Origin of the sequence: Sphingomonas arabinosi (genome assembly GCF_036663715.1) — a bacterium.
Taxonomy (GTDB): Bacteria; Pseudomonadota; Alphaproteobacteria; order Sphingomonadales; family Sphingomonadaceae; genus Sphingomonas.
Genome location: NZ_JAXOJN010000001.1, coordinates 251778 through 450899 on the forward strand (window position 1 = coordinate 251778; position 199122 = coordinate 450899).

A 199122-nucleotide genomic window follows, 5' to 3' on the forward strand; every position below is an offset into this window, starting at 1 on the left:
CCATGCTCGACGGCGCGAGGCCGTGGCGCTCGCCGAGATACATCAGGATGTTGGCAACCTGCGCGATGACCAGCCCGTCGAGTTCGAGATAGGGCGGCGCGAACGGGGTGCGGCCGGTGCGGTCGTTCAGATCGGCCATCAGGCCGTCCTCGCCAACGCTGCGTGCGCAATCCTCATACGCGATCTCGGCGCCTTCGAGCGCAAGCCGGATGAACTCGCCGCGCCCCTGGAGGAAGGGCCAGTACCAGAGCTTGTACACCATCAGATTTCCCCGGGCGCGCGGGCCTTGATGGCGAGCGCGTGGATCTTTGTGCTCAACAGGTCTGCGAGCGCCTGGTTCACGAGGCGTTGGCGTGCGACGCGATTAAGCCCTTTGAACTGCGGCGTTTCCACTTCTACGCGGAAATGCGTCTCGCCGGTGCCGTCGTCGCCCATATGGCCGGCATGAAGGCCGCTCTCGTTGACGACGATCAGGTGCGTCGGGGCGAGCGTCGCGGTGAGGCGCGCGGTGATCTGGTCCTGTACGGAGCCGGTGGCGAGGTCTGTCATCGACCCTATATAGCCCGTTTTGGAAGCGCGGGGAGCCGGTGGCCGACGACGATCGAAAAGAGCGGAAGGAGCGCCCCAGCCCACGGTTTCACGGCCGCGTGGAAGGGACTGGTCGCGTCTGCATGTGGCGCGACTGCGAGGAACCAGGTGAATTTCGCGCACCACCGCTGGAGGGCCCGAGCGACAGCGGCCCGCCGCAGTTCCGCTGGTTCTGCCTTGAGCACGTCCGCGCGTTCAACTCCGGCTATAATTTCTTCGACGGCATGACCGCGGACGAGATCCATCATGCGCAGCGGCCGATGGCGGGCTGGGAGCGCGAGACGCGGGCGTTCGCGCATGGCGGCGGCGACACACCACCCAAATGGGCGGACTTCGCCGACCCGATCGATGCGATCGGCGCCCGGTTCGGCGAGCGGATGGCGGCGGCACGGAAAGACGGCCGCGTGCTGTCCGACGGCGAACGCCGATCGTTGCGCGTGCTCGGGCTCGGCACGGACACCGACCGGACGGCACTGCGCAAACGCTACAGCGAACTCGTCCGCCGCTATCACCCTGACCGCAACGGCGGCGACCGGGCGCATGAATCGGAATTGCAGAAGGTGATCGCGGCCTACCAGCATCTGAAAGGCGCCGCCGCGTTCGCGTAGCACCTGCGTCATCTTGGGCTCGACCCAGGATCCAGGGCCAAGCACGGAATCGATTGTGGCTCTGGATCCCAGCGTTCGCTGGGATGACGGTCGTGGGCTTAGGGCGTTCGCTAGGATAGCGGTCGGACGCTATGATGCATGCTTACTCTGATCGATATTTCACGCCGCCCGATCCGGAACCCGCTGCTATCCCGGCGGTTCGTCTAACTCTTCCGGTCAATCGCCCGACCAATCGTGACGCGGCGGTTGAGTAACAGCCCGCGCTTGGCCTAGAGCTACCGGGAACACGAGGCCAACATGACCGATATCCCGAATACCCAGCCCGACAGCCGCGAGACCACGATCCTCGACGCACCCGACCGTATGGTGAAGGTGCGCGAGATGTTCGGGATCGATTCCGACATGGAAGTCCCGGCGTTTTCCGAAGCCGACGAGCGCGTGCCCGATCTCGATCCGGCGTACGTCTTCGATGCGGACACGACGCTCGCCGTGCTGGCGGGCTTTGCGCATAACCGTCGCGTGATGGTCCAGGGCTATCACGGCACCGGCAAATCGACGCATATCGAACAGGTCGCAGCGCGACTGAAATGGCCGTGCATCCGGATCAACCTCGACGCGCATATCAGCCGTATCGACCTGATCGGGCGCGACGCGATCGTCTTGAAGGACGGCCAACAGATCACCGAGTTCCGCGAAGGCCTGCTGCCTTGGGCGCTCCAGACGCCGACCGCGCTAGTGTTCGACGAATATGACGCCGGCCGCCCGGACGTGATGTTCGTGATCCAGCGCGTGCTGGAGACCGAGGGCAAGCTGACGCTGCTCGACCAGAACCGCGTGATCCGCCCGAACCCGTGGTTCCGCCTGTTCGCGACCGCCAACACGGTCGGCCTCGGCGATACGAGCGGGCTGTATCACGGCACGCAGCAGATCAACCAGGGCCAGATGGACCGCTGGAACATCGTCGTCACGCTCAACTATCTGCCTGCCAAGGTCGAGGCGCAGATCGTGCTGGCCAAGTCCGGCGAATACGACAAGCCAGACGGTAAGAAGGTCGTCGAGAACATGGTTCGGGTGGCGGACATGACGCGCAAGGGGTTCGTCAACGGCGACATCTCGACCGTGATGAGCCCGCGTACGGTCATCACCTGGGCACAGAACGCGCTGATCTTCGGCGACGTCGGCTTCGCGTTCCGCCTGTCGTTCCTCAACAAGTGCGACGAGGCGGAGCGGCCGCTGGTCGCCGAATATTACCAGCGCGTGTTCGGCAAGGACCTTCCCGAGAGCGTGGTGGGTAAGGCCTGAGCCTTTGGCCAACGAAACACCTCTCGATCGCTTCAAGGCGGTCCTTGCCGGTACCGCGCGTGCGATCGCGGAGGAGCCGGAGGTCGAACTTGCCTTCACCGCGGATGCGCCGGCGCAGTCGGGCAAGCACATCAAGGTGCCGATGCCCGCGCGTGCTCTACCGGCCGAGCAGGTGGCGGAAGCGCGCGGGTTTGCCGACGGGTTCGCGCTGCGATTGAAGCATCACGACATCGCGTTGCACAACCGTGCGGCGCCCGTTGAAGCGGTGGCTCGGGCTGTGTTCGATTCCGTGGAGAACGCCCGCGTCGAGGCGCTCGGCGGGCGCGGCTACCTGGGAATTTCCGACAATCTGAACAGCGCGCTAGATGTGCGCCTCCGGGCCGATCCGATCACGCGTGCGCGCAACCGCGACGAGGTGCCGCTGTCCACGGCGCTCGGCCTGATGGTGCGCGAGCGGCTGACCGGGCAAGAATCGCCCGCGATCGCTGCCCCCGGTCTCGCACTGGTTCGTGAGTGGATCGAGAGCAAGACCGATCTCGACGCGCTGGCCTATGCGCTCGACGACCAGAAGGCGTTCCAGGGTCTTGCGCGGAAGATGCTGCAGGAGCTCGAACTGGTCGAGGGCGATCAGGTCCCCGAGGAGAGCGACGAAGGCGGCTCCGAGGACGAAGGCACCGACGAGCAGCAGCAGGACGAGGGCGACGAAGGCGACGACCAGGGCGAGGATGGCCAGGGCGAAGTCGAGGCGCGCGGCGAACAGTCCGAGCAGCAGAACGAGGAAAGCGACGGCCAGGAGCAGAGCGACGAGTCGATGGACGACATCGACGGCGAGCCCGGCAACGACGGCGAGGAAGGCATGCAGCCGGTCCGCCCGAACCGTCCGTTCGCGGACATGGGCGGCGCGTTCGACTACAAGCCGTGGACGACGCAGTTCGACGAGGTCATTGCCGCTACCGAACTCTGCGACGCCGACGAACTGGCGCGGCTGCGCGGCTATCTCGACCAGCAGCTCGTCCACCTGCAATCGACCGTGTCGAAGCTCGCCAACCGATTGCAGCGGCGGTTGATGGCGCAGCAGTCGCGATCATGGGATTTCGACCAGGAGGAAGGTATCCTCGACGCGGCGCGGCTCGCGCGCGTGATCGTCAACCCGACGCTGTCGCTGAGCTACAAGGCCGAACGCGAGACCGATTTCCGCGATACGGTCGTGACGCTGCTGATCGACAATTCGGGGTCGATGCGCGGGAGGCCGATCTCGATCGCGGCGATCAGCGCGGACATCCTCGCGCGTACGCTGGAACGGTGTGGCGTGAAGACCGAGATCCTGGGGTTCACGACGCGCGCCTGGAAGGGCGGCCAGAGCCGCGAGACGTGGCTGGCCGCCGGGCGTCCGCCGCAGCCGGGACGGCTCAACGACATCCGCCACATCGTCTACAAGCGCGCCGACGAGCCGTGGCGCCGCGCGCGCAACTCGCTCGGGCTGATGATGCGCGAGGGGTTGCTGAAGGAAAATATCGACGGCGAGGCGCTGATGTGGGCGCACGCCCGGTTGGTCGCGCGGCCCGAGGAACGCCGCATCCTGATGGTGATCAGCGACGGCGCGCCGGTCGACGATTCGACGCTCAGCGTGAACTCCGGCTCATATCTGGAGCGCCACCTGCGGCAGGTGATCGGCTGGATCGAGAGCAAGTCGCCCGTCGAACTCGTCGCGATCGGCATCGGCCACGACGTCACCCGCTATTACGCACGTGCCGTTACGATCATGGACGTCGAGCAACTCGGCGGGACGATCATCGAGCAGCTGGCCTCGCTGTTCGACACCGAGTGATGCGCCGGTGACCGCGGGCGGCGGCATCACGGCGCCCGCGGCTGGGTTCCATGGACCGGTCAAACGCTCGATCACGATCGCCGGCCACCAGACCTCGATCAGCCTCGAACCGGTCTTCTGGCAAGCGCTGGAGGCCGCTGCGAAACGTCTTTCATTGCCCCTGTCTGCACTTGTAGCGGAGATCGACGCGATCCGCATCGTGGCCGACGATCGGCCCAATTTGGCTAGCGCTTTGAGATCATGGCTATTCTCGAACACTGTCTGAGAATTAGTCGCAATAGCATTGACAGTGAGAACGACTCTCAATAGCGAACCCGTAACAATAAGGGGTTTCGCATGTCTGGTCTCTCGTCGCGTTCGTCTGCCGCGCCTGCATTTCTCGCGCTGTCCTGCGTAGGATTCATCGCCAGCGCCCCCGCCTACGCGGCCGATAAATCTGCTGATTCCGCGAAGACGCATATGGTCGACGACCAGGACAAACAGCTCGTTCGCGACGAGATCGTCGTCAACGGCAAGACCGTGCCCGCGACCACGCTGGAGAGCCCGAAGGCCACGCGCAGCCTGCTCGACACCACGCAGACCGTCACGATCATCGGCGACCAGACGATCCGCAAGCAGAACCTTCTGACCTTGCGCGACGTTTTGCAGACGATTCCGGGCATCACCTTCGGCGCGGGCGAAGGTGGCGGCGGCTATGGCGACAGCATCAACCTGCGCGGCTATTCGGCGAACAACGACATCACGATCGACGGCGTCCGTGACAGCGCACAATATAGCCGCAGCGAGACGTTCAACCTGCAACAGGTCGAGGTCTATAACGGCGCGAACAGCGTGTTCGGCGGCGGCGGTTCGGTCGGCGGTACGATCAACCTCATCACGAAGCGCCCGCAGGCGGAGACGCTGACGGTCGTGTCGGGCGGCGTCGGTACCGACGATTACTACCGCACGACGCTCGACTCGAACGTCCGTGTCACTGACTTGGTCGCGGTCCGCCTGAACGCAGTCGCGCACAAGAACGACATTCCCGGCCGTGACGTCGAGAACAACAAGCGTTGGGCAGTTGCCCCGTCGCTGACCGTCGGCATCGAGGGCCCGACGAGCCTGACGCTGCAATATCTGCATCAGGAGGACGAGAACGTCCCCGTCTACGGCGTGCCGTACTTCCGCAATGCGGTGAACAACGGACCGCTGCCGGGGGCCGACAACTCTGGCTATTACGGCATCCGGAACCTCGACAAGCAGGACATCACCGTCGATCAGGTAACCGCCACGGTCAGCCACAGCTTCTCCGACAAGGTCTCGATCCGCAACCTCAGCCGCTGGCAGCGCGTGCAGCAGGACTCTTTGACGAGCGCGCCGCAGGGGGTGTTCTGCCTGTCGACCGGGTTCCAGCCGCTTCCCCTGACCAACGTCGCTACTACGCCGCTCACATGTGCGGCTGGCCAGGCCACACCCGGTTCCTATTATCCAAGCGGCCCGCGCGGCTTCGTACGGAACCAGGAAAACCAGATTCTTTATAACCAGACCGATCTCCGTTCGGTCTTCGATACCGCCGGGCTGGAGCATACGCTGGTTCTCGGCGCGTCGATCTCGCAGGAAGATTACACGATCGTCACGGGCAACACGCTGCGTACCGCGACTGGTGCGACGGTCGCCCAGCCACCGATCAACCTCGCCAATCCGAACACCGACTACACCGGCCCGTTCAACTTCATCCAGGCCGGCCGTTCGCAAGGCATCACCAGCAACGCCGCCGTCTACGCGTTCGACACGATCAAGGTGATCCCGCAGATCGAGGTCAATTTCGGCCTGCGCTACGAACATGCCAAGGGCCGTTTCCGCGCCGATACCTTCTCGGTCGTACCCGACGCAACGCTCGGAACCTATGCGCGTGGCCTGAACCAGACGAGTGACGAGACGCTCTTCTCGTACCGGGGTGGCATCAACTTCAAGCCGGTCGAGACCGTCAGCCTGTACGCATCGTACGGCAACGCCACCACGCCGACGTCTGCGACCGTTCGACTCGGCTGCGGTACGTTGATCAATGCGCCCGCGGGACAGCTCGACCCTTGCGACGTAAAGCCGGAAAAGGCGGTAAACTACGAACTCGGCGCGAAGGCCGACTTGTTCTCGCGCAAGCTGCAACTGACGGCGGCGGTGTTCCGCAACGAGCGGACCAACTACCGCGTCGCCACGAACGACCCGATCGTCACGACGCTCGGCGTCAACGACGGCCGTTCGCGCGTCGACGGGATTGCGCTGGGCGCGAGCGGCAGCATCTCGCACGCCTTCTCGATCTTCGCCAACTACACGTATCTCAAGGCGAAGATCATCCAGAGCGTCTCGAACTTCTGTCTCGCCAATCCGGGTCCGGTGCGTACGACCACGACGACGACCAACGCCTGTGGCAACTCGGCCGCGATCCTCGATACGCAGGCAGGGCAGGCGCTCGCCAATACGCCCAAGCATTCGGGCAGCATGTTCGCGACCTACACGCTGCCGTTCGGCCTGCAGCTTGGTTACGGCCTGACCTATCAGGGCGCGTTCCCGTTGAACCAGAGCGCCTTGGCCACTCCGCTAGCGCCGACGACGGTGGTGACGCCGGTGTTCCATTCGGCGGATTACCTGACGCATCGCGCGTTCCTGTCCTACACCGTCGGCAACGGGCTGACCGCTCAGCTCAACGTGCAGAACTTCACCAACGAGAAATATTACACCGGCATCCGCAACAATGGCTGGGCGACGCCGGGCGAGGCGCGCTCGGTGCGGTTGACGCTGTTCTACAGCCTGTGAGGCTCGGCGGCGGTGCTGGCAGTTTGCCGGTATCGCCGCCACATTCTAGAGTGATGCCATGTTGATCGCGATCCCCGACGTCCTCGATGCCGCCGGCGTCGCCCGTGTCCGCGCGCTGATCGACGCGGCGGACTGGATCGACGGCAATGCCACGTCGGGGCCGCAATCTGCGCTCGCCAAGCGGAACGAGCAATTGCCCGAGGATTCTGCGGCCGCGCAGGAGGCTGGCGGGATGGTCCTCGACGCGCTCGGCCGGTCTCCGCTGTTCGTTGCGGTGGCGCTTCCCCTGAAGGTGTTTCCGCCGCTGTTCAACCGGTACGCCGGCGGACAGGATTTCGGGCTTCACATCGACAACGCGATCCGGATGAAGCGCGGGACCGACTTTCGTATCCGCAGCGACCTGTCCGCAACGCTATTCCTCGCCGATCCCGAGACCTACGACGGCGGCGAACTGGTGATCGAGGATCAGTTCGGGCCGCAATCGGTAAAGCTGCCGGCCGGGCATATGGTGTTGTATCCGGCGTCGAGCCTGCACCGGGTGACTCCGGTCACGCGCGGTGTCCGCACCGCGTCGTTCTTCTGGCTGCAGTCGATGGTCCGCGACGACGGTGCGCGGCGGATCCTGTTCGATCTGGATCAGGGCGTGCAAGCGGTCGCGGCCACACAAGGCCAGGGCGATCCGGCGACCGTGCGGCTGACAGGCGTGTATCACAACCTGCTGCGCCGCTGGGCCGACGCTTGATCTTCCCCCCTCCCTGGAAGGGAGGGGCCGGGGGTGGGTCGGTTTCCGCATATTCAGACGCCGCGTCCAAAGCTAGCCGACCCACCCCCAACCCCTCCCTTTCAGGGAGGGGAGCGAGTTGCCCGTGTGGCAAGGGTTGTGGACTTGAGCCGGCCCCGCATGCGACGCACACCGCACAGGGAGTAAAACAATGAGCAAGCTGGCGATGCGACGGGCGTGGTTCCAGGTCCACAAGTGGATCGGGCTGGTACTGGCGATCCTGATCATTCCGCTGTCGCTGAGCGGCGCGGCGCTGGTGTGGCACGACGCGCTCGACCGGATCGTCGATCCGGCGCGTTATGCGGTTACCGGCAAGACGGTGGTCGGGCCCGACAACTATGTCGCAGCGGCGCGCGCGGTGCTGAAACATGGCGAGCGGATCGCGACGCTGACGATGCCCGAAGACGGCGGCCCCGTGATCGTCGCTGCAAGCGCGGTCAGTGCGCCTTCCCGGCCGGGGCCGCCGCAACGAACGATGGTGTATCTCGATCCGCCGACCGCGCGTGTGCTGGAGGTATCGCCGTCGAACGGTGGGCTCGTCCGGTTCCTGCACGTGCTGCACGGGAGCCTGCAATTCCCCGGCGTCGGGCGTTCGATCGTCGGCTGGATCGGCGTGGCGATGATGGTGTCGTGCTTCACCGGGCTCTGGCTGTGGTGGCCGACGGTCGGCAAATGGACGCGCGGGCTTCGGTTCAGGCGGCACCGCGACGTCGAGACCAACCTCCACCACCTGTTCGGCTTCTGGATCGCGCTACCGCTGTTCGTGCTGTCGCTGACCGGCGCGTGGATTTCGTTTCCGCAGTTCTTTGGGAAGATCACGGGCGAAGCATTGCGACCGAGAAACGGACCCGATCGTGGAGCGATGATGCGGGCGCGGCCCTTGGCGTCGCCCGCGCAGCCACTGGCGGTGGCCATCGGCAAGGCGCGGGGTATCGTCGATAATGCACCGTTGCGGAGCGTCGCGTGGCCGACCAGCCTCAGCGCCGACTGGACAGTCACGTTTCAGGGTAGGGGCTCGCCGATCGCCGTGAAGGTGGCCGACGACACCGGCGGCGCGACCGCGGCACCCGCGCGGCCTCAGGGCGGCGTAGCGCGGTGGATGCGACGGATCCACGATGGCACCGACATGGGGGCGCTGTGGCAGGCGATCATTTTTCTGGGCGGGATCTTGCCTGCGGTGCTGGCGGTGACCGGAGTGATCATGTGGTGGCGTGCGCGAGGGTGGAAGGCGGAACTGGCAGCACGACGCGCGGCGTAAGCTTTCCCTCTCCCTTAGGGGAGAGGGAAGGAGGAGCACTTGCGACGGGAGGGTGAGGGCACGTGCCTTGGCTGGCGTGCCCTCACCCTCCCACGCGCAAGCGCGCGCGGGCCCCTCCCTCTCCCCTGAAGGGAGAGAGGTTTACCGCCCCAACAACACGCGCGCTTGCCCGGCGATCTGCGCCAGCATCGCCGCGTTAGGGACCGCCGCATGACGCGCGCGGTCGATCACCGCCTTGAACTGCGCGACGCGGGTGGCGTTCGCCAGCAGCCAAGCCTCCACCGCACCCTGCGGATCCTGCGCCCCGCGGCGCGCCAGGAACTCCAGCCGCAACTGCTGGAAATCACGCGCAAGACCGGCGATCAGCAACCGCTCCCAAGGATCGGTCGGGCTGATCCGCGCGGCATTCGCCTGCGCCCAGTCGAGCCCCAGCGCCTGCCCGAGATGCGTGAAAGCGCGCGTGAGGACCGCCTCGTCGAGCGCCATCCGCTCGCCGAGATCGGCCAGCCCCACCGCCCCGTCCATCTCGAACAACCGCACGACCTTGCGCACCAGATCGCCCGGCGCGCCGACCGCCTCGAGCTGGCTGGCGATGCGGCTGCTCTGCGCACTCGCCTCTTCGAGCAGCAGCGCCGCGGTCTGGCTGTCGAGCTGCGTGATCCCCTTTGCCAGCCGTGCGAGCACGTCGCCCGGCGCAGTGCCCGGCGCCGACACGCGCAACAGGTCGGCGATCTGCGAGCGTGTCGCAACCGCAACCTCATCGAACAACGCGATCCGCGCCGCCTCGGGCATTACCGCGGTCTCGATCTCCGCCCACAAAGCGGGCAGGTCGAACAGGCGTTCGGCGACGACGAACATCGCGGCGATATCGCCCATCGCCGCGCCTTCCTCTTCCGCCAGCTCGAACGGGTAGAGGATGCCCAGCCGGTTAACGATCCGGTTCGCGAGCTTGGTCGCGACGATCTCGGGCCGCAGCCGATGCTCGTCGATCGCCGTCGCGAACCGCTCGCGCATCGCCGCCGGGAAGGCAGCGTGCAGATCGGGCTTCAGCGCGTCGTCCTTGGCGATGTCGCCATGCTCGATCGCATCCTGCAACCCGAGCTTGGCGGTCGCCAGCAGCACGGCGAGTTCGGGACGCGTGAGACCCAGCCCATCCTGGCCGCGACGCAGCAGGATGTCGTTCGACGCGAGTCCCTCGACCGCCCGATCGAGCCGGCCCGCGCCCTCGAATATCTCGATCACGCGCACATAGCTCGGCACCGCGACCGCGCCGTCCGCCTCGGCGATCGACAGCGCGAGCGTCTGGAGGCGGTTGTCCTCCAGCACCAGATGCGCGACGTCGTCCGTCATGCTGGCGAGCAGCGTGTTGCGGTCCTCGTACCCCAGGCGCCCTTCGATCATCTCGCGGTTGAGCGCGATCTTGATGTTGACCTCGTTATCCGAGCAGTCGACGCCCGCCGAATTGTCGATGAAGTCGGTGTTGATCCGCCCGCCTCGCGCCGAGAACGCGATGCGCGCCGCCTGTGTGACGCCCAGGTTCGCGCCCTCGCCGATCGCGATCACGCGCAGGTCCTCGGCATTGACGCGCAGGCGGTCGTTGGCCGGATCGCCGACCGCGACGTTCGCCTCGGACGCCGCCTTCACATACGTGCCGATACCGCCGAACCAGAGCAGGTCGGCCGGCGCCTTTAGGATCGCCGAGATCAGCGCGCCGGGCTCCATCTCGCTCGCCGTCACGCCGAGCGCAGATTGGACTTCCGGCGAGAGTTTCACGACCTTGTCGGTGCGCGCGAACACGCCGCCGCCCTTCGAGATCAGGCTGGCGTCGTAGTCCGCCCAGCTCGACCGCGGCAGTGCGAACATCCGGTTGCGCTCTTCCCAGCTGGTTGCCGGATCGGGATCGGGATCGAGGAAGATGTGACGATGATCGAACGCCGCGATCACCTTCAGCGTCTTCGACAACAGCATGCCGTTGCCGAACACATCGCCCGACATGTCGCCGCAACCGACGACGGTGATGCTCTCGCTCTGCACGTCGAGCCCGCGCTCGGCGAAATGCCGCTGGACGCTCAGCCACGCGCCCTTGGCGGTGATCCCCATCGCCTTGTGATCGTAGCCGACCGAGCCACCGGAGGCGAACGCGTCGCCCAGCCAATAGCCGCGTTCGAGCGCGAGAGCGTTCGCCACGTCGCTGAACGTCGCGGTGCCCTTGTCGGCGGCGACCACGAAATACGGATCGTCGCCGTCGAGGATCGTCACGCCGTCGGGATGGACGACCTTGCCCTCGACGATGTTGTCGGTGATCGACAACAATGTGCGGATGAAGATCCGGTAGCTCTCGGTGCCCTCGGCCAGCCACGCGTCGCGGTTCGACGGGGCGGGGAGCTGCTTGGGATAGAAGCCACCCTTGGCGCCGGTCGGCACGATGACCGCGTTCTTGACGCGTTGCGCTTTCATCAACCCGAGGATCTCGGTGCGGAAATCGTCGCGACGGTCGGACCAGCGCAGGCCGCCACGCGCGACCGGACCGGCGCGCAGGTGGATGCCCTCGACGCGGGGCGAATAGACCCATACTTCGCGCCATGGCACGGGGGCGGGTAGGCCGGGAATCAGATGGCTGTCGAGCTTGAACGCCAGCGCTTCCGACGCGGCAGGCGTGAACGCGTTGGTGCGCAACGTCGCCGCGATCAGGTTGCGATAGGCGCGCAGGATGCGATCGTCGTCGATCGCGGTGACCGCGTCGAGCCCAGCTTCGATCGCCTGGTCCGCCTCGATCGCGTTGCCCGGGTGGTCCGGATGATGAACCGCGGTGAACCGCGCGATCAGGGCCGCGGCGACCTTCGGCGCACGTCGCAGCGCGTCGACCACGGTGGTCAGTCCGTACGGAAGCCCTGCCTGGCGCAGATACCGGAACCACGCGCGGAACAGTACGATCGCTTCGGGACGCATCCCCAGTTCGACGATCAGCCGGTTGAACGCGTCGTTCTCGGCCGCGCCCTCCAGCACCGCCGCGATCGCGCCTTCCAGGATGCTCGCGTCGCTCTGCTGTGCGGCGGCGTTCGCCTCCAGCACGAAATCATGCACGAACGGCACGCTGTCGTCGCGCAATCGTGTCGGCAATTCGCCGATCACGCGGAAGCCGAAATTCTCCAGCACCGGGACGGCGTCGGATAGCGGCAACGCGCCGCCAAGCTTGTAGATCTTAAGCTGCGGATCGGCACCGGCTTCACCCGGAACGAGGCGCACACCGCGTGCATCGGGGTCGGTCAGCGCGGCGATCCGCTGGATGTCCTCGGCAGCCTCGGCAGGCGTGCTGAGGTTGCGGTAATTCTGGGGGAACGCGGCCGCCCATTTCAGCGCAAGCCGTGCGGCGCGCGGTGGCGGCAACGTCTCGATCAAGGCCGCCTCGACGTCGGACACCCAGCCGCGCACCATCCGCTGCAACCGGAGCGCGAGCGGAGCGGCGTCGGGCATCCGTCCCTCGCCGCGCAGATCGAGCGTGTAGCGGATCATCGCGACCTCGCCGTCCTCCAGTGCGATCGACCAGTTCAGGATGCTCGCATTCGCCGCCTCGGCCAGCATGTCGCCGATCGCAACACGGCGGCTGGTGGTGACGTCGTCGCGTGGCAACCAGACGAACCCGAACAGGTGACGCCCCAGCGCCGATTGGACCAGGACCAGCGCGGGCCGCGGCCGATCCGCGAGGCTCATCGCGGTCAGCGCGAGGTCCTCCAAAGCATCGGGTGCGAACGCGATCACCAGGTCGTGCGGCAGCGCGGTGAACGCGTGCGTCAGCGCCTTGCCCGCGTGACCGCGCGGATCGAAGCCAAATTTGGCCTTCATCGCGGCGAGGCGCGTGCGCAGCACCGGAACGTCGCGCGGCATCGCGGCCAGCGCGGCGCTCGTCCACAGGCCGCTGTAGATCGACAGCCCGGCAACCGTCGCGCCCTCCATCACCGGCACGACGACGAGATCGAGCGGTACGGCGCGGTGCACCGTCGAGATCAAATTCGACTTCAGCAGCAACGGCGCGTCGTTACCCGCCTCGAACCACTCGATCGCCAGCGCACGCGAGGCTTCGGCGAGGATCGGCACGCGGTGTTCGTTGCGCGCAATACCGAGCGCCGCGCCGCTGCTGCCGTCGCGATGCCAGACCTGATGGCCGAGGAGCGTCAGATGCCCGTCGAGGAACCACTGCAGCAACGCCGCGCCTTCGCCTTCGGGCAGCTTGGCGATATCGTCGTCGAGCGCAGCCTGCATCGCGCGCCAGTCGGTCACCGCCGCGCGGACATCGGCCAACACCGCGGTCAGGTCCTCGATCAACCCGCGACGGTCGCGTGCGTCGGCGCGCTCCATCTCCAGATAGATCATCGATTCGGGGCGGCCAGCGCCCTGGCCGTCCGCGTCGATCGCGTGCAACGTGCCATCGGGCGTCCGCGTCGTCCGGACGACGGGGTGGATGATCCGATCGACCGCGATATCCTGCGCGCCGATTGCCGCAGCAATCGAATCGACCAGGAACGGCATGTCGTCGTTGACGATCGCGAGGCGCATCCGCCGCCGCGTGTCGTCCGCACTGATCGGCTCGATCGCGATCGCCGGTGCACCGTCGTCGCGGTGCGCGGCGGTCGCGGCGACGAACGCCGCGGCCTGCGCGACCTCCGCTGCCCCGAAGTCCTTGAGTTCGCCCGGAAGGGCCCGTTCGGTCAACCGGCCCGCAAGGGTTTCGGTGAGCGTTTTCAACGATTGGTTCGCCATAGGTCCGGGCCTATGCGCCCGCTATTCGCCTATCTCAAGGCTTGTGGCAGGTGCGAAGGGATATGCTGCGCCGCACCTAAGCCGCGGCGCGCTCCGCGGTGGCGATCGCGGTCAGGTCGCCGTCATAGCCGTCGAGAAAGCTCGGCAGCCCGCCGATCGGCACCTGATGGCGCTGGGCATGCCGCAGCACGTCGGTGAACGTCGCGAGTCGGCCTGCATCGAAACTGGCGCCGAAGACGAGCCTGACGATCTGCGCCATCGCTGCCGATTCTAAGGCTAGGCGCGCGGCGGACAGCAGGGCGGCAAGATCGTCGCCTTCACGCTCGGCCGCGATGGCAAAATCATGAGCCCGACCCAATGCTCGGTAGAGCGCGGCGCGGCTGCGGGCTTCGGCGGCACGGAAATGCGCGGCGCTCTCGCGTGCCATCGCGAGGTGCTCGCCCAGCGGTCCGGTCGGCACTACCCCCGAGGGCAGCGTATCCGAGGGCAGGGGTTCGTCGAGCACGAGCTCCTGCATGACCGGAGCCGCACCGTCGAAGCCACCGCTCGGACCATCGGCCCAGACCTGCGCGGCCTCGCCCGAGACCTCCGGCGTCGCGCGGACGGCGGCGTCCAACTCGGCCGACAGCATCGCCTGCAGGTCGGCGTCCGCGAGTTCCTTCCAGTTGATCACGCCGAAGATGAAGTCGATCGTCTCGCCGCCCGATGCGAACGGCATCAGGATCCCGCGGTATAGCGTCGTGCGCCCCCGGCTGCTGACGAATTCCGCCTCGAACCCGATCGGCGCGCGATTGGCGATGATCTGGAGATAATGATCGGTGAGGCGCGACAGCAGCGACCGGTTCGGCACGTCGGCGATCGTCGCGATCGGCCCCTCCAGCCCGCATTCCTCGCGCAGCGCCCGACCGAGATACGCGATCTTCGGGTCGCCCATGCCATGGCTGAAATCGAGCAGCACGCTGTGCGGGCCGAAATCGGTGATCGTCTCGGGCTCGAGGTTCGCGATCGGCGGATAGGGGTGTCCGTCGAGCAGCGACACCCAGTGATTATAAGCACGCACATGCATCCGACGCTCGTCGCCGCCGAGATCGAACATAACGTCGTTGACGCCCGCGTCCGCCGAATCGCGCGCATCGCCATCTACGGTTCCCGCCGTCGCGCCCACAAGCGCAACGCTAGCCACGCCCGCTGTGCGTCCGCCCTCTACGCCGCGTGCCGTCGTCATGCCCAAACATCCCCGTATCGTCACCGCGTTTGTGCATCGCGTCTGGTAAAGACCGAGTAAACTCGCAAACCGCTTGTCAGCCCGCAAAACCGCTGGTAGTTGCCGCCCCCTCGACCGGGCACATCCCCGTCATCGGGCCGCTTTAGCTCAGCTGGTAGAGCATCGCATTCGTAATGCGGGGGTCACAGGTTCGAGTCCTGTAAGCGGCACCACTTCGTTAAGCATTGCGTGTTGTAGCCGATAGGCTGCGCATCAGCGCGCGCCGTCGCCAACGCCTCGGCGCGGGACATCGGTCGCGCCACGGGAAAGGTTGCTGGGAACGTTGCACTGGCGGCAGCGCCGGGGGCGGCGCTCTCCAAGGCTGCCGCATTGCACCGATTCCCTATCGCGAAGCCGCGTGTAACCTTTGACCTGCCGCAAATCGGCTGGGTCAAGGAGACGACCAAGTCAAACAAGCCCTGGAAATCCTATAACGATTCGGCGCCCGGCGCGCGCGCCGGTCAGGCGCCAACGTTGATGCGGACGATGGCCGACGGTTCGAAGCGGCCGGTGAAGCTTGACGGCATTCAGGGCGATTATATGATCGACCGAAAATGGGCTGTCGTAAACAGGCCTCGCTCACGGGCACAGATCTTGCGGCAGTCGGCTGTGTTGGCAGAACAGCGGCTGATTGGGCTGTGGGAGGTCCCCACGCCTGTCGAGAAAACCAAGGCACTGAAACTGCTCAAGCAGATGAGCATTACCAACATCCACGTAAAGGTTGTGAAGCCATGATCGCTATGCAGGTTGCAGAAATCATCGCGGAGTATGCCGTGTTCCTCGAACTGACTGGCGACGAGGAACTCAACCCTGACACCGCCGTGAAGATGATGGAAGCCTTGGCTGGTCATCTTCAAGAGATGGACAAGGGATTTCTCCGTGAGCTCGTGAACGCGTTCCCGATCATAGCGGAACAATACAGTGGCGAGGCGCAAGAGGTGGTGCGCGGAATAGCTTATGGCTACTATCTTGAAGACGCGCTGGCAGCAGGCGACCCGGTCAAGCTGGCGGCATTGGAAGATTTGCGCGACGCGAGGGGCTGAACGGAAGGATGCCCGCGTCCGAACGACGCACCATCGAAGCATCCTGGTAACAACACCCTGTTTAAGTCGCGGGCCCGAGCGGATCGTTGCATGGCGGTGTCGCACGCCTGCCGTAGAGGAGGTGAGTTGGTATGCGCTCGCTAAGGGCGTGGAGCACAAGTCCATGCATCTGCTGGTCGATCGAGACCGTTCAATCTAGCCTTCCTTGCATACCCGCGCGACGACGCCGCCCGCTTAGCGAACGACTTTGGCCCGCCACGTTCCGATGTAGTCGATGTTGCCACGGCATTCGCCCATGTCGGCTTGTCGGGACAAGCGGAAGCGAGTGCCGTCCCAGACGAAGCTCTGGTGCGAGCCACAGTCGCCAAGACCGCGACCCTTGGCGTAGCTGGTCAGGACGGCGTTCTCGAAGCCGCCATTGATGACGCTTTTCACGCGGGTGCCGGTGTCGGCGCCGGTCGCTTCGAAGCCTGAGGGCGCGTCGATTTGCGCTGCGGCGATCTTGGCGCCGTCGACGATGAAGAGCGCACCGATCAGATTGTAGGCACCGGTCGAACAGGGGAGAATGACGACCGACTTGCCACCGCCGAGTGCGTGCGTTTCCGGGGTGAAGCCTTCGAGGTCGCAGGTGCCCAGTTTGCGCATCGTCGTGATCTGCGCGGGAGTGAGTTTGGCCGGGGAGTGCGACGGGGCGATTGCGGCGATGATCGGAAGCAGCGGCGTTGGTGCGCGCGACGGGGCGGGACCCTTGGCGACGATCGCGTCGATGCTGCCCGCACGGCCCTGCTGCGCGTCGATGTAGCGGAGCGCCGCGGCGGCGCCCTTGAGCGATAATGTGGCCAGCGTGCCCCCCTTCGCGTCGAGAATCTCGAGCGATTGGGCATTGGCGATCGCTGCGGCGAGCGCGACGGCGTCGCGCAGGGCGATGGGTTTGCCGTCGACGGCGAAGCTGGCGGGCGGACGCTTGATGGCGGCCTGATCGTTGCGGGTTTCCAACGCCAGCGAGACTTTGCCGCCGCCGTTTGCCACGGTGCCAGGCTCGCGCGTCAGGTTGAGCGTGATCATGTCCTCGCCACCCATTTCGGGGAGGAGCGAACCAAGCGTGCAGCGGAGCGTGTTGTCGCAACCGACGGTCCAGTCGGCGAAGGTCTTCAGCGTGCCGGGCTTTGGCGTGGCGTGCGAGTCGGTGGCGGGCCTCGCCTGGGGTGCTGTCGGCGCGATGGGGGCCGGATCAGTCTTGGGCGCCGGCTCGACTTTGGGCTGGGGGGTAGGTTGGCTCGGCGAACAGGCCGCCACCAAGGGCAATACGACGAGGGACGTGAGCGCGTAAAAGATCGGTTTGCACAGCATTGCTGCAGCCTAGCGCTCTGGCCGCGCGGGGAAAAGCAGCTAGGGAGGGGGCAAACATCTAGGAGACAGATATGCAGACGATCGGCGTGATTGGTGCGGGGCAGATGGGCGCGGGGATCGCGCAGGTTTCGGCGCAGGCGGGGTACCGTGTGCTGTTGGCGGACGTATCGCTGGAGGCTGCGAGCAAGGGCAAGGCGGGGATTGCCAAGGCACTGGCGCGGCTGGTCGAGAAGGAAAAGATCGGTGCGGACGTGCGCGATGCGGCGCTGGCGCTGATCGAGCCGGTCGCTAGCGTGGCGGACATGGGCGAGTGTGCGATCGTCGTCGAGGCGGCGACGGAGCGCGAAGCGGTAAAGCGCGCGATCTTCACCGAGGTCGACAAGGTGCTGGGGCCGGACGCGATCCTCGCGTCGAACACGTCGTCGATCCCGATCACGCGGCTGGCGCAGGCGGCGCCCGATCCGGCACGGTTCATGGGCGTGCATTTCTTCAACCCGGTGCCGGTGATGCGGCCGATCGAGCTGATCCGGGGGTTGGCGACGTCGGACGCCACGGTGGCGGCGGTCGAGGCGTTTGCGGAAAAGCTCGGCAAGCAGGTGGTGCATGCGAACGACGCGCCGGGCTTCATCGTCAACCGCGTGCTGATGCCGATGATCAACGAGGCATGCTTCGCGCTGGGCGAGGGCGTGGCGAGCGTGCGCGATATCGACCTGGCGTGCCAGTTGGGGCTGAACCATCCGATGGGGCCATTGACGCTGGCGGACTTTATCGGGCTCGACACGTGTCTGGAGATCACGCGCGTGCTGTTCGAGGGGACGGGTGATCCGAAGTTCCGGCCGGCGCCGGTGCTGGTGAAGTATGTCGAGGCTGGGTGGTTCGGGCGTAAGACCAAGCGCGGCTTCTATGATTATTCGGGCGCGGAGCCCGTGCCAACTCGGTGAGACATGCGCGCCGCGGCCTGGCGGCGCGTCCATCGTCCGTCGATAGGGTAGGTTAGGCTCGGCGAGACGCAGCGAACTCGGCGAGTGCGATACCCCGATCGTCAGCGGGACGGTGCAAAGACCATAAGCGACTTTATATCAGCCGCATGAACCCCATTCGTCATGCCATCCGGGCCCAGGTGCAGTCGGTAATGCGCCCGGGTGGCACGAGTGAGGATCCAGGGTTGGTCCGTCCCCCTGATGACGACGGATTGTTCGGCCCCCGGTCCGCGGTCTGGGTGGTCCATAGCGATTTTACGGCGATGATGATCGGCGGCGTATCGTCGCTGTTGCTGCAGATGCTGCATCCGGCGGCGCTGGCTGGCGTATGGGACCATTCGAACTTTCGCGCCGACATGCATGGTCGGCTGCGACGGACCGCGCGGTTCGTCGGCATTACGACACGCGGTTCGACCGAAGCTGCGGAGGCGGCAATTGCGCGCGTGCGATCGATCCATGACCGGGTGACGGGCGTGTTGCCGGACGGTACGCCCTATGCCGCGAACGATCCCGCGTTGCTGACCTGGGTGCACGTCGCGGAGGCGTACAGCTTTCTTGGTGGGTATCTGCGGTACCGGGATCCGAGCTTCCCTGCTGCTCGGCAGGATGCGTATCTTGCCGAGATGGCGATGCTGGCCGAGCGGCTCGGCGCGCGCAACGTGCCGGCGACGCGTCGCGACGTGGCGTCGTACCTGCGCGACATGCGTCCTGCGCTGCGGAGCGACGCGCGGACGCGCGACGTGGTGCAGACGCTGCTGGGCCAGCCGGCGAACAGCGTATCCGCGGTGCCGCTGCAACGCGTACTGCTCGATGCGGGTGTGGAGCTGTTACCGGACTGGGCCCGAACGATGCATGGCTTGCCGATGCCGATGGGTCGGCGGTTGGCGGTACGGGCCGGGGGTGTAGGCGCTGGTCGGATGTTGCGATGGGCGCTCAAATAAGCTGGCATTGCCAACGTCCTGTCGGGAGCTTGCGTTCGGCGAGATGCGGACGCTTGCCGACGTCCGCACCTCCAGGCTCTCGGCGACCGGATCTAGTCGATCCCTTGCTTTCGCGCACCAATGATCATCTTGCGCGCGATCTGACGGACGGCTTCGTCGTCCTTCGTGGCGTCGGTTGCCGGATCGCCGAGGTGGTCCAGGCTCTTTTCCATGAAGTCGAGCAGGCCGCTGTGGCGATCCTCGACATATTCCATCAGTTTGAACAGCAGGTGTTCGGTGGCGATCTCACGCTGTCTCGCGTGCGTTGCGGTGTCCGGCGTGGTCACTTCGCCACCTGCTCGGCCGCATCGAATTCGTCGAATGCCGCGCGTACTTCGTCGGCAACGGTCTCGTCGCGTACGTCGACCGTCACGAGGACCCGGCCGTTCAGTTCCGCATCGTTCCGCGCCTCGGGGCTCGGTGCGCCCGCTTCGTTGTCGGATCCGGCTTCCTCGATGCCTGCGGAGTTTGCGCTCCCTTCCGGTGTGACGACGACCTTTGCGCGGTCGATGCCGAACTGCTGCACCAGCCGTTCGACGGTCATCTCGGCTTCGCGCCGCGTGTCGAATTTTCCGATCAATTTCATGGTGCTAACTCTCCAGCCGATATGGCACGAAGGAAGAACCCCTCAGCGCGCGGCCGGTGCCATCCCTTTTACGGTGTTTGGTTTCAAAGCCCGTAAATTGTCCTCGCATCACGCTTGAACGCAGCGCCGCTGTCCTCGCGACTGTAGAACATGTGCCCGCCCGGATAGACGTTCAGCTTCACGCGCTCGGTCGCGCCGAAGCTCGGCATCTGGTCGACGATCAGTCGCGAGGCGAAGAACGGGCAGGACAGGTCGTCCCAGCCGTGCACGATCATCACCGCCATCTTGGGATCGTTGGCGATCGCTTTCCGCAGGTCGGTGACGGGCGTGTCGTCGGGCTTGCCGCGATCCCAGGCCGCGTTCACTTCGTACGACAGAGCATGATAGCGCGCGTCGGTCTTCCAGCCGACCACGCGCGTGACGAAATCCACCATCGCGCTGGTCGTCGGTGCGATCAGCGCGTCGAGGATCGGATCGTTCGACTGGCGCTGCGCCGACCACGGGAAGGGATCGAACGCGGTGACGTTCGAATCATAGACGCTGCCGATCGTGCCGTCTGCTCGGTGGATCTCGCGCAGGAACGTGGCCGAATCGACCCGCCCGCCCATCTTCTGCACCAGCGCCGGATCGAGCCCCGTCAGCCGGCTGACGTTGGTGACGAGCCGCGATACCGCCTGAGGATCGGTCCGCCCGCGCAGCAGGTCGGTCGCGAACGCCCCGCGCGTGTAGGCCTCGACGTCGACCATCGCGGCGGGGGTCAGTTGATGCTGTTGCTCGAGATGCGCCGCCGCCATCGACGGCAGGTCGATCATCCAGGGCAGCGGCGACAGCGCGGTCGCGCCGTCCCCCGAGGCGGGATCGAGATACGGCGAGACCATGACGATCCCGTTGACCCCGACGCCGATCTGCGACTGGAGTTCATACGCGATCCGCGGCGCACGGTAGCCGCCATAGCTTTCGCCCATCACGTATTTCGGCGAGCGCAGCCGACCGGCCTTCACCAGCCAGTCGTAGACGACCTTCGACAGATACTTGATGTCGGGATCGTTGGCGTAGAACGCCTTCTTGGTCTTGTCCTCGTCGACCAGGCTGCGGCTGAACCCGGTACCGACCGGATCGATGAAGACCAGATCGGTGAAGTCGAGCCAGCTGTTGGGATTGTCGGTGGTGATCGGCGCGTCGGACGGCGCATTGCCCTGTGCGCCGAACTGGACGCGCTTCGGGCCGACCGCGCCCAGATTGAGATACACCGACGACGCGCCGGGACCGCCGTTGAAGGCGAACGTCACCGGACGGTTTGTAGCCCCACCGGTCGCTACATAGGACGTGTAGACGACCTGGCCGATTTCCTTGCCCTTGTCGTCGCGTACCGAAATCGTGCCGATGGTGGCGTCGTACGCGATGCTCCGCCCGCCGATCGTCGCCGACTGCCGCACCGTCTTGTCGGCGGGCAGCGGCGGGAACTTGACCTCGTCGTCGATCTTCTTCTCGACGGTCGATGTCTCCTTCTTGTCCTGCGCCGCGATTGGTGAAGCGATCAGGCTGACTGCGGCAACTGCGGTGAGGATACGCGCGATCACTTCGCCGCTCCTCCGCCAGCAGCAATCCACGAATCGATCTTCCGTTCGAGCACCGGCATCGGCAGCGATCCGGTGTCGAGCACCTGCGCATGGAAATCGCGTGGATCGAACTTCGCGCCGAGCGCCGCCTGCGCCTTTGCCTTGGTCCGCGAGATCGTCAGCTGGCCGATCTTGTAGGCGAGCGCCTGCCCCGGAATTGCGATGTAGCGCTCGACCTCGGCGGTCGCATCGGTCCGCGCCATCGGCGAATTGGCGAGCATATATTCGATCGCCTGATCGCGGGTCCAACCCTTGGCATGAATGCCGCTGTCGACGACCAGCCGCATCGCGCGCAGCATCTCGTCGTTCAGCCCGCCCATCCGCTGGTACGGATCGGTTTCCATGCCGAGCTCCTTCCACAGGCTCTCCGCGTAGAGCGCCCAGCCCTCGACATAGGCGGTGTTCCCCCCGAACCGCATGAACGCGGGTAGCGCCGTGTTCTCCTGTGCAAGGCTGATCTGGAAATGATGCCCCGGCACGCCTTCGTGGAGGAACAGCGTCTCCATCTCCCACATGTAGCGCGAGGGCAGGTCGTAGCTGTTGTAATAGAACACGCCGGGCCGCGATCCATCCGGGGTGCCGCCTTCGTACGAGCCCCCGGCCTCGGTCTTTTCCTTGAAGGCCGGCACCGGGCGGATCTCGAGCGCGGTCTTCGGCGTCAGCGAGAACTGTTCGGGGATGCGCTGGTAGATGCGCTTCTCGATCACCCGATACCCGTCGCTCAGCTGCCCGGTCGAGCTTGGCTGGAACTGCTTGTCGGTCCGCAAGAAGGTGAAGAACGCGGGCAGGTCGCCCTTGAACCCGACCGCCTGCTTCTGCGCCTCCATCCCCTTCAATATCCGCGCGACCTCCGACAGGCCCAGCTCGTGGACCTGCTCGGCGGTCATGGGCAAGGTCGTGCGCTGCTGGATCAGATAGGTGTAATAGGCATCGCCACCGGGCAGCGCGGACAGCCCGACCGTGTCACGCGCGACCGGCAGATACGTCTTGGCGAGGAAATCGCGCATCCGCTGGTGCGCGGGCGTGATGACGTCGCGGATCTGCGCCGCATACGCCGCCTTCAACCTCGCCTGGTCGGCCGCGGAAATCGTCGCGGGGAAGGTCTTTACGGGGCCGTAGAAGGTCGAGCCCTCGACGCCTTCTGCGATCAGGTTGTCGAACTCGTGGATCATGTTCGTCACGACCAGCTTCGGCTGGACGATCCTGTCCGTCATGCCCTGGCGAAACAGCCCGATCGCGCGATCCATCACCGCGGCATATTGCGCGTTGCGCTTCAGGTTGTTCTCATAGTCGACGAGCGTCTTGAACGGCGCCGCGCCCTTGCCCGACGCGAAGTCCGGATAGAAGGTCTGGAACCCCTGGAAATGATCGATCGGCAGGTCGCGCTGGACCTTCAGGATCCCAGGCGTGTAGCCCGCGAGATCGGTCTCGTTGCGCGTCTTGAACACGTCGTAGGCGATCTGGCCGGTCGGGGTCAGCTTTGTCCGGTCGATCGTCTTCAGCGCGGCGAGATCATGCTCGATCGCCGCACGCTCGGCCGCCAGATACGCGTCGGTCAGATAGTCGCCGAGCCGGTCGGCATAGCGAAGGTCACCGCGAAAAATCGCCTCGACCGGGTTGCGCTTCAGGCTCGCCTCGTCGCTGTCGTAGAACAGTTGCTTCAGCCGTGCGTCGTCCTTGCTCTCGCCGGGTTGCGCGACGGGCGGGGGAAGCGCCTGGGCCGCCGCTGCGGTGGCGAACGTCGTGGATAGGAGAGCGGCGATCACCAGTTTGATGGACAACATGCGTTCCTTCGGATGCGATGAACCGGGCGTAGGATGCGGTATGTTTTCCCGCAAGCGCACACTGTTTTCCGCCCTTGGCGCTGTCGCACATCGAAAGATGGGAGGGGGCGATCAAGCTCGTGAAGCTCGCTGCCTCGTGAGACGAAGGGCTCGCCGACAACGCGTTGCGTACCCGCGTAAAGTTCGGCCAAAACACGATCGATGTGTGACCGACAGGCACTTCAGAGGCTAGCTACGAACAGCGACGGAACAGGGAGTTGAGTTGATCCGGCGACGGCAGGCTTTAGATCGCAGTCTATAGTCCATGGCCGTTGATGAGGCTTCATCAACGGCCCGACCTAATCACGCTTCCTGGTAATAATCGGAATATTGCTTCGAATAATAATAATATGAACCGACCGCCTGCGAACTGGTGTCGACCATCGTGAACATGGAGCCGACGAGGTTCGCGCCGTCCGACTTCAGCCAAGCGGCCGCCGATGTCACGGCGTGCTTCGGCGTGTTGTTCCAGCGGATCACGAGCGCCACCGCATCCGCCAACGCCGACAGGAAGCGACCGTCCGCCAGACCGACGAGCGGTGGCAGATCGAGGATGATCGTGTCGTAGCGCTCCGAAAGCTGTTCGAGGATCTTCGGCATCAGGTCGTTGCCGAACAGGTTCTCGGACGAGAAGAACGGCTTGTGGATGATGATCTGGTCCAGGCCCTGCAACCCGCTCGGCTCGATCGCTTCGTCGAGCGTGACGTCGCCGTGGAGCAATTCGACCAGACCGACGCCGTCGGGCTTAGTCTGTGTGATCATCCGCAACTGCGCGCGCCGGACGTCGGTATCGATGATGATCGTCTTGTCGCCGTTCATCGCCATGACGCGCGCCAGTGCCAGCGCGGTGGTGGTCTTGCCTTCGCCCGGCAGCGCCGAGGTGAGCGCAATGATCTTGGGCCGGGTCTGGCCGCGGACGCCGAGCAGCGACGCACGGGCGTTACGCAGCGCTTCGGCATATTGCGACGTCGGCTTGTCGATCACGATGTCGGCAGGATGGTCCTGCCGGATACTAGGGATCGCTGCGATCAACGGCACGCCCAGCTCGTTCTCGACTTCGTCGATGCTGCGCATGCCGGTTACCAGCATTTCCTGCGTGACGATGACCGCGATGCCGACGCCGAACCCGGCGATGAGCGACAACAGGAACAGCAGCGGGCGGTTCGGCCAGCTGGGCGACTGCGGTGGCTCGGCATTGTCGATGATCTGCGCCTGCGCGATCGAGTTCTGCGCAGCCTGACGCGATTCAAGCGCCATCTGCGAGATCTTCTCGTACGCGTCATGCTTGCCGTCGGCATCACGCTGAAGGCTGGCCGCGATGACCGAGGCGCGAGCGTTGTTGGACTGTTTTTGCTCCAGCTGCGTCATCGATCCGCGAAGGCTCGCGGCGCGCGCATCGGCGGCCCCGGCATCGGCGCCGAGCGACCGCACGACTCGTCCCATTTCCTTGTTCAGTTCCGCATCAATGCCCGCGACCTGATCGCGGACCTTGATGAAGTCGGGGTGCCGTTCACCGTACCGACCTCGTACGTCTTCCAATGTTTGGGACAATGTCGCGCGTTGGCGACGAAGATCCTGGATCGTGGCCGACTCTCGAACGTCGGAGATTGCATCGAGGGTACCGCGGCTGACCTGCTGGCGAGCCGACTGTTCCTTGGAGCGTGCTTCGGCAGCGAAGGATTCCGCGCTGGCCAACTGAACCGAAAGCGGCGCGACCTGCTGGTCGACGATCGTTCCGGTCTGGTTCGAGGCACCACGGACGATACCGGCCTGTGCCTGATACTGGGCGACCCGTTCGTCGGCGACGCGAATGTCAGCCGCGAGTTCGTCCATACGCTTCTGATACCATGCCGTCTGGCGCTCGGCGGTGCCGATCTTGTTGCCGACCTTGGTGTCGAGATATCCGGTTGCAAAGGCGTTCGCGATGCGCGCCGCCTTGTCGGGGGATTGCGAATTGAAGCGGATCGCCATGATATAGGTCAGGCGGTCGCGCGCGACGTCCAGGTGGCTGTTGACCGACCGTGCGACGACATCCAGCTTGGCCGCAGGCGACAGCGCCGGCTTGCCTTCGGGGGGCGGGCCGCCACCGAATTCGGGATCGTCGAGCAGGTTGAGCCGCTTGACGACGACCCGCGCCAGGTCGAGCGAGCGGATCACCGACACTTCGGTCTCGATCGCCTCGCTGGCGAGCTGTGCCTGCGCTTCGCTGGCAGTACGTGCCAGCGGATTGCGGCTCGGATCGATCTGGATGCGGGTCACGCCCTGATAGACTGGCGTAATCCGCAACGTCAGGAAAATCCCGATTGCGGCGACTACGGCGGTAATGCCCAGGAGGATCAGGATGCGCCGGCGGATGACATCGCGCACCGTGCGGATCACGTCGCTCAACCGGGTCTCGGGCTCTGCCGCGTTCACGACCTTCATGTCAGGATTTTCCTAAGTATCTGGCGGACAGGCCGTTGTTCTTTATTTGAGACATCGTGCGTCCTTATCGTCTGATACGGATCGAAAAACGTGCGCGCAACTCGTCAAAAGGATTGCCGAGGCCGACACCGCTCGGTTTGTTGGAACCGTAGCCGATGTTCGCGTCGAGCCCGAGCCAGCGGGTCACTTGGTAGCGACTGCCGACTTCAGCGCGGTAGACTTGCGTGGAGGTCGAACGCTCCGGATACTCGCGCTTGCTGACTTCGCCGCCGATCGTGACGATCAGGTTGTAAAGAAGTTCGTGATCGACCGTGACTCGAAAGCGATTGTCCCAGGAACTACCCGCGTTGGACAAGTCGACGTCGATCAACCGGCGTTGCAGGAGGATGCCGACGGTCGTCAATTCGCTCGGAAACCAGTCCGCACGCGCCTCGACCGACATACCGCTAGTCGTACGATAGGTCTGGCTCGCGTCGAACTTGCGATAACTATAGCCGATGCCGATAGTACCGCGCGCGACGCCGGCGATATCGAAATTCGATCCGAATACGCCGCGATAACCGTTCGAGTCGCGATTGGGTTCGCCGAATGCCTGCTTCAGACCATAGTTGTTGCGATCGGCTTCGAGCCGTGCGTACAGCGACAGGCTCGGGCTGAAACCCAGTTCGTAGGTGCCCGTGCCGTTATACGTGACGCGATCGCGATACCGCTGGTCCCGGACCAGGCCGTCGGCAAAGCGCACCGAGCTGAACTCGTACGACGTACGATCGATCGTCCCGATCACGCGCGACCGCCCGGAATCATACGAAGTCCGGGTTCCGACGAACGTTCGAAGATAGCGCGACGGCTCGATGAGGTTCGCCACGACGTCCGCCGAGAACGGGGATTCATACGTCCGATCCGCCTGCGCATCGAGTCGTACCGTCAAGGCACGGGTGACGTCTACTCGACCGCTGCCCTGCACGTTCCAAGCGTCCTGGTTGCGCAATGTCTCGTTTGCGAACCGTCGAATGTCCGCCACTCCGGTGAGGCGCAACTGGTGCACCGACCAGTCGGATGCGACGCTCACATAGGGCTCGAACGACGTGTAGACGTCGGACTTCTTGTTGCTGTTGTCGTTGAAGATGTTGTCGCTGTAGCCGATCGACGTGGTCAGCTGCGGGTTGACGATGAAGCTGCCCAATCGCACGCCGAGTGCGTCATATTCGGGGCGACCGCGTTCGACCACGCCGACATTGTGACCACGATCGTAATCGTCGCCGCTGGTCGTCGCGGGCGGTAGCAACAAGCTGCTGGTCTGTGCCGTAGCGATGCCGGGCGCGAGCCCCGCCGCTGCAGCGAGGGCGCGTCCGAGCCACAGCGCGGCGACCCCGTGCTTCGACGCGGCGCGCGTCGGCGTGATGCTGCGTACCCCCGTCATATCGTCCGCGTCCCAGGTCCGGCTCGTCGAAAACGAGCGATAGCGTATCGACCGGGCTGACCGGATCGTGCTCGGTATCAGAAAAACCGCTCCGTCAGACGGATCGTGTCCCCCGGATAGATGCGCAGGTTGGGCGTCAGGACGTATTCCTGCTCATATTGATCGCCGAACCGACGAATGCGGACCGTCGCCTTGCGCGCACGCGGCGTATAGCCCTGCGCGGTAGCGATCGCGTTCAAGGCGGTCAGTCCGCTCAGATACGGATACTGGCCGGGCGAGCGGACTTCGCCGAGGATGAAGAACGGGCGATACGTCGCCACCTCCATGTTCACCCGCGGATCACGCAGATAGCCGTTGGACAGGCGGGCCTGTACCTCTTGGGTGACGCGCTCGATCGGCTTGCCCCCGACTTGGACGTTGCCGATCAGCGGAAGCGAGATTTCGCCGTCGCTACTAACTGAGAAGTCACCACTTAATTGCGGTTCATTGTAAACAATGATGCGAATCTTGTCGCCGGCACCCAGTTTGTAGACGTCATCGCTGGCTGCGCCCTCGGCATAGCGCTCGCCGCTCGAAATAGGAGGCGGTCCGGATTTCGAACATCCGGCAAGCGCAACGGCGGCTAGCAAGACAAAAGCCGCTCTGTTTTTCACGCAAACCCCCATTTACACAGTCAGTTCTTGGCTACCACGCCGCCAATAAGGCAGCAAGGCACTTTGTTGCGTCGCGGCATCTATCCGGCGTCGACTTCGTCCGCGACGACGTCCCGCTTTTTCATGAAAAAATGCCGGAGTTGGCGTAGTTTAGAAGGCTTCGACGGCCGGTGGACGATTTCTGCCAATTGCTCGACAAAGGCGTCGGATGCGATCGTGTTCAATGTCGGGTAGGCGGTCAGTTCGTCGACGCGCTCGAGCAGCGCCAAAAGTTCGACCTCGGTTTCGGCCGGATAGATTCCGGGGCGGTTCCCGAACTGACGCAATGTTGCGAACTGGTGCCCGTTGCGGTGTTCGCCGAGCTTGTGATTTCGCGGCATCACGATGATCGGCTTGCCGAATTCCATCGCGGTGATGATCGATCCCATGCCTGCATGGCACACCATCACCGTGCAGTCTTTCTGAAGCTCGCGGAAGACATCGTAGGCGACGTGCGAGAAACTCTTCATGGCGACCGGACGATACCGGGTCGGTCCGACCTGCGCGATCACGTCGGTACGCGCATGGTCAACCGCCCACCGGTCGACGGCGCGAATCAAGCGGTCGAACGGCAGTTGCGTGCCGACGGAAATCAGGATCACAGAATCTGCCCGAGATAGTGCAACGATCCGTTCTCGTCTGCCAGGTGTTGCCACTGCGTGATCCGCAAGTCCGCAACCGGCTTAACCAGTCGCCCGGAAAGCGACAGCGTTTCGCTATTGGCGATGCTGTCGATCCAGATGGTTCGCGCGCCGAACATCTTCGCGATCACCAGCGCAAGCGCGCCTGGCGCGGCGCCGGTCGACACGACGAGATGTGGATCGAATGCGCGAAAGATACGCAACAAGCCGAGCAGGGTAGGCGCCATGGCCCATGCCGAATCCCGTGCCGTGTCGGCGATTTCGAGAACCTCCCGATCGCCGAGCGGCGGGGTCATGCCTTTCGACGTGCTGACGAATTGACAGTCCGCGCCGACGAATGCCGCGCGAAGGCGATGAAGTTCGATCCAGTGCCCACCGGCCGAGGCGACAAGCAGGACGCGCATTGATGTGCCGCTATCGGTATTTGTAGGGAAGCGCAAATGCTTGATCGATGCTCCAGGCATATTCGTCAATCGTGGCGTAGAGTCCGCAGGCGACGCGGCAGTATCGCTATCGGTGCCCGGGCTCGCGAAGAACCGCTCGGGCATGAAACGGGCCGATGCTGATCCGACCTCAGCCACTTTGTCGCGTCCCCATCTTGCGCCACCAGTCCATCGGGATCATGCTCGACTTGGCGCATGCGGTCCGTGACTGGCCTTCTTTCATCGTCGGCCACTCCATCGGACGTGCATTGCTCCACTATCGCAGAGTTGGATATTTCAGCAACCAAACCAATTGATTGCGACGACATATTCACGTTAATTCGCCGCACTTCCCCCACGACGTTGCGGGAAACGCTATACCGGAGATGTTGCGTTGCCAAGCACCGATTCTGGTGACCGAATATATGCCATCGGTGACATCCACGGACGATACGACCTTCTCCAGATGTTGATCGCGCGGATCGGCGAGCATTCTGCAAGTTTGCCGCCAGCCCGGTCGCTCTACGTTGTGTTGATCGGGGACATCGTCGATCGAGGACCGCAAAGCGCCGAAGTCCTTGCAATGCTTTACAGTCTTCAGCGCCAGAACAGTCGCGTCATCGTCCTGCTCGGCAACCACGAAGAGGCGATGCTGCAGGCGCTCGACGGGGATCCGGATGCGTTGCGGCGTTGGCTCGCGGTCGGCGGCGATGCGACGCTCGCCAGTTTTGGCATCGCCCCACTGCGCGTCGACGACGATCCACGCGACTATATGAACAGCGCGCGCCGAGCGATCCCCCGGCAGTGGCTCGCTTGGCTTCGGCAGTTGCCGCTCAGCGTCCAGTCCGGAGACTATTATTTCGTCCACGCAGGAGTTCGGCCCGGTGTCGCGCTCGCCCGACAAGTGCGCGAGGACATGTTGTGGATCCGCCGCGAGTTCCTCCGCCACGAACGCGACTTCGGCGCGATCATCGTCCACGGGCACAGCGTCACGCCCGATGTCGACGTCCGGCAGAACCGCATCGGAATCGATACGGGAGCGTATCGAACAGGCGTACTCAGTGCGATCTACCTTGAGGGTGAGAAAAGGGACATACTTGCTGTCTCATTGCCCGTTTGACTGTCGCGTTGTTAGCAGTCGCAGCAAATTGTAAGAAATGAACGGTCGGAATTGTAAGAAAGACACGAGTTGTACAAATTAACCCACATCAGATGTTGATCCGTGTACTTGACTCTTCTGTCGGCGGGTGGGTAACTGAAGTACAGGCGCGGAAACGCCGTTTTCAGGGGTCGAGAAACATGTTCAGCAAGATCATTCTTGGAGCGGCGATCGCTAGCCAGGCAGTCATCGGTACGGCATATGCTGCACCCGCCCGCCCCCAAGCTGTCAGCTTCGATAGCGTTAAGATGATCGGCACTACTGCTTCTCCGACGCGCATCGGAACTTCGGTCAAGCGCAAGAATGACATCGCGGGCGCACCGTTCCTTCTGCCTCTTCTTGGTGTCGTGGCACTGGTCGCAGTCGTTGCGGTCGTCGCCAGCGGTGGCGATGACGACTCCAGCCCGAACTGATCGGCTAACGCTTTCTCGCTAGGTGCGGGATTGCAGAATTGGTGAGGCGGGGCACTCGTATGGGTGCTCCGCCTTTTGTGTCTTTGCATGCGATCGGCAATCGGCGTGCTGCGAACACGATCGGTAACTACCGGAGTGCTTCGTTGGGGGGACACTGATCTGAAGCCGTAAGGCTGAGATCATCGCGACCCTCCGTCAGCCCGAACCGTCGCTTACCGAAGCGGTCTTTTGATGGCCTTACGTTACGTTCGACCAAGTTTGCCAAACGCGGGATCGCAGCCGTCGGTCCGGGTGGACGGCGTGCGGTGCGTTTGTATAGACCGATGCTGTCATACTGTCGGGAGCGCGGCATGAGTGGCATGCACGCTCGCCGCGGCACCGGTGGCGAAGGCAGGCGCTCGATCAGCCGATCAGGGACCCATCCCAGCGGCCGCTATAGGCAATGGCAGGCCCAAGCGCCGGTATTGCTGTTCCTGTTCGTCCTGTTGTTCGGCGGAGGAGCGGGCACCGGCTATCCGCTGATCGAACTGATAGCACAGCTTACGGCGCTGGTCCTGATCGTACGCGCTGTGCTTCCTACGCCCGCCCAAACCAACATGCTTGCGTCCGAAACGATCGCCACCAGAGCGGTTACGCTGCGCCGCTTCCTTCTAGTGTTCGCAGCTGCAATGCTCCTGCTCGCGGTGCAACTCGTTCCGCTGCCCGCGAGCTGGTGGCATGGACTGCCGGCGCGCGAGACGGCGGTGCAAATCTACACGCTGCTCGGTTGGACTACGCAGTGGCACGCGTTCAGCACGACCCCCGATACGACGTTTTCCGCACTGCTGACGTTGCTCGTGCCGCTAGCCGCGATGCTGACGGTGGCGGCGCTTCCGCTCCAGTCGCGCGTGACGATGCTGCGGCTCATCGTCATTGCCGCAACGGTCTCGACGGTGCTCGCCGCATTGCAGGTCGCGGCCGGCGGCAGCGCGCCGGTCCTTTACGAAACCGCGCATCGCGGGTTCGGCGTCGGCTTCTTCGTAAACCGCAATCACCAGGCGACGTTCCTGCTGGTCGCGATCGTCTTCACGGCCGTGCCGGGTGTGATGGGCGCGGGGGCGGCGCGTCGGCTCGGGATGCTTGGCGTCATCGGCTTCCTGTCGCTCGGCATTCTCGCGACCAGTTCGCGCACCGCGTTGTTGTTGTTGCCGATTTCGCTGATCGTCGCGTTCGCGCTGGTCGGCGACGTCCGGCGCACCGGTAAATCGGTGGCCGCCGCCGCCGCGCTGTACGTCGTCGGCGGTATCCTGTTGTCGCGGACCGATCTGGTCCAGCGCCTGTTCGCGCGCTTCGCCACGGTCGCCGAAGAGCTGCGCTATCAATATTGGGAAAACTCGCTCTACATCGTCCGCGAGACGTTCCCGTTCGGCACCGGGTTCGGCAGCTTCGAGCGAGCCTATCGCAGCGTCGAGCCGCTCGGTCAGGTGTCGCCGCTGAGCGTCAATCACGCACATAACGACTTCCTGGAACTCGTCCTCGAAGGGGGGCTTCCCGCGGCGATCCTGATCGCGGCGGGATTGATCGTGCTGATCGTCGCGCTCGTATCGGGTTGGCGTCACGCAGGCGCTCGTGGCGCTGGTAACCGCCAGAGTGGCGACCGCCAGAGCGGCGATCGCCACGCGGTGACGCGTCAGGAGCGCGCGACCTTGGTCGCAGGCGGAGCGGCGATCGCGCTGATCCTGCTATTCTCGCTGGTCGATTATCCGCTGCGCATGGCGGGGATCGCAGGCCTGTTCGGTGCCGCGCTGGGCCTGATCGCGGCAATCGGTCGTCCTCAAGCCCACGCGACCGCGTCCTTCGCATGGACGCCGTCCACGATCGCGATGACGATCGTCGCGGCCTCGATCGGCCTCGCTGCGAGTGGCGATGCGGCTGGGCGCTCCCTGACGTTGCGAGGCCAGCCTGCGGCAGCGACGACGGTCGCGCCATGGTCGGCCAGCGCATGGTCCGCGCTTGCCAATGCCGAGCAACTCGCGAGCCGGCCGGCCGCGGCACGCGCCGCGGCGGCGCGCGCGCTGGCAATCGATCCGATCGACGCAGGCGCGGTCCGCGCGCACGGCTTTGCCGATCTCATGCTCGACCAGCCGGTCCGCGGCAGTGCGTTGCTACAGGCGGGCGCGGCACTGGGCTGGCGCGACACGCTGATGCAATTGTGGCTTGCCGAACGTGCGCTCGAGGTCGGCAGCACAGGTGTCGCCGCCGAACGTATCGACGCGCTGTTGCGCCGGGCGCAGCTGCCCGATGCGTTGATGCCCCAGATGCGTCGGACCTATCTGTCGCCCGGCGGTGTGGATGCGATCGTCGCGCGCCTGGTGGATCGCCCCAAATGGCGGCAGGGGTTCTTCAACGCGATCGCCGGGGATGCCGCGCAATCGGTGCCGCGCACGGTTGAGTTCCTCGACAAGCTCCGCGCGGCAGGCGTCGCTGCGACCCCGGCCGAAACCACGCTGATCCGGTGGCGCCTTGGCGATACGGGCGATATCGTCGGCGCGCGCCGGGTCTGGCTCGCCAGCGGGGGTCGCGGGCTTGTCGCTGATGGCGGGTTCGAGGCGTTGCCGTCGCCGCTGCCGGGTGGGGTCATCCCCTATGCCTGGGGGGCGCCGAGTCTGCCGGGCGTGCGCGTGATCCCGGCGGATCGCGGTGCGGGCGGCACCGGTCATGCACTGCAGTTCGTCTCGGACGGCCTGTCGAGCGGCACCGCGCTGGCGCAGGCGATAACCGTGCCGCCAGGTCGCTGGCGCGTGAGCGCGATCGTCCGTGGCGCCGACGTTCCTGCCACGCTCTCGCTGACGTGCGCAGGTCGACCGGCCACGGCTCGGACCGATGGCATCGCACTCGACGGGCAGGGGGCGGGCTGGCGGCAGGTTGCCGGGATCGTAACTGTCGGGGCAGGCTGTCCGGTACAAATCCTCGGCGTAAATCTGCGCGAGCGCGGCGGTCAGCCCGGCATGTTCTGGATCGATTCGGTCCGCATCGCGGCCGCGGCCGGACGGTGACGTCGTGCAGCCGCCAGCAACACAGGTTAGGCGCTTGACCGAGTGCACCGGGTAGTGCGAGGGTTCGTCATTGCAAAGGGGCAAGATCAACGGATGCGAGCGACCTTGATAGGGGTGGTCGCGCTGAGCGCCATGCTCGGCGCGTGCGCTGACGATAATATCGGCCCCAACCTCCGTACCGGCGAAGCCGCCTATGAGACGATCCCGGCACCGGTGGGTGAGCCGCGGGTGCAGGATTATCGTATCGGCGCGCTCGACACACTCGACATCATCGTGTTCCAGGAAGCGGACATTTCGACCCGTGGCGTTGTCGTCGATGCCGCCGGCGTCATATCGATGCCATTGATCGGCCGGATCCAGGCGGCCGGCAACACCAGCACGCAACTGGCCGACCTGCTCGCTGCTAAGCTGGCCGAGCGGTTCTACGTCAATCCTCAGGTCACCGTCACCGTCGCCAGTTCGGTCGCGCAGCGCGTCACCGTGCAGGGCGACGTCAAGGAGCCGGGCATCTACCCGATTTCCGGACCGACCACGCTGCTCGACACCGTCGCGCTCGCCAAGGGCGAGAGCGAGGATGCCGCGCTGCGCGAAGTGATCGTGATCCGGTACATCGACGGCAAGCGGATGGGCGCGGTGTTCGATCTGAAGCGGATCCGTCGCGGTGACGATGCCGATCCCGCGATCGCGGCTCGCGACACGATCATCGTCGGCCATTCGACGGGCAAATCGGCCTGGCATGATATCCTGCGCGCGGCACCGTTGCTCGCGGGCTTCGGCGTCTTCGCGCAATTCTAAGACCACAGGAAGAGAACTGACTCATGGGGAGTGTCGACGTCTCTCAAGGCGCTCTCACGCCGAGCGACCGGTGGAAACCCGGATCGGCGCCCGCGGAGCGCGAAGACTTCATCGCGCCCGACATCGAGGGGGATGAACCGGCGATCGATCTTCGCGCGGTCTGGGCGACGATCTTCCGCAATCGCTACATGATGATCGCGATCGTCGGCGTCGCGCTGATGCTCGGCATCGCTTCCGCATTGCTGATGCCACGGAAATATACCGCGCAGTCGAGCATCCAGATCGACCAGCAGGTTGCGAAGGTTCTCGGCACCGAGGATTCGGAGCCGCAGATCGCCGGCAGTGATGCCGATCGCTTCCTCCAGACGCAGGCGGACGTGCTCAACAGCCGGGCGATCGCGCGCCGCGTTTCGGACAGCCTCGCGTTGAGCGCGAACGACGATTTCCTCAAGCGGATGACCGGCGCTCGCCAGATCGAGATCAAGCCGGGCGACGCCAGCCTCGCCGACCAGGTCGTCGACGTCCTGCAACGGAACCTGGCGATCGACCTTCGCCGCAATTCGCGTGTCGTCCGCATCATCTTCACCAGTCGCGACCCGGCGCTCGCCGCGGAGATCGCCAACAGCTACGCGACCAACTTCATCGAGGGGAATATTCAGCGTAAATTCTCCGCGTCGGCCTATTCCCGCCGGTTCCTCCAAAACCAGCTCGGCCTCGCCAAGACGCGCCTCGAAGGATCCGAGCGCGACCTGATCGCCTATGCCCGGTCGGCGCGACTGATCGATGCCAGCGCGGGTGCGCGCCAGGCGGAAGGCGACAACGCGCCGCGGTCGCTCGTCACCGCCAACCTCATCCAGCTCAACGCCGATTCGGCGACGTCGGAGGCCAACCGTCTCCGCACGCGTGCGCGATGGGAACAGGCACGTCGTGCGCCGCTGATGTCGCTCCCCGAAGTGCAGGCGAACGAGGCGGTCCAGCGCCTGTCGCAGAAGCGCGCCGAGGATATCGCCAGCCTCAGCGAAGTCCGCCGCCGCCTCAAGCCCGATCACCCGGTCGTCATCCAGGCGCTCGCCGAAATCGCCACGCTCGACCAGCAGATCCGCCAGCTTGCGGAGCAGACCCGCAAGTCGATCGAGAACCAGTATCTCACCGCCGAGCGCCAGAACCGTGCGCTGACGCAGCAGGTTACCTCGCTCCAGGGGGCGACGCTCGCCGAACAGGGCCGCAGCGTCCGCTACAATATCCTGCGTCGCGAGGTAGATACCAACCGCCAGCTCTACGAGGGCCTGCTCCAGCGCTACAAGGAAGTCAGTGCCGAGGCGGGGATCACGTCCAACAACGTCTCCAGCGTCGATACCGCCGAACAGCCCCGTCGCCCGACCTCGCCGCGGCCGCTGCTCAACGTCGCGCTCGCGCTGATCGCCGGGCTCGGCCTGGCGATGCTGTATGCGTTCGGTCGCGACTATCTCGACGATTCGATCCGCGATCCGCAGGATGTCGAGCAGAAGCTGCACATCCCGTTGCTCGGCGTCGTGCCCGACACGCGCGGCGAGCCTCCGCTCGATGCGCTCAACAATCCGAAGTCGGAGATCGCCGAGGCTTACCACGCGATCCGGACGTCAATCGAGCTGTCGTCGAACCAGGGTCCGCCGCGGTCGATCCTCGTCACCGGCAGCAGCAAGTCGGAGGGCAAGTCGACCACGTCGTTCGCCCTAGCGCGCGATTTCGCCGGGCTCGGCCGCCGCGTCCTGCTGGTCGATGCGGATCTGCGGCGTCCGTCGCTGCACCGCACGCTGGGGATCAGCCTGCCCGAGGTCGGCCTTTCGTCGGTGCTCGCGCGGATGACCGAACGCGGCGCATCGATCCTGCCGACCGCGTTCCCCGGGCTCAGCTTCCTGCCGAGCGGACGGCTGCCACCGGATCCCGCGACGCTGTTCGCGGGGACGGCGATGCAGGACCTGCTCGCCGCGCTGGAGGCGGATTACGACGTCGTGATCGTCGACGGCCCGCCGGTTCTCGCGCTAGCGGACGCCGCCCAGCTTACCGCTGCGGCGCAGGCCACCGTGTTCGTCGCCGAAGCCTCGAGCGCGCATTTCGGCCAGGCACGCAATGCCGTGTCCCGCCTGCTCCGCGCCGGCGGCACCGTGATCGGCTGCGTGATGACCAAGTACAACGCCAAGAAGGCGGGCTTCGGACAGTCCTACGATTATTACCGCTATCGCTACGACGACGCGTCGAAATAAGCCGAACCGCTGCTCCGGCATGACCCGGAGTAGCTAGCGCGGGTCAGGGCTTGCCGCTTCGAGCCGGGGCGGAGGGTGTTCCGCCGGGACGTGTTCCACTGCCGCAGGCGTAGCGGATCTTCAGCGCGACGACGACGACCGAGGCGGCTTCGCCCGACAGGTCCGAAGGCTTGTCGCGCAGATAATCGACAAACGCTTGGCGCAAGTCGCCCTGAGGGACATGCCGCGGCACGCAGAATTCGCGCTGGTTCAGCCACGCCTCGTACGCGCGCACCGTGTCGTGCACGCCGGTGATATAGGCGAAGCAAGAGGACGCGTCGGCGGGCACGTTGGACAGGCAGCGCTGTCGCAATTGCCCCGCACTGAACAACCCGCCCGCGAGCGGCCCCGCGGATGCTTGCGAGGCTGGCGCTTGCGGAGCCGAGGTCTGCGAGACCGGCCCGTTCGGTTTCTGGGACTGGACCAGCGTTGGCGCGGCGAGCAGCAGGACGAAGGGTATGACCATGATCGCCCGTAGTTACGCGCTGGCGCGGTGCGCTTCAATTCACTAACACCCGACGAAGCAATGGCTCTTCTCGACCTTATCCGGCGACAGGCGCCCGCGTCGCACGAGCCGGCGCCCTCGACGCTGATCCTCGATCCGAACACCGTTTCGTCGCTGCCGCCGGTGCGTCGCTTTCACCTTGGGCTGGTCGTGCCCGCGGTGCTGGCGCTCGTCCTGATCGGCGGATCGATCGTCGCCGCGGTCGTCAGCCTGTTGACGCCGCCGGACACAGCGTTCGACGCAACCGGTGGGACACGTTGGGCAAGCGCCGCACGGATCGAGGCCCCCTTCGCACCCAAGACGATGCGTCCGCTGACACCCGAGCAGGCAGTCGCCTGGAACGCCGCCGCGCCGACCGTGGCGAAGCGCGTCGAATCCGCGTCGACCTTCGCGCTACGGACCGGCAAGGCGGAGGATTACAGCCGTTCGCTGCAATGCCTGACGATGGCGGTCTACTACGAGGCCGGCAGCGAATCGGACGACGGCGAGCGCGCGGTGGCGCAGGTCATCCTCAACCGCGTCCGCCACCCCGCCTATCCCAAGACGGTCTGCGGCGTCGTTCTCGACGGATCGCAACGCAGAACCGGCTGCCAGTTCACCTTTGTCTGCGATGGCGCGCTTGCCCACCTGCCGTCGGCGAAGGGCTGGCTGCGCGCCTCGCGTGTCGCGACATCGGCGCTGGGCGGCGCGGTGTTCGCGCCGGTCGGCTGGGCGACGCACTACCATGCCAATTACGTCGTGCCGTATTGGGCATCGAGCCTGGAAAAGGTCGCGGCGATCGGCGCACACATCTTCTACCGGTGGAATGGTCCCGCCGGGCGCGGCGGCGCATTTCGCGGCGTCTATGCAGGCAACGAACCAGCGATGACCCTGCCTGCCGTCGTCGTCGCGCCGCTGACGAAGGACGCGGCTGCGACGGTAGCCACCGCATCGGGCGCGGTTGCGCCAAGCGAGCGGCCCGTCCTCACCGGATATCGCGCCAGCCTGCCAGACGATTCCCCGGTACCGACGGTAAGCCTTGGCGAGCGGCGCGTGCTGCCGCGGGGTCCCGAGGTGGGCGACACCGGCGCTTCGCCACCGACACCCGAGCGTCGCGTCCTGCCGGTGACGCCGACCAACTGATTCAAGGCGCGACGAGTTCGGCCCTGGACGGACGCCGGCCACGCAACGCCTCCGCGATCGGCAATTCGATCAGCCGCCAGGACAGCCACCCCACGCCGAAGCACACCGCGCAGGCGAGCACCGCCATCGCGACGAGCGCCGGCATGCCGCGCGTGACGATCGACACCGTCGCCGTTGCGAACGCACCGAGCACGAAGCTGTGCGTCAGATAGATGCTGTAGGATGCATTGCCGAACGCGCGCGAGAACGCAGCGAACCCTTCCGACCTTCGCGTCGTCGTCGGCGTCGTGAGCACGGTCACCGCCACCGCGACTGCGATCGCCGTCATCGCGACGATCCGGCTCGCATCGATCGCAGCGATCCCCAGCGCGGCCACGGCCACGACCGCGATCACCGACATCGGCAGCACGGGCAGGCGGTCCCCGATCCGGTGGCGGACGAGCGCGATCACGATCCCGATCGCGAAATAGCCCATGATCGGCCGCGTGAAGACATAGGCGGCGACCGACACGCCGACCCGGTCGGGTGGCGCGTCGATCCCGGTCCCCGCCGCGACGAGCAGTCCCAGCACGGCCAGCACCAGGAACGCGCCGCGCCGCGCCAGGACCCCGAGCCCCGCCGCGAACAGCAGATAGAAGAACATCTCGTAATGCAGCGTCCATCCCAGCTCATAGATCGGCTGGATCAGGCCATTGACGCCCCGATGCGGGATGAACGCGAACGACAACAGGAACTCGCTCACGTTCGGCAGGCGCGCCGCGACAATGGTCCGTGCGCCCATCTCCTGCGCCAGCCAGCCGAACGCCACGATCATCAGCGTCGTCAGGTAATAGAGCGGTGCCACCCGCAGGAACCGGTTGCGCAGGAACGACCAGCCCGATGGCGACCGCCGATCCTCCCGAAGCGCGATATACGCCATGATGAATCCGCTGATCGCGAAGAAGGTGGCAACGCCGGTCTGGCCGAGCCGAGTCGTGAAATCGGGAAGGTCGTGGGCAATCGCACCGCGCCGGACATAGCGCTCCAGCAGATGCTCGACGACGACGCCCGACGCGGCCAGCCCGCGCAGCAACTGGAGCGGCGCGATCTGGTCACGGTCCAGTGCCGCATCACGGTGTAAAAAACGCGAAAACACCCGGGCGAGTGGCCCCGCGCGCGACGCCATCACGCCAGCCGCAGCATGACGATGGTCGCGTTCAACGCGAACCCCAGCCCGACGCTCTTGATCATCTCCCGCGGCGTCACCGGAAGGTTCGCGTTGATGATCGCCGCGACCAGCGAGGTCGACGCCGCGAACAGCAGCAGCGACCACCAACTCGGCCATGTCGCGTCCTTCACATGCGCCCAGTCGGTGATCAGCGGCAGCAGCACCATCAGGAAATGCCCGAAGCACGCCGCCAGCCAATGCGACAGGAACCGCGGCAGGCTTTCGCCAAGTTCGAGATGCGGATCACCGCTCATCGACGATGCTCCGCTCGTCCTGTTCGGCCTGCGCGACCAGCGTGCCGATCAGAACCTCGTAATAGGCCGCGGAATTCGCCTCGATCTCGTCGTCGGCGTTCGCCTGCGTCGCGCCGGCCTGTCCCGCCGCCGCCCGCGCCGCGCGGATCTGCCATTCGGCCATGTCGCGCCAGGTCGCCACGTCGCGCGCCGCGATCGCCTGTTGCGCGAGCCCGATCAGGATCACGAACGCGCCCAGCACCGCGACCGCGACCGCGAGGTAATAGCCATGTGCCCAGATCGCCCGCAGCCAGAAGCCGTAGATGACCGTGACGACCACGACGATCAGCGCCACCAGGCAGATAGCATCGATGAGGCGACCAATCCGCTTGGGCCACCGCGATTGATTGAGGCCATGGTGAAGAGGGTCGGGCACGTCGCAATCCTGTCAGAGAAGATCCGGATCGGCAACCAACCGGACGTGCTTGGCAAGCGACGCTTTGTTATCCGCGTGACGCCCGGACGGATCGTTCAGATTCGTACAGTCGCGAACGATAAGGCGCGGGTTGCGGCGTCCCGCTCGGGCGCGGTCAGTGCCAATGCCGTGGTCGCGCCGGTCTTTGCAGACAGGATCGCCGCCTCGACGACCGCCATCACCGCCAGCGCTTCGACGGGCGCGACCGGGTTCTTCGCCGTTCCCCGGAGCGCAGCCGCGATGCCAAAGTAATAACGACGTTGATCGCCGGGTAGCGCGCGCTGTTCGCGTTGCCCGTTGGCGGCATGGATCACGAGCGGATCGAGGTCCTCGCCCCAACCCACATCGCCCGGCCGCATCCCGGCGAGAAGTTGCGCCTCCTGTCGGTCGGCGCATCGCTTCGTCATGCTGCCCGCGGTACCATGCACGGTGAACCGGTCGACGCCGCCCGCCACCAGCATGCTCGCCTGGAGGATCACGCGGCGCTCGCCGTAGGACAGGACGACGTGCGCCCAGTCGTCGGTCATCGCACCCGGCCGCTGCGTCGCGATCGAGGCCTGCACCGCGTCCGGCAGGCCGAACAGGAGCAACGCCTGATCGACCAGATGCGGACCGAGATCGTACCAGACGCCGCTGCCTGGCCCCGATCGCTCGCGCCAGCGGTCGCGGACGTCGGGCCTGAACCGATCGAAATGCGACTCGAAATGCGTGACGTCGCCGACGATAGCTTCGTCGATCGCGGCGCGAACGGTGAGGAAATCGCTGTCCCATCGCCGATTGTGGAAGACGGATAGCAGCACGCCTCGATCGTCCGCCAGCGCGAGAAGCCCGCGCGCTTCGTCGAGGTCGAGCGTGAACGGCTTGTCGATCACGACATGCTTCCCGGCCGCGATCGCTGCCCGTGCGAGTGGTGCATGCGTCTCGTTCGGCGTCGCGATCACCACGAGGTCGATCGTGTCGGCCGCGATCAGTGCGTGCGGATCGGCGTGGACCGCCATGTCAGGAAAGTCCGCATGCACCTTGCCGGCATCGCTGGACGCCACCGCACAGAGTTCGAGCCCCGCGACGGACCGTATCAGCGGAGCGTGGAAGGTCTTGCCCGAGAACCCGTATCCGATCAGTCCGACGCGAACGGGGTTGTCTTGTTCGTCGGTCATGCTCATCGCCTCAGTCCATGCCGGCGCGGATCGCCGCCGCGGCCAGGAACGGTGCGCCTGCGACCAGCACGAGACTGACCGCGGCGAGCAACTTGACCGCGCCCGCGCCACCGGCCGGGTCGAGCGAGCCTGCACCGAAGATGAGCAACGGCACCGCGAGCGGGAGCATCACCAGCCCCGTGACCGCCCCGCCGCCGCGCACCCCCGCGACCAGTGCGCTGGTCGCAACCGCGAGCGCGGCGAGGCCGGGCGTGCCGATCAGCAGGCCCACCTCGACGCGGAGCAGAGTGTCGGCCGACAGGTTGAGCAACCCCGCGGCGATCACCGCGGCGAGCATCAGCGGCGGGCCGAAGCTCAGCCAGTGCGCGATCGTCTTCGCCAGCGCGACCAGCGCGAGCGACATCCCGCGGACGACGAACTGGTCGAACACGCCCGCCTCCAGATCGGGCCCGACGAGGCGCTCGACCGGCAACAGGGCTGCGAGCAAGGCCGCGGTCCAGATCACCCCGCCGCCGATCCGCGCGAGCAACGCTGCGTCGGGGCCGATCGCGAACGGGAACAGCGTCGCGACCAGCAGGAAGAACGCGACCACCAACGTCGCGCCGCCACTCGACACACTGCGGCGCAGATCGCGCCGGATCAGCGCGATCACAACGCGATCTCCTGCGCGCCGGGAATCGCCAGCGACAAGTGCGTGGCGACCAGTGCAACACCGCCGGTAGCACGGTGCTCTGCGATCAGCGTTTCCAGTCGAGCGATCGAAACCGTGTCGAGTCCGTTGGCGGGTTCGTCGAGCAGCCAGACCGGCGCTCCGCTGGCGGCAACCCGCGCGATCGACGCGCGGCGGCGTTGCCCGGTCGACAACAGGCGGACGGGAACGTCCGCGAGCGCGTCCAGATCGAGGGCGGACAGCGCTCGGGCGATCCGGGTATCGGCGACGGGCTTATCGTCCAACGCAGCCCAGAAACGCAGCGCCGCGATCAGCGTTCGGTCGGGGTCGAGCGCACTCGCTTCGGTCAGCAACGCCTTGGTATCGTCGCACGTCACACTACCCTCGAACGGCGCGAGCAGGCTGGCGGCGATGCGGATCAGGCTGGATTTCCCGACGCCATTGGGGCCGGTGACGATCGCCGCATCGCCAGACTGCAGGTCGAACGACACGCCCGAGAACAGCATCCGCCCGCCCCGCACGCACGCGACGTCGCGAAACGCGAGACTCACGTGGCCCGATCTTCGGCCGAGTCCTCCAGCGCGTGCATGTCGTCGTCGCTCAGCCCGAAATGATGGCCGATCTCATGGATCGTCACATGCGCGACGAGGTCGTCGAGACGCACCCCGGTCTCGATCCACTCCTCGAGGATCGCGCGGCGGTACAGCACGATGCGGTCGGGCATCGGCGCGACGTCCATCGACGATTTCTCGCCGAGCGGGCGGCCGTGATACAGGCCCGACAGGTCGAGCGGATGCTCCAGGCCGAGTGCCGCCAGCGTCTCGTCGTCGGCATACTCCTCGACCGCGAACACGATGTCGCCGAGATGCTCCGCGAACTGCGCGGGCAGCTTGGCGATCGTCGCGCGGCAGATCGCCTCGATCGTGTCGGCGTCGGGTGCTTCGCCTCGGCCCCCCTCGTGCATTGTCGCTTGCCCGCTCATCCTGCCAGCCATACGCGTTGGCAAACGATGGCGGCAAGGGACACGCGAATGATCGAAGCGCTGAACGATACGGAACGGGCCGAGGCACTCGATGGGCTCGACGAGTGGGACTACGACGATGCGCGCGACGCGATCACGCGGACGATCGTGTTCGCCGATTTCGTCGAGGCGTTCGGCTTCATGACGCAGGTCGCGCTGATCGCCGAGCGCGCGAACCACCACCCGGAGTGGAAGAACGTCTGGAACCGCGTCGAAATCCTGCTGACCACGCACGACGCGGGCGGCCTCTCGCCACGCGACATCGAAATGGCCGAAGCGATCGACGCCATAGTCGGCGACACCTGAGCCCTTCTGCTTCGCCCCTCCCTGAAAGGGAGGGGTTGAGGGTGGGTTGGCCAGCTTGAGCCTCGGAAGGTTCGGGTATGCGAAAGCCGACCCACCCCCTAACCCCTCACTTCCAGGGCCGGGGGGATTGTCAGCCCTTCCGCATATCCCGCCGCATACGCTTACGCAGCGCCCCCGGCATCCACCGCGCGGCGAACGCCATCCGGTGCGCGGTCTTCCCGACAAAGGTATGCACCTTGTCGCCATGCACCGCCGCCCAGGCCGCCTCGGCCACCTTGTCTACCCCGGTCAACTCCAGCCCAGCGCCCGTCACCGTCTCGCGGATCGAGCGGTTACTGCCCCCCGCCGCAGAATCGAGCAGCGGCGTGTCGATGAAGCTCGGCACGATCGACCGCACCTTGATGCCGTCCGCCGCCCATTCGCCGTCGAGCGCCTCGGTGATCGCACGCACCCCGAACTTGGTCGCCGAATAGGGCGCAAGCCCGGCCGAACCATAGATCGCCGACGCCGACGCAGTGTTGAGCAGGCACGATCCCGGCGTCCGCTTCAGATACGCATAACCGATCCGCGCCCCGTTCAGTGCGCCGACCAGGTTGATCGCGATCACCCGGTCGATCTCGGCGAAGTCGGTCTCCGCCAGCGGTCCGCCCGATCCGATCCCGGCATTGTTGAACAGCACGTCTAGCCGTCCGCCGGTGGTTGCGACGAACGCGTCGAGCGACGCCACCCACGCATCGCGGTCGCGCACGTCCATCCGATAGGTGCTGACCATGCCCGCAGGCAGCAGTGCGGCGGTCTCCGCGAGTCCCGCGACGTTGACGTCGGCGAGCCCGACCCGCCAGCCTTTCCGCGCGAACAATATCGCGGTGGCGCGGCCGATCCCCGATCCGCCGCCGGTGATGAAAATGCCCTGCTGGCTCATACCCTCTCCATTTGATTTTCCGGTATGTTTCCCGCATCCTGCGCGCAGATGCCAGACAATTCCCCAGCGCTCGTTTTCGAACGCGTCACCAAGCGGTACCCCAGCGCGGGAGGTGCGACGATCGCCGTCGACGCGGTCTCTCTGGAGATCGCGCGCGGCAGTTTCGTCGCACTCGTCGGCACGTCCGGTTCGGGCAAGTCGACGCTGCTGAAGACGCTCAACCGCCTCGTCGAGCAGAGCGAAGGCCGCGTGACGATCGACGGTGCCGACGTCGCCGCAGAGCCCGCCCCCGAACTGCGCCGCCGGATCGGCTACGTCTTCCAGAATATCGGCCTGTTCCCGCATATGACGATCGCCGAGAACATCGCGATCGGCCTGCGCATCGCCGGTCGCTCCGACGAGGCGAAAGTGGGCGAACTGCTAGACCTCGTCGACCTGCCCCGCGACATCGCCGGCCGCATGCCCGACGCGCTCTCGGGCGGCCAGCGCCAGCGCGTCGGCATCGCCCGTGCGCTCGCTCCCGGTGCCAAACTGCTGTTGCTCGACGAGGCGTTCGGCGCGCTCGACCCGGTCACGCGCGACGCGCTCGGCACGCGGATACGCGAACTGCACGACCGGCTCGGGCTGACCACCATCCTCGTCACACACGACATGGCCGAGGCGCTGCTGCTCGCCGACCGCGTGCTGGTGATGAAGGCCGGACGCATCGTCGCCGACGCCACGCCCGCCGAACTCGTCGCCGGCAAGGGCGGCGAAGACGCGCAGGCGCTGGTTCAAGTGCCCCGCGCGCAGGCCGAACGCCTCCAGGCGCTAGTCGCATGAGCCCCTTCCTAGACGCGCTGAGCCGCGTGCCGCCGCTGCTCGCCAACCACGTCCTGCTCTCCGCCGCGGCGCTGCTACTCGGCATCGCGATCAGCCTGCCGCTCGGCATCTGGTCGGCCCGTAACGCGACCGTGGCGCGCGTGTCGCTCGGCTTTGCGAGCCTCGTCCAGACCATCCCCAGCCTCGCGCTGCTCGCCTTGTTCTACCCGCTGTTGCTCAGCCTCTCCGCGCTGGTCGGCGGCGGCATCCCCGCATTGGGCTTCCTCCCGTCCTTGATCGCGCTGACGCTGTACGCGCTCCTCCCGATCATCCGGAACGCGGTGACCGGCCTGCACGGCATCGACCCTGCGGTAATTCAGGCGGCGGACGCAGTCGGCATGACGCCCGCGCAGAAATTGCGGCTGGTCGAGGCACCTTTGGTCGCGCCCGTGCTGATCGCCGGCATCCGCACCGCGGCGGTCTGGACGATCGGTGCCGCGACCTTGTCGACGACCGTCGGCCAGCCGAGCCTCGGCGACATGATCTTCGCCGGCCTCCAGACGCAGAACTGGGCGCTGGTCCTCGCCGGCTGCGTCTCGGCAGCCGCGCTCGCGCTGGCGGTCGACGCGCTGATCGGCGCGATCGAGTACGGCATCCGCGCCCGCCGCCGCTGGCTCTGGATGGCGAGCGCCGCGGTGCTGCTCGTCGGAACCGCGGCCGCGACCGCTCCGCTATGGCCCAAGAGTGGCGCGGACCGCACCGTCGTTGTCGGCGCAAAGAACTTCTCCGAACAATACATCCTCGCGCGGCTGATCGGCGACCGGCTCGAACAAGCCGGCTACACCGTCGAATACCGCGACGGCCTCGGCTCGGCGGTCGTCTTCGGCGCGCTCTCCGGCGGCGATATCGACGTCTATGTCGATTATGCCGGGACGATCTGGGCGAACGAGATGAAGCGCAACGACGTCCCCGCACGCCCCGCAATGGTCGCCGCGATCGGCGACTGGGCCAGGCGCGAGCACCGCGTCGGCCTGATCGGCTCGCTCGGGTTCGAGAACGCCTATGCCTTTGCGATGAAGGGCGACGCGGCCAAGTCCAAGCGCATCGCCAGCCTCGACGATCTGGTGAACGCAGCACCCGGCATGACGCTCGGCAGCGATCTCGAATTCCTCGAACGTCCCGAATGGGCCGCGGTGAAGCGCGCCTATCCGCTCCGTTTCGCCAAGACGACGCCGTACAGCCCGACCTTCATGTACCGCGCGCTCGAAAGCGGCAATGTCGACGTCATCTCCGCCTTCTCGTCCGATGGCCGGATCGCGGCGGACGGTCTCACAGTGCTGACCGACCCCCGTCGTGCGATCCCCGGCTACGACGCGATCCTGATGGTCGCGCCGAAGCGGGCAGGGGACGCGAGGTTCCGCGCCGCGCTGAAACCGATAGTCGGCCGCATCCCGGTCGAGGCGATGCGCGCCGCGAACTACCGCGTCGACCGCGATACCGACAAGCAGACGCCCGAGGCCGCGGCAAAATGGCTCGCCGCGATAGTCGGCCTTCAGGAATAGGCGCGCCAGAAGAACACGATCGTCGTGGCGATCGTCACCAGCAGCGTCCACACGCGGATCGCCTGCGGCGACAGCAACAGGCCCAGCTTAGCCCCGTAATGCCCGCCGACGATCCCGCCGATCAGCATCGGCACGCACAGCGCCCACACCACCATCCCGGTCGCGATGAAGATGATCGTCGCGGCAAGGTTCGCCACCGCCAGCATCAGCGTCCGCGGCGGCGCAAGAGTCGCGGGCGTTGCCCCCGACAGCAGCCCCCACGCGGCGGTCAGCATCAGCCCGACGCCACCCCCGAAATATCCGCCATAAATTCCCAGCAACGCCTGCACACCGACCAGCGACTTCGGTCCGATCTCGACCCGCGACCGCAGCCACAACGACGCACGCGTGCCGAACGCGATCGCCAGCGTCGCGAACAGCAACAGCCACGGTACGATCAGGTCGAACGCCCGCGCCGACGTCGCCACCAGCAACAGGCTGCCGATCAGTCCGCCGACGAAGGTGATTCCCGCCATCGTCTTCATGCTGACGCCTGAGATCGGCTGGAGCCCGTGCCGATACGCCCACGCGCTCGCCATCGCACCCGGCTGTAGCGAGACGTTGCTGGTCGCGTTGGCGAAGGTCGAGGGCAAGCCGAGCCCGATCAGCGCCGGCATCGTCGCGAAACTGCCGCCGCCCGCCAACGCATTCATCGCACCGCCGAGAGCGCCTGCCCCTGCCGCCAGCGCGACCGCACTCCACTCAAGCAAAAGCGTCGGACTCGACAGCAGCCTCACGATCGAGTTGCGCCCGGCTTTTCTTCTCCGACGCGGTCTTCAACTGGCCACACGCTGCATCGATATCGCGACCGCGCGGCGTCCGCACCGGTGCCGAGATGCCCGCACCGAACACGATGCTTGAGAACGACTTGATCCGCTCCGGCGTCGAGCACTCATATTGCGCGCCCGGCCAGGGATTGAACGGAATGAGGTTCACCTTCGCCGGCAGCTCGTACTTCCGCAGCAAACGCACGAGTTCGCGCGCGTCGTCGTCGGAGTCGTTCTTGTCTTTCAGCATCACGTATTCGAACGTGATCCGCCGCGCATTGTTGGTGCCCGGATAGTCCGCGCACGCCTGCAACAGCTCTTCGATGCCGTACTTCCGGTTCAGCGGCACGATCTCGTCGCGCACTTCCTTGGTCACCGCGTGCAGCGACACTGCCAAATTCACGCCGATCTCCGCCCCCGCACGCGCCATCATCGGCACCACGCCGCTCGTCGAAAGCGTGATCCGGCGGCGGCTGAGTGCGAGCCCCGCACCGTCCATCACCAGCTTCAACGCATCGCGGACGTTCTCGAAATTATACAGCGGCTCGCCCATCCCCATCATCACGATGTTGGTGAGCATCCGCCCCTCGGGCTGGCTCGGCCATTCGCCCAGCGAATCGCGCGCGAGCATCACCTGGCCGACGATCTCGGCGGGCGTCAGGTTGCGGACAAGCCGCATCGTGCCGGTATGGCAGAAGGTGCAGTTCAGCGTGCAGCCTACCTGGCTCGATACGCACAGCGTGCCGCGATCCGCGTCCGGGATGAACACCATCTCGTAATCCTGCGCGTCGTCCGACCGCAGCAACCACTTCCGCGTGCCATCGGTCGACACCTGCGCCTCGACCACGTTCGGCCGGCTGATCACGAACCTCTGCTCGAGCCACGGGTGCATCGTCTTCGAGATGTCGGTCATCGCCGAGAACTCGGTCGCGCCGCGATTGTAGATCCAGTGCCACAACTGCTTGGCACGCAGCTTGGCCTGCTTCTCCTCGAGCTGCGACGTCTCCAACGCCATCCGCAGATCGGCAAGCGACAGCCCAAGCAGGTCGATCCGCCCATCGCTGCGCGGCACGAAGCTGCGGGGAACGGGCACGGGATCGATGTGCCCCGGAATAGGCATGAGGTTCGCGGCAGTCTGCATGGCGCGGCCCTTAGCGGAATTCTGCTGATTTTTCTACTGGCTGTGGGGACGGGGGTGGAGTCAGCATAGTCGGGCGGGACGTAGCCCGAAACAACCACCACCCCGGCGGAGGCCGGGGCCCAATTGGAAAGGTGATTGTAACGGAGAACCGAGTGTCGTTACATCCGTCCCCCAATTGGGCCCCGGCCTTCGCCGGGGTGGTGCCAGTGAGTGGGTGCGGCACGCCCGAAGTTCACCCCCCGCTACACCCCAACACGGCAGCATCGATCGCCGTCGCCGCGCCCGACAACGCATAGACATCGACAAACGGCCGCCCCCCGACGCCGACCGCCTCCACACTCATGCTCCGACCCGACCGCATCGCCGCCACGATCGCATGATCGCTCGGCGCGTCGCTCGCCCAGGCATCCAGCCCGTTCGCCACCAACGCGAATCGCCGCTCGCCGACCGTCAGCGTCACCCCCGCCGACCGGTCCCGCTCCCGACTGAGCCGCACATGCAGCGACGCCCGCAAACCCCGCGTCGGCCACGTCGCGATGCTGGCGAAACCAGTCGCCCGCCCACCCGCCATGATCGGCCGCGCGATCGCGTAACATCGCGCTGGCGTAGCGTCCCGGAACGCCCCCCAGCCCTTGAAAATACCGATCGTATCACGCGCCGCCGCCGGAGCAGCAACCGCAAGCAACCCTACCGCCAACCCCAAACGCCACAGAACCCCCCTCCCTGAAAGGGAGGGGCAGGGGGTGGGTAGGCCCGCTCGAGCCCCAACGGTCCGAAAATGCGGAAGCCGACCCACCCCCAACCCCTCCCTTCCAGGGAGGGGGGCAGAAGTCCGCAGCCTGAAAGTAAAGTCCTCGACCGCCCAGAATCTCACGCCGGAGCAAACCCCGTACCGAGATGCGGCACGGTCGCCAGCCCGTTCTCCACCAGCGTAACCGACCCCTGCGGCAACCCCTTCGCAACTGGCGCACCGAGCACAGGATCGACCGCCGCCCCGGTCATCACCCCCAGCATCACCCGACTCGAAATTCCGTGCATGATCACGAGCCGATCGCCCGCATGCTCGGCAGTATCCGCCAGCCACCCGCCCACGCGCGCCGCGATCTGCGGATAGGTCTCGCCGTCCGCTGGCCGCTTAAGGATACCGCCTGGCAGGACGATCGACCCGACCTCAGCAGCAAGATCGGCATAATAACGCCCGCCCCAAGATCCCATGTCGATCTCGACCAGCCGCGGATCGGTCCGCGCACCATGCCAATCCAGTTCCAGATGCTCGCAGATCACCGCCAGCGTTTGCAAAGCGCGCCCGGTCGGCGACGCCCACAACGCCAGCGCCGGCTTCACCCCCAGCAATCCGCGCAACGCCCGCCCAAGCTCGTCGGCCTGCGCGAACCCCGTCCGCGTCAAAGGCGTATGCTCGGCATCCCCCTGCAACCGGTGCGCCGCGTTGAACACGGTTTCGCCGTGCCGCGCGACGAAATCGCGACCTTTCCGCGGAGCCGGAATATCAGTTGATCGGGCGTCCGCTTCACCCTGCCGATGGCTTGGAATCATAGGCCGCGTTTCAACCCCCTGTGGCGCAAAAGCAACGGATTTCCGCGTTTATCTGGGGTTCATGCAACGCCCGCGCGGTTGGTCCATTGGAGCTGTCCGCCCCGCGTGATGGGGCGCCGGATCAGTAAGGAGTAACCCCAATGCGTACGCTTATCGCCGTCTCGCTGCTCGCCACCACCGCAGTAGCAGCACCCGCCCTCGCACAGACCAACCCGACCTTCACCGGCCCCCGCGTCGAGGCCACGCTCGGCTACGACCACACCGGCGCCGGCAGCAGCGTGTCCAACAACAACGGGCGCGACGACCAGAAGATCGACGGCCTGCTGTACGGCGGTGGCATCGGCTATGATATCGCGACATCGGACAACATCGTGCTCGGCGCCGAGGCCGAACTCACCGGCTCGACCGCGAAGAGCGACCGCAACGACTACACCAGCGACTTCGGTTATGGCCGGGTCAAGCAGGGCCGCGACATCTATGTCGGCGCGCGCGCAGGCTATGTCGTCGCACCGACGACGATGCTGTACGTCAAGGGCGGCTACACCAATTCGAAGCTCAACGTCCTCGCCGGTAGCACCAGCCAGACCACCGACAACAACTTCAAGCTCGACGGCTGGCGCATCGGCGCCGGTGCCGAGCATGCGGTCGGCCCGAACAGCTATGCCAAGCTCGAATACCGCTATTCGAACTATGAGCGCGGCAACATCGACTATGCGACCGGCGGCACCAGCAGCCGATTCGACGTCGACACGGATCGTCACCAGGTGGTCGCCAGCTACGGCTTCCGCTTCTGATCGAACCGGCGCGCGGGTTTAACCCGACGTTTACCGTGATCAAAGAAGGGTCGGGGCGCTTGCTCCGACCCTTTGTTGTTGGGTAAGCCATCTGCGGATTGCCCCCAGCCCCGATTCTGGCTGTGGTGGCGGGGGGAATTACGATGAAGGCGACGATCGAACGCGCAACGCTCCTCAAGGGGCTGAGCCATGTCCAGTCCGTGGTGGAGCGGCGCAACACCATCCCCATCCTGTCGAACGTGCTGATCGAGGCGACTGCCGAGGGCACGCTCAAGCTGATGGCCACCGATCTTGATCTCCAGATCAACGAATCGATCGCAGCAGCTGTCGACCAGCCCGGCGCGACTACCGTGTCCGCGCACACGCTGTTCGACATCGCACGCAAGCTGCCCGAGGGTAGCCAGGTCCAGCTCGCCGCGTCGGAAGGCCGGATGAGCATCGTCGCAGGCCGCGCGCGCTTTTCGCTCGGCACGCTCCCGCGCGACGATTTCCCGGTGATCGCGGAAGGCGAACTGCCGACCCAGTTCGAGCTGCCCGCCGAGACGCTCAAGCAGATCATCGACAAGACGCGATTCGCGATCTCGACCGAAGAGACGCGCTATTATCTCAACGGCATCTTCCTCCACGTGGCGGACGGCGACAGCTCGAACCCGGTGCTGAAGGCCGCCGCGACCGACGGTCACCGCCTCGCGCGCGTCACGCTGCCGCGTCCCGAGGGTGCCGAATCGATGCCCGACGTGATCGTGCCGCGCAAATGCATCGGCGAGCTGCGCAAGCTGCTCGACGAGGTCGACGGCTCGGTCGGCGTGTCGCTGTCGCCGACCAAGATCCGCTTCGACCTCGGCCAGGCGATCCTGACCTCGAAGCTGATCGACGGCACCTTCCCCGATTACAGCCGCGTGATTCCGACCGGCAACGACAAGATCCTCAAGATCGACCCCAAGAGCTTCATGGAAGGCGTCGACCGCGTCTCCACGATCGCGACCGAGAAGACGCGGGCCGTGAAGATGGCGCTCGACCGCGACAAGATCACGCTGTCGGTGACCTCGCCCGAAAACGGCACCGCGGCGGAGGAAGTCCCCGGCGATTACGTCGCGCTCCCGTTCGAGATCGGCTTCAATAGCCGCTACCTGATGGACATCCTCGCACAGATCGACGGCGACATGGTCGAGGTGCACCTCGCCGACGCCGCCGCCCCGACCCTGATCCGCGAAAACGACAAGTCGCCCGCGCTGTACGTGCTGATGCCGATGCGAGTCTGATTCGGTCTGCCTGTCGCGTCGTGGTATGGCGGGGCGACAGGCAGGAGCCGGATCATGGACTCGATCAATATTGCTGATCTGAAAGACGAGCTAGGCACGCTCATCGACCGGCTCGAGGCGGGCGAAGCCGTCCAAATTACCCGCAACGGCCAACCCTTCGCCCGCGTAACGCCCGAGGCGCCGCCGCTCCCGCGCCGCAAGCCCATCGACGTCGGTGCGCTCGAAGCGTTGGCTAAGTCGCTTCCGTTCCAGGAGCAGGGTGCGGGCGACTTCGTGCGGATGATGCGGGACGGCGATCGGTATTGACCGTCTATTGCGATACGTCGTTGATCATCGCCTCGATGACGCGCGAGGCGCACAGTCCGGCAGTGTGGCAATGGCTCGGGACGCAAAGTGAACGACGTTTATATGTCAGCGACTGGAGCGATACCGAAGTCTCCAGCGCCCTGTCTCTAAAAGTTCGCACCGAGCAGATTTCTGCGGAGAATCGTATCCTGCTTATGGAGGCGTGGCGTGCATCGATCGGCACCAGCTACGAGCAACTCGGTGTTTCGCCCGAAAATTTCACGACGGCCGCACGCTTTATCGAGCGATACGAACTGGGGTTGCGCGCAGCCGATGCCCTTCACCTCGCTATTGCACAGTCGCATGGTCTGGCGATGGCGACACTTGATATACGGCTTCGCGGGGCGGCAATCGAATACGGAGTCGCCGTCGAAGTCGTCTAGTATCTGCGCTTGAACCCGCCGCCAGACCTGATACTAACAGTAATGTCAGTAAGGAGTCGACTCGATGGCGAAGCTTCCTCCGTTTCCCGGTACGACCGGTCGTCGCGACTGGCGTACGGCCTTCGATGCGATCAACAAACTGCTAGCCAACGGCGACGACACGACCCAGGTGTTCCGGATCATGCGCGCGCTGAACGTCGGCAATGCGCCGATGAACTACGCGCGGCTGATCGCCACCGCGGCGGGCGGGCGGATCGCCTATGACCGCGTCGAACTCGCGCAACGTTTCTCCGACCCCGCGTTCGTCGCGAGCTTCGCGCCCGGCACCGTCGGGGCGGCGTATCGCAATTTCCTCGAAACGACGGGCTATTCCGCGGACGGCTTGGTCGAAGTCTCGCGGCTCGAGCCGTCCGAGGACGATCTGGCGCATCCCTATGCGTGGTTCGGCCGGCGGGTACGCGACACGCACGACATCTGGCACGTGCTGACCGGCTACAAGGCGGACGAGAGCATGGGCGAGGCGGCGCTCGTCGCGTTCAGCTACGCGCAGGTCGGCGGCCTCGGCTGGGCGCTGATCGGCTCGGCGGCGGCGTTGAAGAGCATGCGCGTGACGGGGAGCAAGCTGTTCGCGAAGGCGGTCTGGGAAGGCTATCGCAACGGGCGGAAAGCGAAGTGGATTTCGGGCGAGGATTACCTGACTCTGCTTCACGAACCGCTGGACGGCGCACGCGCAAGGCTCGGGATCGTCACCCCGGTCGCGTATCTGCGGGCGCAGCGCGAGCTCGGGCCAGCGCTCGCGTCGTATCTCAGCACGCAGAAGGCCAAGCTCGAACCGAAGGCCGTGCCCGAGCGCATCGCCGCCTGAGTGAAGGCTGATACGGCGCGGCAATCGTCGCTAGCGGGGAGTCGGATCAAACCGCCCCACCTCCACCGTTCGTGCTGAGCGTAGTCGAAGCACCGTAGCTTGTGCCATGACCTTCGACTTCGCTTAGGCCGAACGGGAAAAGGGCGATGCAATCGGCTGCGAAACTCCTCTAAGGCCGAGGCGATGCTGTCGCGCCTGGTCCTTACCGATTTCCGCAATCATGCCGACTTGACGCTCCAGCCGGGCTCAGGCTTCGTCGTGCTGACCGGCGAGAACGGGGCGGGAAAGACGAATATCCTGGAGGCGGTATCGCTCCTCGCGCCCGGTCGCGGGCTGCGGAGAGCGGCCCTCGGGGAGATGGCGAGGCAGGGCGGGGCAGGCGGCTTCGGCGTCGCGGCCACCTTATCCCCACAACGCGAACAAGAGGTCGTTACCTTATCCCCCTCCCGCTTGCGGGAGGGGTTAGGGGAGGGCGCGACGTACGTACCGGCGTCCGCTCCCGAGGAAATCGCGTCCCTCCCCCGACCCCTCCCGCAAGCGGAAGGGGAGAAGAACACAGACGGAGAAACACCAGCCGCCGGCGAAGTAGACGTCGCCACCGGTACGCTGGCCTCAGCCCCGGAACGCCGCATCGTCCGCATCCAGGGCGCCACCACCACCGCCAACGCGCTCGCCGAGTGGCTCACGATTCTATGGCTCACCCCCGCGATGGACCGCCTGTTCGTCGCCCCCGCCAGCGAACGGCGAGGCTTCCTCGACCGCCTCACGCTCGCCCTCGCCCCCGCCCACGCGCACCACGCCGCCCGCTACGACGCAGCGATGCGCGCGCGAAACCGACTGCTCGCCGACGAAGGCCGCCCCGACGGCGACTGGCTCTCAGCGCTCGAAGCGCAAATGGCCGAGCACGGCACAGCGGTCGACGCCGCCCGACGCGAGACCGTCGCGCTGCTCGGCACGAGGCTCGCGCACCAGGACGACGGCCCGTTCCCCCGCGCCGGCCTCACGCTCGAAGGGTGGAACGGCGACACCACCCGCCTCCAAGCCGACCTCGCGCAAGGCCGCGCACGCGACGCCGCAGCCGGCCGCACGCTCGTCGGCCCTCACCGCGTCGACCTCGCGGTAGCGCATCTGGACAAGGCCCGCGCCGCATCGCTCGCCTCGACCGGCGAGCAGAAGGCGCTCCTCCTCGGCATCGTCCTCGCGCATGCCGAACTGGTCGCCGAGCGGACCGGCCAGTCGCCGATACTCCTCCTCGACGAGGTCGCCGCCCACCTCGACCCGGCCCGCCGCGCGGCGCTGTTCGAGCGGCTGTCGGGACGCGGGCAGGTGTGGATGACCGGGACCGAAGACGCGCTGTTCGACGCGATCGGTGGCGGCGCGACGCGCATCGCGGTCGGCCCTGCTCACTGAAAGGACGCGCTACCTACTGAAAGAAGCACACAATCTTCGGCTGAACACAGGCTGTCGATCGAGGTCACTGCGCGTTCAAGCGGCCGCGGGTAGACCCCGTCGCATCGAAGATCACGGAGAGTTCACGATGCCCCTGAATATTGCCCGTACCGCCCTCGGCATCCTGATGGCGACCGCGACCGTCGCGCCCGCGCTCGCGCAGGACCAGGCGCGTTTCGACCCGCGTACTGCGCCATGGACGCGCCCGGGCTATCGGCTGGTCGGGGCCGGCGTGCCGATCCTGTTCCCCGAACTCCGCGACAGCCCGCGCGGCCGTGCGTTCGTGATGCCGAACTTCGATGCGAACGGCGACGGCCGGATCAACCGCCAGGAAGCCGACGACGCCAACCGCGAATTCGCCCGCATCGCCGGGCCCCGCCGCGACCGGTTCGACTGGGATGCCTATGGCCGCGATCCGCGCGGCTATCGCGGCGGCGGCACCACGGTGGTCGAGACGACCACGACCTGGGATCGCGGCGCAATGCGCAACTACGGCTTCCGCCAGACCCCGCGCGGCGCGACGCTGACGCTGCAGGAAGACGTGCTGTTCCGCACCGACAGCGCCGTGCTGCGTCCCGGCGCGATCGAGAAACTGCGCCCGCTCGCCCGCTATCTGCGCGCCAACCCCGGCGTCCGCGTGTCGATCGACGGCTTCACCGATTCGCGCGGCACCGATGCGCACAACCAGGACCTGTCCGAACGCCGCGCAGCCAGCGTCCGCCAGGCGTTCGACGACATGGACGTAGTCCGCGCCCGCTTCAGCGTCGTCGGCCACGGCGAGCGCGATCCCGTCGCGACCAATGCGACCGCAGCCGGCATGCGACTAAACCGCCGCGTAGAGGTAACCCTACTAGGCCAACGCGCCGATCGCTTCTGAGGCAAGTCTCCCTCTCCCCCACGGGGAGAGGGAAGGGGCCCGCCGCCCTTGCGGTGGGAAGGGAGAGGGGAGTGAGGCTCGGAACGGCTCATCCCAACGCCCCCTCACCCTTCCGTCGCCAAAGGTTTCTCCCTCCCTCTCCCCGAGAGGAGAGAGATCAGGGAAAAGCTGCCCCCCTCCCTGGAAGGGAGGGGCCGGGGGTGGGTCGGTTTCCCCAAAGTCCGAACCGCCGTGGCTCAAGCCAGCCAACCCACCCCCAACCCCTCCCTTCCAGGGAGGGGGGCAAGGTGCCGCCTCCGAACCGCTGTCCTACACGACCCCACCCTGTCACCCTCCCCGCATGGCGAACCCAACCCCCACAAAACCAACCCGCCCGACCCCCGAACACCACACCCCCGACAAAACGCTCCCAGCGTCTATACTTCCTATACTTCACTCCAGCGCACCCCAGCCCGCCCCGGCCATTTCGCTTCCGTTTCGGCCGTCCGATGCCTATATACTTGTCATGGCATCCAACCCTGAATCCAATAATCCCAACCTCCCGAACATGGGCGATTACGGCGCCGACTCGATCAAGGTCCTCAAGGGCCTCGACGCAGTGCGCAAGCGCCCCGGCATGTACATCGGCGATACCGACGACGGCTCCGGCCTCCACCACATGGTGTTCGAGGTCAGCGACAACGCGATCGACGAGGCGCTTGCCGGGCATTGCGACCGGATCGACATCGTCCTCAACGCCGACGGCTCGGTCAGCGTCACCGACAACGGTCGCGGCATTCCGACCGGCATCCACACCGAGGAAGGCGTCTCCGCAGCCGAGGTCATCATGACCCAGCTCCACGCCGGCGGTAAGTTCGAGAACACCAGCGACGAGAACGCGTACAAGGTCTCGGGCGGCCTGCACGGCGTCGGCGTCTCGGTCGTCAACGCGCTCAGCGAATGGCTCGACCTGACGATCTGGCGCAACGGCGAGGAGCATTACATGCGCTTCGCGTTCGGCGATGCGGTCGCGCCGCTCAAGGTCGTCGGCCCCGCGACCGAAGGCCAGAAGGGCACGCGCGTCACCTTCTTCCCGTCGCCCGCCACTTTCAAGATCACCGATTTCGACTTCGACAAGCTCGAACACCGCTACCGCGAGCTCGCCTTCCTGAACTCGGGCGTCCGCCTGTTCCTCACCGACGCGCGGCACGAGGAACTGAAGACCGTAGAGCTTTATTACGAGGGCGGGATCGCCGCGTTCGTGAAGTATCTCGATCGCGCCAAGGTGCCGTTGATGCCCGAGCCGGTCGCGATCAGCGGCACGCGCGACGACGTCACGATGGACGTCGCGCTCCAGTGGAATGATTCTTACTACGAGAACGTCCTCGCCTTCACGAACAACATTCCGCAGCGCGACGGCGGCACGCACATGGCCGCATTCCGCGCCGCGCTGACGCGTACGCTCAACAACTACGCCGAGAAATCGGGCATGTTGAAGAAGGAAAAGGTCCAGCTCACCGGCGAGGACATGCGCGAAGGCCTGACCGCGATCGTCTCGGTCAAGCTGCCCGATCCGAAGTTCAGCAGCCAGACCAAGGACAAGCTCGTCTCGTCCGAAGTCCGCCAGCCATTGGAAAGCCTGATGGCCGACAAGATGGCCGAATGGCTCGAGGAAAACCCTGCGCACGGCAAGGCGATCGTCGCCAAGATCATCGACGCCGCCGCAGCCCGCGAGGCCGCCAAGCGTGCCCGCGAACTGACGCGGCGCAAGGGCGTGATGGACATCGCCTCGCTACCCGGCAAGCTCGCCGACTGCCAGGAGCGCGATCCCGCCAAGTCCGAGCTGTTCCTGGTCGAGGGTGACTCGGCAGGCGGTTCGGCCAAGCAGGGCCGCGACCGCCATTTCCAGGCGATCCTCCCGTTGCGCGGTAAGATCCTCAACACCGAGCGCGCTCGCGAGGACCGCATGCTGTCGAGCCGCGAGATCGGCACACTCATCACCGCGATGGGCACCGGCATCCGCGACGACTTCAACGCGGACAAGCTGCGCTACCACAAGATCGTCATCATGACCGACGCAGACGTCGACGGCGCGCACATCCGCACGCTGTTGCTGACGCTGTTCTACCGTCATATGCCCAAGATCATCGAGGGCGGGTACCTCTACATCGCCCAGCCGCCGCTGTATAAGGCGACCAAGGGTCGGTCCGAGGTGTACCTCAAGGACGACGCGGCGCTCGACGAGTATCTGGTCGATGCAGGCGTCAATACGATGGTGCTCGACGGTCCCGGCGGCGGTCGTTCGGGTCGCGACCTCAAGGATCTGGTCGATCACGCGCGCCGGATGCGGACGCTGATGCGCTACGTTCCCAAGCGCTACGACGCCGGGATGATCGAGGCACTCGCGCTCGGCGGCGTGTTTGATCCGGAAGCGTCGGTCGAGGACCGCACCTCGCGTCTGGAGATCGTCACGCGTCGTCTCGAACTCGACGACGGCGATGCTCGCTGGACCGCGGTGCTCACCGAAGACGGCGGCATCCACTTCCAGCGCGCCTGGCGCGGCGTCACCGATCACCACATCATCGAGGCGAGCTTCCTGGTGTCGGCCGAAGCGCGCAAGCTGCATGCGCTGTCGGGCGAGCACGCCGAGAGCTACGCACACACCTCGAACCTTATCCCCGCCAGCAAGGCCACGCAGGCCGAAGAGCTCGAGGCTGAGGAGGGTGCGGAGGCTGGTGCCGGCGTCATCGGTTCGGTCACCGCCGTCGCCGCACGCGGCTCGACCCAGGTCTCGCGCCCGAGCCACCTGCTCGACGCGATCCTGACCGCAGGGCGAAAAGGCCTCGCGATCCAGCGCTACAAGGGTTTGGGCGAAATGAACGCGGAACAGCTCTGGGAAACCACGCTCGACCCGTCGGTCCGCTCGATGCTGCGCGTGACGGCGCTCAACGCCGAGAGCGCGAACGAGATCTTCACCCAGCTGATGGGCGAAGTCGTCGAACCCCGCCGCGAGTTCATCCAGGACAACGCGCTCAACGTCGCCAACCTCGACGTCTGAGTGCGGTTTTCGCATAGACCGTCGGAAGGCGGTCTATGCGGAGCAGTCGGGGTAGCTGGCTGGTGGTCCGAACTGCGCGTGCCAAGCGAGGCAGCGAGTCAGAGGCGCCGCAACTCAACATAAGCCACGATAACATCCCAAGTTTCTACGAGCGGCAAGTAAGCCACGCGCCTCAAAACCCCGTCATCCTGACGAAAGTCAGGATCCAGAGCCCAGACGATCAACGCCTGTTACCCCGAATCCTCACTTTCGTCAGGATGACGGGGACTGAATGCGCCAAGCGACCGTCGAACAGGAACGACGGTGCCCAGCCAAACGCCCTAGTTGAGCGTGGTCATCTCAACAGGCTTACCCTTGGTGGTCGGGTTCGACGCATTCGCCTTGGGCGCTTTTTCGGCCTTGGGTTTGCGAACTTCCTTGCTCGATTTCTTCTGGCTCTTGGCCATGACCACACCTCACGGGGCGGAAGGCCCCGCGGCGATGCTACACCTTTCGCTAACGATACACCCGTCTTATTGAGGCGTCTTATCGAGGCCTCGACGCAAGCAGGTCCAGCGTCGCCCCGTCGTCTTCGCCACCGAAGAACCGGTCGAGCGCGGCGCGGAACAACGTCGGGTCGTCAGCAACCGCTGCGAACAGCGTCATCGACGACCGCAACTTCACTGCGTCGATGCCGCCGAGGATCGCTTCGGCGGATCCAGACGCGGCCGAAACTGCCTGCGTCACCGCCATCAGTCGCGGTCCAAGTACCGGATGCGCGAGATAGGCCCGAGCCTCGTCCGCCCCGGCAATCGCATAGGTTCGTGCCATTGCGCTTTGCCCCAGTCCGGCGATCTGGGGGAAGATGAACCACATCCAGTGGCTGCGCTTCGCTCCGCGCTCCAACTCCGCCAGCGCCTGCGGATAGACACCGTCCTGTGCCGTGACGAAACGATCGAGATCATGCTTCATCCGCCCGACATGGTCGCACCGCATAGCCTCCGCAACCACGCTGCCGGTCGATGCGTTGCAGGAGAGGTTCAGGAGATCAGGCAATGACGACGGTGCGATCATGAGGAGGGCAATCGCGGTCGCGCTGCTCGCGGCGCCGCTGCTCGTCGGCGGATGCGGTCGCAACGACGATCCCACCAAGACCGCGTCGCCCAGCGGTTTTGTTCCCCCTGAAACTCGCGCGCCAAAGCCGATCGCAGGGCAGGCGCAGACCACGCCGATCACCGCCTATGTCGGGAAATACCCCCATGATGCGGTCGGCGGCGTCGATTTCTTCGACCGCACCGATGTCGCGACCGGCCTCGTCAACGCGGTCGGCGACGCGAAGCTGCGCGAGATGATCCGCGGTCGCTCGGGGCCGGCGACGCCGGTTTTCAAGATGGGTGACCGGGTCGCATCCTGGGGCTGCGAAGAGAATAATTGCGGCAACCACAACTGGACGGTGATCGTCGACCCGAAGCGCGGCAAGACTCAGGTCTGCTACCACGACGCGGCCAAGATGGGCTCACAGAGCGACTGGTATGATGGCGCGGCGCCTGCGCGTCGGGCCGAAACCTGCCCTTCCGAAGGATAAGCCATGCTCGAACATATCCCCACCTGGCTGGGCCACGCGATGAGCGGCCTGCGCGCCGGTATCGACAAGCTCGCGATCGTCCAGCTCGGCGAAAACTTCGACACGTTGAACCTGACCAGCCCGGCGTTTGCGCACGAAGCTCGGTTGCCGCCTCGCTTCACCGCGGACGGCAAGGGCATATCGCCGCCACTGGTGTGGAGCGAACCGCCGGCCGGGACCGAACGCATGGTGCTGATCGTCGAGGATGCCGATGCCCCGACCCCGCAACCCCTGGTCCACGCGATCATCTGGGGCCTCGAAGCGGACGCGGGTCATCTGGCGGAGGGCGCGATCGCCGCGGACGGTGAGGGCGACGCGAACAGTCGCGACATCGGCCGCAATTCCTATCTGCGCGAAGGCTGGTTGCCGCCCGATCCGCCCAGCGGTCATGGCGAGCACCGCTATGCGTTTCAGGTCTTCGCGATCGGCGCGGGGGCAGGGGAGGTCGGCGCAACGCCCGGGCGTTCGGCGGTGATCGAGGCCATCACCGGCCATGTGCTGGCGGCGGGGCTGTTGATCGGTACCTATTCGCGCGAGGAAGAAGCACCGGTCGGACCGGTGGGGGTCGGCGCGCCTGCCTGAACCTGTCGCCGGGTCGGCGCCTCGGTTTTCAGGCGAGCGCGCCGCCGGTATGCGTGGCGATCAGCAGGACGGTGGTCGAAAAAGCGATCAGGCCAATGAGGATGCTGCGGTTCATGGTGTGTCTCGATCAGGCGATGGGGATGATCGGGACGGCGGTGCCGACTGCGATGGCTGCAAAGAACAATGCGCCGACGAGCGAGAAGGCGATGCGCTGAGCGGTTTCGAAACGGATCGACATGAAATATTCCTTCGATGGTCGGGCGCCGGACCATCCGGCTGCCGATATCGAATGATTTGCATGGCCCGTGCCAGTTTCTTACTTCGTTGATTTCGTGGGACTTCTCGATTTTATGAAGATCGAGTTGGTAAAACTCACCACCTCTTCGTCGCACATTGCGCCAATTCCCGGGATCACCCCGCGCAAACCCGATCGCGACCATCTTTCTTGGCAGTAATAGAGAAACTGGACGGCACGCTGGAACGGGGTTTCGGCCGCCATCGCTGACCGATCGCGGTCAGCACGCGGTCGCCGACGCCGTGACCGTGCAGGTCGTTGGCGTCAGCATAATGTCACCGGACCGGCAGGTATTTGCCGGTCCGGTATCAATCATTACCGGCCCCGGAGCTTCTGGACCGCGGCGAGCGTCGTCGAGACATGCGCCTCGGGGTTCATCTCGTCATGTACGAACGCGATGCGGCCGTCTTTGGCAATGACGTAACTGGTGCGCTTGGTGATGTCGCGCCCTGCCATCTGCTTGCCAAGCGCGACGTCATAGCCCTTGACCACGTTAGGCCCGGCGCTGGCGACCGCGAACTTGCCCGCGCACTTCTCGGCCGAGAACTTGCTAAGCGTTTCGACATTGTCGGCCGACATGCCGATCACGGTGGCGCCTGCCTTGGTGAAGGCCGGGATCGCTTCCGCAAACGCATGCGCCTCGGCGTTGCAGCCGCCGGTGTAGGCCGCCGGGAAGAAGTAGAGCACGACCGGGCCCTTCTTCAGCTGGTCGGCGAGGTGGACGGTGAAAACCTTGCCGGCGATCGCGCCGCGCGTGGTGAAATCCGGAGCCTTGGCGCCGGGCGCGAGTGCCGCCAGCGCAGGCGTCGCGACGAGGAGGGCAGCGGCGGTAGCAAGTGTCGAGACGAGGCGCATGAACGATACTCCGTTTAGATCGCAATGACCTACGCCGGTGCGAGCGATCCGTCCATTGCCCGTGACGCTTGCGCTCGATAGGCTGGAAATATGCCAGTAACCCAAGCCGATATCGATCTCGCGCACCGCCTTGCGGATGCCGCGGGCCACGTCATCCGACCCTATTTCCGCCACGAGCACGGCGTCGAAATCAAGGACGACCAGTCCCCCGTCACCCGCGCCGACCGCGAGGCCGAGTCGGCGATGCGCCGGTTGCTCGATGCCGAACGCTCGGGTGACGGCATCGTCGGCGAGGAGTTTGGCGAGAAGCCGGGCGTCACCAACCGCAAATGGGTGCTCGACCCGATCGACGGTACGCGCAGCTTCACAGTGGGGCGCGCGATCTTCGGCACGCTCATTGCGCTGGTCGAGGATGGCTGGCCGGTGCTCGGGATCATCGACCAGCCGATCCAGCGCGAGCGTTGGGTCGGTGTCGCGGGGCGTCCAACGACGCTCAACGGCGTTCCCGTGCGGACGCGCACCTGCCGCGAACTGGCAGGCTCGACGATCGCCACCACCAGCCCGCATTTGTTCGACGAGGTCGACGTGCCGCATTACTTGGCACTCGTTGCTGCGATCTCGGGCGGCAACCCGCGGCAGGGGCCGGTCTATGGTGGCGACTGCTATAATTACGGCCTGCTCGCGAGCGGGTATCTCGACGTGGTTTGCGAGTCGGGCCTGAAACTTTACGACTTCGCGGCTTTGGTGCCGGTGGTCGAAGGGGCAGGCGGCCGCATGTGCGACTGGAACGGCGATCCGCTGACGGCTGACAGCGAAGGTCACGTGCTCGCGATCGGCGATCCGGCGCGGATGGATGACGTACTTGAGGCGATGCACCGGTTGCAGGATGACGGGCACAATCACGACGGTCACGACGGTCACGCCCACGGGTAAAATTTCCCCTCCCGCCTTTGGGAGGGGCTAGGGGATGGCACGACGTACGTACTGGCGTCCGGTACGCGAACGGCCCTTCCCAACCCTGCAAGCGGGTAGGGAGCAAATGGCGTCATCGCAAACCCGCAACGCCCCTACATCACCACCCCCCTCCGTCATCCCGGCGGACGCCGGGACGCACGGGCACGGAGCGCTATCCGTCTGAGCGGACCCAACCATGGGCCCCGGCGTCCGCCGGGGTGACGGGCGCGCGTGGTGAGCGATCAATGCTTCGCAATGGCAACGTGGTAGCCAGGCCGCTCTCCAACTCGAACGTCACAATCCAGCCGAACAGCCCATTCACACACCTACGAGCAACAACCGGCCAAGGCCAACAACCGGCCCACATGTCCACCACCAAGCCTCGCTCACACCCGATCCGTCATCCCGGCGGACGCCGGGACCCATGGATACGAAACGCTAGCAGTCTTTGCGCGCCCCACCCCTAAAACCTACGCTCACGCGACTCCAGGAAGAGCAAGGTAGGGAAGGGACCGTAAAGTTCGCCACCATTTCCTCAGAAAATCCCCAGAAACTTCTTCCGCTGCCCCTTCTTCTCCGCAGCATTCGTCTTCCCGTCCTCAGCCTTGGCGGTCGTCCCTTGCCCCACGTCGTCACGCGACTGGCCCTTGGTCGTCCGCTGTGCCGCCGCCGTGGCCCCGGCCAACACCGGACCGCACGCGGTCGACTTCGCATCGCCGACATCGACGAACGCCAGGATCCCCGCGACCGGCGTCGCCGCCAACGCGAGCCCAAGCCCGCTGCCGACCCGCGCAAGCAGATCCTTCGAGATCACGTTCAATTTCGGTGCCGCGAACATCCCCTCGACTCCGACCGGCGACTGCCCGGCAAACAGGCTGAACTTCTTCGAATCCGCACGGAAGGCCAAGTCGACTGCCTCATTGCGGAAGCTGAACCCACCGCGGCCGACGATCACGTTCTTGCGCGTGTCGATCAGGATCGGGTCCGCAGCCGCGACCCCGCCGCGCACGGTGAAGCCGATCAGTCCGCAATTGATCTGTACCGGCTCGTCCAACTTGCCCTGGAACATTCGCTGCGCAAACGTGCCGATGTCGAGCTCGGCGAGCTGCACGTTACGCACCGATAGCGCCCCCGACGGCAGCACGAACGCGATCCGCCCGCGCGACGACGCCAGAGAATCGTGGATCGAGTCGCCGCGTCCGTCGAGCTTGATGCGACCCTTGACGGTCCCGGTCGTCCCAGCCTCGGTCAAACCATAGCCCTTGAGCAGCCGACCCAGTGGCGTCGGTGCAAGGCGGATGTCGTAGGACACCGCGCTCGGCCGCGCGCGCGTATCGAAGATGACGTCCGAGGCCACGTTGCCGCGTGCCATCGAGAAGGTCAGCGGCGACAGCGCCAACCGCCCACGCTCCAGGTCGAGCGTGAGGTCGACGTTAGAGATCGGCAGGTTGCGCGACCTCACCACCCCGATCGTCCATTTCAGGTCGGCATCGAAGATCTGCATCGTCGCGACCGGCAGATTTCCGTCGGGTAGCAGGCGCTGCGGTGCGGCCCCCGTCGCGGCGGCGGCTGCCACCGCGCCCTTCGACTCGACGATGTCGGGATTGAAGCCGATGAACGGCGCTGCATCGATGATGTCGAGGCTCTTGGTCGTGAGGACCGAATCGAGATGGATGCGCTCGCCGTTGACGATCGTTAGCTTGCCCGCGAGATCGGTCCGGCCGGCAACGCCCCGCAGATGCGTGAAGGCGTATTCGTCACCCTGCTTGATGAGCTGCGCGCGCAGTTTGTACGTCCGCGTGTTCGGGATCGCGACGTCGATCACGCCCAGCAGCGTCGACAGATTGGCGCCGCGTGCGGTGACGGCGAGCGGCACGTTCTCGACATCGGCGATGCTCGGCAATGTGCCCGCGACGTCGATCACGTTGCCCGCCGCCCTTGCCCGCGCAACCAGCTTGTTCTGCCCCCGATTGGCGGTCGCATCCGGCGACAGGAGTTGCGCGGTCAGCGTGAACGGCGTCTCGCGCAGCCGCCCTCTGCCTGTCACCCCCACGGCACGCCCGATCGTTGCATCGACCGATCGGATGTCGGCGATGTTCAGGTCCGCGACGATCCGCATCCGCGGGTCGAGATAGCGCACCGACGTTCCTGTCACCGTCGCGACGTCGATCCGCGGAAACTCGAGCGGCTTGCCACCCTTCTTCTCGGAGAACGTCCAGGTATTCGCGCTGTGCGCCTTGTTCCACTCCAGGTCGACGTCGCCGTTGACGAGATCGAGCCAATAGAGCCGCCGCTTGCCGAATATCAGCGACAACGGTGCGATCCGCGTGTCGAGCTTGTCCGCGCGGAACAGGTTCGGCCGGCTCGCCCAGTCGGGGTTCGAGAGCGTGAAGTTCTCGGCGTACAGCTTGATGCGGAACGGCGCGAAATAGAGCTGGAAATCGCCGCGGACGGTGAGCGTCCGGTGGGTGAGCGAGCCGACGACACGCTCGAACGGATGCTTCAGGAAGCGCCCCTTGGTAATGTACAGCACCAGCCAGATCGCGACGATGACCGCGACGATCCCCAGCAGGATGTTGCGGATGATCCGCCGCTTGCGACGTTTTTGCGCGGACGCTGCTTCCGGGGCCGCGGAAGGGGTTTCGATCGGCTGCGTCGGGCTGTCGTCCATGCTTGGCCTATCGCACGACGGGCGCGTCAGTTCCACAACGGTTGATATGGCGGATCATTGCGTCTATGCGGCCCGCTTCCTCGAAGGGAACGCGTTCGACGAATCGCCCGGCCAGTGTGGGCTGCCGCGGCGATTTCAGCGTCCTCCTTCGTAACCGAAAGGATAAAAATGCCCAAGCTGAAGACCAAGAGCGGCGTCAAGAAACGCTTCAAGCTCACCGCCACCGGCCTGCTCAAGCACGGCGTCGCCGGCAAGCGTCACCGTCTGGCGCATCACAACGGCAAGTACATCCGTCAGAACCGCGGCACCAAGCTGCTGTCGAAGGCCGATACCGCAGCGGTCAAGGCCTGGGCGCCTTACGGCCTGCGTTGAGCTGAGAAGGAATTAGACAATGGCACGCGTAAAACGGGGTGTTACCACCCGCGCCAAGCACAAGCGTATTTTGGTTCAGGCGAAGGGCTATTATGGCCGTCGCAAGAACACCATCCGCATCGCCCGTCAGGCTGTCGAGAAGGCCGGACAATACGCTTACCGCGACCGCAAGGTTAAGAAGCGCACGTTCCGTGGCCTCTGGATCCAGCGCATCAACGCCGGCGTTCGCGCCGAGGGTCTGACGTATTCGCAGTTCATGCACGGCGTGAAGCTTGCAGGGATCGAGCTCGACCGGAAGGTCCTGGCCGACATCGCCATGCACGAGGGCGCTGCGTTCAGCGCGATCGTCGCCCAGGTGAAGGCGGCACTCCCCCAGGCCGCGTAATTAGCGACTGAGGTGAGGTTCGGGGGGGGCGTCGGTGGGAGACCACCGGCGCCCTTTCTGCGTTTGGGCTTGGTTCGTGAGCGCGAACGGCGCGTGGGCGCACAGATCGCCCAACCTCCCCAACCTCCGTGGTCCCACGCACTTATCCGTCATCCCGGCGAACGCCGGGACCCATGGTTACGGTGGACCCAGCGATAACGTGCTACCATCACCCGGCCCGCTACCGTGGGTCCCGGCGTCCGCCGGGATGACGGGGCTTTTGATGACGGGGTTTTGGAGTGTCACGCTTTGTTGCGCTCCACAGCGATCGAGCGGGCAAAAAGGGGAGCCCAAAAATGCGCGAGACCTTCCAGCCGTGCGTCTACATCCTCCACTCCCGCCGCCACGGCACGCTCTACATCGGCGTAACCTCAAACCTGCTCGCAAGGCTCGTTCAGCACCGAGAGGGGTTGATCCCCGGCTTCACTCGCCGGTACGGCATCAAGCGTCTCGCCTATTACGAGATGTTCGACAGTATGGAGGCCGCGATCGTTCGCGAGAAGCGGCTGAAGGAATGGCGAAGGGCGTGGAAGATCGAGCTGATCGAAGCGCGCAACGAAAATTGGGACGATCTGGGTATCGGGCTGGGCCTGCCCCGCATGGCCGAACCCCTGGGAGTATGACGTGACCGAAGACCTGAACCAGATGCGCGAACACATGCTGACGGCGATCGGCGCCGCGTCCGGCCTCGACGCGCTCGACGCGTGCCGGGTCGAGGCGCTCGGCAAGCAGGGCACGATCACCGCGCTGCTGAAGACGCTCGGCAAGATGACGCCGGAAGAACGCCTCGTGCAGGGCCCGCTGATCCAGGGCCTCCGCGAAGCCGTCGCCAACGGCATCGCCGAGCGCAAGGCGACCCTCGAACGCGCCGCACTCGACGCGCGCCTCGCCAGCGAAACGCTCGACATGACGCTCCCCGCGGACGCGACGCCCGCCGGCACGATCCACCCGGTCAGTCAGGTCATGGACGAACTCGCCGAGATCTTCGCCGACCTCGGCTTCGCGGTCGCGACCGGCCCCGAGATTGAAGACGACTGGCATAACTTCACCGCGCTCAACATCCCTGAGTCCCACCCGGCGCGTGCGATGCACGATACGTTCTATATGGCGTCGTCAGATGGTAAGTTAGACGACGCTGATGCGGCCGAAGGTGAGCCCGCGAAGCGGATGCTCCTCCGCACGCACACGTCGCCCGTCCAGATCCGCACGATGTTGTCGCAGAAACCCCCGATCCGCATCATCGCTCCCGGCCGCACCTACCGCTCGGATTCCGACGCGACGCACACGCCGATGTTCCATCAGGTCGAGGGGCTCGTCATCGACAAGGGCATCACGCTCGGCCACCTCAAATGGACGCTCGAAACGTTCGTGAAGGCGTTCTTCGAGCGCGACGACATCGTGTTGCGCCTGCGCCCCAGCTACTTCCCGTTCACCGAGCCGTCGGTCGAGATCGACGTCGGCTACACGCTGGTAAAGGGCAAGCGCGTCGTCGGCGGCGCCGAACCCGATGGCTGGCTCGAGATCCTCGGCTCCGGCATGGTCCACCGCAAGGTCATCGAAGCCTGCGGCCTCGACCCCGACGAATGGCAGGGCTTCGCGTTCGGCTGCGGGATCGACCGCCTCGCTATGCTCAAATACGGCATGGACGACCTCCGCCCGTTCTTCGACGGCGATATCCGCTGGCTCAAGCATTACGGCTTTTCGAGCCTCGACGTCCCCACTTTGTCCGGCGGAGTCGGCGCATGAAGTTCACACTCAGCTGGCTCAAGCAGCACCTCGACACCGAAGCCACGCTCGACCAGATCGTCGAAGCGCTGACCCGCATCGGCCTCGAAGTCGAAGGCGTCGAGAACCCCGGCGAAAAGCTCGCCGCGTTCAAGATCGCCAAGGTGCTCAGCGCTGAACGCCATCCGCAGGCCGACAAGCTCCAGATCCTGTCGGTCGACGCCGGTAACGGCCCGCTGCAAGTCGTCTGCGGCGCGCCCAACGCCCGCGCCGGTCTGGTCGGCGTGTTCGGCGCACCCGGCGCCTACGTCCCCGGCCTCGACGTCACGCTGAAACTCGCGAGCATCCGCGGCGTCGAATCCAACGGCATGATGTGCTCGACGCGCGAACTGGAACTCGGCGAAGATCACGACGGCATCATCGAACTTCCCGAAGACGCTCCGATCGGCGCTGCCTACCCCGATTATGCCAGCCTAACCGACCCGGTCATCGACGTAGCAATCACCCCCAACCGCCAGGACTGCATGGGCGTCCGCGGCATCGCGCGAGACCTCGCTGCTGCCGGCCTCGGCACCCTTACCCCGCTGGTCATTCCCTCCCAGTCCGTCATCCCGGCGGACGCCGGGACCCAAGGTGCGGCAAGCGCAACCGGTGAACTCGATCCTCGCCGTCGCGGCAATGACGGAGCAAGGACCGGATCCGGACCCGATGTCGCGACGCTAGACCCGGAAGGCTGCCCCGCCTTCTTCGCCCAAACCGTCACCGGCGTGACCAACGGCGAATCCCCCGAATGGATGCGCCGCAGCCTCACCGCGATCGGCCAGAAGCCCATCTCCGCACTAGTCGACATCACCAACTATCTGATGATCGACCTCGGCCGCCCCCTCCACGTCTACGACCGCGCGAAACTCTCCGGCGGCCTCGTCGCGCGCAAGGCAAAGCCCGGCGAGCAGGTCGTAGCCCTCAACGGCAAGACCTACACGCTCGACGAAACCATGACCGTCATCGCCGACGACACGGCCGTGCACGACATCGGCGGCATCATGGGCGGCGAGCATTCGGGCGTCTCGGCGGACACCACCGACGTGCTGATCGAATGCGCGTATTTCGACCCCGACCACATCGCCCGCACCGGCCAAAAGCTCACCCTTACCTCCGACGCACGCAGCCGCTTCGAACGTGGCGTCGATCCGGCGTTCCTCGAAGACGGCCTCGCGATCGCCACCGCGCTCGTCCTCCACATCTGCGGTGGCACGGCCAGTGACGTCACACGCTCGGGCGAACCCCCGCTCGAACCCCGCGTAATCCACTACGATCCGCGCCTCAGCGCAGACCTCGGCGGCCTCCACGTCGCCCCCGAACGCCAGGCGCGGACATTGTTGTCGCTCGGCTTCACGATCGGCGCGATCAAGTCCGCCGACGCGTTCAGCGACGCGCTGTTCTCGACGATCGAAGGCAAATGGCCGGTCACGATCCCGACCTGGCGCCGCGACGTCGACGGCCCCGCCGACCTCGTCGAGGAAGTCGTCCGGATCGAGGGCATCGACTCGATCCCCTCGACGCCGCTCCCGCGCATGCCCGGCGTCGCGAAACCAACCGCCACGCCCGAGCAGAAGCTCGAACGCCGCGCGCGCCGCGCCGCCGCAGCCCGAGGCCTAGACGAAGCGGTGACCTGGAGCTTCCTCTCCGAAGCCGAAGCCGCACCGTTCGGCGGTGGCGCCTGGACGCTCGCCAACCCGATCAGCGAGGACCTCAAGGTCATGCGTCCCTCGCTGCTCCCCGGCCTGCTCGCCGCCACCGGCCGCAACCTCAAGCGCGGGGCACAGACGGTGCGCCTGTTCGAGATCGGCCGCCGCTACCTCGCCGATGCCGAACGAGCGACGCTAGGCGTGGTCCTGGCAGGCGACCGCCGCCCCCGCGGTTGGCGCGAGGGCAAGGCCGCCAGCTTCGATGCCTACGACGCCAAGGCCGAGGCGCTGGCACTGCTCGCAGCCTCGGGCGCGCCGGTCGACAACCTGCAAGTCATGGGTGAAGCGGGCGACGCTTGGCACCCCGGCCAGTCCGGCACGCTCCGCCTCGGCCCCAAGACGGTGCTGGCGAGCTTCGGCATGCTTCACCCTTCCGTGCTGAAAGCGTTCGACCTCGATGGCGCGGTGGCCGCGGTAGAACTCTACCTCGACGCCATCCCGCCCAAGCGTGCCACCGGCTTCACCCGCTCAGCCTACACGCCCCCGGCTCTCCAAGCCGTCCGCCGCGATTTCGCCTTCCTCGTCCCCACGACGCTTGCCACCGACACACTGGTCCGCGCAGTCAAGGGTGCCGACAAGGTCGCCATCGTCTCCGCCCGCGTGTTCGACGTGTTCACCGGGGCCGGGGTGGAGGACGGCCACAAGTCGGTCGCGGTCGAGATCGTCCTGCAACCGACCGCCAAGAGCTTCACCGACGAGGAGCTCAAGGCCATCGCCGACAAGGTGGTAGCCGCGGCAGCCAAGCAGGGCGCGAGCCTGAGAGGCTAGCCCGCTCCACAAGCACCACCCCGGCGAAGGCCGGGGCCCAATTGGGGAACGTCGCTAACGGCGCAGATCGCTTCGTTACCATGGCTTTTCCACTTGGGCCCCGGCCTTCGCCGGGGTGGAGCGGATGAGCCTTATCAAGGCTCGCGCGTTCGACCCCCGAAGGAAGGAACCCCATGACCGACCTGATCACGATCGCCAACGACCACCTGACCGCCCGGATCAACCCCCACGGCGCCGAGCTCACGCATCTCCACGACGCCGACGGCCGCGAGTTGATGACCAACGCCGACCCGGCCTTCTGGACCGGCCACGCGCCGATCCTCTTCCCCGTCGTCGGCGTCGTCAACGAAGGCGTGATCCGCCTCGACGGCACAGCTTACCCGATGCAGAAGCACGGCTTCGCCCGCCACTCGACGTTCGATGTCGTCGCGCAAACCGAAACGTCGGCCACCTTCCGCCTCACCGACAGCGAAGAAACGCGCGCCGCCTACCCCTTCGCGTTCGCGCTCGACATCGTCTTCACGCTCGACGGCGCGACGCTCGTGATCGAAGCGCAAATCCACAACCGCACCGACGCAGCGATGCCGGCAAGCTTCGGCTTCCACCCCGCCTTCGCCTGGCCACTCCCGTACGGTGAGTCTCGCGCAGACCACCGCATCACCTTCTCCAATGACGAACCCGGCAAGCTCAAGGCAATCAGCCCAGACGGCCAGATCGCCATCGACGAGCGCTCCTCGCCGGTAGAGGACCGCGTCATCGCCCTGCGCGACGAGTTGTTCGCCAAGGACGCGCTGGTCTGGGACCCGATCCATTCCGACGCGCTGACCTACGGCGCCAAGACCGGTCCGCAACTCCACATCGCCTTCCCCGACACCCCCAAACTCGGCATCTGGACCAAACCCGGCGCGGCCTATGTCTGCGTCGAGCCCTGGCACGGCATCGCCGACCCCGAAGGCTATACGGGAGACTATCGCGACAAACCCGGCGTCTTCGAGATCGCTGCGGGCGACACGAAGACCATCACGATGAGCGTGACGCTGGCCGCCGAGCACTGACGAACTCCCCTCCCTGAAAGGGAGGGGCAGGGGGTGGGTCGGCGTCCGCATCAAGACACGGCTGCGACCAAAGCTGACCCACCCACCCCCAACCCCTCCCTTCCAGGGAGGGGAGAGCGCTCCGCTTCAGGCAAGGCCGTCGTTCGCTCCGAATAGAAAGGGCGGGTTCCTCAGCAAAGCGACAGGCACCCCGCTCCAAGCCCCCTCTGTCCTACACGCCCCACATCTGCCAAGAGCGGCGCCAAGCCCGCCGCGTTTTCCAACTGCATCCCGCCGCACCGCGCGCGGACTGCATCTTGGCCTAACCCGGCCTAACCTTCTTTTTCCAAGCGAGCCCAAACTCGCGCCCCGGACCACGCCATGACCCAATTCCCCCGCCGCACCTTCGCGATCATCTCGCATCCCGATGCCGGCAAGACCACGCTCACCGAGAAGCTCCTGTATTTCGGCGGCGCGATCCATCTCGCCGGCGAGGTGAAGGCGCGCGGCCAGACGCGGCGCGCGCGTTCCGACTGGATGAAGATCGAGCAGCAGCGCGGCATTTCGGTCACCTCGTCGGTGATGACGTTCGAGCGGCAGGGGATCACCTTCAACCTGCTCGACACGCCGGGCCACGAAGATTTCTCCGAGGACACCTACCGCACGCTGACCGCGGTCGACTCGGCGGTCATGGTGATCGACGCCGCGAAAGGCATCGAGCCGCAGACGCGGAAACTGTTCGAGGTCTGCCGCCTGCGCAACGTGCCGATCATCACCTTCGTCAACAAGGTCGACCGCGAGGGGCGCGACCCGTTCTCGCTGCTCGACGAGGTCGCCGAGATGCTCCAGCTCGACGTCTGCCCGATGAGCTGGCCGGTCGGCATGGGCGGCGAATTCGAGGGGGTCTACGATCTCTACGCCAACACGCTGAGCCGGCCCGAAGGCGACAGCCGCGAGTTCATGGGCAAGGCGATCCCGTTCACCGGCATCGACGATCCAGACCTCGCCAAGATCCTCAGCCCCGAAGCGATGATCCGCCTGAACGACGAAGCCGAACTCGCCCAGGGCGGCTATTCGAGCTTCGATCCCGAAGCGTATCGCGCGGGCAATCTGACGCCGGTGTATTTCGGCTCCGCGCTCAAGGACTTCGGCGTTGCCGAACTGATCGCCGCGCTCGCCGACTACGCCCCGCCACCGCGCGCGCAACCGGCCGAACCCGCCCCCGTCTCGCCCGACGAGCCTGAAGTCACCGGCTTCGTGTTCAAGGTGCAGGCGAACATGGACCCCAACCACCGCGACCGGATCGCGTTCATGCGGCTCTGCTCGGGCGTGTTCAAGCGCGGCATGAAGCTCACCCCGACCGGCCACGGCAAGCCGATTGCGGTGCATTCGCCGATCCTGTTCTTCGCGCAGAATCGCGAACTGGCGGACGAGGCGTTCCCCGGCGACATCATCGGCATTCCCAACCACGGCACGCTCCGGGTCGGCGACACGCTCAGCGAAAAGGCCGCGATCCGCTTCACCGGCCTGCCCAACTTCGCGCCCGAAATCCTGCGCCGCGTGGTGCTCAAGGACTTCACCAAGACCAAGCAGTTGCGCAAGGCCTTGGACGACATGGCCGAGGAGGGGGTGACGCAGGTGTTCTACCCCGACATCGGCTCGAACTGGATCATCGGCGTGGTTGGCCAGCTCCAGCTCGAAGTGCTGCTCTCGCGGCTCGACGCGGAATACAAGGTCGCCGCCGGTCTCGAACCCGCGCCATACGAAACCGCCCGCTGGATCTCGGCGGAAGACCCGCTCGAACTCAAGACCTTCGCCGAGATCAACCGCGGCGCGATGGCCAAGGATCGCGACGGCAACCCGGTCTTCCTCGCGAAAAGCGCGTGGGAAGTGAACTACATCGCCGAACGCTATGCCAAGATCCGCTTTGCCGCCACGCGCGAGCGGTAATATGCCGGACCGACAGACTAAGTCCTGAATTGTCTTCTCGAAGCATTACTCTGTCGTTCGCTACTATAGGATCACAACGTCTGGTCGGTCCTGCTCGGCGACCTGTAGCGGCGCTTGTCGATCATGCGACGAGCAAGATTTTCTCGCAACCAGGCCTTTGCCCAGTTTTCGTGGCGAATAGCTTTGCGTTGCCGATGTCGGCGCTCGCCATAGCGTTGCGCGCGGGCAAGTTTGCGCCGCCACCGCAGCACGGCTGCAACCGCAGCAGCGAGCATTAAGCTCGCCACTATAACTTTGATATTCATCTAACGACCCCGACTTCTGGCACGACGAATAGCAAAATTACGTTCGTTTTGGAATTATATATTACATCATAGCCGTTCTATTGGCTAAGCCCTTGGCGTTACTTAGGTAAAACTGGTGAGAATAGCCCCGAATTTGTCCGAGCGCAGGGACCTTTCGCTGCCAAAGCGCACGAGTGCTATTCCACGCCGCAAGAATTCTCATAGCCAGTTGAGGCCGGACTACTGCCCGTGACTTGAAGCGGGGGAATTAAACCTCGCGTTCCAGATACCTCGCCCGGGCTGCCTGCCCCAGCCGTCAGCGCACTTCGTCTATCGGTGCGCTCAGGATCACGCGCAGGCCCGGCATGTTGTCGTCATGTTCGATCGTACCCGACAGCCCGGCAACGATCGCGGTCATCATTCGGCTGCCGAACCCTACTCGGTTGCCCGACTTGCCGACGCCGTGATCCGCGACGATGAGCCGCAACCGGTTGCGATGTTGTTCCAGAATGATCTGGATCGGGCCGGCCTGTCCGCGATACGCATATTTGCTAGCGTTGATGACGAGTTCGGTCAGCACCAGGCCGATGTTCACCGCACGATCGGTGGCAACCAGGACGGGTGCCAGATCGAGCGTCATCTGCGACGCCCAGTCGTCGCCGAGCGAGGTCTTCATGTCCCCCGCCAGTTCTTCGATATAGCGCGACAGGTCGATCGATTCGACCTGATCGTCGCGATACAACCTGCGGTGCACCAGCGCGACAGCAGCCAATCTCGCCTGCGCTTCGGCAAGGTGCTCCTTCACTTGCGCGTTGTCGGACGATTTCGCCTGCAACGACAGGAAGGCTGCAACCAGCTGGAGACTGTTCTGGACGCGGTGATTGACCTCTTTCATCAACACGTCCTTCTGCGCGATCAACGCGTCCTTGTCGGCGAGCGTACGCTGCAGATCGACGTTCAGCGACCGCAGCCGCTGGTTCACGTGCGCGTCGTGGAATGCCCGACGCAGACGGTGTGCAGCCTCGATCTCTTCGCGTGTCCAGCGCCGCGAACGGCCGCTAACCGACTGCGTCCAGGACTCGAACGACGTACGCGGCGTCAGCATCGCATTCGGATCGACGGACACGGCCTTGTGCGGATTGCCCGCCCATTTGACTTCTTCGATATGCTCGGCGCGGAACCACAACAGCATAGCGCCCTCGTCGACCAAGGGCAGCGCGAGAATACCACTCGCCGTAGAAGAATAGGCGCGCGCACGAGGTAAGACCGAGAACAGTTCGTGCGTCGAGAAAGGCTCGATCCCCCCGCGCGTGCGCACCCAAGCAGCCAAATCCAGAATGTCGTCCTTAGACGGACACCGACCATCGGTATCGACGATGCCGCCTTCGACATAGGCAAACCCGTCGCCGTCGAACATTCGTCGTAGATCGTCTCGCAGCGCGGTGACGATACGGCGCGGGGCTGGTTCGGTCGCCAGCTGGGGGGTTACCATATCCTCCGCAGCGCGTAGCCGCAGCCGTTCGCGGTACGTCTCGGCCTCCTCCTTCGCGCGGATCTGGCGCGCAAGACCACTGGCCAGCGTCGCCGACGCCGCGCGAATGTCCGGGGTCAGGGCCTTGGGTGAGCCGTGATGACAGGCTATCAACCCCCACAACAACCCGTCCTTGACAATCGAGATCGATGCCGACGCCGCTACGCCCATGTTGGACAGATAGCGAAGGTGGATCGGCGACACGCTGCGCAGCGTGACATCGCTCAAATCAAGCGTCTCGAACCCGGCGGGTCGCAACATTGCAGGCGTATAGTCGATCTGTGGGATCGTCCGCGTCCGGTTTCTCACGTACAGCGCGCGCGCCTGTTTTGGGATGTCGGAGGCGGGAAAGTGGTGATTGAGAAACGTCCCCAACTCAGGCGCGCGATCCTCCGCCATGACGCGGCCGGCTTCGTCGTCCAGGAAGCGGTAGACCATGACACGATCGAAACCGGTCAGTTGCCGGAATGCAGTCGCGGCCCGTTCGCATAACGCCTGGAGGTTACTCGCGCGCTCGAACCCGGTCGCCATCGCGTTTAGCAAGCCAAGCATCTGCGCCGCGGTCGGCGGGACCGCCTCGACAGGTTCGAGTTCTACCAGCAGCCGATCGCCGTCGCGGTGGATCGTTACGTCGAGCCGTTCGGTGAGCCCTGTCACCGGTGCCGCCACGATCGTTCCGCTGCGCCCTGTCTGTTCGGCAAGCAACGCGCCAACGTCCTGCGCAATCACGACCGAGAGATCGCCACCGAGCCAGTTGGCCGACAGACGGGCCTCGAGATCGCCCGCGCCCGCAACAATCTTCCCCGAGTCCGCGTCTGCAACCAGTAATAGCCCGTGCGGCTGGATTGCGCCGGGGATATGGATCGGCTCCCGGTCACACGCCGTCAGGTCCAGGCCAATGTCGTTGGGCGCATTCGTCGGCACCATCGTCTCCTAGTCAGAGACGATGCCTTGCCGATACGGGCGGAACAAAGCAAATACCAGTCATGTGCGGTTATGCTGATCCAAATCAATACTATAGGGCACGCTCTCGGCGTAGCGGCGCGCGATCACGGCGCAGGCGATCAGCTGCAACTGGTGGAACAGCATCACGGGCAACAGGATCACGCCGACCTGCGCGGGCGGGAACAGCACGCCGGCCATCGGCACCCCGGATGCGAGGCTCTTCTTGGAGCCGCAGAATTGCAGCACGATCGCATCTTCGCGCGGCAGTTTCATCAGCCGCGCGACCGCGAAGGTGAGCGCGAGGACGAACGCGAGCAGCGCGGCGCACAGCAGGCCGATCAGGATCAGGTCGCCGAGCGACAATTTGGTCCACAGCCCCTCGACCACAGCGGCACCGAACGCGCTGTAGACGACCAGCAGGATCGAGCCGCGATCGACCACGGTGAGCATCGCTTTCTGCCGCGTGACCCACGTGCCGATCCACGGACGCAGCAGATGCCCGGCGACGAACGGCACGAGCAGTTGCAGGATAATCGCCTCGATGCTGTCGATCGAGATCCCGCCGCTGCCCGACGTTTCCATCAGCAGCGCGACCAAAGCGGGGGTAACGAGGATACCGAGCAGGTTGGAGAACGACGCGCTGCACACCGCCGCCGCGACGTTGCCGCGCGCGATCGCGGTAAAAGCGATCGACGACTGGACGGTCGAGGGGAGCAGCGTGAGGAACAGCAGCCCGGCAGCGAGCGGACCATTCACGAACGGCAGTGCGCTGAGCCCCAGACCGAACAGCGGGAACGCGACGAACGTCACCGCCAACACCGCGAGATGCAGCTTCCAGTTGCGCAGGCCCGACAGGATCGCCTCACGCGACAGCTTCGCGCCGTGCAGGAAGAACAGCAAGACGATGCCAATGTCCGCCGCGTAGCCGACGATCGTCGCCATCTCGCCGCGGGCCGGCAACAGGCTCGCCAGCACGACGGTGCCGAGCAGCATCAGGATGAACGGCTCGAAGACCGCCAGGAAACGTCCGATCATGGATGCGCTTTGACGTATGCATCCAGCGTCGCGAGATGGCCGCTGAGCGCCTCGTCGTCGAGGAAGCTGCCCAGGAAGCTGTTGCGGGCGAGCGTCACCACCTGCTCGCGCGACAGATTCTTGGCGCGCGCCGTCTGGCGGAAATTCTCGCCGATATAGCCGCCGAAATAGGCCGGATCGTCCGAATGGATCGTCGCGCGCAGGCCGAGATCGAGCATCCGGTCGATCGGGTGATTCTCCAGCTTGTCGACGTTGCGCAGCGCGACGTTCGACAGCGGGCACACCGTCAGCGTCATCGCGTCTCGCGCCAGACGGGCGACCAGCGCAGGATCCTCAAGCGCGCGATTGCCGTGGTCGATCCGGTCGACCTGGAGGATATCGAGCGCCTCGTGAATATACGCAGGCGGGCCCTCCTCGCCGGCATGCGCGCACAGCATCAGCCCCGCATCCGCCGACGCCGCGAACACGCGCGCGAACTTCGACGGCGGATGGCCGACCTCGGACGAATCGAGCCCGACGCCGATGAACTGGTCGAGCCACGGTTCGGCTTGCGCGAACGTCTTGAACGCGTCCTCCTCGTCGAGATGGCGGAGGAAGCTCATGATCAGGCCAACCGACATGCCGTGCTTCTCATGCGCTTCGTCGATCCCCGCGAACAGGCCGCGCGCGACCACGTCGAAGGGTATGCCGCGGTGCGTGTGCGTCTGCGGATCGAAGAAGATCTCGGCATGCACCACGCCGTCTGCCGCGACCCGGTCGAAATAGGCGACCGCCAGATCGCGGAAGTCCTCCTCGGTCTGGAGCACCGCGGCCCCCGCATAATAGATGTCGAGGAAGGTCTGGAGGTTGGTGAAGCTGTAGGCCGCGCGGACGTCCTCGACGCTCCTGAACGGGATCGCGACCTTGTTGCGCTCGGCCAGCGCGAACATGAGTTCGGGCTCCAGGCTACCCTCGATATGGAGGTGGAGTTCGGCCTTGGGCAGGTTCGTGATGAAGTCGTCGGTCATGTCGGATCCTGTCGCTTGGGTCGCGGTGGCTGCAACCATTCCGCGCGCCGTGCACTACCGCAAGTGCGAAAGCCGTTGCATGACAATCCTGTCACGTTACCGAGCGCGTAAACCTACGCTAAGGACAGACTCGATGCCCACAGGACTGGTCGCACTGCTCGACGACATCGCCGGGATCACCAAGCTCGCCGCCGCCAGCCTCGACGATATCGCCGCGACCACCGGCAAGGCGGGCAGCAAGGCGATCGGCGTGGTGGTCGACGATGCCGCGGTGACGCCGCGCTACATGGTCGGGTTCGAGCCGAAGCGCGAACTGCCGATGATCGGCAAGATCGCGCTCGGCTCGTTCCGCAACAAGCTGGTCTTCATTCTTCCCGCGGCGCTCGCGTTGAGCGCGTTCGCACCGTGGCTGCTGACGCCGTTGCTGATGCTCGGCGGCACGTATTTATGCTTCGAGGGCGCGGAGAAGATCCTCGAGGCGTTCGGCGGCGGTCATGCCGAAGAGGTCGTCGAGGCGCCGGTCGATGCGGCGACGCTCGAAGCGCAAAAGGTCTCGGGCGCGATCCGCACCGACTTCATCCTGTCCGCCGAGATCATGGTGATCGCGCTGTCCGACGTCGCGACCAAGCCGATCTGGGAGCAGGCGATCGTGCTCGCGCTGGTCGGCATTGTCATCACGATCGCGGTGTACGGCGTGGTCGCGCTGATCGTGAAGATGGACGACATCGGCCTGCATCTGGCGCAGCGCAACGGCGCGGCGGTGCAGGCGCTCGGGCGGGGGCTGGTGAAGGGCATGCCGCTGGTGATGTCGGCGCTGTCGGTGATCGGGACCGCGGCGATGGTGTGGGTCGGCGGCCAGATCATCGTCCACGGCGTCGAGGAGTTCGGGTTCACCGCTGTGCCGCACTGGATCCACCACACCGCCGAGAGCGCCGCCGCGGCGGTGCCGGTCGCGAAGGGCGCGGTGAACTGGGCGGTGAACGCGTTCTTCTCGGGGATCGTCGGGTTGATCCTGGGCGGCGCGATCGCGCTGGGGTTGCATGCGGTGAAGGGCAAGAAGGCGCACTAATCCGGGGGAGCGACATTCACGCCTCTTTGTTCTCCCGCGAAGGCGGGAGCCCAGTCTGGATCCCCGCCTTCGCGGGGAAACAAGTCGCGGTCGGTTACGTGGACAAACACTACCACCACCAACCACCCCGGCGAAGGCCGGGGCCCAATTGGGGAACGGAGGTAACGGCGGACTGCCCCTCGTTACTGTGACCTTCCCAATTGGGCCCCGGCCTCCGCCGGTGTGGTGGCTCTTGGGGAAGGGATTAGTTCCCTATTTCGCCGTCCACTTCCCCATCCAGCCCAGCACTTCCCCATACCATTGCCGCGAGTTCTTCGGCTTCAGCACCCAGTGGTTCTCGTTCGGGTTGACCAGCAGCCGCGACGGGATCCCGCGCCGCTGCAACGCGGTGAACGTCGCCAGCCCCTGCGTGTACGGAATGCGGAAGTCCTTCTCGCCGGTGATCACCAGCATCGGCGTCTTCCACTTCGCGACGTAGTTGACCGGGTTCCATTTCTCGAACGCCTGCGGGTCCTCGTAATAGGCCTTCCCGCCATGCTCCCATTCGTCGAACCAGAGCTCCTCGGTCTCGTACGCCATCGCGCGCGCGTCGAACACGCCGTCATGCTGGACGATGCACTTGAAGCGATCGGGCCACTGCCCCTCGAACCAGTTCATCATATAGCCGCCATAGGACGCGCCGAGTGCGCAGGCATTGTCGGCATCGAGCCACGCGAACTTGTCGGTCGCCGCCTTCAGACCCTTTTGCAGATCCTCGAGCGGCCAGCCGCCCCAATTGTTGCTGATCGCATCGGTGAAGCCCTGGCCGTAGCCGGTCGACCCGTGGAAATCGACCGCGACCAAGCCATAGCCCGCGCCCGCGAATACCGCGGGGTTCCAGCGATACGACCAGCTATTGTTGCTCGATCCCTGCGGTCCGCCGTGGACCATGTACGCGATCGGCACCTTGCCCGCCGAGCCGTACGGCTTCACCGCATAGCCCCAGACGGTGTCGGCGTTCGCGCCCTTGAAATTGAACCGCGTGACGGTCGGCATGTCGATCCCGGCGAGCCTTGCGGCGTTGACCTGCGTCAGCCGCTGCGGTGCGCCGGTGCCCAGACGAAAGAAATCGGCGGGTGCGGTGAGGCTGTCCATCGCCACCACCGGCCCGCGCGGCGTGATCGCGACGGCGCCGACATGGCCCTCCTGCGTGAGCCGCGTGACGGCGCCGCTCGACGCATCGACGCGAAACAGCGGCGTCTCCTGCGTGTCGTCGGCGGTCACGTAGAGCGACTTCGAATCGGGCGCCCAGGCGATCGAGCCGACCGACCTGTCCCAGCGCTCGGTCAGCGACACCGTCTTGCCGCTGGCGATGTCGCGCAGCGTCAGCACCTGGCGATCCGCCTCGAACCCGGGCCGCCGCATCGCGAAGTATGCGAGCGTGCGTCCATCGGGCGATACCGTCGGGAGGTTGTCGGTCGCCTTGTTCGCCGCGGTGAGGTTGACCGGTGCGGCCGAGCCGTCCGCCGGCACCGAGAATATGTCGAGATTGGTCGACAGCGCCTCGATCCGCCCAGCCTCGCGCAGGGCGAAATAGACGGTGCGGCCATCGGGGCTCCACGAGACCTCCTCGCCGCCGCCGAACGGCTTGGACGGCGCATCGCCGACCAGCGCACCGACCAGCGGAACGCCGTTCCCGGTCGCACCCGCGGCGGTCAGCGGCAACACGAACAGCTGCGAGCGCGTGCCGTCCGCCCATGTATCCCAATGCCGCACGAACAGCTGGTCGTAGGTCCGCCCGGCCCCCGCGTTCGGGTCCTTCTTGATCATCGCCGGCTCCAGGCTCGGCGCACCCGGCTTGCGATCCGCCCAGACGAGCAGCTTGTCGCCGGTCGGCGCAACCTTGAAGCCGCTGAACCCGCCCTTGAAAGCGGTCAGCTTGCGCGGCGTGCCGCCCGTCACGGGCACCGACCAGATCGCATCCTCGCCGCCCTTGTCCGACGTGAAATACACCGTGCTGCCGACGATCTGCGGGTCGTTCTCGTTGACCTGCGGATCGGCGAGCAGCTTCACCGGCGTCGCGCCCGGCGTGCTCAGGTCGAGCCGCCAGAGATCGAAGCGCCCCTTGTCGGCGGCGAGATCGGTCTCGCGCTGCGCCCAGACGAGCCAGCGTCCGTCCTGCGACGCGGTCGGCGCACCGACGCGGCTGAGCATCGTCACGTCGTCGATGGTGAGTTGCCGGGCGGCGGCAGGGGCACTCGCAAAGGCGAGCACGGCGAGGCTGGCGGAGAGCAGGATCTTCATGGCGTGCTTGATAGGACGCTTGCGAGATCGCGCGCAATCACCCCGATCGCTTGCATGCCCCGGCTTCGCTTGCATGACAGCATCGGTTCAGATCATGGCAGTATCAGGTCATGATCGCCCAACGCCTCCAGGATCGCCTTGCATGTTGAAGTCTTTGATCCGCGGGACGGCGAGCGCGCTGCTCGCGGTTGCCATGGCGACCGCGTCCGCCGCGCAGGTCGCTCCCCCGCCCGCCGGCGGCGCGGCGCAGGTGCAACTGCCGGTCGATGCGCTGATGCAGGACGCGGGCGAGTATGCGCGGCGGTTCGGTGTGCCGTTCGACGAGGCGTTGCGGCGGCTGCGTGCGCAGGGCGACAGCGTGCCGGCGACCGACGCGCTGCACAAAACCTTCAAGGATCGCTGGGCCGGGATCGCGATCGAGCATCTGCCGACCTACCGGATCGTCGTGCTGCTGACCGGTACCGTTCCCGTGCCCGACCAATCGGTAGTCGCTGGCGGCATGACCGTTCCGATCGTCTTCCGCACCGGCGCCACCGCGACGCGCGACGCGGTGCTCGCCGCGATCACCACCTATCAGGCGAAGATCCGCGACTCCCTGCCGCATCCGCCCGGACTCGGCGTGGACCAGCGGACCGGCGAGCTCGTCGTGATGACCGTCAGCGCCGACGCCGATCTCGACCGGAACGGCGAACTGCGCGCGCGGATCGCGGCGATGACGGGCGTGCCGGTGCGCATCGATGTCGTCGATCGGCCGCCGGTCGACATGCAGGTCGAGGCTGCTCCCGCCGTGAATCAGGTAACCCCTGCACCAATATCAGGCAGCGCGATCGAGGGTGGTGCGCGTGTGGTCGGTACCGTCGATGGCAAGCGCTATGCCTGCACGACCGGCTTCGTCGTGTCCGACGGCGTGCGCAACGGCGTGGTCACCGCAGCGCATTGCCCGGACACGCTCTCCTATGTCGGCAAGCGCCCTTCGGACGGCAGCCGCGAGGAATGGCCGCTGGCGTTCGTCGGGCAATGGGGCTGGGGATATCAGGACGTACAGGTCAACGTCGCGACCGCCCCGGGCATCGCCTACGCGCCGCTGTTCTACGCGGACACCGCCAAGACGCTCGCGCGGCCCGTCGCGACATGGCGCTACCGCACCAGCACGCGCGCGGGCGACTTCGTGTGTCATCGCGGCGAGCGGACCGGGTATAGCTGTGCGGTGGTGGCGATGGTCGATTTCGCGCCCGCGGGCGATCTGTGCGGCGGCGCGTGCCTGCCGACCTGGGTCGCGGTCGAGGGGCCGACGTGCAAGGCGGGCGACAGCGGCGCGCCGGTGTTCGAGGGCACCACCGCGCTCGGTCTCGTCAAGGGCGGGACTTATCGCCGCGACGGCACGTGCCTGTTCTATTATTACATGTCGACGGACTATCTGCCGCAGGGCTGGACGTTGCTGCATCGGTAACAGGGTGCCGGGCGGGTCGATTGTGTCTCTCCGCCAAGCGCTGTACGTCCCGCCGGGAACACGGCGCCGTCGAGCGCCGATCGGCGGCCTATCGACACGGGCGGAACATGGACTCCTCGGGCCTTGAGGCCGTTTTCCTCGCGAACCGCGACACGCTGCTGCGGTTTCTCCGGTCGCTCGGTGCGGGCGATGCGGCCGAGGATCTGCTGCACGAGCTGTGGATGCGGATACAATCGGCGCCGACCGGGCCGATCGCGTCGCCGCTGTCGTATCTGTACCGGATGGCGAACAACCTGATGCTCGATCGCCATCGCGCGGTGCGGCAGGCGGAGAAGCGCGATCGGGAATGGACCGAGGCGACCGGCGGCGCTTCGCTCGATCGGTCCGAGGAGCCGTCCGCCGAGCGCGTCGTGATCGCGCGCGAGCAGGCGGCGTTGGCGGAGGCGGCGTTGCAGTCGGTCGGCGACCGGGCGGCGCGGATATTCCGTCGCCACCGGATCGATGGGGTCGAGCAGCGGACGGTCGCGGCGGAGTTCGGCGTGAGTCTCAGCACCGTCGAGGGCGACCTGCGAAAGGCCTATCGCGCGATGATCGATGCGAAGCGACGTTATGATGAGGTCTGATACGATCGTCTCCGTCTTCAGCTATAGGAGGCCATGATGGCGGAGCATGACGATATCGACGCGCCTGCGCTGAACGAGGCTGCGCTGGACTGGGTCGTCCGGACCGGCAGCGATGCGTTCGACGACTGGCCGGCGTTCCACGCCTGGCTGGAGGCGGACCCGCGTCACGCGGTGGCCTATCACGCGATGTCGGCCGATATCGAGGAGATGGCGGCATCCGTGCCTCCCGTGCAGGCCGCGCCGATCCTGATGCAGCCTCCGCGGAGACGTTGGCCGGTCTGGACCGGCGGCGCGATCGCGGCGTCGCTGGCACTGTTCGTCGGCTATGAGGCGATCGAAACGCGCGCGCGCCCTTATGCGGTCGAGACGGCAGCGGGCGCCATGCGGACGGTGCAACTCGCCGATGGGAGCAGCATCGCGATGGGTGGTGCGACACGCCTGATGCTCGATCGCGACGACCCGCGGATCGCGACACTGGAGCGCGGCGAGGCGATGTTCTTGGTCCGGCACGACGACAGCGATCCGTTCGAGGTGAGCGTCGGTGGCGCGCGACTGGTCGATGTCGGGACCGCGTTCGACGTGAAGTTCGCGCGTGGCGAGACCCACGTCGCGGTGTCCGAGGGCGCGGTCGACTATAACCCGGGACGCGACGGCATCCGGCTCGTGAAGGGGCAGGGGTTGGTCGTGCGCGACGGCGAGGCGACCGTGACCAATGTCGACGTCGCCAGCGTCGGATCGTGGCGCGACAGCGTGCTGGCGTATGAAGGTGCGACGCTGGCGGAAGTCGCGGACGACCTGTCGCGCGCGCTCGGCGTCGATCTGCGCGCCGACCCGACCGTGGCGAAGCGGCCGTTCAGCGGCAGCATCGCCACCGCCAAGCTGGTGGGCGATCCGAGACTGGCCGCGCCGCTGCTGGGGGTCGCGATCCGCAAGCGTGGTGGCCACTGGGTGATGTCCTCCCGCTCGTGAGGATGCACGGATGTCTGGTCGTCGCGGCGCTCGCCGTCGCCGCTCCCGCGCAGGCGGGGCAGGGGGCGGTCGACCTGCCGGCGGGGCATCTTGGCGACGCGGTGCTGGCGCTCGGGCGGCAGTCGGGGACGAGCATCGTTGTCGGCGATCCGGGACTTTGGGCGCGGCGTGTGCCGGCGGTGCGCGGGCGGATGAGCGCACGCGAGGCGCTCGACCGGCTCGCAGTCGCGGCAAACGCTGACGTCGCAGCCGCAGGACCGTTGGGATGGCGGCTCGTCGCGCGCGCGCCGCATGTCGCGATAGTCCGGGTGAAACGTCCGAAGATCGTGCCCGTGCCGGCACCGGCGGTCCAGGGCGCGGACATCGTCGTCACCGGCAGCAAGCGCGACGTCCGGTTGCGCGATTTCGCGGGGCAGGTGGCGTTGCTCGACGGCGTCGATCTCGCGCTCGGCGGCGCGGGCGGGACCGAGGCAATCCTCGCGCGGCTGGCCAGCGTATCGTCGACGCATCTCGGCGCGGGGCGAAACAAGCTGTTCATCCGGGGCATCGCTGACTCCAGTTTCACCGGACCGACGCAAACCACGGTGGGGCAATATTTCGGCGACCTGCGGCTGAGCTACAACGCGCCCGATCCCGATCTGCGGCTATACGATATCGGCTCGGTCGAGGTGCTCGAAGGGCCGCAGGGGACGCTGTACGGCGCAGGCTCGCTCGGCGGGATCATCCGCACCGTGCCGAATGCACCGGAGCTGGGCGCGGTGTCGGCGACGATCGCAGGCGGTCTCTCGGCGACGTGGCACGGCGATCCGGGTGCTGACCTCGGCGCGACGCTGAACGTGCCGCTCGGCGAGCGCGTGGCGCTGCGCGTCGTCGGCTACGGCGTGAGCGAGGGCGGGTATATCGACAATCCGGTGCTCGCCCGGCGCGACGTAAACCGGACGCGGATCGGTGGCGGCCGGGCGGCGCTGCGGCTCGATGCGGGGAATGGCTGGACGGTCGATGTCGGCGGGATCGGGCAATGGACCAAAGGCGACGATAGCCAGTACGCGGACCGCGACGCGCCGCCGCTGACGCGGTCGAGCGCGATCGTGCAGGGCTTCTCCGCGGACTACACGTTGGGGCAGGTCGTCGTGTCGGGCTCGATCGGCGGGCTGAAGGTCAAATCCTCGACCGGGATCGTCAGCCAGACGCTGACCGAACGGTACGACGCGACGCTGCCAGCAGTCGATCCGACGCTACCGACTACCAACTGGCCTGCATTCGGCAGCCCCCTGACGTCAGCCCTTGGCAGCCCGCGTGTTTTCGCGCAGCGCAATGCGACCGACATGATCGCGAACGAGACGCGGGTATGGCGGCCTGTGCGGAACGGGTTCGGCTGGGTCGTCGGCGGCAGTTTCACGCATAACCGGACGCGCCTGTCGCGCTCGCTCGGTCCGGTCGATGCGCCCGCGCCAGTCACGGGCGTGACCAACAGCATCGACGAGGCGACGCTGTACGGCGAGGGGAGCGTGCAGTTGGTGCGCGGATTGACCGCCACCGCCGGTGCGCGGGTCACGCGGGCATCTCTCGCAGGAACTGGCGAGGACATCGCACCGGCGCGGCTGGAGACGGTCGCGCTCGCTCGCGCACGCGTGACGGCCGACCGGATCGAGACGAGCGTGCTGCCGTCCGCCTCGCTGATCGCTGCGGTGCTGCCGAAGGTGTCGCTGTACGGGCGGTATCAGCAGGGATTCCGCCCGGGCGGACTGGCGATCGAGAGCGATTTCGTGCGGCGGTTCGAGAACGATCGGGTGCGGACGCTGGAAAGCGGCATGCGCTTCGGGCTCGCCGGTGTCGATCGCGCGTATCTGACGGCGAGCGTGTCGCATACGATCTGGCAGGATATCCAGGCCGACTTCATCGACGCGACCGGTCTGCCTAGCACGGCGAACATCGGCGACGGGCGGATCTGGACGTTCAGCGCGGCGGGCGGGTGGAAGCCGGTCGCCGGGCTGACGCTCGACGCGGGCTTCACCTACAACGACAGCCGCGTGACCGAGCCCAGCCCGGCGCTGTTCGTGGCGCTCGCGCGGATGAGCCAGGTGCCGAACATCGCGCGCTACGCCGGGCGAGTGGGGGCGGATTATCGGCGCGACGTCGGGCGTGACCTGGAACTGCGGGTCTATGGCTGGGCGCGCTATGTCGGCCGGTCGCGGCTCGGCGTCGGGCCGGTACTCGGCGAAGAGCAGGGCGATTATCTCGACACCGCGCTGACCGCACGGGTCGGGCGCCCATCATTGGGGCTGACGCTCGGAATAACGAACCTGACCGACAGCGTCGGCAACCGGTTCGCGCTCGGCACCCCGTTCCAGGTGGGGAGCGGGCAAATCACCCCGCAACGCCCGAGGACCTTCCGCATCGGCCTAGACGCCGCCTTCTAACTTCCCCCCTCCCTGAAAGGGAGGGGTAGGGGGTGGGTCGGCTTCCACACATTCCAACAATAGTGGCTCGAACGGGCCTACCCACCCCAGCCCCCCTTTCAAGGAGGGAAGCTAGACGACACCGTCGTTCACCCCTTCGCGTTGACCAACGCCCGCTGATCCGCGGGGAGCAGTGCCAGCGCCGTCTTGTAGCAATCCTCCACATGCGAATTGCCGACCAGCTTCATCGCGCCGAAGCTAATCGTCGCCGCCACCGCGGAACCTGCAAACGGCACGAACTTCGCCATCGATCCCACCGCCACGCGAGCCCCCACGCGGCGGAGGAGCGCGACGACGATCCGCTTGGTGACCATCCGGCCGATCATCGTGTTGCCCAGACTCGACGCCATCACCAGCGCCTGCTGCGCAAGCTGCGGCTCCAGTTTCTGCACCTGCTCGTGATCGAGACCGAATCGCTTGCTGATCTCGGGTAGCAGCTTGGTGAGCAGCCCGATGTCCGCGACGATATCCGCGCCGGGGATCGGCACGACCGCCGCGCCTGCCGACATCATCGAGCGCGTCGTGACGAGGCGCTTGCTGTCGTCGCGGATGCGGTCGAGTTCGGCGATAGTAGTGATCATGCTGTCATTTCCCTGAAGATATCCGCCGCACAACGCGCCGCCGCGACTCTTGTGCCGCGTCATACTCCACCAAGGTTAAAGGTTCGCGGGCCGCGTCTCCGTCCTCTTCTCGAAAACACATCGAAAAGGGTTCCGTATGCGTCGTCTTCTGCTGACCACCACCTGCCTGTTCGCGGTAACGACCGGCGCCCAGGCGCAGACCGTGATCGACACCAAGCGGACCGACGCGGTGCGGACCTCGTCGATCAAGGCTGGAGCGCCCGACAATATCCGCATCGCCGCCGCCGGTTCGGTAACGCCGACGAGTGGCACCGCCGTAACGGTCGACAGCGTCAACTCGGTCGCCAACGAAGGCACGATCCAGGTCACCAACGTCGACGGCTCGACCGGCATCCTCGCCAACGCAGGCACCGGCGGCGGCATCACCAACGCGGCGACCGGCAAGATCATCATCGACGAAAGCTATGTCGCGACCGACACGGACAAGGACGGCGACCTCGACGGCCCGTTCGCGGCGGGCACTGGACGGACCGGAATCCGTACCGCGGGCGCGTACACCGGCGCGATCGTCAACAGCGGCGCGATCACGGTGAAGGGCAACAACTCCGCGGGCATCTGGCTCGGCGGACCGCTGACCGGCGCCTTCACGCATGACGGCCAGACATCGGTCACCGGCAACGGATCGACCGGCGTGCGGATCGCCGACGTCACCGGCAACGTCCGGCTTGCGGGCACTATCGCCGCGATCGGACAGGGCGCGGTCGCCGCGCGCGTCGATGGCAACATCACGGGCGCGCTGGTGGTGCAGGGCGCGCTCGGCTCGACCGGCTATCGCTATGCGACGGCGCCCGCCGACGTATCGAAGCTCGACGCAGACGACCTGTTGCAGGGCGGCTCCGCGCTCGTCGTCGCGGGCAACGTGTCGGGCGGCATCATCTTCGCGATCCCGCCGAAGGACGCGAGCACGACCGATACCGACGAGGACAAGGACGGTCTTCCCGACGCCACCGAAGGCTCCGCGGCGATCACCTCGTTCGGTGCGGCACCGGCGGTGCAGATCGGATCGGCCACGCGCGTCGTCGCGATCGGCCCGGTCGCGGGTACCGGGACCGGCTTCGGCCTGATCGTCGACGGCGGCATCGCGGGCAGCGGCGTCTATGGCGGTGTCGAAGGCAATGGTCTCGCGGTCGGTGGTCTCGGCGGTGCCTTGACGATCGCAGGCGGGATCGGCGTCAACGGGACCGTATCGGCAACCGCCAATGGCGCGAGCGCGACCGCGATGAAGCTCGGTGCGGGTGCGTCGACCCCTGAAATCCGTAACGCAGGCACGATCTCCGCGGCAGGCGGCGGCACGGCGGCATCGCGCTCGACGGCGGTTCTGATCGACGCCGGCGCATCGGTCGGCACGATCCGCAACAGCGGCACGATCAAGGCGACCGCGCAGGCTGCCGACGGCACCGCGATCGGCATCCTCGATCGGTCGGGCACCGTCACGCTGGTCGAGAACAGCGGCGGGATCGGCGCATCCGGCGCGCTGGCGACGTCCGAGCGCAACGTCGCCATCGATCTCTCGGCGAATACGACCGGCACGATCGTCCGCCAGACCGCGGTCGCGACCGGCATCACGGCGCCCGCAATCGTCGGCGACGTGCGCTTCGGCAGCGGCAACGACGTGTTCGACGTCGCGGATGGCACCGTCGCCGGTACCGCGCGCTTCGGCAGCGGCAACAACCGCCTCGCGCTTTCGGGCGACGCCAACTTCACCGGGGGCGCAGTGTTCGGTGCAGGCAGCGACGCGCTCACGCTCGCTGGCACGTCGGTGTTCAGCGGCGCGGCGGACTTCGGCGGTGGCAGCGACACGCTGACGCTCGGCGGCACCTCGCGCTTCTCCGGCACGCTCGCCAATTCAGGCGGCCTCGCGGTCGCGGTCAACGGCGGCACGCTCGACATCACCAAGGCCGCATCGATCGCGTCGCTGTCGGTCGGCGGCGGCGGTATCCTCGCCGTGACGCTCGACAAGACCGGCGGCACCAGCACGGCGATCCAGGTCGCGGGCACGGCTGCGTTCGACAAGGACTCGAAGCTCGCGCTGAAGCTCACCAGCGTCGTCGATGCCGAGGGGCGCTACACCGTCCTCCGCGCGGGAACGCTGACGGGTGCCGCGAACCTGACCGCGACCACGACGCTGCTCCCGTTCCTATACAAGGGCAGCATCGCGACCGGCACGGGCAACGATCTCGCGGTCGATGTCGCACGCAAATCGTCGACCGAACTCGGCCTCAACCGCTCGCAGGCGTCGGCGTATGACGCGATCTACAAGGCGCTCGGCAACGACGCGAAGGTCGGCGGCGCGTTCCTGAACATCACCGAGGCCGACGCGTTCCGCGGCTCGATCCGCCAGATGCTGCCCGACCATGCCGGCGGCACGTTCGAAGCCGTAACGATGGGCTCGCGTGCGACCGCTCGCCTGCTCGCCGACCCGCATGGCCCGTTCAAGGACGAAGGCAAATGGGGCTATTGGGTGACCCAGGTCGCCTGGGGAACGTCGAAGAGCATCTCCGATACCGCAGGCTACGACATAAGCGGCTGGGGCGTATCGGCAGGCGCCGAGTACAAGACCGGCGTCGGCAATTTCGGTACCTCGTTCGCGTATCTGAACGGGCAGGACGCCGATGACGGCACGAACAACGAAGTGCGGTCGAACCAGTATGAGCTTGCCGGATATTGGCGCGGGCATTGGGGCGGTCTGCAGGCAAACGCCCGTGCGTCGGGCGCCAAGATCCAGTTCGCAGGTTCACGTGATTTCAGCGGTTCGATCGGGAGCGAGGCGGTTGCGCGGACCGCCAACGGCGACTGGGACGGTACGCTGTACGCGGCGTCCGGCGGCCTGTCGTACGAGGTCGGCACCGGCGTGTTCACCTTCCGCCCGGTGCTCGCGATCGATTACTACAAGCTCAAGGAGGACGGCTATAGCGAGACCGGCGGCGGCAAGGCGATCGACCTCGTCGTCCAGTCGCGCAGCAGCGACGAGCTGGCGGTCACCGGCAGCGGCGCACTCGGGCTGAACTTCGGCGGACCCAAGTTCGAGAATGGCTGGTTCCGCGTCGAAGCCGAAGGCGGCCGTCGCCAGATCGTCGGCGGCGGTCTCGGCGCTACCACCGCATCGTTCGAAGGCGGCCAGTCGTTCACGCTGACCCCCGACAAGCGGACCAGCGGCTGGGTCGGCAAGCTGCGCGGCGTCGGCGGCAACGGCATCTTCCGGATGGGTGGCGAGTTCAACGCCGAGCAGCAACAGGGCCGCGTCGCGCTGTCGCTGCGTGCCAGCCTGCAGATCGGACTGTAAGACGGCGGCACTTTCCGGGGGCGGGGCATGGCTCGATTCCGCCCCTGGACTGTTGTCGGCGCATAGCAGGAGCGAAGATATGGCCGAAGACCGTTTGAACATCGACGTGAAGACTCTCGAGGACAACAGCGACCTGCGCCAGGTCGAGTTCGAGGCCGAAGTGAGCGAAGAGCGCTATCAGTTCGCGGTCCAGTACGACGTGCTCGAAGCGCTCAGCACGGTATCGCCCGAAGGCGACGCCGTGACGATCTTCAAACAGCATGCCGAAGAGATCGCCGAACTCGGCGTCGTCGCACTGGCACGCGATCCCGACCAGGAGATCGTCGTCATCAGCGAAAACGATCTGGACTAGCGCCGGCTTCCGGCCGATCCTGCCTATCGATCCGGCACTGTCGTCGGGAGGGTGGGGAGACGGATGATGAAATCGATCTGGACGAGCGTCGCGGTTGCGATGACGATCGCGGCGGGCACCGTGGCGGGCACGACCGCGGCGCAGGCGCAGAAGGTCAGTCCCGCGGTCACCAGCGCACTGGCCAATCCCGCGCGTGCCGACCAGCAAGGCGACGATGCCCGCCGCAAGGCCGCCGACGTTCTCGCATTCTCCGGTGTGCGGCCGGGCAACGTCGTCATCGATTACCTGCCAGGCGCGGGATATTGGACCCGGATCTTCACCGGTGTCGTCGGACCCAAGGGGCATGTCTACGCAGTCTGGCCAGCGGCCGGCGCAAAATACGCCGAGAAGACGCTGCCGGCACTTCAGGCGCGTAACCTCGCCAACGTTACCGCCGTCGTCCAGACCACCAACCTGCCGACTTCGCCCAAGCCGGTCGACCTGTTCTGGACCGTGCAGAATTACCACGACATCGCCAATAACGGCGGCGGCGAGGGCGCGTTGAAGGCATTCGATAAGGCGGTGTTCAACATGCTCAAGCGCGGCGGCATCTACGTCGTTATCGATCATGCGGACGCCCCCGGCAGCGGCCTGAGCGGCACCGAGACGCGGCACCGGATCGATCCGGCCGCGGTGAAGGCGCAGGTCCAGGCGGCAGGGTTCAAGTTCGTTGGCGAGTCCACCGTGCTGCGTAATCCGGCCGACGATCATACCAAGCCGGTGTTCGACCCCGCAATCCGCGGCACGACCGACCAGTTCGTCTACAAGTTCAAAAAGCCGTAAGCGCATCGGCGACTGGTCGACGGCATCCGTGCTCGTCGATCAGTTGCCATCGCCGATAAGCCGCCACCGTCGTTCGGGTGGCGTTCGAGGCGGGACAGTCCTAAGCGACGTCGATGAACGACAAAATTGCTGCCCCATTGATGCGTCCAGGCGAGTTCGTCGCCTTCATCGCCGCGCTGATGGCGGTCAACGCGCTCGGCGTCGACCTGATGCTGCCGGCGCTCGCCGATATCGGTCACCAGCTCGGCATCGCCACCGCGAACCATCGCCAGTGGATCATCACCGCGTACATGCTCGGTTTCGGCGCGGGGCAGCTCGTCTACGGGCCGCTCGCCGATCGCTATGGCCGTCGCATCATCCTGCTCGTCACGCTCACCGGCTTCGTCGCGGCGAGCATCTTCGCGGCTGGATCGCAGACGTTTGCAGCCTTGTTGGGCGCACGCGTTCTCCAGGGGCTGATGTCGGCATCGACGCGCGTACTCGCGGTCGCGATCGTGCGGGATCGGTATTCGGGTCGCCAGATGGCGCGCACGTTGTCCGTGGCGCAGATGATCTTCTTTCTCGTGCCGATCATGGCGCCCAGCCTTGGGCAGGTGTTGCTCGCATTCGGTCCGTGGCGGTTCATCTTCTACGCCTTGGCCGGCTTCGCGGCGTTCGTCCTGGCGTGGTCGATAACGCGGTTGCGTGAAACGCTGCCGGTCGAGCGCCGGTCGCCGCTGTCGCTCGCGTCGCTCCGTCAGGCATACACGCTGACGCTGACCAACCGGTATTCGGCTGGCTATGCGGTCGCGGCGTCGATGACGTTCGGCGGGATCATCGCCTTCGTCTCGTCGGCGCAGCAGATCTTCGTCGACGAGTTCCATGCCGGCGAGCGGTTCACGATCCTGTTCGCGGTCTGCGCGTTTTCGATGGGCTGCGCGTCGTTCGCCAACAGTCGGCTGGTCGAGCGTCTCGGAACGCGGCTCATATCGCAGGCTGCCGTACTGGGGTTGATCGCGCTGTCGGTGATCCACATCGGCGTGATCGCGGCCGGGTCGGAGTCGCTGTGGACCTACATGCTGTTCCAGGCGCTGAGCATGACGTGCATCGGCCTGTGCGGCTCCAATTTCGGCGCGATGGCGATGGAGCCGGTCGGGCATATCGCCGGCACCGCATCCTCGATCCAGGGGTTCATCACCAGCGTCGGCGCGGTGATCGTCGGGTCGCTGATCGGCCAGTCGTACAATGGCACGACCTATCCGCTGGCGATCGGCTATCTTGCGATCGGACTCGGCGTGCTGGCGGTGGTGTACGTGGTCGAAGGCGGCAAGCTGTTCCACGCGCATCACAAGGCCTGATGCGCGTTACGCCCCGACGCCGCGTTCGTGCGCCCAGACGATCGCGGCGCTGCGCCGGTTGACGCCGATCCTCGCATAGAGCCGCGCGACATGGTTGCGGACGGTATTGCGCGACAGGTCGAGCCGGGTGGCGATCGCCGCGTCGTCGAGGTCCTGGCAGATCAGTTCGAGAACCTCGCGCTCGCGCTTGCTGAGTTCGGTGGTCGGGGGCGTGGCGCCCGAGCCAGCGCGCGGATTTCGCAGGGTCGCCAGCTTGTCCATGATCGACCGGCTGAGCCAGTTGGCGTCCTTCATCACCGCGTCGATCGCCTCGACGAGTTCGAGTTCGCCGCGGCGGCGCGCCGATATGTCCTGATACAGCCACAAGACGCAGGGCGTGCCGTCGATGCTGATCCGTTCGGCGGAAACCAGGCAGTCGAGTGTTTCGCCGTTCTTGTGGAGCAGGCGGACGTCTTGGCCGCGAATGCCGTTCCGCTCGCGGATCTCGGTTTCCAGCTCCACGCGCTGAGCGGCATCGTTCCAAAGCTGGAGATCGTCCGCGAACCGGTCGACGACCGCGTGATCGGTGTAGCCGGTGAGGCTCTTGAACGCGGCGTTCACCTCCATGATGCGGTTTTCGTCGCCCCTGGTGATGACCATCGCGACGGGGGCCATCTCGAACACCGACACGAAATGCCGTTCGCTGGCCTGCAACGCCAATTGCGCGCGACGCCGGGGTTCGAGGTCGGCGAACGTGAACAGCAGGCAGTCTTCGTTGGCGAGTTCGATCGGCTGGCCCGCGAGGATGACCAGCGTCTTGTCGCCCCCCGCGAGCGGCAGCTCCGCCTCCAGTTGCGGGACGGTCTTGCCGGCGGCGACGCGTTCCTTGACGAACGGTTTGCGCTCGACCTCGGCGAGGAAGTCGAGATCGAACAGCGTCTTGCCGACGATCTGGTCTCGGTCGTAGCCGGACAGATCGAGGAACCCCTGGTTGACCAGCACATAGCGCTGGTCGGCGACCCGCATGATGAGGGCAGGGGCGGGGTTCGCATGGAACATCGCCTCGAACCGGTCCTCCGCATCGAACCGTTCGGAGACGTCGTTGATGACCATCCCCAGGCAATCGGGATCGCCGCCGTCCTCGTCCATGACGATGTCGCGGACCTGATGCACCCAGCGCGGCTCGTCCGCATCCGGCGACGAGACCTCGACGATCAGGTCGGGAAAGCTTTCGCCGGCTAGCAGCCGCATCAACGGGTATTCGCGGCGTGGCAGCTTGCGACCGTCTCGGTACCGCAACCGGAAGCGCGCCGCGTAATCGTCAGCGGTCTCGCCCAGATCGGCCAACGCCCTGACGCCGTGCATCTTCAACGCCGCCGGGTTCGCGCTGAGGATCATGCCGGTCGGATCCATCAGGATCACCCCTTCGAGCAACCCGGTCATGAGCTGTTCGAGGTGATGCAGCGTCGGGGCATGAAGCGGCTTGCCGTTGGTCTTGGTCATGCCGGTTGAGCGAGCAAAAGGGGGCTCCGGTTCCGCGCCGGCTGCCACATTTGTACCAACGCACCCGGTATGTGAGCACCAATAGCAAAAGCCGGCATATCGGCCGAAACTGAACGGATCAACGATCCCGACTGTTGAGCCTCCTGTACAATCACCATCCAGGAACCTCACTATGAACCTCATCATCCTCCTAATAGTCGGCGGCCTCATCGGTTGGGTTGCCAGCATGATCATGCGCACCGATGCGCAGCAGGGTATCTTCCTTAACATCGTCGTCGGTATCGTCGGCGCGTTGCTGGCCGGCTTCCTGATCACGCCGCTGATCGGTGGCGCATCGATCATGGACGGCGCGGTCAATATCCAGTCGATCCTGATCTCGCTGGTCGGCGCGGTGATCCTGCTCGCGATCGTCAACATGTTTCGTCGCGGTACGGTTCGCTGATCGGACCGGGAGGCGGCGTGGTCGACATGCCGCCTCCCACCCCGCGAACGCCCCCGTTTCAAAAACCAAAGGCTTAGGAGAGTATCATGGCCGTTCGAGCATCCATGGCATGCGGCGCAATACTGCTGGCCTCCAGCGCCCTCGCCCAGACCGCGACGCACGCCGGCGCACACAACCCCGCCGTCAAGAATAACGATGCCGCCCATGTCGCGGCCCCGGCCAAGGGCGCCAATTCCTTCTCCGAGGACCAGGCCCGCGGTCGCCTGACCAAGGCCGGCTATCAGTCGGTTTCGCGCCTGGCGAAGGACAAGGACGGCGTCTGGCGCGGCAGCGCGACCAAGGCCGGCAAGAAGGTCAATGTCGGGCTCGACTACAAGGGCAACGTGACCGCGCGTTGATCCATTTTCCCAGGAGAGAAACGATGACCAAGACCCTTACCCGCCTGTTCGACGATTACTCGGATGCCAAGGCCGCGCTGAACGATCTGGAGCGCATCGGCGTATCGCATGACTCGATCAGCATCGTCGCGAACAACGCCGACGGCGCGCACGGCGATCACGACACGTCGCTAGACGACGTCAACGATCGCGGCGACGTCAGCCGCGGTGTCTCGACTGGTGCGGCCGTGGGCGGGGTCGGTGGCCTGCTCGCCGGGCTCGGCCTGCTCGCGATCCCGGGCTTGGGACCGATCGTCGCGGCTGGTTGGCTCGCATCGACCGTGGTCGGTGCCGGCATCGGTGCGGCTGGCGGTGCTGCAACCGGTACGATCGTCGGTGCACTGAAGGACGCGGGTCACACCGATGACGAAGCCCATGTCTATTCGGAAGGCGTCCGTCGCGGCGGTACCTTGCTGAGCGCACGCGTCGACGACAGTCTGGCCACCGAGGCCGAAGCGGTGCTCGATCGCCATCGTTCGGTCGATGCGACTACGCGTGGTGCGGCGTATCGCCAGGATGGCTGGTCGCGCTTCGACGAGGCGGCGCCTGCGTACACGCGCGACGAAGTGGTTGCCGAGCGTGGCCGCTATGGTTCGGTATCGTCGACGAACTCTACGACCTACTGAACGACGCCTTCACCATCCTTGCCCGCCAGCGTATCGGGCGGTGGGCGTGCCAGCGTCGAAATAGCGAAGGGGTCGGTTTGGGTTCAACCAAACCGACCCCTTCGTCGTTCAATGCTAGGCTAAGGAGCTAGCTGTGCAGCGATCGGCGGAACGTCTCGGGCAGGAACACTAGCCCCACAACCGCCGTCACCGCGCAGGCGAGGATCGGGTACCAGAGGCCATAATAGATATCCCCGGTCGCCGCGACCATCGCGAACGCCGCGGTCGGCAGGAACCCGCCGAACCAGCCATTGCCGATATGATAGGGCAGCGACATCGAGGTGTAGCGGATCCGCGTCGGGAACAGCTCTACCAGCAACGCCGCGATCGGGCCGTAGACCATCGTTACGTACAGCACGAGCAGGACGAGGATCGCGATGACCATCGGCTTGTTGATCTGCGCCGGGTCAGCCTTTTCGGGGTAGCCGACCGCGGTAAGAGCGGTCTTCACTTCGGTACCGAACGTCTTGATCGCCGCCGCCTTTTCGGGCCCCGAAACCACCGCCGGGTTGACGACCGGGATGGTCGCACCGCCAATGTTGATCTGCGCGACGGTGCCTGCCGGTGCGATCACGTTGGTGTACGAGATGCCCGCCTTTGCGAGATACGACTTGGCGATGTCGCACGAGCTGCTGTCGAACTTGTTCTTGCCGACCGGATCGAACTGGACCGAACACTCGTCGGGGTTAGCCACCACAGTGACCGGCGAATTGGCCTGTGCCGCATAGAGCGCCGGATTGGCGGCCTTCGATAGCGCATGGAACAATGGCATGTAGGTCAGCGCGGCGAGCGCGCAGCCGGTCAGGATGATCCACTTGCGCCCGATCTTGTCCGACAGCCAGCCGAAGAAGATGAACGCGGGCGTGGCGATCAGCAGTGCGATCGCGATCAGGATGTTGGTGGTGGGCCCGTCGACGCGGAGATTCTTCTCGAGGAAGAACAGCGCGTAGAACTGGCTGGTGTAGAACACGACGCCCTGGCCGACGACCGCACCGAACAGCGCGATCAGCACGACCTTGAGGTTGCTCCACTGCCCGAACGCTTCGGTCAGCGGCGCCTTCGAGGTCTTGCCCTCGTCCTTCATCTTCTGGAACACCGGGCTCTCTTCGAGCTGCATGCGGATCCAGAGCGACACCGCGAGCAACGCGATCGAGACGATGAACGGAATCCGCCAGCCCCAAGCCGCGAACGCTTCTTCGCCGACCAAAGTGCGCACGCCGATGACGATCAGCAGCGCCGCGAACAGGCCAAGCGAGGCGGTGGTCTGGATGAAGCTGGTGAACAGCCCGCGCTTCTTGTCTGGCGCATGCTCGGCGACGTAGGTCGCGGCACCGCCATATTCGCCGCCGAGCGCGAGGCCCTGCAACAACCGCAGCACGACCAGCGCGATCGGTGCGGCGACGCCAACCGAGGCGTAGCTGGGGAGCAAACCGACCAGGAACGTAGAAAGCCCCATGATCGCCATCGTCACGAGGAAGGTGTTCTTGCGCCCGACGACATCGCCGATCCGCCCGAAGACCAGCGCGCCGAACGGCCGCACCGCGAACCCGGCCGCGAACGCTGCCAGCGCAAAGATGAACCCGGTCGTCTCGTTGACGCCCGAGAAGAACTGCGCGGTGATGATCGTCGCGAGCAGGCCGTAGAGGTAGAAATCATACCATTCGAACACCGCACCCAAGGAAGATGCGATGATGATCAACGGCTGGCTCTGCTTCACGTGACCAAGGGGCGATGCGTCCCCGGTTGTCGTTGCCATGGCGGTATCCTCTCAGGTGGAGCGGTGGGGATTCTGGAGCGTTGGGCAATCAGAACCCGTATTTGAACGCGAATTCGAGGCGGTCGAGCGCGCCGGTGTCGCCCGAAACCAGCTCGCGGACGGCGTGGCGATATTCCACGCCGATGTCGAAGCCCTTGCCCGGCGACCAGAACAGGTTGCCCGCGCCGCCATAGGACTTGGCATTGGCCAGTCCCGTGACGATCACGCCGGCTGGATAATCGGCCGATTGGTAGCTGCCCATGACCGTCGAGTGGATCGCATCGGTCCAGCCGATACGGAACGCCGCGAAGGCCGCGAAATTGTCGATCCGCTCGAGCCGGGTCGCGGTGCCGCCGTAGATTGCGTCGGGGACGTATCCCAATCCTAGGTACCGGCCGATGCCTTGCCCGTAGGTCGCCATGAAGCGCAGGTCATGACGCTTGCCGATCGGAATTTTGCCCGACCCGGAAACGCCCCAGCCGAAGGCGGTATCGTCGCTGCCTAGCGTATCGGTCCGCAGCTCGCGCGCGATGCCGGCCAGCGCGAAATCGCCGAATGTCGGCTTCCAGTTCACGCGTGCCACCACGTCGGGCAGGCGATCGTCGTCCGTGTCGACCAGTGCCGCGTTGGCCGGCAACGCGGTTTCCGTTTCGGGGTTCTCGGCCGCGATCTGCAACGTCAGCCCGGGTCGCAAGGGGATGGAATAACGGACCAGCGCCTGGCGATTGAATACCGTGCCATCCAGCGGACCGACGAAATCGGTCGTTTCCGGCAGCACCGCGATGTTCTGGAAGGTCGACCATTCCTGCCCGACCAGCAAATTGCCATATTCGATGAAGCCACGGCGGAAGGTGGGCGTGTAGGGATTGGTCGCGCGCTGCGCGCCGACCGGCGCCGTCGCGAGCGCGAAATCGAACTCCACAAGCGTCTTGATTTCGGTGCCGTTCATCGGGGTCGCCGTGCTGAACTGCAGGCGGGTCTGGCGCGCGGAAAGGAGCAGATCCTGGCTGGAGAACCCGCCACCGACCGGAATCTGCTGCGGCAGGAAGAATTCCTTGCCCAGCCCGCCGACCGCGACCTCGCCATCGCTGTAGCGGCTGGCAATGACGTTGAGGCGAACGAAGCCGCCCAGCTTGACCGTGGTGTTCCCGACGCGAAAACCGTCGGTCGGTGCCGACTTTGTCGCGGCAGGCCTGGCCTCGGCCACATTGGTCGCGCCGGGCGATCGGCCTGGCGACGCGGGTGCCGCGCTCATCGACGACGCGGTCATGGGATTGGCGGTCATGGGAGGCGCGCTCATCGGAGCCGCGTTCGTTGAGGTCGAGGCGATCGGTGCCGCAGACGTCGCGCGTGCCGCGGTCAGCTCGCCGCGCAGATCCTGCACCGCCGCTTCGAGCGCCTTCAACCGTGTCTCGAGCTCGATCTCGCGTGCCGTCTGCGCCTGCGCCATACCCGGTACCAGCGCAGTTCCGCCAAGCAACGCGGTCAAGGCCAGCCTCGTCTTGAATGCCATCGGTGTCATCCCCGTCTCCGCGCTCTTCCACTGGTCTTACGCGTGGAATGAGCGTCGTGATCATGGCGCATTGCGAACGCTGGGCCATCCCTTACTTTGGTGCGGGATGATCGCCCGAACGCGACCGCGTACAGCGCGGCAAAAGGAGAGCCAGATGACCGAGGCCAGCTATCCCGTCTCCACAGAATGGGCGAAGGACGCCCTGATCGACGCCGCCGCCTATGACCGGATGTATGCCGAGGCCGCGACCGATCCCGACGCGTTCTGGGCGAAGGAGGCCAAGCGCCTCGACTGGATCGTCGCGCCGACCAAGATCAAGGACACGTCGTTCGACGAGAGCGACTTCCACATTCGCTGGTTCGAGGACGGGCAGCTCAACGTCGCAGCCAACTGCGTCGATCGCCACGCCGACGCGCGACCGGACGCGACCGCGATCCTGTGGGAAGGCGACAACCCCGACGAATCCCGCAAGATCAGCTACGCCGAACTGCGCGACGAGGTGTCGAGACTCGCCAACTGCCTTAAGGCGCGCGGCGTAAAGAAGGGCGACCGCGTCACCATCTACCTGCCGATGATTCCCGAGGCGGCGTTCGCGATGCTCGCCTGTGCGCGGATCGGCGCGATCCATTCGGTGGTGTTCGGCGGCTTCTCGCCCGAGAGCCTGTGCAACCGCATCCACGACTGCGACAGCCGCATCGTCATCACTGCCGATGAAGGCCTGCGCGGTGGCAAGACCGTGCCGCTCAAGGCCAATGTCGACGCCGCGCTCGATCACGGCGACCTTGCAGTCGAGGCGGTCATCGTCGTCCGCCGCACCGGCGGCAAGGTCACGATGACCGAAGGCCGCGACTATTGGTATCATGAGTGCGTCGAGGGCCAGTCGACCGACTGCGCACCCGAGCCGATGAATGCCGAGGACCCGCTATTCATCCTCTACACCAGCGGCTCGACCGGCCAGCCCAAGGGCGTGCTCCACTCGACCGGCGGCTATCTGGTGTGGGCGTCGATGACACATGAGTACGTCTTCAATTACCGCCCGGGCGAGATCTTCTGGTGTGCCGCCGATGTCGGCTGGGTCACCGGCCACACCTATTCGCTGTACGGTGCGCTCGCGAACGGTGCGACGACGGTGATGTTCGAAGGCGTGCCGAACTACCCCGATCACAGCCGGTTCTGGCAGATCGTCGACAAATACCAGGTCAACATCCTCTACACCGCCCCGACGGCGCTGCGCTCGCTGATGCGCGAGGGCGACGACTGGGTGACGCGCACCAGCCGCAAGTCGCTCCGCCTGCTCGGCTCGGTCGGCGAACCGATCAATCCCGAGGCGTGGAACTGGTATCATAACGTCGTCGGCGACGGCCGCTGCCCGATCGTCGACACCTGGTGGCAGACCGAAACCGGCGGGCACATGATCAGCCCCCTGCCCGGCGCCACCGCGCTCAAGCCGGGCAGCGCGACCAAGCCGCTGTTCGGCGTGATGCCCGAACTGGTTGACGCGGAGGGCAAAATCCTCGACGGCGCGGTCGAGGGCAATCTCGTCATTGCCGACAGCTGGCCGGGCCAGATGCGGACCGTGTGGAACGATCACGATCGCTTTTTCCAGACGTATTTCTCGACCTACCCCGGCAAGTATTTCACCGGCGACGGCTGCCGCCGCGATGACGACGGCTATTACTGGATCACCGGCCGCGTCGACGACGTCATCAACGTCAGCGGCCACCGCATGGGCACCGCCGAAGTCGAGAGCGCGCTGGTCGCGCATTCGAAGGTCGCCGAAGCCGCAGTCGTCGGCATGCCGCACGACGTGAAGGGCCAGGGCATCTACGCCTATGTCACGCTCAACGCGAACGCCGAGCCGAGCGAGGACTTGCGCAAGGAGCTGGTCCAGTGGGTCCGCCGCGAGATCGGCCCGATCGCGACCCCCGACATCCTCCAGTTCGCGCCCGCCCTGCCCAAGACGCGCTCGGGCAAAATCATGCGGCGTATTTTGCGCAAGATCGCGGAGAACCAGCTGGACCAGCTCGGCGACACCTCGACGCTCGCCGATCCCGCGGTGGTCGATGCCTTGATCGCAGGACGCGAGGAGGCCACTTCAGTCCCGGCATGACGCGCACGATCCTCATCGCCGACGACCACCCGCTGTTCCGCCAGGCGCTCAAACTGGCGGTCAGCCGCGCCGCGCCCGACGCGGTGGTGATCGAGGCGGGGCAGCTTTGCGAGGCGGTCGATGCGGTGCGGGGGGCCGAGCGGCTCGACCTGATCCTGCTCGATCTGCGGATGCCGGGATCGGAAGGATTTGCCGGTGTCGCGTTACTCCACGCCGAACGCCCCGATACGCCGATCATGGTGATTTCCTCGGCGGACGAGGCCGAGGCGGCGCCCCGCGCGCGTGCCTATGGCGCAATTGGCTTCGTTTCGAAGACCGCCGACCTCGCCACGCTGGAAAACGCGGTCGCCCGCGCGTTGGCGGGCGAACGCGACGCGCCAACTGAAGGCGCGCCGGTCGACGAGATGTCCACCCGCGTCGCCAGCCTCACACCGACCGAACTGAAGGTGCTGCTCGGCGTGCTAGCCGGCCGCCTGAACAAGCAGGTCGCGTTCGATCTCGGCGTCTCCGAAGGCACGGTAAAGGGTCACATGACCGCCATCCTGCGCAAACTGGGGGTTCAGAACCGGACCCAGGCGGTGCTTGCGGCGAGGGCGATGGACATCCACTTCGCCGACTAGCCGCGCCATCTCCCCCCACCGTCACCCTGACGAAAGTCAGGGCCCAGAGCCACAATCGATGCCGCCGGTACCCTGGATCCTGACTTTCGTCAGGATGACGTGCTGTGTCCGTGGCTCAATCCTCCCCCTGGCGGGGGAGGATCCGAAGAGGCTCAACTGCCCTGCGCCGCGGCCGCCGAAGCCTCCTCGATGAACCGCCACAGATCCGCGGGTTCAACTGGTTTGGTCAGCACGACCAGCCCCGTACACCGCACATCCTCCACCGCCGCACGGTCCGCGGTCACCAGCGCGATCGCCGGAGCCGGCGTCATCGCCCGCAACCGCGCGACCACGTCGAGCCCGTCCTCTTCTTCGTCCAAGTGGAAGTCGACCAGTGCCACATCCGGCTCCTCGTCCGCAGCCAATTCCATCGCCTCGGCGATCGTCGCGGCCAATAACGGCACGCACCGCCGCGCACGCAACGCCGCGTCGAGCGCCGCGAGGATCGTCGCGTCGTTATCGAGACACAGTACCCGCAACCCCGGCACCAGCGCGCGCGCCGCCGAGGGCGTCGGCAGCGGCACGTCGAACCCTGCAGGCGCAAGCGGCACGCGCACCGCAAACGTAGTCCCCCGCCCCGGCTCGGACCGCAACTCCACCGCCACCCCAAGCAACCGCGCGATCCTCCGGACGATCGCCAGCCCCAGCCCGACGCCACCGCCCGCGCTCCCCTTGCTCTCCAGCCGCTCGAACTCCTCGAAGATTCGCTCGCGGTCCGCCGCCGCGATCCCCGGCCCATTGTCGCGAACCTCGATCAGCACGTCGCCACCCCGCCGCCGCGCGCCGATCCAGATCCGCCCATCCGCCGAATAACGCACCGCGTTCGACAGGAAATTCTGCAGGATCGAGCGAAGCAAGGATCGATCGGTGGCCACGCTGAACGCGCCCGGATGCGACGCCAGCACCAGCCCACGCTCGCCCGCCAACGGGCGGAACTGCGCCGCCAACTCCTCGATCAGCGCGCCAACCGCGAACCGCTCGACCTTCGGCACCACGCCCCCCGCATCGAGCCGCGACACGTCGAGCAGCGCGCGCAGCAACGTGTCCGCCGATCCGATCGCGCCATCGATCGCGCGCACCAGTTCGCCCTGATGCGGTGCCTTGCCTTCGTCCAGTGCAGCGCAGAACAGCCGCGCCGCGTGCAACGGCTGCAGCAAATCATGGCTCGCCGCGGCAAGGAACCGCGTCTTGTCGCGCGTCGCGGTCTCCGCGACCGCGCGCGCCTCGTCCAGCATGGCGTTCGACTGGGCGAGATCCTGCGTCCGCGCCGCAACCCGCGCCTCTAGGTCAGCCTGCGCCTCCTTCTCCGCGGTAATATCCGTGAAACTCTGCACGTACCCGCCGCCCGGCATCGGTCGCCCGACCATCTTGATCCAGCGCCCCGACGGCCGCTGCCGCTCGAAACTGTGCGGCGTGCCGCGCGCGAGATGTGCCACCCGCCGCCCGACATGCGCCGCGATATCGCCGACCCCCTCGCGCTCGGCATTGTAGCGGATCAGGTCGGCGATCGAGCAACCGACCACGACATACCCCTCGGGATAGTCGAACATCTCGACATAGCGCGGATTCCACGCGACTAGCCTCAGGTCTGCGTCAATCACGCTAACCCCCGGATCGATCGTCTCCAGCGTTGCCGACAGCAACGTCCGCGAGAACCGCAGCGAGCGCCCGCGCTGGTCGAGGAGGCGTACCACGTCGCTGACGTCGATTGCGGATCCAGCAATGCTCGACGCGACGATCTTCCGCGCCGACGGAGCACCGATGACGCCCGCGATCAGCCGCTCGGCCGTGCGTGCGGCGGGACCATCGATCGGCGCACGCAGGTCTGGCGATGCCACGCCGATCGCCTCCGCCTCGCCGTCGCCGACGAACCGAGCGACCAGCATCCGCAATTCGCCGAGCGTCGTGACGTGGTCGAGCGCGGCGTTTCCCCGGTGCCGCTCGCGCAGGTGCAAGCCCGTCATCAGCGCGACGTTGACACCCAGGCTCCACACCGTGCCATTCACCAGCGGCGAGCCGATCCGCCAGCCGAGCAACGCGTCCGGATCGAGCCAGCCGCGCGTGAATTGCGCCAGCATCGGGCCGATGCTCTCGCCGATCGACGGCAGCAACAGGCAGTAGATCCAGACGATCACCCCACCGATCAGCCCGGCACGCGCCGCGGTATGATTGGCGAAGTTCCAGCCGACCGTCGCGATCAACGCAGGCGCGAACTGCGCGACGCCTGCGAACGCGATCAGCCCGATCGAGGCGAGCGGCAGGTCCGCGCCGAGGCTCCGGCCATATAGTAGCGCAACCGCGACGATCGCGGCGATGATGACCCGCCGCACGCGCAACATCCGCCGCCCAAGCTCGCCCTCGCCTGCCTCACCGTGCCGTCGGAGCAGCAGCGGCGCGAGCAGGTCGTTGGTCGCCATCGTCGACAGCGCGATCGTCTCGACCACTACCATCGCCGTCGCTGCCGAGAACCCGCCGATGAACGCGATCAGCGCGACGAGGTTCTCGCCCTGCTGCAACGGCACCGCGAGCACGTACAGATCGGGCTCGGCATCGCCCGGCAGCAGCGTCATCCCTGCCAGCGCCAGCGGCAGGACCAGCAGCGAGATCACCACCATATAGGCGATGAACGGCCAGCGCCCCCGCGCCACCGCATCGGGACCGCGCGCCTCGATCACCCCGACATAGAATTGCCGGGGGAGGCACAGGATCGCCAGCGCCGACAACAGCGTCCGCACCCAGAAATCAGATGTCAGCGTTGCCCAGGTAAAGCCCGTCTCGAGCCGGGCCAAAGGTGCCTCGATCGTCGTCGCCGGTACGTCGGCGAGCAGCGCCATCGTCACCACCCCGAGCACGATGAAGCACAGCAGCTTGATCAGCGACTCCGCCGCGATCGCCGCGACCACGCCGGGATTGCGCCCCGCAACTTCATATCGTCGGGCGCCAAAGACGATCGCAAACACCGCGAGCAGCAGTGCGACGAACGTGCCGACCTCCGCCGAACTCCCGACACCGGCAATCGCACCGAAACTGAGCGTCACCGACCGCAACTGGAGCGCGATATACGGCACCGACGCGAGCAGCGCCGTTCCCGCGACGATCGCCGCAGTCCCCCGACTGCGCCCATAGCGCGCGGAAATAAAGTCCGAGATCGAACTCGACCCTTCCTCGCGCGCCAGCTGCACCAGCCGCGCGAGAAACTTCGGCGCTAGCAGGAACACCAAAGCCGGCCCGAGATAGATGGCGAGGTAATCCCACCCCCGCGTCGCCGCCGTGCCGACCCCGCCGAAGAACGTCCAGCTGCTGCAATACACCGCAAGTGACAGCGGATAGGCGATCCGCTGGAGCCGCGTCGACAGCCCGCGACGGTCGACGATCCAGGCAATCCCGAACAACAGCGCGCCGTAGGTCAGGATCGCGACGATGACACTTGGCCCGACGATGGCAGCGCTCCGGTTCAGGATGGAACCAACGATCTAGCACAGGACACGCGTCCGCCGTCGATAGGTATGTGAGGGGGCGCTGTGGCTAGCGGCTTGCACCGGTCATCCGCCCGCGCTATCGCCGCACCGCTCCCGCGTCGGAACACTACCGGGAGCCTGCTTGGAAATTCAACGGTTTCAAGCGCGTGCGGGTATAGTACAATGGTAGTACAGCAGCCTTCCAAGCTGAATACACGGGTTCGATTCCCGTTACCCGCTCCACCCCACCCGTAAAAAGCCGCTGCGTGCCTACGGGTCAGACCCGTAGGTAGCGGTAGTACCAGACCTCATGGCCCTGCCGCCGGGCTTTCCGCTCGTAACGGGTCTCGGGCCAGTCGTCGGGACGGGTCAGGAAATCGTGCGGCGTCTTCGTCTGCCATTCGAAATCGCGGCGCGCGTTCATAATCATCATCGACCAGCGGCAATAGGTCGGGTCGTCGGTGCCGAGCCGGAATTCGGCGCCCGGCTTGAGCTTGGCGGCGATCGTGTCGAGCGGGCCGTGATTGACCATGCGGCGCTTGGCGTGGCGCGCCTTTCGCCACGGATCGGGATGCAGTAGGTAAAGCCGCTCCAGACTTGCGTCGGGCAGTCGTTCGATCACTTCGAGCGCATCGCCCATATGCAACCGAACATTGGTCAGTTCGCCATCGCGGATATGTGCGAGCGCACCGACCACGCCGTTAAGGAACGGCTCGCAGCCAATGAAGCCGACGTCGGGGTTTATCGCGGCCTGGCCGGCAAGATGCTCGCCCGCACCGAAGCCGATCTCGACGTGCAGGGGACGATTGTCGCCGAACAGCGTGATCGCATCGATCGGGCCGTCCTCGGGCACGGACAGGTCGGCAAGCGTTTCCTCGACGAGCGCGGCTTGGCCGAGACGCAGCTTGTGGCCCTGGCGACGGCCATAGAGGCGGCGGATAACAGAAGGATCGTTCATCGCCGCGTGCCCTAGCGGGCGATTGCGTCGGAGCAAAGCACCGCGCGAACCGTTGCATCCTCGTAATGGTCGACAACGCTTCCAATCCGCCCGGCGAAAACGTCGAGGATCTCAAGGCCGCCGATGCGCAGGACCTGCACAAGGCCGTCCGCGAGGCTGGCGAGGATGAGCTTGATCGTTCGATATCCTCGCTGTTCTTTTCCGGGCTCGCTGCGGGCACGGCGATCGCCAGCTCGCTGATCGCGGAGGGGGCGCTTCACGCGGCAATTCCCGATACGCCGTGGCGATCGATCGTCGTGTCGCTCGGCTATCCGATCGGCTTTCTGGTCGTCGTCCTCGGTCGGATGCAGTTGTTCACCGAGAGCACGATCACCGCGATGCTACCGCTGGTGACCAAGCCGTCGGGCTGGGCATTGCGACGGACCTTGCGGCTCTGGAGCGTCGTGCTGGGCGCCAACCTGATCGGGACCGCGCTGGCCGGCGGGATGATCGCGGCAGGCCTGCTCGGCGGTAACGAGCTTCGTACTGCAATGATCGAGGTGTCGATGCGGATCACCGAACTCTCGCCGGGTGCAACGTTCGTCAATGCGATCCCGGCCGGATTCATGATCGCGATCCTCGCTTGGTCGCTGCCGAATGCGCGCGAACAGTCGTTCCTTGTAATTTTCGCGATTACCTATGTGGTCGCGATCGGCGCGTTCAGCCATTCGATCGTCGGATCGGTAGAGGCATGGCTGCTGCTGTTTTCGGGCAAGGTCGGCATCGGGGAAGCGCTTGGTGGCCTCATGGTGCCGGCGATCCTCGGCAACTTGCTGGGCGGTGCAGGGTTGTTCGCGCTGTTGGCGCATGCACAGGTGCGTGGCGAAATGGACGGACAGGGCGAGACGTGATGGGCAAGACCAAGGAAGCTGCGAAAGCCGTCGAGAAGGCGGACCGCAAGGCAACGCACAAGGCCGCCAAGCACCGCGACGAGCCACTGGTCAAGGCGACCGGTTTTCTCGCGGAAATCGGTGACCAGCCGCAGCTCGTCGCTACCTCGATCGGTACGGTCGTGATCGGCGTGATCGCACGCAGGCCGGATGTGATCCGTGGCGGCGTGCGGATGCTGGCGGCACATGCAGCAGCGACCTTCGTCAAGTCCGCGATCAAGGCATCGATAGATCGGACGCGTCCTGAAAAGGCGATTGAGGATGGCAATGCGCGGTTCGAGCCGGGTGAAAGCCGTGACCACGATCAGAGCTCGTTTCCTTCCGGCCATACCGCCGGCGCGGTCGCGGTCGCCCGTGCGGTGTCGCGTGACATCCAAGGCGCGGGTGGGCCAGCCGCGTTGATTTCAGGTGCGGTCGCAGCAGCGCAACCGGTGAACGGGAAGCATTATCTGTCCGATCTCGTCGTCGGTGCCGCCGTCGGCTGGATCGCGGAAGCACTCGTCAGCGCGGTGTTCGACCGGGTTGCGCCGTTGGTCGAGACGGCGGTAGCGGACAAGGCGCCCTTGCTGATCGAGCATGCGAAGGCCTAAGCCGCCATGGGTAGCGCGGTGTGGCTTGTTGACCACAGATGCTGGCGAGAATGAATATTCGTATTGATGTGCAAGGGGATAGCGGAACCGTTACGCGGGCGTGACGGTTGCTGCCGCATCGTAACCAGAACGGACTATCCCTATGAAGAAGATCTCCATCGCCATCACGCTCGCCGCTATGGCCGTCTCGCTTGCAGCCTGCGGCGGTAAGGGCGACGACTCGCTCGGCAGCCAAGTCGAGAAGTCCGCCGACAACCGTGCCGATGCTCTCGAAGCGACCGCCGACAACCTCGAGGATCAGGCCGAGGCCGTTCGCGATAACGCCGAGCAGCAGTCGGACGCGATCGACGATGCCGACGTGAATGCACAGGCGATGCCGCGGGCGCAGAAGGATGCTCTGGTCAACGGCAGCGAAAAGCTCCGCTGACCTTTTAGGCGCAAATTTGCGCCAGCGTTAGGGCCGCCCTTCGGTACACCGGGGGGCGGCTTTGACGTTTTGAATGGTTGGATTCGAACGGCCCGGCTCGACCGGTCGATACAAGAGGGACACGGCAATGATCGACAGGCGTCGACTGGAAACGGGGGGCTTCATCACCTTCCTGGTGGCGATCACGATCGCTTTATGCGTGGTCGTGTCGTCGTTCGCGGCGGCGCTGCTCTGGAGCGCGCTGGCGGCGATCCTGTTCCAGTCCCTGTATCACTGGCTACTCAAGCGCTGGCCGGAACGCCGTAATCTCGCCGCGGCGCTGACGCTGCTGATCATCTTCGTCGCGGTGATCGTGCCGACGCTGTTCATCGGCAGCCTGGTGATCGACCAGTCCGCCTCGGTCTATGCCAAGCTGCAGAGCGGGCAGATCAACTTCGGCGCGTATTTCCAGCAGATCCACGACGCGCTGCCCAACCGGATCCAGGGCGCGCTCGACAAGGCCGGGCTCAACAGCTTCGAACAGGCGCAGTCGCGCGTGTCGACCATCCTCGGCAACAGCGTTCGCTCGATCGCCGGCCAAGCTCTGTCGATCGGCCGCAATGCCGCCGCGTTCCTGCTGTCGTTCGGCGTCGGGCTGTACGTGACCTTCTTCCTGCTCCGCGATGGCGACAAGGTCGGGCCGGCGATCCGCCGCTCGCTGCCGTTCGAGCATTCGGTGGCGGAGAAACTCGTCGACAAGTTCGTCGCGGTGGTGCGTGCGACGATCAAGGGATCGGTGATCGTCGGGCTCGTCCAGGGTGCGCTCGGCGGCCTGACGTTCTGGCTCGTTGGTGTACCGGCCGCGCTGTTATGGGGCCTGCTGATGGCGCTGACGTCGCTGCTGCCCGCACTGGGCCCCGCGATCGTGTGGGTGCCGGTCGCGGTGTACCTGCTCGCGACGGGCGCCATCTGGCAGGGTGTGGTCGTGATCGTCTCGGGCGTGGTGGTGATCGGCCTGGCCGACAACATCCTGCGTCCGATCCTGGTCGGCCGCGACACGGGTATTCCGGATTATATCGTGCTGGTAACCACGCTGGGCGGGATCGAACTGGTGGGCCTCAGCGGCATCGTCGTCGGCCCGCTGGTCGCGGCGCTGTTCCTCACGGCGTGGCAGATCTTGACTGAGCAGCGGCATGCCCAGCCGATCCAAAGTCTCGAAGATTGATCAACTCGTTCTCCTGTGAACGCAGGAGCCAAGGATACCAAGCGCAACGATCGTGACCATGGATTCCTGCGTTCGCAGGAGAACAAGCTAAAAAGCCTCCCGCGGACCCGTCCGCGGGAGGCTTTTTCACAACCTCAAACCCGTTGCGATCAGGCGACGGCAGCCTTCAGCGCATCGACCAGATCGGTCTTCTCCCAGGTGAACGTGTCACCTTGCGGCTCGCGACCGAAATGCCCGTACGCCGCAGTCTTCTTGTAGATCGGCGCGTTGAGCTTCAGATGCTCGCGGATGCCCTTCGGCGTCAGGCGAACGAGCTTCGGCAGGACCGATTCGAGCTTGGCTTCCTCGACAGTGCCGGTGCCATGCGTGTCGACATAGACAGACAGCGGCTCGGCGATGCCGATCGCGTAGCTCAGCTGGATCGTGCAACGACGCGCGAGACCGGCCGCAACGACGTTCTTCGCAAGATAGCGTGCGACATAGGCAGCCGAGCGATCGACCTTCGTCGGATCCTTGCCCGAGAACGCGCCGCCGCCATGCGGGGCCGCGCCGCCGTAGGTGTCGACGATGATCTTGCGCCCGGTAAGGCCTGCGTCGCCGTCTGGGCCGCCGATCTCGAACTGGCCGGTCGGGTTGATGTAGATCGCGGTGTCGTCGGTGATGAAGCCGTCGGGCAGCACGTCCTTGAACACGCCCATGACATAGTCGCGCAGCACCGCGTACTTGGCGGGATCGGCGTTATCGCCCTTCTCGCAATAGCCCGGCGCATGCTGCGTCGAGACGACCAGGGCGGTCGCGCCGACTGGCACTTCGTTCTCGTACGACAGCGTCACCTGGCTCTTCGCGTCGGGCTCGAGGAACGGCGCCGCGCCCGAATGGCGGTCTTCGGCCATTTTGGCGAGGATCTTGTGGCTGTAATACAGCGTCGCGGGCATCAGGCCCGGGGTCTCGTCGGTCGCGTAGCCGAACATGATGCCCTGGTCGCCGGCGCCCTCGTCCTTGTTGCCGCTCTCGTCGACGCCCATCGCGATGTGCGCGGACTGGCCGTGGAGGTTGTTCTCGAAGCGGAACGTCTCCCAGTGGAAGCCGGTCTGCGCGTAGCCGATCTCCTTGACGGTGTTGCGCACCGCAGCCTCGATCTCTTCGAGCACGCCGTCGGCCCACTGGTCGTTCTCGTAGATGCCCTTGCCGCGGATTTCACCGGCGAGGACGACGAGCTGCGTGGTCGTCAGCGTTTCGCAGGCGATGCGCGCCTGCGGGTCCTTGGCGAGGAACAGGTCGACGATCGTGTCGCTGATCTGGTCGGCGACCTTGTCGGGATGGCCTTCGGAGACCGATTCGGAAGTGAAGAGGAAAGACTTGCGCATGCGGGCCTCTTTGCCATGCTCTGGAACGAGCGTCATATAAGGAAAGCTTTATATGACCCTAGCGCTGGCGACGGCGCAGAGCAACCGCAGTGACGAGCATCAGCGCGGCTACGATCGCCGCCATCGCGTTGCCGACACGCGAGAACAAAGTGGGGGGCAACGCGGAAGGCATCGGTTGCTCTATTGCGCCAGCGGTCTCGTGTGGAACGGTCGCTACGAGGTGGCCATCGGCGGCAATGATCGCCGAGATACCGGTCGGGGTCGCGCGGAGGATCGGCAAGCCTTCCTCGATCGCGCGCATCCGGGCCTGCGCAAGATGCTGCGGCGGTCCCCATTTGCCAAACCACGCATCGTTCGAAGGATTGAACAGGATACGCGGCCGATGCGCGCGGTCGACGACCTCACCCGCGAAGATGATCTCGTAGCAGATCTGCATCCCGATCGAACCGAAGCCGGGCAGCGTCAGGTTTGCGGGGCCCTTGCCCGAGGTGAAGTCGATGTCCCCGGGGACAAGCCGCGCCAGGCCCAGCGGCTTCAGCAGCCACGGCATCGGCAGATATTCGCCGTACGGTACGAGATGCGCCTTGTCGTACCGCCCCCGCAGCCGCGCCTGAGCGTCGAGCGCGAATACCGAATTCGCGGCGCTCGAGATCTCGTCCTTGGCGTTGAACTCGAGCGCGGTGCCGCCGATCAGCAGGATGTCCTCGGGCCCTAGCAGCCGGGCCATGCGGCGGCGGAGGTAGAGCGGGCTCGACCAGCCATAGGCGTAGAACGGATAGCCGTCCTCGACGTAATCGCGCACGACGCCCTCGGGCCAGACGACCAGGCGCGGGGTGGTGCCGCCTTGGCCGGACAGTTTCTCCAGCGCGGTGAGCACGCGTTCGCCGTCGGTCTCGCTGCGGTCTTCCTGGCCTATGTCGGGCTGGACCACGCGGACCAAAGACGTGCCGGGCACTGGCGGCGGCGCATTGGTCCAGAGCGCGGATATCGCCGCGAGGGTGAGGGTGGGAATGGCAATCGCCGGCAGAGTCCAGCGGCGGACAGCGAGCATCAGCAGCGCGCCCGCGGCGAGGATCGTCACCCCCGACAGTGCATACGTCCCGACCCAAGCCGACAGCCGCGCGACGCCGATCGCGGGCAGCCAGACGACGCTCAGCGGGTCCCAGGCGTATCCGGTGAACAGCGTCGCCCGCAGCCACTCGGTCGCGATCCACGCCGCGCCGAAGACCAGCACGAACGTCGTGTCGGGTCGGTCGGCCCGCCGTGCGATCCGCCAGGCGAGCGCGCCTGCGAGCATCGGGAACAGCGCTAGATACAGCGCGAGGCCGACCGCGGCGAAATACCCCAGCACCGGCGGCATCGCGTCCTGGAAGTCGAACGCGTGCTGGAACCAGTTGTTGTTGACGGTGAAATGCCCGACCCCGAACACCCACCCACGCCACAACACGGCGCGCAGGGTCGGCGCATCGTGAACGAGCTTCATCCACACCGCGAACGCGATCAGCGTCAGCGGCCAGAGGTCGAGCGGGGCGAAGCCGGTGGCGGCGAGCGCGCCGAGGATGAGGCAGGCGAGGGCGGGGTAGCGGTTCACGGTCGCGCTATGGCGTGGCGGAGGGGGTGGGGCAATGTTTTAGCCTTGGGATGATCGAGCCCGTCGGCTGCATTCATCGTGGCTCCCCGATGAGGCACCACCCCGGCGGAGGCCGGGGCCCAGTTGGAAAGGTGATAGTAACGAAGCGCTGTCCGCCGTTGGCAACGTCCCCCAACTGGACCCCGGCCTCCGCCGGGGAGGTGCAGGGGGATGGGAAAGTGTCCGATCGGCAAGGGCGCGATGGGTGGTGCATGGGGGAAGGGCACCGGCGCCAAACCTTGTTCTCCCGCGAAGGCGGGAGTCCAGCCTGGGCTCCCGCCTTCGCGGGAGAACAAGAGAGGGCTACTGACTTAACGGTGGAGGAAATCCCCCACCGAAAACCCCGGGTCGACGAACCCCGGACCACGACCTATCCTCAGCCCATGACCCTCCGCCCCTTCCACCTCGCCTTCCCCGTCCACGACCTTAGCGCCGCCCGCACCTTCTACGGCGCCACGCTTGGCTGCCGCGAAGGCCGCTCCAGCGACCAATGGATCGACTTCGACCTGTTCGGCCACCAGATCGTCGCGCATCTCGACCCCTCCGCCAAACCCGTCGCGGTCGAGAATGCGGTCGATGGCCATGCCGTCCCCGTGCCGCATTTCGGCGTCGTCCTGACGATGGACGACTGGACCACGCTCTCCGAACGCGTCACCGCCGCGGGCGTAAAGTTCGGGATCGCGCCCTATGTCCGCTTCAAGGGCGAGCCCGGCGAGCAGGCGACGATGTTCTTTTGCGATCCCAGCGGCAACGCTCTCGAGTTCAAGGCGTTCGCCAACGACGACATGCTTTTCGCGACTTAAGGACTATTCATGGCCAACCCCATCACCGTCGACGTTCCCCATCAGCTCGGCAAGGCGGCAGTCCGCGCGCGGCTCGATGGGGGGATCGGGAAGATCAACGACAAGATTCCGGGCGGGTCGGTGACCGATCAGCGTTGGGAGGGCGATACGTTGCACTTCACCGTCCAGGCGATGGGCCAGACGATCGTCAGCGCGGTCACCGTGTTCGAGACCAACGTCCACGCGGTCGTCGACCTGCCCGGCATCCTCGGCCTGTTCGCGAGCAAGGTGCAGGACATGATCCGCAAGGAAGCGCCGAAGCTCCTGCGCTGAACTCAGGCCGGCGCGCGACGATAGAGGTCGAACGCCGCCCTGGCGCCGACGATGGCCTGCTCGACCCAGGCTTCGTCGGCAGGCTCGTCGTCGATCGCGGCGAGCAACGCGCGCCACTCGCCGGACAGATGCTTCGCGCCTAGATACGCCGACGGCATGCCTTCGGGCACCGATCGCGACAGCATGATGCCGCCGAGCCGCGACCCCTCGACCACATACATCGCGCCCCACCCCGCGGCAGTGCTCGGCGGGACGTCGAAGACCATCGGCGCGGGCATGTCTTCACCCAGCGCGGCGAGATCCTCGGCCAGCGCGTCTCCCCGCGACCGGAACGCAGCGAGCCCCGGAATAGCCGCCAGCCAAGCCTCGACCGCGGGCAACGCCCTGGCATGCGCGATCAGGAACGCGCGGTAATCGTCCGCATCGCTCAGGTCATAGCGTCCGAACCCGGCATCGACCGCGTCGTGATCGCTCGACGTCGCTGCCCGGAGTCGCGCGACGGTCGAAAGCCCGTCCGTCAACAGCAGCGTCCCCCGCCCTTGCTGCCGTACCGAGCCTCCTGCCGATCGCGGAAGAACGCGCGTTCGTCCATCGGCACGTGGTCCGGATGCCGCTCGGCCATGTGCTGGCGATAGGCGGCGTAGGACGGCACGCCGACCATCAGCAGCGCGGTTTCGCGCGCCTTGGCATAGAGCGCGCGGATCATTCCGCGGCCACCAGCTGCGGCGGGACTTCGGTGACCGTCGGCCGGTCGATCTTCAGCGCGGCGAGACACGTGCGAACGCCGAAGAACACGATCGACAGCACTACGGCGAGGAACAGCGCACACAGCCCGGCGTCGATCCGGTCGTTGAGCACGATCCGCTGCATCTCCGCCATCGTCTTGGCCGGCGCGAGCAACTCACCGCGCGCCGCGGCATCGGCGAATTTCGACGCATGCGCGAGGAAGCCGACCTTCGGATCGCTCGCGAACAGCTTCATCAGCCCGGCGGTGATCGTGCACAGGCACAGCCACGCGGCGGGCAGGATCGTCACCCACGCGTAACGCTGGCGTTTCATGCGGAACAGCACGACCGTGGCCAGCACGAGCGCGACCGCGGCGAGCATCTGGTTCGAGATCCCGAACAGCGGCCACAGCGTGTTCACGCCGCCGAGCGGATCGGTGACGCCCTGATACAGGAAGAAGCCCCAGGCGGTCACGCAGAGCGCGGTCGCGATCAGGCCGGGCACGATCGCGGAGGCATTGCGGAACGACGGTATCGCGAGCCCGATCAAATCTTGCAACATGAACCGCCCGGCGCGCGTCCCCGCATCGACCGCGGTGAGGATGAACAGCGCCTCGAACAGGATCGCGAAGTGATACCAGAACGCCTTCATCGCCTGCCCGCCGATCAGGTTGCTGAAGATCTCCGCCATCGCCACCGCCAGCGTCGGCGCGCCGCCTGTCCGGCTGACGATCGTGGTCTCGCCGACGTCCTTCGCGGTCTGCGCGAGGAGTTCGGGCGTGATCGGGAAGCCCATCGCGGTGACCGCGGTCGCGGCGGAGGCGAAGTCGGTGCCGACCACCGCTGCCGGGCTGTTCATCGCGAAATACACGCCGGGATCGAGGATCGACGCACCGACCAGCGCCATGATCGCGACGAAGCTCTCCATCAGCATCGCGCCATAGCCGATGAACTGCGCGTCGCCTTCGCTGGCGATCAGCTTCGGCGTGGTCCCGCTGGCGATCAGCGCGTGGAAGCCGGAGACGGCGCCGCACGCGATCGTGATGAACAGGAACGGGAAGAGCCCGCCCGACCAGACCGGGCCGGATCCGTCGATGAACGGGGTCAGCGCAGGCATCCGCAGCGGCGGCGCGACGACGGCGATGCCGATCGCGAGCGCGACGATCGCGCCGATCTTGAGGAAGGTCGACAGGTAGTCGCGGGGTGCCAGCAGCAGCCACACGGGGAGGACGGAGGCGACCGCGCCGTAGCCGACCATGAGGACGCAGAGCTGGACCGGGGTCAGCGTGAACAGCGGCGCGAGCGTCGGCGATGCGGCGACCGTCCCGCCATAGACGATCGCGGCGAGCAGCCCGATGACGCCGAGAATGGAGACTTCGCCGACCTTTCCGGGCCGGATCCAGCGGGTGTAGATCCCCATCAGGAAGGCCAGCGGGATCGTCGCGGCGACCGTGAAGAGGCCCCATGGGCTGCCTGCGAGCGCGCGGACAACGATCAGCGCGAGCACGGCCAGAATGATGACCATGATCGCGAACGCGCCGATCAGCGCGATCACGCCGGGGATCGCACCCATTTCCATGCGGATCAGCTCGCCCAGCGACCGCCCGTCGCGGCGCATCGAGATGAACAGGATCATGAAATCCTGCACTGCACCCGCGAGCACGACGCCGGCGAGGATCCAGAGCGTGCCGGGGAGGTAGCCCATCTGGGCGGCGAGCACCGGGCCGACGAGCGGGCCGGCACCCGCGATGGCGGCGAAATGGTGGCCGAACAGGACGTTGCGGTCGGTCGCGACATAGTCGAGGCCGTCGGCGCGGCGGAGCGCGGGGGTTGGTCGGCTCGGGTCGAGCTGCATGACGTGGCGGGCGATGTAGCGTGCGTAGAACCGGTACGCGATCAGCTGGACCGAGACCGCGGCGGTGACGATCCACAACGCGTTGACGTGCTCGCCCCGCTCGAACGCGACGACTGCCAGTGCGCAGGCTGCGAGCAGGGCGAGGGCGCCCCAGCCGATCTTCTCGCGTAGTGTCATTGCGTTCGCCCTCCCTTGCGGTCCGTGCTGGCGACATCGCGTATTCGCGGGCGGAGCGCTAGCCTAGATTGGGCTCGGCTCTGACTGCGAGCCCCGCCCCGGTGGCGAACTCCACCCCGGCGGAGGCCGGGGCCCAATTGGAAAGGTTGCCGTAATGGAGTGGGGAGCGTCGCCATTGCCGTCCCCCAATTAGGCCCCGGCCTTCGCCGGGGTGGTGACGTTTGTGATCCACACCGAGGCTGTTCCCCCGCGGATGCGGGGGGCCAGTTGAATACCGTGGCATGCCGCCATCCTCGACCCCCGCCTTCGCGGGGGAACGGTAGATGCTCGGGTTTCCGTTGAGGCGGATGCATGTTGAGGCGGATGACCGTTGAGGTGCTTCTACGATTGGGGATGCCGGCGTGAGGCCCGTTCGAGAGGGCGCCACCTTTTGTGGTGTCGACGAAGAAAACCGCCGCCCTTACTTCGCTCCCCTCCCTGGAAGGGAGGGGCTGGGGGTGGGTTGGGTGGTTTGAGCCACTACGGACGGTGTATGTGGAGGCCGACCCACCCCCTACCCCTCCCTTTCAGGGGGGGGGGAAGGATAGGTCGTCGAGGCGGGCGTACGGAACGGCACCCCGGCGAAGGCCGGGGCCCAGTTGGTGAAGTCGTAGTAACGGAGCGGGGGCATCTTCACCGCCGTCCCCCAACTGGGCCCCGGCCTTCGCCCGGGTGGTGGCGTGTTGGGGCGAGGTTTCTTGCTTGCCAGGCGTTGGTGAGATTTTAGCCGGTCCGGTGCGCGCTTGTTGCGTTGGACAGCAGGTTTGACCTCGAAAAATTCAACCGATCAGACTTCGTTCGTCACCCCGGCGGAAGTCGTTCCCCCGCGGATGCGGGGGGCCAGCTTAATACCGTGGTATGCCGCTATCCTGGATCCCCGCCTTCGCGGGGGAACGGTAGATGCTCGGGTGTCTGTTAAGCCGGATGGCCGTTGAGGCGGATGACCGTTGATCCGGGTGTCCGTTGATGTGATTCTACGATTGGGACTGCCGGCGTGGGGCCTGTTCGAGAGGGGCGCCACCTTTTGTGGTGTCGACCACGAACACGACCACGCCCTTACTTTGCTCTCCTCCCTGGAAGGGAGGGGGTGGGGGTGGGTTGGGTGGTTTGGGTCACTACCGACGGTGTATGTGGAGGCCGACCCACCCCCTACCCCTCCCTTTCAGGGAGGGGGGAAGCATGGTGCCGCGCCTTGGCCTCGCGGCGGGCGATTACGCTCGCGCCGAACTCAAACCTGGGAGTGATGGCCCTTCAGCTCGTCGCCGACGATGCGGACGACGTGCAGGACGTTGGTCGAGCCGGGCGTGCGGAAGGGTACGCCGGCGAGGACGATGACCCGGTCGCCGGCCTTCGCCATGCCGTGGCGCAGGGCCATGCGCTTCGACTTGGCGACCATGTCCTCGAACGATTCGACGTCGCGCGTGTGGACCGCGTGCGTGCCCCACAGCAGTCCGAGGCGCCGCGCGGTTTCCTGGCTGGGGGTCAGTACCAGCAGCGGCACCGATGGGCGCTCGCGTGCGATCCGGCGGGCGGTCGAGCCCGAGGTGGTGAAGCAGATGATCGCCACTGCCGATACGGTCGCGGCGATGTTCTTTGCCGCCTCGGCGAGCGCATCGGCGGTCGTCGGGTCGGGCTTCATCACGGTGAAGTGCATGCGGTCGCCGTGTTCCGGGTCCGCCTCGACCGACACGCCGATCGCATCCATCATCGCCACCGATTCTACCGGCCAGGCACCCGCCGCGCTCTCGGCCGACAGCATGATCGCGTCGGCGCCGTCGTATACCGCGGTGGCGACGTCGGACACTTCGGCGCGGGTCGGCGAGGGCGAGGTGATCATCGACTCGAGCATCTGCGTCGCGACCACCACCGGGCGGCCCATCCGGCGCGAAACCTCGACGATGCGCTTCTGCAGCGGCGGCACCTGCTGCGGCGGCAGTTCGACGCCGAGATCGCCGCGCGCGACCATCACGCCGTCGCAGGCCTCGACGATCTCCTCCAGCCGCTCGATCGCGGCCGGCTTCTCGATCTTCGCCATCAGCGCCGCCTTGCCGCCGATCAGTTTCCGCGCTTCCCAGAGGTCTTCCGGGCGCTGGACGAACGACAAGGCGATCCAGTCGACGCCCTGGTCGACCGCGAAATCGAGGTCGCTGCGATCCTTCTCGGTCAGCGCGGCCATCGGCAGCACGACGTCGGGGACGTTCAGCCCCTTGCTGTTCGACAGCGCGCCGCCGACCTCGACCCGAGTCGTGATCTCGCGCGGGCTATGCGACACGACGCGAAGGACCAGCTTGCCGTCGTCGAGCAGCAGGCGTGCGCCCGGCTCGATCGCCGCGAAGATCTCGTCGTGCGGGAGTTCGACGCGCGTCGCGTCGCCCGGCGTCGGGTCGCGGTCGAGCAGGAAGGTGGAACCGGTTTCGAGCACGGTGCGCCCGCCCTCGAACTTGCCGACGCGCAGTTTCGGACCCTGGAGATCGGCGAGGATGGTCGAAGGGCGACCGAATTCCTTTTCGAGCGCGCGAATCGCCTGGATCACGGCGATCTTCGACTGCTGGTCGCCGTGGCTCATGTTGACCCGGAACGCGTCGGCGCCGGTGTGGAAGAGCGTTGCGATCATCTCGGGGGTGCTGCTGGCAGGGCCGAGCGTCGCGAGGATGCGGACTTTCCGCGAACGGGGTGCGATGGCCATGGTCATGCGTTGCGTCTTCCTCGGCGTTTCCTGGGGGAGGTCTTTGCCGCGACGGGCCTTAAACCCTATCTCGGCGGGATCAACCACGGAGCATATGAATGAATCCCGAATCCGACTCGCTCGATGCACTCGACGATGCCGTAGCGGCACAGGCCTTCCGCCGCCTGATCCGCCATCTGCGCCACCGCGAGGACGCGCAGAACGTCGACCTGATGGGGCTCGCCGGTTTCTGCCGCAACTGCCTGTCGGACTGGGTCGAGGAGGCGGGCGGCCTGTCGAAGGATGCCGCGCGGGAAACGGTGTACGGGATGCCGTATGCGGAGTGGAAGGCGCATCACCAGGGCGACGCGACGCCCGAGCAGCTCGAACGGATGAAGGCGAGCGTGGCGAAGAACGCGCCCAAAAACGAGGCCGTCTGATTCAGGCGATTGAGCCCAACACGGTAAACGCCTAGACGCCGGTCCGCACCCAAAGCGGCATGATTCAGGACGTCTCCGGACGGCGATCACCGGTGCGGGCTTGTATCTTGATTGGTTTTTGACCGGCGCGTGGGCGCTGGCGAGTGGGGAATTTTCGATGTCTGACGAACGGCAACACGGCATGGGCGGCGGCGCGGTCGCAGCGGACGAACTGCGCCTGCTGATCGAGCGCGCCGAGCGTCTCGAAGAAGAGAAGAAGGGTATTTCGGACGACATCAAGGACGTGATGGCCGAAGCCAAGGGCCGCGGTTACGACCCCAAGGCGATCCGCAAGATCCTGTCGATCCGGAAGAAGAAGAAGGAAGAATATCAGGAGGAGGAGGCGATCCTCGAGGTGTATCTTCAGGCGTTGGGGATGATCTGAGGAGCACCGGCACGGCGGAACACGTACGTTTGGTGCGTGTAACGAAATTGTCATCGTTGCTGGATTAGTGTTCGGTCATGACCATTCCTGTTTTCGCCATGCTGATAATCGCTTCGATGGCCGCCCCCGCTCAGTCGGGCGAGGGGGCGGCCACCGTCAGCTTCTGCCAGCGGCTCGCCGGCGAGCTAGGCATGAAGCCGGCAAAGCCAGCTGATGGCCATGCAGCGTGGGAGTTGAAGACACTCGGTGGCTTGGGCGTCGCGCTGTTTGGCGGATCGAGCTATGTTTCGATGGGGCTCGGTCCGGCTGAAGACTCGGTCGTTACGAACGCACGCCAATATGTTGATGCGTGCGCCAGTATCGCCAACGGGATGACATGCACGGTCACCGGGCCGGCAGAATTTCAGATTGGTGTGAAAGACCACATGGTCAAGATGGGCGCGAATGCAGGCGAGCGTGCACAGGTCAGCATGGTAAAGATGCGCATCCGATGCGAGAATCGTTGACGGTCGTTCTCGCAATGGTCCTTGGCGCGAGAGTCCTCCCGACCCGGCCTGTATCCCGTTCTACGCAGCTTCCGCCGGCAGAGTAGTCCAGCCTAGTCCGGGTATGGTGATCGAGCGCTTGCCGGCGAGATCGGTGCGGCACACGATCAGTTCGCGGCTTTCGATATAGCCGATCAGCCGTTTCACGCGGCCCAGCGAGCTCGTGCCGTAGGTCGCGGCGATGCGCGCGTCAGACGGGCAGGGTTCGCCTTCGCGCGCGGCTCGGGCGACCAGCAGGAACGCGCCGAGCATGTCGTCGGGGAGGCCGCTCGCCACGTCGAGCGCGGCGGTCCACGCCTCGTCGGTCATGTCGAAGATCCCGGCGCGGGCGCAGCTCAGGCGGCGGACGAAGCCGGGCAGGTCGAGCGGCGGCTTGGCGAGGCCGCCCATCCGGCAGCGCACCTGGAAATCCTGGAACAGGACCGATGGCGGGCGCAGCGTCGACTCCGGGTCCTCGACGATCGCGCGGAAGACGTCGGCGTAGACCGCCTCGACCTCCTCGTCGGTCTTGTCGGGTGGCGGCGGCGCGGCGGTGCGTGGCTCTGGCGGGCGGGCGATGCCGTCGAGCAGCTCCTCCGCCGGCACGCGACGCGGGCGCGAATCGAACATCAGGCCGAGTTCGGGGGCGTCGACCACCGGCTCGGACAGCAGGTCCTGCAGGTCCATCGGCGCGGCGCTGGGGAGGGGGGTGAGCTTGGGGCTGCCGCTGCGCGCGGAGGTCGCGACGTCGCCGATCTTCACGGTGATCGGTCGACGCGAGACGGCGGGGCCGAGCGCCATGAACGTGCCGCGCTGGAGATCGCGAATCGCTTCGGCCTGGCGCCGCTCCATGCCGAGCAGGTCCGCGGCGCGGGCCATGTCGATGTCGAGGAAGGTGCGGCCCATGAGGAAGTTCGAGGCTTCCGCCGCCACGTTCTTCGCGAGTTTCGCGAGACGCTGCGTCGCGATCACGCCGGCGAGACCGCGTTTACGGCCGCGGCACATGAGGTTGGTCATCGCCGCCAAGGACGCGCGGCGCACTTCCTCCGATACCTCGCCGCCAGTGACGGGCGCGAACATCTGGGCCTCGTCGACGACCACCAGCACCGGATACCAATGCTCGCGCGGTGCGTCGAACAGCGCGGAGAGGAACGACGCGGCGCAGCGCATCTGGCCCTCGACCTCCAGGCCTTCGAGGCTGAGCACGGCGGAGGTACGGTGTTCGCGCAACCGCGTGGCGATGCGGGCGATCTCGCGTTCGCTATAGTCGCCCGCCTCGATCACGACATGACCGTGGGGGCCGGCGAGCGTCACGAAGTCGCCTTCGGGATCGATCACGATCTGCTGGACGTGGCCCGCCGATCGCTCGAGCAGGCGGCGCAGCAGATGCGATTTCCCCGAGCCCGAATTGCCCTGCACCAACAGGCGGGTGGCGAGTAGTTCCTCCAGGTCGACGCCGACGGCAGTACCATTGCCGTCGGTGCCCATATTCACGCTAACCGTCATGCCGCGCGTTTGGCAGGTGCGGGCGTGTGGGAGCAAGGAGTCTTTGTCGCTTCCGTCGCAAGTCCGGCTTTGCGCGCTGGCATAATCGGCGATCCCGGTTAGGGCGAAGGGATGGCCACACACTCCCCGCTCGCCGATCTCTCGCAACGGCTGCTCGGCAAGGCGCCAGGCGAGCTCGACGAGGAGGAGCGCCGCGTTCTCGCGGGGATCGAGGCGGGGACGACGGTCAGTCGCGATGCGGCGGACGTGTCGGACGAGCGTGCGACATTCGGCGAGCGGTTGTCGGACCGGGTGGCGAAGATCGGCGGGTCGTGGGGGTTCATCATCGCGTTTACGCTGGTGCTGATCGGCTGGATGCTGCTGAATTCGGACATCCTCGTGCATTTCGGGCGGGCGTTCGATCCGTATCCCTACATCTTCCTCAACCTGCTGCTGTCGACCGTGGCGGCGATCCAGGCGCCGGTGATCATGATGAGCCAGAACCGGCAATCGGCGAAGGATCGCCTCGCCGCGAGCCTCGACTACGAGACCAACCTGCGTGCCGAACTCGATATCCTGCGCGTGCATCACAAGATCGATCACCTGGTGCTGGCCCGCCTCGAAGCGATCGAGGCGAAGATCGACGCTCTGGCGAAAACGGCCTCACCGTCCTAAAGCCACTCTATCAGGCTATTAGAGGCACCGATGGCAGGCCATTCCAAATACAAGAATATCATGTACCGCAAGGGCGCGCAGGACAAGAAGCGCTCGTCGGCGTTCAGCAAGCTCAGCCGGGAAATCACGGTCGCGGCCAAGATGGGGCTGCCCGATGTCGACATGAACCCGCGCCTGCGCGCGGCGGTCAACGCGGCCAAGGCGGCGTCGTTGCCCAAGGAGAACATCCAGCGCTCGATCGACAAGGCGAGCCGCGGCGATGCCGAGAATTACGAAGAAATCCGCTACGAGGGGTTCGGCCCCGGCGGCGTGTCGCTGATCATCGAGGCGCTGACCGACAACCGCAACCGCACCGCGACCAACGTGCGCGTCGCGGTCGGCAAGAACGGCGGCAACCTGGGTGCTGGCGGTTCTGTCAGCCACGCGTTCGACCGGGTCGGGCTGATCTCGTACCCGGCAAGCGCGGGCGATGCCGACACGGTGTTCGAAGCGGCTTTGGAAGCGGGCGCGGAAGACGTCACGTCGAGCGAGGACGGCCACGAGGTCTGGACCGCGCAGGGCGACCTGCACGAGGTGGCCAAGGCGTTGGAAGCCAAGCTCGGCGAGGCCGAAGGTGCAAAGCTTGCTTGGCGCCCGCAGGTGATGGTCGCGGTCGACGCGGACGATGCGGCTACGCTGTTCAAGCTGATCGATGCGCTGGACGAGGACGACGACGTGCAGACGGTGTGGGGCAATTACGAGGTCTCAGACGAGATCATGGAGTCGCTGGGTTGAGCCATTGAGATGAAGAAGGTGGGTTCACGCGGAGACGCGGAGACGCGGAGAGTTGCGCCGCGTGGATCCGTCCTCCGCGCCAGCGGCCTCATATCCTTCGGCCAGCCTAGCGGAGTGAAAGTCCCGCTGACGCGAGACGATGGTCAAAGGCACATCACCTCCGCGTCTCCGCGTCTCCGCGCGAACCAACCTTATCCTTCTTCCTACGCATGATTATTCTTGGTCTCGATCCCGGTCTCGGCACTACCGGCTGGGGCGTCATCCGGGCAGACGGCAATCGGCTGAGCCATATCGCCAATGGCCAGATCAAGACCGATCCGTCGATGGCGCTGCCCCGGCGCCTGACCGCGCTGTATAACGCGCTGATCGACGTCATCCGCACCGAGCGCCCCGACGGCGCGGCGGTTGAGGAGGTGCTTGGCAACACCAATGCGCAGTCGACGTTGAAGCTGGGCCAGGCGCGCGGTGTCGTGTTGCTCGCCGCGGCGGGGGCCGGGCTGCATATCGGCGAATACCACCCCTCGACCGTCAAGAAGGGCGTTGTCGGCACCGGGGGCGCGGACAAGAAACAGATCCAGGCGATGATGGCGGTGCTGCTGCCCGGCGCGAAGCTGGCCGGTCCCGATGCCGCCGATGCGTTGGCCGTCGCGATCACCCACGCTCACCACGTTGCGAGTGCCGCTGCTCTGGCGCGTCGCAGCGGTATCGGAGCCTGATCTTCTCGTTCCAGCGCGCCGGGAGACACGTTCCAGACCAGGCTATCGACCAAACTGCCATCTTCGGGGAGCCGACCCTCGCCAGGGGATATTCGCTCGGACAAATCTGGTTCATTTTGAACTGAATCGATGTGCGGCCCGTATAATTACACATCAATCAAGTTTTAATAGCCAAGCCTCTGGCACTGTGGCAGCGGCGCCCATGAATTTATAATTTAGATTAAGGGCGGCATAATGCTTGTCGAACACGTTCGGGGCGGTACGAACAGCATCAATGTTCCGCCCACGGCGTTCGCGATGCCCGCTGGCATGGCGATGCGATACGACCTGCCCGATCCGGCACTGTCGGACTATTTGACGGGGTATGCGATCTACGCGTCGAGCATCCGCGCGCCGATGCTCAACTGGTACCTGCCTGCCCCGGCGATGATCTCGGTGCTGGTCGACGCCGGACCGCTGACGGTGTCGATCGGCAACCACCGGTTCGGACCGCTCGGCCGCGCGAGCTTCTACGGGCCGACCAGTCGTGCCTTTCGGACCGAGACGCATGGCGGGATCGCGGTAGGTATCGGCCTCAGCGCGCTCGGCTGGTCGCGGCTCACCACGCGATCGGCAGGCGAATTCCACAACCGCGTCGTGTCGCTCGGCTCCGCGCTGGGGACGGACCTGTCCGCACGGCTGATCGAAGGGCTCGACGCGCTCGACGGCGACGCGCTCATCAAGCCGTTGCTCGACGAGGTTTTCGGATCGTTGTTCGACCGACCGCATCCGCGGGACGACCTGATCCGCGCGTTCACGGCGCTGAGCGTCACCGACGGCGTGATCGAGATGAAGGACGTCGCCGACCGCCTCGACATCCCGACGCATGAACTGCGACGCATGGCGACGCGCCATTTCGGCATGCCGCCAAAGCTGTTGCTCAGGCGCGCGCGGTTCCTGCGATCGTTCATCAGCCTGATCCGGACGGACGGGATGGCGGACTATTCGAAGATCGACAGCAGCTATTTCGATGCCTCGCACTTCCTGCGCGATGCCGGCACGTTCCTGGGCACGACCCCGCGTCGCTTCATCGCGTCCGACACGGTGTTCCTGAGGGCCAGCCTGCGTGCCCGCGCGATGGTGATCGGTGCGCCCACCCAGGCGCTGCACGAGGCCGCGAAGGCCGCCGCGATCGTCCTGAATCGTCCGACCGGCGAGTGGGATCGTCCGCAGCCAACCGCCTGACGGGCTTCCGCACGCGGATCGTCGACGTCGAGCGGCAGCGTGCTTTGACGGGATGACGCCGCGGTGCCGATGTTCTACCGCGTGACACAATGATCGTGCATCTCAAAGGACGGCTGGACTCGACCGGCATCGACCATGCCGTGATCGACGTCGGCGGCGTCGGCTACCTCGTCGGCGCGTCGGCGCGCACCTTGTCCGCGCTGGGGCCGGTCGGCGAGGCGTGTACCGTCTTTACCGAATTGCTGGTCGGCGAGGATTTCCAGCGACTGGTGGGGTTTTCCAGCGCGGACGAGCGCGACTGGTTCCGGTTGTTGACGGGCGTGCAGGGGGTCGGCGCGCGGGTTGCGTTGGCGATCCTGTCTGCGTTGGAGCCGGTCGATCTGTCACGCGCGATCGCGAGTGGCGACAAGGCGATGGTCGCGCGGGCGAACGGGGTGGGGCCAAAGCTCGCCCAGCGGATCGTGATGGAATTGAAGGACAAGGTCGGCGGCATTGCGCTCGGGCTCGGGCCGGCTGTGGTCAACGCCGCGCCGGGGGCGTCGGCGGATGCGGTGTCGGCGTTGCTCAATTTGGGGTTCCGGCCGAACGAGGCGAGCGTGGCGGTGGCTGCGGCGGACGAGGAACTGGGGGCGGGGGCCTCGCTCGATGCGCTGGTGCGGTTGGCGTTGCGGAAGGCGTCGAAGTCTTAGGGTTCGGACCGGCTCGGTTCGTTCTTAAGCCTTCGCTCGTTCCCATCCTCCGTTCGTGCTGAGCGAAGTCGAAGCACCTTCACTTGGGGCACACCCTTCGACTTCGCTCAGGGCGAACGGAAAAGGGGGGGCGCTTGGTTTTTCAAAGTCCCTGTTTCAGAGTGCAGTCGGCAGCGGTCGTCTGGCAAAATGCGCGTCCAGATTGGCAACGACCAGTGCCGCCATCGCCGCCCGCCCGTCGACGGTCGCGCTGCCTTGATGTGGTGACAGGACGACCTGCTCCATCGTCTTGAGCGCTTCCGGAACGGACGGTTCGTCGGCGAACACGTCGAGCCCCGCGCCTGCGATCGTCCCGACCCGAAGCGCCGTTACCAGCGCCGGTTCGTCGACCAGGCTGCCGCGCGCGATGTTGACGAGGATGCCGTCCGTGCCGAGCGCTGCGAGAACACCGGCATCGACGATATGATGCGTCGCATCGCCACCCGGTGCGGCGATGATCAGCACGTCGCACGCTGCCGCGAGCGACGCGATGTCGGCATGGAACACGCCCGCGAAATCGGGCTTGGCGGAGCGTGCCGTATAATGGAGTTGGCTCGCGAAGGGTGCGGCGCGCCTGGCGATGGCCTTGCCGATCCGGCCCAGCCCGAAGATGCCGATCCGCCGCCCGCTTGCCCGGCGCGCGAGGTCGACCTGCCAGCCGCCATCGCGCACCACGCGGTCGTTGGCGACGATCCGCCGTTGCACCGCCAGCATCAGCCCGATCGCGAGGTCCGCGACGTCGTCGGTCAGCACGTCGGGCGTGGTGGTGACCGCGATGCCGCGTGCGCTGGTCGCGGCGAGGTCGATGCCGTCGTGACCGACGCCGTGGATCGCGACGATCTCCAGCGCGGGGAGGCGATCGAGCAACGCCGTGTCGACCACGCTGCTCCCGCCCCCGACGATCACGCGCGTCGTCGCCGGCGGATCCTGGCGGTGTAGCGTGAAGCGCTCGGCGAGCGCGGTCTCCAGCGCAGGCGAGACTCCGGAGAGCAGATACAGGTCGGGCTGCGCGGTTTCGTTCGTCATCCCGCACCCATAGCCGCCTTGCCCCCTTCGCCGCGAGCGCGCTAACGCAGGGTGTGACCGATACAGACCGCATCCTGACCGCCGCGAAGCGTCCCGAAGACGTCGACGCCGCGCTGCGCCCGAAGACGCTCGACGAATTCGTCGGGCAGAAGGCCGCACGCGAGAATCTGCGGATCTTCATCCAGGCGGCGAAATCGCGCGGCGATGCGCTGGATCACGTGCTGTTCTTCGGGCCGCCGGGGCTCGGCAAGACCACGCTCGCGCAGATCGTCGCGCGGGAGATGGGGGTGGGGTTTCGCGCTACTTCGGGGCCGGTGATCGCGAAGTCGGGGGATCTCGCGGCGTTGCTGACCAATCTCGAGGATGGCGACGTGCTGTTCATCGACGAGATCCACCGGTTGCAGCCGGCGGTCGAGGAGGTGCTGTACCCGGCGATGGAGGACCGCGCGCTGGACCTGATGATCGGCGAAGGGCCTAGCGCTCGGTCGGTGCGGATCGATTTGCCGCGGTTCACGCTGATCGGCGCGACGACGCGGCAGGGGTTGCTGACGACGCCGCTGCGGGATCGGTTCGGGATCCCGGTGCGGTTGCAATTTTATACGGTCGAGGAGCTGGAGCGGGTGGTGACGCGCGCGGCTGGGTTGCTCGGGCTCGGCATCGCGAAGGATGGCGCGATGGAGATTGCGCGGCGCGCTCGGGGTACGCCGCGTATCGCCGGGCGATTGCTGCGACGGGTGCGCGATTTCGCCAATGTGGCGGGGCATGACACGGTCGACGCGCGGGCGGCGGACGCGGCGCTGAACCGGCTGGAGGTCGATTCGCTCGGGCTCGACGCGATGGACCGGCGGTATCTGATGATGATCGCGGATATTTATCGCGGGGGGCCTGTGGGGGTGGAGACGCTGGCGGCGGGGTTGAGCGAGCCGCGGGATACTATCGAGGAGGTGATCGAGCCGTATCTGATCCAGTTGGGCTTGATCGCGCGGACGGCACGGGGGCGGTTCCTGAACGCGGGGGGCTGGAAGCATCTAGGCCTGAACCCGCCGGCCGGCAGCCAGGACGGCCTGTTCGACACCTGACTTCTTACCCCCCTCCCTTCCAGGGAGGGGGGAAGCGAAGGAGTGTTCGACGCTATCGATCCTCGCTTGTAAGAATCCCCGCCCACAGATCGATCGAACTTCGCCCCGACACTGCTTTTGTTGCGTGGCACCCAAGCGTTTCATCTGATAGCCAACGCGAATGCCCCTTTCGGCCGCCGCCTCCGCCCGCGAAATCCTCACCAGCCTTCACGACGTGATGGCGTCGCGCACGTCCGCGCAAGCCAAGCTCAACGCCGTCGTCGGCATCATCGCCACCGCGATCGACAGCGAGGTCTGCTCGATCTACCTGCTGCGCGAGGGCGTGCTCGAACTGTTCGCCACCCGCGGCCTCGACCAGGCGGCGGTCCACGTCACCAAGCTGGCGCTCGGCGAGGGGCTCGTCGGTACGATCGCCGAGGACGTCGAGGTGCTCAACCTCGACGAAGCCGCGAGCCATCCCGATTTCGCCTACAAGCCCGAAACCGGCGAGGACCGCTTCCACAGTTTCGCGGGCGTCCCCATCATCCGCCGCGAGCGATCCGTGGGGGTCCTGGCCGTCCAGCACACCGATCGTCGCAAATATGCGGACGTCGAGATCGAGGCGTTGCAGACGGTTGCGATGGTGCTGTCCGAACTGATCGCCAATGCCGGGCTGATCGACACCACCGGCGGCGGCGCGGATCGTCCGCAGTCGACCGCGGCGATGCGCATCCCCGGCCAGAAACTGGTGGACGGCATGGGCGCGGGCTTCGCGGTCTATCACCAGCCGCGGATCACCATCGAGCACACCGTCGCCGAGGACACCGACGCCGAGCGTCACCGCGTCTACGCGGCGTTCGACAAGATGCGCGAAGGCATCGACCGGATGACGCGCGAGGCCGAATTCGGGGTGGGCGGCGAGCATGTCGAAGTGCTCCAGACCTACAAGATGTTCGCGTACGACGAGGGCTGGGCGCGGCGGATCAACGAGGCGATCGACTCCGGCCTGACCGCCGAGGCGGCGATCGAGCGCGTCCAGCAACGCACCCGCCAGCGCATGCGCCAGATCGACGATCCGCTGCTCGCCGACCGGATGCACGATCTGGAGGACCTGTCGAACCGGCTGCTCCGCATCGTCTCCGGCCAGATGGGCACCGCCGCGCAGATGGGCTTGCGGCAGGACACCATTCTCATTGCGCGCAATCTCGGGCCCGCCGAACTGCTCGAATACGACAAGCGGCGGCTGAAGGGCGTGATCCTGGAAGAAGGGTCGCTCACCGCGCACGTCACGATCGTCGCGCGGGCGATGGGCGTGCCGGTGCTCGGCCGCGTCCGCGACATCCGCCGCCTCGTGGCGGAGGGCGACATGCTGTTGCTCGACAGCGCCGAAAGCAACGTCTTCGCGCGGCCGTCGGCGGCGATGGAGGAGGCGTTCGATGCGCGGCTCGCGATGCGGCAGAAGCGCAAGGCTGCGTTCGCGGCGTTGCGCGATGTGCCGCCGATCACCAAGGACGGCCACCGGCTGACGCTCATGGTCAACGCCGGCCTGCGCGACGACGTGGCGGCGCTCGACGTTACCGGGGCCGACGGCATCGGCCTGTTCCGCACCGAGTTCCAGTTCCTTGTCTCCGCGACATTGCCGCAGCGCGAGCGCCAGCAGCGGCTTTACCGCGAAGTGCTCGACGCGGCAGGCGATCGCCCGGTGATTTTCCGTACCGTCGATATCGGTGGCGACAAGGCACTGCCGTATCTCAACAAGGAAGATTCGGACGAGGAGAACCCGGCGATGGGCTGGCGCGCGCTGCGCCTTGGCCTGGAGCGCGACGGGTTGATGAAGGTGCAGGCGCGGGCGTTGCTGGAGGCGGCCGCGGGCCGCACGCTCAACGTGATGTTCCCGATGGTCAGCGAGCCGTGGGAATTCGACGAGGCGCGGGCGCTGTTCGAGGCGCAGCGGACCTGGCTGGAGGGGCGCGGGCGGAAAATGCCGCTGGCGATCCGCTATGGTGCGATGCTGGAGGTGCCGGCGCTCGCCGAGATGCTCGACATCCTGTTGCCGCGGATCGAGTTCCTGTCGATCGGTACCAACGACCTCACGCAGTTCCTGTTCGCCGCCGATCGCGCCAACCCGAAGCTTGCCGAGCGTTACGACTGGCTCAGCCCGTCGATCCTCCGCTTCATCGCGCGGCTGGTCGCACCGGTCCGCGCGGCGGGCGTCGACCTGGCGGTGTGCGGCGAGATGGGCGGGCGTCCGCTGGAGGCGATGGCGCTGATCGGGCTCGGGATCGATAGGTTGTCGATCACTCCTGCGGCCGTCGGCCCGATCAAGGCGATGACGCGTTCGCTCGATCGCGCGGCGCTCACCAAATACATGGCAGGGCTGCTGGCCGATCCGCCGCGCGACATGCGCGGTGCGCTGACGGCATGGGCGACCGAAAACGGCGTCGAAATCGTCTGATCCGCGGAAAGCTGCGGTTAAGGCGCGCGGTGCGTTGACACGGCTGGGGGCCTCTGAAAGACGGGTGACATGGCGGGCAACGCTACGCGCCCGCGTTCGGAGATAAGAATGGACGAGGTCGAAACCGGCCAGAACGCAGCACCGGCGCAACCAGAGCGTGCTGGCGACATTCTCCGCAAGGCGCGCGAGACGCAGGGATTGACCGTTGCGGACATCGCGACGCGGACCCGTGTACCGTTGCGCCACCTCGAAGCGATCGAGGCGTCCGATTATTCCACGCTGCCATCCTCGACCTACGCGGTCGGGTTCAGCCGTGCCTATGCGCGCGCGATGGGCATCGACGAGGTACAGATCGCGAACCTCGTCCGTAGCGACGTCGCGAAAATGGGCAGCAAGAAGCCTGAGTACGAACCGTACGAGATGACCGATCCGTCGCGCGTGCCTTCACGCGGGATTGCGATCGTCGCGCTGGGGCTGGCGATCGCGGTGCTCGTGCTGGTCGGCCTCTGGTACGGTACCGACATGTTCCGCGGATCGAGCAATTCCTCGACCACGACGCCGATCGCCGAAACCGCACCGAACCCCGCCGCGCAGACCGCGCAACCGGTGCCGGCGCCGGCTACGCCTGCCGATGGACAGGTCACGCTGACCGCCTCGGACGAGGTGTGGATGCGGGTCTACGATGCCGACAACAAGACGCTGTACCTCGGCACGATGAAGCCCGGCGAGAAGTTCGACGTGCCGAAGGATGCCAAGGACCCGAAGATCAACATCGGTCGCGCGGACAAGCTGGCGGTGACGCTCAACGGTTCCGCGGCGCCGGCGCTGGGTACCGGCGAGCGTGCGATCAAGGACGTGCGGGTCGGTGCGCCGGCGATCGCCGCGCGGATCGCCGGCACGCCCGAGCCCCAGGCCACGCCGTCCGACGTCGAGACCGCCTCGACGCGCCCGTCGGATCGCGCGCGCCCGATCCGTCCGCGCACGCAGCGTCCTCGGATGAGCGAAACGCAGCGCGCCAACCTGGACGCTGCCGCCAACCCGCCGTCCGCCGCCACGGCAACGCCCAATCCGTGATTGCGGCAGACAATCGCCGGGGCCTTAAGGCTGGCGACAGGAAGGGTAGCGCAGGTATACCCGGACGATTAACCAATCCACCGGGGGGTGTGGCCCATGCGTAAGTCAATTCTGGTCGGCGTCTGCCTCGCGGCGCTGCTGCCCAATGCCGTACAGGCACAAAATGTCGAGGGCCGCGTCGGCAAGCTTGAAAGCGAAATGCGCGCGGTCCAGCGGAAGGTCTTCCCGGGTGGTGCCGGCCAGATGCTCCAGCCCGAAGTGCGCGCGCCGCAGAGCGAGCAGGGTCCTGGGCCTGGCTCGCCCGCGACCAGTGCTCTCGCCGACGTGAACCAGCGCGTCACGTCGCTGGAGCAGCAGATGACGTCGCTGACGGAGCAGATCGAGCAGAACCAGAACCGTACGCGCCTGTTGCAGGATGCGTTCGACAATTACCGCCGTTCGAACGACGCGCGGATGAAGACGCTCGAGACCGGCCCCGCGCCGATCGCGACGGGGGCTGGTGGCCCGATCGAGTCCGATGACCAGTCGAGCGACGGTCCTTCGCGCCCGACCACGCGCCCCGAGACGGCGTCCCGGCCGACCACTCCGGCACCGACCAAGGTTTCGGTCGAGAAGCCGTCGACCGGCGATCCGGCGGAAGACGAATATATGTACGGCTACCGTCTATGGGCGGCCAAGCAGTATCCGCAGGCGGAGGCGCAACTGAAGAAGGTCGTCGCCGAATACCCGAAGAGCAAGCGCGCGAGCTATGCGCAGAACCTGCTTGGCCGCGCGTATCTCGACGAGGGCAAGCCAAGCCTCGCGTCGATGGCGTTCTACGACAATTACAAGAAGATGCCCGAGGGGGAGCGCGCGCCGGACAGCTTGCTGTACCTCGGCCAGGCGCTGACCAAGCTCAACAAGTCGGCGGATGCGTGCAAGGTGTATGACGAGCTGAACGACGTCTATGGCGCGAAGATGGCGTCGGCGATGAAGGGGCAGGTCGCCGCCGGGCGCAGCGCGGCGAAGTGCAAGTAAACTGTGTTTTGGTGCGCGTGGGTGATCCCCTGTTCGTGATCTCACGTCGCGCACCAGCATCACCCCGGCGGAGGCCGGAGCCCAGCTGGCAAGGTGGTCGTAACGGAGGGCCGCGCTCGGTCATTACCGTCCCCCAATTGGGCCCCGGCCTCCGCCGGGGTGGTGCCCGCTCGGGCGTCATCGGTTTGAGCGCATGACCGAAGAAGGCCGCCGCTTCGCCACCGACTTTGCGCGGATCGCCAGCGACATCGTCAATCCGTTGTTCGCCGTCTCCGGCGGCCCCGACAGCATGGCGATGCTCACCCTCGCGCACGAAGCGCTCCCGCCCGGCTTCACGGTCGCGAGCATCGACCACCGCCTCCGCCCCGCGGCGGTGGAGGAGTCCGCGATGGTCGCCGCGCACTGCGCGACGCTCGGCGTCCCCCATGCCACGCTGGCGCCGAGCGAACCGATCACCGGCGCGAGCATCCAGGCGCAGGCGCGGACCACGCGGTACGCGCTGCTTACCGATCACGCCCGCGCGATCGGGGCAGGGGCCCTCGTCACCGGCCATCACGCCGACGACCAGGCCGAGACTTTCCTCATGCGCGCCGCCCGCGGTTCAGGCCTCGCCGGTCTCGCCGGCGTCCGCGCGCGCACCGAAATCCACGGCGTGACGGTCGTCCGTCCGTTGCTCGACTGGCGCCGTGCCGAACTCCGCGCCATCGTCCGTCGTGCGGAGGTCCCGTTCTTCGACGATCCCTCGAACCATGACGACCGTCACGATCGCACGCGCTTCCGCCGGTTGCTCGGCGAGAATGAATGGCTCGGCACGCCCAACCTCGCACGCGCCGCCGCTGCGCTCGCCGAGACCGATACCGACGTCCGCGCGATGGTCGAATGGATCTGGGCCGAACGGGCAAAGGTCGGCGGGGGCGAGGTGAAGCTCGCGGTCGAGAAGCTGCCCCGTGAAATCCTGCGCCGCCTCGCCCGCCGTGCGATCGGCGCGGTTCGCACCGAGGCGGGCATCGTCGCGCCCGAATGGACCGAGGCTGCCAACATCGAAAGCCTGCTCGACTCGCTGATGGCGGGCAAGCGCACCACGCAAGCCGGGATCATCGCCAGCGTCCGCGGCGACGTCTGGCGCTTCCGCGAGGCGCCCCCTCGTAGAGGTGCCGCGTAGAGGCGGCCCGTAGCCCTTCCACGTAACGTGCCCGTCCGTTCACACTGATCAACGCAAGTCGCGCGTTGTTCCATTGCCATTAACCCGCGCACGCTTATCTTGTGCGGTGAAAGGTATCGTGCACCCATGAGCGACAACGACAACCGCGGTCAGAAGCCCCAGGGCCCCGGAAACGGCCCCGGCAATGGCGGTCCCGAAAACGGCGGCGGCAATCCTTGGATGAAAAGCCTGTTGATCTGGGTCGGCATCCTGCTCGCGCTGGCGCTGTTCGTGACCATGTTCGACGGCCGCACGGCCGCGTCGTCCGGTAACACGATCGCCTATTCGGCATTCCTCGACAAGGTCGATGAGGGCACCGTCAAGGACGTCAACATCTCGCGCGATATCATCTCGGGGACGTTGTCTTCGGGCGAGAAGTTCAAATCGTATCCGATCCCCGACTCGACGCTGGTGCCGAAGCTGCGCGACAAGGGCGTTTCGATCAGCGCGAAGCCCGAAGAGGGTCCGTCGATGCTGGCGTTGCTCCTGTATCAGTCGCTGCCGTTCCTGCTCTTCCTCGGCATCGCGTTCTTCGTGCTCAAGCAGATGCAGAAGAACTCGGGCTCGGGCGCGATGGGCTTCGGCAAGTCGCGCGCCAAGATGCTGACGCAGAAGGAGGGTAAGGTCACCTTCCAGGACGTGGCAGGCATCGACGAGGCGCGGGAAGAGCTTGAGGAGATCGTCGAGTTCCTGAAGGACCCGACCAAGTTCGCACGCCTCGGCGGTAAGATTCCCAAGGGCGCATTGCTGGTCGGCTCGCCGGGTACCGGCAAGACGCTGCTCGCCCGCGCGATTGCGGGTGAGGCCGGCGTGCCGTTCTTCACGATCTCGGGTTCGGACTTTGTCGAAATGTTTGTCGGCGTCGGTGCTAGCCGTGTCCGCGACATGTTCGAGCAGGCCAAGAAGTCAGCACCGTGCATCGTCTTCATCGACGAGATCGACGCGGTCGGTCGCCACCGCGGTGCCGGTCTTGGCAACGGCAACGACGAGCGCGAGCAGACGCTGAACCAGCTACTGGTCGAGATGGACGGCTTCGAGGCGAACGAAGGCATCATCATCATCGCCGCGACCAACCGTCCCGACGTGCTCGATCCGGCGCTGTTGCGTCCGGGCCGTTTCGATCGCCAGGTCACCGTGCCGCGGCCGGACATCGAGGGTCGCATCAAGATCCTCGAAGTGCACATGAAGAAGGTGCCGCTGGCGCCCGACGTCGACGCTCGCGTGATTGCGCGCGGTACGCCTGGGTTCTCGGGTGCGGATCTTGCCAACCTCGTCAACGAGGCGGCGCTGCATGCGGCGCGCAAAGGCAAGCGTCTCGTGGCGATGGCCGAGTTCGAGGAGGCCAAGGACAAGGTCATGATGGGCGCCGAGCGTCGCAGCATGGTCATGACCGACGACGAGAAGCGGATGACCGCGTATCACGAGGCCGGTCATGCCGTCGTCGCGATGCACGAGGCCGCGTCGGATCCGATCCACAAGGCGACGATCATCCCGCGCGGTCGTGCGCTGGGTATGGTCATGCGTCTGCCCGAGCGTGATTCGTACAGCTATCACCGCGACAAGATGTACGCGAACCTGGCGGTATCGATGGGCGGCCGTGTCGCCGAGGAAGTCATCTTTGGGTACGACAAGGTTTCGTCGGGCGCTTCGGGCGACATCCAGTACGCTACGGGTCTGGCACGCGACATGGTCACGCGCTGGGGCATGTCGGACAAGGTCGGTCCGCTGGAATATGGCGAGCCCGAGGGCGAGTCATTCCTGGGTTACTCGTCGAGCCGTCCGTCACGCATGTCGAACCAGACCGCGCAGCTGATCGACGACGAGATCAAGCGGATCGTCGAAGGCGGTCTCGACCGTGCCAAGCAGGTGCTGAGCGATCACGTCGACCAGCTCCACACGGTGGCCGGTGCGCTGCTCGAATTCGAGACGCTGACCGGTGACGAGATCAAGAAGCTGATCGCCGGCGAGGATCTCGATCGTCCGGATCCGGGTGCGAAGGCATCGACCGTTCCGCGTGCGGGTACGTCGATCCCCAAGACACGGCGTCCGTCGGGGCCGTTCGGGACACCGACCCCGCTGGGGGCGTGATCCGGTTCACTCGTCAGTCACTTAAGTAGCTCCATGGGCGGTCTTTTCTCGGAAAGGCCGCCCATGTCGTATTCGCGTTCCAAAGCTGTAGTCGCGGCGCTGCTGATGATCGGCGTGGCGATCCCGGCGAGCGCGGCGATGACCGTTGGCACGTTTCTGGCCCGCGCCAACGCGCTTCGCGACCAGGGTCCTATGGCACTGATGTCGCCCGATCTTCCCGCGCTGAAGGCCGAAGCCAAGGCGGCGACCAACCAACTCAAAGCAGAACGCGCCGCCCGCGCTGCGGTCGGCAAGCCGCCGATCGCCTGCGTTCCGGAGGGCCAATCGGTCGGCATCATGGACATGCTCGACGGCTTGAACGAACTCCCCGCCAGCTACCGGAAACGCCCCCTGAAGGAAGGCTACGCGCGTGTTCTGGCGAACCTGTACCCTTGCCGCTGAGATGTCTGGGGGAAGGGTTGAGGAGGTCTTCTTTTATCCGTTCGCCCTGAGCGAAGTCGAAGGGCATGCTTCGTCAAAGGTGCTTCGACTTCGCTCAGCACGAACGGAGGTTGGAGAGGTCGCCTTACTGCGATCAGTCCGTTAAACCGTGCAGCAACAACAGCACGATAAACGCCAACAGGACCGTGAACGCGAACGTCAGCAGCGCGACCGTGCGCCACGCCGCGGACCGCTTCCGCAGCGAATACGCCCCGCGAAGCTGCGCGAACATGTGGACAGGAGGCACGCACAGCGCCGCCATTACGATCCAGCCTTCCGCGACACCGATTACGCCTGCGACGATCAACGCGATCGTGAGCAGCATCATGAACGCCAGCGAATAGGTCACGAAGATCGCGTGATCGTAAAGATGATGCCGGCGTCGCCACAGGAACAGCAGCGCCATGAACGGCACGGAGAGCGGAATAAGGCCCCAACTGTATTTATACGCGCTGGTCTGGAGTTTGTAGAGCATCAGCCCCGGATTGCCGTTAGCCTTGGCGATGCCGTGATCGAGTCGTTCCCAACCGGTCTTGAAGTCGCCGAGATCGATGACCGTGCCGTAGGCGGCACCGTCCTGCATATCCGCCGCCACGCCGAGTGCACGAACGGTGGTGCGAAGCGCGCTTGCCTGCTGGTCGAGGGCGGCGATCGGCTCTCCCGAATAGGTCGCACCCGCCTTCACCGCGGCCGCCTTTTGCGCCTCGATCCTGTCGAGCGCGACGCGAGCCTTCGCCGCCTCGTGCGCATAATCCGACGTCTTTCCGGAGCGCTTGTCCTGGAGGAAGTCCTTGGTCATTGCGCCGCCGACCGCGCCGACCGCGCCGATCGTCGCGAACATCAGGAAGACGGTGAACAGGAACAGCGCGAGCGGCGACACGAACCGCGCGCGCTCGCCATTGACGTAGCGACGCGTCAGTGTGCCGGGATGCAGGATCAACAGCGGCAACGTCCGCCAGATCTTGCCCTCGAAATGGAAGACCCCGTGCGCGATCTCGTGCCCGATCCCGCCGAGCGAACGGTGGACGTGCGCGGACTGCCCGCAGGCGTGACAATGCTCGCCGATCAACCGGGTCCCGCAGTTGAGACAGAGCGCATCGTCCGGACCATGGCCGGCACGCGCACCATAGGCGCCCCCCGCCTTCGGTTCGAACGCGCGCCCGACCAGGGCACCCGTGGCGATATCCGCCGCTGCTTCGATATCTCCGGTCATGAGTCCCCCTGTAATATCGGTAGCGTAACGAGTTCTCAGCGTTGGCGCGAGGGGCTTCGCATGCTAGCGCGCGGGCCATGGCCGACGCAGAAAATCCGACCGAATTGATCGCCGCAATGGGTCGCCGCGCTCGCTCGGCCGCGCTGGTGCTGGCATCGATGCCGTCTGCGCGGAAGGCTGCGGCGCTGGCGTCGGCGGCGGAGTCGATCCGGGCGGCATCGGCGGAAATCGTTGCGGCGAACGCGGAGGACATGACGCGTGCAGCGGACGCCGGTTTGTCGGGCGCGCTGCTGGATCGGTTGCGGCTGGACGATGCGCGCGTCGCGGCGATGGCGGACGGGGTCGCGGCGGTGGCTGCGCTCGCCGATCCGGTCGGGCAGGTGATCGACGCCAGCGAGCGTCCGAACGGTCTGAAGCTCTCGCGCGTCCGCGTACCGATCGGCGTCATCGGCATCATTTACGAGAGCCGCCCCAACGTCACCGCGGATGCTGCGGCGCTGTGTGTGATGGCCGGCAACGCAGCGATCCTGCGCGGCGGGTCCGAAGCGGTGAACAGCAATCGCGCGATCCATGCGGCGCTGGTCGAGGGACTGAAAGCGGGCGGGGTGCCCGTCGATGCGGTGCAACTCGTGCCGACCACCGATCGCGCGGCCGTCGGTGCCATGCTGAAGGCGGACGGGATGATCGACCTGATCATCCCCCGCGGCGGCAAGAGCCTGGTTGCCCGCGTTCAGGCAGAAGCGCGCGTTCCCGTCCTCGCCCATCTCGACGGCATCAATCACGTCTATGTCGATGCGTCGGCCGACCCTGCGATGGCGGCGGCGGTGGTGGCCGATGCCAAGATGCGCCGCACCGGCGTCTGCGGATCGATGGAGACGCTGCTGATTGACCGGGATTACGCCGACGCACCGGCCCTGATCCGAGGTCTCGCGGCAACGGGTTGCGAAGTGCGTGGCGACGCGAGCGCGCGCGCGCTCGTCCCCGAGATCGTCGCCGCCGACGCCGCGGACTGGGACACTGAGTATCTCGATGCGATCGCCTCGGTCGCGATCGTCGATGGCCTCGACGCGGCGGTTGCGCATATCGCCCGCCACGGCTCGCACCATACCGACGCGATCGTCGCCGAGGATGCTGGCGTCGCCGAACGCTTCCTGACCGCGGTCGACAGCGCGATCGTCCTTTGGAACGCCTCCACCCAGTTCGCCGATGGTGGCGAGTTCGGCCTCGGCGCGGAGATCGGCATCGCCACCGGCCGCCTCCACGCGCGCGGCCCGGTCGCGCTCGAAGGCCTCACCACCTACAAATGGATCGGCCGCGGCACCGGCCAGGTGCGCGGTTGATAAAGCGCTGGCAGAAGCATATTCTTGCCGCATGACAGAGCGTGCTTCGCTGACCCTGGATCTTGATGCGGAGTTGCTGGCATCGCTGAAGGCTGCCGCTGCGTGGCGTGGCATGTCGGTCGATGCGTATGTACGATCGGTCGTTGATACTGCGACGCGAATGGACATCGAGCTTGCAGCGTTCGTCCAGGAAGGGATCGATGATATCGATGCCGGCCGATCTTATACGCAGGAACAGGTCGAGGCGTGGTTCGAGGCGCGCCATCGCGACATAGCGGCCGAGTGAGGCGTGCGATCTGGTCCGCCTCGGCGCTCGCGGACCTGGGTGATATAGACCGATACTTTCAGGGCTATTCGCCGGACTTCGTGCGTAGGGTCGGCACCAGCGCGATGGGTGCTGCTCGGCTATTGGCTGATAATCCATATCTTGGGCCGATCTTCGCGGGCGATATCCGAAAATGGTCCATTCGCGGAACGGAATATTTCATTCTCTACCGTCCCTTTCCCGACGGCATCGATATCGTTCGCGTGATGCACGCGCGACGAGATGCTCCCCGGAATTTATGACCCGCGTCGGCATCCTCGGCGGGTCGTTCAATCCCGCGCACCGCGGCCACCGCGGCATCACGCTTGCGGCGATCGATGCGCTCGCGCTGGACGAGGCGTGGTGGCTCGTGTCTCCCGGCAATCCGCTCAAGGACGCCGCGAACGACATGGCGCCGCTCCCCGCGCGCCTCGCGTCCGCCCGCGTGATGGCCCGCCGCGCTCCAATCCGCGCGACCGATATCGAGGCGCGGCTCCACACCCGCTACACGCTCGACACGATCCGCAAGCTCAAGCGGCGCTACCCGAAAATCCGGTTCATCTGGTTGATGGGGGCGGATAATCTCGCCGACTTCCACCGGTGGAAGAACTGGCGCCAGATCGCCCGCGAGGTTCCGATTGCGGTAATCGCGCGTCCGGGATATGACGGGCGCGCCCTCGCGGCCCCCGCGATGGGTTGGCTGCGGCGCTTCCAACGGCGCACAGACCATGCGAAGAGCTGGACGACGTGGAGATTGCCGGCCCTCGTGCTGTTGCGCTTCCGACCCGACCCGACCTCCGCAACCGGCCTGCGTGCCAAAAATCCCGACTGGGTTCAGCATGTTGCTGGTCCGGTAGTTTTACCCAGGAGCTGACTTGGCCACTTCCCCTACTGCCCCTCGCGCGACCGACCCCGAAGAGGTTGAGGCGCTGCATCGCCTGATCCTCGCGTCGCTCGACGACGACCAGGCGGTCGAGACCATCTCGATCCCGCTCGCGGGCAAGACCAGCATCGCCGATTACATGGTGATCGCCAGCGGTCGTTCGACCCGCCAGGTCGCCTCGATGGCGCAGAAGCTGGCCGAGCGGATCAAGGCCGAGTTCAAGCGTCCGGTTAAGATCGAAGGCCTGCCGACCGCAGACTGGGTCCTGATCGACGCGACCGACGTCATCGTTCACCTGTTCCGCCCTGAAGTCCGCAGCTTCTACAATCTGGAGCGGATGTGGGCGTTCGGCGACGCACCGACGCCGCCGCCCGTACCGACCTTCACCGACGAAGACTAACCGACCCAGAAGCGTCCCCAGGTCCGATCATGCTGCTCCACATCGTCGCCCGTGGTCGGATCGGGCGCTCGCCCGAGGCAGACCTCGTCGACCGTTATCTGAAGCGGATCGTCTGGCCGACCAAGGTCAGCGAGCTCCCCGACACCGGTGGCAAGATTCCGCTGGTCGGCGAGCAGACCAAGCGCATCCTGCTCGACGAGAAGGGCGACACGCTGTCGTCGACGCAGTTCGCGCGACACCTCGAGCGGTGGCGCGACGACGGCGTGCGGGAAGCGCGGTTCATGATCGGCGCCGCGGATGGCTTCGACGACGCGGCGCGCGACGAGGCCGACCTGCTGTTCTCGTTCGGCCGCGCGACCTGGCCGCATCTGCTCGCGCGCGCGATGCTCGCCGAGCAACTCTTCCGCGCGACCAGCATCCTTGCCAACCACCCCTATCACCGCGAAGGGTGATGGATGAGGATGCAGACGGGGCTCGTCGCGGCACTGCTCGCCGTAGCGGGTGGCGTAACCGCGCAAACTAAGGCGCCGGAGTTGTCGGTCGAGCAGCAACGCCTGGTCGCGGCGAAACGCGATGCCGCGATCGCCACTGCCCGTGCCGCCAGGCTCGCCGCTGCTGCCACCCAGGAACGCAACGCCGCCGACAAGGCACGCCGCGAGGAGCAGGCTCTGGCCGCCCGCGTCACCGCCGCCGAGGCGAACCTGACCACCGCCAGTGCCCGCGTGACACTCGTCGAGCGGCTGCTGACCGACCAGCGTGCCAGGCTGGCGCGTGCGCAAGCCCCCGTTTCCCAACTGATCGCTGCGCTGGAATCGCTGGCTCGGCGCCCGACGATCGTCGCGGTCGCGCAGCCGGGGTCGATCGACGACCTCGTCCACGTCCGCGCGGTGCTGGGCAGCGTGCTCCCCGTTGTCCGCCAGCGTACCGAGACGGTTCGAATCGAAATCGCTGAAACGCGTCGCCTGCGGGCGAGTGCGACACTCGCTGCCAAGGCGCTCTCGGATGGGCGCGCACGCTTGGAGAACGACCGCATCGCGCTGGCCAAGCTCGAGGCACGCCATCGACAGCGTAGCCAGGCCCTTGGCCGCGGCGCGCTCAGCGAGTCCGACCGCGCGCTGGCGCTCGGCGAACGCGCACGCGATCTCGTAGACGGGATGGCGGCAACCACCGATGCCAAGGCAACCGCGGCAAGCCTGATCGCACTCGCCGGACCGATTCCCCGTCCGATCGCGCCGGGGGTAACGCCCCCGGCGCCACCACGCGGCGTGTACTGCATGCCGGTGTCCGGCAAGCTCGTCACGGGTTTCGACGAACTCTCTGACTCCGGTGTTCGATCGCGGGGCCTGACCTTCGCCACCGCTCCGCGCGCGCGCGTCGTCGCTCCCGCCGCGGGGACGATCCGTTACGCCCGCCGGTTTCGCGATTACGGGGTCATCGTCATCATCGACCATGCCGATGGCTGGACCAGCCTCGTCACGGGCCTCGCCGCAACGTCGGCAAAGCCCGGCAACCGCATCGCGATGGGTACGCCGATCGGAAACGCCCTCGGCGAAGAGCCGCGCATCACCGTCGAACTCCGGCGCCGGGGTCGGCCGGTCGATGCGGCGTCACTTATAGGACCGCGCTGATCGGCCAACCCGGTGGGCAGCTGCTTCTCGATCATCGCCCGCAAGAGGAACCGAAAGCCCCCAGTCAGCCCCCATTAACCCCCACCCGTCTTCACTCCGCGCGCGCGTTGCCGCCGGCGTTCCGCTACGCTACGCCGTTACGACTGTACGACACGTTTTTTCTCAGGTTGCAGGACCATCGATGCCCCGTCCTATTCGTGCTCCTATGCTTACCGCGACGGCGATCGTCGGCGCGCTGACGCTGATCCCGCTCGCCACCTCGGCGATGGCGGCGGTCGACACCGACACCTATCGCGAGTTCGACCAGTTCCTCGACGTGTTCAACCGCGTGAAGGCGGAATATGTCGACAAGGTCGATGACAAGACGCTGATCAAGGGCGCGATCCAGGGCATGCTCGCCAGCCTCGATCCGCATTCCAGCTATGTCGACGCGCTCGACTACGAAAACCTCCGGATCATGACCGAAGGCAATTACGGCGGTCTGGGGCTCACGGTGCAGATGGAGGACGGCGCGATCAAGGTCGTCTCCCCGCAGGAAGACTCCCCCGCCGCCCGCGCCGGCGTCAAGTCCGGCGACTACATCACGCATATCGACGGCAAGCTGATCTACGGCGACTCGCTCGACGAGGCGGTCGGCAAGATGCGCGGCAAGCCCGGCAGCAAGATCACGCTGGGCCTCGTCCGTCCCGGCCGCGACAAGCCGCTCGACGTGACGATGATGCGCGAGATCATCGTCCAGAAGCCGGTGAAATGGGAAGTCCGCGGCGACGTGGGCTACATCAACATCAACACCTTCAGCGAGAATACCGGCGCCGACACCCGCGCTGCGATCATGGCGATCGACAAGTCGCTCGGCCACCGCCCGCTCGGCTATGTCGTCGACCTGCGCGAGAATGGCGGCGGCCTCCTCACTCAGGCGATCGAAGTCAGCGATGCCTTCCTCGATCACGGCGAGATCGTGTCGCAACGCGGCCGCGAGAAGACCGATATCGAGCGCTATTACGCGAAGCCCGGCGACGACGCGCATGGCCTGCCGGTCGTGGTCCTCACCGATCCCGGCACCGCCTCCGCATCCGAGATCGTCGCCGGCGCGCTGCAGGATCATCACCGCGCGCTGATCATGGGCGAGCGCAGCTTCGGCAAGGGCTCGGTCCAGACCGTGCTCCCGCTCGGGCCTCAGACCGCGCTTCGCCTGACGACGGCGCGTTACTTCACCCCGTCGGGCCGGTCGGTGCAGGAGGGCGGGATCGAGCCCGACATCAAGGTGCCGCAGCTCACCGATCCCGACTACAAGTCGCGCCCGGTGTTCCGCGAAGCCGATCTGCGCAAGCACCTGATCAACGAGGTGAAGGCCGATAACGCGGTGCTCGAGGAGGATACCAAGACCGATCCTCGCTTCTCGCAGACGCCCGAGCAGTTGAAGAAGCAGGGCATCGACGATTTCCAGCTTTATTACGCGCTGAGGACCGTCGCGCGTCTCGGCGGCCCGGTCCAGGTTGCCGCCGCGACCAAGCCACGGCCAATCAAGCCCGATCCTACCGCCCCCGACGCCACCAAGGCGCCCACCAAGTGAGCGTGCGTCGTGGCCTTGGCATGACCAAAAACGAAGAGATCGCGCGCGCCATCGCGCTGTTGCTGCCGGCGTTCCTGCTGCTCGGTGCGCTCGGCTCGCAATATCTCGGCGGGCTGTACCCGTGCGAGATGTGCCATTGGCAGCGCTGGCCACATTATTCCGCGGTGCTGATCGCCGGCGCGACGTTCTTCGTGCCCGGTCGCTCGCTGCGGGCCTCGCTCGTCATCATCGCCGGACTGCTGATCGGGCTCAGTGGGCTGATCGGCGTCGCGCATGCCGGTGTCGAATATCATTGGTGGAACGGCTTCACCGCCTGCACGACGACCGTCTCGATGGCCGGCACGACCGCGGCCGAGCGTCTTGCCGCGATCATGAATGCGCCGATGGTGCGGTGCGATGCGCCGCAGTGGAAACTGTTCGGAATCTCGCTCGCCGGCTTCAACGCCATCTTTTCCCTCGCCGGTGCGTTCACCATATTCGCTCTCATGAGGAAGACGAGATGAGCGGCTGGAAGCCAGGAGACGCCAAGCGGGCGACGGACTCGATGATCCGTGTCGACCAGGCCGGCGAATATGGCGCGATCCGCATCTATGCGGGCCAGTTGGCCGTGCTTGGCGACCGTCACCCGGCGTCGCGCTCGATCCACCACATGGCGCAACAGGAGGAGCGCCACCGCGCGTTCTTCGACAAGATGATCGTCGAGCGCCGCGTCCGCCCGACGGTGCTGCAGCCGATCTGGAAGGTCGCGGGCTTCGCGCTCGGTGCGGTGACCGCGGCGATCAGCCCGCGGGCTGCGATGGCGTGCACGGCGGCGGTCGAGACCGAGATCGACAAGCATTACGAGGAACAGCTCGTTCAGCTTGGCGCCAGCGACCCTGAGCTATCGGCAGCCATTCTCGATTTTCAGGCCGAGGAACTCGAGCACAAGAATACCGCGATCGCCGCGGGTGCCGAGGAAACGCCGGGCTATCCGGTGCTGAGCGGCCTGATCCGCCTGGGTTGCAAGGTCGCGATCGCTACCGCCAAGCGGATTTGAGATACGGTCGAGAAGAAGACCGGCGGGTAATGAGAATACGGATTGTGGGAGTGATGCGTATGAAGATGCTTTTTGCGGCGGCGTTGATCGTCGCCGGGCCTGCGATGGCGCAGACGGCTCAGCCCGTGCGCCCTGCACCGCCCACGCTGGCGCAGTTGCCCGCCAAGGCACCGACGCTGGCGCCCGCCCTGCCCGGCGCGACCGGTAACGCGAAGACGATCTCTGCCCCGGGCGAAGTCTCGCGCAGTGCGCCGATCAACGGCGTGCTGACCCTGTTCGGCAACGAACGCTGCCCGACCAACCAGAACGGCGAGGAAATCGTCGTCTGCGTCCGCCGCAGCGCGCAGGAGCAATACCGCGTGCCGAAGGAGCTCCGCGAGTTCGTCGTCACGCCCGAGAATGCGAGCTGGGCGACCAAGGCGCAGGGAACCATGGACGCAGGGTCCGGCGTCAACACGATCGGCAGCTGCTCCGCCGTCGGTGCTGGCGGTGCAACCGGCTGCTTCGGCCAGCGCGTTCGCGAGTCCCGCCTGGAGAACAAGACGCGCGCCGCGGAAGTGCCCGTCCTCCCATAAGGCTGTCGCGAAACAGCCCTTCTTCCCCCTCCCTGAAAGGGAGGGGCAGGGGGTGGGTCGGTTTCCGCATGTTCGAACCCCAGTGGCCCAAATTGGCCAACCCACCCCCAACCCCTCCCTTCCAGGGAGGGGAGCGCGTTCCGATCCGCTGGCCGTCGGTTTGCACACACCCGCTCGCGCCTTCGTAGCGATATGCGCGGTATGGCGTCGACGCCTTACCTACTCGCCGAGCGCCGAGCGCCGAGCGGCCAGCGCCCCCGCGCGCCACGCGGCTGCTCGCCTGACGCCGTCAGCCCCCTGCTGTCCTACATGGACCGAGCATGACAGGATCCGCGAATGCCGTCAGCAGCCACCCAGAGCCCGATAGCCGAGACTGCCACCAATCGTGCGGTGGTCGATGACGAGAATGCTGCGCGAGCGTCTATACTTCCTATACTTCACTCGCGCGCGCGCCTTGGCCGATTCTGGATTGGCGTGATTTCCCCGCGCCTTAGGCTGATTGGCAACGATCTCGCGATTCCCGGCCCCAAGAACCTCTCGCTAGGAATTCCGGCATGACCAAACCCCTGCGCATCGCCTTCCTGCTGTTTCCGAACGTCACGCAGCTCGACCTCACCGGCCCCGCCCAGGTCCTGTCGCGGCTCGGCAACGCCCGGCTCGATCTCGTGTGGAAGACGCTCGACCCGGTCCCGACCGACGCCGGTTTCTCGATCCTGCCGACCGCGACCTTCGCCGACGTGCAACACGCCGACATCCTCTGCGTCCCCGGCGGTTTCGGCACCAACGACGTGATCGCCGACGACGAAGCGATGGCGTGGGTCCAGGCGATCGGCGCAACCGCGACCTGGGTGACGAGCGTCTGCACCGGCTCGTTGATCCTCGGGGCGGCGGGACTGCTCGATGGTTACCGTGCTGGCTGCCACTGGGCGCAACGTGACATGCTGCCGCTATTCAATGCGATCCCGGTCGACGCGCGCGTCGTGGTCGATCGCAACCGCGTCACGGGCGGCGGCATCACTGCGGGGATCGACTTCGCGCTGGCGCTGACCGCGATGATCCGCGGCGAGGCTCATGCGCGAACTGTTCAGCTCGGTCTGGAATATGATCCCGCGCCGCCATTCGACAGTGGTTCACCCGCCAGCGCCGGTTCGGAAATCGTCGCGGCGTATCAGCGCCGCATGCACTCGCTAGTCCCTACGCGCGACGACGACCTGCGCGCGCTGGCAAAGCGTCGGGGGTATGCCCGGGATATTCAAGGGTGACGCTTCAGCCCGCGTACCCGGTGCCAGATGTAGAAGGCGACCAGCGCGATCAGGACCACGCCGATGAGCAGGTCGGCGCTGTGGAATGCGGCCTTGACGCGCGGGTCGCTGTCCCATTTGTCGCCGAGCTTCATGCCGACCCAGGCGAGGCCGAAGCACCACGGCCACGACCCGATGAAGGTGTAGAGGTGGAACGGTACCAGCTTCATCCGAGCGATGCCGGCGGGGAAGGCGATGAACGAGCGGATCACGGGCAGCAGGCGCCCGATCAGCACCGCCATCGAGCCCCAGCGTGCGAAGAAGCGGTCGGCTGCGTCGAGCTCGCCTGGACCGATGAGGACGAACCGGCCCCAGCGTTCGGCCATCGGGCGACCGCCGCGCTTGCCGACTTCGTACGCGACGATCGAGCCGAGATTGCATCCGATCGCGCCCGCGGTCGCGGCAAGATACAGGTCGAACCGGCCGGTCGAGACCAAATAGCCGGCGAACGGCATGATGATCTCGGACGGGAGCGGGATGCACGCGCTCTCGATCGCCATGAGCAGGGCGATGCCGACATAGCCACCGGACGAGATGACGCCGATCGTGAAGGTGGCCAGCACGGCCAGAATCTTTTCGAACATGGTTTTGCGAGTTGCGCGAAGCTGGCTCCGAAGGGAAGCCCTAAAGCGGAACCGGCGCATCGGAACCGGCACGCGCCTCGTTCGCTGGTGTGGCATGACAGATCTCACACTCAACGACGGCCGCACGATGCCCCAGCTCGGCATGGGTACGTGGCAGATTCCCGACAGCCAGGTTGCAGCGATCGTCCGCAGCGGGCTCGATATCGGTTTCCGGTTGGTCGACACTGCCGCGATCTACGAGAACGAACGCGGCGTAGGTGACGGCTATAAGGGGTCGGACGCGTTCCTGACGACCAAGCTTTGGAACGACCGGCAGGGCGATGCGGAAGCGGCGATGGACGAGAGTCTTGCGCTACTGGGAGTCGAATCGGTCGGTCTGTACCTGATGCACTGGCCGGTGCCGAGCGAGGGCAAATTCGTCGACGCGTGGAAGGCGATGATCGCGCTGCGCGACGCCGGGAAGGCCAAGTCGATCGGCGTTTCGAACTTTTTGCCCGAGCATATCGATGCGATCGTCGCTGCGACCGGGGTGACTCCGGCGGTCAACCAGATCGAGCTTCATCCGAACTTCCAGCAGCGCGAGCAGCGGAAGTATCATGAGGCGCACGGCATCGTGACGCAGAGCTGGAGTCCGTTGGGGCAGGGGAAGACGCTGTTGCAGGACGAGGCCATCGTTCGGATCGCCGATAAACATGGGCGGAGTGCGGCGCAGGTGATCCTTGCGTGGCATCTGGCGAACGGCTTTTCGGTTATTCCGAAGGCTTCGGATGCGGAGCACCTCGCGGACAATTTCTCGGCGTTGGATCTGACGTTGGATGACGAGGATATGGCTGGGATCGGAGCGCTTGATGATCCGGCGGGTCGTTTGGGACGTGAGCCGAACAGCATGTGATGGGGCGGGAGGCTCTCCGACCTCCTCCGTCATCCCGACGAAAGTCAGGACCCAGGGTGACGGACGTTGCGCTGTGTGGCTCTGGGTCCTGACTTTCGTCAGGATGACGGAGAAAATTGGTCGTTCGGTGATCAAGCAATCCGGCTGCCGACCGTCCGCAGGTCCTCTACGAAACGCTCATATTCCTCTGCTGCCTGCGCCGGATCGGGCAACCGGAGTAGGTAGCTTGGATGCACCGTGATCCAGGCTTCGCCGCCGTCGGGTAGCTGCAACGCGCGGCCTCGTTCTCGGCCTATCGTCATTACCTTGCCGAACAGCGAGCGCGCCGCGGTCGCACCCAGCGCCACCGTCACCTTCGGCTTGATCAGCATCTGCTCCTGCTCGATCCACCAGCGGCAGGCGTCGATTTCGCCCGCTTCCGGCTTGGCGTGGATGCGGCGTTTGCCGCGTTGTTCGAACTTGAAGTGTTTCACCGCGTTGGTGACGTAGGCGCGGGAGCGATCGACGCCGGCTTCGGCCATCGCCTTGTCGAACATCTGGCCGGCGGGGCCGACGAAGGGGCGGCCGGCGATGTCCTCTTGGTCGCCCGGTTGTTCGCCGACGAACATCAGCGGGGCGTCGACAGGGCCTTCGCCGAACACGGTCTGAGTCGCCGGCTTGTAGAGCGGGCAGCGGGTGCAGCCGGCGGCCTCGTCGCGCAGCGCTTCCCAGGCGATCAGGCTGTTGCCGCCGACCGTGTCCCTCGCCTTGGCGATCATCCCGCTCTCCCTCGCCTGTGCCGCCGCGAGCAGGCCCGGCACCAGCGCGGTTTCGGGCATGTTCTTCCAGTATTTCTTCGGCATCTCCTTCAGCATCGCGCCGATCTTCACACGGGCCGGGTTGAAGATGCTGGCGTAATAGGTCTTCCACACCTCCTCGGTCGGGTCGCCGTCGGGCGCGTCCGCCTTGTTCGCGCCCGGGCCTTCGCTGAGCGCCTTGCCGTCCCAGTGTATCGAGACTTCGGGCGTCAGGATCGACCAGCGCATGCTGGCGAAGCGGTTGACGAAGAACGCAGCGTTGGCGCGGACGATGTGGTGGTCGGGTTCGAACCACGCGACGAAGCGGGTTCCGCCATCCTCCTCGACTTCGCGAAAGCGGAGGAAGGCGCGCATCTTGTGGATGTCGCGGCGGACGTCCTTGGCGATGCGGTCGAGCCGGCGGACGAGCGGATCGGCGCGGTCTTCGATCAGTTTGGGTTCTTGGCGGAGGCGGGTCAGCAACGTGTAGAGCAGGGCGAAGCGCTCGGGGTCTGTGCCGAGGATGGCGCTGCGGGCTAGGTCGAGGAAGGCGCGGGGGACGGAGAATGCGCCTGGGGCTGGGGCCGGAGCGGGGTCCACGACGGTGGCGAACAGGTCTGTGGGCTCGTTGCCGACTTGCCAGACGACGTCGTCGGGGGGGACGTTCTCGGCGATCAGGCCGCGGGCTGCGTCTCGCCAGCCGTCGAAGTCGTCGGGTTCGGACAGGGTTACTACGCGCACTTCTACTCCCCTCCCTGGAGGGGAAGGGGCGGGGGTGGGTTGTTTTCGAGGGAATGCTGCGCGTGCCTCTGGCCAACCCACCCCCGACCCCTCCCTTTCAGGGAGGGGGGCAGGGTGCGCGCGGTGCTCACGCGAACATTTCCATTTGCTTGGGTTTCGGGGCGACGAGGGGGCGGAGTTCGGCTCGGTCCGCCAAGGCCACCGGGCGCCAGTCTTCGGCGATGATGAAGGGGCGGAGCTTGGCGACCGAGACCGTCAGGCGGGCGATGTCGGCCAAATGCAGGCGGCGCCAGCGGCGGCTGGTGAGGATGCCGTTGACCGCCTTTACGCCGAGGCCGGGGACGCGGAGGAGCATTTCTCGGGGGGCGCGGTTGACGTCCACGGGGAACGATCCGCGGAATTTCAGCGCCCAGGCGAGCTTGGGATCGATGTCGAGCGGCAACATGCCGGTGGCGTCGTCGGCGGCGGCGATGACTTCGTGCGGCTGGAACTCGTAGAAGCGCATCAGCCAGTCGGATTGATAGAGGCGGTGCTCGCGCATCAGTGGCGGACGTTGCAGGGGCAAGACGGCGCTTGCGTCGGGGATCGGGCTGAACGCTGAATAATAGACGCGGCGGAGGCCAAACCGGTCGTACAGGGTCGAGGCTTTGCGGACTATGTCGCCGTCCGTCGCAGCGTCTGCGCCGACGATCATCTGGGTCGACTGGCCCGCGGGGGCGTAGCGGGGGGCGGACTTGTATTTGGCCTTGGCGTCCTTGCCGTCGATGATCGAGGCCTTCACTTCGGCCATCGCCGTTTCGATGCGGACGCCGTCCTTCTCGGGGGCGAGGCGCTTCAGGCCGTTCGCGGTCGGGAGTTCGACGTTGATCGAGACGCGATCCGCATACAGCCCAGCCTGGTGGACGAGTTCGGGATCGGCGTCGGGGATCGTCTTCAGGTGGATGTAGCCGCGGAAATGATGGTCTTCGCGCAGGCTCCGCGCGACCTCGACCATCTGCTCCATCGTGTAGTTGGACGAGGCGATGATGCCGGACGAGAGAAACAGGCCCTCGATATAATTGCGCTTGTAGAAGGCGATGGTGAGATCGACGACCTCCTTCGCCGTGAAGCGCGCGCGGCGGACGTTCGAGCTCTTGCGGTTGATGCAGTAATGGCAGTCGAAAATGCAGCTGTTGGTCAGCAGAATCTTGAGCAGCGAGATGCATCGGCCGTCGGGCGCGTAGGCGTGGCAGATTCCCATGCCTTCGGTCGAGCCGAGCCCCTTGCCGTCCTTCGAATTGCGCTTGGTCGTGCCCGACGACGCGCAGGACGCATCGTATTTGGCGGCATCGGCCAGGATCTCGAGCTTTTCACGGGTGTCGAGTTGGGCCATTCGTTCGTCTTACGTTCCGCGAAAAGAGGTGTCGAGTGATGGAGATCAACTTGTCGCTATGTCGCTGATACGGGCCGGTTCTCGGTCATGCAGGCAGAGTGAAGTATAGAAAGTATAGACGCTGGGAGAGTTTCGTCGGGGTCGGTTTCGGGGGTATGAATTCCAGCGGTCGAGGCGTCGGGACGCTGGCAGGATCCGCGCGTGTAGGACAGCGATCGATCAGTCGATCAGGTAGCGGATCAGATCGACCATGCCGCCGAAGCTGACGGGCAGGAACAAGAGCAGGAAAAGGTAGACGAAGATCAGGCGGGTCAGCGCCTTCTCATGCCGATATACGGGCTTGCGGGGAGGCAGGTCCTCCTTGCGCGGCCAGATGCTCGATTCGTCCAGGAACATCGTGTCTATATAAAGCGATACGCCGCACGGTTGCGGAAAAAATGCGCGGAAAAATCGATCTGTGTCACTCGGCGGCGATCAGCCCCGTCGCGGCTTGGAGGTCGACCGAGACGAGGCGGCTGACACCGCGTTCGATCATCGTCACGCCGAACAGGCGGTGCATGCGACTCATCGTGACGGCGTTGTGCGTGACGACGAGGTAGCGCGTGTCGGTATCGCGAGACATTCGATCGAGCAGGTCGCAGAAACGCTCGATATTGGCGTCGTCGAGCGGTGCGTCGACCTCGTCGAGCACGCAGATCGGCGCGGGGTTGGTGAGGAACAGGCCGAAGATCAATGCGACCGCCGTGAGGGCCTGTTCGCCGCCCGACAATAGGGTGAGCGACTGGAGGCGCTTGCCGGGTGGTTGTGCCATGATCTCGAGCCCGGCTTCGAGCGGATCGTCGGAGTCGATCAGTTCGAGGTGGGCGGCGCCGCCGTCGAAGAGGGTGGTGAAGAGGCGTTGGAAATGGCCGTTCACCGCTTCGAATGCGGCGAGCAGGCGTTGGCGGCCTTCGCGGTTGAGCGTGCCGATCGAGCCTCGGAGGCGGTTGACGGCTTGCCCTAGTTCGTCGCGCTCCACCGCGTTGCCGCGTGAGGCGTCTTCTAGGGCGGCGAGTTCGGTTTCGGCTACGAGGTTGACCGGGCCGATCCGCTCTCGGTCGGTGGAGAGGCGGTCGTGGATGGCGGATTCCTCGGCTGGGGCGCGGACTTCGGCGACTGCAAAGCCGAGGCGCTCGGGGAGGACGGGGGCAGGGCATTGGAAGCGTTCGCCGGAAAGCTTGCCTAGGTCGAGGCGGCGGGCTTCGTGATTTTCGACGCGGGCGATCGCACCAGCGCGGGCTTCGCGGGCTTGGGACAGGGCTTCGGTGGCGGCGCGGTGGGCGTCGTCGGCGGTGCGGGCGGCGGTTTCTGTGGCGCGTTCGGTGGCGAGCAGGGCCTCAGCAGTGGTTCGGGCTTCTTGGTGTTCACTGTCGAGCGTGGCGATTTCGGTTGCCAGCGTCGCGGGGCGATCCGCGATAGCGGCGAGGTCGACGCCGAGGGTCGCTTCCCGCGTGTCCATGTTGGCGATGCGTTTGGCGGCTTCCCCGGCTCGCGCGCGCCAGCTTCGGGTGTCGGCCTGGGCGGCGGCGAGGCGTTCGCGGTGGGTGGCGATGCTGCGGTCGAGCGTGGTGCGATCGGCGCGGGCCTGCGCGACGGCTGCGCGGCTGCGTTCGGCGTCGTATTGGAGCGTGGCGACCTGGCGCGCGTTGGCGGTGCCGTCGGGGACGGCGGCCATTGCGGCCTCGGCGCGGCTGCGTTCGGCGTGCGCCTCGGCGACGTCGTCGGCGATCCGGTGCGCGCGGACGTCGAGGTCGGCGCGTTGGGTGGCGAGGCGTTCTAGCGCTGATGTGGCGCGGTCTTCGTTGCGGGTGGCGTCGCGCGCGGTGGTTTCGGCGTGTTGCAGGGCGGCGCGGGCGGTTTGCGACTGGCGGCGGGCTTCGGCGATCTGGTGGTCGATCGTCGCGCGGGTTCGTTCGGCTTGTTCGAGTGCCGTGGCCGCTGCAGGGCGTGCGGCCTGGAGTGTGGCGAGACGGTTGCGGCGGACTAGCCGTTCGGCGGCTGCTGCGCCGGTGCCGGTTGCGGTGAACCCGTCCCAGCGGCGGAGTCGGCCGTCTCGGGTCACGATCCGTTGGCCGACGGCGAGGTGTTGGTTGGTGTCGGTGTCGACGACGAAGACCTGCGCGAGCCTGCGGGCGAGGGCGGGGGGCGCGTCGACATGCTTTGCCAGCGGTTCGGCGTCGGCGGGCGCTTTGGGATCTTCGTCGCGGGGCTCGCCGCCGGTCCATGCGTCGAGGCTGGTGTCGAGATCGTCGCCGAGTGCTGCCGCCAGTGCGCGCTCATAGCCTGTGCTGGCCGAGACGTGGTCGAGCAGTCGGTTGCGGCCTGAGTTTTGCGTGGCTTTGGTGAGCGCGGTCACTTCGCTGTCGATCGCGGCGAGGTCTGCGCGAGCGGTGGCGCGGGCGGTTTCGGCGGCGTCGCGCGCGCTGGTCGCGGCGGCTTCGTCGGTGTCTGCTTGGGCGATGGCCTGGCGGGCGGACTCTGCGGCGGCGGTTGCTGTGCGTCGGGCTTCGGCGGCGGTTTCTCGCTCTGCGGCCAGCGGGGCGGGGTCACTAAGGGATCGGAGGGCGGCGGCGATCTGCGCGGCGTCGCGATCGGCGCGGTCGGCGCGGGTGCGGGCGGCGGCGAGGGCTGCGCTGGCGACGCGGACTTCGGCGGCGTCGCGGGCTTGGGTGGCGAGCGCCTGGGCGAGCGAGACTTCGGCGTCTCGGGCTTTGCGTTCGGTGTCAGCGAGCGCGGCGTCGAGATCGGGGATCGCGGCGGTGGCGTCGGCGATCGCGGTGTCGAGGGCCTTGGCATCGTCGGCGAGGCGGGCGAGCGCGGCGGCGGCGTCGCTGGCGAGCGATCCTTCGCGGGCACGGTCGTCGGCGATGCGGGTGCGGGCGTCGGCTAGGTCGGCGATCCTGCGCTCGACGCCGGCCTTTTCGGTTTTCAGCGCGGCGAGGCGGTGGGCGAGGTCGCCGACGCGGTCGCGGGCGGCGAGGGCTGCGGTGCGAGCGGTGGAGACGGCTTCGACCGCGCGGTGCTGGTCTGCGGCGGCTGCGCGTTCGGCGTCGGCACCGGCGTGGACGCGGGCTTCGGCGGCGGCGGCTTCGGCCTTGGCGGCGTCGGATGCGGTGGCGGCTTCGCGCCAGCGGGCGAAGAGCGTGCGGGCTTCGGCGACGCGGATCTGGGCGGAGATCAGGCGATAGCGTTCGGCGGCGCGCGCCTGGCGTTTCAGGGTGGCGGCGCGTGCGTCCTGGTCCGAGATGATCTCGTCGAGCTTGGCGAGATTGGCTTCGGTGGCGCGGAGTTTGCCCTCGGCGTCCTTGCGGCGCACGTGCAGCCCGGCGATCCCGGCGGCTTCCTCCAGCATGGCGCGGCGGTCGGCAGGCTTGGCGGCGATAACGGCGCCGATCTTGCCTTGGCTGACGAGCGCGGGGGAGTGCGCGCCGGTGGCGGCGTCGGCGAAGAGCAGGCCGACGTCTTTCGCGCGGACGTCTCGGCCGTCGATCCGGTAGGCGGAGCCGGCGCCGCGTTCGATCCGGCGGACGATCTCGCGTTCGTCGCCGGCGATTTCGGCGAGGATCGAGACTTCGGCGAAGTCGCGCGGGGGGCGGGTCGCGGTGCCGGCGAAGATGACGTCTTCCATGCCGGCGCCGCGCAGCGACTTGGCGCTGGCCTCGCCCATCGTCCAGCGGAGCGCTTCGAGGAGGTTGGACTTGCCGCAGCCGTTGGGGCCGACGACGCCGGTGAGGCCGGGTTCGATGCGGAGGTCGGCGGGGTCGACGAAGCTCTTGAAGCCGGTGATGCGGAGGCGCTTGATCTGCATTTCTTGCGCGCCCCGACGGTTGGTGTTGCGGTTTTATCCTGAACCGCCAAGCTTGTGTCCCCGCGAAGGCGGGGACCCAGACTGGGCTCCCGCCTTCGCGGGAGAACAAGGAAGAGCGGCCCGTGAACACGCTTACTGCCCTTGCCTCTACCCCGGCGAAGGCCGGGGCCCAATTGGAGAGGTCGCGGTAACGAAGCGCTGACCTCTGTTAGCAACGTCCCCCAATTGGGCCCCGGCCTTCGCCGGGGTGGTAGTTATTCGCCGGGGTGGTAGTTACTTGTGGGGGGCTAGCTTAAGCCCCAGCCGCCTTCAGCGCCTTTTCCATCTGATCCCAGCTCACCACCTGATCGAGCTTCTTGTCGTTGATCAGGAACGTCGGTGTGCCCGTCACCGTCCCCGCCTGCATCGCGGTCTCGGTCGGCTTGGCCATCACTTCGAGCTGCTTCTGATCCGCCAGGCACGCACGCGCCTTGGCTTCCGGAATTCCGCGCTGCTTGACGAAATCGATCGCGCCCATCTGTTCGGCGAGCTTGGTCGCGACGACCGTCGGCGGCTGGTTGGCGAGCGCCTTCTGCTGGTCGGGGGTCATCGTCTGGAGCTTGTCGAGGAAGGCGATCTGGTTGCCGTACATCTGCTCGAGGAGCGGGAAGAACGGCGCGACGCCGCCGCACTGGCCGAGTAGGGTCAGCGCCACGTCGGGCGCACCGTGGACCAGGAAGTCGCGGAATTCGAAGCTGACTTTCCCGGTCGAGACGTATTTCTCGGTCAGCGGCTTGTATGCCTCGCGGGCGAATGAGCCACAGGTCGGGCACGAGCGCGCGCCGTATTCGACGAGCTTGATGGCGGCGTTGGGGTTGCCCATCAGATAGCCCTCGGGGGTCTTCACGACCGTCTCGGTCCAGCTCTGGCCGGCAGGCGCGGCGGCGGCGGCGACGGGGGCCGCGGCGGGCGCGTCGACGTTGCCGGTCGAATCGTTCTTCGAGCAGGCGGCGAGCGCGAGCGGCAGGGCGGCGAGCGCGATTACGAACTTCATGCTGTTACTCCAGTGGGTTACTTGCAAACGTTACCGGGCGCCGGCCTTGCGGAGCGCGGGTTCGAGCTGTTCCCAGCCGACATGGGGCACGATCTTGCCGTTGAGGTAGAAGGTCGGGGTGGAATCGATTTCCTTGGGCGCGTCGGCAGTCAGTTTGACGATGCGGTCGATCTCGGGCTGGTTGGCGAAGCACGCGTTGATCGCCGCATCCGACAGCCCGCGCGCCTTGACCATCGCGGTCAGGCCGGAGCCGTCGGCGTTCGCGCGAATCTGGGCGGCGGTCGGGTACATGGCGAGGCGCGCGGCGTTGCCCTGCTGATACTCGATGCCACGTTGCAGCCATTGCGGCTGCGCGGCGAAGATCGCCGAGGACGTGGCGGCGAAACCCTTGGGGCCGGTGCAGCGCGCGAGGATCGCCGCCGACAGGTCGAGACGGTCGCGGATGAAGTGGCGGAATTCGAGGCTGGTGGAGCCGGATGCGATCATCTGGCGCTTCAACACGGGTTCGGACTTCACCGAGAAATCGGCGCAGTGCGAGCAGGTGTAACTCGCATATTCGACCAGTTTCACGCGCGCGGCGGGGTTGCCGATCAGGTAGGCGCCTGAAGGAAGGATGCGGGCGGTTTGCGACCAGTCGCGCGCGGGAGTGGCGCCGGTCAGCAGGAAGAGGGCGAAGACGGCTAGGAGGACGCGCATCAGTTGATCCTGGGAAGGCCGTGCGTCGAAGCGACGCCGGCGGCGAGGGATTCGAGGACGGCGCGCAGTTCCGGATCGGCGATGCCCTTCAGGCTCGCACCGAGATCGACGGGGACCGGGCGGATCGACGGCGGGGCCTTTCGCGGTACGGGGGCGGCGACCTCGCCCTGGCGGATCGCGACTTTGACGATCGCTGCGTAGCCGAAGAATCGGTTCACGCGCTCGATGATCTCGGGCGCGATGTGCTGCATCATCGGCGCGTGCGCGCCGCGGACGGTGAGGGTAAGGACGCCGTCCTGCTTCTTGCCGAGCGGGAAGCGGATCGATTCGGGGATGCTGGCGCCGGCCAGTTTCGCGCCGACGATCTCGGGCCAGCGGCTGACGATCGACGACTGGACGAAGCCGAATCGCCGGAACGCCGCGCCGCCGATCGCGGGCAACAGTTCGGCGACCGCGCGCGAGCGATTCTCGCGCGGCGCATCGGGATCGGTCTTGCCTTTTACCCGGCGCGGCGCGGGCGGTTTGGGGGAAGGGCCAGGCGGCTTGCTCATCCGCGAACCCATGCCATAGGCGACGCGTGAACGCCAAGCGCTCTTCGGTCTCCGGGGCCCTGCTCGACTGGTATGACGCGCATCGTCGCGACCTGCCGTGGCGCGCGAAGCCGGGCGAGACGGTCGATCCGTACCGGGTGTGGCTGTCCGAGGTGATGTTGCAGCAGACGACTGTGGCCGCGGTGACCCCGCGGTTCCTCGCGTGGACCGCGCGGTGGCCGGATTTCGCGAGTCTGGCGGCGGCGGACGATGCCGATGTGATGGCGGCTTGGGCAGGGCTTGGCTATTACGCACGGGCGCGCAATCTGGTGAAGGCGGCGAAGGCTGTGGTCGCGGAGCATGGGGGCGTGTTTCCGCGGACCGAGGCCGAGTTGCGCGCGCTGCCGGGGCTGGGAGCGTACACCGCGGCGGCTGTGGCGGCGATCGCGTTCGGCGAGCGCGCGGTGGTGGTCGATGCGAATGTCGAGCGGGTGGTCGCTCGGCTGTTTGCGATTCAGACGCCTTTGCCGGTTGCGCGGCCTGCGATTCGGGTGGCGGCGGATTCGATTACGCCCGACCTCCGCGCGGGCGACTTTGCGCAGGCGATGATGGATCTGGGGTCGGGGATCTGCACGTCGCGGAGTCCGAGGTGTTTGCTGTGTCCTATCCGTGAATTTTGCGAGGGCTTTGCTCAGGGCGCGCCGGAGCGGTTGCCGGTGAAGGCTAAGAAGGTGGCCAAGCCTCAACGGTACGGGACGATCTTCTGGCTGGAACGCGACGGGCAGGTGCTGCTGGTGCGGCGGCCGGATACGGGTTTGCTCGGCGGGATGCGGGCGTTTCCTACGGGGCCTTGGGGTGACCCTGCGCCCGGGTTCGAAGACGCGCCGGCGCAGGCGGATTGGCGGATGCTGGACGTTACGGTCGCGCATGGATTTACGCATTTCGATCTGCAACTGACGCTTGCGGTGGCGACGGTCGAGGCGCATCAACCGCGCGTTCCAACGGCAAGCGAATGGTGGCCGATCGACGACCTGGATACCGCCGGGCTGCCGACCGTTTTCGCCAAGGCCGGGAAAGCCATTCGGAATTGGGCCACACGGAGATCTGCATGAAACTGGTGCACTGGATTTCGACGGGGGGCCTTGTCACGCTGGCCGCCGCCACGGCCTATGCCCAGCAGGCGCAGCCCCGACCTCAGATAAGCCCGCAGGCTCGTCCGGCGCCGCGGATGACGATCCCGGTCAAGGCGCTGCTGCCTGCGACGACCGTGCTGTTCGATGGCTATGTCGCGCAGGACAAGATGCCGGGGATCGTCGGGGCGTTCGGCGTCGGCGACGGTCCGACGCTGTTCCCTTCGGCGGGCAAGATCAGTGATGACCCGAACGCGCCGGTGGCCGGCCCCGACTCGCTGTGGCGGGTCTATTCGATGTCCAAGCCGATCACCGGCATGGCGGCGATGATGCTGGTCGAGGACGGCAAGCTCAACCTCGACGACCCGGTCAGCAAATACATCCCGGCGTTCAAGGACATGAAGGTCGCGACCAGCCCCGACACGTCGCTCGCCACGCGGCCGGCGACGCGGCCGATCACGATCCGCAATCTACTGACGCATACCGCCGGGCTCGGCTACACGATCGTCACCAAGGGGCCGCTGCTCAAGGAATATGAGCGGCTCGGGATCCTGCCGCTGTCGGTCAGCGCGGCGATGGAAGAGAAGATGCGGCCCGTTCGGCCGGCATCGCTCGAGGAGTTCGCCGACCGCGTCGCGACGCTGCCGCTGATCGCCGATCCGGGGACCAAGTGGAGCTATTCGATCGGGCTCGACGTGATGGGTCGCGTGATCGAGGTCGCGAGCGGCATGAGCTTCGAACGGTTCGTGCAGACGCGGCTGTTCGATCCTCTCAAGATGCGGTCAAGTTTCTGGCAAGTGCCGCAGGGCGAAGTCGGGCGGCTCGCGACCAACTATGCGTTCATCGGCGACACGCGGACGCCGCTCGATCCGGCGGCGAACTCGGTTTTCTTGCAGCGCCCGAGCTTTCCGTATGGTGGCGCGGGGCTGGTAATGTCGGCGCGGGATTACGATCGGTTCCTGCACATGATCCAGGACGGCGGCACGCTCGACGGCGTGCGCGTGATGAAGCCCGAGACGATCGCGCTGGCGACGTCGAACCTGCTGCCGACAGGCGTGGTGTTCGGCGGGGTCGGCGGCGGTACCGGGGGGACGCAGGGGAGCAACATGGGCTTCGGTGCGGGCGGTTCCGTCGTGCTGGCGGATACGCCGAACGGGCCGGGCAAGGGGACCTACGCCTGGGGTGGTGCTGCGGGGACGATCGCCTGGGTCGACCCGTCGAAGCATTCGCGTGGCAATGTGATGGTCAATTACTTCCCGGCGGACCGAATACCGTTGCGGGAACAGGTGGTCGCGGCGCTGATGCAGGATGTGGCGAGGTTGCGCCGATGAGCGTGATGGACGCGCCCGGCTTCACGGGTGGGACGCTAGACCGGTCCGATGCGCTGCGGCACGATCCCGAGGGATTGGCGGCGGCGCAGCGCGACTGGCGCGCACGGTTGCTGGTGCTCGACGGGTTGCTGCCGAGCACGACCGACGACGGGCACCTCGCCTGGACGTCGATGGCGGACATGCCCGACGATGCCGAGCCGATCCTGCTCGGGCTCGACGAGAGTGGACGGCCTCACTTCGCGGCGTTGCTGAACGGGATGCGGGTCGACAATGCACCGGCCATGCGGTCGCCTGCGCTGATGGCGGTTCTGGCCGCGCTCGCGCCGGGTGAGGCGGCGACCTATGCCGGCGCACGCAGTGTGATCGACTGGCACGTCCGGCATGGATTCTGCGCGAAGTGCGGGTCGCCGACCGCGGTGTTTCGTGCCGGGTGGGCGCGGAAATGTCCGAACTGCGCGACCGAGCATTTCCCGCGGGTCGATCCGGTGGTCATCATGATCGCCGAGCATGACGGGCGCGCGCTGCTCGGGCGCGGCAAGGGGTGGCCGCCGGGGCGCTATTCGGCGCTCGCCGGGTTTCTGGAGCCGGGCGAGTCGATCGAGGAAGCGGTCGCGCGCGAGATCGTCGAGGAGTCGGGGGTTCGGGTTGGGAAGGTGCGGTATGTCGCGAGCCAGCCCTGGCCGTTTCCGTCTTCGCTGATGGTCGCGTGTGTCGCCGAGGCCGAGGACGATGCGATCAGGCTGGACGTGAACGAGCTGGAGGATGCGATGTGGGTGCCGCGCGAGATGGTGCGCGCGGTGCTGCGCGGGGAGGACGGGCCGTTCGTCGCGCCGCCGCCCTATGCGATCGCGTACACGTTGCTGAAGGAATGGGCGGAGGACTAGGCGCGGAGTCAGCTTCGGATGGACGGCGCGGGGTATAGTCTCGTAACGGCGAGCCATGACCCCGCTGACCTTCGATCGCCCGGACGAGCAGACTCGCGCTCGCCCCGATTGCCACCAGGCGATCAGCATTCTCGACCTGTTCACGATCGGGATCGGGCCGTCGAGTTCGCATACCGTCGGGCCGATGCGCGCGGCGTGGTTGTTCGCGGATCTGGTCGCGGACGAGAAGCCGGTGGCTGTGCGCGTCGATCTGTATGGCTCGCTGGCGCTGACCGGGCGGGGGCATGCTACCGACAGCGCGGTGATGCTGGGGCTGAGTGGCGCGCAGCCCGAGACGATCGATCCCGACCTGATCCCGGTGCGACTGGCGGCGATCCGGTCTAGCGGGCGGCTGATGCTGGCGGAGCGGGTGGAGATCGGGTTCGAGGAGAGCCAGCATCTGCTGTTCCATGCGCAGACGTTTTTGCCGGGGCATCCCAATGCGGTGACGTTCACCGCGTCGTTCGGCGACGGGCGGACCGTGGATCGCACCTATTTCTCGATCGGTGGCGGCGCGATCGTCGAGGCGGGGTCGGGGCCGGTCAAGGCGAACATCCTGTTGCCGCGGCCGTTCTCGTCGGGGGCGGAACTGCTCGCGACTGGCGATGCTACGGGGATGACGATTGCCGACATCGTTCGCGAGAACGAGATTGCGTGGCGGCCGGACAGTGAGACGGATGCGTTCCTGGATGCGGTCCGGGGCGCGATGTTCGCGTCGATCGATCGTGGGTGTCGGCAGGGGGGTATCCTGCCGGGCGGGCTGAAGGTGCCGCGTCGGGCGAAGGCACTGTTCGAGGGGTTGCAGGCGCGCGATACCGCCGCCGATCCCTCCGCGGTGTTCGAGTGGGTGAGCCTGTATGCGCTGGCGGTTAACGAGGAGAATGCCGCGGGTGGCCGCGTCGTCACCGCGCCGACCAATGGCGCGGCGGGCGTGTTACCGGCGGTGCTGCGGTTCTACGAGACATTCACCAAGGACCCGACGGCAAAGGGTGCGCACGACTTCCTACTGACCGCGGCGGCGATCGGGTTTCTCTACAAGAAGCGGGCGTCGATTTCGGCGGCGGAGATGGGGTGCCAAGGCGAGGTCGGCGTCGCGTGCTCGATGGCGGCGGGGGCGCTGGTCGCGGCGCTCGGCGGCACCAATGCGCAGATCGAGAATGCGGCTGAGATCGGCATGGAGCATAACCTCGGCCTGACCTGCGATCCGATCGGCGGGCTGGTCCAGATCCCGTGTATCGAGCGCAACACGATGGGTGCGATCAAGGCGATCAACGCCGCCTATCTGGCGCTGCGGGGGGACGGTCGCCATATCGTCAGCCTCGATGCGGTGATCGAGACGATGCGCCAGACCGGTGAGGACATGCGCTCGCAATATAAGGAGACGTCGCTTGGTGGCCTGGCCGTCAACGTCGTCGAATGCTGAAGGATTTTTGATGGCTGCCCCGACGAACCCGCTGCTCGATACGCTTTCGCTGCCCCGTTTTGCGGAGCTCTCGCCCGACCAGATCGCGCCGGCACTCGACGAGGCGATCGCGCGGCATGAGGCGATGGTCGAGGCGCTGACGACCGCGAGGCCGACCGATTTCGCGGGCGCGTGGCTGCCGTACGAGCGCGCGAATACCGAGATCGGCGCGATCTGGTCGGCGGTGTCGCATCTGCACGGCGTCGCGGACACGCCCGAACTGCGTGCGGCGTATTCGGAGGGGCAGAAGCGGCTCGTCGAGAACGACATGAAGGTCGGGCAGAACCGCGATTTGTACGAGGTGTTCGTCGCGCTGAGCGTGTCGCCTGAGTTCGCCTCGCTGTCGGATGAGGACCGGGTCGCGGTCGAGCAGACCATTCGCGATTTCAAATTGTCGGGCGTGGCGTTGGAGCCGGAGGCGCGTGACCGGTTCAGCGAGATTTCGGTCGAGCTTTCGGGGTTGTCGAACGAGTTCGGGAGTGCGGTGCTCGATGCGACCGATGCTTGGTCCGAGCTGGTCACTGACGAGGCGGATCTCGCCGGGATTTCGGACGCGGACAAGGCGATGTTTGCGGATGCCGCCAAGGCTAAGGGGCTGGAAGGTTGGCTGGTCACGCTGCAGCAGCCGAGCGTCAACGCGGTGCTGACCTTTGCCGAGAACCGCGAGTTGCGCGCGCGGATGTACCGCGCGTTCGCGACGCGCGCGTCGGACCAAGGGCCGAACGCGGGCGAGTTCGACAACAGTGCGCGGATCGCACGTATTCTCGAGTTGCGGCATGAGGGCGCGAAGCTGCTCGGTTTCACCGATCCAGTCGCGTGGTCGCTGGAGACCAAGATGGCTCCGAACGGCGCCGAAGTGATCGCGTTCCTGCGCGATCTGGCGCGGCGGGCGAAGCCGGCAGCGGAGCGCGATCTGGCCGAGCTGAAGACGTTCGCCGCCGAACAGCTCGGGATCGCCGATTTCGAGCCGTGGGATGCGGGCTTCGTATCGAACCGGTTGCGGCAGGATCGCTATGCGGTCGATGCGCAGGTGGTGAAGGCCTATTTTCCGGTCGAGCGCGTGATGGAGGGCTGGCAGACGCTGATGGAGCGGCTGTTCGGCATCCGGCTGGTCGAGCGCGACGACGTGTCGCTCTATCATGACGATGCGCGGTTCTTCGACGTGGTGGACGAGAGCGGGACGGTGTTCGCCGGGCTGTATCTCGACCTGCATGCGCGCACCGGCAAGCGTGGCGGCGCGTGGATGGCGCAGGCGCGGCCGCGGTTGCACGACGGCAACACCGTGACGGTGCCAGTCGCGTATCTGGTCTGCAATTTCGCGCCGGATGGCGGCGAGACCCCGTCGCTGCTGAGCCACAACGACGTGACGACGTTGCTGCACGAGACAGGCCACTGCATCCACCTGCTCTTCACCAAGGTGAACCGGCCGAGCATCGCCGGCACCAATGGCTTCGAGTGGGACGCGATCGAGCTGCCGAGCCAGCTGATGGAGGATTTCGCTTGGGACAAGGACGTGCTGACCGGCATGTCGGGGCATTACAAGACCGGCGAGACGCTCCCCGCCGACCTGTTCGAGCGGATGGTGAAGGCGCGGCATTTCCAGGCGGGGATGTTCATCCTGCGCCAGGTCGAGTTCGCGCTGTTCGACCTGCTGCTGCATCTCGGCACGATGGGCAGCGATCCGATCGAGGTGATCGAGGCAGTGCGCGACGAGGTGGCGGTGATCCGCCCGCCCGCTTGGCACCGCTTCCCGCACGCGTTCAGTCACATTTTCGCAGGCGGCTACGCATCCGGCTATTACAGCTATCTCTATGCCGAATTGCTGGCGGCCGATGGGTTCGAGGCGTTCGCGGAAGCTGGACTGGTCGATCGCAAGACCGGCGACCGGTTCCGCGAGGAAGTTCTCGCGCGCGGTGCGACGCGGCCCGCGGCAGAGAGCTTCCGCGCATTCCGCGGGCGTGATCCGGAGCCGACCGCGATGCTGATCCGGCACGGGCTCCAGTGATGCCGAAGCGCGTCGACCGGCGCTGGTTGTCGGACGCGGTGCGGCGGATCGAGGCGGACTATAACCGGTCCGCCGACACGCATCTGATCCGCGTCGACCTGCCGCGCTATCCCGGCATCGTCCTGTATCTGAAGGACGAGAGCTCGCATCCGACCGGCAGCCTCAAGCACCGGCTCGCGCGCTCGCTGTTCCTGTACGCGCTGTGCAACGAATGGATCGGTCCCGAGACGACGGTGATCGAATCCTCGTCGGGGTCGACCGCGGTGTCGGAGGCGTATTTCGCCAAGATGCTGGGGCTGCGCTTCATCGCGGTGGTGCCCGCGACGACCGCGGCGCCGAAGCTCGACGCGATCCGCTTCCACGGCGGCGAGATCCACATGGTCGACGATCCGCGCACCGTCTACGCGGTCTCGCACCGCCTCGCCGCGGAGACCGGCGGGCATTATCTCGACCAGTTCACCTATGCCGAGCGCGCGACCGACTGGCGCGGCAACAACAACATCGCCGAGAGCATCTTCGCGCAGATGGCCGAGGAGGAGCATCCGTGCCCGTCCTGGATCGTCTGCGGGGCAGGCACGGGGGGCACGTCGGCGACGATCGGGCGCTTCATCCGCTGTTGCCGGCACGACACGCGGTTGTGCGTCGCCGACCCGGTGCATTCGGTGTTCCACCGCCATTTCGCGGATCGCTCGCTCACCGCGCTGCCCGAGGGGTGCGCGTCGCGGATCGAGGGGATCGGGCGGCCACGCGTCGAGCCGAGCTTCGTACCGTCGGTGATCGACCGGATGATCGCGGTCGAGGATGCCGACAGCATCGGCGCGATGCGCGCGCTGTCGGACCGGCTCGGGCGGCGCGTCGGCGGGTCTACCGGCACCAACCTGTGGGCCTGTGCGCAACTGATCGCGGAGATGGCGGCGGCGGGCGAGAGCGGCAGCGTCGTCACGTTGCTGTGCGACGGCGGCGATCGCTATGGCTGCACCTATTACGACGATGCGTGGCTCGACGAGCGCCAGGTGGCGTGGACCGATGCCGCCGCACGGATGACCGCTTTTCTGGGCTGAACAACCGATGACCGCATGGCAGTTCTGGATCGATCGCGGCGGCACGTTCACCGACGTCGTGGCGCGGCAACCGGACGGGCGGATCGTCACCGCCAAGCTGCTGTCGGAGGATCCCGAGCGCTATGACGACGCGGCGGTAGAGGCGATCCGGCGGCTGACGGACGGGGCCGACGTACCGCTGACCTTGCGGATCGGGACGACGGTCGCGACCAACGCGCTGCTCGAACGCAAGGGCGAGCCGACCGTCCTCGCGATCACGCGCGGCTTCGGCGATGCGCTGCTGATCGGCCACCAGGAACGGTCCGATATCTTCGCGCGCGACGTGAACCGCCCGCCGCCGCTGTTCGCGCACGTCGTCGAGATCGACGAGCGGGTCGGGGCGGAGGGCGATGTGCTGCGTCCGCTCGACGTCGATTCGGCCCGGGCAGGGTTGCAGGCGGCGTTCGAGAGCGGGCTTCGTGCGGTCGCGATCGTCCTGATGCACGGCTATCGCTTCACCGCGCACGAGGAGGCGCTGGCGGCAATCGCCGCCGAGTTCGGCTTCACGCAAATTTCGGTCAGCCACCGTGTCGCGCCGCTGATCAAGCTGATCGGGCGCGGCGATACGACCGTCGTCGATGCGTATCTGTCGCCGGTCGTCGATCGCTATGTCGCGGGGTTGAGCGCGGCGCTGGGGCAGGGCGCGCTGTTCATGCAGTCGTCGGGCGGGCTGGTCGACGGTGCAGGCTTTCGCGGGAAGGATGCGATCCTGTCGGGGCCCGCAGGCGGCATCGTCGGCATGGCCGCGACCGCGCGCGAGGCCGGGTTCGTGCACGTCATCGGCTTCGACATGGGCGGCACCTCGACCGACGTGTCGCACTATGCCGGCACCTATGAGCGCGACACCGAGACGCTGATCGCGGGCGCGCGCATCCGCGCGCCGATGCTGCGGATCCATACGGTGGCGGCCGGCGGCGGATCGATCTGCCGGTTCGACGGGGAAAGGCTGATCGTCGGCCCGGAGAGCGCCGGCGCGGTGCCGGGGCCCGCCTGCTATCGCCGCGGCGGGCCGCTGACGGTGACCGACTGCAACGTGATGCTGGGCAAGGTGCGCCCCGAATTCTTCCCCGCGTTGTTCGGCCCGACCGGCGACGCGCCGCTCGATGCCGAGGCGGTCGCCGCGCGGTTCGCGGACCTGCCGCTCGATCCGCAGGTGGCGGCGGAAGGGTTCGTCGCGGTCGCGGTGGCGAACATGGCGAATGCAATCCGGACGATTTCCGTGGCGCGAGGGCATGACGTGACGCGCTACACGCTGGCGTGCTTCGGCGGGGCGGGGGGGCAGCATGCGTGCCTCGTCGCCGATGCGCTGGCGATGGACCGGGTGATGATCCACCCGCTGGCCGGGGTGCTGTCGGCATACGGCATGGGGCTCGCCGATCGCCGCGTCCTGCGCGAGGCGACCTCGGCTGCGGCGTTCGCGGACTATGCCGCGATCACGCAGGCGCTGGACGGTCTGGCAGACGCGGCGCGCGACGCGCTGGTGGCGCAGGGCGTTCCGGCGGACGACGTGCGGATCGAGCGGCGCGTGCATCTGCGCCGCGGCCAGACCGATCACACGATCGAGCTGGATCTCGACCACCCGGCCGCGATGATCGCCGCCTTCGATGCCGCGCACATCGCGCAGTTCGGGTTCGCCAGCGATACGCCACTGATCGCCGACCGGATCGTCGCGGAAGCGATCGCCGAGAGCCCACCGATCGACGCCGCGCTGGTCACGTTCCCGGCCGAGCCCGCGCCGCCACTGGCCACTGCCCCCGTCTACATGGCGGGCGCATGGCACGACACGCCGGTGCTGGCGCGCGAAGGCCTCCCCGCCGGGCACGGCGTCGACGGCCCCGCGCTGATCCTCGACAGCGTGTCGACCACCATCGTCGAGCCCGGCTGGCGCGCGCGCGTCGATGCTGTCGGCACCCTGATCCTCGACCGGATCGCACCGCGCGTCGGCGCCAGCATCGGTACCGAGTCCGATCCCGTCCGGCTCGCGATCTTCGCCGGGCTGTTCATGAGCATCGCCGAGGAAATGGGCGCCGCGCTCCAGCGCTCCGCGGCCTCGGTCAACATCCGCGAACGGCTCGACTTCAGCTGCGCGCTGTTCGACGCGCACGGCAACCTCGTCGCCAACGCGCCGCACATTCCGGTCCATCTCGGCTCGATGGGCGAGAGCATCCGCACGATCATCGACGCCCGCGGCGGCGGCGCAGACGGTCGCGGGATCCTCCGCGGCGACGCCTATGCGCTCAACGCTCCCTATCGCGGCGGCACGCACCTGCCCGACATCACCGTCATCATGCCGGTCTTCGCGGATGACGGCGACGCGCCCGTGTTCTTCGTCGCGGCGCGTGGCCATCATGCAGACGTCGGCGGCACAACCCCCGGATCGATGCCGCCCGAAAGCCGCTCGGTCGAGGAAGAAGGCGTGCTGCTCGACGACGTACTGGTGGTCGACGAAGGGCGCTTCCTCGAAGGAGAGCTGCGCGCCGTGTTCGCGTCGGGCGCTTATCCGGCACGAAACATCGACCAGAACATCGCCGATCTCGCCGCCCAGCTCGCCGCCTGCACACGCGGCGCGACCGGGCTGACGCGGCTTGCGGACGAATACGGGACCGACGTCGTCGCGGCGTATATGGAGCACGTCCAGGCCAATGCCGACGCCGCCGTCCGCCGCCTGATCACGACGCTCGAGGACGGCGATTTCGCGTACGAGATGGACGATGGCGCCATCGTCCGCGTGGCCATCCGCGTCGATCGCGCGGCCGCGACGATGGAGGTCAACTTCGCGGGCACCAGCGAGCAGCGCCCGACAAATTTCAACGCCCCCGTCTCGATCGTCCGCGCCGCGGTGCTGTACGTCGTCCGCGCGCTGATCGACGAGGCGGTCCCACTCAACGACGGCTGCCTGCGCGGGGTGACGATCCGCGTCCCCGAGGGCTCGATGCTAAACCCGCGCTATCCGGCCGCGGTCGTCGCCGGCAATGTGGAGACGAGCCAGGTCGTCACCGATGCGCTGTTCGGCGCGCTCGGCGCGATGGCGGCGAGCCAGGGGACGATGAACAACTTCACCTTCGGCAACGACACGCACCAATATTACGAGACTATCGCGGGGGGAGCAGGTGCTGGCCCCGGCTTCGACGGCGCGTCGGTGATCCAGACGCACATGACTAACAGCCGGCTGACCGACCCGGAAATCTTCGAAACGCGCTTTCCGGTGCTGTTGGAGGAATTCTCGATCCGCCGCGGCTCGGGCGGGGCGGGCGCTCACCACGGCGGCGACGGGGGGACGCGGCGTGTGCGGTTCCTCGACGACATGACCGCCTGCATTCTTGCCAACCGGCGGCGCGTCGCTCCGTTTGGAATGGCGGGCGGCGAGGCGGGCGGGCTGGGATCGGCGGCTGTCGAGCGTGCGGATGGGAGTGTCGAACGGCTCGGCTCTACCGCCAAGGTCGACATGCATGCCGGCGACGTGTTCGTGATCGAGACGCCCGGCGGGGGTGGCTTCGGGAAGGCGTGATTGGGCCGCGCGGGGCGGAGCTTTCGGCTGATGACGAAAGGGCTGGCTGGCGTTCGGTAAAGCGTTGCGTCTATTTCTGCTCCCCTCCCTGAAAGGGAGGGGCAGGGGGTGGGTAGGCCCGCTTGGGTCGCTGGCGTTTCATGATCCGGAAACCGACCCACCCCCGACCCCTCCCTTTCAGGGAGGGGAGATCTTTCAGGGATGGGAGCCCTTTCAGGGAGGGGTGGCCCTTTCAGGGAGGGGGGCGTTGCGACGGCTGGTTGCGATACTGCGATGAACGCGGCACACATGCGACAACCGATCAGCCTGAAAGTGAGCCCATGACCGCATTCCGTTCCCGCGCCCTGTTCGTCCGATTGCTTGCGGGATCGGTGCTGGCGATCGCCGCGCCCGCCATTGCGCAGACCACTAACAACGCGCCCGGTGCTGCGGCAGCGCGGACCGAGGCTCCCAAGGCGCAGCCTTGGATGAACACCGGGCTGAGTGCCGATGCGCGCGTCGAGCTGCTGCTCAAGGAGATGACGCTCGACGAGAAGTTGCAGCTCACCTTCGGCTATTTCGCGACCAATGCCGACTGGCTGAAGACGCCGGTCAAGAACTGGGTCTATCCCAAGGACGGCCTGCCCGCGTCCGCCGGAATCGTGCCGGGGATCCCGCGTCTCGGCATCCCGAACCAGTGGCAGACCGATGCCGGCGTCGGCGTCGCCAGCCAGCGCGGGCCGACGCCGCGCCTGCGCACCTCGCTGCCGTCGGGGATAGCGACCGCATCGACCTGGAACCCCGAACTCGCGCAGGCTGGCGGCGCGATGATCGGCAACGAGGCGTTCCTGTCGGGCTTCAACGTGCAACTCGCGGGCGGCATGAACCTGACGCGTGAGCCACGGAACGGGCGCAATTTCGAATATGGCGGCGAGGATCCGTTGCTGGCGGGCATCATCACCGGCCACGAGATCAAGGGGATCCAGTCGCAGCACGTTGTGTCGACGATGAAGCATTATGCCTTCAACGGGCAGGAGACGAACCGCTTCAACATGGATCACAAGATCAGCGAACAGGCCGCGCGCCAGTCCGATCTGCTCGCGTTCGAGATCGCCAACGAGGTGGGTCAGCCCGGCTCCGTGATGTGCTCGTACAACCGCGTGAACGGCCATTATGCGTGCGAAAACGACTGGTTGCTCAACACCGTCCTGAAGCGCGACTGGGGCTTCAAGGGCTATGTCATGTCGGATTGGGGCGCGACGCACTCGACCAGCGAAGCCGCCAATGCCGGGCTCGACCAGCAATCGGGCTGGGCGTTCGATCGCTCGCCCTATTTCGCCGACGCGCTGCGTGAGGCGGTCAACAACGGCCATGTCAGCGAAGTGCGGGCGACCGACATGGCGCGGCGCGTGCTGTGGGGGATGGTCTCGGTCGGTGCGTTCGACACGGTCGTCGCTGGCGACCGCGCGACGACGATCGACTATGCCGGCCACGCCGCGGTCACGCGCGCGGATGCGGAGGAGGGCATCGTCCTCCTCAAGAACACCGCCGGCCTCCTGCCGCTCGCCAAGACGGCAAAGTCGATCCTGCTGATCGGCGCGCATGCCGATGTCGGCGTGCTGTCGGGCGGCGGATCGAGCCAGGTCTATTCGCCGAACGCGCCGACCAACGGGTTGGTCGTGCCCGACGAATTCCCGAGCGGCTTTCCCGGTCCCAAAACCTATCATGCGTCGTCGCCGATGAAGGCGTTGCAGGCACGGACTGGCGCGACCGTCACCTATCTCGACGGTAAGGACGTGAAGGCGACCGCAGCGGCGGCGCGCAAGGCGGACGTGGTCGTGGTGTTCGGCGAGCAGTGGACGGGTGAATCGCTCGACGTGCCCGATTTGAACCTGCCGGGTAATCAGAACGCGCTGATCGATGCGGTCGCGCGGGCGAACAAGAAGACCATCGTGGTGCTCGAAACCGGCGGCCCGGTCGTGATGCCGTGGCTCGGCAAGGTCGGCGCGGTGCTGGAGGCATGGTATCCCGGCACGGCGGGCGGCGAGGCGATCGCGCGCGTCCTGACCGGCGAGGTCAATCCGTCGGGGCACCTTCCCGCGACATTCCCGGCGTCGCTGGCACAGACTCCGCGGCCGGTGCTGGAGGGCGATCCGAAGCTCGACCGCGACGCGCATCCGATGGGGAATTACGACATCGAGGGGGCCGCGGTCGGCTATAAATGGTTCGACAAGACCGGCGCCAAGCCGCTGTTCCCGTTCGGTTATGGGTTGTCCTACACGAATTTCGCGATGACCGGGCTGACCGCGGCGCCTGCGGGTAAGGGGATCAAGGCCGGGTTCTTAGTGAAGAACACGGGCGCGGTGCAGGGCAAGGCGGTCGCGCAGGTCTATGTTTCGGGCGCGGGTTGGGAAGCGCCGAAGCGGCTGGGGGCGTTCCGCAAGGTCAATCTCGCGCCGGGTGCGGAGCAGGCTGTTTCGGTGACGATCGATCCGCGGTTGTTGGCGACGTTCGACGTTGCGAGTGGTGGGTGGAAGATCGCTGGTGGGGACTACAAGGTGATGCTGGCGACGTCTGCGGCGGATGTGGTGCAGACGGTTACGGTGCGGGTGGCGGCGCAGACGCTGGATCGTGGGGGGAAGTAGGGCTCCCTACGCTCCTTTACCCGTTCGCCTCTGGCCCGTTCGTCGGCGTATCGAAGGATAGGTTTCCGCGCGCAATCTGTACCTCGATACGAGCCCTCGATGCGCCCAAGGGGCTACTCGGTTTCTACTCGGCACGAACGGGTTTGGGACACGAACGGGTGTGGGGGCGTAACGGCCACGCAGACGGGGTGAGAGGGTGCGGAAGGTGGCGGAGGGATACGGGGGGACACGGAACCTCGGTCTCGCCACCTCCCCCTCCGTCTGGCGAGTACCAGCCACCCCCCCCTTGGCGGGGGAGGATCTGCGCGCTTGGGTTAGCTCCTCGTCTTAATCGCGGCGATGCGTTCGTCGACGCGGCGTTCGAGGATGGTCAGTGGCATTGCGCCTTCCTTCAGGATGTCGTGGAAGTGCTTCAGGTCGAAATTGTCGCCGAGTTCCGCCTTCGCCTTCACCCGCGCGCGTGTCCACGCCATGTGGCCGACCTTGTAGCTGCACGCCTGACCGGCCTGGGTGCAGTACCGCTCGACCTCGCGCTGTGTCCGCGGTCGGGCGAAGCCGGTCGTCGCGACCATGTAGTCGGTTGCCTTTTCGCGGCTCCAGCGCTTCGCGTGGATGCCGGTATCGACCACGAGGCGCGTCGCGCGGAACAGGAACGACTGGAGATAGCCTGCGCGTTCCAGCGGCGAGGCATAGGCGCCCAACTCGTCGGCGAGTTGCTCGGCGTACAGCGCCCAGCCCTCCGAATAGGCCGAGAAGAAGCCGATCTTCCGCAGCGTCGGGATGTCCTTGGATTCCTGCGCGAGGCTGATCTGGAGGTGATGCCCCGGCACGCCCTCGTGATAGGTGAGCGAAGGCAGCGTGTATTTCGGCCAGTCGCCGACGTCCTTCAGATTGACGAAGTAGATCGCCGGGCGGCTGCCATCCAGCGAGGCGCGGTTGTAATAGCCATTCGACGCGCCGTCCTGAATCTCGACCGGCACCGCACGAATTTCGAGCGGTTGCGTCGGCACCTCCGAGAACGCCTGGGGCAGCTTCGCATACATCGCTTTCACGCTGTCGTTGAGCCCCGCGATCAGCTCGGTGCGGCCCTCGGCAGTGTTCGCATAGAGCTGGTCCGGCATCACGTTCAGCTTGGCCAGCCGCTCGCCGACCGTGCCTGTCGTCAACCCTTGCGACTTCAGGATCGTGTCGAGCTGCGCGGTGATCTCGGCGACCTGCGCGAGGCCGATGCGGTGGACCTCGTCGGGGCTCATCGTGGTCGTGGTCGCCTGGTTGAGCGCCATCGCGTAGATCGCGTCGCCGTTCGGCACGCGCCAGATCCCGTCGCCGGGCTTGGTGGTCGGCTTGAGGCGTTCCATCAGCGCGATCTGGCGGTCGAGCGCGGGATAGACCTTGTCGTCGACGATCTTCGCGGCGCGCGCCTGCCAGTCGCCGGTCAGGCCCTTGACCGCGGCGCGCTTGACCAGCGACTGGACGATGCTCGACGTCGCCGCCGGCTGGCCGCGCAGCTTCCGCATCTGGCCCAGCGTCAGATCAAGCGACCAGCCGGGCGCGAGCAGGCCGCGTGCCGCCTCCGCCTGCTGCATCGCGCTTTCCTGATCGAGTACCGTGCCGAATTGGTCGAGCCGCGACAGATACGCCTCCGCATCGGGCGTCGCGTTGATCGTGTGCGCGGTGTTGAGGAAGTCGGGCACCTGGAAATAGGCGCCGCCCTGCTGGAAGATCCGGTAGGGGCGGATCGGGCTATCCATGCCGAACTTCTCGGGCGCCGCGATCTGCGTGTTGAGCGAATAGCGCACCACTTCGAGGTTGAGCTTGGCGGCAGGCGAGAGGCCCGAGCCGTCAAAGCGCGCGAGGCTGGCGAGCGCCGCCTTCGTCTCGGCGACGTCGCGGGCGCGCTTGGCGGGGGTGCGCGGCGAGAGCTGGCTCTTCAGGCGGGCGAGCGGCCCCTTGTCGAGACCCAGCGACGTCGCGAGTTCGGGCGACCGCGCGACGCTCGCCTGGAAGATCCGCTCGAAATCCGCGTTGAGCGCGGTGTCGCCGCTCGACTGCGCGAAGGCCGACGACGGCAGCAGCGTGGTGGCGAGCGCGGCGACGCCTCCCGATGCGAGGAACTGGCGACGATCCATGACGAATTCTCCCGTGAACTTTCGCGCATCTAAGCCGATCGTCGCGCGGACCGCCAGCGCTTCCATGATCGGAATTCTGGCGAGTCTGCGACCGGATCCGGCGCGGAACACGCGCACGTGGCTAAACCGCCGGAACAAGCGCGGATATCGTCGGTTTGACTTGAGAGCCCGGCGGTGTCCTTACCCCCCGAAGGATGCCGTCGGGTGTATGCGTAGGTGAGGTAGACGTGCGAAACGAGACATCCAGGCGTGGAGCCGGCGCACGATTGCACGACGTCGGCGAAACGCTGCGCTCGTCCTGGCAGACGCCGACCGATACGATGATAACCGAGGACATCCCGACGTTGCTGACTCGTCTGTCGCAGGTGCCAAAGACTCGCAGGAAACCCTAGTTCGATCGGTCCGGCGCGCGGCCGGACCGATCGCCGAACCGATCCCCGCCCCCGATATCAGCTCGTCGGCGCGGCGTCCTTCTCGGCGTTCTTCGCAATGGTCTTCATCGCCTCGATCAACTTCTTCACTTCCTGGCTGCGACCGCGTGGCATGATCAGCACGTCGTTGCCGCTCGCGACCACGATCAGATCCTCAACGCCGACCAGCGAGACGCGGACGCCGTCGCTGCGGACGAAGCAGTTCTTCGTATCGATCGCAAGCACGTCGCCGTCGCCGTGGCTGCGATGCGCGTTGCCGTCGCTGTCGGTTTCGCTGATCGCGTGGAGCGCATCCCAGCTGCCGACGTCGTTCCAGCCCATCGCGACCGGCACGACCGCGACCCGATCGGCCTTTTCCATGACCGCGTAATCGATCGAATCGTCGGGCGAGGCGGCGAACGCGACGGCGTCGGGGTAGATCCGCGCGCCCTCGGTACGGGCCTTGTCCATCGCCTCCTGCGTGGCGGTCAGGATGCCGGGATCGAACTGCGCGAGTGCCTCGAGATAGGCGTCGGCGAGGAACAGGAAGATGCCGCCGTTCCAGGCGTGATCGCCGCTCGCGAGCATCGACTGCGCCTTGTCGAGCGGGGGCTTCTCGACGAACCGTGCCACGCGGTTGACGCCGGGCTGAAGCTCGTCGCCGATCTGGATCCAGCCATAGCCGGTCTCGGGGGCGTCCGGCGCGATCCCGAACGTGACGAGCCAGCCCTGCGTGACGAGCGGCATCGCCGCCTCGATCGCGGCATGGAAGGCGGCGACGTCGCCGATCACGTGATCGGACGGCATCACCAGCAGCGCGTCGCCGCCGCCGCCCGCGGCGATCGCCGCGAGCGCGATGGCCGGCGCGGTGTTGCGACCGATCGGCTCCAGGATCAGCGCCTGCGGAGTCGCGCCGGCCTCTGTCAGTTGCTGCTCGACGAGGTCCGCATGACGCGCGTTCGCAACCACGATCGGCGCGGCGAAACGCTCGCCGAACGCGCGGCCCGCGGTCAGTTGCAGCATCGTCTCGTCCGCGGTGAGAGCCAGCATCTGCTTGGGCATCTCGGGCCGCGACATCGGCCAGAGGCGCGTGCCCGAACCGCCTGAAAGAATTACGGGAACGATCTTACGTACGGTCATGGAGCCTCCTGCTGGTGCCGAGCTATAACGCGGCAATTTCGCACGCCAATCGCCGAATGATCGGATTGGCATCCCGTCTTCAGGCTTTTTTGGTGATTTGCTGCAAACGTGACGTCCAGGTGTCGGAAGCGTTTACACTGGCGCGTCGGGATAGCGGGCGATGATACGGCTCTTCAAGCATTACGTACCCTATGCCGTCCTGCTGCTCGGTCTGGTCGACGCGGTGTTGCTGATCGCGTCGGCGGAGATCGGCTGGATCGTTCGCGCGCGCCAGATCGGCATGGCCGTCGCGCCGATTCATACCCGGATCGCGCAGTTGGTGACGTTCGCGTTGCAGGTCTCGCTGGTCGCGGTCGGGGCGTATGGCGTCGCGTCGTTCCTGTCGCTGCGCTTTGCCGCCGCGCGGCTGGCGGTAGCGCTGTCGCTGGGCGCGATCTTCCTGTCGCTGATCTTCTTCCTCGTGCCGCCGCTCGCGCTGTGGCGATCGAACCTGCTGTATGCGACGGTGATCGCGACGGTCCTTCTGGTCACGGTTCGCGCGCTGCTCGGCAAGACGCTGGGGGGCGAGACGTTCAAGCGGCGTATCATCGTGCTCGGTGCCGGCGTGCGCGCCGCCCGGATCGAGGCGCTCGCCGCGCAAAATGAGGGGTGTGAGGAGTATGAGATCGTCGTCGCGCGCGATCGGGCGCAAGCGCTCGACGCGGTGCGCGCGCATGAGCCCGCAGTCGTCACGCTCGACCTCGGCCTGCCGCCCGATCCGGACGGCGTCACCGAAGGGTTCGCCACCTTGCGCGACATCCTGGCGATGAAGCCGGATACCAAGGTGATCGTCGCGTCCGGGCACGGCGCGCGCGACAGGGCGTTGCGGGCGATCTACGGCGTCGCCTTGGCAGCGAGCGGACATATCGACGGTGCGGGCCAACTGCTCGACAAGGCGGTCCGCCTCGCACCGCGGGACCCGGCGATCGCGGGGCACCGCCGCCAGGTTGACTGAGGGCAGCGGGTCTTAGCGCTCGAACCCTTGCCTCCAAGGGGGCCTGTCGTCAGAAGCCGGGCATGACCGATCCGCTGGACCGCATCGCCGCCGCACTCGAGCGCCTGTCGCCACCGCCGCCGCCGGCCGCCGATCCGCGCGCGCATCCTGCCTATGTGTGGCGTGGCGGCGTGCTGCAGCCGGCTCGCGGTTTTGCGCCGTTGCCGCTGGATATGCTGATCGGAGTCGATCGGCAGAAGGCGTCGCTGATTGCCAATCTGCGTCACCTCGCGGACGGCCATGCCGCGCAGGACGTTCTGCTGTGGGGCGCGCGGGGAACCGGCAAGTCGGCACTCGTCAAAAGCGCCGTGGCAGACGTGCAGCGGACGGGCGGCGATATCGCGCTGGTCGAGGTAACCGAGCTTGACGGGTTGCCGACGCTGTTCGCGGCCCTGACGCAAGTCGATCGGGCGTTCGTCGTGTTCGTCGACGATCTGGGATTCGATGTTCCGGCCGAGGCGCGTGCGCTGCGGTCGATGCTGGAAGGCGGGGCGGAGCCGCGACCTGCCAATGTGCGATTGCTGGTCACTGCCAATCGGCGGCATCTGGCGCCGCGGGACATCGCAGAGCAGGAAAGCGCGATCAACCCGCGCGATTCGGCGGACGATCATCTGGCGCTTTCGGATCGCTTCGGCCTGAGCCTGGGCTTCCATGCGCTCGATCAGGAGGGGTATCTGGCGATCGTTGCGGCCTACGCGGCGACACATGATCTGGAGTTCGAACCGGGCCAGGCCATCGGTTGGGCAACACGTCGAGGCAGCCGGTCGGGTCGGGTCGCGTGGCAATATATAGTCGATCTAGCCGGTCGTGCTGGCAAGGCTTTGTAGAACGCGAAACGGTGGGCCGGCGCCAAAGCGCCGGCCCGGCAACATCAGTTGCTGTCCGAATCGTTGTCGTTATCGTCCTTGACGATCGCGATGACGCCGATCGCTGCAACGCCAGCTGCGATCAGGATTGCGAAGATGCCGCCGCCGCCAGCGAGCTCGTTCTTGCCGGACGTTGCCGAACCGGTGCGTGCGTTCGCAACCGACAGGCTGGCAGGAGCAGCCGACGCTGCAACCGAGGTGGTCATCATTGCAACGGCAAGTGCGCTGCCGGTAAGGGCCTTGAGCTTCATAAACATCTCCAAAATAGTCGTCGTTCCATGTATCGCAACGCAACATTTGTCAACGAGTTCCGACGTAAACTCATTACGGTTTAACCTGTTATCGACGCGCCTTCGACCATCTCGGCGAGATCCAGCCAGCGTAGTTCGGCGGCTTCCTTCTCCGCGCGAGCCGTTTCGATCGCCTTCGTCAGTTTCGCGAACGTCGCATTGTCGCGCATATATAGATCCGGTTTGGCGAGCTTGACCGCGTCGGCTGCCATCTGCGCGTCGAGTTCCTCGATTCGCTTGGGCAGTAGCTCGTAATCGCGCTGGTCCTTGTAGGTCAGTTTCGCGCGGGGAGCTGCAGCGGCCGGCGCCGTCGCCGAGACCTTCTTCGACGCACGCTTGCCGGTGGTTGTCGAGACGCGACGCTTTTCCCAATCCTCATACCCGCCCGCGACGACATCGACTGTTCCCGAGCCGTCGAGCCCGAGCGTGATCGTCACGGTCCGGTCGAGGAAGTCGCGATCGTGGCTGACGATGAGGACGGTGCCGTCATAGTCGCCGATCACTTCCTGCAACAGGTCGAGCGTTTCGAGATCGAGGTCGTTGGTCGGCTCGTCGAGCACCAGCAGGTTCGACGGCTTGGCGAATTCGCGCGCGAGCAACAGGCGTGACCGCTCGCCCCCGGACAGCGAACCGATCTTCGCGTCGACCATGTTCGGGTCGAACAGGAAGTCCTTCAGATACCCGTGGATGTGTTTCCGAACGCCGAGTACGTCGATCCATTCGCCGCCGTCGACGACGACTTCGCGGACGGTCTTCTCAGGCGCCATCAGGCTGCGCTGCTGGTCGATCACGACCGCGTCCAAGGTCTTCGCCAGCTTGATCGTGCCGCTGTCCGGTTCGATCTCACCGGTCAGCAGCTTCAGCAGCGTCGACTTGCCAGCACCGTTGCGGCCGACGATGCCGATGCGGTCGCCGCGGGTGACCCGGAGCGTCAGATCGCCGATGATCGTGCGGTCGCCGTAGGCCTTGGTGACGTTCTTGGCGTCGATCACGACCTTCGACTTGGTGTCGTCGCTGCTGGTGGTCAGGTTTGCCGAGCCCTGCGGCCCGATCATCGACGCGCGTTCGGCGCGCATCTCGTGCAGCTTGGTCAGGCGACCCTGGTTGCGCTTGCGCCGCCCAGTGACGCCGCGGAGCAGCCAATGCTCCTCCAGCTTGAGGCGCGCATCGAGCTTCTCGGCCTGGCGCTGTTCCTCGGCATAGACCTGTTCGGTCCACGCCTCGAACCCGCCGAAACCGATCTCCGCGCGTCGGATCGCGCCGCGATCGAGCCACAGCGTCTGCTTGGTGAGGCGCGTCAGGAAGGTACGGTCATGGCTGATGACGACGAACGCGCCACGGAAGCGCTTAAGCCAATCCTCGATCCACTCGATCGCGCCGATGTCGAGATGGTTGGTCGGCTCGTCGAGCAGCAGCACGTCGGGGTCCTGCGACAGCGCACGGACGATCGCCGCGCGGCGCCGCTCGCCTCCCGAGGCCGAGGCAGCCTCGCGCGACAGGTCGATGCCGAGCTGATCCGCGATCGAATCTGCCTCGTAGTTCACCGGCGCATCGTCGCCCGCCATCACGTAATCGCGAAGGGTTGCGAAGCCGCGGAGATCGGGCTCCTGCTCCAGGATCACGACGCGGGTGCCGGGGACGATCGTCCGACGCCCCTCGTCGGCGATCACGCTGCCACCGAGCAGCTTGAGCAAGGTCGTCTTGCCGGCGCCGTTGCGGCCGATCAGCGCGAGCCGGTCGCGCGGTCCGATGTGGATGTCGAGGTTGCGAAAGAGCCATCCCGAGCCCTGGACGAGTCCGAGGCCTTCGAATGCTAAGATTGGTGCTGCCATGTCCGCGCCACGTAGGGGGGCGAAGTGATGCAGGCAAGTTACACTGTGTCGCGACTGTGAGAGCGCCACCATTCACAGGCTGTTCAACGCGTGGCGGCTATGCCACGGCCATGAAGATGTTGCTTTTCCCTGCGACCTTGGCGGCAACCCTGGCTGCCGCGCCGTTCCTGATGGGCGCCGCGCCGATGCTGGCGGGCGGGGACCAACGCCGCAGCGACCAGATGTCGGCGTTGCAGGCGCGCAAGACCGGAGCGCCGTCGTTGCGGGAGATCGAGTCGCGCGTGATCCCGACGATGCGGGGCGCCCAGTATCTCGGGTCGGACTATGATTCGGGCAGCGCCATTTACACGCTGAAATTCCTGCGCGATGGAACCGTCATCTGGGTCGACGTCGATGGCCGCAACGGCCAGATCGTCGGCCGCACGGGTCGCTGAAAACCCCAATCGAGAGGATTATCATGCGCGTTCTGATCGTCGAGGACGAGCCGAATCTCGGCCAGCAATTGAAGAATACCCTGGAAGGGGCCGGCTATGCGATCGATCTCGCGGTCGATGGCGAGGAGGGGCATTTCCTTGGCTCGACCGAGAATTACGACGCGGTCGTGCTCGATCTCGGCCTGCCGGAGATCGACGGGCTGACGGTGCTCGATCGCTGGCGCAAGGAGGGCAAGACGATGCCCGTGCTGGTGCTGACCGCACGCGACAGCTGGTCCGACAAGGTCGCCGGGCTCGATGCAGGCGCGGACGATTACGTCGCCAAGCCGTTCCAGAGCGAGGAACTGATCGCGCGCCTGCGTGCACTGATCCGCCGTGCGTCGGGGAATGCCTCGTCCGAGCTGACCGCGGGCGACATCCGGCTCGACACGCGCAGCGGCAAGGTCACGCGTGCCGGCGAGCCGGTGAAGCTGACCGCGCAGGAATACAAGCTGCTGAGCTACCTGCTACACCACAAGGGCAAGGTCGTCAGCCGCACCGAGTTGATCGAGCATATCTACGACCAGGATTTCGATCGCGATTCGAACACGATCGAGGTGTTCGTGACGCGCATCCGCAAGAAGCTCGGCCAGGACGTGATCACGACGATCCGCGGCCTCGGCTATAGCCTCGAAGATCCGGACGCCTGATCGGTCCCGTCATGGACAGCGTGCCGACCCTTGCTCCCCTCAACGCGGAGGCGCCACTTCGTGTGCCCGCCGCCGTGAAGGGTTCGCTGTCGCGGCGGATGATCCTGATCGCGGCGGTGTGGATCGTCGTGCTGCTCAGCGGTGGCGGGTTTGCGCTCGACCGGGTGTTGTCGGCGGCGGTGACGCGCAATTTCGACGACCAGCTCGAATATGTGCTGCGGTCGCTGCTCAATTCGTCCGAGATCGGTCCCGACGGCGAGGTGATCTTCTCGCGCGAGGCCGCCGCCGACCAGCGCTTCGTCGAGCCGTATTCGGGGCTGTATTGGCAGGTGTCGGGCAAGGGGCGCGAGGATTTCCCGTCGCGCTCGCTATGGGATCGCCGGCTCGCGTTCGGCGGTCCGCATGACGACCGCAACGCGCATTTCTATGACAGCACGCAGTTTCCCGACGAGAAGCTGCGGGTGGTCGAGCGCGACGCGGTGATCCCCGGATCGAAGGTGCATTGGCGCTTCCAGGTCGCGCAGAGCCGTGACGGCCTCGACGCGCAGATCACGACGTTGCGACGCACGCTGGTGCGCAGCTTCGCGCTGCTCGCGCTGGGGTTGATCGTGATGGCGGCGCTCCAGACCTTCTACGGGCTCTGGCCGTTGCGTCGGGTGCGCGAGGAGATCGCCCGGATGCGCGCCGGCCAGTCGAACCGCGTGTCGAGCGCGATGCCGGTCGAGGTCGCGCCGATGGTCGAGGAACTGAACGCGCTGATCGAGCATAATGAGCGTCAGGCGGAGGAAGCGCGGCGGCATGCAGGGAACCTCGCGCATGCGCTCAAGACGCCGCTGACGGTGATCATGAACGCAGCGACGGCGCAGTCGGACGATCTCGCCGACACCGTCATTCGCGAGGCGCGGACGATGCGGCGCCAGGTGGATCACCACCTCGCGCGGGCTCGGGCGGTCGGGCGGCGTGGGTCTGCGCATAGTCGCGCGGACGTTTGGCCCAGCCTGGAGTCGGTCGAGCGGGCGGTTGGGCGGCTGTACCGGCATGTCCGCATCGACGTGACCGGGCCGCGTGGGCTTCAGGTGCATGTCGAGCGGCAGGATCTCGATGAGATGCTGGGTAATTTGATCGAGAACGCGGCGAAATATGGTGGCGGCAGCGTATTCGTGACGGTCGGCGCGCAGTCGGGTTTCGTGGAGTTCCTGGTCGAGGACGACGGCGTGGGGATTCCGGAGGAGGAGCGGGTGCGTATCTTCGATCGCGGTGTGCGGCTGGATACGGGGAAGCCGGGGACCGGGCTGGGGTTGGCGATCGTGCGTGACGTGGCGGAGATTTATGAGGGGACGGTAGCGCTTGAGGAGAGCGAGGACCTAGGCGGGTTGCTGGTGCGGCTGAGGTTGCCCGCGGCGAACTGAACTTCTCCCCTCCCTGAAAGGGAGGGGCCGGGGGTGGGTCGGCTAGCTTTAGCCCCAACGGTCGGGATGTGCGGAACCCGACCCACCCCCGACCCCTCCCTTTCAGGGAGGGGAGAAAGAAGGTCAGCCCGGGGGCGCGCTTGGCGGTATGTTCCCAGCACCCGCAGGCATTACGACTGCGCCTTCCTACGGCGAACTGACCTTCCCCCCTCCCTGACAGGGAGGGGCCGGGGGTGGGTTGGCCGGCTTTAGCCCCAACGGTCCGGATGTGCGGAACCCGAGCCCCCCCCAACCCCTCCCTTCCAGGGAGGGGGGAGGAAGGTCAGCCTCGCGGGCGCGCTTGGCGGTAGGTGCCTAGCACCCGAAGCCATTTGGAATGGAAGCCTAGCTCCTCCAGCGCATGGTCTAGGTTCGCGTCGCCCGGCTTTCCGACCACGTCCGCGTAGAATTCCGTCGCTGAGAAGCTGCCGTTGCGTTGATAGCTTTCTAGCTTGGTGATGTTCACCCCGTTGGTCGCGAAGCCGCCTACCGCCTTGTAGAGCGCGGCCGGCACGTTCCGCACTTCGAAGATCAGCGTCGTCATCCACGCTCCGCCGACCGGGTCTTGCGCCGCGGGCGGCTTGCTGCCGCGTGCCAGCACCACGAACCGCGTCGTGTTGTGGTCCGCATCGGCAATATCCGTCGCGAGCAGGTCCAGCCCGTAGAGCCCGGCCGCGGCGGGCGGCGCGAGCGCGGCGATCGCCGGGTCGCCCAACTCCGCCACCACCGCCGCAGCCCCTGCGGTGTCTGGATAGCTCACCGGTTCGATCCCGTGCGCCTTCAGCCAATGCCGGCACTGCCCGAGCGCCTGCGGATGGCTCATCGCCTGGCGGATACCGTCGCGCGGTCCGGGGCCCATCAGCGCATGACGGATCGGCAGGAAATGCTCGCCGGTGATCATCAGACCCGATTCGGGGAGCAGGAAATGGATGTCGGCGACGCGGCCATGCAGCGAATTCTCGATTGGAATGATCGCGCAATCGGCGCGACCGTCCTTCACCGCGTCGATCGCATCGGAGAAATCGAAGCAGGGCAGGGGCAGGCCGTCCGGGAACGCTTCGACCGCAGCGACATGGCTGTTCGCGCCCGGTGCGCCCTGGAACGCGACGGCGCGCGCCGGCTCGGCGGCGGCGGCCTCGGTCATCCGCGCGACGATCGGGCGGGCGGGTGCGGCGAAGTTTTCCATGCCTCCAGCGCCTAAGGCGGGCTGCTTGCCTGTTCAAGCCGCGTGAAGCGCCGGCCACCCCATACACGCGCGCCATAGACGCGCGCCATACAAGCGCGGCTTGCGGTGCGCGTCTGCGTTTTCTATGGCTGTCCCAAACAGAACAGGGCGGATGCGCAAGATGGACAATCGGACCAATACGATCGCCGGCTGGGTGCTCGCAGGCTGTGGTGCGGCACTCGGACTGTCGATCGTCGGTGGGATGATCTTCCACGGCGAGCGCCCCGAGAAGATGGGCTATGCTATCGAGGGTGTCGCGGCCGAGGGCGCGGAGGGCGGCGCTGCCGAGGTTCCGATCGCTTCGCTGCTGCCGACCGCCGACGCCGCCAAGGGCGCCGAAGTCTTCAAGAAGTGCGCCGCGTGCCACACCATCAACCAGGGTGGCGCGAACGGTATCGGGCCGAACCTGTACGGCACCATCGGCGAGGCTATCGCCAAGGGCAAGAACGGGTTCGCGTTTTCCGCGGCGCTGGCCGGCGTCGGTGGAACCTGGGACTTCGACAAGATGAACGCGTGGCTGACGTCGCCGCGCAAATTCGCACCGGGCACCAAGATGACGTTCGCCGGGCTGGGCAATGCACAGGATCGCGCCAACGTGATCTTGTATCTCAACCAGCAGGGTTCGAATCTTCCCCTGCCGGCGGCGCCCGCCGCGGGCGCTGCGCCGGCGGCTAAGGATGCGGCAGCGGAGGATCAGCCTGCGACCGCGAATGCGGCGGAGGCCGCAGCCACCGAAGGTGCGCCGACCGCCGACATCGCCAACACCGGCACGCCCGCCTCGGGTGCACCGTCGGTCGATCCCGAAGCAGCCCGCAAGGGTGCCCGCTCGGAGAAGTAGAGCGACCGACTCCCTCTCCCCTTCGGGGAGAGGGCTGGGGTGAGGGGCAGTACCGGGCGCTGCACTGCTTGGCGGGGCCCCCCCCCCCCCCCCCCCCCCCCGGGGGGGGGGGGGGGGGGGGGGGCGCCCCAGTACCGGGCGCTGCACTGCTTGGCAGCCCCTCACCCCGACCCTCTCCCCGGAGGGGAGAGGGAGTAGAAGGGGTGCCTTCACACTCCGGGAAACTCAGCCCTCCGCGGCTTCCTTCTCGGCGCGCTCGCGGTAGAACGATTGCACGGCGTCCCAGGCCTCGTCGGCCGTCTCGACGTAGCGGAAGATCCCGAGATCCTTCTCGCTGACGACGCCTTCCTCGACCAGCGCATCGAAATTGACGACCCGCTCCCAGAACTGGCGCCCGAACAGCAGCACGGGGATCGGCTGGATCTTGCCGGTCTGGATCAGCGTCAGCAGCTCGAACAGCTCGTCGAACGTCCCGAACCCGCCCGGAAACGCGGCGAGCGCGCGGGCGTGGAGCAGGAAGTGCATCTTGCGCAGCGCGAAATAGTGGAACTGCACCGACAGCGACGGGGTCACATACGGGTTCGGCGCCTGCTCGTGCGGGAGGACGATGTTGAGCCCGATCGACTCGGCGCCGACGTCGTCCGCGCCGCGGTTCGCCGCTTCCATGATCGACGGACCGCCACCCGAACACACCACGAACTGCCGCCAGCCACGCTCGTCGCGCGGCAGCACGCTGACCTTTGCCGCCAGCTCACGCGCGACGTCGTAATATTTCGACTTCTCGACCAGCCGCTCGGCGATCTTCTTCGACTTCTCGTCGGTTGCGAGCTTCAGCAGCGCCTGAGCCTTTGACGGCTCGGGAATGCGCGCCGAGCCGTAGAAGACGAAGGTCGAGCCGATCTTGGCCTCGTCGAGGACGAGTTCGGTCTTCAGCAATTCGAGCTGGAACCGCACCGGCCGCAGGTCTTCGCGCAACAGGAAATCCATGTCCTGGAAGGCGAGCCGGTAATGCGGGTGCTGCGTCTGCGGGGTGGAGACGGAGTCGCGGGCGGACTCGGCATCCTGGCTGGCGTTCGGAAAAACGCGCGATGGTACTCGTGTATCAGTCATTCAGGCGCGATTAGTGGAAACGGGAGGGCAGGGCTAGACTGCCGTTTTCCTGCGTACGCAGGAATTCAGGGTTACGGAGGACGGCGTTCGTGACCCTAGGCTCCTGCGTTCGCAGGAGAACATCAGCGGCAGAAACCCGCGCGATCGTCTTCGAGGTGGAGGTGGTTGCGGTGCGCGGCGTTGTAGTCCGGGCTCAGCACCGTGCCGAACCGCTTGCATGCCGAGGCGCGCACCGTCTGGAGAAACTGCCGGACCTGCGGATCGGACGAATTCCAGTCGTTGAGCACGGTGATACGCCGCCCGTCCTTCAGCACGAACCCGCCGATGTCGATCGCGTTGGCGATCGCATGCCCCGACCGCCGGCTCGCATTGCGTGCCGAGCCGACGACGTTGCGGCAGGAATAGCTCCCCATGCTGTCGATCCGCGCCAGTTCGCTGCCGAGCATCTGGTACGCCGCCGGCGCGACCGCGTTGCGCGTCCAGCCGATCAGCGCGCGCGCCGCGCCGCAGCGGACCGCGGTGAGGTTGGCGACCGGCACGCCGATGTCGACCAGCTTGACCGTGCCGGCGAGACCGCAACCGGGACCGGTCTCACGGTCGGGCAGGAGCTGGAACGATACGTGGAGTTGGCGAAGATCGGCAAGGCATTGCGCGGTCTCGCGATTGCTCGGCACCGACAGGTTGGGGCGGGTCTTGGTGGGGGCGGTGGGCCGATCGGCGCGTCCGCAGGCGGCGAGCAGAAGGGTGACGATAAGGAAACAAAATACGCGATACATGGGCGTATAATCCTCCCCTTGGCCATGATTGTCACCCTTTCTCCGTTCGTGCTGAGCGAAGTCGAAGCATCTCGCCGCACGGACGGGTCGCCGCAGGGACGGGATCCTTCGACTTCGCTCAGGGCGAACGGCAGGGGAAGAGGTTGACACCCCCGCGAACGCCGCTAGGTCCGGCGACGGGCCACGCGGTCCCAACGCCGCGCGCGCTCTCTGTGAGGAGAGATACATTGACGGATACGACCTACGCCCCCGCCACGGGTGCGCCTACGCTGCCGACGACCAAGCCGGCACGTCCTTTTTTTAGCTCAGGTCCCTGCGCGAAACCCCCGGGTTGGTCCGCGGACAAGCTTGCCACCGCATCGCTCGGTCGCTCGCATCGCTCGAAAATCGGCAAGACCCGCCTCCAGTACAGCATCGACCTGATGCGCGAACTGCTGAAGCTCCCCGATACGCACCGCATCGGCATCGTCCCCGGCTCCGACACCGGCGCGTATGAGATGGCGATGTGGACGATGCTGGGCGCGAAGCCGGTGACGGCGCTTGCTTGGGAAAGCTTCGGCGAGGGCTGGGTCACGGATGCGGTCAAGCAGCTCAAGATCGATCCCACCGTGATCCGCGCCGATTACGGCCAGCTGCCCGATCTGGGCGCGGTCGATTGGTCTAACGACGTGCTGTTCACCTGGAACGGCACGACCAGCGGCGTGCGCGTGCCGAACGCGGACTGGATCCCGGACGACCGCGAGGGTCTCTCGTTCGCCGATGCGACGTCGGGCGTGTTCGCCTACGACATCGACTGGACGAAGATCGATGTCGCCACCTTCTCGTGGCAGAAGGTGCTCGGCGGCGAGGGCGCGCACGGGGTGCTGATCCTGGGCCCGCGCGCGGTCGAGCGGTTGGAAACCTACACCCCCGCCTGGCCGCTGCCGAAGGTGTTCCGTCTCGTCTCGAAGGGCAAGCTCACTGAGGGGGTGTTCAAGGGCGAGACGATCAACACGCCGTCGATGCTCGCGGTCGAGGACGCGATCTTCAGTCTCGAATGGGCGAAGTCGCTCGGCGAAGATGGTCTGATCAAGCGCTCGGATGCCAATGCCGCGGCTTTGGACAAGATCGTGGCGGAGCGCGACTGGCTCGGCCATCTCGCGGTCGATCCGGCGACGCGGTCGAAGACCAGCGTGTGTCTCACGGTCGAGGGTGCGGACGAGGCGCTGATCAAGGCGATGGCGGCGGCGCTGGAGAAGGCGGGGGCTGCGTACGACGTCGCCGGGTACCGCGACGCGCCTCCGGGTTTGCGGATCTGGTGCGGCGCGACCGTCGACACCGCCGACATCGAAGCGCTCGGCCCCTGGCTCGACTGGGCCTACGCCACCGCCAAGGCCGCCTGATCTAAAGCCCTCTCCCCCTCGGGGAGAGGGTTGGGTGAGGGGCTGCCACGCAGCGCTCCGCCCGGAACAGCCCCTCACCCCAGCCCTCTCCCCGACGGGGAGAGGGAGCGATAGCGCCACCTCCCCGTACCACCCCTCACCCCGACCCTCTCTCCGGAGGGGAGAGGGAGAAGAAGGAAATCCCATGCCAAAAGTCCTCATTTCCGACAAAATGGACCCCCGCGCCGCCCAGATCTTCCGCGAGCGCGGCGTCGAGGTCGACGAGATCACCGGCAAGACGCCCGCCGAACTGATGGCGATCATCGGCGAATATGACGGCCTCGCGATCCGCAGCTCGACCAAGGTCACCAAGGAAATCCTTGAGCACGCCACCAACCTCAAGGTCGTCGGGCGCGCTGGCATCGGCGTCGACAACGTCGACATCCCCGCCGCCTCGGCCAAGGGCGTGGTCGTGATGAACACCCCGTTCGGCAACTCGATCACCACCGCCGAGCACGCGATCGCGCTGATGTTCGCGCTCGCCCGGCAACTCCCGGAAGCTGACGCTTCCACGCAAGCCGGCAAGTGGGAGAAGAACCGCTTCATGGGCGTCGAGCTGACGTCGAAGACGCTCGGCCTGATCGGTGCGGGCAATATCGGTTCGATCGTCGCCGACCGCGCGCGCGGCCTGAAAATGAAGGTCGTCGCGTTCGATCCGTTCCTGACGCCCGAGCGCGCGATCGAGATCGGCGTCGAGAAGGTCACGCTCGACGAACTGCTCGCGCGCGCCGACTTCATCACGCTGCACACGCCGCTGACCGACCAGACGCGCAACATCCTCTCGGCCGAGGCGCTCGCCAAGACCAAGAAGGGCGTCCGCATCATCAACTGCGCGCGCGGCGGCCTGATCGACGAGGTCGCGCTCAAGGCGGCGCTCGATTCGGGGCAGGTCGGCGGTGCGGCGCTCGACGTGTTCGTCGAGGAGCCCGCCAAGGCGTCGCCTTTGTTCAACACGCCGAACTTCATCAGCACGCCGCATCTCGGCGCGTCGACGACGGAAGCGCAGGTCAACGTCGCGATCCAGGTCGCCGAGCAGATGGCCGATTTCCTGATGTCGGGCGGCGTTACGAATGCGCTCAACATGCCGTCGCTGTCGGCCGAGGAAGCGCCGAAGCTCAAGCCGTACATGGCGCTGGCGGAGAAGCTGGGGTCGCTGGTCGGTCAGCTGACCACCGGCGCGGTGTCGCGGATTTCGGTGCATACCGAAGGCGCCGCGGCCGAGCTGAACGCGAAGCCGATCGTGAGCGCGGTGCTGGCGGGGTATCTCCAGACGCAGACCGCGACCGTCAACATGGTCAACGCACCCGTGCTGGCGCGCGAGCGTGGTCTGGAAGTCCGCGAAGTCCGCACCGAGCGCGAGGCGGACTACCACACGCTGCTCCGCGTTTCGGTGAAGACCGAGGATGGCGAGCGATCGGTGGCGGGGACGCTGTTCGGGGATTCTGCGCCGCGGTTGGTCGAGCTGTTGGGGATCAAGATCGAGGCCGATCTGGCGGGGCCGATGTTGTATGTCGTCAACGAGGATGCGCCGGGCTTTATCGGTCGTCTCGGGACGGCGCTGGGCGAGGCTGGGGTGAACATCGGCACGTTCCATCTCGGGCGTCGTTCGGCAGGCGGCGAGGCGGTGCTGTTGCTCTCGGTCGACGAGGCGGTCACGCCGGAGCTGTTGACGAAGGTTCGTGCGCTTCCTGGCGTGAAGACCGCGATGGGCCTCAACTTCTAACGGTGTTACTTACTTAGCCCTCTCCCCTCCGGGGAGAGGGTTGGGTGAGGGGCAGTTGGAGCGGTCAGCGCTCGCGGCGCCCCTCACCCCGGCCCTCTCCCCGGAGGGGAGAGGGAGCAGGAGCAGTGAAGGTCGACGACGTTCTACTCGATCGCGCCAAAGGGATGCGGCGCGAGCCCACCCCCGCCGAGGCCAAGCTCTGGCGTCACCTCCGTGGTCGACAGATAAGCAACACCAAATTCACCCGCCAGTTCGTCATCGGCGCGTACATCGCCGACTTTGCTGCGCGCGACGCCAAACTGATCATCGAGGTTGACGGCGATACGCATGTTGACCAAGCGCGCGACGAAAGCCGAACGGATTGGCTGCAAAGACAGGGATATCGCGTGATACGGTTCAGCAACGCCGACATCATGTCCGGGATGGACGGGGTTTGGTGCGTCATATCGGCAGCCCTCTCTACGGAGCATGCGCAGTGACCGCACTCCTCCCCGAAGGTTTCCGAGATCGCCTCCCCCCGTTCGCCGATTCGGCAGCGGCGCTGGAAGCTCGCGTGCTCGAAGCAGCCCGGCTCCACGGCTACGAGCGCGTCGATCCGCCGCTCGCCGAATTCGCCGACGGGCTCGAGATGCGGCTGAAGGCAGGCGGGCTCCACGACGCCGTGCGCTTCGTCGATCCTGTCTCGCAGCGTACGCTCGCGATCCGGCCCGACATCACCGCGCAGGTAGCGCGGATCGCCGCCACCCGCATGGGCCACCACCCGCGCCCGGTGCGCCTCAGCTACGCCGGCTCCGTCCTGAAGCTGCGCGCCTCGCAGCTCGCCCCCGCCCGTGAAACCCGGCAGATCGGCTGCGAACTCATCGGTCTCGACTCGGTCGCCGCTGCGCAGGAACTCGTCGCCGTCGCCGTCGACATGATCGCCGCAGCCGACGTCACCGGCGCCTCGATCGACTTCACGCTGCCCGATCTGGTACCGACGCTCGCCGCCGGACCACTCCCGGTCGCGCCCGAGCAGATCGCCACCTTGCGCGACCGCCTCGACGCCAAGGACGCCGGTGCCGTCGCCGCACTCGCGCCAGCCTATCTTCCCCTGATCGAAGCCGCCGGGCCGTTCGAGCAGGCGATGGACCGCCTCCGCGCGTTCGACACGACTGGCGCGCTCGCGTCGCGCCTCGACGGTCTCGCGCGGATTGCCGAGGCACTGGACGGGCGCGTGGCGCTGACGCTCGACCCGACCGAGCGGCACGGCTTCGAATACCAGAGCTGGCTCGGCTTCTCGCTGTTCGCCGACGGCAGCGCGCGTGAAGTGGGGCGGGGTGGCACCTACACCGTCGTTCACGAGAACGGCGCAGAGGAAGCTGCGACGGGCTTTTCGCTGTTCGCCGATGCACTCGTCGAGCGAGTCGCCACCGTTGATCGCCGCCGCCTCTTCCTCCCGTTCGGCACCCCCGCCACCGAAGGCGCCCAAATGCGCGCGCAAGGTTGGGTCACCGTTGCGGCACTCGAAGCCGGCGACACCCCCGAAGCACAAGTCTGCACCCATCTATGGGTAGCAGGCGAGCCCCGCGCGCTGTAGGCGCTGCGCGTAATCCTCAGGAGATAGAGTTTGGCCAACGTAGCAGTCATCGGCGCGCAATGGGGCGACGAAGGCAAGGGCAAGATCGTCGACTGGCTCGCCGAGCGTGCCGACATGGTCGTGCGGTTCCAGGGCGGCCACAACGCCGGCCACACGCTGGTCGTCGGCGAGAACGTCTACAAGCTGTCGCTGCTGCCGTCGGGTATCGTCCGCGGCACGCCGTCGTTCATCGGCAACGGCGTGGTGCTCGATCCCTGGGCGTTGAAGGACGAGATCGCCCGGCTTGGCGCGCAAGGCGTCACCGCGACGCCGGAAACGCTGCGGATCGCCGATACCTGCGCGCTGATCTTGCCGTTCCACCGCGATCTTGACGGCCTGCGCGAGGATGCGAGCGGCGCTGGCAAGATCGGCACCACCCGCCGCGGCATCGGCCCTGCCTACGAGGACAAGGTCGGTCGCCGCGCGATCCGCGTGTGCGATCTCGCCCACCTCGACGGTCTCGGGCCGCAGCTCGATCGCCTCACCGCGCATCACGACGCACTCCGCGCCGGCTTCGGCGAACCGCCAATCGATCGCGAGCGCCTCATCGCCGAACTCCGCGAGATCGCCGGGTTCGTGCTGCCGTTCGCCAAGCCGGTGTGGCGCGATCTCAACGCTGCGCGCTCGGCCGGCAAGCGCATCCTGTTCGAGGGCGCGCAGGGCGTGCTGCTCGACGTCGATCACGGCACCTATCCGTTCGTCACCTCGTCGAACACCATCGCAGGCGCAGCGGCCGGCGGGTCGGGCCTCGGGCCATCCGCGGTCGGCTTCGTGCTTGGTATCGCCAAGGCTTATACGACGCGCGTCGGTTCGGGGCCGTTCCCGACCGAGCTGGAGAACGAGACCGGCGAGCGGCTTGGCGTTCGCGGCCATGAGTTCGGCACCGTCACGGGACGGAAGCGCCGCTGTGGTTGGTTCGACGCGGTTTTGGTGCGTCAGGCGGCGGCGGTCGGTGGCATCACCGGGATCGCGTTGACCAAGATCGACGTGCTCGACGGGTTCGAGACCGTTTCGATCTGTACCGGCTACAAGCTGCGCGGCGAGACGCTCGATTATTTTCCCGCGCACGCGGCTGACCAGGCGCTGGTCGAGCCGATCTACGAGACGATGGAAGGCTGGCAGGAAACGACCGCCGGTGCGCGCAGCTGGGCCGACCTGCCCGCGCAGGCGATCAAGTATATTCGCCGCATCGAAGAGCTGATCCGCTGTCCGGTTACGTTGGTCTCGACCAGCCCGCAGCGTGCCGATACGATCCTCGTCCGCGATCCCTTCTCTGACTGATACGCAAAAAGCCGGGCGATCGCTCGCCCGGCTTTTCATTTACGTGAGAAGGGCTGGATCAGCGCGGCGTGGTCGTGCCACCCGTGGTCGAACCCATCGTGCCACCGGTGGTCGTGCCACCCATGGTCCCACCAGTGGTCGTGCCGCCCATCGTACCGCCCATGCCACCAGTCGTCGTGCCCGTGGTGCCGCCCATCGTGTCGGCGCCCATCGTGCTGCCGGTCGTGCCCGACATCGTGCTGCCTGTCGTGCCGGTACCACGGGTCGTGCCGTTCATCGTGCCCGAAGTCGTGCCCGAAGTCGTGCCACGCGTACGGCTACGTGCCGTGGTGCCACGTTGCGTACGCGTCGTGGTGGTCGACTGCGTGGTCGTCGAAGGATTGGCCTGATCCATCGTGCCGGTCGACATGCCGCCGGTCGTGCCGCCCATGGTCGAGCCACCCATCGTGCCGCCGCTCATCGTGCCACCCGTGGTGCCGCCCATCGAACCAGCGGTGCCGCCGGTCGTCTGTGCCATCGCCACGCCCGGGATAATCAGGGCTGCGGCTGCGATCGAAGTTAGAATGCGCATTATCACTCTCCTAAGTTATTGAAGAGCAAGCGCTTCAACGCTTCATATGTTCCGTGGTCAGCCGCACTGGCCCCTATGCAACAATGCTTGGTCGGCGAGAACGAGGGCGACCATCGCTTCTACGACGGGGACTCCGCGGATGCCGACACAGGGGTCGTGACGCCCCTTGGTGGCGATCGTCGCGGCCTCGCCGGTCGGGCTGATCGTCTCGACCGGGGTGAGGATCGAACTGGTCGGCTTGAACGCGACGCGCAGCCGGATCGGCTGGCCGGTTGCGATCCCGCCGGCTATTCCGCCAGCATGGTTGGCGAGGAATTCGGGGCCGTCGATGCCGGGGCGCATCGGGTCGGCGTTGGCTTCGCCCGACAAAGCGGCGGCGGCGAACCCGTCGCCGATCTCGATCCCCTTGACCGCGTTGATGGTCATGCAGGCGGAGGCGAGTTCGGAGTCGAGCTTGGCGTAGAGCGGCGCGCCCCAGCCGGCGGGGACACCGGTCGCCTCGCATGCGATCACCGCGCCGAGCGACGAGCCGGACTTCCGCGCGGCGTCGACGAGTGCCTCCCAGCGGAGCGCCGCTTCGGCATCGGGGCAGAAGAACGGGTTCTGGTCGATGTGCGCGTCGTCGAACTTTGCCGGATCGATAGCATCGCCACCAATCGCCTCGACCCAGGCGCGGACACGGACCTGGGGCACGACGAGCCGCGCGACTGCACCGGCAGCGACGCGCGCGGCGGTCTCGCGCGCGGACGAGCGGCCACCGCCGCGGAAATCGCGGAACCCGTATTTCGCGTCATAAGCGTAGTCGGCGTGGCCGGGGCGATACGCCTTGGCGACGTCGGAATAGTCCTTGGAGCGCTGGTCGACATTCTCGATCATCAGGCTGATCGGCGTGCCCGTCGTGCGGCCTTCGAACACGCCCGAGAGGATGCGGACGGTGTCGGGCTCGCGTCGCTGCGTGGTGAAGCGGGACGTGCCGGGGCGGCGCTTGTCGAGCCAGGGCTGGATGTCGGTCTCGCTCAGCACAATGCCCGGTGGGCAGCCGTCGACCACCGCACCGAGAGCGGGACCGTGGGACTCGCCCCAAGTGGTGAAGCGGAACAGCCGCCCGAACGTGTTGAAGCTCAAAACCCTCTCCCCTTGGGGGAGAGGGAGGGGCCCGCCGCAACGCGGTGGGAGGGTGAGGGTTCGTTGGCGACCGCAACAGTCGTCGCAGCCACGCCATCGATATTGGTCATCACGTCATCGTTCCCGAAGCGGCATACCCGGTAGCCTTCGGTCTCTATTAGCGCGGTTCGCCGTTTGTCATAGTCCTGTGCTTCAGGCGAGGCGTGCGTGTCGCCATCGATCTCGATGACCAACCGGACTTCGGCGCAGAGGAAATCGACGATGTAGGGGCCGAGCCATACCTGGCGACGAAACTTCAAACCGCTTAGCTGACGGTTTCGCAGGATCTGCCATAGCTGGTGTTCAGGTTCGGTAGGCACCTTGCGCGCACCGCGTTGACGATCACGCGGGGCGTTGCCGGGTGGCCGTTTCATTCCCTCACCCTCCCATGCTTCGCATGGGCCCCCCCCTCTCCCCTGAAGGGAGAGGGGTAGGTCGACGCGATCTCTCTCGGTTTATGCCAGTGCGATATCGGGGGCGTCTTCGGCTTTCATGCCGATCACGTTGTAGCCGGCGTCGACGTGGTGCGTCTCGCCCGTGACCCCAGAAGCGAGGTCGCTCAGCAGGTACAGGCCCGCACCGCCGACGTCGTCGATCGTCACGTTGCGCTTCAGCGGCGAGTTCAGCTCGTTCCACTTCAGGATCAGGCGGAAATCGCCGATGCCGCTGGCGGCCAGCGTCTTGATCGGACCTGCCGAGATCGCGTTGACGCGAATGTTGTCGCGGCCGAGATCCACCGCGAGATACTGCACGCTCGTCTCGAGCGCCGCCTTGGCCACGCCCATCACGTTGTAATGCGGGATGACCTTCTCGGCGCCGTAATAGCTGAGCGTCAGCATCGCGCCGCCCTCGGTCATCATCTTGGCCGCGCGCTGCGCCACCGCGACGAACGAATAGACCGAGATGTTCATCGTCATCAGGAAGTTGTCGAGGCTGGTATCGACGAACCGGCCGCGCAGCTCGTTCTTGTCCGAAAAGCCGATCGCGTGGACGACGAAGTCGATCGTCGGCCATTCTTCCGCCAACTTGTCGAAGGTCGCACCGAGCGCGCCCATGTCCGATACGTCGCAATCGAACAGCCGCGCGACGCCCAACTGCTCGGCAAGCGGGCGAACGCGCTTTTCCATCGTCTCGCCCTGGTAGCTGAACGCGAGTTCGGCGCCCGCTTCGGACAGCTTTTTGGCGATCCCCCAGGCTAGCGACTTATCGTTCGCCAAGCCCATGATCAGCCCACGCTTGCCCGCCATCAAACCGTTCACGCCATCCCCGCCTATACCTGCATATCCGTAGCGGGTTGCTCTAGCGTTGTTTCGGGTGGTTCCGCCAGTGCCGCGTTCAGATGCGCGCCGAATACCAGCCCGAGCCCGATGACGTAGAAAAACAACAGCATTATGACAACGCCGGCGAGACTGCCATAGGTCAGGTCGTAGCCACCGAGGCTGGAGAGCACGATCGGCAGCAACGCGGTGGCGCTGACCCACCAGGCGGTCGTGAACAACGCACCCGGCCACTTGCGGCATTTCGAGTAGCGATAGCGCGACGGCGTCACCGAATAGAACAGCAGGTACAGCGCCCCGAACATCAGCAGGCCCGGGATCAGGCGCGACAACCCGACCCAGCTCGCGGCGTTCTGCGCGAACGGGAGGAGACGGTAGATGAACTGCTCGGCGGCGGTCAGGATGCCCTGTACCAGGAACGAGAGCAGCGCGATGATCACCGAACAGACGATCACGAACGACGATCCCAGCCGCGACTTCCAGAACGGTGCGGTCGCCTTGATCCCGTAGGCGCGGTGGAAGATGTCGCGGATCGTCTCGACGAAACTGCCGACGGTCCACAGCCCGACCAGCGCCCCCAGCCACAGCAGCGACCCGGTCCGCGCGGCGAGCACGTCGGCGATCGGCTTGCGCAACAAGTCGCCGACATTGGGCGGCAGGACGTTGAGGAAGGACTCGACGGCGCGCACCGTCTCGACGCTCTGTCCGAAGACCGACAGGATCGCGGCGGCGACGATGAAGAACGGGAACACCGTCATCAGCGCGAGATACGCCAGATTGCCCGCGTGGATGAAGCCGTCGTTGAACACGCCGACCGCCGCGCGCTTGGTCACTTCGAACGCATAACTGCCCGGTCTGACCTTCGCCATGCCGCGATCGAGTCGGTTGCGGGCGGTGCCATGGTGGTGGCTCCGTGCTTCGGGCGTAAGGGTGCTTTCGTTCACGTGGGCTCAGACGCCCATGGCCCCTCGCGGGTTCCCGGCTTCGCGACCGTCCCAGCTTTCGACGAACGCGGTCAGCGCCGCATCGCTGGCGGGAATGTCGATCATCAGCGTGACCAGCTGGTCCCCCCGCGTGCCGCCCTTCTTGTGGAAGCCCTTGCCCTTGAGACGCAGCGTCTTGCCCGACGTCGTGCCCTTGGGGATCGTCAACATCACCGGCTTGTCGACCGTCGGCGCCTTGATCGAGCCGCCCAGGACGGCCTCGGCCAGCGTGATCGGCAGGTCGAGGCGGACGTCGTCGCCGTCGCGCGTGAAGAATTTGTGCGGCTGGACCTCGATCGTGAGGATCGCATCGCCGGCGCCGCCCGGACCCTGTTCGCCCTTGCCGGCGAGCTTCATCTGCGTGCCGGTCTCGACGCCGGCGGGGAGCTTCAGGTCGAGCGTCTTGCCGTCGGCCAGCGTCACGCGCTGCGGCTCCAGCGTCGCGGCTTCGACGAACGGGACCTGCAGGCGATACGCGGCATTCTCGCCCTTGGGCTGCGGCCGGCGACCAAAGCCGCCCGAAAAACCGCCGCCGCCGCCACGCTGCGCGCCGCCGAACAGCCCTTCGAAGATGTCGCTCATGTCGGGGCTGCCGGCGCCGGTCTCAAAACCTTCGCTGCGGAAGCCGCCGGGCTGGGGACGTCCGCCGCCACCGCCGAAGCCGAACGGTGCGGCCGGATTGCCGTCACCGTCGATCTCGCCGCGATCGAAGCGCGCGCGCTTGTCCTTGTCGTTCAGCAGGTCGTACGCGTTGGTCACCGTGCTGAACCGTTCCGACGCCTTCGGATTGTCCTTGTTGCGATCGGGATGAAGCTCCTTTGCGAGCTTGCGGTACGCCTTCTTGATGTCGGCTTCGGTTGCGTCGCGCGCTACACCCAGAGTCTTGTACGGATCGGCCACTTACGTCCCCATTCTTACTTGCGCGTCTATGTGGGGCGAGCGCCCGCGCAACGCAATTGCGCGTGTGCGTATGACGTGGGCTGGGGCGCTCAGATCGCGACGGCCTCGTCCAGCGGCGCCACGTCCACGCTGACATCCATGTTCTGCGCGCCCGACCCGAGCACCACGCCGTCGACCGGCGCGATCTCGGCATAGTCCCGGCCGACGGCCATGACGATGTGGTCGCTTGCCATCCAGATCCCGTTGGTCGGATCGACGCCGACCCAGCCGCGGACCGGCCCGCACCATAGCAGCACCCAGGCATGCGTTGCATCTGCCCCGACCAGTCGCGGCTGACCCTCGGGGGGGATCGTCCGGATATAGCCCGACGCATACGCCGCGGGCAGCCCCGCCGCGCGCAGCCCGGTGATCATGATCTGCGCGAAATCCTGGCACACGCCCTTGCGTTGCAGGAACGCCTCGTGCGGCGGCGTATCGACCAGCGTCGCGTCCGCGTCGAATTCGAACTCCTCCTGGATCCGCCGGGCGAGCGCGATCCCGGCCTCTAGCGCGCCGCGCGACGGATCGAGATCGACCGCGCAATAGTCCGCGATCGCCTGGTCGAGCGGGATCAGCGGGGATGGGTAAATATAGTTCGCCGGGCTCGCCGCGGAGAGATCGGTGCTCGCGCGCGCCATCGCCGCGACTTCGGCGAGCGTCGGGTCGCTCGTGTCGGGGACGGGTACGAGGCGGTCGACCGTCATCCGAGACCGGCTCTCAATCGTCAGGTGCCGCACCGGGCTGTCGACGACCAGCCGCGTGACGTTGGCAAGCCCCGCCTCGGCCCGCGCGGCGCTGGTGCGGCCGGCGGGGTGAACCGACAGCGCATAGGAATCCAGGTGTTGGCCCGGCCAGTCGATCGGCTTCAACCGGAGGTTGCAGCGAGCGAACTTGACGCTGGCGCCGTAATCGAACGTCGTTACGTGGCGGATATCGTAGATCATGAACGCAACCCGGTAGTGCACTTAGTCTTCTGGCTCCCTCTCCCCTCCGGGGAGAGGGTTGGGGTGAGGGGTAGTTCCGGGCGGAGCACTGCTTGGCAGGGCCCCAGCCCCCCCCCCCACCCCCCGGGGGGGGGGGGGTGGGGGGCCCCCCACGCGCCCCCCCAACACCCCACCAG

At 66.3% G+C, this 199122-nt stretch carries 177 protein-coding genes, 2 tRNA genes and 2 pseudogenes (1 of these 181 cut by a window edge); 108 read left to right on the forward strand and 73 right to left on the reverse strand.

What is annotated here, in order from left to right:
* Together U1708_RS01170 and U1708_RS01175 are read right to left on the reverse strand one after the other, a co-directional pair.
* Positions 1–262, reverse strand: partial view of a glutathione S-transferase gene (locus U1708_RS01170; protein ID WP_332741900.1) — the 5' end (the start) only. The gene continues 446 nt to the left of window position 1, outside the view; the window shows 262 of its 708 coding nt (coding positions 1–262); the start codon lies at positions 260–262; its stop codon lies off the left edge, out of view.
* On the reverse strand, positions 262–549 hold the full coding sequence (locus U1708_RS01175) for a BolA family protein (protein ID WP_332741902.1): 288 nt from the start codon (positions 547–549) through the stop codon (positions 262–264). The genes U1708_RS01170 and U1708_RS01175 overlap by 1 nt, the downstream gene beginning before the upstream one ends.
* A gap of 122 nt (positions 550–671) precedes the next feature.
* On the opposite strand from U1708_RS01175, the gene U1708_RS01180 reads away from it, so the two are divergent.
* The 7 genes from U1708_RS01180 to U1708_RS01210 all read left to right on the forward strand — a co-directional run bounded on the left by U1708_RS01180 (position 672) and on the right by U1708_RS01210 (position 9158).
* The gene (locus tag U1708_RS01180) at positions 672–1196 is read left to right on the forward strand and encodes a J domain-containing protein (protein ID WP_254687479.1); all 525 of its coding nucleotides are present in this window, start codon (positions 672–674) and stop codon (positions 1194–1196) included.
* Positions 1197–1493: 297 nt separating this feature from the next.
* Entirely contained in the window at positions 1494–2498 is a 1005-nt protein-coding gene (gene cobS, locus U1708_RS01185; protein WP_055874633.1) for a cobaltochelatase subunit CobS, read from the forward strand.
* A gap of 4 nt (positions 2499–2502) precedes the next feature.
* On the forward strand, positions 2503–4326 hold the full coding sequence (gene cobT, locus U1708_RS01190) for a cobaltochelatase subunit CobT (RefSeq protein WP_332741908.1): 1824 nt from the start codon (positions 2503–2505) through the stop codon (positions 4324–4326).
* A 7-nt stretch (positions 4327–4333) separates the two neighbouring features.
* Positions 4334–4591, forward strand: a complete 258-nt coding sequence (locus U1708_RS01195) for a ribbon-helix-helix domain-containing protein (RefSeq protein ID WP_332741910.1) — start codon at positions 4334–4336, stop codon at positions 4589–4591.
* Positions 4592–4662: 71 nt separating this feature from the next.
* Positions 4663–7119 (forward strand): TonB-dependent receptor, encoded by a 2457-nt coding sequence (locus U1708_RS01200; RefSeq protein WP_332741912.1) that lies wholly within the window; start codon positions 4663–4665, stop codon positions 7117–7119.
* A gap of 58 nt (positions 7120–7177) precedes the next feature.
* Positions 7178–7861: a Fe2+-dependent dioxygenase gene (locus tag U1708_RS01205; protein WP_332741914.1), complete on the forward strand. Its 684-nt coding sequence runs from the start codon at positions 7178–7180 to the stop codon at positions 7859–7861.
* 190 nt (positions 7862–8051) lie between these two features.
* The gene (locus U1708_RS01210; protein ID WP_332741916.1) at positions 8052–9158 is read left to right on the forward strand and encodes a PepSY-associated TM helix domain-containing protein; all 1107 of its coding nucleotides are present in this window, start codon (positions 8052–8054) and stop codon (positions 9156–9158) included.
* Between the two features lie 141 nt (positions 9159–9299).
* Here the strand turns inward: U1708_RS01210 and U1708_RS01215 are convergent, their stop codons facing one another.
* Both U1708_RS01215 and U1708_RS01220 read right to left on the reverse strand, forming a co-directional pair.
* Positions 9300–13916, reverse strand: a complete 4617-nt coding sequence (locus U1708_RS01215) for an NAD-glutamate dehydrogenase (protein ID WP_332741918.1) — start codon at positions 13914–13916, stop codon at positions 9300–9302.
* A gap of 76 nt (positions 13917–13992) precedes the next feature.
* The gene (locus tag U1708_RS01220) at positions 13993–15141 is read right to left on the reverse strand and encodes a PAS domain-containing protein (protein WP_332741920.1); all 1149 of its coding nucleotides are present in this window, start codon (positions 15139–15141) and stop codon (positions 13993–13995) included.
* 136 nt (positions 15142–15277) lie between these two features.
* Here U1708_RS01220 and U1708_RS01225 point away from each other — a divergent pair.
* The 3 genes from U1708_RS01225 (at position 15278) to U1708_RS01235 (ending at position 16223) form a co-directional block, all read left to right on the forward strand.
* Positions 15278–15353 (forward strand) — tRNA-Thr (locus tag U1708_RS01225).
* A gap of 157 nt (positions 15354–15510) precedes the next feature.
* Entirely contained in the window at positions 15511–15915 is a 405-nt protein-coding gene (locus tag U1708_RS01230; protein WP_332741922.1) for a hypothetical protein, read from the forward strand.
* The gene (locus U1708_RS01235; protein ID WP_332741924.1) at positions 15912–16223 is read left to right on the forward strand and encodes a hypothetical protein; all 312 of its coding nucleotides are present in this window, start codon (positions 15912–15914) and stop codon (positions 16221–16223) included. Before U1708_RS01230 ends, U1708_RS01235 begins: the two co-directional genes overlap by 4 nt.
* Before the next feature lie 234 nt (positions 16224–16457).
* Here the strand turns inward: U1708_RS01235 and U1708_RS01240 are convergent, their stop codons facing one another.
* Positions 16458–17573 carry a DUF1176 domain-containing protein gene (locus tag U1708_RS01240; RefSeq protein WP_332741925.1) on the reverse strand — a complete coding sequence of 372 codons (1116 nt, stop codon included), beginning with the start codon at positions 17571–17573 and terminating at the stop codon, positions 16458–16460.
* Between the two features lie 71 nt (positions 17574–17644).
* Here U1708_RS01240 and U1708_RS01245 point away from each other — a divergent pair, with 71 nt between their 5' ends.
* A complete protein-coding gene (locus tag U1708_RS01245) occupies positions 17645–18514 on the forward strand; it encodes a 3-hydroxyacyl-CoA dehydrogenase NAD-binding domain-containing protein (RefSeq protein WP_332741926.1) in 870 nt (289 codons plus the stop codon).
* Between the two features lie 224 nt (positions 18515–18738).
* Positions 18739–19494, forward strand: coding sequence for an oxygenase MpaB family protein (locus tag U1708_RS01250; RefSeq protein WP_332741928.1), 756 nt, complete (start codon positions 18739–18741; stop codon positions 19492–19494).
* 92 nt (positions 19495–19586) lie between these two features.
* Here U1708_RS01250 and U1708_RS01255 read toward each other — a convergent pair whose 3' ends face one another.
* The 9 genes from U1708_RS01255 to U1708_RS01295 all read right to left on the reverse strand — a co-directional run bounded on the left by U1708_RS01255 (position 19587) and on the right by U1708_RS01295 (position 29319).
* A complete protein-coding gene (locus U1708_RS01255) occupies positions 19587–19820 on the reverse strand; it encodes a hypothetical protein (protein ID WP_332741930.1) in 234 nt (77 codons plus the stop codon).
* Entirely contained in the window at positions 19817–20119 is a 303-nt protein-coding gene (locus tag U1708_RS01260) for a hypothetical protein (protein ID WP_332741931.1), read from the reverse strand. The genes U1708_RS01255 and U1708_RS01260 overlap by 4 nt, the downstream gene beginning before the upstream one ends.
* An 83-nt stretch (positions 20120–20202) precedes the next feature.
* Entirely contained in the window at positions 20203–21696 is a 1494-nt protein-coding gene (locus U1708_RS01265; RefSeq protein WP_443029912.1) for a S10 family peptidase, read from the reverse strand.
* The gene (locus U1708_RS01270) at positions 21696–23522 is read right to left on the reverse strand and encodes a DUF885 domain-containing protein (protein ID WP_332741935.1); all 1827 of its coding nucleotides are present in this window, start codon (positions 23520–23522) and stop codon (positions 21696–21698) included. Before U1708_RS01270 ends, U1708_RS01265 begins: the two co-directional genes overlap by 1 nt.
* A 342-nt stretch (positions 23523–23864) precedes the next feature.
* Positions 23865–25985 (reverse strand): GumC family protein, encoded by a 2121-nt coding sequence (locus U1708_RS01275; RefSeq protein ID WP_332741937.1) that lies wholly within the window; start codon positions 25983–25985, stop codon positions 23865–23867.
* A gap of 64 nt (positions 25986–26049) precedes the next feature.
* Positions 26050–27405 (reverse strand): outer membrane beta-barrel protein, encoded by a 1356-nt coding sequence (locus U1708_RS01280; RefSeq protein ID WP_332741939.1) that lies wholly within the window; start codon positions 27403–27405, stop codon positions 26050–26052.
* Positions 27406–27482: 77 nt separating this feature from the next.
* Positions 27483–28070, reverse strand: a complete 588-nt coding sequence (locus U1708_RS01285; protein WP_332741941.1) for a polysaccharide biosynthesis/export family protein — start codon at positions 28068–28070, stop codon at positions 27483–27485.
* Positions 28071–28138: 68 nt separating this feature from the next.
* The gene (locus U1708_RS01290; protein ID WP_332741943.1) at positions 28139–28699 is read right to left on the reverse strand and encodes a glycosyltransferase; all 561 of its coding nucleotides are present in this window, start codon (positions 28697–28699) and stop codon (positions 28139–28141) included.
* On the reverse strand, positions 28696–29319 hold the full coding sequence (locus U1708_RS01295) for a glucuronosyltransferase (RefSeq protein ID WP_332741945.1): 624 nt from the start codon (positions 29317–29319) through the stop codon (positions 28696–28698). The genes U1708_RS01290 and U1708_RS01295 overlap by 4 nt, the downstream gene beginning before the upstream one ends.
* Before the next feature lie 235 nt (positions 29320–29554).
* On the opposite strand from U1708_RS01295, the gene U1708_RS01300 reads away from it, so the two are divergent.
* The 5 genes from U1708_RS01300 (at position 29555) to U1708_RS01320 (ending at position 36805) form a co-directional block, all read left to right on the forward strand.
* Positions 29555–30280, forward strand: a complete 726-nt coding sequence (locus tag U1708_RS01300) for a metallophosphoesterase family protein (protein ID WP_332741947.1) — start codon at positions 29555–29557, stop codon at positions 30278–30280.
* Between the two features lie 179 nt (positions 30281–30459).
* Positions 30460–30732: a hypothetical protein gene (locus U1708_RS01305; RefSeq protein WP_332741949.1), complete on the forward strand. Its 273-nt coding sequence runs from the start codon at positions 30460–30462 to the stop codon at positions 30730–30732.
* 350 nt (positions 30733–31082) lie between these two features.
* Positions 31083–33767 carry an O-antigen ligase family protein gene (locus U1708_RS01310; protein WP_332741951.1) on the forward strand — a complete coding sequence of 895 codons (2685 nt, stop codon included), beginning with the start codon at positions 31083–31085 and terminating at the stop codon, positions 33765–33767.
* Between the two features lie 114 nt (positions 33768–33881).
* Positions 33882–34562 carry a polysaccharide biosynthesis/export family protein gene (locus U1708_RS01315; protein ID WP_332742583.1) on the forward strand — a complete coding sequence of 227 codons (681 nt, stop codon included), beginning with the start codon at positions 33882–33884 and terminating at the stop codon, positions 34560–34562.
* A 23-nt stretch (positions 34563–34585) separates the two neighbouring features.
* Positions 34586–36805, forward strand: a complete 2220-nt coding sequence (locus U1708_RS01320) for a GumC family protein (RefSeq protein ID WP_332741953.1) — start codon at positions 34586–34588, stop codon at positions 36803–36805.
* 43 nt (positions 36806–36848) lie between these two features.
* On the opposite strand, the gene U1708_RS01325 is transcribed toward U1708_RS01320, so the two are convergent.
* Positions 36849–37310, reverse strand: coding sequence for a Rap1a/Tai family immunity protein (locus U1708_RS01325; RefSeq protein WP_332741955.1), 462 nt, complete (start codon positions 37308–37310; stop codon positions 36849–36851).
* 60 nt (positions 37311–37370) lie between these two features.
* Between U1708_RS01325 and U1708_RS01330 the strand changes: the two genes are divergently transcribed.
* Positions 37371–38471 carry a cell wall hydrolase gene (locus U1708_RS01330; protein WP_332741957.1) on the forward strand — a complete coding sequence of 367 codons (1101 nt, stop codon included), beginning with the start codon at positions 37371–37373 and terminating at the stop codon, positions 38469–38471.
* A gap of 1 nt (position 38472) precedes the next feature.
* Here U1708_RS01330 and U1708_RS01335 read toward each other — a convergent pair whose 3' ends face one another.
* The 7 genes from U1708_RS01335 to U1708_RS01365 form a co-directional block, all read right to left on the reverse strand.
* On the reverse strand, positions 38473–39636 hold the full coding sequence (locus U1708_RS01335; protein WP_332741959.1) for an acyltransferase family protein: 1164 nt from the start codon (positions 39634–39636) through the stop codon (positions 38473–38475).
* Complete coding sequence (locus tag U1708_RS01340) at positions 39636–39932, reverse strand: hypothetical protein (RefSeq protein ID WP_332741962.1); 297 nt, start codon at positions 39930–39932, stop codon at positions 39636–39638. The genes U1708_RS01335 and U1708_RS01340 overlap by 1 nt, the downstream gene beginning before the upstream one ends.
* A complete protein-coding gene (locus U1708_RS01345; RefSeq protein ID WP_332741963.1) occupies positions 39922–40347 on the reverse strand; it encodes a hypothetical protein in 426 nt (141 codons plus the stop codon). Before U1708_RS01345 ends, U1708_RS01340 begins: the two co-directional genes overlap by 11 nt.
* A 95-nt stretch (positions 40348–40442) precedes the next feature.
* A complete protein-coding gene (locus tag U1708_RS01350; protein WP_332741965.1) occupies positions 40443–41543 on the reverse strand; it encodes an oxidoreductase in 1101 nt (366 codons plus the stop codon).
* Positions 41544–41553: 10 nt separating this feature from the next.
* Positions 41554–42195: a heme exporter protein CcmB gene (locus U1708_RS01355; protein ID WP_332741967.1), complete on the reverse strand. Its 642-nt coding sequence runs from the start codon at positions 42193–42195 to the stop codon at positions 41554–41556.
* Positions 42192–42719, reverse strand: coding sequence for a heme ABC exporter ATP-binding protein CcmA (gene ccmA / locus U1708_RS01360; protein ID WP_332742585.1), 528 nt, complete (start codon positions 42717–42719; stop codon positions 42192–42194). Before ccmA ends, U1708_RS01355 begins: the two co-directional genes overlap by 4 nt.
* A 41-nt stretch (positions 42720–42760) precedes the next feature.
* Positions 42761–43207 (reverse strand): metallopeptidase family protein, encoded by a 447-nt coding sequence (locus U1708_RS01365; RefSeq protein WP_332741969.1) that lies wholly within the window; start codon positions 43205–43207, stop codon positions 42761–42763.
* A gap of 36 nt (positions 43208–43243) precedes the next feature.
* Here U1708_RS01365 and U1708_RS01370 point away from each other — a divergent pair, with 36 nt between their 5' ends.
* Positions 43244–43540 (forward strand): 4a-hydroxytetrahydrobiopterin dehydratase, encoded by a 297-nt coding sequence (locus tag U1708_RS01370; RefSeq protein WP_307087310.1) that lies wholly within the window; start codon positions 43244–43246, stop codon positions 43538–43540.
* Positions 43541–43670: 130 nt separating this feature from the next.
* Here the strand turns inward: U1708_RS01370 and U1708_RS01375 are convergent, their stop codons facing one another.
* Entirely contained in the window at positions 43671–44462 is a 792-nt protein-coding gene (locus tag U1708_RS01375) for an SDR family oxidoreductase (RefSeq protein ID WP_332741973.1), read from the reverse strand.
* 48 nt (positions 44463–44510) lie between these two features.
* On the opposite strand from U1708_RS01375, the gene U1708_RS01380 reads away from it, so the two are divergent.
* Together U1708_RS01380 and U1708_RS01385 are read left to right on the forward strand one after the other, a co-directional pair.
* Positions 44511–45284: an ATP-binding cassette domain-containing protein gene (locus tag U1708_RS01380; RefSeq protein WP_332741975.1), complete on the forward strand. Its 774-nt coding sequence runs from the start codon at positions 44511–44513 to the stop codon at positions 45282–45284.
* A complete protein-coding gene (locus U1708_RS01385; RefSeq protein ID WP_332741977.1) occupies positions 45281–46825 on the forward strand; it encodes an ABC transporter permease/substrate-binding protein in 1545 nt (514 codons plus the stop codon). The genes U1708_RS01380 and U1708_RS01385 overlap by 4 nt, the downstream gene beginning before the upstream one ends.
* Here the strand turns inward: U1708_RS01385 and U1708_RS01390 are convergent.
* The 4 genes from U1708_RS01390 to U1708_RS01405 all read right to left on the reverse strand — a co-directional run bounded on the left by U1708_RS01390 (position 46816) and on the right by U1708_RS01405 (position 50326).
* On the reverse strand, positions 46816–47574 hold the full coding sequence (locus U1708_RS01390; protein ID WP_332741979.1) for a sulfite exporter TauE/SafE family protein: 759 nt from the start codon (positions 47572–47574) through the stop codon (positions 46816–46818). The genes U1708_RS01385 and U1708_RS01390 overlap by 10 nt on opposite strands.
* Positions 47567–48772 carry a dual-specificity RNA methyltransferase RlmN gene (rlmN, locus tag U1708_RS01395; protein ID WP_332741981.1) on the reverse strand — a complete coding sequence of 402 codons (1206 nt, stop codon included), beginning with the start codon at positions 48770–48772 and terminating at the stop codon, positions 47567–47569. Before rlmN ends, U1708_RS01390 begins: the two co-directional genes overlap by 8 nt.
* A gap of 232 nt (positions 48773–49004) precedes the next feature.
* The gene (locus U1708_RS01400) at positions 49005–49469 is read right to left on the reverse strand and encodes an invasion associated locus B family protein (RefSeq protein ID WP_332741983.1); all 465 of its coding nucleotides are present in this window, start codon (positions 49467–49469) and stop codon (positions 49005–49007) included.
* A gap of 173 nt (positions 49470–49642) precedes the next feature.
* On the reverse strand, positions 49643–50326 hold the full coding sequence (locus tag U1708_RS01405) for a histidine phosphatase family protein (RefSeq protein WP_332741985.1): 684 nt from the start codon (positions 50324–50326) through the stop codon (positions 49643–49645).
* Positions 50327–50466: 140 nt separating this feature from the next.
* Here U1708_RS01405 and U1708_RS01410 point away from each other — a divergent pair, with 140 nt between their 5' ends.
* The 8 genes from U1708_RS01410 to gyrB all read left to right on the forward strand — a co-directional run bounded on the left by U1708_RS01410 (position 50467) and on the right by gyrB (position 59338).
* Positions 50467–51120 (forward strand): outer membrane protein, encoded by a 654-nt coding sequence (locus U1708_RS01410; protein ID WP_307087293.1) that lies wholly within the window; start codon positions 50467–50469, stop codon positions 51118–51120.
* A 143-nt stretch (positions 51121–51263) separates the two neighbouring features.
* On the forward strand, positions 51264–52382 hold the full coding sequence (dnaN, locus tag U1708_RS01415) for a DNA polymerase III subunit beta (protein WP_056017955.1): 1119 nt from the start codon (positions 51264–51266) through the stop codon (positions 52380–52382).
* Positions 52383–52436: 54 nt separating this feature from the next.
* Positions 52437–52688 (forward strand): type II toxin-antitoxin system Phd/YefM family antitoxin, encoded by a 252-nt coding sequence (locus U1708_RS01420; RefSeq protein ID WP_332741989.1) that lies wholly within the window; start codon positions 52437–52439, stop codon positions 52686–52688.
* On the forward strand, positions 52685–53110 hold the full coding sequence (locus U1708_RS01425) for a type II toxin-antitoxin system VapC family toxin (RefSeq protein WP_332741991.1): 426 nt from the start codon (positions 52685–52687) through the stop codon (positions 53108–53110). Before U1708_RS01420 ends, U1708_RS01425 begins: the two co-directional genes overlap by 4 nt.
* 64 nt (positions 53111–53174) lie before the next feature.
* Positions 53175–53975 carry a Coq4 family protein gene (locus tag U1708_RS01430; protein ID WP_332741993.1) on the forward strand — a complete coding sequence of 267 codons (801 nt, stop codon included), beginning with the start codon at positions 53175–53177 and terminating at the stop codon, positions 53973–53975.
* 183 nt (positions 53976–54158) lie between these two features.
* Positions 54159–55385 (forward strand): DNA replication/repair protein RecF, encoded by a 1227-nt coding sequence (locus U1708_RS01435; RefSeq protein ID WP_332741995.1) that lies wholly within the window; start codon positions 54159–54161, stop codon positions 55383–55385.
* Positions 55386–55512: 127 nt separating this feature from the next.
* Complete coding sequence (locus tag U1708_RS01440; RefSeq protein ID WP_332741997.1) at positions 55513–56301, forward strand: OmpA family protein; 789 nt, start codon at positions 55513–55515, stop codon at positions 56299–56301.
* 505 nt (positions 56302–56806) lie between these two features.
* Positions 56807–59338 (forward strand): DNA topoisomerase (ATP-hydrolyzing) subunit B, encoded by a 2532-nt coding sequence (gene gyrB / locus U1708_RS01445; protein ID WP_332741999.1) that lies wholly within the window; start codon positions 56807–56809, stop codon positions 59336–59338.
* Positions 59339–59658: 320 nt separating this feature from the next.
* Here the strand turns inward: gyrB and U1708_RS01450 are convergent, their stop codons facing one another.
* Both U1708_RS01450 and U1708_RS01455 read right to left on the reverse strand, forming a co-directional pair.
* Positions 59659–59784, reverse strand: coding sequence for a hypothetical protein (locus U1708_RS01450; RefSeq protein ID WP_259457500.1), 126 nt, complete (start codon positions 59782–59784; stop codon positions 59659–59661).
* A 79-nt stretch (positions 59785–59863) separates the two neighbouring features.
* Complete coding sequence (locus U1708_RS01455; protein ID WP_332742587.1) at positions 59864–60289, reverse strand: DUF1810 domain-containing protein; 426 nt, start codon at positions 60287–60289, stop codon at positions 59864–59866.
* Between the two features lie 100 nt (positions 60290–60389).
* Between U1708_RS01455 and U1708_RS01460 the strand changes: the two genes are divergently transcribed.
* Positions 60390–60902: an Ivy family c-type lysozyme inhibitor gene (locus tag U1708_RS01460; protein ID WP_332742002.1), complete on the forward strand. Its 513-nt coding sequence runs from the start codon at positions 60390–60392 to the stop codon at positions 60900–60902.
* A 3-nt stretch (positions 60903–60905) separates the two neighbouring features.
* The gene (locus U1708_RS01465) at positions 60906–61523 is read left to right on the forward strand and encodes a YbhB/YbcL family Raf kinase inhibitor-like protein (RefSeq protein ID WP_332742004.1); all 618 of its coding nucleotides are present in this window, start codon (positions 60906–60908) and stop codon (positions 61521–61523) included.
* 610 nt (positions 61524–62133) lie between these two features.
* On the opposite strand, the gene U1708_RS01470 is transcribed toward U1708_RS01465, so the two are convergent.
* Complete coding sequence (locus U1708_RS01470; protein ID WP_332742006.1) at positions 62134–62673, reverse strand: peroxiredoxin; 540 nt, start codon at positions 62671–62673, stop codon at positions 62134–62136.
* Between the two features lie 90 nt (positions 62674–62763).
* Between U1708_RS01470 and U1708_RS01475 the strand changes: the two genes are divergently transcribed.
* Complete coding sequence (locus tag U1708_RS01475) at positions 62764–63606, forward strand: inositol monophosphatase family protein (RefSeq protein ID WP_332742008.1); 843 nt, start codon at positions 62764–62766, stop codon at positions 63604–63606.
* A gap of 556 nt (positions 63607–64162) precedes the next feature.
* Here the strand turns inward: U1708_RS01475 and U1708_RS01480 are convergent.
* A complete protein-coding gene (locus U1708_RS01480) occupies positions 64163–66298 on the reverse strand; it encodes an AsmA family protein (RefSeq protein WP_332742010.1) in 2136 nt (711 codons plus the stop codon).
* A gap of 168 nt (positions 66299–66466) precedes the next feature.
* Between U1708_RS01480 and rpmI the strand changes: the two genes are divergently transcribed.
* The 7 genes from rpmI to U1708_RS01515 all read left to right on the forward strand — a co-directional run bounded on the left by rpmI (position 66467) and on the right by U1708_RS01515 (position 74319).
* Positions 66467–66670, forward strand: coding sequence for a 50S ribosomal protein L35 (rpmI, locus tag U1708_RS01485; protein WP_031395289.1), 204 nt, complete (start codon positions 66467–66469; stop codon positions 66668–66670).
* A gap of 19 nt (positions 66671–66689) precedes the next feature.
* Positions 66690–67055 (forward strand): 50S ribosomal protein L20, encoded by a 366-nt coding sequence (rplT, locus tag U1708_RS01490; protein WP_056054375.1) that lies wholly within the window; start codon positions 66690–66692, stop codon positions 67053–67055.
* A 335-nt stretch (positions 67056–67390) separates the two neighbouring features.
* Entirely contained in the window at positions 67391–67717 is a 327-nt protein-coding gene (locus U1708_RS01495; protein WP_332742014.1) for a GIY-YIG nuclease family protein, read from the forward strand.
* Positions 67718–67739: 22 nt separating this feature from the next.
* Positions 67740–68840 carry a phenylalanine--tRNA ligase subunit alpha gene (gene pheS, locus U1708_RS01500; RefSeq protein ID WP_443029913.1) on the forward strand — a complete coding sequence of 367 codons (1101 nt, stop codon included), beginning with the start codon at positions 67740–67742 and terminating at the stop codon, positions 68838–68840.
* A complete protein-coding gene (gene pheT / locus U1708_RS01505; protein WP_332742018.1) occupies positions 68837–71335 on the forward strand; it encodes a phenylalanine--tRNA ligase subunit beta in 2499 nt (832 codons plus the stop codon). Before pheS ends, pheT begins: the two co-directional genes overlap by 4 nt.
* Before the next feature lie 173 nt (positions 71336–71508).
* Positions 71509–72390: an aldose 1-epimerase family protein gene (locus U1708_RS01510; RefSeq protein WP_332742020.1), complete on the forward strand. Its 882-nt coding sequence runs from the start codon at positions 71509–71511 to the stop codon at positions 72388–72390.
* A gap of 360 nt (positions 72391–72750) precedes the next feature.
* Positions 72751–74319, forward strand: a complete 1569-nt coding sequence (locus U1708_RS01515) for a peptide chain release factor 3 (protein WP_332742022.1) — start codon at positions 72751–72753, stop codon at positions 74317–74319.
* Positions 74320–74390: 71 nt separating this feature from the next.
* Here the strand turns inward: U1708_RS01515 and U1708_RS01520 are convergent, their stop codons facing one another.
* The 4 genes from U1708_RS01520 to U1708_RS01535 all read right to left on the reverse strand — a co-directional run bounded on the left by U1708_RS01520 (position 74391) and on the right by U1708_RS01535 (position 79121).
* Positions 74391–74594 (reverse strand): hypothetical protein, encoded by a 204-nt coding sequence (locus U1708_RS01520; RefSeq protein WP_332742024.1) that lies wholly within the window; start codon positions 74592–74594, stop codon positions 74391–74393.
* Positions 74595–74919: 325 nt separating this feature from the next.
* Positions 74920–77061 (reverse strand): histidine kinase dimerization/phosphoacceptor domain -containing protein, encoded by a 2142-nt coding sequence (locus tag U1708_RS01525; protein ID WP_443029905.1) that lies wholly within the window; start codon positions 77059–77061, stop codon positions 74920–74922.
* Positions 77062–77118: 57 nt separating this feature from the next.
* Positions 77119–78114: a bile acid:sodium symporter family protein gene (locus U1708_RS01530; RefSeq protein WP_332742028.1), complete on the reverse strand. Its 996-nt coding sequence runs from the start codon at positions 78112–78114 to the stop codon at positions 77119–77121.
* Positions 78111–79121, reverse strand: coding sequence for an adenosine deaminase (locus U1708_RS01535; RefSeq protein WP_332742030.1), 1011 nt, complete (start codon positions 79119–79121; stop codon positions 78111–78113). Before U1708_RS01535 ends, U1708_RS01530 begins: the two co-directional genes overlap by 4 nt.
* Before the next feature lie 133 nt (positions 79122–79254).
* Between U1708_RS01535 and U1708_RS01540 the strand changes: the two genes are divergently transcribed.
* Complete coding sequence (locus U1708_RS01540; protein WP_332742032.1) at positions 79255–80190, forward strand: DUF808 domain-containing protein; 936 nt, start codon at positions 79255–79257, stop codon at positions 80188–80190.
* A 252-nt stretch (positions 80191–80442) separates the two neighbouring features.
* Here U1708_RS01540 and U1708_RS01545 read toward each other — a convergent pair whose 3' ends face one another.
* On the reverse strand, positions 80443–82473 hold the full coding sequence (locus tag U1708_RS01545; protein WP_332742034.1) for a S9 family peptidase: 2031 nt from the start codon (positions 82471–82473) through the stop codon (positions 80443–80445).
* Between the two features lie 142 nt (positions 82474–82615).
* Between U1708_RS01545 and U1708_RS01550 the strand changes: the two genes are divergently transcribed.
* The 4 genes from U1708_RS01550 (at position 82616) to U1708_RS01565 (ending at position 87935) form a co-directional block, all read left to right on the forward strand.
* Positions 82616–83923: a chymotrypsin family serine protease gene (locus U1708_RS01550; RefSeq protein ID WP_332742036.1), complete on the forward strand. Its 1308-nt coding sequence runs from the start codon at positions 82616–82618 to the stop codon at positions 83921–83923.
* Between the two features lie 107 nt (positions 83924–84030).
* Positions 84031–84546 (forward strand): sigma-70 family RNA polymerase sigma factor, encoded by a 516-nt coding sequence (locus U1708_RS01555; protein WP_332742038.1) that lies wholly within the window; start codon positions 84031–84033, stop codon positions 84544–84546.
* A 36-nt stretch (positions 84547–84582) separates the two neighbouring features.
* Positions 84583–85515, forward strand: coding sequence for a FecR family protein (locus U1708_RS01560; protein ID WP_332742040.1), 933 nt, complete (start codon positions 84583–84585; stop codon positions 85513–85515).
* A 2-nt stretch (positions 85516–85517) separates the two neighbouring features.
* The gene (locus tag U1708_RS01565) at positions 85518–87935 is read left to right on the forward strand and encodes a TonB-dependent receptor (protein ID WP_332742042.1); all 2418 of its coding nucleotides are present in this window, start codon (positions 85518–85520) and stop codon (positions 87933–87935) included.
* Positions 87936–88063: 128 nt separating this feature from the next.
* On the opposite strand, the gene U1708_RS01570 is transcribed toward U1708_RS01565, so the two are convergent.
* Positions 88064–88555 carry a hypothetical protein gene (locus U1708_RS01570; RefSeq protein ID WP_332742044.1) on the reverse strand — a complete coding sequence of 164 codons (492 nt, stop codon included), beginning with the start codon at positions 88553–88555 and terminating at the stop codon, positions 88064–88066.
* Positions 88556–88691: 136 nt separating this feature from the next.
* Here U1708_RS01570 and U1708_RS01575 point away from each other — a divergent pair, with 136 nt between their 5' ends.
* The 4 genes from U1708_RS01575 to U1708_RS01590 all read left to right on the forward strand — a co-directional run bounded on the left by U1708_RS01575 (position 88692) and on the right by U1708_RS01590 (position 94409).
* Positions 88692–91898 (forward strand): autotransporter outer membrane beta-barrel domain-containing protein, encoded by a 3207-nt coding sequence (locus U1708_RS01575; RefSeq protein ID WP_332742046.1) that lies wholly within the window; start codon positions 88692–88694, stop codon positions 91896–91898.
* 79 nt (positions 91899–91977) lie between these two features.
* On the forward strand, positions 91978–92250 hold the full coding sequence (locus tag U1708_RS01580) for a DUF1488 family protein (RefSeq protein WP_307087222.1): 273 nt from the start codon (positions 91978–91980) through the stop codon (positions 92248–92250).
* A 66-nt stretch (positions 92251–92316) separates the two neighbouring features.
* Positions 92317–93072, forward strand: a complete 756-nt coding sequence (locus U1708_RS01585) for a class I SAM-dependent methyltransferase (RefSeq protein ID WP_332742049.1) — start codon at positions 92317–92319, stop codon at positions 93070–93072.
* 140 nt (positions 93073–93212) lie between these two features.
* A complete protein-coding gene (locus tag U1708_RS01590) occupies positions 93213–94409 on the forward strand; it encodes a multidrug effflux MFS transporter (RefSeq protein WP_332742590.1) in 1197 nt (398 codons plus the stop codon).
* Between the two features lie 6 nt (positions 94410–94415).
* Here the strand turns inward: U1708_RS01590 and U1708_RS01595 are convergent, their stop codons facing one another.
* Positions 94416–95891, reverse strand: coding sequence for a PAS domain S-box protein (locus U1708_RS01595; protein WP_332742051.1), 1476 nt, complete (start codon positions 95889–95891; stop codon positions 94416–94418).
* A gap of 172 nt (positions 95892–96063) precedes the next feature.
* Between U1708_RS01595 and U1708_RS01600 the strand changes: the two genes are divergently transcribed.
* From U1708_RS01600 to U1708_RS01610, 3 genes are all read left to right on the forward strand, one after another.
* The gene (locus U1708_RS01600; protein ID WP_307087214.1) at positions 96064–96333 is read left to right on the forward strand and encodes a GlsB/YeaQ/YmgE family stress response membrane protein; all 270 of its coding nucleotides are present in this window, start codon (positions 96064–96066) and stop codon (positions 96331–96333) included.
* Positions 96334–96419: 86 nt separating this feature from the next.
* Positions 96420–96731: a hypothetical protein gene (locus U1708_RS01605; RefSeq protein WP_332742054.1), complete on the forward strand. Its 312-nt coding sequence runs from the start codon at positions 96420–96422 to the stop codon at positions 96729–96731.
* A 23-nt stretch (positions 96732–96754) separates the two neighbouring features.
* The gene (locus tag U1708_RS01610; RefSeq protein WP_332742056.1) at positions 96755–97396 is read left to right on the forward strand and encodes a hypothetical protein; all 642 of its coding nucleotides are present in this window, start codon (positions 96755–96757) and stop codon (positions 97394–97396) included.
* A gap of 127 nt (positions 97397–97523) precedes the next feature.
* Here the strand turns inward: U1708_RS01610 and U1708_RS01615 are convergent, their stop codons facing one another.
* On the reverse strand, positions 97524–99191 hold the full coding sequence (locus U1708_RS01615) for an MFS transporter (protein ID WP_332742058.1): 1668 nt from the start codon (positions 99189–99191) through the stop codon (positions 97524–97526).
* A 49-nt stretch (positions 99192–99240) separates the two neighbouring features.
* Complete coding sequence (locus U1708_RS01620) at positions 99241–100704, reverse strand: DcaP family trimeric outer membrane transporter (protein WP_332742060.1); 1464 nt, start codon at positions 100702–100704, stop codon at positions 99241–99243.
* 154 nt (positions 100705–100858) lie between these two features.
* Here U1708_RS01620 and acs point away from each other — a divergent pair, with 154 nt between their 5' ends.
* Positions 100859–102814, forward strand: a complete 1956-nt coding sequence (gene acs, locus U1708_RS01625) for an acetate--CoA ligase (RefSeq protein WP_332742062.1) — start codon at positions 100859–100861, stop codon at positions 102812–102814.
* Positions 102811–103434 carry a response regulator transcription factor gene (locus U1708_RS01630; protein ID WP_332742064.1) on the forward strand — a complete coding sequence of 208 codons (624 nt, stop codon included), beginning with the start codon at positions 102811–102813 and terminating at the stop codon, positions 103432–103434. The genes acs and U1708_RS01630 overlap by 4 nt, the downstream gene beginning before the upstream one ends.
* A 152-nt stretch (positions 103435–103586) precedes the next feature.
* Here the strand turns inward: U1708_RS01630 and U1708_RS01635 are convergent, their stop codons facing one another.
* A complete protein-coding gene (locus tag U1708_RS01635; RefSeq protein ID WP_332742066.1) occupies positions 103587–106865 on the reverse strand; it encodes a PAS-domain containing protein in 3279 nt (1092 codons plus the stop codon).
* A 235-nt stretch (positions 106866–107100) separates the two neighbouring features.
* Here U1708_RS01635 and U1708_RS01640 point away from each other — a divergent pair.
* Positions 107101–107174, forward strand: a tRNA-Gly gene (locus U1708_RS01640).
* A gap of 34 nt (positions 107175–107208) precedes the next feature.
* On the opposite strand, the gene trmB is transcribed toward U1708_RS01640, so the two are convergent.
* Positions 107209–107889, reverse strand: a complete 681-nt coding sequence (trmB, locus tag U1708_RS01645; protein ID WP_332742068.1) for a tRNA (guanosine(46)-N7)-methyltransferase TrmB — start codon at positions 107887–107889, stop codon at positions 107209–107211.
* Between the two features lie 65 nt (positions 107890–107954).
* Between trmB and U1708_RS01650 the strand changes: the two genes are divergently transcribed.
* From U1708_RS01650 to U1708_RS01665, 4 genes are all read left to right on the forward strand, one after another.
* Positions 107955–108779, forward strand: coding sequence for a formate/nitrite transporter family protein (locus tag U1708_RS01650; protein ID WP_332742070.1), 825 nt, complete (start codon positions 107955–107957; stop codon positions 108777–108779).
* Positions 108779–109408, forward strand: coding sequence for a phosphatase PAP2 family protein (locus U1708_RS01655; protein ID WP_332742071.1), 630 nt, complete (start codon positions 108779–108781; stop codon positions 109406–109408). Before U1708_RS01650 ends, U1708_RS01655 begins: the two co-directional genes overlap by 1 nt.
* Before the next feature lie 142 nt (positions 109409–109550).
* Entirely contained in the window at positions 109551–109835 is a 285-nt protein-coding gene (locus tag U1708_RS01660; protein WP_332742072.1) for an LptM family lipoprotein, read from the forward strand.
* 127 nt (positions 109836–109962) lie between these two features.
* A complete protein-coding gene (locus U1708_RS01665; RefSeq protein ID WP_332742074.1) occupies positions 109963–111039 on the forward strand; it encodes an AI-2E family transporter in 1077 nt (358 codons plus the stop codon).
* A gap of 149 nt (positions 111040–111188) precedes the next feature.
* Here U1708_RS01665 and metK read toward each other — a convergent pair whose 3' ends face one another.
* A complete protein-coding gene (gene metK / locus U1708_RS01670; RefSeq protein WP_332742076.1) occupies positions 111189–112406 on the reverse strand; it encodes a methionine adenosyltransferase in 1218 nt (405 codons plus the stop codon).
* Positions 112407–112464: 58 nt separating this feature from the next.
* Positions 112465–113997, reverse strand: coding sequence for an apolipoprotein N-acyltransferase (lnt, locus tag U1708_RS01675; protein ID WP_332742077.1), 1533 nt, complete (start codon positions 113995–113997; stop codon positions 112465–112467).
* 422 nt (positions 113998–114419) lie between these two features.
* Here lnt and U1708_RS01680 point away from each other — a divergent pair, with 422 nt between their 5' ends.
* Together U1708_RS01680 and U1708_RS01685 are read left to right on the forward strand one after the other, a co-directional pair.
* Positions 114420–114839 (forward strand): VOC family protein, encoded by a 420-nt coding sequence (locus U1708_RS01680; protein WP_332742078.1) that lies wholly within the window; start codon positions 114420–114422, stop codon positions 114837–114839.
* 9 nt (positions 114840–114848) lie between these two features.
* Positions 114849–115151, forward strand: a complete 303-nt coding sequence (locus tag U1708_RS01685; protein WP_332742079.1) for a polyhydroxyalkanoic acid system family protein — start codon at positions 114849–114851, stop codon at positions 115149–115151.
* Positions 115152–115153: 2 nt separating this feature from the next.
* Here the strand turns inward: U1708_RS01685 and U1708_RS01690 are convergent, their stop codons facing one another.
* The 4 genes from U1708_RS01690 to pyk form a co-directional block, all read right to left on the reverse strand.
* A complete protein-coding gene (locus U1708_RS01690) occupies positions 115154–115672 on the reverse strand; it encodes a biliverdin-producing heme oxygenase (protein ID WP_332742080.1) in 519 nt (172 codons plus the stop codon).
* Positions 115669–115857, reverse strand: a complete 189-nt coding sequence (locus U1708_RS01695) for a YbdD/YjiX family protein (protein ID WP_332742081.1) — start codon at positions 115855–115857, stop codon at positions 115669–115671. Before U1708_RS01695 ends, U1708_RS01690 begins: the two co-directional genes overlap by 4 nt.
* Complete coding sequence (locus U1708_RS01700; RefSeq protein ID WP_332742083.1) at positions 115854–117908, reverse strand: carbon starvation CstA family protein; 2055 nt, start codon at positions 117906–117908, stop codon at positions 115854–115856. The genes U1708_RS01695 and U1708_RS01700 overlap by 4 nt, the downstream gene beginning before the upstream one ends.
* 1267 nt (positions 117909–119175) lie before the next feature.
* Complete coding sequence (gene pyk / locus U1708_RS01705; RefSeq protein ID WP_307087183.1) at positions 119176–120639, reverse strand: pyruvate kinase; 1464 nt, start codon at positions 120637–120639, stop codon at positions 119176–119178.
* 92 nt (positions 120640–120731) lie between these two features.
* Between pyk and U1708_RS01710 the strand changes: the two genes are divergently transcribed.
* The 3 genes from U1708_RS01710 to U1708_RS01720 all read left to right on the forward strand — a co-directional run bounded on the left by U1708_RS01710 (position 120732) and on the right by U1708_RS01720 (position 121982).
* Positions 120732–121052, forward strand: a complete 321-nt coding sequence (locus tag U1708_RS01710; protein WP_332742087.1) for a DUF1244 domain-containing protein — start codon at positions 120732–120734, stop codon at positions 121050–121052.
* A gap of 181 nt (positions 121053–121233) precedes the next feature.
* Positions 121234–121476 (forward strand): DUF2312 domain-containing protein, encoded by a 243-nt coding sequence (locus U1708_RS01715; protein WP_197942503.1) that lies wholly within the window; start codon positions 121234–121236, stop codon positions 121474–121476.
* A gap of 77 nt (positions 121477–121553) precedes the next feature.
* Positions 121554–121982 carry a hypothetical protein gene (locus U1708_RS01720; RefSeq protein WP_332742089.1) on the forward strand — a complete coding sequence of 143 codons (429 nt, stop codon included), beginning with the start codon at positions 121554–121556 and terminating at the stop codon, positions 121980–121982.
* Positions 121983–122042: 60 nt separating this feature from the next.
* Here U1708_RS01720 and U1708_RS01725 read toward each other — a convergent pair whose 3' ends face one another.
* Positions 122043–123506 carry a helicase HerA domain-containing protein gene (locus U1708_RS01725; protein WP_332742091.1) on the reverse strand — a complete coding sequence of 488 codons (1464 nt, stop codon included), beginning with the start codon at positions 123504–123506 and terminating at the stop codon, positions 122043–122045.
* Positions 123507–123617: 111 nt separating this feature from the next.
* On the opposite strand from U1708_RS01725, the gene U1708_RS01730 reads away from it, so the two are divergent.
* From U1708_RS01730 to ruvA, 5 genes are all read left to right on the forward strand, one after another.
* The gene (locus U1708_RS01730) at positions 123618–124160 is read left to right on the forward strand and encodes a DUF1003 domain-containing protein (protein WP_332742094.1); all 543 of its coding nucleotides are present in this window, start codon (positions 123618–123620) and stop codon (positions 124158–124160) included.
* 30 nt (positions 124161–124190) lie between these two features.
* Complete coding sequence (locus U1708_RS01735; RefSeq protein WP_307087176.1) at positions 124191–124934, forward strand: YebC/PmpR family DNA-binding transcriptional regulator; 744 nt, start codon at positions 124191–124193, stop codon at positions 124932–124934.
* A gap of 209 nt (positions 124935–125143) precedes the next feature.
* On the forward strand, positions 125144–125650 hold the full coding sequence (ruvC, locus tag U1708_RS01740; protein ID WP_056061275.1) for a crossover junction endodeoxyribonuclease RuvC: 507 nt from the start codon (positions 125144–125146) through the stop codon (positions 125648–125650).
* 234 nt (positions 125651–125884) lie between these two features.
* Positions 125885–126874, forward strand: a complete 990-nt coding sequence (locus U1708_RS01745) for a hypothetical protein (RefSeq protein WP_332742097.1) — start codon at positions 125885–125887, stop codon at positions 126872–126874.
* An 89-nt stretch (positions 126875–126963) separates the two neighbouring features.
* Positions 126964–127563 (forward strand): Holliday junction branch migration protein RuvA, encoded by a 600-nt coding sequence (gene ruvA / locus U1708_RS01750; protein ID WP_307087171.1) that lies wholly within the window; start codon positions 126964–126966, stop codon positions 127561–127563.
* A 156-nt stretch (positions 127564–127719) separates the two neighbouring features.
* Here ruvA and U1708_RS01755 read toward each other — a convergent pair whose 3' ends face one another.
* Positions 127720–128628: a 2-hydroxyacid dehydrogenase gene (locus U1708_RS01755; RefSeq protein WP_332742101.1), complete on the reverse strand. Its 909-nt coding sequence runs from the start codon at positions 128626–128628 to the stop codon at positions 127720–127722.
* 53 nt (positions 128629–128681) lie between these two features.
* On the opposite strand from U1708_RS01755, the gene ruvB reads away from it, so the two are divergent.
* From ruvB to U1708_RS01790, 7 genes are all read left to right on the forward strand, one after another.
* Complete coding sequence (ruvB, locus tag U1708_RS01760) at positions 128682–129707, forward strand: Holliday junction branch migration DNA helicase RuvB (RefSeq protein WP_332742103.1); 1026 nt, start codon at positions 128682–128684, stop codon at positions 129705–129707.
* Between the two features lie 160 nt (positions 129708–129867).
* Positions 129868–132141, forward strand: a complete 2274-nt coding sequence (gene ptsP, locus U1708_RS01765; RefSeq protein WP_307087165.1) for a phosphoenolpyruvate--protein phosphotransferase — start codon at positions 129868–129870, stop codon at positions 132139–132141.
* A gap of 108 nt (positions 132142–132249) precedes the next feature.
* Positions 132250–133215 carry a helix-turn-helix domain-containing protein gene (locus U1708_RS01770; protein ID WP_332742106.1) on the forward strand — a complete coding sequence of 322 codons (966 nt, stop codon included), beginning with the start codon at positions 132250–132252 and terminating at the stop codon, positions 133213–133215.
* Positions 133216–133311: 96 nt separating this feature from the next.
* The gene (locus tag U1708_RS01775; protein ID WP_332742108.1) at positions 133312–134232 is read left to right on the forward strand and encodes a tetratricopeptide repeat protein; all 921 of its coding nucleotides are present in this window, start codon (positions 133312–133314) and stop codon (positions 134230–134232) included.
* A gap of 193 nt (positions 134233–134425) precedes the next feature.
* Positions 134426–135394 (forward strand): tRNA lysidine(34) synthetase TilS, encoded by a 969-nt coding sequence (gene tilS / locus U1708_RS01780; RefSeq protein ID WP_332742111.1) that lies wholly within the window; start codon positions 134426–134428, stop codon positions 135392–135394.
* 219 nt (positions 135395–135613) lie between these two features.
* Positions 135614–137521, forward strand: coding sequence for an ATP-dependent zinc metalloprotease FtsH (ftsH, locus tag U1708_RS01785; RefSeq protein ID WP_332742593.1), 1908 nt, complete (start codon positions 135614–135616; stop codon positions 137519–137521).
* A gap of 63 nt (positions 137522–137584) precedes the next feature.
* On the forward strand, positions 137585–137962 hold the full coding sequence (locus U1708_RS01790) for a hypothetical protein (protein ID WP_332742113.1): 378 nt from the start codon (positions 137585–137587) through the stop codon (positions 137960–137962).
* 133 nt (positions 137963–138095) lie between these two features.
* Here U1708_RS01790 and U1708_RS01795 read toward each other — a convergent pair whose 3' ends face one another.
* Positions 138096–139214: a DUF3667 domain-containing protein gene (locus U1708_RS01795; RefSeq protein ID WP_332742115.1), complete on the reverse strand. Its 1119-nt coding sequence runs from the start codon at positions 139212–139214 to the stop codon at positions 138096–138098.
* Between the two features lie 77 nt (positions 139215–139291).
* On the opposite strand from U1708_RS01795, the gene U1708_RS01800 reads away from it, so the two are divergent.
* The 12 genes from U1708_RS01800 to U1708_RS01855 all read left to right on the forward strand — a co-directional run bounded on the left by U1708_RS01800 (position 139292) and on the right by U1708_RS01855 (position 148215).
* A complete protein-coding gene (locus U1708_RS01800) occupies positions 139292–140554 on the forward strand; it encodes a glutamate-5-semialdehyde dehydrogenase (RefSeq protein WP_332742117.1) in 1263 nt (420 codons plus the stop codon).
* 31 nt (positions 140555–140585) lie between these two features.
* Entirely contained in the window at positions 140586–140840 is a 255-nt protein-coding gene (locus U1708_RS01805; RefSeq protein WP_332742119.1) for a hypothetical protein, read from the forward strand.
* A complete protein-coding gene (locus U1708_RS01810) occupies positions 140837–141121 on the forward strand; it encodes a type II toxin-antitoxin system RelE/ParE family toxin (protein WP_332742121.1) in 285 nt (94 codons plus the stop codon). Before U1708_RS01805 ends, U1708_RS01810 begins: the two co-directional genes overlap by 4 nt.
* The gene (locus U1708_RS01815; RefSeq protein ID WP_332742123.1) at positions 141118–141732 is read left to right on the forward strand and encodes a nicotinate-nucleotide adenylyltransferase; all 615 of its coding nucleotides are present in this window, start codon (positions 141118–141120) and stop codon (positions 141730–141732) included. The genes U1708_RS01810 and U1708_RS01815 overlap by 4 nt, the downstream gene beginning before the upstream one ends.
* Before the next feature lies 1 nt (position 141733).
* The gene (rsfS, locus tag U1708_RS01820; protein WP_131583613.1) at positions 141734–142141 is read left to right on the forward strand and encodes a ribosome silencing factor; all 408 of its coding nucleotides are present in this window, start codon (positions 141734–141736) and stop codon (positions 142139–142141) included.
* A 29-nt stretch (positions 142142–142170) separates the two neighbouring features.
* Positions 142171–142593, forward strand: coding sequence for a 23S rRNA (pseudouridine(1915)-N(3))-methyltransferase RlmH (locus U1708_RS01825; protein WP_332742128.1), 423 nt, complete (start codon positions 142171–142173; stop codon positions 142591–142593).
* A 3-nt stretch (positions 142594–142596) separates the two neighbouring features.
* Positions 142597–143769 carry a murein hydrolase activator EnvC family protein gene (locus tag U1708_RS01830; protein WP_332742130.1) on the forward strand — a complete coding sequence of 391 codons (1173 nt, stop codon included), beginning with the start codon at positions 142597–142599 and terminating at the stop codon, positions 143767–143769.
* A 205-nt stretch (positions 143770–143974) separates the two neighbouring features.
* Positions 143975–145342, forward strand: a complete 1368-nt coding sequence (locus U1708_RS01835) for a S41 family peptidase (protein ID WP_443029906.1) — start codon at positions 143975–143977, stop codon at positions 145340–145342.
* Positions 145343–145362: 20 nt separating this feature from the next.
* Positions 145363–145845: a disulfide bond formation protein B gene (locus U1708_RS01840; RefSeq protein WP_307089400.1), complete on the forward strand. Its 483-nt coding sequence runs from the start codon at positions 145363–145365 to the stop codon at positions 145843–145845.
* Positions 145842–146378: a demethoxyubiquinone hydroxylase family protein gene (locus U1708_RS01845; RefSeq protein ID WP_307087136.1), complete on the forward strand. Its 537-nt coding sequence runs from the start codon at positions 145842–145844 to the stop codon at positions 146376–146378. The genes U1708_RS01840 and U1708_RS01845 overlap by 4 nt, the downstream gene beginning before the upstream one ends.
* A gap of 59 nt (positions 146379–146437) precedes the next feature.
* Entirely contained in the window at positions 146438–146953 is a 516-nt protein-coding gene (locus U1708_RS01850) for a hypothetical protein (RefSeq protein WP_332742140.1), read from the forward strand.
* 554 nt (positions 146954–147507) lie between these two features.
* Complete coding sequence (locus U1708_RS01855; protein WP_332742144.1) at positions 147508–148215, forward strand: DJ-1/PfpI family protein; 708 nt, start codon at positions 147508–147510, stop codon at positions 148213–148215.
* Here U1708_RS01855 and U1708_RS01860 read toward each other — a convergent pair.
* A complete protein-coding gene (locus U1708_RS01860; RefSeq protein WP_332742146.1) occupies positions 148206–148838 on the reverse strand; it encodes a DedA family protein in 633 nt (210 codons plus the stop codon). The two genes, U1708_RS01855 and U1708_RS01860, sit on opposite strands and share 10 nt — an antisense overlap.
* A 94-nt stretch (positions 148839–148932) precedes the next feature.
* Between U1708_RS01860 and U1708_RS01865 the strand changes: the two genes are divergently transcribed.
* Positions 148933–149730 carry an aldo/keto reductase gene (locus U1708_RS01865; RefSeq protein WP_332742148.1) on the forward strand — a complete coding sequence of 266 codons (798 nt, stop codon included), beginning with the start codon at positions 148933–148935 and terminating at the stop codon, positions 149728–149730.
* Between the two features lie 131 nt (positions 149731–149861).
* On the opposite strand, the gene U1708_RS01870 is transcribed toward U1708_RS01865, so the two are convergent.
* The 7 genes from U1708_RS01870 to U1708_RS01900 all read right to left on the reverse strand — a co-directional run bounded on the left by U1708_RS01870 (position 149862) and on the right by U1708_RS01900 (position 158746).
* Entirely contained in the window at positions 149862–151247 is a 1386-nt protein-coding gene (locus U1708_RS01870; protein ID WP_332742150.1) for a UdgX family uracil-DNA binding protein, read from the reverse strand.
* Positions 151248–151374: 127 nt separating this feature from the next.
* Positions 151375–152619: a putative DNA modification/repair radical SAM protein gene (locus U1708_RS01875; RefSeq protein ID WP_332742152.1), complete on the reverse strand. Its 1245-nt coding sequence runs from the start codon at positions 152617–152619 to the stop codon at positions 151375–151377.
* A 219-nt stretch (positions 152620–152838) separates the two neighbouring features.
* Entirely contained in the window at positions 152839–153015 is a 177-nt protein-coding gene (locus U1708_RS01880; RefSeq protein WP_332742154.1) for a hypothetical protein, read from the reverse strand.
* A 64-nt stretch (positions 153016–153079) separates the two neighbouring features.
* The gene (locus tag U1708_RS01885; RefSeq protein ID WP_332742156.1) at positions 153080–156466 is read right to left on the reverse strand and encodes a chromosome segregation SMC family protein; all 3387 of its coding nucleotides are present in this window, start codon (positions 156464–156466) and stop codon (positions 153080–153082) included.
* Positions 156467–156758: 292 nt separating this feature from the next.
* Positions 156759–157499 (reverse strand): thioredoxin domain-containing protein, encoded by a 741-nt coding sequence (locus tag U1708_RS01890; RefSeq protein WP_332742158.1) that lies wholly within the window; start codon positions 157497–157499, stop codon positions 156759–156761.
* Between the two features lie 30 nt (positions 157500–157529).
* Positions 157530–158195 (reverse strand): thioredoxin domain-containing protein, encoded by a 666-nt coding sequence (locus U1708_RS01895; protein WP_332742160.1) that lies wholly within the window; start codon positions 158193–158195, stop codon positions 157530–157532.
* The gene (locus tag U1708_RS01900; RefSeq protein ID WP_332742162.1) at positions 158195–158746 is read right to left on the reverse strand and encodes a DUF721 domain-containing protein; all 552 of its coding nucleotides are present in this window, start codon (positions 158744–158746) and stop codon (positions 158195–158197) included. The genes U1708_RS01895 and U1708_RS01900 overlap by 1 nt, the downstream gene beginning before the upstream one ends.
* Positions 158747–158805: 59 nt before the next feature.
* On the opposite strand from U1708_RS01900, the gene U1708_RS01905 reads away from it, so the two are divergent.
* The 8 genes from U1708_RS01905 (at position 158806) to U1708_RS01940 (ending at position 172808) form a co-directional block, all read left to right on the forward strand.
* Entirely contained in the window at positions 158806–159837 is a 1032-nt protein-coding gene (locus tag U1708_RS01905) for an A/G-specific adenine glycosylase (protein WP_332742595.1), read from the forward strand.
* Positions 159834–161186 (forward strand): serine hydrolase domain-containing protein, encoded by a 1353-nt coding sequence (locus U1708_RS01910; protein WP_332742164.1) that lies wholly within the window; start codon positions 159834–159836, stop codon positions 161184–161186. The genes U1708_RS01905 and U1708_RS01910 overlap by 4 nt, the downstream gene beginning before the upstream one ends.
* 5 nt (positions 161187–161191) lie before the next feature.
* Complete coding sequence (nudC, locus tag U1708_RS01915) at positions 161192–162070, forward strand: NAD(+) diphosphatase (RefSeq protein WP_332742597.1); 879 nt, start codon at positions 161192–161194, stop codon at positions 162068–162070.
* 55 nt (positions 162071–162125) lie between these two features.
* Positions 162126–163532, forward strand: a complete 1407-nt coding sequence (locus U1708_RS01920; RefSeq protein WP_332742166.1) for an L-serine ammonia-lyase — start codon at positions 162126–162128, stop codon at positions 163530–163532.
* 10 nt (positions 163533–163542) lie between these two features.
* The gene (locus U1708_RS01925) at positions 163543–165576 is read left to right on the forward strand and encodes a M3 family metallopeptidase (RefSeq protein ID WP_332742168.1); all 2034 of its coding nucleotides are present in this window, start codon (positions 163543–163545) and stop codon (positions 165574–165576) included.
* Complete coding sequence (locus U1708_RS01930) at positions 165576–166637, forward strand: PLP-dependent cysteine synthase family protein (protein WP_332742171.1); 1062 nt, start codon at positions 165576–165578, stop codon at positions 166635–166637. The genes U1708_RS01925 and U1708_RS01930 overlap by 1 nt, the downstream gene beginning before the upstream one ends.
* Before the next feature lie 7 nt (positions 166638–166644).
* Positions 166645–170184, forward strand: a complete 3540-nt coding sequence (locus tag U1708_RS01935) for a hydantoinase B/oxoprolinase family protein (protein ID WP_332742173.1) — start codon at positions 166645–166647, stop codon at positions 170182–170184.
* A 320-nt stretch (positions 170185–170504) separates the two neighbouring features.
* Positions 170505–172808 (forward strand): glycoside hydrolase family 3 C-terminal domain-containing protein, encoded by a 2304-nt coding sequence (locus U1708_RS01940; RefSeq protein ID WP_332742175.1) that lies wholly within the window; start codon positions 170505–170507, stop codon positions 172806–172808.
* A gap of 314 nt (positions 172809–173122) precedes the next feature.
* Here U1708_RS01940 and U1708_RS01945 read toward each other — a convergent pair whose 3' ends face one another.
* Entirely contained in the window at positions 173123–174937 is a 1815-nt protein-coding gene (locus U1708_RS01945) for a DUF885 domain-containing protein (RefSeq protein ID WP_332742599.1), read from the reverse strand.
* 449 nt (positions 174938–175386) lie between these two features.
* A complete protein-coding gene (locus U1708_RS01950) occupies positions 175387–176487 on the reverse strand; it encodes a mannose-1-phosphate guanylyltransferase/mannose-6-phosphate isomerase (RefSeq protein ID WP_332742177.1) in 1101 nt (366 codons plus the stop codon).
* 160 nt (positions 176488–176647) lie between these two features.
* Between U1708_RS01950 and U1708_RS01955 the strand changes: the two are divergent.
* The 3 genes and pseudogenes from U1708_RS01955 to U1708_RS01965 form a co-directional block, all read left to right on the forward strand.
* A pseudogene (locus U1708_RS01955) lies at positions 176648–177118 on the forward strand (TIGR03013 family XrtA/PEP-CTERM system glycosyltransferase); the annotation flags it as partial.
* Positions 177119–177139: 21 nt separating this feature from the next.
* A pseudogene (locus U1708_RS01960) lies at positions 177140–177361 on the forward strand (response regulator); the annotation flags it as partial.
* Positions 177362–177543: 182 nt separating this feature from the next.
* On the forward strand, positions 177544–178347 hold the full coding sequence (locus tag U1708_RS01965; RefSeq protein ID WP_332742179.1) for a DUF815 domain-containing protein: 804 nt from the start codon (positions 177544–177546) through the stop codon (positions 178345–178347).
* Between the two features lie 44 nt (positions 178348–178391).
* Here U1708_RS01965 and U1708_RS01970 read toward each other — a convergent pair whose 3' ends face one another.
* On the reverse strand, positions 178392–178637 hold the full coding sequence (locus U1708_RS01970; RefSeq protein WP_332742181.1) for a hypothetical protein: 246 nt from the start codon (positions 178635–178637) through the stop codon (positions 178392–178394).
* 80 nt (positions 178638–178717) lie between these two features.
* Positions 178718–180508, reverse strand: a complete 1791-nt coding sequence (locus U1708_RS01975; RefSeq protein WP_332742183.1) for an ABC-F family ATP-binding cassette domain-containing protein — start codon at positions 180506–180508, stop codon at positions 178718–178720.
* A 110-nt stretch (positions 180509–180618) separates the two neighbouring features.
* Between U1708_RS01975 and U1708_RS01980 the strand changes: the two genes are divergently transcribed.
* The 3 genes from U1708_RS01980 to U1708_RS01990 all read left to right on the forward strand — a co-directional run bounded on the left by U1708_RS01980 (position 180619) and on the right by U1708_RS01990 (position 183040).
* Positions 180619–180942 (forward strand): hypothetical protein, encoded by a 324-nt coding sequence (locus U1708_RS01980; RefSeq protein WP_307087083.1) that lies wholly within the window; start codon positions 180619–180621, stop codon positions 180940–180942.
* Between the two features lie 23 nt (positions 180943–180965).
* A complete protein-coding gene (locus tag U1708_RS01985; protein WP_056061146.1) occupies positions 180966–181631 on the forward strand; it encodes a response regulator transcription factor in 666 nt (221 codons plus the stop codon).
* Positions 181632–181729: 98 nt separating this feature from the next.
* Positions 181730–183040, forward strand: a complete 1311-nt coding sequence (locus tag U1708_RS01990; protein WP_307089397.1) for a sensor histidine kinase — start codon at positions 181730–181732, stop codon at positions 183038–183040.
* Positions 183041–183362: 322 nt separating this feature from the next.
* Here the strand turns inward: U1708_RS01990 and U1708_RS01995 are convergent, their stop codons facing one another.
* On the reverse strand, positions 183363–184265 hold the full coding sequence (locus tag U1708_RS01995; protein ID WP_332742189.1) for a prephenate dehydratase: 903 nt from the start codon (positions 184263–184265) through the stop codon (positions 183363–183365).
* Positions 184266–184425: 160 nt separating this feature from the next.
* On the opposite strand from U1708_RS01995, the gene U1708_RS02000 reads away from it, so the two are divergent.
* A complete protein-coding gene (locus tag U1708_RS02000; RefSeq protein ID WP_332742192.1) occupies positions 184426–185142 on the forward strand; it encodes a c-type cytochrome in 717 nt (238 codons plus the stop codon).
* A gap of 225 nt (positions 185143–185367) precedes the next feature.
* Here U1708_RS02000 and U1708_RS02005 read toward each other — a convergent pair whose 3' ends face one another.
* Together U1708_RS02005 and U1708_RS02010 are read right to left on the reverse strand one after the other, a co-directional pair.
* Positions 185368–186252, reverse strand: a complete 885-nt coding sequence (locus U1708_RS02005; RefSeq protein WP_056484830.1) for an LOG family protein — start codon at positions 186250–186252, stop codon at positions 185368–185370.
* A 122-nt stretch (positions 186253–186374) separates the two neighbouring features.
* Positions 186375–187028, reverse strand: coding sequence for an extensin family protein (locus U1708_RS02010; RefSeq protein WP_332742195.1), 654 nt, complete (start codon positions 187026–187028; stop codon positions 186375–186377).
* Positions 187029–187255: 227 nt separating this feature from the next.
* Here U1708_RS02010 and U1708_RS02015 point away from each other — a divergent pair, with 227 nt between their 5' ends.
* From U1708_RS02015 to U1708_RS02035, 5 genes are all read left to right on the forward strand, one after another.
* A complete protein-coding gene (locus U1708_RS02015; protein WP_332742197.1) occupies positions 187256–188410 on the forward strand; it encodes a phosphoserine transaminase in 1155 nt (384 codons plus the stop codon).
* A 184-nt stretch (positions 188411–188594) separates the two neighbouring features.
* Positions 188595–190172, forward strand: coding sequence for a phosphoglycerate dehydrogenase (serA, locus tag U1708_RS02020; RefSeq protein ID WP_332742198.1), 1578 nt, complete (start codon positions 188595–188597; stop codon positions 190170–190172).
* 125 nt (positions 190173–190297) lie between these two features.
* Positions 190298–190651, forward strand: a complete 354-nt coding sequence (locus tag U1708_RS02025; protein ID WP_332742200.1) for an endonuclease domain-containing protein — start codon at positions 190298–190300, stop codon at positions 190649–190651.
* Positions 190648–191748 (forward strand): ATP phosphoribosyltransferase regulatory subunit, encoded by a 1101-nt coding sequence (locus U1708_RS02030; RefSeq protein WP_332742202.1) that lies wholly within the window; start codon positions 190648–190650, stop codon positions 191746–191748. Before U1708_RS02025 ends, U1708_RS02030 begins: the two co-directional genes overlap by 4 nt.
* 30 nt (positions 191749–191778) lie before the next feature.
* Positions 191779–193068, forward strand: coding sequence for an adenylosuccinate synthase (locus U1708_RS02035; RefSeq protein ID WP_332742204.1), 1290 nt, complete (start codon positions 191779–191781; stop codon positions 193066–193068).
* Between the two features lie 58 nt (positions 193069–193126).
* Here U1708_RS02035 and U1708_RS02040 read toward each other — a convergent pair whose 3' ends face one another.
* From U1708_RS02040 to U1708_RS02070, 7 genes are all read right to left on the reverse strand, one after another.
* The gene (locus U1708_RS02040; RefSeq protein WP_332742206.1) at positions 193127–193639 is read right to left on the reverse strand and encodes a hypothetical protein; all 513 of its coding nucleotides are present in this window, start codon (positions 193637–193639) and stop codon (positions 193127–193129) included.
* A 57-nt stretch (positions 193640–193696) separates the two neighbouring features.
* Positions 193697–194764 carry a chorismate synthase gene (gene aroC, locus U1708_RS02045; protein ID WP_332742209.1) on the reverse strand — a complete coding sequence of 356 codons (1068 nt, stop codon included), beginning with the start codon at positions 194762–194764 and terminating at the stop codon, positions 193697–193699.
* On the reverse strand, positions 194761–195177 hold the full coding sequence (locus tag U1708_RS02050; RefSeq protein ID WP_332742211.1) for an endonuclease domain-containing protein: 417 nt from the start codon (positions 195175–195177) through the stop codon (positions 194761–194763). The genes aroC and U1708_RS02050 overlap by 4 nt, the downstream gene beginning before the upstream one ends.
* Positions 195178–195258: 81 nt before the next feature.
* Complete coding sequence (gene fabI / locus U1708_RS02055) at positions 195259–196062, reverse strand: enoyl-ACP reductase FabI (protein WP_332742213.1); 804 nt, start codon at positions 196060–196062, stop codon at positions 195259–195261.
* Positions 196063–196073: 11 nt separating this feature from the next.
* A complete protein-coding gene (locus U1708_RS02060) occupies positions 196074–196949 on the reverse strand; it encodes a YihY/virulence factor BrkB family protein (protein WP_307089396.1) in 876 nt (291 codons plus the stop codon).
* A gap of 81 nt (positions 196950–197030) precedes the next feature.
* On the reverse strand, positions 197031–197963 hold the full coding sequence (locus U1708_RS02065) for a DnaJ C-terminal domain-containing protein (protein ID WP_332742215.1): 933 nt from the start codon (positions 197961–197963) through the stop codon (positions 197031–197033).
* Between the two features lie 89 nt (positions 197964–198052).
* Positions 198053–198946 carry a transglutaminase family protein gene (locus U1708_RS02070; protein ID WP_332742217.1) on the reverse strand — a complete coding sequence of 298 codons (894 nt, stop codon included), beginning with the start codon at positions 198944–198946 and terminating at the stop codon, positions 198053–198055.
* Between the last annotated feature and the right edge of the window lie 176 nt (positions 198947–199122).

What these genes read in the sequence shown, in the direction of transcription:
- ftsH (WP_332742593.1), top strand. Translation starts at nt 135,614, where the DNA reads ATGAAAAGCCTGTTGATCTGGGTCGGCATCCTGCTCGCGCTGGCGCTG.
- U1708_RS01655 (WP_332742071.1), top strand. Translation starts at nt 108,779, where the DNA reads ATGGGCAAGACCAAGGAAGCTGCGAAAGCCGTCGAGAAGGCGGACCGC.
- ptsP (WP_307087165.1), top strand. Translation starts at nt 129,868, where the DNA reads ATGCCCCTTTCGGCCGCCGCCTCCGCCCGCGAAATCCTCACCAGCCTT.
- U1708_RS01430 (WP_332741993.1), top strand. Translation starts at nt 53,175, where the DNA reads ATGGCGAAGCTTCCTCCGTTTCCCGGTACGACCGGTCGTCGCGACTGG.
- U1708_RS01745 (WP_332742097.1), top strand. Translation starts at nt 125,885, where the DNA reads ATGCTTGTCGAACACGTTCGGGGCGGTACGAACAGCATCAATGTTCCG.
- U1708_RS01180 (WP_254687479.1), top strand. Translation starts at nt 672, where the DNA reads ATGTGGCGCGACTGCGAGGAACCAGGTGAATTTCGCGCACCACCGCTG.
- U1708_RS01970 (WP_332742181.1), bottom strand. Translation starts at nt 178,637, where the DNA reads ATGAAGCTCAAGGCCCTTACCGGCAGCGCACTTGCCGTTGCAATGATG.
- U1708_RS01280 (WP_332741939.1), bottom strand. Translation starts at nt 27,405, where the DNA reads ATGACGGGGGTACGCAGCATCACGCCGACGCGCGCCGCGTCGAAGCAC.
- U1708_RS01735 (WP_307087176.1), top strand. Translation starts at nt 124,191, where the DNA reads ATGGCAGGCCATTCCAAATACAAGAATATCATGTACCGCAAGGGCGCG.
- U1708_RS01875 (WP_332742152.1), bottom strand. Translation starts at nt 152,619, where the DNA reads ATGGCCCAACTCGACACCCGTGAAAAGCTCGAGATCCTGGCCGATGCC.
- U1708_RS01525 (WP_443029905.1), bottom strand. Translation starts at nt 77,061, where the DNA reads ATGGTGCCGACGAATGCGCCCAACGACATTGGCCTGGACCTGACGGCG.
- U1708_RS01510 (WP_332742020.1), top strand. Translation starts at nt 71,509, where the DNA reads ATGACCGACCTGATCACGATCGCCAACGACCACCTGACCGCCCGGATC.
- U1708_RS01595 (WP_332742051.1), bottom strand. Translation starts at nt 95,891, where the DNA reads ATGACCAAGACCAACGGCAAGCCGCTTCATGCCCCGACGCTGCATCAC.
- U1708_RS01220 (WP_332741920.1), bottom strand. Translation starts at nt 15,141, where the DNA reads ATGACGACGGCACGCGGCGTAGAGGGCGGACGCACAGCGGGCGTGGCT.
- U1708_RS01805 (WP_332742119.1), top strand. Translation starts at nt 140,586, where the DNA reads ATGACAGAGCGTGCTTCGCTGACCCTGGATCTTGATGCGGAGTTGCTG.
- U1708_RS01465 (WP_332742004.1), top strand. Translation starts at nt 60,906, where the DNA reads ATGCTCGAACATATCCCCACCTGGCTGGGCCACGCGATGAGCGGCCTG.
- ruvC (WP_056061275.1), top strand. Translation starts at nt 125,144, where the DNA reads ATGATTATTCTTGGTCTCGATCCCGGTCTCGGCACTACCGGCTGGGGC.
- U1708_RS01600 (WP_307087214.1), top strand. Translation starts at nt 96,064, where the DNA reads ATGAACCTCATCATCCTCCTAATAGTCGGCGGCCTCATCGGTTGGGTT.
- U1708_RS01925 (WP_332742168.1), top strand. Translation starts at nt 163,543, where the DNA reads ATGGCTGCCCCGACGAACCCGCTGCTCGATACGCTTTCGCTGCCCCGT.
- U1708_RS01770 (WP_332742106.1), top strand. Translation starts at nt 132,250, where the DNA reads ATGGACGAGGTCGAAACCGGCCAGAACGCAGCACCGGCGCAACCAGAG.
- U1708_RS02060 (WP_307089396.1), bottom strand. Translation starts at nt 196,949, where the DNA reads ATGGCGAAGGTCAGACCGGGCAGTTATGCGTTCGAAGTGACCAAGCGC.
- U1708_RS01630 (WP_332742064.1), top strand. Translation starts at nt 102,811, where the DNA reads ATGACGCGCACGATCCTCATCGCCGACGACCACCCGCTGTTCCGCCAG.
- U1708_RS02070 (WP_332742217.1), bottom strand. Translation starts at nt 198,946, where the DNA reads ATGATCTACGATATCCGCCACGTAACGACGTTCGATTACGGCGCCAGC.
- U1708_RS01555 (WP_332742038.1), top strand. Translation starts at nt 84,031, where the DNA reads ATGGACTCCTCGGGCCTTGAGGCCGTTTTCCTCGCGAACCGCGACACG.
- U1708_RS01865 (WP_332742148.1), top strand. Translation starts at nt 148,933, where the DNA reads ATGACAGATCTCACACTCAACGACGGCCGCACGATGCCCCAGCTCGGC.
- ccmA (WP_332742585.1), bottom strand. Translation starts at nt 42,719, where the DNA reads ATGCTGTTCTCGGGCGTGTCGTTCGACCTGCAGTCTGGCGATGCGGCG.
- U1708_RS02005 (WP_056484830.1), bottom strand. Translation starts at nt 186,252, where the DNA reads ATGACTGATACACGAGTACCATCGCGCGTTTTTCCGAACGCCAGCCAG.
- U1708_RS01375 (WP_332741973.1), bottom strand. Translation starts at nt 44,462, where the DNA reads ATGAGCCAGCAGGGCATTTTCATCACCGGCGGCGGATCGGGGATCGGC.
- U1708_RS01990 (WP_307089397.1), top strand. Translation starts at nt 181,730, where the DNA reads ATGATCCTGATCGCGGCGGTGTGGATCGTCGTGCTGCTCAGCGGTGGC.
- U1708_RS01685 (WP_332742079.1), top strand. Translation starts at nt 114,849, where the DNA reads ATGGCCAACCCCATCACCGTCGACGTTCCCCATCAGCTCGGCAAGGCG.
- U1708_RS01200 (WP_332741912.1), top strand. Translation starts at nt 4,663, where the DNA reads ATGTCTGGTCTCTCGTCGCGTTCGTCTGCCGCGCCTGCATTTCTCGCG.
- rlmN (WP_332741981.1), bottom strand. Translation starts at nt 48,772, where the DNA reads ATGCAGACTGCCGCGAACCTCATGCCTATTCCGGGGCACATCGATCCC.
- rplT (WP_056054375.1), top strand. Translation starts at nt 66,690, where the DNA reads ATGGCACGCGTAAAACGGGGTGTTACCACCCGCGCCAAGCACAAGCGT.
- U1708_RS01590 (WP_332742590.1), top strand. Translation starts at nt 93,213, where the DNA reads ATGCGTCCAGGCGAGTTCGTCGCCTTCATCGCCGCGCTGATGGCGGTC.
- U1708_RS01885 (WP_332742156.1), bottom strand. Translation starts at nt 156,466, where the DNA reads ATGCAGATCAAGCGCCTCCGCATCACCGGCTTCAAGAGCTTCGTCGAC.
- U1708_RS01775 (WP_332742108.1), top strand. Translation starts at nt 133,312, where the DNA reads ATGCGTAAGTCAATTCTGGTCGGCGTCTGCCTCGCGGCGCTGCTGCCC.
- U1708_RS01325 (WP_332741955.1), bottom strand. Translation starts at nt 37,310, where the DNA reads ATGGTCATACCCTTCGTCCTGCTGCTCGCCGCGCCAACGCTGGTCCAG.
- U1708_RS01710 (WP_332742087.1), top strand. Translation starts at nt 120,732, where the DNA reads ATGAATCCCGAATCCGACTCGCTCGATGCACTCGACGATGCCGTAGCG.
- pheT (WP_332742018.1), top strand. Translation starts at nt 68,837, where the DNA reads ATGAAGTTCACACTCAGCTGGCTCAAGCAGCACCTCGACACCGAAGCC.
- U1708_RS01560 (WP_332742040.1), top strand. Translation starts at nt 84,583, where the DNA reads ATGGCGGAGCATGACGATATCGACGCGCCTGCGCTGAACGAGGCTGCG.
- U1708_RS01830 (WP_332742130.1), top strand. Translation starts at nt 142,597, where the DNA reads ATGAGGATGCAGACGGGGCTCGTCGCGGCACTGCTCGCCGTAGCGGGT.
- U1708_RS01660 (WP_332742072.1), top strand. Translation starts at nt 109,551, where the DNA reads ATGAAGAAGATCTCCATCGCCATCACGCTCGCCGCTATGGCCGTCTCG.
- U1708_RS02040 (WP_332742206.1), bottom strand. Translation starts at nt 193,639, where the DNA reads ATGCGCATTCTAACTTCGATCGCAGCCGCAGCCCTGATTATCCCGGGC.
- U1708_RS01435 (WP_332741995.1), top strand. Translation starts at nt 54,159, where the DNA reads ATGCTGTCGCGCCTGGTCCTTACCGATTTCCGCAATCATGCCGACTTG.
- U1708_RS01570 (WP_332742044.1), bottom strand. Translation starts at nt 88,555, where the DNA reads ATGATCACTACTATCGCCGAACTCGACCGCATCCGCGACGACAGCAAG.
- U1708_RS01585 (WP_332742049.1), top strand. Translation starts at nt 92,317, where the DNA reads ATGAAATCGATCTGGACGAGCGTCGCGGTTGCGATGACGATCGCGGCG.
- U1708_RS01385 (WP_332741977.1), top strand. Translation starts at nt 45,281, where the DNA reads ATGAGCCCCTTCCTAGACGCGCTGAGCCGCGTGCCGCCGCTGCTCGCC.
- U1708_RS01260 (WP_332741931.1), bottom strand. Translation starts at nt 20,119, where the DNA reads ATGAAATTGATCGGAAAATTCGACACGCGGCGCGAAGCCGAGATGACC.
- U1708_RS01455 (WP_332742587.1), bottom strand. Translation starts at nt 60,289, where the DNA reads ATGAAGCATGATCTCGATCGTTTCGTCACGGCACAGGACGGTGTCTAT.
- U1708_RS01470 (WP_332742006.1), bottom strand. Translation starts at nt 62,673, where the DNA reads ATGCGCCTCGTCTCGACACTTGCTACCGCCGCTGCCCTCCTCGTCGCG.
- U1708_RS01835 (WP_443029906.1), top strand. Translation starts at nt 143,975, where the DNA reads ATGCTTACCGCGACGGCGATCGTCGGCGCGCTGACGCTGATCCCGCTC.
- U1708_RS01945 (WP_332742599.1), bottom strand. Translation starts at nt 174,937, where the DNA reads ATGGATCGTCGCCAGTTCCTCGCATCGGGAGGCGTCGCCGCGCTCGCC.
- pheS (WP_443029913.1), top strand. Translation starts at nt 67,740, where the DNA reads ATGCGCGAACACATGCTGACGGCGATCGGCGCCGCGTCCGGCCTCGAC.
- U1708_RS01205 (WP_332741914.1), top strand. Translation starts at nt 7,178, where the DNA reads ATGTTGATCGCGATCCCCGACGTCCTCGATGCCGCCGGCGTCGCCCGT.
- U1708_RS01850 (WP_332742140.1), top strand. Translation starts at nt 146,438, where the DNA reads ATGAAGATGCTTTTTGCGGCGGCGTTGATCGTCGCCGGGCCTGCGATG.
- U1708_RS01305 (WP_332741949.1), top strand. Translation starts at nt 30,460, where the DNA reads ATGTTCAGCAAGATCATTCTTGGAGCGGCGATCGCTAGCCAGGCAGTC.
- U1708_RS01565 (WP_332742042.1), top strand. Translation starts at nt 85,518, where the DNA reads ATGCACGGATGTCTGGTCGTCGCGGCGCTCGCCGTCGCCGCTCCCGCG.
- U1708_RS01890 (WP_332742158.1), bottom strand. Translation starts at nt 157,499, where the DNA reads ATGAAGTTCGTAATCGCGCTCGCCGCCCTGCCGCTCGCGCTCGCCGCC.
- U1708_RS01605 (WP_332742054.1), top strand. Translation starts at nt 96,420, where the DNA reads ATGGCCGTTCGAGCATCCATGGCATGCGGCGCAATACTGCTGGCCTCC.
- U1708_RS01340 (WP_332741962.1), bottom strand. Translation starts at nt 39,932, where the DNA reads ATGAGCGGTGATCCGCATCTCGAACTTGGCGAAAGCCTGCCGCGGTTC.
- U1708_RS01320 (WP_332741953.1), top strand. Translation starts at nt 34,586, where the DNA reads ATGGGGAGTGTCGACGTCTCTCAAGGCGCTCTCACGCCGAGCGACCGG.
- serA (WP_332742198.1), top strand. Translation starts at nt 188,595, where the DNA reads ATGCCAAAAGTCCTCATTTCCGACAAAATGGACCCCCGCGCCGCCCAG.
- U1708_RS01720 (WP_332742089.1), top strand. Translation starts at nt 121,554, where the DNA reads ATGACCATTCCTGTTTTCGCCATGCTGATAATCGCTTCGATGGCCGCC.
- gyrB (WP_332741999.1), top strand. Translation starts at nt 56,807, where the DNA reads ATGGCATCCAACCCTGAATCCAATAATCCCAACCTCCCGAACATGGGC.
- U1708_RS01450 (WP_259457500.1), bottom strand. Translation starts at nt 59,784, where the DNA reads ATGGCCAAGAGCCAGAAGAAATCGAGCAAGGAAGTTCGCAAACCCAAG.
- U1708_RS01480 (WP_332742010.1), bottom strand. Translation starts at nt 66,298, where the DNA reads ATGGACGACAGCCCGACGCAGCCGATCGAAACCCCTTCCGCGGCCCCG.
- U1708_RS01825 (WP_332742128.1), top strand. Translation starts at nt 142,171, where the DNA reads ATGCTGCTCCACATCGTCGCCCGTGGTCGGATCGGGCGCTCGCCCGAG.
- U1708_RS01840 (WP_307089400.1), top strand. Translation starts at nt 145,363, where the DNA reads ATGACCAAAAACGAAGAGATCGCGCGCGCCATCGCGCTGTTGCTGCCG.
- U1708_RS01985 (WP_056061146.1), top strand. Translation starts at nt 180,966, where the DNA reads ATGCGCGTTCTGATCGTCGAGGACGAGCCGAATCTCGGCCAGCAATTG.
- U1708_RS01330 (WP_332741957.1), top strand. Translation starts at nt 37,371, where the DNA reads ATGGCTCTTCTCGACCTTATCCGGCGACAGGCGCCCGCGTCGCACGAG.
- U1708_RS02010 (WP_332742195.1), bottom strand. Translation starts at nt 187,028, where the DNA reads ATGTATCGCGTATTTTGTTTCCTTATCGTCACCCTTCTGCTCGCCGCC.
- cobS (WP_055874633.1), top strand. Translation starts at nt 1,494, where the DNA reads ATGACCGATATCCCGAATACCCAGCCCGACAGCCGCGAGACCACGATC.
- U1708_RS01665 (WP_332742074.1), top strand. Translation starts at nt 109,963, where the DNA reads ATGATCGACAGGCGTCGACTGGAAACGGGGGGCTTCATCACCTTCCTG.
- U1708_RS01515 (WP_332742022.1), top strand. Translation starts at nt 72,751, where the DNA reads ATGACCCAATTCCCCCGCCGCACCTTCGCGATCATCTCGCATCCCGAT.
- U1708_RS01700 (WP_332742083.1), bottom strand. Translation starts at nt 117,908, where the DNA reads ATGACACTACGCGAGAAGATCGGCTGGGGCGCCCTCGCCCTGCTCGCA.
- U1708_RS01285 (WP_332741941.1), bottom strand. Translation starts at nt 28,070, where the DNA reads ATGGGGGTTTGCGTGAAAAACAGAGCGGCTTTTGTCTTGCTAGCCGCC.
- U1708_RS01965 (WP_332742179.1), top strand. Translation starts at nt 177,544, where the DNA reads ATGACCGATCCGCTGGACCGCATCGCCGCCGCACTCGAGCGCCTGTCG.
- U1708_RS01920 (WP_332742166.1), top strand. Translation starts at nt 162,126, where the DNA reads ATGACCCCGCTGACCTTCGATCGCCCGGACGAGCAGACTCGCGCTCGC.
- U1708_RS01755 (WP_332742101.1), bottom strand. Translation starts at nt 128,628, where the DNA reads ATGACGAACGAAACCGCGCAGCCCGACCTGTATCTGCTCTCCGGAGTC.
- U1708_RS01940 (WP_332742175.1), top strand. Translation starts at nt 170,505, where the DNA reads ATGACCGCATTCCGTTCCCGCGCCCTGTTCGTCCGATTGCTTGCGGGA.
- U1708_RS01730 (WP_332742094.1), top strand. Translation starts at nt 123,618, where the DNA reads ATGGCCACACACTCCCCGCTCGCCGATCTCTCGCAACGGCTGCTCGGC.
- U1708_RS01440 (WP_332741997.1), top strand. Translation starts at nt 55,513, where the DNA reads ATGCCCCTGAATATTGCCCGTACCGCCCTCGGCATCCTGATGGCGACC.
- acs (WP_332742062.1), top strand. Translation starts at nt 100,859, where the DNA reads ATGACCGAGGCCAGCTATCCCGTCTCCACAGAATGGGCGAAGGACGCC.
- U1708_RS01475 (WP_332742008.1), top strand. Translation starts at nt 62,764, where the DNA reads ATGCCAGTAACCCAAGCCGATATCGATCTCGCGCACCGCCTTGCGGAT.
- U1708_RS01405 (WP_332741985.1), bottom strand. Translation starts at nt 50,326, where the DNA reads ATGATTCCAAGCCATCGGCAGGGTGAAGCGGACGCCCGATCAACTGAT.
- metK (WP_332742076.1), bottom strand. Translation starts at nt 112,406, where the DNA reads ATGCGCAAGTCTTTCCTCTTCACTTCCGAATCGGTCTCCGAAGGCCAT.
- U1708_RS01580 (WP_307087222.1), top strand. Translation starts at nt 91,978, where the DNA reads ATGGCCGAAGACCGTTTGAACATCGACGTGAAGACTCTCGAGGACAAC.
- U1708_RS01790 (WP_332742113.1), top strand. Translation starts at nt 137,585, where the DNA reads ATGTCGTATTCGCGTTCCAAAGCTGTAGTCGCGGCGCTGCTGATGATC.
- U1708_RS01950 (WP_332742177.1), bottom strand. Translation starts at nt 176,487, where the DNA reads ATGACCGTACGTAAGATCGTTCCCGTAATTCTTTCAGGCGGTTCGGGC.
- U1708_RS01980 (WP_307087083.1), top strand. Translation starts at nt 180,619, where the DNA reads ATGAAGATGTTGCTTTTCCCTGCGACCTTGGCGGCAACCCTGGCTGCC.
- nudC (WP_332742597.1), top strand. Translation starts at nt 161,192, where the DNA reads ATGGACGCGCCCGGCTTCACGGGTGGGACGCTAGACCGGTCCGATGCG.
- U1708_RS01935 (WP_332742173.1), top strand. Translation starts at nt 166,645, where the DNA reads ATGACCGCATGGCAGTTCTGGATCGATCGCGGCGGCACGTTCACCGAC.
- U1708_RS01380 (WP_332741975.1), top strand. Translation starts at nt 44,511, where the DNA reads ATGCCAGACAATTCCCCAGCGCTCGTTTTCGAACGCGTCACCAAGCGG.
- U1708_RS01860 (WP_332742146.1), bottom strand. Translation starts at nt 148,838, where the DNA reads ATGTTCGAAAAGATTCTGGCCGTGCTGGCCACCTTCACGATCGGCGTC.
- dnaN (WP_056017955.1), top strand. Translation starts at nt 51,264, where the DNA reads ATGAAGGCGACGATCGAACGCGCAACGCTCCTCAAGGGGCTGAGCCAT.
- U1708_RS01855 (WP_332742144.1), top strand. Translation starts at nt 147,508, where the DNA reads ATGACCAAACCCCTGCGCATCGCCTTCCTGCTGTTTCCGAACGTCACG.
- U1708_RS01620 (WP_332742060.1), bottom strand. Translation starts at nt 100,704, where the DNA reads ATGGCATTCAAGACGAGGCTGGCCTTGACCGCGTTGCTTGGCGGAACT.
- U1708_RS01215 (WP_332741918.1), bottom strand. Translation starts at nt 13,916, where the DNA reads ATGGCGAACCAATCGTTGAAAACGCTCACCGAAACCCTTGCGGGCCGG.
- tilS (WP_332742111.1), top strand. Translation starts at nt 134,426, where the DNA reads ATGACCGAAGAAGGCCGCCGCTTCGCCACCGACTTTGCGCGGATCGCC.
- U1708_RS01695 (WP_332742081.1), bottom strand. Translation starts at nt 115,857, where the DNA reads ATGATCCGCGCGCTCTATGCCAAGGCGCGCGAAACCGCGCTGCTGATG.
- U1708_RS01575 (WP_332742046.1), top strand. Translation starts at nt 88,692, where the DNA reads ATGCGTCGTCTTCTGCTGACCACCACCTGCCTGTTCGCGGTAACGACC.
- U1708_RS01175 (WP_332741902.1), bottom strand. Translation starts at nt 549, where the DNA reads ATGACAGACCTCGCCACCGGCTCCGTACAGGACCAGATCACCGCGCGC.
- trmB (WP_332742068.1), bottom strand. Translation starts at nt 107,889, where the DNA reads ATGAACGATCCTTCTGTTATCCGCCGCCTCTATGGCCGTCGCCAGGGC.
- U1708_RS01270 (WP_332741935.1), bottom strand. Translation starts at nt 23,522, where the DNA reads ATGTTGTCCATCAAACTGGTGATCGCCGCTCTCCTATCCACGACGTTC.
- U1708_RS01615 (WP_332742058.1), bottom strand. Translation starts at nt 99,191, where the DNA reads ATGGCAACGACAACCGGGGACGCATCGCCCCTTGGTCACGTGAAGCAG.
- U1708_RS01370 (WP_307087310.1), top strand. Translation starts at nt 43,244, where the DNA reads ATGATCGAAGCGCTGAACGATACGGAACGGGCCGAGGCACTCGATGGG.
- U1708_RS01715 (WP_197942503.1), top strand. Translation starts at nt 121,234, where the DNA reads ATGGGCGGCGGCGCGGTCGCAGCGGACGAACTGCGCCTGCTGATCGAG.
- U1708_RS01815 (WP_332742123.1), top strand. Translation starts at nt 141,118, where the DNA reads ATGACCCGCGTCGGCATCCTCGGCGGGTCGTTCAATCCCGCGCACCGC.
- U1708_RS01800 (WP_332742117.1), top strand. Translation starts at nt 139,292, where the DNA reads ATGGCCGACGCAGAAAATCCGACCGAATTGATCGCCGCAATGGGTCGC.
- U1708_RS01365 (WP_332741969.1), bottom strand. Translation starts at nt 43,207, where the DNA reads ATGGCTGGCAGGATGAGCGGGCAAGCGACAATGCACGAGGGGGGCCGA.
- U1708_RS01930 (WP_332742171.1), top strand. Translation starts at nt 165,576, where the DNA reads ATGCCGAAGCGCGTCGACCGGCGCTGGTTGTCGGACGCGGTGCGGCGG.
- U1708_RS01530 (WP_332742028.1), bottom strand. Translation starts at nt 78,114, where the DNA reads ATGATCGGACGTTTCCTGGCGGTCTTCGAGCCGTTCATCCTGATGCTG.
- U1708_RS01310 (WP_332741951.1), top strand. Translation starts at nt 31,083, where the DNA reads ATGAGTGGCATGCACGCTCGCCGCGGCACCGGTGGCGAAGGCAGGCGC.
- U1708_RS01550 (WP_332742036.1), top strand. Translation starts at nt 82,616, where the DNA reads ATGTTGAAGTCTTTGATCCGCGGGACGGCGAGCGCGCTGCTCGCGGTT.
- U1708_RS01350 (WP_332741965.1), bottom strand. Translation starts at nt 41,543, where the DNA reads ATGACCGACGAACAAGACAACCCCGTTCGCGTCGGACTGATCGGATAC.
- U1708_RS01995 (WP_332742189.1), bottom strand. Translation starts at nt 184,265, where the DNA reads ATGGAAAACTTCGCCGCACCCGCCCGCCCGATCGTCGCGCGGATGACC.
- U1708_RS01420 (WP_332741989.1), top strand. Translation starts at nt 52,437, where the DNA reads ATGGACTCGATCAATATTGCTGATCTGAAAGACGAGCTAGGCACGCTC.
- U1708_RS01540 (WP_332742032.1), top strand. Translation starts at nt 79,255, where the DNA reads ATGCCCACAGGACTGGTCGCACTGCTCGACGACATCGCCGGGATCACC.
- U1708_RS01275 (WP_332741937.1), bottom strand. Translation starts at nt 25,985, where the DNA reads ATGAAGGTCGTGAACGCGGCAGAGCCCGAGACCCGGTTGAGCGACGTG.
- U1708_RS01545 (WP_332742034.1), bottom strand. Translation starts at nt 82,473, where the DNA reads ATGAAGATCCTGCTCTCCGCCAGCCTCGCCGTGCTCGCCTTTGCGAGT.
- U1708_RS01520 (WP_332742024.1), bottom strand. Translation starts at nt 74,594, where the DNA reads ATGCTCGCTGCTGCGGTTGCAGCCGTGCTGCGGTGGCGGCGCAAACTT.
- U1708_RS01895 (WP_332742160.1), bottom strand. Translation starts at nt 158,195, where the DNA reads ATGCGCGTCCTCCTAGCCGTCTTCGCCCTCTTCCTGCTGACCGGCGCC.
- U1708_RS01975 (WP_332742183.1), bottom strand. Translation starts at nt 180,508, where the DNA reads ATGGCAGCACCAATCTTAGCATTCGAAGGCCTCGGACTCGTCCAGGGC.
- U1708_RS01650 (WP_332742070.1), top strand. Translation starts at nt 107,955, where the DNA reads ATGGTCGACAACGCTTCCAATCCGCCCGGCGAAAACGTCGAGGATCTC.
- U1708_RS02050 (WP_332742211.1), bottom strand. Translation starts at nt 195,177, where the DNA reads ATGAAACGGCCACCCGGCAACGCCCCGCGTGATCGTCAACGCGGTGCG.
- U1708_RS01610 (WP_332742056.1), top strand. Translation starts at nt 96,755, where the DNA reads ATGACCAAGACCCTTACCCGCCTGTTCGACGATTACTCGGATGCCAAG.
- U1708_RS01910 (WP_332742164.1), top strand. Translation starts at nt 159,834, where the DNA reads ATGAAACTGGTGCACTGGATTTCGACGGGGGGCCTTGTCACGCTGGCC.
- U1708_RS01795 (WP_332742115.1), bottom strand. Translation starts at nt 139,214, where the DNA reads ATGACCGGAGATATCGAAGCAGCGGCGGATATCGCCACGGGTGCCCTG.
- pyk (WP_307087183.1), bottom strand. Translation starts at nt 120,639, where the DNA reads ATGACCATGGCCATCGCACCCCGTTCGCGGAAAGTCCGCATCCTCGCG.
- U1708_RS02000 (WP_332742192.1), top strand. Translation starts at nt 184,426, where the DNA reads ATGGACAATCGGACCAATACGATCGCCGGCTGGGTGCTCGCAGGCTGT.
- U1708_RS01880 (WP_332742154.1), bottom strand. Translation starts at nt 153,015, where the DNA reads ATGTTCCTGGACGAATCGAGCATCTGGCCGCGCAAGGAGGACCTGCCT.
- ruvA (WP_307087171.1), top strand. Translation starts at nt 126,964, where the DNA reads ATGATCGTGCATCTCAAAGGACGGCTGGACTCGACCGGCATCGACCAT.
- U1708_RS01900 (WP_332742162.1), bottom strand. Translation starts at nt 158,746, where the DNA reads ATGAGCAAGCCGCCTGGCCCTTCCCCCAAACCGCCCGCGCCGCGCCGG.
- U1708_RS01725 (WP_332742091.1), bottom strand. Translation starts at nt 123,506, where the DNA reads ATGACGGTTAGCGTGAATATGGGCACCGACGGCAATGGTACTGCCGTC.
- U1708_RS01335 (WP_332741959.1), bottom strand. Translation starts at nt 39,636, where the DNA reads ATGGCGTCGCGCGCGGGGCCACTCGCCCGGGTGTTTTCGCGTTTTTTA.
- U1708_RS01240 (WP_332741925.1), bottom strand. Translation starts at nt 17,573, where the DNA reads ATGCTGTGCAAACCGATCTTTTACGCGCTCACGTCCCTCGTCGTATTG.
- U1708_RS01460 (WP_332742002.1), top strand. Translation starts at nt 60,390, where the DNA reads ATGAGGAGGGCAATCGCGGTCGCGCTGCTCGCGGCGCCGCTGCTCGTC.
- U1708_RS01410 (WP_307087293.1), top strand. Translation starts at nt 50,467, where the DNA reads ATGCGTACGCTTATCGCCGTCTCGCTGCTCGCCACCACCGCAGTAGCA.
- U1708_RS01210 (WP_332741916.1), top strand. Translation starts at nt 8,052, where the DNA reads ATGAGCAAGCTGGCGATGCGACGGGCGTGGTTCCAGGTCCACAAGTGG.
- U1708_RS01535 (WP_332742030.1), bottom strand. Translation starts at nt 79,121, where the DNA reads ATGACCGACGACTTCATCACGAACCTGCCCAAGGCCGAACTCCACCTC.
- U1708_RS01495 (WP_332742014.1), top strand. Translation starts at nt 67,391, where the DNA reads ATGCGCGAGACCTTCCAGCCGTGCGTCTACATCCTCCACTCCCGCCGC.
- U1708_RS01845 (WP_307087136.1), top strand. Translation starts at nt 145,842, where the DNA reads ATGAGCGGCTGGAAGCCAGGAGACGCCAAGCGGGCGACGGACTCGATG.
- U1708_RS01680 (WP_332742078.1), top strand. Translation starts at nt 114,420, where the DNA reads ATGACCCTCCGCCCCTTCCACCTCGCCTTCCCCGTCCACGACCTTAGC.
- U1708_RS01235 (WP_332741924.1), top strand. Translation starts at nt 15,912, where the DNA reads ATGATCGCTATGCAGGTTGCAGAAATCATCGCGGAGTATGCCGTGTTC.
- rpmI (WP_031395289.1), top strand. Translation starts at nt 66,467, where the DNA reads ATGCCCAAGCTGAAGACCAAGAGCGGCGTCAAGAAACGCTTCAAGCTC.
- U1708_RS01245 (WP_332741926.1), top strand. Translation starts at nt 17,645, where the DNA reads ATGCAGACGATCGGCGTGATTGGTGCGGGGCAGATGGGCGCGGGGATC.